Here is a 227892-nt window from a genome sequence, read left to right on the forward strand (position 1 = left end):
GGCAGGAACAGCAGCGGCAGCACCGCCACCAGATAGACGCTCTGCCAGCCGAAGGCCGGCAGCAGGATCATGGCCACGAAGGCGGCAAGGATGCCGCCGACCGAGAAGAAGCACATGACCACGGCCACCAGGGTGTTGGCCCGGTTCTTCGGCGCGTAGTCGGTCAGCATAGCGATGACGCTGGGCAGGATGCCACCGATTCCCAAGCCAGCCAGTCCGCGGAGAACCGAGAAGACCACCGGCCCGGGAGCGGCGGCGCAGAGGGCCGTGGCGGCGCTGAAGAGGACGATGCTGATGATGAGCATCCGCTTGCGGCCGAACCGATCGGCCAGGATGCCGAACAGGATGGCGCCCACCATCATGCCGACCAGCCCGTAGCTGCCGATGGCTCCCGCCTCGACCGGTCCCAGCGACCATTCCTGCATGAGGACCGGAAGGACGGAGCCGTAGACCACGAGGTCGTACATGTCGAAGGTGATGATGAAGCAAGCCCAGAACAACATGCCCGCGTGGAACCGGCTGAAGCCGGCCTCGCTGATGAAGTCCTTGATGTTGATTGTTGGCATAGCAATCGTTCCTGTGATGGCCCTTGGGCGGGCATGTGCAGATGGAGTGCCCGGGCACAAAGCGGCGGCACCGTCCGAAGACGCGTGCCGCCGCTTTGTGTGCCGGAGGAGTCCTGAGGAGGGGTCAGCCCTGGTTCAGGAACTCCGCTGTCTCCCGGAAGGCCCGGTAGAACTCCGGGATCCAGAAGAAGTTCTGGACGAAGCCGTGGTTGGCTCCGGCGTAGCGGCTCACCGTGGTGTCCACGCCGGCGTCCTTCAGGCGCTGGCCGTAGAGTTCGCCCTCGTCGCGCAGCGGGTCGTACTCGGCGGTGATGACCAGGGCCTTCGGCAAGCCGGAGAGGTCCTCGCGCTTGATCGGAGAGACCAGCGGATCGGCCGGATCCGCGCCGCTCTCGATATAGAAGGAGTTCCACGGTTTCAGGCCCGGAGTTTCCAGACCGTAGCCGGTGGCGTTCTCGCGCAGGGAGGCGTACCGGTCCTCGTCGAAGTCCAGGTCCACGGACGGGTAGTACAGCACCTGGTGCGTGATCCGGTCGAAGCCGTCGTCATGCGCCGCCGCCGTCACCGCAGCCACGAAGTTGGCCCCGGAGCTGTCGCCGGTCAGCGCCAGACGGTTGCCGTCCCAGGCCAGGCTTTCGCCCTGCTCGGCGGCCCAGCGGACCACGGCGTAGCACTCCTGCAGGCCGGTGGGGAAGGGTACCTCCGGCGCCAGCTGGAAGCCGACGGAGATGACCTTGTAACCGCTCTCCTTCGCCAGCGCGCGCGCCACGTGGTCGTGCGTCTCCAGGCTGCCGGAGAAGAACGCGCCGCCGTGGAAGTAGACCAGCAGGCCGTAGGAATCGGCTTCGGCCGGGGTGTAGATCCGCACCGGAACGTCGCCCGCCGCGGTGACCGCCACGGTGTCCTCGACCGCGTGGAGCGGCAGCCGGTCCTCCAGCGGGGCGACGAACTGCAGGTCGCCCGCGCGCTTGCCCGCGGGGTCCGGCCGCGTGCCGTGGTCGAACGGCGGCAGCGTGGCGAGGAGCTTGCCGATCTCGGGGTGGATGGTCACTCGACACCAGCTCCCTTCTCGAAGGACGTGGTCTCCGGGAAGGAATCACCAATGTCGAACGGCTTGCGGGAGATATCCTGCAGCACGTCGGTGATCGGCTTGCGCTTGGCCTGGTAGGTGCGCAGCGCGTCCTGCAGGTCGGCGCCGTCCTTGATGGCGTCGGCCAGCCAGGCGGCGTCCTGCATGGCGGAGTTGGCGCCCTGGCCCTGGTGGTGCAGCATGGCGTGCGCGGCGTCGCCCACCAACGCCACGCTGTTGGTGTGCCAGTTCGGCTGCTTCTCGATGTCGTAGACGCCACGGTTGGTCATCGCAGCGATGTCCAGTTCCTGGCCGATCTTCTGCAGTCGCTCGTCGAAGCCTTCCAGCAGCTGGCCGATGTACTCGTGCGTCACCTCCGGCGCCCAGGCGGTGTCGTCGCTCGGGGCGGTGATGTCGAAGGACACCTGGTTGCGGTGGCGCAGCGGCAGGAAGTACACGGTGGTGCCGTTCAGGCCCACGTAGACGCGGAAGTTGTCGTTCTCCACCAGGCCGTAGGCGTCGTCGGCGGAGATCACGGCGCGCATGGCGATGGTGTGGGAGAACACCGGCTGCACTCCGCCGAAGATCTGGTTGCGGACGCTGGAGCGGATGCCGTCGGCGCCCAGCACCAGGTCGGCGGTGACCTCCACGCCGTTCTCAAACTTCACGGTGGCGGAGTCGCCGTTGTCCGTGACGGTGATCATCTTGTGGCCGATGTGCACGCGCTCGGCGGGCAGCAGGCGCAGCAGGGTCTCGATGACGTCGCCGCGGTGGACCATCCGGCAGTGGTTGGTCTGGGCGTATTCGTTGATGCCCGGCCACGGGTCGCGGGCGATCAGCTCGCCGTTGGACTGGTAGACCTCGATGGCCTCGGACGGGGCGGAGACCTTGGCGAACTCCTCGAACACGCCCCACTTGCGCAGCACCTCGACTGTGGGCGGGCGCAGGCCGATGCCGGCACCTACCTCGCCCAGCTCGGGGGCCTGCTCGTAGACGTGGACGTCGGCGCCCAGCTGGAGCAGGGCCAGGGCGGCGGAAGCGCCGGCGTAGCCGCCACCGACGACGGCAACCTTCAGGTTCTGGATCTCGGAAGTCTTCATGGTTTTTGTGTTCCTTCACTGGACGCCGCGGGGGCGACCTCGGGGGATGGATGGTGAGCCCCGCAGTCGTCGTCTGTGGCGCGGCGGGGTGCGGATCAATGGTCGGTGCTTAGGCCTTGATGGACAGGAAGTCCGCCGGGTTGTCTTCCAGCAGGAGCTTGATGGTGGCGTCGTCGATGCCGGCGGCGCGCATGTCGGGCAGCATGTCCTCGAAGATGTAGTTGATGGTGTGGCCCTTCACGCCCGGCCAGCCCAGCGGGCTGCAGTTGGCGTCGGCCGAGACCAGCAGCTTGTCCGCGTAGCCCTTGTTCACCAGGTTGACGAAGTGCTCCATCCGCTCGGCGCGCTTGCGGCCCCAGAACGGCGGGTCGGGCAGCTCTAGGTCGTAGCCGAAGGTGTCGAAGCCGATGCGGCCGCCCTGCTCGTAGATCCAGTCGTGCGGGGTGATCGGCGCGTTCAGGCCGTCGTCGGCATGGCCGAAGAGCACCCGGTCCAGCGGCAGACCCTCCTCGTTGAAGATGTTCACGGCCGGCTCGGGGTCGATGGCCAGGTGGGTCAGGATCGGCACGCCGGTGATGACGGCGGCGCGGGCCGCTGCACGGTAGATGCGCTTGTCCAGTTCGGTCATCTTGCCGCCGCGGCTGACGCCGACCTTGATCACGCCGGCCTTGGCGCCGGTGTCGCCGATGCCCACGGTGATCTCGTGGATGAACACCTTCGCCAGGTAGTCAACCGAGGCCCGCGAGAAGTGCGGCAGGGCGGTGTCGCCGCCCACGAAGCCGGTGCAGGCCACAATGTGGACGCCGGTCTTGCGGGACAGGGACCGGTAGTAGTCGATGTCGCGGCCGTTGCAGATGCCGGTGGCGTCCACGAAGGTGCCGCCGCCGTACTCGCGGAACTTCCGCAGCTTCGGCACGGTTTCCTCGTAGGCCTGCTCCGGCGACTTCCACCACTTGGTGTCCAGTTCGGAGCCGGGCATGCCGTAGCCGATGTGTTCGTGGACCGCCACGATTTCCAGTTCTTCAGCCGGGATGGTTCCCAGCACGGTGTTTACTTTGGTCAAGACCCTCACCTCGTGATTAGAAAAGCTTTGTTGATGTACGACGGCGGTGCTCGCCCGGGGTGGTCAGCGCACCGTCAGCAGGCGGCGCGGGTTCTCCACCAGGATGCGCTGCGCGTCGTCGTCGCTCAGGCCTTGGTCCTTGAGGAAAGGCACGAAGGTGGCGAGCACGTGGCTGTACGGCAGGTTGTACTCCGGCAGCCCCTTAGCGACGCCGATGGAGTTGCCGGAGAGGATGATCTTGTCCGCGTGGCCGGCATTGACGAGTTCGAGCACCAGATCGGCGCGCTCGCGGTCGGTGAGGTAGTTCTCGTCGTCGTCCAGGCCTACGTGGTCGATGCCGACGAAGGCTCCGCGGCCGGCGACCTCCAGGGCGAACTTGGCGGCGTCCTTGCGGTCCACATCGCCCACGAGCACGCGGTCGGCGTCGATCTGTTCGTCGAGGACCACGTCCAGGTCGTGCAGGACGTCGGCGCCAAAGCGGATGGAGACCGGCACGCCGGTGTTCTTGGCGGCACGGGCGGAGCCGCGGAACAGGGACTCCTCGGTAGGAGTCATGCCGGAGCGGTCGGCCATGGTGGTGACGATGCCGGCGGCGGCGCGGCGTTCAACCCGGGGGACCACCATGCCTTCGATGACCTCCTTGCCGAAGAGGTCCTCGAACTTCTCGGCCGGCCACGGCGTGGGCGGGTTGGTCTGCGGCGTCAGGAAGTATCCGCCCAGTTCCTCCTCGGGGCCCAGGCCGGTGGAGGCGATGATGTGCACGCCGGTGGAGCGGGACAGCGCCTCGTAGAGCTTGAGGTCACGGCCGTGGAACATTCCCGTGCTGTCGACGATGGTCTTGCCGCCCTTGTCGCGGAAGTCGGTAAGTTTCGCGGCCAGGGCCTCGAAGATCTCGGCCCGGTCCATCGAGATGTCCGGGGCGTACTGCGCGCCCGGCAGGACGGAAAGCAGGGATTCGTGGACCGCGACTACGCCCAGCTCATGAGCAGGAACGGGTCCAAGGACCGAGTTTACGGTTGCGGTGGGGGAAGGCGTTGTATCCGTCATTGGCACAACCTTTCGTTGTACGCCACGCTCGGGGCGTGCCGCGCTGGGAAGGATCATGCACCGCGACCTCTGGATTGATTCCTCGCCGAACTCGGTGCAGGCGTCGGTAAACGAGGGAATCACCTGCCGAGCGGCTGGCTGCCGACTGCCTGTGATTGTGATCCCGATTACCTGTAAACTAGGTTTACACGATGTCGAGTGAAAGTCAATGCCATTACCGACCGGTTGTTCTGGGGCGCGTCGGTGATATTCGACGGCGGCGATCTACCAGTGCAACTGCCGTATGATCGGCCTGCACCATCGCTCAAGCTGCGAGCGTGGCCCACCTGACGTCGCGAAAAGGGAGACCACCATGACTGCGTGTTCGATCACCGAGTACATTGACGGGTACGACGGTGATGTGCGCGATCGGCTGCTGTCTGTGTATGGGCTGATCCGGTCAGCTGTGCCCGATGAAGCGGAAGAATCGATCAGTTGGCGGATGCCAGCCTTCAAGCTCGGCACCGAGCCGTTGTTCTTCTTCACCGGAACAAAGCGCCACATCGGGTTCTATCCCACTCCAGACGCGATCGCGCATTTCTCGACCGAGTTGGCCGCCTATGGAACCACCGAGCACCTTATCCAGCTCCGCCATGATGCCCCGCTCCCGACCGAGCTCATCCGCGAGATCATCGCGTGGCGGCTTCAGCAGTTGCCTTCAGACAAGGGTTGAGCCGGTCGCCTCGGCACTGTTCACCGGCTGGCTGATTGACGCGTCTGGATGAAGTTCCCGGCGGATGACTGCCGGAGTGCTACTGCGTGAACCGGTATTTGAAGCTTTCGGCGTGGTGCAGGGCAGAGCGCCAGCCGATGGGCCGGCCGCCGGCGGTGCGGAAGATGGTGTCGATGACCAGCAGCGGACTTCCCACGCTGACGCCCAACGTTGCGGCATGGTCCTCGGTGGCGGCGGTCGCCCAGGCTTCATGTTCCGATCGGCCTAGCGTGATGCCATAGCCCTGTTCTAGCAGTTCGAAGGCCGAGCCGCTCTCTTCCAGTTCCTGCACCGTGGGATTGAAGTCGCGCGGCGCGCGGATGTACACGTTCGCCTCGGCCAGCGGGGCGCCCTCGACCGAAATCAACCGGGTGAAGTGCAAGAGCCGCTCGTGCTCGTCCGTGCCCAGCAACTGGCCGACTTCGGCGGGAGGTTCCACCCACGCGGGGGCGGAGACTTTCGACGACGGGTGCATCCCGCTTTCAACCAGGAACTGATAAAAACGACCGGACTGGACATCGGCCGGCCGGTGTACCCGCAGTCCTCTGGCCGGGAAGGTGCCTTTGCCCTGCTTACGGTAGACGTACCCGTCGCTGGTCAGCTCCATCAGCGCCTGCCGGATGGGTGCGCGGCTGACCTCGAACCGGTCGAGCAGTTGCGCCTCCGTCATCGGCTTCTGCGGATCTGCCACTCCGTCTGCGATCTCCCGTCGCAGGATCTCCTTGATCTGCCGGTACAGCGGGACCCCGGACGAGTAGTCGAGTTCGCCAGAAGGCATCAGCGGTCGGTCCTCCAGATCGGGTGGGTAGCAAGCAACACAACCCTATGCGGTGGACCCGGTAAACGGCGCACTCTTGCCGGCGAAGGCTGGCGGGTGGAAGCCGACGGTGTCTATTTGGTCAGCGAGCGGTCGGCTTCGGGCAACTGGACCTTCTTCTCGCCCTTGAGCGCGCCGTCCATGGTTGCCTTCCAGACGGGTGCAGCCACTTCGGAGCCGGTCAGGTCTGTGTACGTGGTGCCGTAGGCCTTGAGCGTGGTCAGCGGGTACTGGGCCCCGCCGCGGGGGTCACCAAGCCAGACGGCGGTCATGAGCTGGGGCGTTCCGCCCACAATCCAGTTCGCCGCAAAGTCGTTGGTGGTTCCGGTCTTGGCTCCGGCCTCCCGGTTTCCCTTGAGCTCAATGCGCGGTCCCAAGGTTCCTCTGGGATTGAAGGGTTCCTTGAGCACAGACGCGACGGTGTCCGCGACTGCTGGTTTGATGGCGCGGTGGCAATCGGGGTCCGGAACGGGCAGCTTCTTTTTGGTGTCGGTAGTGACTGCCTTGATGACCATGACCGGTTTGCACACCGTGCCGTTGCTCATGAACGCGGCGTAGGCGCTGGCCATTTGCAGCGGCGTGACTTCGTACGCGCCGAGGGCGAGCGATCCTTCCCTGCCGCTCAGCTTGTCCGGGTCGATGGAGGTGATGCCCAGCTTGTTGGCCATTTTGGCCGCGTTGATGACACCGACCCGCTCGACCAGTTTGATGAAGTAGATGTTCACCGAGGCGCGGATGGCTTGCTTCGCGTTGATGACTCCGTAGTCGACGTTGTCGTAGTTGATGTAGCCGCCCTTCGGATTGTCCAGTTTTTTCGAGCGGTAGGGGCCGTCGGCGCGGAACTTGGTGGAGGTGTGAATGCCCTGTGTGAGCGCGGTGGCGAGCACAATCGGCTTCATGGCCGACCCGACCTGGAAGGCGTTGCGGACGTAGACAACCTGGGTCTTGCCGTTGCCCTTGCCCCAGTCGCGGTTCTCCGCGATGGCGGCCACGTGGCCGGTTCCCGGCTGGACGACGGCGATGCCCAGGGCGGCGCGGTTGCCGTTGCCCAGCGCCCTCTCCACTGCCTTTTGCGCCGCGTTCGCGGCCTTCCGATCCAAGGCGGTGGTCAAGGTCAGTCCGCCCAGATTGAAGCGCTGCTCCCGGATTTTCGCGGTCTTGCCGAAGGCCGGGTTGGAGAGTATCTCTTCCCGGACCGCTTCACAGTAGAACGGATATGTGGACCCGCCGCAGCCGGACGGCTCGTCGCCGCGCTTCACCCCCAGCGGGGCCTCGCGTGCCGCCTGCGCCTTGTCGGCCGGCAATACCCCCTGCCTCTCCAGCACATCCACGACGGTGTTGCGCCGCTCCGTGGCGGCGTCGGGGTGGGTGAACGGGTCGAAGGCCGTCGGCGCCTTGAGCAGGCCGACCAGCAGGGCGGACTGCGCATAGTCGAGCTTCGCGGCCGGCGTGTTGAAGTAGTAGCGGGCCGCTGCCTCCACCCCGTAGGCGCGGTTCCCGAAATAGACGGCGTTCATGTAGCGGAGCAGAATCTCGTCTTTGGGCAGCTGCTTCTCCAACGCGACGGCATATTTCATTTCCCGGATTTTGGCGTTGTAGGTGTCGCCGGCGGCGACATTGTCCTCCTCCTGGTTCCGTGCATGGTTGATCAGGATGTTCTGGACCAGTTGCTGGGTGAGGGTGGATGCGCCCTGGACGTCGCTGCTGGTGATGTTGTGGAACAGGGCCCGGGTGATGCCGAGGGGGTCCACCCCGCCGTGTTCGTAGAAGCGGGCGTCCTCGGTGCTGACCAGGGTCTTCTTGAAAGCCTCCGACACCTGGTCCAGCTCAACATCAACCCGGTTCTCGCTGTAGAACCGGGCAAACTCCTTGCCGTCCTTATCCAACAGGACCGTGCGCTGCGCCAGCGGGCGGTTCACCGGCAGGTCGGTGGGGAGGGTTTGCCACATGTCGAGGACGGAATTTCCGACGACGGAGACCCCTACCGCCGCCGGCGCGACGAGTGCGCCCGCGACGACGGCCGCCACCGCCACGCTCACCAGCCACAAGTCGAGGCGCCGGCGACGGCGCTTCTTCTTCGGGCGGCGGGCATTGTCCATCAGTTCATCGAACTCGACCTCTACAGGCCTGTTACGTCGAAAGGGCCACATGATCCGTTGTGCGGAATCCGGCGGACGGATCCGGGTGGAATCCCTCCGGCGGGGCGTCGGGCAGGCATGCCCCGACGCCGGCGGTTCCACACCCCTCCTTCCCAACAGACGGAGCAGTATAGAAAGCGTAGAAGCTCCAGCGGCCCCGCGGTAGAGGTTTCGGGCACGGATTTCCCGTGCGAACCCGACCCGCCGAAGGCCAGCCAATTGTCGACAAAAGCCGCTCGAAAAACGGGTCCCGGGCACCGCCGTCGTGCTGCCGCAGAAGGCACGGAAGGCGGGGAATCGTCATCCGACGACGCCCCGCCTTCCGGCCGACAATGGCTAGGCTCGGGCCGAGCCTGCCGCCGCCGCGATTGCTCCGGTGGCCTGCCCGCCGCGGATCAGGTCGGCGCAGCGCTCGCCGATCATCATCACGGTGAGGTTGGGGTTGACGGTCACATGCTCGGGCATGACCGAGGCGTCGGCAACGCGCAGTCCGGTGACGCCCTTGACCCGCAGCTCGGGGTCCAGCGGTGACATGGTGTCCTCCACCGGGCCCATCCGGACGGTGCCGACCGGGTGGTAGACGGTGTTGTGCGTCTTGCGGATGTAGTCCTGCAGTTCCTCGTCGGTCTGCGCCCCGATGCCCGGGGACAGCTCACGCCCGGCCCACTCGGCCATGGCCGGCTGGGCGGCGATTTCACGGGCCTTGCGGATGCCGGCCACCATGACGCGCATGTCGTGGCCCTCCGGGTCGGTAAAGTACCGCGGATCGACCATCGGCTTGTCGCGGAAGTCGCGGCTGCGCAGCCGGACGGTGCCGCGGGAGCGGGCGTGCGTGACGTTCGGCGTGAGGCTGAACCCGTTCTCGGTGGTGGGGTAGCCGTGCCGGAGCGTGTTCATGTCGAACGGCACGGAGCCGTAGTGCATCATCAGGTCCGGACGGTCCAGGCCCTCCTCGGTGGGCGTGAAGATGCCGATTTCCCACCACTGGGTGGATTCGGTGACCATCGGCTGCTTCGCCTCGAACTGGACCAGGCCCTCGGGATGGTCCTGCAGGTGTTCGCCGACCCCGGGGGAGTCCACCACTACGTCGATCCCGTGCTCGGCGAGGTGGGCGGCGGGGCCGATGCCGGAGAGCATCAGCAGCTTCGGCGAGTCGATGGCGCCGGTGGAGAGCACCACCTCCTGCCGGGCGGACAGCGAATGCGTACGGCCGAAGGCGTTGTCCACGATCTCGACGCCGGTGCAGCGCTTGTCCGCGTCGAACACCAGCCGGCGGGCGCGCAGGCCGGTCAGCAGGGTGAAGTTTTCCCGCTCGATGATCGGGTGGATGTAGGAGACGGAGCTGGAAGAACGCGTGCCGTCAGAGCGCCGGTTGATCTGGAAGAAGTTGGCGCCGTTGACTACGGTGCTGGCGTCGTTGAACCGAGCCCGCGGGATGCCCACCTGCTCGCAGGCGTCCAGCAGCGCGACGCCGGTGGGGTCCACCGGGGGCACGTTCATCACGTGCACGGGGCCGGCGTCGCCGTGGTGCGGGGCGTGGGGGCCGGCATCCTCGTTGGTCTCCAGCCGCTGGTACAGCGGGTACGCATTCTCCGCGTTCCAGCCGGTAGCGCCGTGCTTGGACTCCCACTCGTCCAGGTCCTCGCGCGGGGCCCAGAAGGCGATGCAGGAGTTGTGGCTGGAGCAGCCGCCCATCACCTTGGCGCGGGAGTGGCGCATGAACGAGTTGCCGTTCTCCTGCGGCTCAATCGGGTAGTCCCAGTCGTAGCCGGACTCCAGAAGTTCCATCCAACGGTCCAGCTGCAGCACCTCGGGCACGCCGCGGTCGTCCGGGCCGGCCTCCACCAGTGCCACGGACACGGCGGGGTCTTCGCTCAGCCGGGCGGCAACGGCCGCCCCGGCGGATCCGCCGCCCACCACGATGTAGTCAAACTCCCGGTCGGTCAGGTTCTCGATATTGTCGGTGTGCATTCAGTTCTCCTTGGCGCGGTCAGCGAACCAGCCGGTCACCTGGGGGCTGGTGTTCTGGTAGATGTGCTTGGCCTCCTGGTACTCGGCCAGACCCGTCGGGCCGAGCTCGCGGCCAACGCCGGACTGGCCGAAGCCGCCCCATTCGGCCTGCGGGAGGTAGGGATGGAAGTCGTTGATCCAGACGGTGCCGTGCCGCAGCCGGCCGGCCACCCGCTGCGCCTTGCCGGCGTCCTGCGTCCAGACCGCTCCGGCCAGGCCGTAGACCGTGTCGTTGGCGGTGGCCACGGCCTCGTCCTCGGTGCGGAAGGTTTCCACCGTCACCACCGGGCCGAAGGCTTCGTCCACGACCACCGACATGCCGCGTTCGACGCGGTCCAGCACGGTGGGCAGGTAGTAGAAACCGTCGTCGTAGCCGGGGCCCTCCGGGGCGGCGCCGCCGCAGCGCAGCCGCGCGCCCTCCTGCACGCCGCGCTGGACGTAGGCGTCCACCTTCTCCCGGTGTGCGGCCGAAATCAGCGGCCCGGTTTCGGCAGCCTCGTCAAAGGGTCCGCCCAGCCGGATGCCTTCGGCTCGGCGGACCAGCTCGTCCACGAAACGTTCGGCGATGGATTCCTCGACCACCAGCCGCGCGCCGGCGGAGCAGACCTGGCCCGAGTGCACAAAGGCACCGTTCAGCGCATTGTCGACGGCGGCGTCGAAGTCGGCGTCGGCGAACACCACGTTGGGGTTCTTGCCGCCGAGTTCCAGGGCCACTTTCTTCACGGTTCCGGCCGCGGCCGCCGCCACCACCCGGCCGGTCACCAAGCCGCCGGTGAAGGAGACCAGGTCCACGTCGGGGTGCTCGGAGAGCGGTGCGCCCGCCTCGGCGCCCGGACCGGTGACCAGGTTAGCGACGCCGTCCGGCAGGCCAAGGTCCTGGAGCAGCTTCATGGTCAGGATGGCCGTGGACGGGGTGAGCTCGGCAGGCTTGAGCACAAACGTGCAGCCGGCCGCCAGCGCGGGCGCAATCTTCCACGCGGCCTGCAGCAGCGGGTAGTTCCACGGCGTGATCATGCCGCAGACGCCCACCGGCTCGTGCACAATTCTGCTGACGACGGCGGGGTCGCCGGCGTCGACCATGCGGCCGGCCTGCTGCCCGGCGAGCTTGCCGAAGTAGTCGAAGCAGGCGGCGATGTCGTCCATGTCGAGGCGGCTTTCCAGCATCCGCTTGCCGGTGTCCAGCGACTCGGCGCGGGCGAACTCCTCGCGGCGCTCGCGCAGCCCGGCAGCCACCTTGAGCAGGAAGTCGCCGCGCTCGGGTGCCGGGACGGCGGCCCAGACACCGGAGTCGAACGCGGTACGGGCCGCGGCGATGGCGCGTTCGGTGTCGTCCCGGCCGGCCTCGGACACGGTGGCGACCAGCTCGCCGTCGGCAGGGTTGCGGATCTCGCGCACCGCGCCGGAGGCGGCCGGCTCCCACGAGCCGTTGATGAACAAAGTGGAGGCGGTGTTGGTCATGGTGTCTCCTTCGAAAGTGCGGCGACGGGTTCGTCGACGGTGTCGTAGTCGGTGTCCCAGTCCGCCTTGGGCGGGACGTTTTCCGCGGCGGTGCTGTACGGCAGGGTGGCGCGGTGCTGGTGCAGGAACTCCAAATGCACCTCGTAGTGGTCCAGCACGTCGGCGATGACTTCGTCCTTGCTGTACCCCATCAGGTCGTAGCCGTGGCTGCCCTCAAGCGAGAACACCTCGATCCGGTAGTACTTCCCGCCCGCTCCGGAGGAACGTGCATAGGACGGGACGTCATTCTGTACCGGGAAGACCTGGTACTTGAAGGTGCGTTCGCCGTCGAGCTCCACGCAGAAGTCCACGGAGTCGATGCCGAAGGCTTCGACCGTTCGGGTCTCGATGGTCGCCTCCATGCCGCGGCTGGCGAGGTCGCGGCGCACATCGGAGAGCGCGGGAACCGCCACCTCGGACACGAAGCGCTGGGCCTGGCGGCGGCCCGGATAGTTCATCGCCCGGGCCAGGCGCTGGCGCCAGCCGCGGCGGCCGTCCGCGCCGGCGGGCACGTTGGTGCGGGAATTGAGCACGGCGTGCAGGCCGGCCTGGTAGCTGTCCGCCAGCGCGGTCTCCAGCCGCAGGGCCTTATAGAGGCCCAGCATGATGAAGACCAGCACCACCGAGAACGGCAGGCCCATGATGACGGTGGCGCTCTGCAGCGTGGGCACCCCGCCCACCAGCAGCATGGCCAGGGTCAGCAGGCCGGTGGCGACCGACCAGAACACGCGCAGCCACTTGGGCCCGTCCGAGTCGGCGTCCTTGAGGTAGGAGGTGAAGTTGCTCATCACCAGGGCGCCCGAATCGGCGCTGGTGACGTAGAAGAGCAAACCGGTGAAGGTGGCGATGGCGGCGCTGAGCGGGGCCATCGGGTACTGCTCCAGCAAGCCGTAGAAGGCGCGTTCGGGCTGGCTCATGGCCACCTCGCCGAAGGCGGCGTTGCCGCCCATCACGATCTCGAGGGCGCTGTTGCCGAAGATCGAGATCCACAGCAGGATGAACGCAAACGGCACCACCAGCACGCCGACGACGAATTCGCGCAGCGTGCGTCCCCGCGAGATGCGCGCCAGGAACAGGCCCACGAAGGGCGCCCAGGCGATCCACCAAGCCCAGAAGAACAGCGTCCAGCCGTTGAGCCAGTCGTCGGGCCGGTCATAGGCGAAGGTGTCCAGCGCCATCGACGGGAAGCGGGAGAGCGTGTCGCCGATGTTGGTCACGATCCCGTCCAGCAGGAAACGGGTGGACCCGGTGATCAGGACGAAGATCATCAGGGAAATGGCCAGGATGACGTTGAGTTCGGACAGCCGGCGGATGCCCTTTTCAATTCCGGTGAGCACCGAGATGGTCGCCATCACCACCGCCACAGCGATGAGCGCGATCTGAACCACCGTGTTTTCCGGTATCCCGAACTGGAAGCTGAGGCCAAAGTTCAACTGCGCGACGCCGATGCCCAGGCTGGTGGCGATGCCGAAGATGGTGCCGAGCATGGCGGCGATATCGACGGCGTGCCCCACCGGCCCGTGGATCCGCTTGCCCAGGATCGGGTAGAGCGCCGAGCGAATGCTCAGCGGCAGGTTGTGACGGAAGGCGAAGTAGCCCAGCGCCATCCCCATCAGGGCGTAGAGGCCCCAGCCGAGAATGCCGTAGTGGAACAGTGTCCAGACCACGGCCTGCCGGGCGGACTCGACCGTGGAGCCGTCGCCCGTGGGCGGTGCCAGATACTGGGTCACCGGCTCCGCCACCGAGAAGAACATGAGGTCAATGCCGATGCCGGCGGCGAACAGCATTGCCGTCCAGGTAAAGAGGTTGAAGGTCGGGCGGGAGTGGTCAGGGCCCAGCCGGGTCTTGCCTACTCGGGAGACGGCCATGAAGAGGACGAAGACGAGGACCGAGACGACAATCAGCGAATACCACCAGCCGAAAGTGGAGCCCACCCAGGTCACGGCGGAACCGATGACGGCGTCCGCCGATTCGCGGTCGATGATGGCCCACAAGGCGATGCTCAGCACGCCGACGGCTGAGCCGATGAAGACGGTCTTGTTGACCCTGGTGCGCTGTTCGGGCTCGGGCGGAACGTCGCCGGCGGGCAGGGCCGGGCCCTGCGCTGGGGGCCGGGTGTCGGGCCGGATGTCCCGGGCGTCCTGCCCGGGCGCGACGGGGTTGGGCGGCGTGCTCATATCGGTCTCGTACCTCACATGGATGGTTGTGGTGGTCGCGGTCTCGCTGGGTGCAACGGCCTCTCGGGGCCAACCTTCGACGCTAGCAACGGCAGGAATTAGCCCAACGTCGCGCGAATAGCACACTTATAAAGTGGGCAACCTCATGTGCCTCATTGAGGTACGTCACCCGCAGAGGTCCTTGACGTGCGCCCCTGGGCGTGGTTTAGGCATCGGGCCTGAAATGAGAGAACTGGCGAAATTGCCGGGCTCTGCGGCCGCATTTTGCGCTACCGTGAGGGCATGCCGGAGATGCCTGAAGTGCAGGGACTGGTCGATTTCCTGCGGGCGAAGCTGCTGCCGCAGGAGGGGGCGCAGGCGAGAATCGCCGACGTTGAGGTGCTGTCGTTCTCGGTGCTGAAGACCGCAGACCTCCCGCTCGAGGTCTTGGGAGCCGAGCCCGTCTCCGGAGTGGCCCGGCACGGCAAGTTCATCGCCATCACCGCCGGCGACGCGCACCTGGTGATGCACCTGGCCAAGGCCGGCTGGCTCCGCTGGTCCGATGCGCTGAAGCCGGGACGCCTGCGGCCGGGCAAGGGAGCCATGGCGCTGCGGGTGCGGTTCGCGGCCGACGGCGAGGAAGCGCCCGGATTCGACCTGACCGAGGCCGGCACCAAGAAATCGCTGGCGGTCTACGTGGTCAAGGATCCGCTCGATGTGCCGGGCATTGCCCGGCTGGGTCCGGACGCGCTCGACGTCGATGCCCCGGCTTTCGCGCAGATGCTTGCCACGCACAGCGGGCAGATCAAGGGGCTGCTGCGCGACCAGTCGGCCATCGCCGGCATCGGCAACGCGTACAGCGACGAAATCCTGCACGCCGCCAAGCTTTCCCCGTTCGCCAACGCAGCGAAGCTCGATCCCGAGGACGTGGACCGGCTGTTCTGGGCGATGCACCAGGTGCTTGAGTCAGCCATCGAGCAAGCCTCCGGCCGCCCGGCGAAAGAGCTGAAGGACTCGAAGCGCAAAGCCATGCACGTGCACGGCCGGACCGGCGAGCCCTGCCCCGTCTGCGGCGACACCGTCCGCGAAGTCTCCTTCGCCGACTCATCGCTCCAGTACTGCCCCACTTGTCAGACCGGCGGCAAACTGCTGGCCGACCGCCGCATGTCCAAGTTCCTCAAGTAGGCGATTGCCCGGGCCGATAAGTCGGCGATGACGGCCGCGGATTGCGCTCCTGCGCATGGCTTGTGATCTGGCGCGCACTGTCTCCACTAACCCCTTCTCCGGTCAGTTTGTGCCGCCATATCGTTGCCGTGGTGGCGATCACAGCAGATCCGCCCGTCGATCCTCGGCTGCCTCAAACGAACAAGATGCGGCCGTAGGTGTCTCATTTCAAAGGCGATGGACACTTGAAGAACGGACAGTAAACATGATTAAGCTCTCTCCTACAGAATTGAAGCGCCGTGAGCGTGTCCGCGGCGGCATGCTGATGGCACTGGCTCTGCCGGCTGTCCTCGCTCTGGCGGCCTGCGGCGGCGGCGGATCTTCCAGCGCTGGTGGAAATGCAGGCGCGGCGGACGCGATCGCAGAAGCCAAGTGCGGCGACGTGCCCGTTGTTGAACCGAACGATCCAGAAGGACTGCTTAAGGACCTTCCAGAGGACGTGCGCGTCGCGTTCAATGGTTGGCCTGACAAGGTGGAGGCCAGTTCGTGGGCCGGACTTGAATCTAAGGTTGCGGATGGTCCCGTCACGGTTGGCTATCTGCAGCAGGATTCGGGGAGCCCTGTAGCGGCTGCGCTGAGCACTGAGATCAAGCGGCTGGCCAAAGACTCGAAGGCTGCCGGAGACATCGCTGACCTGCTGATCGAGACACCGGGAGGGGCCGGCGGCGAGGTGACGGCGGCTGACCAGGTGCGCGCGTTCGAGCAACTGGTCCGCAAGGGCGCAGACATCATCATCGCCCAACCGCTGTCGGGCGAAGCCCTCGTCGGAGCGGTGAATTCAGCCGGTGAAAAGGGTATCCCCACGGTGACATTCACCGGATATGTTGCTTCGCCCTACGCCCTCAACATCAGTCCGAACGGCTTCGACAGCGTTGCCCAGACTGTGGCGCGCGGCGTTGAAATGATCGGCGGCAAGGGCAACATGCTCATCGTCCAGGGCATTGAGGGAATGACGGTCAACACCACGTCCGTGGCCACCGCGCAACAGGTAGTGGAGTCCTGCGATGAGATCGAGGTTGTGGGCAGCCCCGCCGGGAACTTCAGCGACCCTGGCGCAAAATCGGGAGTGATGAGCTTCCTAGCGTCGCATCCGGAAGACATCGACTTGGTGTACCAGGTCGCGTCCATGGGCGCCGGCACTTTCGCCGGCTTCGACGATGCCGGCCGTGATTCGATGCCGGTGATCCTGGATAACCTGCCAACGGCCGCTTCGCTCGCTTGGTGGGAACAGCTGAGCCCCGACGGGTATGAAGGCCTGGCAGTTCCGGGCACCGGCACCCAGTTTGGTGAAGCCCTGTGGGAAGTGGCACTTCGCACGATGAAGGGGGAAGGCCCGAAGATCAACCAGGTCGCCCTCGAGACCCAGTTCATCACCGACGAAAACATCGACGAGTACGCGGTGCCCGGCGCGACGACCACCTCGGCGGAGGAAACGAAGACGGTCGGTTCGTTGCTTCCTTCCGAATACCTCGACGGCTACTTCAACAACCCCGGCAAGTAGTAGACCCAGGGTCGGTGCGGGTCTGGCTGCCGCCTCGGCGGCTGGCCCGCACCGGTCGTTGGGCACCCTTGTGCCCTACAAGAAGAAAGTGAGCGAAAATGGACGCGAACTCCGCGCTCCTGAAGCGAAGACATCTCGATCTGAGCCTGGTGGCGTGCTGCTGGACGTGCAGTCGCTCAGCAAGCGGTTCGGCCCTACCGTCGCCGTTCGGGACGCTTCGTTCAACATTCGCGCCGGTGAAGTTCACGCGCTGGTGGGCGAGAACGGTTCGGGTAAATCTACCCTCGTCAAAATTCTCAGTGGAATTCATGCCCCCAATAGCGGTGAAATTTCCGTCGATGGCACCCGCTTTCAAAGCTTCACCTCACCCCGGGCGTCGCAGGGCGCCGGCATTGTGACTGTGTTCCAAGAAGTACTCTCGGTGGGCAGCCGAACAGTATTGGACAACCTGTGGCTGGGTGTAGACGGGGCCTTCACCACGAAGGTGCGCAAATCGGACAAGGCTGAGCGTGCCCAGAAAATCCTCGCCGAACTTCTCGAGCACCCGCCGCGGCTTGATTCCCGTGTGGAGGACCTTTCGCTCAGCGACCGGCAGGTTTGCAGCATTGCCCGCGCCCTGCTGCGAAACCCACGCGTCCTGATACTGGATGAGGCGACATCGGCCCTGGACTATGACAGCCGCTCACGGCTGTTCCGCGTCGTCAAGCGGCTGTGCACAGAAGGCGTGGGCGTCATGCTCATCACCCATCGAATGGATGAGATCGAAGAGATAGGTGATCGCATCACCGTCCTTCGCTCCGGCATCACTGTGGGAACGGTCGACGACGAGAAGTGGACGACTGAGCAACTAGTGGTAATGATGACCGGAAGCGACCACTTGGCCCCGGCTGCCGCGCGGGTCGAGACGCGGGAGCACGTCACGGATGCACCGGTAGTTCTGGAAACACGGGGGCTCTCGCTGGCGCCGGGATGCGCCCCTATCGACGTCCAGATTCGTGCCGGCGAACTGGTCGGCTTGGCAGGACTTGAAGGGCAGGGGCAGGACGCATTTCTGAAGGCTCTCGCAGGAATGGGCAACATGTCCGGCGACGTGGTGCGGACAGAAGGCGACCGTGAAGCGGTCATCTCCAACCGGGAAGCTGCACACTCCAAGCGGATTGCATATGTGCCGCGAGAGCGGCGGGGCGAGTCTCTTTTTGAATGGATGTCCATACTCGACAATTTTTCCATCGCCACAGTAAACGAGGATGTCAGGGGAGGATTCCTTAGCCCCCGCGCTGCGGCGCGACGCTTCAGCGATTACGTCTCACGACTCAGCATCAAGACCGGGAACACCACCAACGCGATCACTACGCTTTCCGGCGGCAACCAGCAAAAGGTCATCATCGCCCGCTGGTTGGCAACGAAGCCCGAGATCTTATTGCTGAACGATCCCACGCGTGGCATCGATATCAACGCCAAGCGGGACCTCTACCGTCTCCTCGGCGAACTGACCGCCGAAGGCATGGCCGTTGTCATGCTCTCCACAGAGGTCGATGAACATGTGGAACTCATGGATCGGGTGCTCGTCTTCGATGACTTCGAGTGCACCCACGAGTTCCACCATATGGATCTGACCAGGCAGGGCCTGGTTGCAAGTTTCTTCGGGAAGGAAAGCCGCGATGAGCACGGTCTTGCACAGAACCAGTAGTAGCGTCGCCCCCAAGGTTTCGCTCGCGGAGGGCATGCGGCTCTTCTTCCGGCTGCGTCCCGCCGCTTTTGCCACGATTCTGACCGTCATCATGCTGGCGATCAACATCGCGGTGCAACCGCACTTCGGTCCGGTACAACAACTAGCGGCATTCGCCCCTATCGCGCTGGCCGCGATGGCGACCGCAGCGGCAGTTATCGGAGGCGGGATCGACCTTTCAATCAGTGCACAGATGACTTTCGCCTCTATTCTGTTGGTCGGCTACCTTACGCCCGCTGGCCTGGGCGGTTACATTGCGATTCCCATCCTGCTGGTAGTCGGGGCAATCCTCGGTACGCTGAACGGCCTTCTCGCCGTCGTCCTGCGCCTTCCCCCGATTGTGGCCTCGTTGGCTTCGATGTTCATCCTGACCGGGATCAACCTGCGGCTGGCTCCCACGCCCGTGATCCTGTTCGACGGGTGGGTGCTCAACTTGGCCAGCCAGGTGTGGTTCATCCCCGGTGCCCTGCTGACAATTGGAGTACCGCTCGCTCTGTGGTCGTTCTTCGTGCGGACAGCCTTCGGCCGGAACCTCTATGCAATCGGCGGCAATGACGCAACCGCTTTTTCTGCGGGGGTCAACGTGGGGCTCATCCGCGTCGCTTCCTACGCCATCGGCGGCGTGATAGCCGCGGTCGGCGGGATCGCCCTGACGGCGCTGGTGAGTTCCGCCGACGCATCGACAAGTTCTTCATACGTCATTGGTGCCATCACCGCTATCGCCCTCGGCGGCATTGTGATTACCGGCGGCCGAGGCGGCTTGCTGGGCGCTGTCGCCGGCGCCGCCGTCATCTTCCTGGTTCAGAACATGTTGACGTTGTTCAACGTTTCCCAGGTCTGGCTGAATCTCGTCTTTGGCGCCTTGCTCTTGTTCGCCGTCATCACCGGTTCGATCATTGCCGCGCCACGTAAGGAGAATAACTCATGACAACACTGTCGGCCGCGGCTGAGCCCACTATTGACGAGCGTCCCCGCGCGACTGAACTACTGGCCCGGGCGCAGAGCAAGTTTCCGCTCCTGCAGATTGCCATCACGGTTGTCGCGTTCCTCGTTGGTGCCTTCACCCTGGACGGTTTCGCGTCGGAGAATAGCGTGAAGTCGTTGCTGATTCTCGCGTCCCTCGTCGGGCTGGCGGGAATCGGTCAAACATTGGCGATCCTCATCGGCGGTGTGGACATGTCGGTGGCGAACTTCCTCGTCGTCGGTGCCGTATTCGTCACGCAGTTCACGCAACTCTATGGCATGAGCTTCACCACCGCATTGCTCTTGCTCGTCCCGTTCACTGCCATCCTGGGCGGCTTTGTGGGTTGGGTCTGCCACCGATTCAATGTGGAGCCACTGGTCGTCACGCTGGCAATGGGCACTTTTGCGCTGGGGCTCATGCAGATCCAGACAGAAGGCACGATCGCCGGCGGCGCGCCGGGATGGCTGATGGCGCTGACTTCACTTCGGTCAACAACATTCGGACTACCGTTCCCGCCTGTCATCGCGATTTGGGCCGTGGTCACAGTTGTCCTGGCCATCTTCATCCACCGCACTGCAGTGGGTCGGCGGATGTTAGCGGCAGGGGCCAACGGGCGCGCCGCAGGATTGTCACTCATCAAGGTACGGCGCATGTGGGTTGTTGTGTTTGCGCTGAGCGCGCTCTTTGCCGGACTGGCAGGGGTCGTGTTGGCGGCGTTCTCAGGAACGGTCAACACATCGATCGGCGGTCCGTACCTTTTCCAGAGTCTTGCGGCGGTCATTATTGGCGGCACCGTGTTCGGCGGGCCCGGCGACTACTCCCGGACCGTCATTGGCGCCTTGATGCTGACCGTTATCACGACGGTGCTTATCGGACATGGTCTCGCAACGAGTGACCAGCAGATACTGTACGGCGCCGTCATTCTGGTCGCCATGGCGCTCTATGGCCGGGGCCGCAAGATGAGCGACCGGGTATAACTTCCCACGCGAAATGCCTGGACGGTGGTCCACACCGCACCAGTGGAGATGAATCACGGAAAGAGGAGAAGAAAATGCTTCACGCAGATCCCATTGAGCACTGGCAAGTGTCCCATCTTGCAGCTCTGGATTACGACGCATTGATGAACCTGTTCAAGTCGTTGGAAGCGCCAGCACCGGGTGAGGTGGCGGGGGAGTACGCCGGGATCGACTACCTGGGCCAGAGCGAGGAGACGTTCGCGGCTGCCCTCGAACGCGTCAAAGCCGGCAACGGCACGTTCTGGCTAGGTAAGGGTATTCCGGGAGAAGAGGGCGACGGAGCCTCCGGATACAACCGCTTGCGCACGCCAGATGGAACAGTCCTGCGGCGGGACCGGTTCGGAGTGCATCGCGGGACTTCTCCGATCGACGGCAAGGAGACGCTGATGCTTAAGTACAGCGACTTCGACAATGCCGCGGGGAACATCGGCTTCCTCGATGAGGTCCGGAAGGTGAATGACAACCTGTACTTGTGCACTGGAACGCCGGAAGAAGGTAGCGGGACACCAGGCTTCTTCTTCCTGGCCGGACCGTCCGCACCGTTCCATGGCGTCGACGACCGGGAGAGCGAACTGCATGAGGGAGCTGTTGTCTGATGCGTGCAGCTGTTGTCAACGCACCCGGCTCGGGATTCAGTGTCGAAAACGTGGATCTGGCGGATCCTCTTCCGCACGAGATCGTCGTGCAGGTCCGAGCGAGCGGGTTGTGTCACAGCGACCTGTCCATCGCTGAACACGGACTCGGGTTCCGGATGCCCGCACTGCTCGGTCACGAAGTGGCGGGGGACATAGTCGAGATCGGAGCTGACGTCACCTCGGTAAAGGTCGGCGACCGGGTAGTGGTGTGCATGGTAGCTGGGTGCGGTATTTGCCGAGAATGCCGGGCCGCTCGTCCCTACCGCTGCCAGCGCACCACCAGCCTCGAACGGGAACCCTCGGACGCTCCTCGCATCTCGCGCGGCGGGGAAGCGCTGACTCAGTTCATGGGAGTGGGCGGATTCGCTCAGCATGTCCTGGTGCACGAAAACCTCGCTATTCCGTTGCCTGAGGAAGTCTCTTATGACGTCGCCTGCCTGCTCGGGTGTGGGGTCGTCACGGGAGCGGGGGCTGCCATCAACACCGCAGGCATCCGGCCCGGCGACACCGTTGCCGTTATCGGTTGCGGTGGCGTTGGCTTGAACACTATCCAGGGTGCTGTGCTTGCAGGTGCTTCGCGGGTTATTGCGGTGGATCTGCAGCCCGGAAAGCTGGAGCTCGCGAAGAAGTTTGGTGCCACTGACGTCGTCGACGCAGGTCAGTGCGACGCAGTCGGTGCGGTCAAAGAACTCACGGGCGGCGGCGTGGACTTCTCGTTTGAGGTGATCGGTCTGCAGCCTACGGCGGAGCAGGCCGTGCGCATGCTGAGCGTAGGCGGAACCGCGCTGCTGATTGGCGTGCAAAAGCCGGGAAGCCGTCTGGACCTGGAGCTGTTCGGCGAGATCATCCTGCCGCAGCGGCGGATCGTGGGCGTGGCCATGGGGTCAACAAATCCGCACCGCGATATCCCCATGTTCGCGGACTTGTATCTGCAGGGCCGCTTTAACCTGGCGGACCTTGTTTCTGAGCGGATCACGCTCGATGAGATTGACCGCGGTTATGAACTGCTCGCCGGCGGTGCCGTGGCGCGCGCTGTGGTCACCAATTTTTAGAACAAGCTAGCTGAAAGAAGCGAACTATCGTGAAAGCTCTCGTACTCGACGAGGTCGGATCATCATTCCGGCTCGCAGATGTTAATATCGCTGCCCCCATCGGTCGGGAGGTGCTGGTGCAAGTTAAGGCAAGTGGACTGTGCCACAGCGACCTGACCGCCAGTTCGTTGGGCGGATGGCCAGTCCCGGCCATACTTGGGCACGAGATCTCAGGCGTGGTGGCAGCAGCCGGGCCGGAAGCCACTCGTTTTTCGGTCGGCGACCATGTCGTTGCCTCGCTGCAGTCCCACTGTGAAAGCTGCGCGGCCTGTCTGCAAGGCGACATCAATATGTGCAGCAACCCCGGCTTTGTGGCGCGCACGGAGGAGCAGGAGCCGCGGTTGACGCTTGACGGCTTACCTGTCACGGCCGTCGCGAATCTGGGCGGTTTTGCGGAGCAAGTTTTGCTGCATGAAAACAATCTGGTCCGAATTGACCGGCCCATCGCCCACGAGATCGCCTGCATTCTTGGATGCGGGGTTCTGGCCGGCGCAGGAGCTGTGATTAACGCAGCGAACGTTCCGGAAGGTTCGACAGTCGCAGTATTCGGCTGCGGCGGCTTGGGCCTGACTGCTATCCAGGCGGCGCTGCTCGTTGGAGCCTCACGCATCATTGCTGTCGACGTTGCCGACGACAAACTCGAATATGCGACAAAGTTCGGCGCGACTGACGTGGTGAACTCTGCCAGCCAGGATCCGGTCGCGGCCATCAGGGAGCTCACAGAAGGCGGCGCGGACTACGTTTTCGACTTTGTCGGGCGGCCTGAGGTGACAAAGCAGGCTTACGAGTCAGTGGGCCGAGCGGGTGAACTGGGGGTGATCGGGATCAACAAGCCGGGGGCCACACTGGAGATCAGCATCGGACCGGACTTCATCTGGAATCAAGTGCGGATCCGTCCGATCTTCAACGGATCTACCAACTTTCTGCGAGACATTCCTCAGTTTGTCGCGCTCTACGACGAAGGACGCTTCAAGCTCGATGAACTCGTCTCTCGGACCATCTCGCTGGATGAGGTGAATGAGGCCTACGCGGAGATGACGAGTCACATCGGGCGCACGGTAGTGACCTTCCCCTGACGCGGAAACACCAAAGGAGATGGGTTGCGGCTTCAAGGCGCAGCCCATCTCCTTTGGTCCGAACGGCGTCATGAAACGTTCAATCTGCGGGATCGTCCCATGGCGTGGGATTGTTCCATCCGGCGAGAAAATCCCAGATGTAATCTAGCTCTCACTTCAATGGCAACAAGCACGAAGAGCGAGGTTTCTGTGAACGCTTCAAGGGTCGCAATGTTAGGGATCGGGCCGGGCGTGCAAACGACTGTCACGCGGACGATTGACGAGTTTGCCGACCTCGTGCGCACCTCGGTCATGCCGCTATCAGTGAAGAGCAGGCACGGCAATGCGTTCGTTGGACGTATGCGAACCGCCGGCCGGGACAGGGTGTTCTGCTTCGAAGTGACCGCCCCAGAGCACACGGTAGAACGTACGCCGGAGCTTATCCGCGAATGCGCCACCGGGGAGTTCTACAAGCTCAGTCTCATGCTGCAGGGTGAGGGCATGGTGATGCAAGACTCGCGCGAAGCGGTCTTGCGCCAGGGTGATCTGGCGATTTATGACACGACCCGCCCTTATTCCGTCATTTCAAGCGAGGGAGCGAGAACGGCGATAGTGATGTTCCCCAGGGACATGATCGCATTGCCGCCGGAGATGGTGGCACGGCTTACTGCGGTTCGCTTCGACCGGTCCCACGGACTCGCTGCGAGTGTTTCCCCTTTTATCTCCCAGCTGATGATGCAGCTCGATCACTTTGCCCGGCCGGGAGGCTCAAGACTTCCGCATAACATCGTTGACTTGTTGGGCACCATGCTTGTCTCGGAACTCGACCTCGCACCCGAGGAAGCTACGCACGCGAGTCGGATGCTCCGTCAGGTCATGGGATACATCGAAGACAACTTGGGCGATCCGGACCTGAAACTTGCTTCTATCGCCGCCGCGCACTTCATCTCCCCCAGGTACCTGCAGGCGCTTTTTCAACGTAACGGCCTGACCGTGAGCTCGTGGGTACGCGAGCGGCGTCTCGAACGATGCCACCGAGATCTTGTCGATCCGTCCCTGTCCAGCGAATCCGTCAGCGAACTCGCTGCGAGGTGGGGTTTCCTCGAACCGACACACTTTAGCCGGGCATATAAGAAGCACTTCGGGTTGAGCCCGCGGGAGGCGCGTGCCGGAGTCAACGGCAAAACACGTGGAGGCGTCGCAGGGAGTGCGCTCTTAGTCAATAAGGATGTGGCGTAACGCAAGGTAGTTCCCACCCCTTTCGATAGTGTGAAAGAGGTCACTGACCCGATGCTTAGAGGGCAGTCCGTTTGTCCTTCGGGAGAAGGCAGGCCGAGGTTGAGGACAGTGAGGAGCCAGCAGTGAGAGCAAATGGTCGTGAGCTTGATGAGTTTACGGAGGCTCCCGCCATTTTCCGCCCAACGATGATGCATGGGGCCGCGACTGAGGACGAGGTCGCCGTCGCGCCGCTGCTTGCGCGTGCCGTTGCCTTGCTGCGGTGCTTCACGCAGGCGGAGTACACGCTTTCGGCCAAGGACCTCGTTGAGCGATCGGGAATTCCTCGCTCCACTGTCCACCGCTTGATTGGCGACCTGGTCAGCCTTGGCCTCTTGACCCGCACCTCGGGTGGTAGGTACTGCGTTGGTTCACTCGTATGGGAATTAGCGCAACACTCCTCAATCCAACTGCACCTGCGCCATGCAGCCCAAGTGCATCTCACTCGGCTGTATGACGCCAGTGGCGAGAATATCTTCCTCGGAGTCATGACAACCGACGTTCCCGAAACAGCAGAGGTGATGTACGTCGGGCACGTCAAAGGCCCGCAGTCCGCACGGACAAACGCTCAAGAGGGGCGCGTTTTCCCTCTGCTGGCAACAGCTATGGGCGTTGCCCTCACTGCGGCGCGGCCAAAGGCATGGCGGGAGCAGATTCTGCGCCGGCTGCATCCGCGCGACATGCCTGCATTTGTGAATCAAAACGCGGGGGACGATGTCTTGGAGCAGTGGCATAGACGCGGGTACGCAGTGCAAATCGGCGAGGGGAGCGTAGCAATAGCCGCTCCAATTCTCGCCGACGAGGGGTATTCGAAGGCAGCAGTGGAAATGGTCGTTGCCCCAGAACGCTGGGATGAGCGTCGGCTTGCTCCCTTGATCCGGTCGGCTGTCGCGGCGATCGCACGTGATCTCCAAAAGGACGAATAACCAGCTTTAAGTCGGCTTCAATAACAAACAAACGAAGGAGGAAACATGGTTGCAGCAACTGAAGTGGCGTCATCGCTCATTGACGAGTCGGTGTTCACCGGAAAAATCTTCATGGACGGCGAGTGGGTGGAGGGCGCGGGCGGGACCATCGGATCGATTGCGCCGGCGACCGGGGAAACAATAGCAACTGTTGGGCTGGCCGGGCCGTCGGATGTTCGCCGTGCCGCCGACAGCGCCGCCCAGGCGCAGCGGGAATGGGCGGCCACCCCGCATCCCGAGCGAGCCGCAGTCATGCGCCGCGCCGGTCAACTGTGGGAGCAGCACGCCGAAGAAATCAGTGGTTGGAACATTCGCGAAGTAGGCGCGATCCCACCGCTCGCAGGGTTCGCGCTGCACGTTTCGGCGGCAGAATGCTACGAGGCGGCAACCTTGCCCTCCGCGCCGCTCGGATCCATCCTCTCCAGCGAAGAGCCGCGGCTCTCGCTGGCTGAGCAGGTACCCGTGGGAGTCGTTGGGGTGATTTCCCCCTTCAACGTGCCGCTGATCTTGGGGATTCGAGCTGTCGCCCCGGCGCTGGCCCTCGGTAATGCCGTCCTGCTGAAGCCGGACCCCAGAACGGTAATCACGGGTGGCATCTCAATGGTGCGGATCTTTGAAGAGGCAGGGCTGCCGAAGGGGTTGCTTCAACTCCTACCCGGAGGTGCCGACGTAGGCGAAGCGATGGTGGCTGATCCACAGGTCCGAGTCATAGCTTTTACTGGGTCCACGCGTGCAGGGCGAAGCGTTGGTGAGCTCGCCGGTAAGCATCTCAAGCGGGCGCACCTCGAACTGGGCGGCAACTCCGCCTTCATCGTGAGGGAGGACGCCGACGTCGAACAAGCAGTCAATCTGGCGACGTGGGGTTCCTTCTTGCACCAGGGCCAGATCTGCATGACGGTGGGCCGCCACATCGTGCATGAATCCCGGTTTGAGGAATACGTTTCAAAGCTGGCCGCAAAGGCCGACTCGATGGTGGTGGGCGATCCAGCAGCCGGACAAGTGCACCTCGGACCGCTCATTGACGAGGTGCAGCGTGACCGTGTGCACTCCCTGGTTCAGGATGCGGTAGCGCAAGGCGCCACACTTGCTGCCGGCGGTACCTATGATGGATTGTTCTATCGGCCCACTGTGTTGGCAAACCCGCCCAAGAACGCGGAAGCCTACTGTGAGGAAGTTTTCGGGCCGGTTGCTTCGGTAGTTTCATACGCTACCGACGAAGAGGCTGTTGAGCTTGCCTCGGCCACGGAGTACGGATTGTCGCTCGGCATCGTTAGCCGCGACGCACTCGGAGCATTGGAGCTAGCCCGACGCATCCCGACCGGCATCGTGCATATTAATGACCAGACCGTGAACGATGAAGCAACCGCCCCATTCGGTGGCTTGGGCTCATCGGGAACCGGGTCCCGCCACGGAGGTTCGCAGGCTAACATCGACGCGTTCACCGAAACCCGGTGGATTACCATGCGGCGTGAGCCGGGGCAATATCCGCTCTAGACCGTCCCAACTCAGACGGCGGTGTCCCTCCCCACGGACGGGGAGGGACGCCGTCGTTCTGTTTAGGTGGGTACCTGCTGCCTGCCGCGCGCCTCGAATTTGGCATGGGCCGCCTGGAGGCCGCAACAAGGCTCGGCCAGGCCTGCCTCAGGCGCCGTCCTCGTAGTACTGGCTGTTCTTGCCGTATTCCGGGTCCTGTTCGGAGCGGACCATGCGGTGGTCGTCGGGGTGGTCCAGGCACGGGCTGCTGAAGGAGAGGACCACGGTGCCGGTGCCGCCGAGGGTGTGGTGGGCGGCGGTGGCGCCGAGGTCGCCGTTGCGGAAGTAGAGTTTGCGCACGTCGCCGGTCTCGGCGGTAGTTTCGTTTTTCTGTTCCCAGCCCTGTGCGGACAGGTAGCCGGCGGCGGCGTCGAGGGCCGCGTTGGCCTGGTCGGTGTCCGCGACGTCGCCGGTGGCGCGGGCGACCCAGGCGGTCTGGGTCTGCGGCTGTTCGTTCTCGGGGCGCAGGCAGGTCTCTTCGCGGAGGACGTTCACCTTCAAGTCGACGGCGGAGGATGCCTCCGCCATGGCGTGGGTCAGCAGCTGCTCTAGCTGGCGGCCGTAGTCCTGCGAGGTTGCTCGGCTCTCCAGCGGTTGGTTCTCCTGCGGCATGGCGCAGCCTCCTAGGATGATGGCGGAAAGGGCGGCCGCGGTGGTGAGGCTGGCGGCGAAGCCGGGCGGCCGCCGTCGTGCTGTGCCGCGCAGACGTGACGGCCGGTGCGGTGGGAAGTATTCCCGCATGGTCATTTCTCCAGACTTTCAACCGTCACGGTCTCAAGATTGCCATAGGCATAGTCCTCGGGATTCTGCTCCAGCGGGCTGACGATGAGCGGGCCGTAGGCGGAGTAGGTCTGGTGGATCTGGTCCTCGACGTAGGGGCTGACCTCGGTGCCTTCGATGACGCCCTGGATATTGGTGGCGGAGGTGGAATCCTGCCGAAAGTAGTCGGTATGCCCGCCCATCAGGGAGTCGGGGTTATCGGGGGAGAGGAAGCCTGTCTCCAGCCGGACCGGGTCCATGGCGGTGGGGCTGCCGCCCCGCCAGAACGAGGGCCCGTGGTAACCGCCGCCCAGTAGCTGCGCGGCGGAGATCGGGTCGTCGCGGGTCTGCAGCCAGTAGCGGTGCGCGTCCGGGTTGGCCGTGTCAGCAGGACTGCCCACGTTGTGTCCGGTGCCGGCGGGCGCCACGTAGACAATGTTGGTGGAGTCGAGGCCTTCGCGCTCGCCGGTACCCAGCAGCGACCCGCCGGCGCTATAGCCGATGTACGTGGTGCGGGCATCCGGCCTGGTTTCCAGATCCAGGGCATGGTCGAAGGCCGCGAGCAGCGGACCGCCGTCCTCGTTGAACGAGGTGGTGATGTTGTCGGTGATCTCATTCGGCAGGTCGGTGCCTTGCCAGTAGAAAGAGACCGTGCCCGTTGAAGGCTCGCCGTTCACCGCATCCAAGCGGCGCGTGTAGGCTTCCAGCTGGCCCAGATCCGCGCCGGTGCCGGGAACCAAGGTTGCGATGGTCCGGGTGCCCGGGCCCAGTGCGCCGTCCATGGTGACAATGCGGCCGTCGCCTTCCAGACTGAGCGTCACCACCTGCAGTTGATGGTCGACGGCGAAGTCCAGTCCCGTGCGCAGCGTCGCCAGCCGGTTGTGCTCGGCCTCCCAATCCTCGAGATCAGCCATGTAGCGGTTGTAAGCCTGCTGGTACGCGGCACGCGGCTGCCCGTTCGTATTCCGTGCGTCAGCGAGGTAGTCGTTGAGATCCGGCTTGGTGCCGAGCTGCTCCTGCTGGGTGGCCACCGTTTCGCGGTAGCCCGCGGCGGTCAGGGTGTTGGCGCGGATCCGATTGGTGAACGGAACCCCGTTCAGCGCGCCGAACACCGCGGGGTAGAGCAGCAGCAGACGTTCCTGGTCATCCGGAGCCAGACCCTTCCAAGCGTCCCGGATGGTGCTGATCCCGGCTTCGGTCAGGCCGGCGTCGTTGGCCATGGCCCGGGCCATCACAGCCTCGGCCGAGCCCGGCAGCCGCCAGGCCGGCAGTGTGTTGGTGGCCAGCAGGGCGGCACCTTCGGGGTTGGCCGCCGCCCAGTCGCGCAGTTCCTGATCGGTGAGACCGGTCAGCGAGGCCAGGTACGACTCCGGGGTCAACGGACCGAAACGCTCATTCAGGCCGCTGGTGAAGCTGGCCCACGGCGGCGCGGCCGGGAGCGCGGCGGATGCAGCCAGCAGCGGGGTGGCCGGCAGCGAGTCCAGGGTGCCGCCGCTGATGGCCTTGAGCGCGGCGGCGGTCTCGGATCTCAGCGCCTGCCAGTCAGCCCGCAGCGAGGCTATCCGGCCGTTGAAGGCTTCCGCCCGGCGGAGGACACGCTCCGCTTGGTTGTCGTCCGGCGGTTCGTCGCCGTCCAACCCGGCCAGTTGAGCGGCGAGTGCGGGCCGCGCGGCGGCGAGTTCTTCTGCTTCAGCCTGGAGCGGCCGGCCCGCGGCGACGAAGGCGGCCACGGCATCCCGGGCCGCGCCCAGCGCCGCCGTCCATTCCTGCGTGGGGCCTTCGAGTTCGGCCAGCGCGGCGTGCACCTCCAGCTCCGTGTCCGGCTGCCGGTAGGCGTCCTTGAGCCCCGACCACGCGGCGCCGGCATCCATCAGGTAGCTGCCCGCGGAAGCGGCGCGCTGCGACATCTCCTGCACAGCGTCCGACAACTGGTCCCAGGGCACGTCGAACTCGGGGACACTGCCCAGCCTGATGGTCACGCCTGCGGCACCGGGCCGAAGCCGCGCGCCGCGAGCACCGGGGCGTCGCCGGCGTTCAGCGATTCGGCGAAGTCAGCGGCGGCAGCGGACATCTGTCCGTCGGCGTCGATGAACAGCTCGGCAGCCTCTGCCACCACCCGGGACTTGCCGTAGACCAGGCCGGCGATCCGCTCGCCCACTTCGCTCCGCGGGGTCCAGAACCCGGCGAACGCGTCCGCCACGTCCGCGGCACTGCCAAACAACGACGCCGCCTGCTCGCCGGCCGCTGCGGCGTCGCCTGCCGCCGTGTCCAGCGACTGGCCGTCGGCGGCCACATCCACCAGAACCATATGGAGCTGCCTGGGATTGATCCGCCAGCTGCCCATGCCCGTCCCGCCCTCCGTGGTTAACCGTTCCTCAGCCACTGTTCCACGGGACGGTGCGGAACTGAATGGGGAGCACTCCCCATCGCCGGGAAAATGCAGCTACTGGGCGGGCGTAGCCGTTGCAGCCACCTGGCAGCGCGGTTCACTGCAGCTAGCTGGCAGTGGGAGCCACCGCGGCCAGGACGCGGTGCAGCACCTCGCTGCGGGACCCGGCCGCGTCGACGACGCGCCAGCCCGAGGACCTGGCCATCCGCAGGTACGCCTCGCGTGCCGCCTGCAGATAGTCCGCCGACTCGGAATCCTCGCCCCGCGCGGTGATCCGGGCGTGCGCTGCCTCGGCGGGCAGATCCAGCAGCACCACGGCGTTCGCCCGGGGCAGCGCTCGGGCCAGCCAGGGCAGAACGCATCCTGGGGGCAGGCCGCGCACGTCGCGCAGCACCTGCTGGCATTGCAGGTGCCGGTCCATCACCGTGGTGCCAGGGAACACGGCCGCCCGCAGTTGGGCGGTCATCACGTTGATCAGTCGCACTACGGACTCGAACCGGTCCGCCCAGCGCGGCGCAACGCTTATGCCAAGGCGTGCAGCGGCCCGGGACAGCCACCGCCGGCCGGCCGGATTGCGCACCAACTGCGCAGCCCTGCCTGAGGTTCGCTCGGCTGCAACCAGTGCGGCCGCCGTCGTCGTCTTGCCGGCACCGTCTATGCCGAGGACGACGACGGTTCTGCGCGTGTGCCGACGTGCGTTGCGTCCGGTTTCGATTGGCAAAGGTCCCTGCTCTCGTCTGGTCTCCCCGTGACAACGAACGCCTGGCCGGGATCAATCCCCGAACGACTGTGACGTCGCTGAAACGAAACGCCGGGCGGCAGCAGATCCGCACGCATAATTGACTGGAATGCCAGCGCCCAGCCCACCAAAAGGACCAACTCCATGACCGATGCCGCCCCGCAGCCCTTCCGCTTGGGTTTCCTGGCCTTCGTTGAGCACTCCGGGATCGGCGGCGGCCGGTCCCGGGGCCTGGATGAAGGACTGGAGCTCTTCGAACTGGCGGAGGACCTTGGCTACGACGTCGGCTACGTCCGGCACCGCCATCTGGAGCACTACCTCTCGGCCCCGCTGCCGTTCCTGGCCGCGGCCGCGCAGCGAACCAGCAGCATCCGGGTGGGCACCTCGGTGACGCCGATCCGATTCGAGGACCCGGTCCGGCTGGCCGAGGAAGCCGGCACCGTGGATCTGCTGACCGGCGGCCGGCTGGAACTGGGGCTGAGCTCCGGGTACTCCAACAACGAGGGAACGTTTGCGCAGGCGTACGGCTCGATCGACGGAAGCCTGCGGGCCGTCGTGGACGAGCGCGTCCAGCGGTTCCTGCACGCGGTGGAAGGCCGGACCGTGGCAGTCGCCGACGAGCAGGTGCCGTTCGCCAAGGCCGGGGCAGCACTGCCGGTCCAGCCGGTCAGCCCGGGTTTGCGCGGCCGGATCGCCTACGGCGCCGGTTCGCTGGCCAGCGCGGAACGTACCGGACGGCAGGGGCTGGGCCTGCAGCTCTCCACCCTCAACACCGAAGTGACTGCGCTCAGCTTCGAGCAGGCACAGCTCGCTTGCATCGACGCCTACCGGGCGGAGCATGCCAAGGTGGTCGGCTGGCGCTCGCACGCGTCGGTGAGCCGGCAAATTGCGCCCTACACCAACGCGCAGGAACAGGCGGAACTGCAGTGGCTGTTGGACCGCGACGCGCAGCGCCAGGGCGGCAACCCGGACCTGCCGTTCCAGTTCGGCAGGGTGGCCGCCGGCTCCACCGAGCAGATCGCCGCGGCGCTCGCCGCCGACGTGGCGCTGGCGGCCGCCGATGAGCTGGTCATCGCGCTGCCTTTCGACTATCCGGCCAGCGTGGTGCGCCGCATCCTGACCGCCGCGGCCCGGGACATCGCGCCGGCGCTCGGCTGGCAACCCCCGGTCCCGGAAGTGCTCGGCCAGCGCTGAACCATAAAGCACAGGAGCACGACGACGGCGGGTGGGTGCCGCCGTCGTCCCCTGAAAGAGTCAGCGGGGACCCATATGCTGGATCCCAGACGTGAATGACCGGGAGGGTGAGATGTCAGAGGCGATGGTGGCCGAGGTGATGGCCGAATTGGCCACACTCGAGGATCCGAAGATGCGCGAGGCGAACGAGAAGCGCGGCGACGACCACGGCGTGAACCTTTCCAAGCTGCGCGCGGTCGCGAAGCGGCTGAAGACCCAGCAGGACCTGGCGCGCGAGCTGTGGGCGACGGGCGATACGGCGGCGCGGCTGGTGGCGCTGCTGATCTGCCGGCCGAAGGCCTTCGAGCGCGACGAACTGGACGCCATGCTGCGCGAGTCACGCGCTCCCAAGGTGCACGACTGGCTGGTGAACTATGTGGTCAAAAAGAGCCCGCACGCCGAAGAACTGCGCGTGGCCTGGTCCGCTGATCCGGACCCAGTGGTCGCCAGCGCCGGCTGGGCGCTGACCACCGAACGGGTGGCGAAGAAACCCGAGGGGCTGGACCTGCCCGGGCTGCTGGACACGGTCGAGGCGGAGATGAAGGACGCGCCGGACCGGCTGCAGTGGGCGATGAACCACACCCTGGCCCAGATCGGGATTGAGCACGCCGAGCACCGCGCCCGCGCGCTCGACATCGGCGAACGCCTCGAGGTGCTCAAGGATTACCCCACGCCGCCGAACTGCACCTCCCCGTTCGCGCCCATCTGGATCAACGAAATGGTGAGCCGGCAGGCCAAGGTCTAAACGGCCAACGGACGCCGCGCCCGGACCGGGGCTGGCCCAAAGCCCTGACAGTCCCATGGCTCCGTCCGTTGCGGGTGCAGGCCGACGGTGCCAGTGTGGTTGCATGGCCGTGGAAGTCAGGGCAGCTGAGGTCTTCGAGGACGTGAAGGCAGTCCTCGGTCCGAAGCGTGCCGACGCGAATGTCTGTTGGTGCCTCAGCTATCGCCTCCCGGCCAAAGACAACGTGGCCCTGCGCGGGACCGAGCGCGGGGACATGGTGCAGCGTTTGTGCCGGCAGGATCCGCCGCCGGGATTGCTCGCCTACGACGGCGACCAGGTGGTGGGCTGGGCGGCGGTGCACCCGCGGGCCGACACCAGCTTCGCGACCAGCCGGAAGATTCCGCAGCTGGACGACGCCGACGTGTGGTCGGTGTGGTGCATCCGGGTGCGGCCCGGACACCGCGGCCAGGGCATCTCGCACCAGTTGCTGGCAGGCGCCGTCGAGTTCGCGCGCGGGCACGGCGCGCCCGCGATCGAGGGCTACCCGGTAGACAACCGCGGCGAAAAGGTCGATCTGACCATGGCCTACGTGGGCACGCAGTCGCTCTTCGAGCGGGCCGGCTTCAGTAAAGCGGCGGACACCGGCTCGGTGCTGAACGGTTTTCCCCGCGTCCTCATGCGGCTCAACCTGCGCTGAGCTCCGGGCAGGTTTAAAAGAGGAGGACGACGACGGTGCGTGCGCACCGCCGTCGTCCTCCTGACGTGCTGCTTAGTGCTGCGGCTGGCGGGCCGGCAGCAGCGGGGCGAAGAACTGCGCCAGTTCGGCCGTGGCCGTCAGCGGCAGGACGTTCGCCACGTACTGGTCGGGGCGGACCACTACGATGGCGCCGTCGCGGGAGATGCCGCGGGCTTCGAAGATGTCCTGGTCCTTTGCGGTGCCGAAGACCTTCTCCAGGTTGGTCAGCTGGAACGGGCCAACCTGCGGCTTGAACACGGCGGGAACGGCGTTGATGTCGACGTCCTCGTGGTTCTGCTGGTAGATCACCTTCACATCAAACCAGGCGTCCAGATCGGCGCCCTCCGGCGTGGCCGCCAGCGGGGAATCCTGCGCGGTGGCCAGCCACTCGGCCAGGTTCGCAACAGCCGCGGACTCGCCGGCCTTGGCCTGGTCGGCGAAGACGTAGATCCGCCAACGGCCGTCGGCCTCGGCGAGATGGCCCAGGTGCAGCGGGTTGGTGTCGCAGACGCGGGAGACCTTAGCGGACTTGAAGCGCTTGCCCACGGTGAAACCGGTGGCCAGTTCCTGGTGGCTGCGTTCGCCGGTCAGCATGGACTGCGAGTACTCGGTCATGAAGCCGGCCGGGAACTCGGCGGTGCGCACGTAGAAGTCCTCCAGTTCCGACGGATCGGCGAACTCCTCGGGCTTCTTCGCCATCATCGTCGACCATTCCTTGTCGAAGTCGATGAGGTTCTTCGCCACCACCTGGCGCTCGGCGGAGTAGGTGGAGAGCAGGCTCTCGGGGCTGCGGCCCTCCAGCACGTGCCCCAGCTTCCAAGCGATGTTGAAACCGTCCTGCATGGAGACGTTCATGCCCTGGCCGGCCTTGGCGCTGTGCGTGTGGCAGGCGTCGCCGGTGATGAAGACGCGGGGGGTGCGGGTGCCCACGGCCTCGGGCAGCAGGTCGTCGAACCGGTCGGTGAGGCGGTGGCCCACCTCGTACACGCTGTGCCAGGCGACGCTGCGCACGTCCACGGTGTACGGCGTCATGATCTCGTTGGCCTTGGCGATGATCTGCTCGATGGTGGTTTGGCGGATCTTGCCGTTGTCGTCGTCGGGGACCACGCCGAGGTCCACGTACATGCGGAACAGGTAGCCGCCTTCGCGCGGGATCAGCAGGATGGAGCCGCCGTCGTGCGACTGGATGGCGCACTTGGTGCGGATGTCCGGGAAGTCGGTGTTGGCCAGCACGTCCATGACGCCCCAGGCGTGGTTGGCGCTGTCGCCGGCCAGAGTGCTGCCGATCGAGGCGCGGACCTTGCTGCGGGCGCCGTCGCAGCCCACCACGTACTTGGCGTGGACAACGCGTTCGGTGCCTTCATCCGAGCCGGCGCTGCGGATCAGCGTCACCTTCACCGGGTAGTCGCCCTCGTCGGCGACCTCGAGGGTCTTGAATTCCCAGCCGTAGTCAGGTGTCAGGCGGGTGGGGGAGTTGGCGGCGACCTCGGCGAAGTAGTCCAGCACGCGGGCCTGGTTGACGATCAGGTGCGGGAATTCGCTGATGCCCATCTCGTCGTCGACGGCGCGGCCGCCGCGGACGATGTTCCGGGGGTTCTCGGTATCCGGGCGCCAGAAGTTCATCTCGGTGAGCCAGAAGGCTTCGGCGGTGATCTGCTCGGCGAAGCCGAACGCCTGGAAGGTTTCCACGCTGCGGGCCTGGATGCCGTCGGCCTGGCCGAGCACCAGTCGGCCGTCGCGGCGCTCCACCAAACGGGTAGTGATGTTCGGGAACTGCGCGAGCTGGGCCGCTGCGAGCATGCCGGCAGGTCCGGAGCCGACGATGAGCACGTCAACCTCGTCGGGAAGCTCCTCGGGGCGGTCGATGCCGACGCCGGCGGCGGGCTTGACGCGCGGGTCGCCTGATACGTAACCGTGGTGGTGGAACTGCACGGGATGTCCTCACTTCGTTGTGCCGTTTGCGGCTGGCATGTGTTCTATATTTGAACACCGGGTTCGATAACTGAATAACCGGTCGGTTCAGTTACTCTACGACAAACATGACGCAGCTAACAAGTAATCCAAGTAACAGTGCGAGGTCCGGCGCAGCGACCAAAAGGACCCTGAGGTGGCTGGTCTGGGGCCGTGCGTGTGACGTGCTCCCGATCACGAAAGCTGAATCCGCGGGAGGTTAAACGTAGACTCCGGCCAACTGTGAACCCCGGCGATAGAACGCCGGTGCGGCTTCGGATTCCGCCGGCCGCCATTGAAAGGAACCGTTTCCGTGACCATTCCCTCTTTCGACGCCGCCGCCGTGCGTTCCGCCGTTCCCTTCAGTCGGGCGGTGCGCGCCATCGAGGAAGGGCTGCTGTCCGGCGTTGACCCAGAACTGGACAGCCAGCGGCTGTTCAGCCCCGCGCCGGACGGGGAGTTCCTGATCATGCCTACCGAGGGAGGCGGCCGCTACAGCGGGGTGAAGGTGGCGACCATCGCGCCGAAGAACCCGGCCCGCGGGCTGGAGAAGATCCAGGGCGTCTACATCTTGTTCGACGCCGAGACGCTGGCCCCGCTGGCCACCATGGACGGCGCTGAACTCACGGCCATCCGCACGCCGGCCACCACTCTGGCCGCGGTGAAGAACATGGCTGCGGCGGCGCCGGACGGCGAAGGTTTCGGGGACGCCCCGCAGGTGCTGGTCTTCGGTGCCGGCGTGCAGGCGTTGAACCACGTCCGTGCCGCCCGCGCCGTGTTCGCCAACGCCACGTTCGCCGTGGTCGGCCAGCGACCGCAGCGGGTGGCGGAACTGATGGCCACGCTGGCCGGAGAGGGGATCGAGGTGGCCGACGCAACCGGTGCGCCGGATGCCGCGGTGGCGGGCGCCGACGTCGTGCTCTGTGTGACGTCCTCGCCGGAGCCGCTGTTCGACGGGATGCTGCCCAAGGCCGGGGCGATCATCGCATCCGTGGGGCAGCACGGACTGGATGCCCGCGAGGTGGACGCGGCGCTGGTTCTGCGCAGCGACATTGTGGTGGAAGGCCGTGCGTCCTCGTGGCGGGAGAGCGGGGACCTGATTCCGGCCCGCAGCGCGGAGGAGTGGCGGCAGATCCAGCCGCCCAACCTGCGCGATCTGATGGAAGGCAAGCTGGTCCGGCGGCCGCGCACCTGCTGCCTCTACACCGGCGTGGGCATGGCCTGGGAAGACCTGGTCACGGCCGCCGTGGTGTTCGAGGAGGGCCGGCCGGGGCAGTAGCCGGTCCTGGGCTCGGTTTGGCGCCGGTGGATACCGCCAGCAAAGGAGGCCGACGGCGGTGCGTGCGCGCCGCCGTCGGCCTCCGGAAGATCGTTCCCCGAGTGGGGGCAGCGATCAGTACTTGTAGGACTGGCCGCCGTCGATCGGGATGACTGCGGCGTTGATGAAGCCAGCGTCGCCGGAGAGCAGGAAGGCGACCAGTTGGCCGACCTCTTCGGGCTTGCCAAAGCGCTTCATCGGGTTCGGCTCGACGAAGGCCTTGCCGACCTCTTCCCAGTTCTCCGGGTCCATCTGCTTGAGTGAGCCCTCGACCATCGGGGTCATGATGGCGCCCGGGGCGATGGCGTTGATCTGCACGCCGAACTGGCCGTACTCGATGGCGGAGTTGCGGGTCAGGCCGACGACGCCGTGCTTGGAGGCAGCGTAGCCGGACTGGTTGCCGACGCCGCGGATGCCGCCCACGGATGCGGTGTTCACGATGGCGCCGGAGCCCTGTTCCTTCATGACCTTCAGGACCTGCTTGAGGCCGAAGAAGACACCATTGAGGTTGATCGAAACCACCTTGGAGAACTCGTCGGAGCCGAAGTCCTCGGTCAGGTTCTGCTTGCCTTCGATGCCAGCGTTGTTGAAGAAGCCGTCGATCCGGCCGAAGCGCTTGACGGCCTCGGAGACGTAGTTCTCGACCGCGGTTTCGTCGGCGACGTTGGCAGTCACCAGCAGGACCTCGGCCTCCGGGGCGACCGCGCGGATTTCCTTTTCGGTTTCCTGCAGGCCGGCCTCATTGAGGTCAACCAGGGTCAGCTTGCCCTGCTCCTTCGCGATCTGGAGGGCGGCGGAGCGACCCAGGCCCGAACCCGCACCGGTGATGATGACTGACTTGCCAGAGAACCTCTGCATGGTGATACTTCCCTTCGTCTGACTGGAACGGATGCCCGGCTTTGGCGTCCATATCCATGCAAGCGCATGAATTGGTCCGAACATTCCGGGTACCGCTGTGATGTCCGGTACAGGGGGCCCAGTCTGTGTTGCTACACAGCCACTTTCTTGGCCGCCCGGCCATGCACCAGGTAGTACAGCGGGATGCAGGCGACCATCAGCCCGCCCAGCCAGGCGTACATGCCGTCGAAGCCGGTCAGCGGCACCAGCAGGCCCAGCAGCACCGGGCCCAGGCCGGTGCCGACGTCCAGCATCAGGTAATACGTGGCCAGCGCCGTGCCGAACCTGCGCTCCGGCACCAGCCCGACGGTGATGGCCTGCGTCCCGGGAAGCAGGGTGCCGAAGCCCAGCCCGCTCAGCACCGCAGAGGCAAGGACCACCCACACGTCCGGCCCGAGCGCCAGCAGAGCCAGTCCGGCGGCGAACAGCGCCATGGCCGGATAGATCACCACGTTGTCGCCCCGGCGGTCCTGGATTCTCCCGGCGGTCAGCCGCGACACCAGCACGGCGGCGGCAAACACGCCAAAGAACAGTGCGGCGGCGTTCGTGGCGCCGGCCGCATCCGCGTACGAGGCCAAAAAGGAGAGCACTCCGGAGTAGGTCAGTCCGGCCACCAGCAGCACCGTGGTAATCGGCAGGACCGTCGGCTCGAAGACCTTCGCCAGCAGGGCAGCGGGCCTCCGGCGCAGCTTCTCCGGCTCGCCGCCAAGGCCGGTTTGATTGGCGACGGCGGTGGGCGCCGGCGGTGCGTCGGGCAGCCGCAGGACGAGGGTCACCAGCATCGCGGCCACGGAACAGGCCGCACAGAAGAGGAAGACTCGGTCATAATTACCGCCGGTCACCAGCAGTACCGCCATCAGCGGCCCGATCGCAGTGGCCAGCGTGGTGGAGACCGCGAAATAGCCGGTGCCTTCGCTGCGCCGGCTCTGCGGGATCAGCGCCTGCGCCCCGGCCGTGACCGCCGTGTTGGCCAGACCGAACGCCACACCGTGGGCCAGTCGCAGCGCCAACAGCATCGTCAGCGAACCCGCTGGAATATACAACAGCGACACCGCCACGAAAGCGGCCAGGCTGATCAGCAGGACCCGCCGCCGGCCAGCATCGTCGATCAGCGGCCCGGCGAAGAAACGCGAGACCAGCGCTCCGACGATGAACGCACTGGACGCGAAGCCGGCCCCGGCGTCGGAGGCCAGAAACCGCTGCGCCGCATAGAGCGCCATGGACGTCATCAGCAGGTAGAACACGATGTAGATGAACAGGTTGGTGCCGATGGCCAGCACAAAGTTCCTGCTCCACAGCTTCTCCTGCACGCGCTCGGCCTCCATGCCTGCTCGGTCCCGGACATCGTTGCCATGGCCGGACGCCACGGATGAACCTAGCTTCCGATTATGCCGTTGCAGGGCAGCGACCGGTGGAGCATGACGCACAGGAGGGCAGCGCCGTCGTCCTCAGGGACGTGGATACCGCCGCTCGGAGGCCTGCACCGCGGACAGGCCGGCTACGGTAAACGCCACAGTCAGGGCAAGGACCAGGAGCAGGGGAGCGGTCCAGCCATCGGTCATGGTGTGCAGCCATCCGGCCACCGGCGGGGCGCAGGTCGCGGCCAGATATCCGCCGGTCTGGATGCGGGCGGAGGCGGTTGCCGCCTCATGGTCGGTGCGTGCCACGCGGGGTATGACGGAGAAGATCGCGGTAAATCCACCGCCTTGGGCGATTCCGCCCGTGATCGACCACAGGAGGTAGGCGTCGGGAGCAAGGAGGAGTCCGATGGGCAGCGAAATCCACAGCACGGCAACACCTGCCGTCGGTACCCAAAGCCGGGTGCGGGCCGCCAGGAGCGGCACTCCGAGTGCGCCAACAATGGCGGCGACCTGAAACAGGGATGCGCTTGCTCCGGAAGCCGTGGGGGACAGGCCTCGAACGTCGGACAGCAGCAGCGGCAGCCAGGTGGTGGTTGCGTAGTAGGCCGCCGACTGCCCGCAGAAGGCCACGGTCAGCACGGCGACGATCCACCGGTTGCTTCGTCCGGGGAGGGGCTTCGATGCCGGGGCACCAGGGGTGTCCGGGCCGCCGCCGCCCCGGCCGCCGACTGCCGCTGGGCGGGCGGTCGGCCCGCTGGATGCGGCCGTTCGGTCAGGCTGCAGTGTCTCACGGCGGCGACGCGCGGTCGGCAACCAGTAGCCCAAGCCGACGGCCACCACCACTGCCCAAGCCGCCAACGCCCACCGCCACCCCACCAGCGCAGCCAGCGGAGCGGTGGTTAGCACTGCTGCCATGGACCCGACGTTCATGATGGCCGAGTAGGCGCCGGTGACTGCCGATACCCGGTTCCACGGCACATCGCGGCGGATCAACACCGGTACCACAATGTTGCCCAGCGTGATGGCGACGGAGATGATCGCCGTGCCGGCAAACACCACCGAAGCCGGCCCGAGAGAACGGATCACCGTCCCGGCCAGGACACCGCCCAGACACAGCAGCACGGTGGCTTCGGGTCCCCACCGGCTGATGGTGCGAGTGGCCAGTGGGGTGGCCAGTGCGAAGATCAGCACCGGGAGTCCGGTCAGCAGGCCCGCTCCGGCAGCGGTCAAACCGATGTCCGCCTGGATCTCGCCAAGGACGGCCGTCGGCGCGATGATCGGGGCCCGCAGGCTGATGGCGAGCATGGCGATGCCCAGAACCACCCACGGCAACAACGGCCGGGAAGCAAACACGCGGTCCGTCGCTGGCTCCTTCACTTGGTCTCGCGGTGGGCCGGAGTCCGGCAGCCACCTCAGCCACCCTACCGAATCGGCCAGCGGCCGGGGTCCGGCAGGCGCTCGATGGACTGCAGGATGGCGCAGTCGCTAGCCCAGATAATTCTGCTTCAGGTCCGCACTCACCGCATGTGCCGCTGGCGCGAGGACCTCGAGGACCGGAGTTGCACGGAAACCGTCGCTCGGGACGACGACGGCGATGGATGCCACGGCATGTCCGTAGGGACCCTTGACCGGGACGGCCACGGCGGTGGCGTCCGGGTGAATGTAGCCGCGGGTCACGGCGTGGCCTTCGCGGCGGACCTTGGCCAGAACCGGCCGCAGATCGGCGCTACTTGGATGCGGCTCGACCGAGAACCGCGGGCGCGGCAGACCCAGGACCTCTTCCTGCCGTTCGGGCGGGGCGTCGGCAACCAGGACCAAGCCGCTGGACGTGGCGTACCACGGGATGCGGCCGCCGACCTTGGTGAAATTGACCACCGACTCGGGTGCGGACAGGCGCTCGAGGTACAGGATCTCGCCGCCTTGCAGGATGCCGAGCTGAGCGTGCTGCTTCAGCCGGTCGCGGACCTGCTCAAGGTGCGGCAGCGCGATTTCACGCAGGCCAACGACTCCCGGTGCGCGGACCGCCAGCTCCCATAGCCGGACACCGAGGATGACTTCCCGGCCGCGGCGCTCCAACAGCCCGAGGCCGATCAGTTCGGTGACGATGCCATGGGCGGTGGCCATCGGCAGTCCGGTGCGGGCGGCGACCTGGGTCAGCGTCAGCTCATTGCTGGAGGGGTCGAATGCCTCCAGAACCTCGACGGCACGCGAGATGGCGGACCTGCCGCCGGAAGACCTGGCCACGTCACCTACCACCACTTATTCGCATGATACGAATTCTACGCAAGTTCTTTTGTGATCCACACCATACTTTCGACATGACCCGGGCGATGGCCGGGCTGACTGACCGAAAGGCGGATCATGACGATCGCACCGACTGCCACCGCGCAGACCTTACCGGAGGCCCCTTGGCTGGAACCGGCCGAGCTGGCCCGCGACCCCTATCCGAGCTATGCCCGGCTGCGCGAGGAATCGCCGGTGACCTGGTCTCCCGCGGTGAAGAAGGTCCTCATTTCCAGCTACGAGGGCTGCAGCTTCGGTGAGCGGCATCCGGAGATCTTCTCCTCCAACGTGTTAGGCGGCACCATGGTCCGGGCGATGGGCGGACAGCCGATGATCCGCAAGGACGACCCGGAGCACGCAGCGGAGCGGGCACCGATGAACCGCACGCTGCGACCCAAGCAGATCATGGAGATCTGGGCCGGGAAGTTTGAGGCGAACGCCCGCCACTACCTGAACCGCATGCTGGACGCCGGCAACGGTAAAGCCGACCTGAATCTCGACTTTGCCAAGCCGCTGGCCGCCAAGAATCTGTGCGACATGCTGGGAATGACCAGCATTGAGCCGCTGGATCTGGCCCGCTGGTCCCGTGACTTCATTGCCGGCACCGGCAACGTGCTGGACAACCAAGAGATCTGGGACCGCTGCGAGGTCTCCCGGATGGAATGCGATGCCGCCCTGGACGAGACGATTGCCCGGCTGCGCCGCACCCCGGACGCGTCCATTACCTCCATGCTGCTGGAATCCGGCATGGACGAGGACAAGGTCCGCAACAACGTGAAGCTGGCTATCTCCGGCGGCGTGAACGAACCGCAGCACATGATCACCAACCTGGTCTGGCTACTGGACCGCGCACCTTTGCAGAAGGCCGAACTGCTGGCGGACCCGGGACTGTGGAAGCAAGCCTTCACCGAGGGAGCCCGATATTTCTCCCCGATCGGCATGATCACCCGGGAAACGGTGTCCGACGTCGTTGTTTCAGGAGTTGCCATCCCCGCCGGAACGCAGGTGGGGATGATCCTGGCCTCCGCGAACCGGGACCGGAAGCAATTCGCCGATCCGGATGCGTTTGATATCCACCGCAGTGGCGGGCCCAACCTGGCTTTCGGCAGCGGCGTGCACCAGTGCGCCGGCAAATGGGCCGCGCAGAAGGCGGTCGGCGAGATCGCCGTGCCGATGCTCTACCGGGAACTGCCGGAGCTGCGCCAGGACCCGGACCGGGGCGGGATCTGGGACGGCTGGGTCTTCCGCGGCATGACCAGCCTTCCCGTCGCCTGGTAATCCAGCGGCCCGCACCACCTCCACCCACCCATCAGAAGGACGATGATGTCTACTCATACACAATCAACCTCGGCCCCCGGCTCCGCCACCGTGCGTGAACGGCGGCGCGTCATTTTCTCCAGCTATCTGGGCACCACCATCGAGTTCTACGACTTCTTGCTCTACGCCACGGCTTCCGCCGTGGTCTTCGGGCCGGTGTTTTTCGCGGGGCTGGACCCCTGGGCCGGTGTGGTCGCGTCTTACGGAACCTTCGCCGCCGGTTACGTGGCGCGCCCGCTGGGCGGCATCATCTTCGGCCACTTCGGGGACCGGCTGGGCCGGAAAAAACTTCTGGTCATTTCGATGATGATGATGGGCCTGGCCTCCACGGCGATTGGCCTGGTCCCCACGCCGGAGCTGATCGGTCCGTGGGCCGCCGTGATGCTCGTGTTCCTGCGGGTGCTGCAGGGCATCGCCGTGGGCGGGGAGTGGGGCGGCGCAGCGCTGATGGCGCTCGAGCATGCGGACCCCAAGGCACGCGGTTTCGCGGCGTCGTTCACCAACGCCGGAGCGCCGACCGGTTCGGTGCTGGGATTGCTGATGATGAGCGCGTTCTCGGCGCTGCCGCAGGAGCAGTTCCTGAGCTGGGGCTGGCGTGTGCCGTTCCTGCTCTCCTTCGTCCTCTTGCTGCTCGGGCTGTATGTGCGCTCGCGGGTATCGGAGAGCCCGGTCTTCCAGCAGGCGCTGGAGCGTGAGGCTGCCGAACGTGCCGCGGCGCCCAAAGCCCGCCGGACCATTCCGCTGCTGCAGGTGCTGAGCCGGCCGGGCCTGCTGGTGACGGTGATCCTCGCGGCGACCTCCGCTTTTGCCCTGCAGACGCTGCTGTCCACGTTCTCCATCACTTACACGGTCTCGCTTGGCGTGCCGCGCGCCGACGTCATGCTCGCTTTCGCCGGCGCCGGAGTGATCAGCATCGGCACCACGCTGCTGATGGGCCGGATTTCGGACCGGGTGGGCCGCAAGGCGCTGATGATCGCCGGCAACATCCTGTTCATCGCGGTCACGCCTGCAGTCTTCGCATTGCTCTCCACTGGAACCATGGGCGCGATTTTCCTGGCGTTCACGCTCGGTATCGTGACGCAGACGGTGCTGTACGGGCCTATGGCGGCATTCATCGCCGAACGCTTCGGGACCTCCTCGCGCTATACCGGCGCATCAGTCGGCTACCAGGTAGCCACGCTACTTGGTGCCGGCTTCACCCCGCTGGTGCTGGCCAACCTCTACGGCGGCAGCGGCGCCTCACTGACCCCGGTGATCGTCTACCTGTCGGTCGTTGCCGCCGTCAGCCTGGTCACCGTGATCTTCATGCCCGAGTCCAAAGACCGCAGCCTGGGCGACGAACCGGGCCAGGAATCCGGGCAGGAAAGCACGGCGGCGGAGGCCGTGTCGGGCGCCGGCAGGTTAGGCGGAGACTCGGCCGGCAAGACCGGGACGGGAGTGCGCTGAGATGGCCAAAGTCAGCTTCCACCATAGCGACGGCGCCGTCGACGTCGTCGACGTGGAGCCCGGCACCTCGGTGATGCGTGCTGCGGTCACCAACGGGGTGGCCGGGATCGTCGGCGAATGCGGCGGCCAGGCCATGTGCGCCACCTGCCATGTCTACGTCCGCGAGGAGTATCTGGACGGCCTGCCGCAGATCGGCGAGGACGAGGAAGAGATGCTGGACTGCACGGCCTCCCCGCGGGACGACGCCCGCAGCCGGCTGGGCTGCCAGCTCACAGCCGGCAACGACTTCGCCGAAATCGAGGTGGACCTCCCGGCAGAGCAGAGCTGAGCCTTCACTAAGGTGCCTTGCGCCACTGACTGTCCGTGCCGAGGAATGATCGGCACGGACAGTTGGCGCTTCGGACGACGCGGCGGGCACCGCCGTCGTCTTCAGGGGTAAAAGCCTTGCGCCGCTGCGCCGAGCGGTGATCCGACCGCGCCCACGATGGTAAAGTCGGGGAAAGTATGCTTTCGCCCAGTGCTGCGCGGAACGCCGTCGAAGCGCCTTGGGCGTATCGGCCAACTAAGACTTCAGTGCCGGCAACTCCGGCGTAGGGCCTCGTAGCCCGCAAATAAATAGCACCACAGAGATCGGGATCCATGAACACTAAGCCGCTGCAAACTCCTCCGAAACTCGCCAAGGGCGCCATGCGCATTGTGCCGCTGGGCGGGCTGGGTGAGATCGGCCGGAACATGACCGTGTTCGAGTACGGCGGCAAGCTGCTGATCGTGGACTGCGGCGTGCTGTTCCCAGAGGAGCAGCACCCGGGCGTGGACCTGATCCTGCCGGACTTCTCCTACATCCGCGAGCGGCTGAACGACGTCGTCGGCATTGTCCTCACCCACGGACACGAGGACCACATTGGCGGCGTGCCCTACCTGCTGAAGGAACGCGCCGACATTCCGGTGATCTCCGCGAAGCTGACGCTGGCGTTCGTGAAGACCAAGCTGCAGGAACACCGCCTCAACGCCAAAATGGTGCAGGTCAAGGAGGGCGACCGGAAGAAGTTCGGCCCGTTCGACCTGGAGTTCCTGGCTGTCAACCACTCCATCCCGGACGGACTGGCCGTCGCCATCCGCACCGGGGCCGGCCTGGTACTGGCCACCGGCGACTTCAAGATGGACCAGTTCCCGCTGGACCGCCGGATCACCGACCTGGCCGGGTTCGCGCGGTTGGGCGACGAGGGCGTGGACCTGTTCCTGCCGGATTCCACCAACGCCGAAGTTCCCGGTTTCCTCGCTGCCGAGGCCGATCTGGTGCCGGCAATCGATACGGTCATGCGCACCGCCCCACGCCGCGTGATCGTCTCCAGTTTCGCCAGCCACGTGCACCGCATCCAGCAGGTCATCGACGTGGCTCACAAGTACGGTCGCAAGGTCGCTTTCGTGGGCCGGTCCATGGTGCGCAACATGACGACGGCGCGCGAGCTCGGCTACCTGAACATCCCGCGCAACGTGCTGGTGGACTTCAAGGAACTGGAGAAGCTACCGCCCACCAAGGCCGTGCTGATCTGCACCGGCTCCCAAGGCGAGCCGATGGCGGCGCTGGCCCGGATGGCTGGCGGCGACCACATGATCGACCTGACCGAGGGCGACACCGTGCTGCTCGCCTCGTCGCTGGTGCCCGGCAACGAATCGTCGATTTACCGGCTGATCAATGACCTGACCAAGCGCGGCGCCAACGTAGTCCACAAGGGCAACGCCAAGGTGCACGTCTCCGGCCACGCCTCGGCCGGCGAGCTGGTCTACTGCTACAACCTGGTCCGCCCGAAGAACGTGCTGCCCGTCCACGGCGAGCACCGGCACCTGAAGGCCAACGCCGAACTGGCCATCCGCACCGGCGTGGAACCGAAGCGCGCGCTGATCGTGGAAGACGGCACCACCATTGACCTGAAGGACGGCGTGGCCCGGGTTTCCGGCCAGATCGCCGCCGACTACGTCTACGTGGAGAACATGGTGGCCGGCGCGGCCACCGAAGCCTCCCTGCAGGACCGGCTGCGGCTGGCCGAAGACGGCGCGGTCACCGCCCTGCTGATCGTCAACCCGGACACCGGCCGGCTGGAAGAAGAGCCGGAGTTCTTCCCTGTCGGCTTCGCCCCGGCGGTTGAGCAGCTGGAGAAGGCCACCGGCATCGTGGAGAAGACGCTGATGCAGCTCCGCGGGGACAAGACCGGGCCGGACGCCGAAAAGGCGATCACCCAGGCCCTGGTCCGCTGGTCCGATCGGGCCCTCCGCCGCAAGCCGGTGGTCACGGTCATCATCGTCGAGGCGTAGCGGCCGAAGGCTAATACAACGAGAAGGGGTCGGGTCGGCGTTTGCCGGGCCGGCCCCTTCTGTCTCCGACCATTAGCCGGCCAGCATTCGGCTGCACCTCTTTCTAGGAAGCGGCGCGGCTGGCTTGCGGCTGGGGGCGGTGCAACAGGAGTTTTTTGAGCAGTTCGGTCAAGATGCTGGCCTCAGTCTCGGTTAGCCCTGCGACCCATTCCTGTTCGCGCTGATTGTTATTCATGCAGAGCTCGGCTACGACGGATTCGCCTTCGTCGGTGAGGCTCACGATGGCCTTCCGGCCGTCGGTTGGATCCGGCTCTCGGATGACGAGGCCGTACTTCTCCAAGGTATTGAGCAGGCTTGACATGGAGGCAGTTGACACGCCGGCCAGGCGTGCCAGGAGGTTGGGATGGACCTGTCCGACTGCCTTCAGGCTGAACAGCAGTTGATAACCCGCGAAGCTGATGCCTCCCGGGCGATGTACCGAAACCTCTAGGTCTTTGAGGATCCTGTTGGTGACGCGAATAAGGTTGAAGCACATCGACATCGCTGTAAAATCCACGTCGGGGTAGAGCTCCGTGGCGGCCTTATGCGCTAGTTCTTCATATTCGGCAGGCCCGACCCGCTGCGTTCGCTTCTGCATTCCTCTACTCTATTTCTGTTGTGTGACGACACCGAAGACCCGCATTTCGGCCAAGTGTGTTCCATCGTCATCGGTGATAGTGACGTCGACGATGTTGTTTCGTCCGAATCGTGTGCGTTCCACTCCGGTGGCCACCAATGTACTGCCTGCGGATCCGGGAGCTATGTAGGTAATTTCAGCCTGTCGGGAAACGGACGGGTGCCCGAAGGACTCGCACACAAACGCAAAGCACGTGTCGCCCAAGGTGAAGAGGTACCCACCGTGGAGGATGCCGTGGCCATTCAGCATGGTGTCTTGGACAGCCATGGACATAACGACCCGTCCCTCCGAGGCTTCCATGAATGCGATGCCCAGGTTCTTGGATGCTTCGTCGGTCTCGTAGCGCTGCCGCAGTCGCTCCTCCACCGTGTTTGCGTGCACCTCTGAAACTAGCGGTGGCATGGGAAGTCTCCTTAAATCCTTGCGGGGCTGCTGCTTGACTACTAGAAGTCTAGTTTCTTTTGGTGCGAAAGACATCATCTGGGAATCGATTTGTGGCCCCGGCTTGGTTTGGCTCGGGCGTCGGCCCCGGATATTGCCTGCAATAGGGCGGAGTATGGGTGCTTGTGGCGCCCATCACTAGGGTGTTATCGTGACTAGGGATCTAGCTAGATCTCTAGAGACTGCGATGTGCAGCGGACTTGCAACTCGAAAGGTGAGCGTCAATGCTCCAAATCTCAGATCTGTCGGTGACTTACGGAGGCACCCTCACAGCTCTGCGCAACGTGACCATGGAGGTGCCGCAGGGCGGTGTCGTCGCGTTGCTCGGGAGCAATGGCGCGGGGAAGACAACCTTGCTGCGCTCGGTCTCGAACAACATCAAGCGGCATAAGGGCAAGGTTGTTTCCGGGCGCGTTACTTTCGACGGCGCAGACCTGCAACGCCAAGATGCCGCAGGGATAGTTTCGAGCGGCGTGGTGCAGGTGCCCGAGGGGCGGCGGATCTTCGGCAGGCTCACGGTCGAGGAGAACCTGCGGGTCGGCGGACTGCGGCAGACCAAGGCAGGCGCAGCGGCAGCCCGTGACTACGTCTACGAACTTTTCCCCAGGCTCAGGGAGCGAAGCACTCAGCGTGGTCTTCTGTTGTCCGGTGGAGAGCAGCAGATGCTGGCCATCGGCCGTGCCCTGATGGCGTCGCCGAAGCTCCTGATGCTGGACGAGCCATCACTGGGCCTCGCCCCGCTCGTGGTGGCGCAGGTGGCAGACGTCATTCGCACCATCAACGAGCAGGGAACGTCAATCCTCATCATCGAACAGAACGCCAATATGGCTCTGTCCGTAGCGGACTACGCCTATGTGCTTGAAACAGGGCGGGTTTCGTTGCATGGCAAGGCCGAGGAACTTGCGGCAACCGACGAGATTAAACACCTCTACCTCGGCCATGGAGGCGGAGCGCAGGACGACGGCGGCGCCCCTGCCCTCAGCCTGGCTGGCAAGACCCTGCGACCCTGGAGCGAGAAGGCATGAAAGAGCACGTTTCCGCACTCGAAGTCGTGGACGTCATTGTCCGGTTCGGTGCAGTGACCGCACTCGACGGAGTGAGTTTTTCTGTCGAGCCAGGGACGATTCATTCCATCATCGGCCCCAACGGCGCAGGGAAATCAACTATGTTGAACGTCCTTTCAGGGGTCTACCGCCCGAAGTCTGGATCGGTACGGCTCGGAGATCAGGAGTTAGTCGGCCTGCGTGCGGACAAGATCACCAAGCTGGGCATGGCGCGCGCCTTCCAGAACCTCGCACTGAGTGGAAACCAATCGGTCGAAGAAAACATGCTGCTTGGCCGCCATGCCCTGACTCGCACGGGGTTCCTGGCCGCTGGCCTCGGCCTGCCCTCCGCTCGTACAGAGGAGCGCCGGCACCTGGACCGTGTTCGCGAGATCGCGGAATTCCTTGACCTGACAGACCAGCTTCATGGCCCGGTCGGCGAGCTTTCCTATGGAGGCCAGAAACGGGTTGAGATAGCGCGGGCGCTGGCAATGGAACCGAAAGTTCTCTTGCTCGATGAGCCGGTCGCCGGCATGAATGCGGGCGAAAAGCGCTATATCTCCGCGCTGATAGCGGAAATCGCCCGTTCCTTGGCGATCACTGTCATTCTCGTCGAGCACGACATGGAAATGGTCATGTCCATCTCGGACCGTGTGACGGTGCTCGATTTTGGCAGACGAATAGCTGATGGAACACCGTCCGAGGTACAAAACGACCCCGCCGTTATCGGCGCCTATCTTGGGACCCCTTCGGAGAAAGCATCATGAATCTCGAACTTCTCATCACCGGGCTTTCACTCGGCGCGGTATATGCGCTCGTGGCCCTCGGCTTCGTGATTGTCTTTAAGGCATCCGAGGTCCTGAACTTCGCGCACGGCTCGCTGGTCGTAGCAGGGGCGTATGTCACGGCCCGCACGCATGAAGTGCTCGGCTTCTTCGGGGCAGTCGTTGCCGGGATCATTGCAGCCGCCGCGGTCGCGTTGATCATTGAGCGCGTCTTAGTGCGGCCGATCCGCAATGCGCCTGTCATCTCGTTGGCTATCATGACCATCGGCGTTGAAGTCCTGATGAACACCGAGCTGGTTCGCCAGATGGGCGTGGACATCCTCCCTCTTGGGCATCCGTGGGGTGCCGCGACATGGGTTTTGGGCGACATGACCATCCCAGTCAACCGGCTGGTGGCCATCCTCACCGCTGTTATAGTGATCGGCCTTTTCCTTCTCGCCTTCAGGTTTTCTTCCTGGGGCGTGTCCATGCGGGCTGCCGCTGAGGACCGAGAGACAGCCGAGCTCGTCGGACTGAAACTCGGCCGAATCTCAATGGTTTCATGGGTTATTGCCGGCGCGCTTGCCGCCGTGGCTGGCATCTTCCTGACCGGGGCGCCGACGCCCGGGCTGGCGCCCAGCCTGGCTGTGATTGCCATGCGGGCGTTTCCAGCCGCCATCATCGGCGGTCTGGACTCCGTGGCCGGCGCGTTGGCCGGCGGCATGCTCATCGGACTGGTCGAAGCCTTCGCAGTCGGCTATCAGTCGGAATTGTCATTCCTCGGACGCGGGATTGGTGAAGTCATGCCCTTCATCGTCATGATCATCGTCCTGATCATCCGGCCGCAGGGCCTCTTCGGACGAAAGGAATTTGTCCGTGCCTAACACGACACTCAACCTCGAACCATCTTCTCAGGTCTCCCGGCCGGTCATGCCGAACAGACGTTCCAGCAAGGCCAAAAAGCCTCTTGTCTTGCTTGCCGTTGCCGTTGCCGTGGTCTTGATCGTGGCGCCTCTCTACGTCAGCGCCTTTTGGCTGCAGTTGGGCTTCACAGTGTGTGCACTGGCAGTGGGTGCCATCGGCTTGAACCTGCTGACCGGAACGACGGGACAATTGTCCTTGGCGCACCCGTTTTTCAGGGGTGTCGGAGCTTTGTCCTACGTTGTGCTCTCCGGTGAATCCCAGGAGACTAGCCTCGGCCCAATCATCGGGCTGGGACTCCCGCCGGTCCTTGGGCTGATCGGGGGAGTGCTGCTGGCGGGACTGGCAGGCCTGTTGTTCTCTCCGATGTCTGCACGACTTCGGGACATCTACCTAGGCGTCGCCAGCCTGGCGTTGGTGTTCATTGGCCTTCACGTGCTGAACACTGTCAGCGCCCTGTCGGGCGGCTTCAACGGACGCTCCACACCAGCCTTCGAATTGTTCGGCCTACGGTTCGACTACTTGGACAATCCCCCCGTGATTCTGGGCGTCCCCTTCGGTAGAGCTGAACTCCTGTGGTATTTCGGAATTATTCTCCTCATCGCCGCCGCCTGGTTCGCAAGGAACCTGCTGCGGTCACGCCCAGGGCGGGCAATGAAACTCGTTGCTGACAGCGAGCTGGCTGCCTCAGTCATGGGTGTTCCCGTCATGCAGTACAAGGGCAAGGTCTTCTTCCTCTCTTCCATTTATGCCGGTCTGGCAGGCGTCATGTACGCGCTGGCCATTGGAAGCATCGCACCACAATCGTTCGGCATGGACCTGTCACTTCAGTTCTTGGCCATGATTGTGATCGGTGGGCTCGGCTCAGTCGGAGGTGCCATTGCCGGGGCGGCATTCGTCACATCCTTGCCGCTGGTGATTCAGGACGTCTCCGAATACATCCCCTTCGTTTCAAACTCCCCTGGCGGAGTGTCAGCGTCCCATCTCGCGAGCTATATCTACGGGGCGGCCGTGATCCTGGTCCTCATCCTCAAACCGTCCGGCCTCGCCGGCATGTGGGACTCAGGCATCAAGGCTGTTCGGCGGTGGCGCACCGGCGGGAAGCGGTCGAAGATTTCCGGGGTACAAGCGGCACCAGCAGATCAAACCATCCAGTCCTAACTCAGCAACCAAACAACCAAGAATCCAATGGAGGATCAAACAATGAGCGCAGTCCGTTCCAAGCGCCTTCTGGCAGCCGCAGTCACAGCCTCGCTCGCCCTGACACTTGGGGCGTGCAGCACCAAGGCCAGCGGCGGCGAAAGCCCCAGCGATGCCGGAGGCGTCAAAACCGGTGCGGGTATTTCCGGTGACACCATCACGCTGGGTGTCCTGGGTGACCTGACGGGACCTTTCGCAGCACTCACGACCGACCACACACGGGGCGTTGAAACCTACTGGGATGAAGTTAACGCCGCCGGCGGTGTTTGTGACCAGTATCAGGTGGAGCTGGACGTAAAGGACCATGGCTACAACGTTCAGAACGCCGTATCCATGTACAGCCAGATGACGCCGAACATTCTGGCCTACCAGGACTTCGTCGGTGGGTCTCACACCTCCGCGATCCTCGAGCAGGCCGAACGCGACCACCGACTCATCGTCCCGAGTTCCTCGACGCAGCACTTGGCGGAGAGCGACGTAGTGATGGTCCCCGCACTGTTCTACAACCTGGACATGGAACTCGTGACCTCCTACCTCGTCGAAGAAGGCCTGATTAAGGATGGCGATACCGTCGGCGTCATCTACCTTGAGGGCGACTTTGGTGAGAGCGGACACAAGGGCGCGGTGGCCGCAGCTAAAACCCACAACCTGGACCTGAAGGAGTACATGGTCAAGGCATCGGACTCAGATATGACAGCTCCAGTCAACGACGCGGTACGCGCCGGGGCGTCTGCCATCCTGGTGGCTTCTATCCCAGCGCACACGAGCTCTGTTGCCGCGGTTCTGCAGTCGGGCGACCGCGATATCACAATGGGCGGCTCGTGGCCGTCGTATACGCCCTCGATGCTGGACAATACGGGCGGCGAATACCTCGAGAAGCACTTCTACGCCGGATCTCCTTCCACGACTTACGACACGAAGGAAGGCAAGGATCTGCTTGCCAAGCTGCAGGACAAGTTCCCCGGTGAAAATCTGACCAACCAGGCGTCAATGGGCTATGGCGCGGCCTGGATGGTCCATCAGGTCCTTGAGAAGGCGTGCGCTGCCGGAGACCTGACTCCCGAGGGCGTGATCGCCGCCAAGAAGTCCATGGAGCCGCTGACTTCCAACGGCATCATGCCGGACATGGACTTCAGCGTCCCCGGGCAGTCCCCGACAAAGTCCCTCTTCATGTTCCGCATGGACTCCGGGGTTGAAGGCGGGCTGCGCAACGTGACTGACGGCCTATACACCAGCGAAGAACTGACTGACTAGGGGCGATACTCGGTAACGTCCGCCAAAGGAGCCGGCCTGCGCCGGCTCCTTTGGCGTCTGCCGTGAACGGCCCCTGGGAGCCGCTCGGCATATTGCATCCGGAAGCCACGGGGACGGCGAAGGGGTGGCCGATGACGGCCACCCCTTCCAGAGTTTCTCTACCGGGCGCTTTAGGATCCGGTCCATTGGGGCGTCCACGCTCCGCTGGCCTCACTGACCTCCTTGGCCAAGCCCATATGGTCGGGATGGTGCGCCCTGTCCTTCCGCCGCTGAAGTTGGGAGGGAGTCTACGCCAACTGCGACGAACCACCGACTGCCGTCCCGGAAGCCTGAGGGAACGCACGAAGCCACCGCCTTCTTCCATTGCCGCCGCGACGAGACGCGGAATGGGCGCCGGCGGCGGCCAAGTCAGGTAGGGCCGCCGCCGCGGACGTCGAGGGATACGGGGCGGTCAGTCGTAGTCGTAGAAGCCTTTTCCGACGGCGCGGCCCATCCGTCCCTTGTCGATGTAGTCGCTCTTGCAGAGCTCGGCGAACTGCCTGACTTCCGGATCGTCGCTGCGGCTGTTGACGTTGTACATGGTTGCCATGCCGATGACGTCATACATCTCGAACGGGCCGACGGGGGCGCCGATTGCCTTGCGCCAGGTGAGGTCGATCGTCTCAATGTCTGCTACGCCGCGGACGTAAAGCTTGGCGGCTGCCTCGAGGAGCGGACCGGCCAGCGAGTTCAGGATGTAGCGGGGCTGTTCCTTCTTCAGGCGCAGCGGGATCAGGCCGATCTCCTCGGCGAACCCGGCGACAGCGTCTACATACTGCGGGTCGGTGCCGGCGTGGCCCATGATCTCCCCGGTGTTGCAGCGCCAGACCTCGTTGGCGAAGTGCAGGGCCAGGAACTTCTCCGGGCGTCCCGTGGCATCGGCGATGTCGCTGGGAAGCAGCGTCGAGGAGTTTGTTGCGAACACGGTTTTCTCCGGGGCCAGTGCGCCGGCCTCAGCCCAGATCTCACGCTTGATCTCCAGAACTTCCGGGACCGCTTCGATGACGATGTCGGCATCGCTGAGGGCGTCGGCGAGTTCAGGTGTTGTCCTGATGCGGCTGAGCGCGACGTCCAGTTTCTCGGGCGTGGCGTCGGGCAGGTCGCGCAGATAAAGGGGTCTGAGGTATTCCCAGCGGGCGGAAAGGCGCGCGAGGATGTCGGCGGTGAGGTCATAGGCCACAACATCTTTGCCGTGATAGGCGGCTTGGAGCGCGATCTGGGATCCCAGCACGCCGGTGCCGAGTACAGTGAGGTTCTGCATCTTGAGTCCTTAAGGATGGTCGGGATTTTGGTCGTCAGACGAGGGCGGCCGTGTGGACCACGTCGTAGGCTTCCGGGGTGAAGTGGCCGATCTCGTCCCGGAAGACGTAGGCGAAGTCCGGCCAGATCAGGGTGAGCTTGCCGTTGCGCTGGTCGATGTACCAGCTGTTGCAGCCGCCCTCGAGCCACACGGTGCCCTGGCCGCGGGCATGGACTTCTTCGACGAAGGCCTCCTCCTCCTCACGCCGGACCTCGATGGTCTCCACCTGGTGCTCCCGGGCCCACTGGAGGGCGTCCATCACGTGCTCCAGCTGCGCCTCGATCGTGTAGACGGCCGAGGTATGGCCGGTGGCCGCGCTGGGTGCGGAGATGATGAACAGGTTCGGGAACCGGGAGACGGTCAGCGTTTGGTAGGCCTCCATTCCGGTGCTCCAGTGGTCGGCGAGGAGCACGCCGTCGCGGCCGTGGATGAGTTTGGCGAACGGCGGTTCGGTCGCCTCGAAGCCCGTGGCCAGCACGATGACGTCGAGGTCGAATTCGTTCCCGGCCGCGCTGACGGCCCTCCGACCCTCTACCCGGGCCAAGGCGGATGTCTCCAGCGTGACGTTGTCGCGGGAGAAGGCGGGGTAGTAGTCGTCTGAGTACAGCACCCGCTTGCAGCCGAGCTCGTAGTCCGGAGTGAGCTTTGCGCGCAGCTGCGGATCCGGGACCTGGGCTTCCCGGAACCGGTCGACCATCGCGGTTACCTGGGCCAGCGCCTGGGGTACCCGGCGGCGTTCGGCGAAGGTGGACTCCGAGAACCAGAAGATGTCCGAGCGGTGCGCCTGCCGGGTCTGTGGGTCGCGGGCGAACATCCGCTGTTCGGCCTGCGTGTAATGGCGGTTCTGCCGGGGCAGGATGTAGGCCGGAGTGCGCTGGAAAACCACTAGTTCGGCGGCGTCCTGGGCCAGTTCGGGGATGATCTGGATGGCGGAGGCTCCGGTGCCCACCACGCCGATGCGCTTGCCCTTGAGCGGCACGTCGTGCCGCCAGCTGGAGGAATGGAATATCTCGCCCTCGAAGTCCTCGAGCCCGGGAATCGGCGGCACTTTGCCCTCCGCCAGCAGGCCCATCGCGGGGGCGAAGAAGCGGCTGCGGTAGGTGCCTTGGGTTGTTTCGACCACCCAGCGCGCGGTGGAGTCGTCCCATTTGGCGGAGCGGACCTCGGTGTTGAAGCGGCAGTGCGTTAGGATGCCTTCCTCGCGGGCGGCCTCCTGCAGGTATTCGTGGATCTCGTGGCCGGGGGAGCGGACCATGGACCAGTCCGGGTTGGGGCGGAAGGAGTAGGAGTACAGGTGGGAGGGCACGTCGCAGCAGACGCCGGGGTAGGTGTTGTCGCGCCAGGTGCCGCCGACGTCGCCGGCGCGCTCGAGCAGCAGGAAGGATCGGCCGCCTTCGCGGGCGAGCTTGATGCCCAGGCCGAGGCCGGAGAATCCGGTGCCGACGATGATCACGTCGACCTCGGGCAGGTTTTCGAATGCGGATTCGGTGTTCATGGTCGTTTTCTCCAGTGGTCTCAGGGCTGTGCGGCGGGGATGATCGTGCCCGCCGGATACCGGTCGGGGCTGGCGGTGAAGTGGTCGATGAGGCGCAGGAGCTCGGCCGGACGCTCGAAGATGACGGCGTGACCGCAGTCGATCTCGGTGTAGCGCGCATCCTCGATGGCCCCGAACAGCTGCTTGCCGTGCCGGATCGGAACCAGCTGGTCATGGGTGCACGCGATGATCAGGGTTCGGGCAGTGATCCGGTCGAGACGGTCGCTGATGTCGACGCGTTCGTTGAGGTCGAACTGCCGTTCCACCGCGGCGTCGAAGCGGCCCATGGCGATCATTGGCTCCAGCATCTCCAGCGGCAGGGCCGCTTGGAAGGGACCCCCGAAAAAATGGTTGAACATGTATGTCGCCAGTTCGGGGGAGCCGGAACGGTAGAGCTCCCGGAAAACCCGGGTGAAGAGCACATGCTGCGCATCGCTGCGCATCCAGCCCGCCACCAGTACCAGCTGGCGCACCGTTTCCGGCCTGGCTGCTGCCACGGAGGCGGCGATGACGGCACCCAGCGAGTACCCGACAAGCGCGACTTCCTGCCCGGGCAATACATGATCCAGCACCGCGCACACCTGGCGCTCCAGCAAATCCACTGTCAGTGATTCGCCCAAGGGGACCTGCAGGTCGAGGGAAACCACGCGCCGGCGGGCCCCGAGCATCGGATACAGAAACCCGAACTGCTCCTCCGTACTGCCGGCGGAGCCGTGCACCAGCACAACCGGTGGCGTTGAGGACGCCTCCTGTCCGGTGTCGTAATAGCGGACCTCCAGGCCGTTGACCTCGAGGAGCCCGGCGGCGGTGATCTGGGCTGTCTGCATGAGTTCTGTCCTTTGTGGATCGGGCACCGAATGCGCGGTGACGGCCGGGTGAATACATCGTGATGAATGAGATATTCATCACGATGTATGGGAGCTTAGGGTGGGTAATATAGCCCCGTCAAGAGGTAAGAGGAGAGTGAAGGTGGCAGGTCAGCAGCGACACAGCCGCGCCCACGAAATTGCCGAGGCCCTGTCGGCACTCTCTGAACAGAGTCGCCCGGGGGAGCGGTTGGGCCAGAAGGACGAGCTGCGCGCACGGTTCGGGGCGTCGATAGGGTCCTTCAACGAGGGCCTCAAGCTCGCTCAGGACCGCGGTGTCGTGGAAGCACGGCGCGGACCCGCCGGCGGCATCTTCGCGGTTGCCCGAACCGTACTGGGTCGACTGGGTGACGAGCTGATGACCCTGGATGCCACCGACCCCACCGTGGCCGACGCATGGCGTATGCGCAACGCCCTGGACCCGCTGCTCGTCTCGGATGCCCTGGACCACGCGACGATGGCCGATATCGACCGCCTCCGCCACTACGAACGCCTCATGACCAAAGCCATCAGCGCATGGAACCTGCCGGATTTCATCCGCGCGACCATGGACTACCAGCGGCACATGGTGTCCCTTTCGCCCAACGTCATGTTCCGCCCGGTCTTCGGAGCGCTGCTGGACGTCCTGGAGCGCGGGGCTGCACCCGTGTCGGCCTCGGGTGGCACGGTCACGGAGGAAGGGCTGCGCGCCCGGTTGGCCTTTTTCGAGCGGATGACCGGCGCACTGGAGTCCCGCGACCGGGCTGCGGCCTACGCGGTCATGGTTGAATCCGCGGTCGGCTGGGTTCCCTACCTGCCGTGGGACAGTCCGCGCCCCGCCTGAGTTCAATTGGCGTCCTGACATGGCGGCGATTTCATGGTTGGCAGCGATGTGGTCTGAGCGCCTCTGACGCCGCCCATGGTCTGTCCTGACCCGAGTATTCCGCTGAAACCCCATTGTTGCGTCTGACGGCGACGAAAGGTGGCGCATGTGCCGCATTAGGGAGCAGGGGCACTCGTGACTCGCCGTCCTGCCGGGAAGCGATTTACCCCTGGGGTCCGGCTCTCGGCCGGTTGCTCCAGCTCCGGCTCCTGCATGAGCGAGGAGGCACTCATGTCTTCGAGCACACCGCGTCCCGAGAGCTCATTAAGGTCGGTGAAGAGGACTTCATCACCGTCGACCAGGCTCGCGCCGCGTTGCTGCCCATCCTGAATGACGTCCCGCCCGCGCTCCCGACCATCAAGAGTCCCGTTTACGCGTGAGCCCAGACACACAACTCAGAAGGATGATATGAGCGAAGAGTTCGATGGAAAGGCCGGTCTGTTCACCGGCGCGGTCGGCGGTATCGGAAGGGCGTCAACGAACTGCCCTTAAATATGAACTGCTCCCCGTAAGTTAGAACGAATTTTCAGTCTAAATTTCGGGGAGCAGTTCAAAATCCAGCCCTCCTACTCGATCTGCCGTGAACGGCTTCCAGGAAAGATGCTCCGCATGCTTTTACGCGGAAGCTGCGGGCACAGCGAAGGGGTGGCCTATGACGGCCACCCCTTCCAGGGTTTCTCTACCGGGCGCTTTAGGTTCCGGTCCATTGGGGCGCCCGCTTCTCGGCAAATGCAGCCGCACCCTCTTTGGCGTCGTTGCTGGCCAAGATCCGGTGAAACTCAACAGAGTTCGTTTTCCAGCCAGCTTCTTCCGTTCCGGCTCGTCCCGCCTCCAACTGAACGGCCACCTTTTTGCTGGCCTGCAGCGACAGTGGGGCGTTCTTGCTGATCTGCGTGGCGAGGCGCAGAGCTTCGGCGTACGTTTCCCCGGGGGCAGTGAGCCTGCTTACTAGCCCGAAGGAATAAGCGCGCTCGGCTCCCAAAGGTTCTCCGGTCAGCAACAAGTCCATGGCCACTTTCAGGGGAAGCTGGCGCGGCAGCCGTACGGCCCCGCCCGCGCCGGCGACGAGGCCCACCTTGACTTCCGGGAGGGCGAATTTCGCGGCCGAGGAGGCAACGACGATGTCTGCTGCAAGCGCTACCTCGAATCCGCCACCATAGGCGATTCCCTCTACGGCCGCAATGACCGGCTTGGCGATGGTGCGCTCCGTGCAGCCAGCCAAACCCCAATCGCCGTATCGGCCCTCGGCATCGAACAGTTCCTCACCACGGGAGACGGCTTTCAGGTCAGCGCCCGAGCAGAATGCCTTGGTGCCGGCGCCGCGAATGATGACCACCCGGACATCGTCGTCGTGTTCAGCGCGCTCCAGGGCTTCTGCAACCAGGTTGGACATTTCCATATTGACGGCATTGAACGCCTCAGGGCGGTTCAATGTAATTGTCATGACCCGGTCCGAAGTCTCCACCAGCGCCGCGCTCATTCGGTACCTCCGTATTCGTAGAAGCCTTGGCCGGACTTGCGGCCCAAGTGCCCTGCGGCGACCATCCGCCGCAGCAGTTGGGGAGACCTGTACGCGGGATCACCGGTGCCCTCAAAGATCGCCCGTCCCGCGCGGTACGCCACATCTACTCCCGTGAGATCCGCCGTGGCCAACGGGCCCATCTTGTGGCCAAAGCCCAAGACGCAGGCCTTATCGATGTCTTCGGCGGAGGCGATGCCCTGCTCGACCAAGCGGACTGCTTCCTGCATGAGCACAGTCATCAGGCGAGACGTCACGAAGCCGGCATCGTCGCGATTCACCACGATGCTCTGCTTACCCAGATCGGTAGCGAGCGCGAGGGCGGCTTCCAAGGTTTTGTCGCTGGTCCGGTAGCCACGGATGATTTCACACAGCGGCATGGCAGGAACCGGCGAAAAGAAATGCATGCCGATGATCTGTTCGGGACGGCTGGCTGAACCGGCGATCTCAGAAATTGAGATGGCACTGGTGTTGCTGGCGAGGACAGCCGAATCATCGGCCTCGGCAGACAGAGCGGCAAAGACCTTCCGCTTGACGTCCAGGCTTTCGATGACTGCTTCGATGACGGCCCCGGTGCCGGCCACTTCCGACAAGTCCGCTGCCGCGACGATGCGCTCCATCGCAGATTCCAGTCCGGCCTGGTGCAGACGTCCTTTATCCACCAGCCGTTGGAGCCCTTGAGCAGCCTGATCTTTGCCTCGGCCAATGGCGACAGGGTCGGTGTCATATAGACGAACCTGCATGCCTGCTGTGGCTGCCACTTGGGCGATGCCGGCGCCCATGAGCCCGGCGCCGACAATGCCGACTTCGGGAAAGCGCGGCGGCGCCTTCGCTCCTCCGCCGGCGGGGGGCAGTGTTTCGGTTGACAAGGGGTACTCCTCAGTTTGGGCCCATGGACGAAGCAGGCCGGATTGACACCTTCAGGGATTGTCAATGTCTTGACCAATTTATAGTTGCTCAGTATTCTGCTAGAAGTCAAGCGATTTCTAGGGCGGTTGGCTTCGAACTTTGGAAAGGAACGTCATGGAACGCATGACCGACAACGATGCAGTCATCGTCGCAACCGCACGGACGCCCATTGGACGGGCACGCAAGGGATCCCTCAAGGACATGCGTCCCGACGATCTGGCCGCGCAGGCGTTTTCCGGAGCCCTGGACAAAGTGCCGGGTCTGGACATCGCCGATGTTGAGGATCTCTACCTTGGTTGTGCCGAGCCGCACGGTGAGCACGGTCAGAACATGGCTCGCCGCATTGCCGTGTTGCTCGGCCACGACGGGCTGCCCGGCTCAACGGTGAACCGGTTCTGTGCGTCGTCCGTTCAGTCAGCTCGGATGGCCTTCCACGCGATCAAAGCTGGCGAGGGCGACGCCTACCTGGTGGGCGGCGTGGAGTGCGTTTCGCGGTATGGCGACATCACAGGTGAGGAACACCCTGCCTTTGCCGACGCCTCCCGAAGGGTCCTAGAGACGGCCCAGACTGGCCGGCCGTGGCAGGACCCTCGCAGTCTCGGGGGCGTGCCCGACGTTTACGTCCAAATGGGCTACACCGCAGAATTTGTCGCGCGGCATACCGGCACAAGCCGACAGGACCAGGACGAATACGCAGCGCTGTCACAGAGGCGGACGCAGGACGCCATCGCTTCTGGCTTCTTCCGGCGGGAAATCGTGCCCGTTGTCTTGCCTGACGGCACCGTGGTCGAGAAAGACGACTCGCCTCGCGCGGGCACCACAGTTGAGGCCCTGTCTCAACTCAACCCGGCTTTCGTCCCAGACGGCAGCGTAACCGCCGGGAACGCCTGTCCCTTGAACGACGGCGCATCGGCGGCTGTGATGATGTCGGCGGCCAAGGCCAAGGAATTGGGACTGGCTCCGTTGGCGCGGATCATCTCCAGCGGCGTCACAGCACTTTCGCCCGAGATCATGGGCTTGGGGCCGGTGGCGGCGACTGAAATGGCACTGCACCGCGCGGGTCTGACGATCGGCGATATCGACATTGTGGAGCTGAACGAAGCGTTCGCCGCCCAGGTTGTACCATCCGCCCGGAAACTTGGCATCGACTTCGACAAACTCAACCCGCACGGCGGCGCCATCGCTCTCGGCCACCCCTTCGGGGCGACGGGCGTCCGTATGCTGACCACTCTGATTAATGGGCTTCAATCGACGGACCGTCAGTTCGGCTTGGCGACGCTCTGCGTTGGCGGAGGCCAGGGCATGGCCATGGTGATCGAACGTCTTTAGCAACCCGCATTCACGATTTCCAGAAAGGCGCATGATGACAAGCACCCCGATGATGACCCACGCATCCGACTTCACCGTCTTGGACGGCGACTTCTACGGCTACGAGCAGGACCTCGCAGCACAGGAACTCACCGCCCTGGCACGTATCCGCGACTACATGGACACCGTGGTCAGGCCCGAGATCAACGGCTACTGGGAGCGGACAGAGTTTCCCCACGAGATGGTCGGCGGGCTAGGCGAACTCGGTGTTCTGGCCTTCCCCTACGAAGAAACCGCACCATTCAAGAATTCGGCCGTATTCCGGGGTTTTGTCACCATGGAGCTGGCTAGGGTAGACGCCGGGTTCTCCACCTTGACGGGAGTGTCCAGCGGGCTGGTAATGGGTTCGATTGCGTTGCTCGGCTCCGAACAGCAGAAAGCCGAATGGCTGCCGCGGCTGGGCACGGGCGAAGCGGTCGGTTCCTTCGGCCTGACCGAGCCGCTCTCGGGCTCCGACGCAGCCAAGGGACTCCGCACGACTGCACGCCGGGAAGGCGACCAGTGGATCCTCAACGGACAGAAGCGCTGGATCGGGAATGCCACCTGGGCGGATGTCATCATCATCTGGGCCCGGGATGAAGCAGACGGGCAGATCAAAGGCTTTGTCGTCCCGACAAGCACACCGGGCTACCTGGCCACCAAGATCGAAGGTAAGTACAGCCAGCGCACTGTCCAGAACGCCGATATTGAGCTGAAGGACCTGGTCCTGCCTGCTAGCGCAAAGCTTCCCGGAGCCAATTCCTTCCGCGATACGGCGAGCATTCTGATGCGCACCCGTATTGACGTGGCGTGGGCCGCGGTGGGGACGGCTGTCGGCGCCTACGAGACCGCTTTGGCCTATGCCAAGCAACGCGAGCAGTTTGGCCGGCCGATTGCAAGTTACCAACTGGTGCAGGACCTGTTGGTGAAGTCGCTGAGCAATATCACCGCCTGCATCGGGATGTGCGTCCGCGCCTCCGAGATGCTGGACCGCGGCACGCAGCAAGATCACCACTCGGCAATGGCTAAGGCCTTCGTCACGACTAGAACCAGGGAAGTGGTGGCCTGGTGCCGCGAGCTTTTTGGCGGCAACGGCATTGATCTGGACTACGACATCATCCGGTATTTCAATGACGCCGAAGCGCTGTACTCCTTTGAAGGCACCCGGGAAATGAATACCTTGATCGTTGGTCGCCACATCACCGGGATCTCGGCATTCGTCTAGCGAGCAGGCCGGCCGCGGCTGACCCCGCGGCCGGCCTCACTGAAAGGGGGTCCCGTTGGGCCGCAGATTTGAAGGTAAAACAGCGCTTGTAACGGGCGCGAGCCGTGGGATAGGACTGGCAGTCGCCAGACAGCTTGTCGACGGCGGAGCAAAGGTGCTGATTACAGCGCGCGGGGAGGATAAGCTGCAAGACGCCGTGCGGGTCCTCGGCGGTGCGGCCCTGGGTGTCGCGGGCAAGGCCGATAATCCGGAACACCGCGCCAGGGTCTTTGAAGTCATTAACGCTGAATTCGGCGGCTTGGACTTCCTGGTCAACAATGTGGGCATCAATCCCGTGTATGGGCCGATGATGGACCTCGACGACGGCGCGGCACGGAAGATTCTTGACGTCAACGTTGTTGGCGCGCTGAAGATGGCTCAGGATGCAGTCTCGGCCGGGCTGCGCACGCGCGGCGGCGCGATCGTAAATATTGCCTCGATTGCTGGCGTCACCTCAAGCCCCGGAATCGGCATGTATGGGGTATCCAAGGCGGCCGTGCTCGGGCTGACACGACAGCTCGCGGCGGAGCTCGCGCCGGACGTGCGCGTCAATGCGGTGGCGCCCGCTGCCGTCAAGACCAATTTTGCACGGGCCCTCTATGAAGGCCGCGAAGCAGAGCTCGCGGCAAAATACCCGTTGAACCGGCTTGGCGAGCCGGAGGATATTGCAGGGCCGGTCACTTTCCTGCTTTCCGACGATGCAGCCTGGGTCACAGGCCAAACAATTGTCATCGACGGCGGAGCAACCTTGGTCACGGCGGAGTAGCACTGCCCTCACGGAAAAGTGCCCGGCACCCTTGGGGTGCCGGGCACTACCCATCCTTGGCTAGAATCCCGCTGGCCGGAGCTGTGCCCTGCCCAGCGAAGACAAGTGCACTTCGTCGGGGCCGTCTGCCAGGCGCAGGGCGCGAACCTGGGCGTAGAGTTCCGCTAGCGGAGTGTCCTGTGAAACGCCGGCGCCTCCGAACAACTGGATGCCGCGGTCCACGATCGTTTGGACCTCGCGTGGGACTGCGATCTTGATGGCCTGGATCTCTGTGTGCGCCCTTTTGTTTCCGTACCGGTCCATCAACCATGCCGTCTTCAGGACAAGCAGGCGCAGGCTCTCGATAGTGATCCGGGACTCGGCCACCCACTGGCGCACTACGCCCTGCTTCGCCAGAGGTTGGCCGAAGGCGACGCGCTCACGGGCACGTTCGCCCATTAGCTCCAGCGTTCGCTCCGCCATGCCGAGCACACGCATGCAGTGGTGGATCCGGCCGGGGCCCAACCGCGCCTGGGCAATGGCGAAGCCTTCGCCCTCGCCCTTGATGATGTTCGCCACGGGGACCCGTACATCCGTGAACGAAATCTCGGCGTGGCCTCCATGGTCCCGGTCATCGTAGCCAAAAACCGTCAGGGCGCGCTCGATTTTGACACCCGGCGTCTCCCTGGGCACCAGGATCATGCTCTGCTGGCGGTGGCGCTCAGCGGCGGCATCGGTCTTGCCCATCAGGATGAAAATTTTGGCTTCATCGCTCATCGCTCCGCTGCTCCACCATTTGCGGCCATTGATGACGTATTCGTCTCCTTGGCGCACGATCGAGGTAGTGATGTTGGTGGCGTCCGACGAGGCTGTTTCGGGTTCCGTCATGCAAAACGCGGAACGAATTTTTCCCTCCAGCAAGGGCTGCAGCCAGCGCTCCTTCTGGTCATCGGTGCCGAAATCACGGAGCAGTTCCATGTTTCCCGAATCCGGCGCGTTGCAGTTCATGGCTGCCGGGGCGAGTTTCGGACTGCGGCCGGACAGCTCGGCCAGTGGGGCGTATTGCAGGTTTGTCAGGCCTGCACCGCCGTCCCCGGACAGGAACAAATTCCAAAGTCCCCGCCGTCGGGCGGATTCCTGCAATTGCCGGAGAACAGGTTGCCGTTCCCAGCGGTGTGGATCCTCGGCCAGTTGGTGTTCCAGTATGGACTCCGCGGGATAGATCTCTGTCTTCAGGAAATCCTGCACACGTTCCATGTAGTCGCGTGTGATGTCGTCAAACTCAAAGTGCATTGTTAGGTCCTCACCCTAGATTTGCTGGCCACGCGTTCGCCGTCCAAGAACCTGTGCCCGGCTCGGGCGAGCGGTAAGCTCATCTCGCCAATCCTCTCGAAGCCTTCGCCGACAGTCCCGCCGCCCAGATGGCGGAAATGGATACTCTCGGTGATAACGCCGGTCTTGAACGCCGCGAACGCCAGGTGCCAAGTCAGGTCCGGAATCTCAATGCCGCGCGCAGCCGAGTACTCAGCCAAGAGTGCGTCAAAGTCCGGGTATCCGAGCCCATAATCCACCGGCGACTCAAAGACGGCAGCGGTTACTGGGTCCAGATACGGCATCTGCCAGTACAAACCGAAGAGCGCCAGATCGGCCAGCGGGTCTCCCAGCGTTGACATCTCCCAATCTAGAATCGCAGCCACCCGTAAATGCTTTCCCGAAACATCGACCAGAGCGTTATTAAGTTTGTAGTCGCCGTGGACGATGGCCACGCCGGAGGATTCGGGGGGTGAGGCAAGGCGCGTCGCCAGGTCTTCCAATTCCGGCAGCGCACGGCTGCTGGAAGCTGCAAGCTGTTTCGTCCACCGGCGCACCTGACGCTCGAGGTAGCCCTCCGGCCGGCCAAAGTCTTCCAGCCCGATTTCTCGAGGATTTGTCCCGTGCAAAGTTGCTAGAGTTCTCGCCATTTTACGGCTCAACTCATCCAGTTGCTGCGGCGAGAATCCGTTGTTGTCGGCTCTCCGCTCGAAAGGCAGGCCGGCGACTTGGTCCATGATGTAAAACCACGATCCGATCCCGGCTTCGCCATTGCGGTCATCGTGGATCAGATGCATCCGAGGAACGGGAAACTCCGTCACTTGGAGCGCCTGCTGGACGGTGTACTCCCGCGACATGTCATGCGCCGTCTCCATTACGTGACCCAAGGGTGGGCGCCTCAGTACAAGCTGAGCGGAGCCGCAGTCGATGCTGTAGGTGAGGTTGCTGCGGCCCCCGGTAAGGAGTCGGGCCGAGCGTGGAATTCCCAGTCCGGGGTGGTTCCTTTGCAGCCAGTTGGAGAAGCGGTCCATCTCCAGTCCGGGCAGCCCCCGGGGAGAACTCATTTCCATGTTTATTCGCCTCCATGCTGTTCGTGCATTGTTGCTGCGCGGCTTCCCGCGCTCGGATTACAGGATGAGAGCGGATCCACACCTAGCTTTTTTCGCTAAACGTCTAGTAATCTTATCTCGATGTTAGCGCAATCACACGACCTCCTGCTGGGGGTCGGGAAGGAAAGCCTGTGAACCCGATGTCCGCGGCCCCGGTGCTCGACGACGAGCGCCGGGCCATCCTCTTGGCCCCGAACAATCCGCTGTATTCCACCATGCCGGAAGCGTTGGACGGAGCGTCCGACGGGCACCCAGCCAAGACGGCGCTGCACTACTTCGGTCGCGACTTCACCTTCGGCGACGTGCGGAGGACTTCGGACGCCCTCGCCTCAGCCCTGTCCGGGCTTGGTGTGGGCAAGGGAGACAGGGTCATTGTCCAGCTGCAGAACATCCCGCAGTTCGTCTTCACCGCGTTCGCTGTGTGGCGACTAGGGGCGATCATCGTACCGATAAGCCCCATGTACCGTGCCCCCGAAGTCAATAAGATTGCCACAGACTCTGAGCCTGTGGTGCTGGTGACGGCAAATGAAACATGGGCGGCCCAAGGCAGTGAGAGCATTGCCGGGACGACGGTCAAGGTCGTCATTACGACAGGGATGGCGGACTACGCTACCGACGTTCCAGCTGCACTGGCACGTCCGGCAGACAGCGTCAGGGATACCGCGGTTCTGGATCTCATGGAACTGGTGGAGGCTCACGACGGCGCAGTGGCGCCGGCGGCGACGATTGACCCGGACGATACAGCGATCTTCACCTACACGTCCGGGACCACCGGCCCACCTAAAGGGGCACTGACCAGTCATGCGAATCTGGTCTGGGCCGGTGCCGCGTACCCGGCATTCAACGGCATTGCGGGCCCCGACCAGGTGCTCATCTGCACCGCACCGCTCGTTCATATTACGGGGCTTGCATTGCATCTGAGCGCGTGGGTGAACCACGGGTCAAAGTTTGTCCTGGCCTACCGCTTTGAACCGAATGTTTTCCTCGACCAGATCGAAGAGCACCAAGTTACCTGGACAACCGGTGCGGCCACCGCCTACATCGCACTATTGCAAGCTGCCAGGAAACAACCTCGGGACGTTAGCAGCCTCCTCGCCCTTGGCTCTGGCGGTGCCCCGATCCCGACGGAGATGGCCAACGCTGTTCAGGAAGTTTTCGGCGTGAAACTGCAGCCGGGTTACGGGCTCACGGAGTCGACCGCTGCAGTCTCCAGCACACCCGCTGGGGTCGACCCCGTGGTTGACCCCGAATCCGGCATCATTTCCGTAGGCCTGCCGATGTTCGATACCCAGTTGCGCATTGAGGGCCCGGACGGCAAAGAGGTTCCCGCCGGTGAGCGCGGCGAGGTCTGTCTTAAGGGCCACGGGATTATCAGCGGCTACTGGCGCAATGAGGAAGCCAGCCGGGAAACGTTTCGTGATGGATGGCTGCGTACAGGAGACATTGGCTTCGTCAACGAAGACGGTTGGCTGTTCATCGTGGACCGTACCAAGAACATGATCATCGCCTCCGGCTACAAGGTGTGGCCCCGCGAGGTGGAGGACGTCCTTTACCGGCATCCTGCCGTCAGCGAAGCGGCGGTAGTGGGCGTTCCTGACGACTACCGGGGCGAAACGGTTAGCGCCTTCGTCTCCCTAGCGGATGATGACGTACAACGTCCAACTGCGGAGGAACTTATTGCCTACTGCAAGGAGAGCCTGGCTGCCTACAAAGTTCCCCGTCAGGTCACCTTTATGGACGTACTGCCGAAGAACTTCAACGGCAAGATCCAGCACCGTGACTTAAAGCAAATGGCTACAGACAGGGAAGCATAATCATGCCGGTGAACCTGGAAATAGCCGACGGCGTCGCCGTGCTGACGTTAAATGACCCGGACAGTATGAACGTTTTGGACGACGAAATGACAGCCGGGGTGATCACTGCCCTTGAGCAGGTGGCAGCTGCCCCTGGGGTTGGCGCCATGGTCCTTACCGGTGCGGGCCGTGCCTTCAGCGTTGGCGGCAGACTGCAGATGCTGACAGGCCTAGCGGAGGAGGCGGGCAGGCCGGGCGGCGGGGTAGCCTTGACAACCCGTATGCGCGGCAATGCCCGGCTGGTTGAGCTGATTCGGGGTATGCCGCAACTCAGTATTGCTGCGGTCAACGGTGCTTGTGTGGGGGCGGCTCTCGGCTGGATCAGCGCGTGTGATTTGCGGGTGGCGGCGAGCAGCGCCAAATTCAACACGGCTTTTCTATCGCTCGGCCTGTCCTCGGACTTTGGCACCACCAGGATGTTGGCAGAGTGCGTGGGCCGTGCCAGAGCCGCCGACTGGCTTTTGCGGCCACGGGCGATCGGCGCGCAGGAGGCGTACGCCGCTGGCCTCGTGGGCGAAGTGGTGGAAGTGGGCATCTTGATCGAAACTGCCCTGGAGTGGGCGCGAGCGGCCGTTGCCTTTCCAGGCGGGGTCAAGGCGATGAAAGAGAACCTGCGCGACGGCCTGGACCTGCCGCTTTCTGATGCTTTGGACCGGGAAGCTGAGCGGTTCGTGCAGAGCCTGTCGTCCCCGGAAGCCGCGGCCCAGATCCACAAAGCAACCTCGAGGAGCTAATCCGAATGGACGTTACGCAAACCAACGTCGGTATGGCGGGATCCGAGCCCTTGCCAGCCTTGCTGCGCGAGCCCGTCAAGGGAGAGGGGCTGAAGAAGACTTTTTTGGGCGACTACCTGGACTGGCTGAACCAAAATCGTGGCGAGCAATTCGAAAGTTATGACGAACTGCACCGGTGGACAGTGCGTGACCTCAACGGCTTCTGGAGTTCGGTGTGGGACTACTTCGAGATCCGGGACCACGGCAGTTACGTCGAGGCTTTGGGCGAGCAGACGATGCCCGGCGCCCGATGGTTCGAGGGGTCGTTGATCAACTACGCAGAAAACGCACTGCTCGGAGTGGGCCGAACCGCACCGCGGGGCGCAGCCCAAGCCGAGGACCAGGACACCGCAATCATCGGCGTTTCCCAGACGCGCGGACGAGTGCAGCTCACCTTTGCCGAACTGCAGGAGGGCGTGGCCCGCGTTCGGAGCGCCTTGAAACAGCTTGGGGTGGGCAAGGGAGACCGGGTTGCCGGCTACTTGCCCAATATTCCGGAAGCCGCCGTGGCCTTTCTTGCCACCGCCAGCCTAGGAGCTGTCTGGGCTGCCTGCCCACCGGAATTCGGGGCCCAAGGAGTCATCGACAGGTTTGCGCAGATCCGACCGAAGGTACTCTTTGCCGTTACCGGTTACGTGCACGGCACAAAGCACATTGACCGGGCCGGGGAACTTGCACAGATTCGCTCGGCACTGCCAGACCTCCTGGCTACGGTCGCCGTCCCCTACGGCGACTTTGACATAGAAACAGCACCAGGGGCGGTTTCCTGGTCGGAGCTGCCCACTACTGCGGATGATGCGCCGCTACTGGAATTCGAGCACGTGGGATTCTCGCATCCGCTGTGCATCCTGTTTTCTTCGGGTACGTCGGGCAAACCGAAGGCCATTGTGCATAGCCATGGGGGGTTTCTAGCCGAACACGTCAAAAACAGTGCCCTGAGTTGGGATCTGCGTGCCGGCGACCGAATGATCTGGTCCACAACCACGGCGTGGATGGTGTGGAACTCCCTGGTGTCGGCCCTGCTGCTGCGGGCCACCATCATCATGGTCGACGGCGATCCAGGTTATCCGGACATGGAAAACCAATGGCGGCTAGCCGAGGAACTGCGACCTACGCTCATGGGAATCAGCCCCGGCTTCATCATGTCCTGCAAGGATGCCGGGTTGCAGCCCGGGAAGCGGTATCAACTGGATTCAATCCGGACCCTCGGCGCGTCAGGCAGCCCCCTGCCTGACGCGGGCTTCCATTGGGTGCGCGAAAACTTCGGACCGAACGTGATTTTCAACATCGGCAGCGGGGGTACGGATGTCTGTACTGCCTTCGTTCAAAGTGGTCCATGGCAACCTGATTGGGCCGGTGAACTGTCCGGAAAATGCCTCGGCGTCAACGTTGTTGCGATGGACGATGAGGGACACGAAGTGGTCGACGAGTTTGGCGAGCTCGTTGTGCTGTCTCCCATGCCCTCCATGCCAGTGGGTTTCTGGGGCGACAACGGCGATCAACGGTATCTGGAGAGCTACTTCATGAGGTACCCCGGGCTCTGGTGGCATGGCGACCGCATCCGTTTCCGCTCCGATTCCGGCAGTTGCCTCATTTCCGGGCGGTCAGACGCGACCCTCAACCGCGGAGGCATCCGCATGGGTACAGCCGAGTTCTACAACGTGCTGGAAAACCGTGATGACGTGGTCGACAGCCTTATAGTCCATGTGGAAGACCCGGCCGGCGGGAACGGGCAACTCGTGTTGTTCGTGGCCACGTCCGACGGCACGCTCGTATCCGAGCGGCGGAACCAGATTATTCAGGATCTCAGAACGAGGCTCTCGCCCAGGCATGTTCCTGATCACATCGTTCGGGTTGACGTCGTCCCGCGGAACAGGACAGGAAAGAAGCTGGAGATCCCGGTCAAGAAGATCCTGGCGGGAACCCCAGCTGAGGAAGCACTGAGCCTGGATTCACTTGCCGTCCCGAGCTCCTTGGCCGAAGTTGAGGAATTTTCAAGGCTGTTCCAGACCGAAGGGACCAGATAAGCGGGCCCACTATTCGTGACGCTGGGCCTGCTGGGGTCCTTTGTCCAAAAGCTTTTCCAAGAGGCGGTTCAACTCCGAGCGTTCATCGGCGTCCAAAACCGAGAACCATTTTTCCGAAAAGTGCAATTGTCCCTTGACCGCACTGTCGGCCGTTTTCTCGCCTGCAGGAGTGAATCGGACGTTGACCAGTCTGCCATCGTCCTGGTTCCCGGAAGACCGGCTAATGAGGCTGGCTTTCTCCAACCCGGTCAAGACCAGCGACACTCCTTGACGAGTCAATCCCGTAAAACGAGCGACGGTGCGTGCTTCCAACGATTTGAAAACGGAGATGACGTAGAGGGCGCTGAAACTGCTCCAGTTTAGTTTCAATGGTCGCTGCACCTCGCTTTCCGCCGCCTTGACGAAGGCTCCCGAAGTGCGCACCAGCCGGAGCCCTAGTCCAAGGGAGAGTTGGTCTGCATCAGGAGCCACGGAACGCGCATAAGCGTCGGCCATACGGCCATATTCAGCGGCCGTGAGTTTCGAAACGTCAATCTGCTGCGGCGCTTTATCTGCGGGGGCCATGCACGAATTATGCCACGTATTGTCAATGAATGGACAAACTGCCGATGATGCGGGGAACCGGCACGAATGGCAGTCTAATCCGCCGAACCGACGGGCCTGAGGGCGCAAACCAGGGGTCAGCTCTGACGGGCGGGAAAACGTCGAACGTCCGTCTCGCCGAGCGGGGCGGATGGGGCAGGTGCCCCATCCGCCCCACTTTAATCCGGGACAGGCGGATATGTTCAGACGCGCGGAATGGGAGCAACGTCCCGGACAACTATCCTCGCCCCTGAGCGAAGCAGGCTACGGAACCGGGATGGTTCCCGCGTAGTCGGTGTTGTAGCCCGTCACCGGCTGGTGCGGGATGTCTTCCCAGCGGTCGGCGTCCTCCTGCTGAACTTCGCCGGTGGCGAGGCCCAGCAGCAGTTCCTTCATGGCGAGCACGTTCTGCTTGATGCTCTTGCCGCGGGCCTTCTGGCCCAGGCTGCCGTCCGAGGTGTTGCCGGAGGTTTCGAAGAAGACCACCGGGTTCGAGTGCCCCTCCGGATTCATCCCCTGATAGTCCAGGCCCAGCATCATCGCCGACACCACGCCGCCCTTGATGTCGATCTCCTGGCCGTTGCCCACCTGGTAGCGGTCCATGTTGATGGAGCCGTACTTGGACAGCTCGTCGTATACGTATACGTGCATCTGGCGGGTCAGTTCGTCGTAGGCGCCGTCTTTGATCCCCGGCAGCGTAGGCCCGCCCGGAGCCAGCGAGATGCCCAGCGAGAGGGTGACGTCGTCACCGGTGCCCCACTCCTTCTTCAACCCCTGGTGGTGGATGTCGATGCCGTAGGCCGGCTTCACATCGGTCCAGTATTCGTAGAAGGCCAGCGATTCGTTCGCCACGAAGCCGCTGGGGGTCCAGTCCCGGTTCAGGTCGATCCGCTGCTCGCGCCCGTTGGCGCCGAACTCCGGCAGGCCGTTGGCCTGATCCCACAGGATGGTGTGGCGGATGTTTGCTTCCGAGCCGTCCGGGTTGTACATCGGGATGAAGTGGAAGGTGAACTTGTCGCGCAGTAGTTGGTAGTCCGACGAACCATTGGTCCCCAGATCCTTCAGCAGTGTCAGGATGGAGTCGGTGCCGTAGGGCTCGTTGCCGTGGATGCGGCCCTGGATCCACACGTCTTCGGCGCCGTTGCCGACCGTGGCCACCCAGAGATCGCGGCCCTGCTCCGACTTGTTGACCTGCGTGCCTGCTTCCTCGAGCGTGAAGGCGTCCACGCCAAAGCGGCTGGTCTTCTCCAGCTTCCGCAATTCCTTCACCACGTCGTCGTAGGTCAGGATGCTGGAGATATTGGTGTTGCCCTCGGTGGAGGGGAAGTTGGCATCGGCAAGCACCGGCGTCGCGGCGCTGAAGGGAATGACGACGGCGAGGGCCGCCGCCGCTGCCAAGCTGCGGTAGCGCTTGGGTTGGGCAGGTAGCTGGTTGGTGCTGCTCTTGGGCTGGTGCTTCACTGCATGTCCTCCAATGGTTGAGCGATTCATCCCCGAACGCGGCCGACTGGAACGGCGGCGGACAATGGGACCGGCAGCTCGCGGGAGCTGCCGGTATCGGAGAGGCTAGCTGTACATCTGGGATAAGCACAGGGTCCGAGGCCGAATCTGGACCACTGGCCCGGTAATTTCCCTCAGGAGCGCCGCATCAACGGCCTGTTCGCCGGGATCAAGGGCCTGTTGTTGATTGCTGGACCCGGGTGGCGAGGATGCCCGAGACCGGTCCCAGCACGATGAGCGCGGCCCAGGTGATCTTCCCCGCCGTGCCGCCGGCTGCCAAAGCGATGGGTATTGACACCGCGAAGACCAAGGGCGGAACGAGGAAATCGAGCACGAAGGCTGCGTGGTGCCGAGGCGTCATCGGGTCGATCTCGAGACCGTGCCGACGGGCAATCTCAAACATCAGCAGTTGGGCCAAGGACGCCAAAATGATGTTCGCGGCGTACAGCACGGTGGTCAGCTCAAGCAAAGATGTCTCCGGGTCGCTCACGCCCTGTGTGGTGAACGGAATCAGGATGACGAAAGCGGCAGCCAGGAGGTTAGCCGTCGTCGTCGCCGAATCGAGCGCGGAGAGCCGTTTAATCAATCGGAGGTTTATCCGCCAGAACACGGCGATCACGGCGAAGCTCAGGGCGAAGCCGGCGAGTTGGTGCACCACGCCTGATTCGAGCAGTGCCCGCGGGTCTTGCCAGGCTTCCGCGGAGGGAGCATCGATGTTGGTGACCAGCAGCGTGATGGCGAATCCGTAAATGACGTCGTAGAAGCTGAGCCCGCGGTCGAACTCGCTGGATTCACGTGCCAGCACTGCGGCGCCGCGTGCCGCATCCGCTGCCTTCGGACGGTGAGCTTCCGGGCCAGCCGCACGGGCAGCCTGCTGGCGATCAGGTCGCTGTTCCACGTGATTAGCGTGGCGCAACCGGGGTGGCAGTGCAATGGTTGCGGATCCCGGTGGAGCGGAGGCACTCCGCAGAACTTCCGGCAGGTTCCGTAGAGCGGTAACCTCAAGCTGTGAATCCTGAGGAGCTGGCCAACTTGGCCCATCTGCGGCGGGCGCGGGACCTGATCGACCGCGATTACGCCCAGCCGCTGGATGTGCCGACGATGGCGGCCAAGGCGCTGATGTCGCCGGCCCATTTCTCCCGCCGGTTCAAGGCAACCTATGGCGAAACTCCGTACAACTACCTGATGACCCGGCGGATCGAGCGGGCCATGGCGCTGCTGCGCGCCGGCTGGAGCGTGACGGACGCGTGCATGGAGGTGGGCAGCACCTCGCTGGGTTCCTTCAGCACGCGGTTCACACAACTCACCGGCGAGAGCCCCAGTTCCTACCGCAGCCGCAAGCATGAGGCGGCCGAGGCGATGCCGCCCTGTATCGCGAAGCTGCTGACACGTCCCATCGACCCGCGATCGAGCAGGATCCGAGAAGCGGCGGCGCCGGCCCCTGCGTAGGTTGGGCGCATGACTATTTCACTTCAGTACTGCAACATCACCGTCAACGACCCCGCCGAATCCATCCCGTTCTACCGGGACGGCCTCGGGCTGGAAGTCCGCAACGACGTCGCCAACGAGGGCTTCCACTGGATCACCATGGGCAGTCCGGACCAGCCGGAGCTGGAGCTGGTGCTGTCCGCTCCGCACGCCGGCCGCTCGCAGGCCGACGGCGACCAGCTCCAGGAGCTGCTGGTCAAGGGCGTGCTTCCCATGCTGGTCTTCCGCACCGATGACCTGGACGCCCTCTTCGAGCGGATGGTCTCCTTCGGGGCCGAAGTCCTGCAGGAACCGATGGACCAGCCGTGGGGTCCGCGCGACTGCGCCGTCCGGGACCCATCAGGCAACATGATCCGGATCAACCAGAACAAGTAACCCCACCAGAACGATGCCGGCCGCTCACCTCCCGAAGGCGAGCGGCCGAGGCCGTGCCTCACTAATGATCATGGCTGGGCTTCATCGGTCGCCGCCGGGAGCCTGCGCGTTCAACTCATCGATCATGCCCAGTATCTGCCACGCCACGGATTCCGCATCCGGCGTGTTGAGCAAGCCCGATGCGACGCCGACTGCAACCAGGTCCCGGATCACCGCCTGCCAGGCATCCATCTGCCGCCTTCGAAGCCACCGGGTCCCGCCGCACCGAGCCGCCGCGGACCCCGCGGCTCGGCTGAAGCGCGGAGTCAGCCCACTCGGCTGGGTATCGGAGCGGAGTCACGGAGCCTCCGGCCGGGCGGCTTCGGCCTGGCGCAACACCTCGACGGCGGCGGCGACCCGGCGCGGGGGAGCGTGGCCGGCCGGCAGCAGGGCAACGATGGCGTTGCGGGCATGCTTATCGGCGACCGGCCGGTGCACCACCTGGAGCCCGTCAAAGGTGGTGCCATCGACTGGCGGGCTGTTGGCGAAGGAGTAGCCGAGGCCGCGGGCCACCATGCAGCGGATGGTCTCCATGTTGGCGCTGGTCCAGCGCACATTGAGCTCCTGGCCGGCCTGTCGGGCCACGGTGGTCAACCGCTCAATGGTCGGCGGAACGTCCAGCAGGATCGCGGGTTCGGCGGCAATATCTTTCAACTGCACCGCGGATTGCTTGGCCAGGCGGTGGTCTTGCGGCAGCACCACCTGGAGTTGGATGTCCTTGACGACCTCTCGGTCCAGATCCTCGTCCGCTTGGAGCGCATAGACCAGCGCGACGTCCAGGCGGCCCTCCCGCAGGCCTTCCTGGACGGCTCCGGCCGAGCTTTCGGTGAAGCGCAGGTCCACCTCCGGGTGGTGCTTGGTGAAGTACTCGGCGAGCGGCGGCACCAGCCGCGGCGAGAGCGTCTGGCTGCAACCAACGCGTAGCGGACCGCGAATCTGCCCCAGATTGTCGGAGATGGAGGCGGCTGCTTCGGTCACCCGCTCGAGAACCGCCCGGGCGTGCGAGGCGAACTCGATTCCTGCTGGCGTCAAGGCAATCTGGCGTGACCGACTGCGCACTAGCAGGTCAGCCCCCAAGGACTTCTCGAGTTGCGCAATGGCCATGGACGCAGCAGCCTGCGAGGCGTGGCAGGCTGCGGCCGCGGCCGTGACCGACCCGTGGTCCACCACCGCCACAAAGTACTCCATCTGCCGCAGGGTGAGCTCTGTCATAAGTCCTCTTGATGGGTCGCATCGAAACAATTGATTTTCCATATTATGTGGCCTGCAGCACACTTGAAGCAATCAGTCCGCCCCCAACCTTCGAGGAGCTCCACGTGCAGAGAACCAGCAACACCGGCACGGCGGTAGAGACTCCGGCGACGCTGCCGGAAGCAAACGATTCGCTGAACACGCGGGAGATGCGCCGCATCCTTTCGTCAAGCTTCATCGGCAGCGCCATCGAGTACTACGACTTCATCCTGTATGCCACGGCCGCATCGCTGGTCTTCGGCCACGTGTTCTTCGCCAATCTGGGCGACGGTTTCGCACTCTTCGCTTCCTTTGCCACGCTGGCCGCCGGCTACGTGGCCCGGCCGCTCGGCGGCGTGGTCTTCGGCCACTTTGGCGACCGGATCGGACGCAAGAAGATGCTGGTGCTCTCCATGCTGATCATGGGCGTGGCCACCATGATCATCGGGATGCTGCCACCGACGGCACAGATCGGGATCGCGGCCCCGGTCGCCCTGGTGATCCTCCGCCTGGTCCAAGGTGTCGCCGTCGGCGGTGAATGGGGCGGCGCCGCACTGATGGCGCTCGAGCACGCGCCGAAGTCCAAGCGTGGCTTCGCCACCTCCTTCGCCAATGCCGGCGGACCAGCCGGCGCCATTCTGGCCACGCTGGTGGTCTCCGCCGTCTCGGCTGCCACCGGCGACCAGTTCCTTGAGTGGGGCTGGCGCATCCCGTTCCTGCTGAGTGCCGTCCTGATCGTGGTCGGCATGGTGATCCGGTTGAAGGTGACGGAGTCGCCGATGTTCGCCAAACTGGAGGACGCCAGCGAAAAGCGCAAGATGCCGCTCCTGGATGTGCTGCGGAACCACCCGAAGGCCGTGGTCTTGGCCCTCGTCGCCACCATGAGCTTCTACTGCTGCCAGGGCCTGCTCACCGTCTGGGGCGTCTCGGTGGCCGTGGAGAACGGCGTTGACCGCTCCGGGGTGCTGAACTGGAAGGCCGCCGGCGCGGTCATGACCCTGATCGTAACGTTCTGGGCCGCACGGATGAGCGACCGCGTGGGCCGGCGCAAGATGCTGGTGATCGGCGGCATCACCGGCATTGTCCTCGCCTACCCGCTGATCACGCTGCTGGACAACGGCACGATGTGGGGCTTCGCCGTCGCCATCGTTGTGGGCAACGGGTTGGTCCAGGGGCTGCTGTACGGGCCGATCGGCGCCTTCATCGCGGAGCAGTTCCCCACCCACGTCCGCTACACCGGCGCGTCGCTCGCCTACCAAGGAGCATCGGTGCTCGGGGCAGGCTTCACACCGATGATCGCCACCGGTCTGGTGATCGTCGCCGGCGGGGGAATCGCGCTGGTGGCAGGCTTCTGGGCCCTGGTCATCGCCGCGGGCACGGCTGCGGTCCTGATGACCCGCGAAAGCCACCGCGCCGAGATCGGCTGACACACTAACCGGCCAAGGCCGTTGCACTAACCCCAGCCGTCCACCCGTTGCCTTGGGGCGGGTGGACGGCGGCACCACCAAAGGAAAACCATGAACGATCAGCTCCACAACGGCCCGCACCCGGTGCGTGACTACACCGGATTCGAAGGAACCGTGGCCGAGAAAGCCAGTGAATCCGTCGCGGCCTGGAAGCCGGCCGCGCGCGCCCGGGAAGGTGCGCCGAACGTCGTCGTGATGTTGATGGATGACATGGGGTACAGCGACATCGCCCCGTTTGGCGGCGAGATCGACACCCCGGCGCTGGCCGACATCGCCTCGGACGGGTACCGGCTGGGCAATTACCAGACGCCGCCGATGTGCGCTCCGGCGCGGGCCGCGCTGCTGACCGGGATGAACCCGCACCGGGCCGGGTTTGCTTATGTGCCGCACATGGATCCGGGCTTCCCGAATTCGGCCATGGAACTGCCGGCGGACGCGCCGACGCTGGCCGAGAACTTCCGGGCGGCAGGGTACGCCACGTTCATGGTGGGCAAATGGCATCTGACGGTGGAGTCCAAGATGCACGATGCCGCCGAGAAGTCCTCGTGGCCGGTGCAGCGCGGCTTCGACCGCTACTACGGCTGCATGGACGGCTTCACCTCGCTGTTCCACCCGCACCGGCTGGTGCGGGACAACAGCCAGGTAGTGGTGGACGAATATCCGGAGGACTACTACCTCACCGATGACCTGACCGATCAGGCGCTGGGGATGATTTCCGAGTTGCGCAGCAGCGACGCGGGCAAGCCCTTCTTCCTCTACTTTGCCCACACCGCGGTGCATGGACCGGTCCAGGCCAAGGCGGCGGACATGGAGAAATACCGCGGCCGGTACGAGTCCGGCTGGGACCACATCCGGTCGGAGCGGTTCGCCCGGCAGGTCGAGCTGGGGCTGTTTCCGGAGGGCACGGCCTGCGCTCCGCGCAACAGTGAACCCGGTTCAGACGTAGTGCCGTGGGATTCGCTCAGTGCCGAACAACAGGCGCTGTTCGCCCGCTACATGGAGGCCTATGCCGCCGCGGTGGACAACGTGGACCAGAACCTGCGCCGGCTGACGGACCACCTGAAGGCGCTGGGTGAGTATGAGAACACCATCATCGTTTTCACCTCGGACAACGGCGGCACCTCGGAGGGCGGCGACACCGGAACGCGAAGCTACTTCAGCCGTTTCTCCGCACCGCGGTCCGGTCTGCCCAAGGACTGGCAGCCGGACGTGCCGCGGGACCCCGAGCTGATCGGCGGGCCGCGGACCTACGTGCACTACCCGCGCGGCTGGGCTTACGCGTCGAACACCCCGTTCCGGATGTACAAGACGTTCCCGCATGCCGGCGGCGTCCGGGTGCCGATGCTGCTGTCCTGGCCGGCCGGCCTGCCCCGGACCGCGAACGACGACGGCGTCCGCCACCAGTTCGCGCATGCCGTGGACATTGGCCCCACCTTGTTGCAACTTGCCGGCGTGCAGCCGCTGGCCGAACGCCACGGACTGCCGGCACGGGAAACCGACGGAGTGCCGTTCGGCAACTGGCTGCGGAACGCTGCGGCAACGTCGGAGCACACCAGCCAGTACACCGAGCTCAACGGCCGCCGCGGCTACATCGCCGGGACCTGGAAGGCGATTGCCCCGGAACCCAACGGTCCCGGCTGGAAACACGACGGCTGGGAACTGTACGACCTGGCAGCCGACCCCACCGAACTGGTCAATGTGGCCGCCGAACATCCGGAGAAGGTGCGCGAGCTCGCCGCGAAATGGCAGGCAGATGCCTGGTGGAACCAGGTCTACCCGCTCAACGACGACGGCTCGTTCAACCGCAACCGGCCGGCCAGCGAACTGCTTTTGGAACAGCCGGTGACGCTGCACCCCGGCGCGCCGACGCTGGAACGCTACCGCTCCGCCAAGCTGGTCCGGCTGCGCTCCTTCACCATCGACGCGCAGGTGGAGCTAGCAGCCGGCGACGGCGGCGTGCTGGTGGCGCACGGAGACCAGGGCGGCGGCTACGTGCTGTTCATCGAGCACGGCAAGCTGGTCCTGACCTACAACGAGTACGGCGAGGTCAAGCGCATCGGCGCCCCGATCGAACCCGGGCTCCGCGCTATCCGGGTGGAGTTTGCCGCGCTGCCGGACTTCAAGTGGGCCATCAGCCTGCATGTCGATGGGCGCCAGCTGGCCGTCCTGCCGGAAGTCTTCCAGCTGACCGGGATGGCACCGTTCGCCGGAATCAGCGTGGGGCTGGACCGCGGCGGCCCGGTGGACTGGGAGCTGTCCCGGCGCCACGGCTGCTATCGGTACACCGGACGGCTGCGCCACGTCCGCTACACCCCCGGCGACAAGGCGGACTACAACCCGGAACAGATCGTGGAACTGGACCGCGCCATGGCCGCTGCCTTCGAATAACGACGGCGATGCGCACCCTTCGGAGCGCGTCACCTGCCGGCCCGCTCAGGCTGCGACGGTGCGGAAGCCGATATTGCTCGCCGCCGAGTCCGGGGTGTTCTTGGAACGGGCCGCCACCCGGTAGCGGTTGCAGTACGAATCGTGGCAGAGGAACGAACCACCGCGCATGACCCGGCCCTGCCCGATGGTGGGGCCGGGCGGGTTGCCCGCGGGGGACTTGCGGTAGTACTTCGGCAGGAACCAGTCCGCGCACCATTCCCACACGTTGCCGCTGGTCTCGTAAAGCCCAAAGCCGTTCGGCGGGAAACTGCGCACCGGGGCCGGACCGAGGAAACCATCGTCCAGCGTGTTGTCCGTGGGGAAGATGCCCTGCCAGATGTTGCAGCGGTGCGTTCCGTCCGGTTCCACTAGCTCGTTGCCCCAGGGGTAGCGCGCCTGCGCCAGGCCCCCGCGGGCGGCGTACTCCCACTGCGCCTCGGTCGGCAGCGCCCGGCCGGCCCACCGGCAGTAGGCCACGGCGTCGTTCCACGAGACCTGGACCACGGGGTGGTCCGGAACGTCCTGCCACGAGGATTTGGGTCCATGGGGATGGGCCCAATCGGCACCCCGGACCGTGACCCACCACTGCAGGGACTCGGGCCGGCCCAAAATATCAGCGGCATCGGCGGCGATCAGCAGGTGGAACACCGCCGAGTAGCCGTAGACCTCGGACTCGGTTCGGTAGCCGGTGGCGGCGACGAAACGCTGGAACTCTGCGTTGGTCACTGTCGTGGCGTCCACCGTGAACGGAGACAGCGCCACCTCGTGGACCGGCCCTTCGCCGTCCTCCGGATAGCCCTCGTCGAAAGCGTCGCCCATCAGGAAGCTACCGCCCGGCAGGGAGACCTGCTCGATGTCACGCTCCTGGGCGGCAGGACTGACAGCCGGCGCGGCACCGTTAGCCGGGGCAGTTCCGGCAACAGTTGCAGGCGTGGTGGCAGAGGTGGCGGCGCCTTCACGCTCCGGCCCATGGCAGCAAGACATACGACTCCTTCGCGGGCACTGTCCTTTCAGGATAGTGCCGTGCCGGTCCGGGCAAGCACACGGCGGATACGATCACAGCATGAGTTTCAGGCCGACGACGAAGGGGCACCTGACGCCGGGCTTCGGGTCCGTGGTGACAAGGTTTCCGGCGCGGGCGGACGTGGCTGCGTTTGTCCGCCAGGTGTGGATCCCGGAGTGGGATCTGGCGGCGGGGGAGCGGGCTGAGCAGTTGGTGCTTGGCTATCCGGCGAGCAATGTGGTGGTGGAGTCCAACGGCGTCGCGATCTATGGGCCGACCAGCCGGGCGTCCGCCAGGGTGCTGTCCGGCAGCGGGTGGGCGGTTGGCGCACTGCTGAAGCCCGCCGGCGTGTGGTTGTTCACCGAACGGCCGGCGGAACTGTTGGACGCGGAAGCCCCGGTGGAGGCTACTGCCCTGCACGAGTCGATCTGCGAGGTGATGGGAAGGTCTGGCGTGACGGACCGCTCCGGGGCGGCAGATTCCGGGCCGGCGGATCCCGGGCCGGCCGATGCCGTTGCTGCGGATCGTGCCCGCGCCGCCGATCTGCTCCAAGATTACGTGCAGGCGCTAGCCGCTCAACGGTCCGACGGCGGAATGTCCAGTGACGCCGCCCTTGCCAATCAGATGGTGGACCTGATCGATGAGGGCGACATCCGGTCAGTGCCGCAGCTGGCCGGAGCGCTGCACTTGTCCGAGCGCGCCCTGCAGCGGTTGGCGGCCCGCTACGTGGGGATGTCGCCGGTGCTGATGTTGCGCCGCCGTCGGTTGCAGGACGCCGCCGAGCGCGTCCGGGCCGAGCCCGCAACGAACCTCGGCGAACTCGCTGCCGAGCTGGGTTTTTCCGATCAGGCACATCTGACCCGGGAGTTCCGCCAGGTGCTGGGCTTTACCCCGCGCCAGTACCCGGGCGCGCCCGGGGATAAGGCGATGCAGGGTTAGGCCTCTCCGGACGCCATCGAATCCGCCCACTCGGCCACGCGGCGGCTGCTCTCTTCCGGCGACAGGTCCTCCACACGGGTCATGATGGACCACCGGACGCCGAAGGGATCGCGGATGCTGCCGTACCGGTCGCCGGACACGAAGGTGTTCACGTCTTCGCGCATGCTGGCGCCCGCAGCCACGGCACGCTCCACGGTGGCATCTACATCCGGCACATAAAGGCCCAGCGAGTAGCAGTCGTCGTCGCCCTCGGGCGGGCTGACCAGGTGGTAGGCCGGGTTGACCTCACCCAACTGCAGGCAGCCGTCGCCGAAATCGAGCGTCGCATGGACGACGACGGGGCTGCCGTCCGGGCCAGGCATGTCGGTCCGGTCCAGCAGTTTGGCCCCGAGGACCCGGGTGTAGAAGTCGATGGCGCCCGCGGCGTCGGTGAGCGCAATGAACGGTGTCAAGGACGTCATGCCGTGCGGGACTCCGCGGTCGGTGTATTCGCCGTGGGCTGGCTGGGTGGTATTAGTCATCATGCCTCCAAGCTAGGTGCGCGGCCGGCGTCCGGTCTTGAAGATTTCCGCCAAGGCGCGCGGCAATCGGTAGCCGGGCACCGCCGTCGTTATTGAAAGCAGTGGCTGCAGGGGCAGCGGTGCCCGGCTGGTGGCTGGCCGGATTACTGCCGAGGCATGTCCTGGGCGACCAGGAAGGTGGCGCCGGTCGGGTCGGTCAGCGTGGCCATGCGGCCGAACGGTGTGTCTTCGGCGGGCTGGACTACGCTGCCGCCCAGGGCGGTGGCTTTCTCGACGGTGGCGTCGGTGTTCTCCACCGTGAAGTAGACGCGCCAGTGGGCGGGGACGCCCTCGGGCAGCCAAGCGGTGGCGTCCATGATGCCGGCCGTGGCGTTTTCGCCGGAGCCGAGCGTGGTGTAGCGGAAGTCGTCGGTGTCGCTCATGACCTCGGTGTCCCAGCCGAAGACCTCCTGGTAGAACTTCACGGTGGCGGGGTAGTCACGGGTGAAGAGCTCATGCCAAGCGGGGGAGCCGGGCTCGGCGGCCAGTTGGTAGCCGGTGTGCCCGGCGAACTCCCAGAGGCCCACGGCGGCACCGCCGGCATCGCCAATCATGGCCATCTTGCCCTGCTCCGGAACCTCCATCGGCGGCATATGGACCTGGCCGCCGTGGGCCTCGGCTGCCCGGGTAGCGGCGTCAATGTCCTCCACCCGCAGATAGGTGCTCCAGACGTCAGGGTAGCCGGAGTCCTGGCTCTGCATGATGCCGGCAACAGACTGGCCGTCCTTCAGCGCGGTGGTGTAGCCGCCGTACTTTTCCTGGTCCCCGACCTCATACGTCCAGCCGAAAAGTTCGGTGTAGAACTGCTTGGCCTTCTCCGGGTCGGAGGTCATTAAGTCGACCCAGCAGGGTGCGCCGGGGCTGAAGGTGGGCTTGGGCATGGCATGCTCCTATTCGGTGGGCGGGCGGTGGAGACATGCGCGAGCCTACTCGGGGCTGACGGCGGCGGCAATGGAAACCGGGTGACTCAGTCTTTTTGTTCCTGCCCGGCCAAGAAACGCTCCACCCTCCGGTCCGGAATCAACCACAGGGACGCCACCACCGTGTAGGCCGCGATGCTGATCAGGGGCTGCAGCAACGCCGCCGCGATTCCGAAAACGTAGATGGGAGGGGAGATCTTTGCTTTCCAGTCCCGGCCCAGCGCCTGCGCCAGCGCGCCGTCGGGGCCCTGCTGGCGGACGAGGCAGGTTTCCAGAATGAAATAGGCGACCGCGGCCAGGAGCAGATTCACGCCATAAACAAGGACCGGCACGGTAACGAAGCCCGTTTCATCCATCCACCGGGTGGAAAACGGGAACAGGGACAGCCAGAAGAGCAGGTGCAGATTGGCCCAGAGGATGGTGCCGTTGATTTTCCCGGCCAGGTGCAGCATGTGGTGATGGTTGTTCCAGTAGATGCCCACGTAGACAAAGCTCAGAAGATAGCTGAAGAATCCGGGAGCCTGGCTGAACAGGGCCTGCCAGGTTGGTTCTTCGGGGGCATGAAGTTCCAGCACCATGATGGTGATGATGATGGCCATCACGCCGTCACTGAAGGCTTCCAGCCGGCCCTTGTTCATGACGAAACTTCCATGCACTTCATGACCGAACATCCATGCACGAAATCATCGTCCTGCCGCCCGCCGATGGGAAGTGCCCGGCTTCGGCAGGTGCGCCGGGGTGACGAGTGGGCTGGGTCGGCGAGTTCGCCGGGGTTCTACCGTCACGGCAGCCTTGGGTTCGAGTGCCCGGGGCGGGGTTGCGGGGCGGGGCGGTGTCCAGACGGATGCCCGGCGGGCCACGTACGCTATACGCCACATGGCCGCGGAATGGTAAAGCATGCTGCTGCTTGATGAGCTGCAGTCCCTACCTTGGCGGTTGCTTTGCCCTCGACCATCAGCTCCCCTTATCCTCCGCGGTCCAATGTGGCGCATACTGTTCGCTTGCCCTCCCGCAGGTCGGTCTGGAGCGCTCCTAGCCCCGATGGGTGCCTCCGCAAGGCGCCTCCCGCAAACAGCCTCCCGCAATCCGCCTTCCCCGCTGTGCTCCCGAAGCCGACTCGCATTGCCACCGCGCAGCACCCTCCCCGCTGTGCTCCCGAAGCCGGCCCGGGTTGCCACCGCGCAGCACCCTCTCAGCTGGAGAAATCTGGAACCAGAATTGTTGACAATCTGAGCGCGCCAGTGATTGACTTCACACAGAACAGTCCGAGCCAAGGAGATTTCGTGAATAACACCGAACCGGCCCTGCTGGTGGTCAGCGCCCACGCCGGCGACTTCGTCTGGCGGGCGGGCGGAGCGATCGCCGCCGCGGCGCAGCGGGGCGAGCGCGCCGTCGTCGTCTGCCTGTCCTATGGGGAGCGCGGTGAATCCGCCAAGGCCTGGCGCGAAGGCAAGGGGCTGGAGGAAATCAAGGCGATCCGCCGCGAGGAGGCGGAGAATGCGGCCGCGGCGCTGGGTGCGGAGGTCCGGTTCCTGGATGCCGGCGACTACCCGCTGGTGCCCACCCGCGAACTGGTGGACCAGCTGGTGCAGATCTACCGCGAGGTCAAGCCCACGGTGGTGCTGACCCATCCGCTGGTGGACCCCTACAACGGGGACCATCCGGCCGCCGCCCGGATGGCGCTGGACGCGCGGGTGTTGGCGCAGGCCATCGGCTACGACGCGCCGGGCGATCCGCTGGGCGCCCCGCCGGTGTTCTTTTTCGAACCGCACCAGCCCGAACAATGCGACTTCAAGCCGAACGTGTTGCTGGACATCACCGAGGCCTTCGCCGCCAAACGCAAGGCGATGGAGTGCCTGGCGGCGCAGCAGCACATGTGGGACTACTACACGGACCTGGCCACCCGCCGCGGCGTACAGGTCAAGCGCAACGCCGGCCCCAACCTCGGCTTCACCACCGACACCAAGGGCGAGGCCTACATGCGCTACTACCCGCAAGTGACCACCTCGCTGGCATGAAAAACGTCATTGTCACCAACCCGCCCCGGGCCGAGCTGGCCCACGTCGACGCGCTCGCCGGCTTCGGGGTGGCCACGGTGCACGAGGCTATGGGCCGCACCGGCCTGGCCGGACCGCAGTTCCGGCCCATCCAGTCCGGCGCCCGCGTGGCCGGCACCGCCGTGACGGTGCTCTGCTGGCCCGGCGACAACCTGATGATCCACGCGGCCATCGAACAGTGCCGGCCCGGCGACATCCTGGTGGTCACCACCACCTCCGAGTGCACCGACGGGCTGTTCGGCGAGCTGTTCGCCACCGCCCTGCAGTACCGCGGCGTGCGCGGCGTGGTCACCAGCACCGGCATCCGGGATGTCGCCGAACTGCAGGCGATGGGCTTCCCGGCTTGGTCGGCGGCTGTGCACGCGCAGGGCACGGTGAAGGCCACCGCCGGCGCCGTCAACATTCCCATCACGCTGGGTCGGATTACGGTGCGGCCCGGCGACGTAGTGGTGGCCGACGACGACGGCGTGGTCTGCGTGCCGCGGCTGGAGGTCCCGGCCGCGCTCGAGGCATCGGAGGCGCGCGAGGCCAAGGAAGCGAAGACCCGCTCGCTGTTCCAGGAGGGCACGCTGGGCCTGGACTACTACGGCCTGCGCCCGCTGCTGGAAAAGCTCGGGGTGCAGTATGTGGCGGCCGAGGACTATGACGGCTGACGACGGCGGAGCCCGGCTTGGCGGCGCACGCTCGGCTTCCGGCTCCGCACCATACGACGACGGCGTGCGCTGCCTGCTGATGCGCGGCGGCACCTCCAAGGGCGCCTACTTCCTGGCCGAGGACCTGCCCGCCGACCCGGCCGAGCGCGACGACTTTCTGCTCCGCATCATGGGCAGCCCGGATGCCCGGCAGATCGACGGCATCGGCGGGGCGCACCCGCTGACCAGTAAGGTGGCGGTTGTCTCGCCCTCGGCCGGCGGCGCCACCGATGTGGACTACCTGTTCCTGCAGGTGGCCGTCGACGAGCCCGTGGTCTCGGACAGCCAGAACTGCGGCAATATCCTCGCCGGCATCGGCCCCTTCGCCGTCGAGCGCGGCCTGGTCCCGGCGCAGGAAAGCACGACGTCGGTGCGCATCCGGATGGTGAATTCGGACAGCATTGCCACGGCTACTTTCGCGACGCCCGGCGGCCGCGTGGACTACCGCGGCGACGCGGCGATCGACGGCGTGCCCGGCACGGCGGCGCCGATCACGCTGGACTTCGCCGACACCGCCGGCTCCTCGACCGGAGCCTTGCTGCCCACAGGCAACGCCAGCGATGTGGCGGACGGCATCGAGGTCACCTGCGTGGACAACGGCATGCCGTCGGTGCTGATGCGGGCGTCCGATCTGGGGGCCAGCGGCTATGAGGAGCCGGCCGACCTGGAAGCCAATACCGAGCTGGCCGCCCGGCTGGCCCGGATCCGGCTGGAAGCCGCGAAACTGATGGGCATGGGCGACGTCTCCGGCAAGACGGTGCCCAAGCTGGTGCTGCTCGCCCCGCCGCGCAACGGCGGGGCGGTGACCACCCGCAGCTTCCTGCCGGTGCGCTGCCACAGCTCCATCGGCGTGCTCGGCGGCACCACGGTGGCGGCCGGCATCCAACTGCCGGACGCCGTCGGGCATGAATTCGCGCAGTTGCCCGCGGACGGCGGACCGCTGCGGCTGGAACATCCCACCGGCTACCTGGACGTGGGCGCCGCCCTGAAACAGGGGCCAACCGGCATGACCACCACGTCCTCCACGGTGCTGCGGACAGCGCGGAAGCTGTTCGACGGCACCGTTTTTCCCCGCGAACAAACACACCAGCAACCACCTAAAGGATGAGCATGACACCCCACCACGGCGATATCGCCCATCTCGGCAACATCGAGCTGTTCACGGACAAATTCGACGAAAGCTACTGGTTCTTCAACGACCTGCTGGCCATGCGGGAAGTCGGCCGCGCCGGCGAATCGGTCTTCCTCCGCACCTGGGACGACTACGAGAACTGGAGCATCAAGCTCACCCCGCGGGCGGCCTCCGGCGTCGGACTCGTCGCGCACCGGGCCGCGTCACCCGAGGCACTGGAACGGCTTGTCGCCTCGATCCAGGCAGCCGGACTCGGCGGAGAGTGGCGGGACGGCGAATTCGGCGTCGGACCGTCGTTCCACTTCACCGACCCGGACGGGCACCCGATGTCCGTCTACTACGAGACCGAGTGGTACCAGGCCTCGGACGACAAGCCGGCGCTGAAGAACCAGGCCTCCCGCTTCCCCGGCCACGGCGTCAACGCCCGCCGGCTGGACCACATCAACTACCTGGCGGCCAACGTGGAGGAGAACGCCAAGTTCTCCGCCGAGGTGCTGGGGCTGAAGGACAGCGAACTGATCCGGCTGGACAACGGACGCACCGCGGCCCACTGGTTCCGGTTCGGCCAGAAGTCCTACGATCTGGTCTACTCCGCGGACAATCTGGGCGCCTCCGGGCGGCTGCACCACATCGCCTTCGCGCCGGACACCCGGGAAGACATCCTCAAGGCCGCGGACATCTTTTTGGAAAACGGCATCCACATCGAGTCCGGCCCGCACAAGCACGCCATCAACCAGACCTTCTTCCTCTACGTCTACGAGCCGGGCGGCAACCGCATCGAGTTCGCCAACGCCGGGGCGCGGCTGCTGCTGGCGCCGGACTGGGAGCCGGTGGTGTGGAGCGAGGCGGAACGCAAGAAGGGCCAGGCCTGGGGAATGCAGACCATCTCCACCTTCCATACCCATGGCACGCCGCCCATCGATGCACCCAACGAGCACTGAGCCCGGGTGGGCTAGGTTATTGGCAACAACTTTGTCAGCACACGATCCAGCATGGAGCAGCCTCCCGTGAGCACCACCCCAACCGCCGTCCCGAAGTCCACCGACTCAGCCGCCGTCGTCGCCGGGCTGAAGAAGGCGATTGACCGCGGCGAACTGGTCCCCAACCAGCGGTTGGTGGAGGCGGACATTAGCGCGGAGTTCAATGCCAGCCGCGCCACCGTCCGGGCCGCGCTGGCGGAACTGACGCTGGAGGGGCTGGTAGAGCGGATCCAAAACCGGGGCGCCCGGGTGCGGGCCGTTTCGGTGGAGGAAGCCGTGGAGATCACCGAAGTCCGCGCCGCGCTGGAGGCCATCTGCGCCGCGAAGGCAGCAGACCACGTCACCGACGAGGACGTGCAGGAACTGCAGGCTTTGGGCCGGACCATGAGCCAGGCGGTGGAGACCGGGGACCTGCTGAAGTACTCGGACTGCAACAAGATGCTGCACCGCCGGGTCATCGAACTGGGCGGGCACAATACGGCGGCAGCCCTGATCGCGCGGCTGCGCGGCCAGAGCGTCCGGTTCCAGTTCCGGCTGGCCATGCAGCCGGGGCGGCCCGCTGTCTCCCTGCCCGAACACTTGGAGATTGTGGACGCCGTCTGCGCCAAGGATTCGGAGCGGGCGGCAGCAGCCATGGAGAAGCACCTGAAGAGCGTTGCCACTGCCATCAGGCGGGCAGCCGAGGAGCCCGGCGGCTGACGTTCGCCGGTTCCCCTGCCACCCGCAATCGAACAGCATGCCTCCGCGACCCGGAGCATGGGACAAGATACGCCGGCTGCGGCCGGCGGGGATAGGGGAATCATGAGTGCACAAAACCTCCAGCAAGTCCTGGACCAGGCGGGCAATACCGTTGAGCTGCTGCGCAATTCGCAGATCGGCGCCTACATCTACCCGGTGGTGGCGCCCGAATTCACCAACTGGCGCAGCGAGGTCCGGGCATGGCGGGGCACTGCAGTGCTGTACGACCAGACGCACCACATGGACAACCTGTTCATGAAGGGCCCGGACGCGCTGAAACTGATCTCCGATACCGCGATCAACTCGGTGGCAAGCTTCCCGGTGAACAAAGCAAAACAATATGTGCCGACGACGCCGTCCGGGCACGTGGTCGGCGACGGCATCCTGTTCCACGAAGCCGAGGACCAGTTCGTCTACGTGGGGCGTTCACCGGCCGCCAACTGGCTGCTCTTCCACGGGCAGACCGGCGGGTACGACGTGGAGCTGGAGGTGGACCGCCGGTCCCCGTCACGGCCGATGGGCAAGCCGGTGCAGCGCAAGTACTGGCGCTTCCAGATCCAGGGCCCGAACGCCTGGCAGATCATCGAAAAGATCAATGGCGGGGCAGTGGAGCAGCTGAAATTCTTCAGCATGGACCACATGCAGGTGGCCGGGGCGCAGGTGCGCACGCTGCGGCACGGCATGGCGGGGGCACCGGGACTGGAACTGTGGGGGCCGTACGAATCGTACGACCGGGTCCGGGAGGCCATTTTGGAGGCGGGCGAGGAGTTCGGCATGCTGGCTGTCGGCGCCCGGGCGTATTCGTCCAACACGCTGGAATCCGGCTGGATCCCCTCGCCGCTGCCGGCCATCTACTCCGGCGAGGAGTTGCGGCCCTACCGGGAATGGCTCGGTGCGGACAGCTACGAGGCCGTCAACGCGGTGGCCGGGAGCTTCGTTTCCGACAAGATCGAGGACTACTACCTGAACCCGTGGGAGCTCGGCTACGGCTCCTTCGTCAAGTTCGACCATGACTTCATTGGCCGCGAGGCGCTGGAGAAGATCGATCCGGCAGCGCAGCGCAAGAAGGTCACGCTGGCCTGGAACGCGGAGGACATGACCAGGATTTTCGCCTCGCTGTTCGACACCGAAGGCACGCCGTACAAATACTTCGACCTGCCCAACGCCAACTACGGGTCCTCCAACTACGACGCGATCGTCGACGCCGGCGGCACGAACGTGGGCCTGTCCCTGTTCACCGGCTACAGCGCCAACGAGAAGCGGGCGCTGTCCCTGGCCACCGTCAACCCGGACGTGGAAATCGGCACCGAAGTGAAGGTGGTCTGGGGCGAGCCCGACGGCGGCACGCGCAAGACCACCGTGGAGCCGCACCAACAGCTTGAGGTCCGGGCGGTGGTCAGCCCGGCCCCGTATTCGGTCACCGCCCGCAACGAATACCGGGGCGGCTGGCGGACGGCCCAGGCGGTCTGACCCGGCCACGCCGAGAGAGCGGGCCGGTTCCCTGCTGAGGGGGCCGGCAGGCTTGGCTGAACGGGCTGCGGCTGGACGCGATAAGCCGGCTCCACATTCACCGGCGAGGACAAAGGACGTCTTGCGCTCAACCAGCCAAGCTCACCTTCCGCGGCGCATTCGAAACCGGAACCATACGCAGTTCTTATGCCGAAGGCTTCAATGTGGCGCCGGCTTCCCGGCCGTGGACCGACACACTGAAGTCGACCTGCCGGAAGATGCATGCGGCAGCAGGTGGCGCTGGTGCACCGGCGGCAACCGGACGGATCGCGGCCGGAGCGACCAAAGCGGCGCGTGGCCGGCCTCTGAGAAAAGGCCGGGCACGCGCCGTCGTCGTTGTATTAGTGGCCCGCTGCCGCCGCCGCTTCATCCAGGTGCGCGACGGAGCGGGTGTCCTGGAACGCACGGACGCCCTCGATGCCCTGCTCGCGGCCGAAGCCGGAATGCTTCATGCCGCCGAACGGCGCGCGCAGGTCCAGCCGGGTGGCGCCGTGATCGTTGACCCAGACGTAGCCGCAGACCAGCTGCGCTGCGAGAGCGTTGGCCTTGTCCTTGTCCGCGGTCCAGACCGAACCGCAGAGGCCCGCCCAAGTATCGTTCGCGGCCGCCACCGCTTCCTCTTCGGTATCAAAGGGGATGATCGGGATGACCGGGCCGAACTGTTCCTGCGTGACCACGCGAAGGTCGGGCGCCGGATCCACCACCAGCGCCGGCTTGAGGAAGTTGCCGCCCTGCAGCGCGGAGTCGGAGGGCAGCTCGCCGAACTCCCGGACATCCGCGCCGGCCGCCTTGGCTTCCGCGATGAGCTCCTCGACGAACTTCTTCTGGGCGGGCTGGTGCAACGGGCCCATGGTGGTGCCCTCGTCCAGGCCGTAACCGATCACGGCCTTCTCCAACCGGGAGGACAGCCCGGCCACCAGTTCGTCCATCCTCGACCGGTGCACGTAGACCCGCTTGGCGTTCATGCAGATCTGCCCGGTGGTATCGAAGATGGCCGCATACAGTCGGTCCAGATGCGTGTCGTCCAGAATGGCGTCGTCGAGGAAGACGGCAGGGTCGTTGCCGCCGAGTTCAAGCGTGACGCGGGTCAGGCTCTTGGACGCCATCTCCATCATCTTCTTGCCGCCGCCGACGCTGCCGGTGAAGCAGACCTTGGCCACGTCGTCGTTCTGGATCAGGCCGCCCATCTCGCTGTCGTGCCCGGTGACGATGTTCAGCACACCCGGCGGCAGCTTCTCCGCCACGCGCTGCACTACCCGGGTGATCGCCAGCGGCGTGGTGGGCGGCGGCTTCACGATCGCGGTGTTGCCTGCCAGCAGCGCATGCGGCAGCGAGGCGCCGAGGATGGCGATGGGCCAGTTGAAGGGGACGATGACGGTCACCACGCCCAGCGGCTGGTAGGCCACGGAGGTGGTCACCGGGATCCCCGGTGCGGGTTCGAGGACCTTGCCCTGGTCCACTTCGTCGGCTAGCGAAAGCGCCAACTGGAAGCGGATGTCGAAGACCAGGGCGTCGATCCAGGCCTCCATCCGGATCTTGCCGTTTTCCTGCGACAGGATGGCCGCGTCCTCGTCCCGCAGATCCGCGAGGCCTTCGATCGCTGCGGCAAGCTGAGCCGCCCGCTCTTTCGAGCCGAGGGCAGCCCAAGCCGGGAAGGCGGATTTCGCGGCAGCCACGGCGTCGGCCACATCCTGCTTGGACGCGGCAGCGGCATATCCGACCACGACGTCCGGCTTGCCCGGGTCCGCCACGGCGTACCTCTCGCCGCTGGCCCGGACTTCACCCCCAATGTAGAGCCCCGTAGTGATTTCGGTGGTTTGGCCTGTGCTTGCCAAATCAGTCATCTCACAACACCTCTCTGTGTTTGTCATCCGGTCCCATGCCGGAAGCAGGAGCGGATCAGGCCGTGGCCGTCCCGGGCGCCGCAGGAGAACAGTTTGGCAGCGGGTGGGCAAGGCCCTGACTCCCCTCCCATCAGCTTTACCTATATCCGGAGGGAGTGCTAGGGGTTGGAGCCGCTGAATCCACTGCCTTCGTGACGCCGACAGACCAATCCTGAGTGGATCACCCAGATTGGCTCGGTAGGATGGGCCGCAGGCAACAACTACCGCAGCCTTGGAAGGGTGATCCCTTGCTGAAAGCCATTAGCTACAACCTCCGGAAGCACAGTGCGAGCGAGGAACTCGAAGACCTGACCGACCGCTACGATGTCGACGTCATGTGCCTGCAGGAAGCGGACACCGAGAAGCTCCCGGACCAGGTTGGCCATCTGCAGTTGGCCGATTCGACCAAGGGGAACAGGCTCGGCCTGGCCGTCTATTACGACGCGAAAAGATTCTCCGCCGTCGATACCAACACCTTTGAACTGAAGAAATCGCTGCACGATTACGTGCTGGCGCCGGCCCATGAGCGGTTGCTCGGAGTCAAGATGGTGGACAACGAAACCAAGCACGAAGTTGTCATCGGCGACTTCCACGCCGCGCCCTTGACGGCGACCAACTCCTTACGTCGGCATCAGATCAAGGCCGGGCATGAGGCCTTACTGGAAATGGGCGGCGACGGCCTACAGATGACGTTGATGGTGGGAGATTTCAACTACCCGTTCTTCACCAAGAACCTGGTTGAGCACCTGAAAGAAACCGGCTACGCGCTGACCTTGAGCAACCGCAGGACCTACACCCGCTACAAGCTCTTCCGCGGCCACTTCGATTTCGCCACGTCGCTGGGGCTGGATATCCAGAGCGTGGAAACGCTGCCGCGGGGCCAGTCGGACCATCTGCCGATCCTGGTGACCGCGGAGTACGTCGACGAGAACTACCACGCCCGCGCCAGCTAGCAGGGCAGCCTGGACGGGAGCTTCACGGGACTGGTGATGACCGAGCCTTTATTGTCCTTGCCTCGATAGGCCCGGCACACCTTGAGGTCGCGTTCGGCCAGTCTGGATTTGATCTTGCTGATGGCATCCGGATTGAAGCCGTTCCACTGCATGTGCATCAGGATGGTGCCGCCCTTGGTGGCAACCTTCGCCACCGTCGAGACCACCTGCGCTTTGGATTTGCCGGTGGTGTCGTAGCTGCCTCTGGTCCACAGCCATGGCTTCATGCCGGCCTTTCGGTAGCCGCAGCGGACCGAGTCATCGATCCGGCCAAACGGCGGGCGGCCGTAATTGGTCACCACACCGGGGGCACGCAGTTCCCGGGCCACCGCAGCGCAGCTGAGCTTTTTCATATCTCCGCGGTGGTTAATGCTGTGGTTGATGACGTACTGGCCGTAGGAGCGGGCCAGCTTCGCCAGATCGACGTCGTATTTCTTCTTGTACTTCTGCAAGCATTTGCCGGTAGGGGCGATGACGAGTCCGATGTTTTTCTTTTTGGCGTATTTGACGACCTTCTTGAAGGAGGTCAATGTCTTGGGACAGTCGTCATAGCTCAGCACCACGCGGCTGGTGTGGTTGGGCCCCCGCGCCTCGCTTTGGGTCCAGTTGACGGCCGCCTGGGCGCTGGGCACGAATCCCGCGGTGAGGAGCCCTAAGGCGGTAGCCAAGATGATCAGAATTCGGCTGGTACGCATGGCGCACCGTCCTTCCCCCAAACACCGTGCCGCCGGAACTGAGGTATCCAGTTCGTGGGACGCGCGCGGCTACGCGCCATTTTGGGGCAAATGCGTGGGAAGGGGCAAGAGGGTAGACCTACCCTATTTTCCGGGCTGTTCCGGAGGGCTTCCCGCGTGACTGGTTGACGGCCCGGGAAGAGCCGGCTGGAGCCGTCCGCCGTGCCGCCGGGCAGGAAACTGCTGGCGCCGGCTCCGCCGTCGTCCTTCGGGGCAAGTTGGCGGCGACCAGCGTGCCCAAGATCAGCAGGGCGCCGACGGTCTGGCCGGGTGAGAGTTGTTGGTGCAGGATCAGCCAGCCCGTGGCGGTGGCGACTACTGGACTCAACAACCCCAGCAGCGATGCGCTGAACGCGGGCAACAGTTGCAGTCCGCGGAACCACAGGGCATAGGCCAAGGCCGTGCCCACCAGGGAAAGATACGCGTAGCCGGCCAGATTAAGCGCCGAAAGCTGTGTGGGCAGCGGGCCCTCCGCGAACAGGGCCAGCGGGACCAGCAGCAGCCCGCCGGCGGTCAGTTGCCAGGAGGTGACTGCCAGCGAGGTGGCCGGCTGGCCCCACTTCTTGGCCAGCACCACACCGGCCGCCATCGAGGCAGTCCCGCCCAAAGCAGCCGCCACGCCGACGGCATCCAGCCTGGCCTGGGACTGCAGCACCAGCAGGACCACTCCGGCCAGTCCCACGGCGGCGGCAACAATCTTGGCGGACGTCAGACGCTCGCCGATCCAGCGCGACGCCATGACCGCTACAAGCAAAGGTTGAACCGCGCCGATGGTCGCCGCCACACCACCGGGAAGCCTGTGGGCGGCAATGAAGAGTAGAGCGAAGAACATGCCGATATTCAGCGCCCCGAGGAGAGCTGCTTTCCACCACCAGGTGCCCTGCGGCAGTCGGCGGGTAGCCGCGAACAGCAGCAGCCCGGCCGGCAGCGCGCGGATGGCTGCGGCCAAGAACGGCTTGTCCAACGGCAGTAGCTCTGTGGTCACCGCGTAGGTGGTGCCCCAGATCAGCGGGGCGACGGCTGTCATTGTCAGAAGAAGCCATTTATTCCTAAGCACTTAGCCATGATAGCTAAGTGCTTAGGAATAGTCTATGCTGGCGGTATGGAAGATCAGGTCGCCCGGATTCTCAATCAGTGGGCTGTTGAGCGGCCCGACCTGGACGTTTCGCCGATGGCGGTGGTGGGCCGGATTTCCCGGGCGGCCCGGAAAATCGACGCGGTGCTTGCCGCCACTTTTGCCCGGCACGATTTGGATGCGGCAAGTTTCGATGTGCTGGCCACGCTGCGGCGGTCCGGGACGCCTTATGCGCTCAGCCCCCGTGAACTGACCGAGACCGCCATGGTGACCTCGGCAGCCATCGCCCAGCGCCTGAACCGACTGGAAGAGAAGCAACTGGTCACGCGCACCAAGGACGTGAAGGACGGCCGGGGCAAACAGGTCACGCTCACCCCGGCCGGCCTGGATCTGGTCAACAGGGCGTTGCCGGACCACGTGGAAACCGAGCACGCGCTGCTGGCCGGCCTGAGCCAGCAAGAGCGCGGCCAGCTCGCGGAACTGCTGGCCAAAGTGGAGCAAACCGCCACCGAAATCCGCGGGTAGTGCGAGGCGTTGCATCGTCGGCCGTCACTGTTGCCGTACCTAGTGGTTATCTGCTTCCTGCAGGATCTTCAGACCGCTCTGGCGGTCCTTGCCGTGGCGCAGGGGTAGTGATGGCACCGAGGGTCTGGCAGTGTTGGGAGTAAGCCGGTCTGGATAATTCCAGCAGTCCAGCACGAAGGAGATGACGCCGTGAACGATTCGGTTCCTGGTCCCGAGCCCGTCCTTAACAGCACCCACCATGACGACGGCGGGGTCCGCGCCGCTGCGCGCGGCGTCCTTGATGACGGCGGTGCTGCCGCCAGCGACGGCGGTGCTGCCGCCAGCGACGGCGGCAGCATCGCCGTCGAGCCCGAGGCCGAACCGCAGGTTCCGGAAATCACGTTCGACGAGCAGTTCTACCCGGCCCGCCCGCGCTCGCTGCGGCCGACCGCCCGGCGCCGGCACTTTATGCCCGGCCGCCCGCCGTTCGACCCGGACGCGCGCAACAGCGTCTACGTGGAGTGGCTGCGCAACCAGTCCATGTTGGGTGATGCGAAGGTGCTCGCGCGGCAGCTGTCAGGGCAGGCCAGCATGTGGCAAAACCCCTATGCCTACCCGGACCCGCGGGCCGCGGTGGAGAAGGCGTCGGTCTGGTTCACGGCCTACCCGCTGTCCCTGATCACCCGGCCGGGCCAGACGTTCCTGGCGGCGCTGGGGGACTCTGATCTGTGGGAGGCGTTCCAGCAGATCGGGATCAAGGCCATCCACATTGGCCCCGTGAAGCTGGCCGGCGGCGTGACCGGCTGGGACCACACGCCCAGCGTGGACGGGCATTTCGACCGGATCAGCATGGCGATCGACCCGCTGTTCGGCACCGAGGACGAGTTCCGGAGCATGTGCGAAGTCGCCACCGAGCACGGCGGCACCATCGTGGACGACATTGTGCCTGGCCACACCGGCAAGGGCGCCGACTTCCGCTTGGCGGAGATGAACTTCCGCGACTACCCGGGCATTTACCACATGATCGACATTCCCGAATCGGACTGGGACCTGCTGCCCGAGGTGCCGGAGGGTGAGGACTCGGTCAATATCGACGTCGCCACCGAGCGCGCCCTCCAGCGGGCCGGCTACATCATCGGCGAGCTGCAGCGGGTCATTTTCTACGAGCCCGGCGTGAAGGAAACCAACTGGAGCGCCACGCCGCCGGTCCTGGACACGCACGGCAAGCCCCACCGCTGGGTGTACCTGCACTATTTCAAGGCGGGCCAGCCGTCCATCAACTGGCTGGACCCCACCTTTTCCGGCATGCGGTTGGTGATGGGCGACGCGCTGCATTCGCTGGTGGATCTGGGCACCGGGGCGCTGCGGCTGGATGCCAACGGGTTCTTGGGCGTGGAGAAAAGCGCGGAGGAAACGCCGGGTTGGTCGGAAGGGCATCCGCTGTCCGCGGCAGCCAACCAGATCATCGGCAGCATGGTCCGCAAGGTCGGCGCCTTCACGTTCCAGGAACTGAACCTCAGCATCGATGACATCAAGGCCACCTCCGAAACCGGCCCGGACCTGTCCTACGACTTTGTCACCCGTCCGGCCTACCACCACGCACTGGTCACCGCGGATACCGAGTTCCTCCGACTGACGCTGCGGCTGGCCATGGAGATCGGCATCGACCAGGCGTCGCTGGTCCACGCGCTGCAGAATCACGACGAGCTGACCTACGAACTGGTGCACTTCACCACCAAGCACAAAGACGACCTCTACGAGCTCGACGGCGAGGAGCTCACCGGCGCGGAGCTCGCCTCCAAGGTCCAACAGACGCTGCGGGACGGGATCACCGGGGAGGCCGCGCCGTACAACCTGGTCTTCACCGCCAACGGCATCGCCTGCACCACCGCCAGCGTGATCACCGCGGTACTGGGCATCACCGAGCTGGACTCAATCACCGATGAACAGGCGGCGGAGGTCCGGCGGGTGCACCTGCTGCTGGCCATGTACAACGCCCTGCAGCCCGGCGTTTTCGCGCTCTCCGGCTGGGACCTGTGCGGAATCCTTCCGCTGGATCGCAGCAAGGTGGCCCGACTGATGTCGCGCGGGGACACTCGCTGGATCAACCGAGGCGCGCACGATCTGATGGGCTTCGATCAGTCGGCGCAGACCTCAACGGCGGGGATGCCGATGGCGCGGGCACTGTACGGCACGCTGCCCGAGCAGCTCGACGACGAGTCTTCCTTCGCGCGGCAGCTGACGCGGATCTTGGAGGTCCGCGATCGGTACGGCATTGCCAAGAGCGCACTCATCGATGTCCCCGACGTCTCCCAGCGCGGCATGCTCGTGATGGTGCACCAGCTGGTCGACGGCGGACAGGAAGTCACGGTGCTGAACTTCTCCGGCCAGGAGATGGCCGGCACGGTCCGCTCCGAAGCGCTGCAGCTGGGCTCGGAAGTGACCGACGCGTTCAGCAGCGAGGCCATCGGCACGGTGGACGACCTGCACAGTTTCTACCTGCAGCTGGGGCCCTACGAAGGGACGGCGCTGCTCGTCACCCCGCCGCCGGCTGTGGAGGAGAACGACGACGGCGGCGCCGCCGAGGCGATCGACGCCTCCGACCAGCAGGGGCCGGAGACATATGACTGAGCTATCGGACTGAGCGGCCCGAAACAATTGATGCCCCTGAACCGGGAAGGTCCAAGGGCATCAATCGATCCAAGCGGGATTGGCGGGCTATTTTTCGCTGTCGGGGTCGCCGATGTGGCCCGGGGCGTTGACGTCCAGCACCCGTTCCACGAAGGCGCCGTACTCCTCCATGTAGTGGCTCAGGAAGCCCTTGGTCGATTCGTCCTTGACCTCGCCGTCCTCCCCATAGGCCTCCGGTTTGAACGCGATATAGACCTCCGGGGCGTTCAGCTGCGGGGCATCGAGGAAGCTCAGGACACCGCGCATCGAGGACTGCATCACGGCGGTGCCGATGCCGCCGGGGGAGGCGCCGACGATGCCGGTGGGTTTCCGGGCGAAGGAGTTGGTGCCCCAGGGCCGGGACCCCCAGTCGATGGCGTTCTTCAGTGCGCCCGGAATAGAGCGATTGTACTCGGGGCTGACGAACAAGATGCCGTCGGAGGCCTCGATGGCTTCCTTCAGCGCCCGGCCCTCGGGCGGAAAGTTATTGTCAAAGTCCTGGCTGTACAGGGGCAGGTCCTTGATGGGGATTTCGTTGAACTCCAGGTTGTCCGGGGCGAGTTTGATCAGCGCTTTCGCGAGCGTTCGGTTGATGGATGTGCTGGACAAGCTGCCGACGAAATAGCCGATCTTGTACGTGGGCATGGGATGCTTCCTTCCCGGCGGCCGACGCGCGGGCCGGCCCGTTGCGGTTGATCCATTGGGCGCGGGCGCCGGCGGAGGCAACCCGACACCCGCAAGGCTACTGCGAAGCGAAACGCGTGGTAACCCTGCCCGCCCTCAGCGGCCGGTCGACGGCGTAGTTAGACTTCCCAGTCGCCAAGGCCCCCGCCGTCGCCAAAGAAGCCACCGGCGCCATCACCGAAGAGGCCGCCGAGGCCTGCGTTGTCTGCGAAGCCTTCCCCGGCGGACGCAACGCTGTCGCCGATCCCTTCCGCCGCGCCGGTAATCCCGTCGCCGATTCCGGAGAACCCGTCCAACAGGGGGCCCGCGATGGCCGAACCGACGAAGCCGGCGGCCACTCCGGCCAGCAGACCGGCGCCCAACCCGCCGGCGGCACCGGCCGCTCCTGCTGCCAGCCGGCCGCCGCCGCGACCCGATCCGCTCCGGCCGAGGATCTTTTCCATGAAGCCGGGGCGGGCCACCTCGGCGCGGGTGGCGGTCCGGGCCAGGGATTCCGGCTGATCGGAGGCGGCGTGCTCCGAGGCCGGGAGTTGGCTGTTGAGGTCGTCCCGGAGCATGGCACGCTGCTGCGGGGTCAGCCGGGCGAAGGCCTCGGCATGGGCGCGTTCCATGTCCTGCGGCGGCGCCGTGTGCAGCATGTATTTGTACTTGGCGATGGCCGCCTGGTCGGCGTCACGTCCGGCAGCGTCGCCGGGCCTGCCGCCATGGGGCTGCGGCGCGGACTGGTACCCTTGCCCGTCGTAACCGCCGCGGTTGTAGCCACCGTCGCCGTATCCGCGGTCCTGTCCTCCGCGCTCCTGTCCGTATCCGTATCCGGGCTGCTGGCCGTAGCCGGGCCCGGAGTCCTGCGGCCGGTTCTGGCGCTGTTGCCCGGTGCGCTGGGCCAGCTGCTCTTTGGCATACTGGACCGCCATGGTTTTGCCCTTCTTGACCAGCTTGTCGAACATTCCCACGTCGTGCTCCTTGCCTGCCCGGGTTCAAAGCCGGGACACGGTGACCATCTCTCGCCTTAACAACTGGCGGGCACCGGAGGGAGTTCCGTCGGGTCCGCATGCTGGAACGAACGGTACGGGTTGAAGGGTGGACATAGGGCCCGCACGGCCCGAAGCTGGATTGATGGAAAAATCTGCCCCGGACCAGATGCAGCCTGATCCGGGGACAGGCAACCTGGCGGGCGAGCGGAACAGCAAGCTGCTGCGGCTGGCGAGGTCGGCCCTGGCGTTCGCCGCCGCCGTCGTTGTTCCGCTGGCGGTGTACTACCTGCTGCGCGGAATTGGCGTGGATGTGTACGCGGCGCTGCTGGTGATTGCCGCGGTGGGCGCGGTGCCGCCGATCGTGGCCCTGGTCCGACGGCGCAGCATGGGCCGGATCACGATGTACTTTTCGCTGATGTCCATCGGCGCGCTGCTGCTCTCGTTGCTGCCGGGCAGCGAGGAGTTCCTCTTAGCCAAGGGGGCGGTGCTGACGGCGGCCACCGCGACCTGGTTTTTGGTCAGCCTGCGGGCCACGCGTCCGCTGGTCTACGTGCTGACCAAGCCGCTGCTGGAAGGCCGCTGGACCTGGCCCTCCGGCTGGGACCGGCACTGGGAGCGGTCCGGCCGGTTCCGCCGGATGTGGCGAGTGGCCACCCTGATGTGGGCCGCAGGCCTGTATTTCGACGCCGTGGCGCGCGTGGTCATGGCTTTCACGCTGCCGGCGGACGTGGTGCCCGGGCTGGCAACACTGCTCTACGTGCTGACCGTCGTGGCGTTGAACCTCGTCACCACCCTCTACTACATCGCCTCCGGTATTTTCCGGCCGGGCTCACGGCTGTACGCCGGGTGACCCTCCGGCTAGCTGGTGAGCTCGGCGACCGCCTGGAGATGCTGCGGGCGGATGGGAACGGTGTTCGGCTGGTATTCCGGGTGCTTTTCCACGTAGGACTTGAAATAGGGGCACACGGTGATCACCGCCAGGCCGGCGGCAATGGTGTCGTCGAGCGAGTACCGGGCCAAGCGTCCGGCGAGCCCCTGGCCGGAGTATTCCTGCTTGACGGTGGTGTGGAAGAAGATCCGTTCCGGACCGGTGCTGCCCTCAAAAGGCAGCCAGTGGGCCTTGCCGATGACCTTGTCGCCATCAACCAGTTCGTAGCGGTGGCGTTCGGCATTGAGTCGGACGGTAATGGTCGATTCGGATTCCATGCTGGCTCCTGCAGGTTTCGGCCGGGGTCTGGTGATTGTCAGCTGGCGGTGGCTTGCGGGGTCAGCCGCGGGGGCGGAGTTGGACGGTCGGCAGCGTTGGCGCCGGGAGCGGGGCCGGCATCCCGTCTGGGTACGGTCCGAACCGGGGATAAGGGGCGCCGTCCGGGTACGTTCCTCCGTCTGGATCCGGGGCGGGTTCGACGTCGATCTCGGCTTGCCAGGCGGCACGGTAGGCGACAATCTCGTCGTGGCTGCGCCCCACGAAGTTCCACCACATGATGATCTGCTCACCCAGCGGCTCGCCGCCGATCAGGAGCACCCGGGCCGGGACGTCGCCCGCCTCCAGCACCACGCGGCCGCGGCCGGGGGAGAGGTAGACGAGGTGGTCTACGGGTACCTCATCCCCGTCCAGCCGAAGGTCGCCGGTATCCAGCAGGATGCCGTGCTCAAAACCACGGTCCAGTTCGAGTTCCAGCCGCGATCCGGCCCGAAGCAGCGCTTCGGCGCCAAGCAACGGCGGGGTGCGCGTATTGATCGGCGAGGTGGAAGCGGCCAGGGACCCGATGAATACCCGCAGTTCGGTTCCGTCGCCGACGACGGGTTCCGGCATATAGTGCTCGAACGTCGGCGGCATGTGCCGGGTGGAGTCCGGAAGGGCGAACCACAGCTGCGCGCCGTGCAGGAAGGTGGTGTCCGGCGTCGAGTATTCCTGATGGGAGATGCCGCGGCCGGCAATCATCAGGTTCACCTCCCCCGGACGCACGATCGCCTCAAAGCCGGCGGAGTCACGGTGCGCGATCTTTCCGGAGAAGAGCCAGCTGACCGTGGCCAGGCCGGTGTGCGGGTGGCGGGGGACCTGCATGCCGCCGCTCTGTGAGACAAGATCCGGTCCGTAGTGATCGAGGAAGCACCACGCGCCGATCAGGCTGCGCCGTTTCTGCGGCAGGGTCCGGCGAACGTTCATGGCGCGAATCCCGCCGAGCGGCACATCCCGTGGAGCCAGGACTTCCACGTTGGCAGTGTCGGCTTCCAACGTGCAGACGACTTCCTCCGGCGCGGTCTCCATGTTGCTCATGGGCTAAGTCTAGGCACGAGGGGCGCGGAATCACCGTGCAGAATGCGTCCGAACGTGCACTTCGTGTACTTCGGGCAGGATGGAGGGATGGATGAACTCGGCGAACTGTTGCGCAGCCTGGATTACTGGTGGATCTACTTCGTTGGCACGTTATTCGTGACCGTCTCAGCCATGGTTCCTCCGGTGCCCAGCACCACGCTGTTTGTGGCGCTGGGATCGCTATCGGTGCATACAGACCAGCTCAACCCCTACCTGCTGGCGGCAGCGATGCTGGCCGGGGCGGTGGCAGGTGACACTGCCACCTTCGTGTTGGTGCGCCACTTCAAGCTCGCGGAGCGCATGATCTTCGCCGGGGAACACCGGCAGGCCGCCTTCCGCGCGGCCCGGACCAGGCTCGGGCGCAAGGGCCTGCCGCTGGTGATGACCTCCCGGTTCGTTCCCTTGGGGCGGCTGACGCTCAATGTGGCTGCCGGGATGATTCCCCAGCCCGGCCGACGGTTCCTGGCACATTCCGTCATTGCCGGTGTGCTGTGGTCCGCCTACTGCGTGGGCGTCGGCGCGCTCTCCGGTGCCTGGCCACAGCTGTCCACAGAGTTCGCCGTACTGCTGGCCATCGCCATTTCACTGGTGCTGGGGTGGCTGATCAATCAAGCGATCAGCTGGTGGGAAGGCCGGCAGCTGCCGGAGTTTGTCCGGAAACGGGCCAGCTAGCCGGCCGTCGACGCCCGCCGCCCACGCCGGCCGCCCAGGCCGACGCCGGCCGGAACCGCGGTCCTATCCCCGCTCTTGCACCCCGCACCAGTTGGCGATGAACAGCGCGATGCTTTGGGTGATCCGGCGGACCGACTCAACCGACACTCGCTCGTCGAAGCCATGGATCGCTTCGGAGACCGGCCCGTAGACCAGCGTGGGAGTATCCGCGTAGAGCGTGAAGACGCGTCCGTCCAGGTAGCCGGGGGTGGTGAAGCTGCCCAGCCCGGTGCCGAAGGCCCGCAGGTGCGTGCTCTCCAGCAGGTCTTCGGCTTCGCTTCCGGGTTCCAGGACGTATCCCTCGGAAAAGAATCCGGTCCGGGTGGCGACGGCGTGGATGGCAGCCGGCCCGGTGCCGAGCCGGGCGAGGCATTCCTGCAGTTCGGTCCAGGCTTGTTCGGCCGAAATGCCGGGGTAAATGGCCGCCCGGACATCGAATTCGCACCACGCGGGAACGCTGGACGGCCAGTCTCCGCCGGCAATCTGCCCGAAATTGAAGTTGATCGGGTGCTCCAGGTCCTCGAAAAAGCGGTGCTGGCCGCGGTCGGCGTTCCACTTTTCCTCGACCTCGCGCAGCGCGGTCATGGCGGTATAGGCGGCATCAATGGCGTTGAACCCGGTGCCCATCTCGCGCGGATGGGTGGGGCTGCCGGTGACGCGCACTTTGAACCAGATCACCCCGACGTTGGCCCGGACCAGCATGTCCTCTTCGGGCTCCGGAATGATCACTGCGTCCGCCCGGTAGCCGCGCATGAGAGCGGAGAGGGAACCATTGCCGGTGCATTCTTCCTCGACGACGGACTGGAAGTGGATGCGGCCGGCCGGTTCAAGACCGGCGGCCCGGACGGCGTCGAACGCGAAGAGGTTGGCGGCCAGTCCGGCCTTCATGTCGCCGGCACCGCGGCCGTACATCCAGCCGTCGATGATGGGGGCGTCCCAGGGGGAGCGGGACCAGGCCTCTTCCGGCCCCTCCGGAACCACATCGACGTGTCCGTTCAGGATGAGCGAACGGCCGGCCTCGGCGGCGGGGAGGTAGGTGCCGACGACGTTCGTCACGTCTTCGTAGGAGACGGTGACCGGGCCGAAGCCTTCATGCGTGGCGAGCTCCTCGGGATCGAGCTGCCAGCGGTCCATCTCCAGTCCGCGTGCGGCCATCGCCGAGTGCAGCAAGTCCTGGGCACTGCCTTCCTGGGTGCGCAGCGACGGATGTTTCACCAGCTCTTGGGTAAAAGCGAGCTGTGCGTCGAAAGCGGCGTCGACTGCCTCGAGGATGCGCCGGGACTGTTCTTCGGTGATCATGCAAAGCTCCTTGGATATGGCGTGGGGGAGCCGCCGGGTTGGGCGGCTCCCCCACGGGTTGTTGGAGAGTGCTGCGTTCGACGGCGGCGCTCGCCGGCCGTCGGGCTCCGCCCCAGTGGGGGCGGAGCATCGGTTCTAGACGTCCGCCACGATCCGCTTGTCCTGGACGCGCATCCGCTCGCCGAGGAATCCGCCGAGGGCGGTCAGCAGCGCGATGATGGCCAGGATCGTCGCTGCGCCCCAGGACGCGTTGCCGGAGACGCCGAGCATGGCGGTGGCGATCATCGGCATGAAGCCGCTGGTGGCACCGGCGATGTTGTAGCCCAGTGCCACACCGGAGTAGCGCAGCTTCGGGGGGAACAGTTCGGTCAGCAGGGCGCCGTTGACAGCGTAGGCCACGGCAATGAGCATGATGCCCAAGGTGATGGCCAGGGTGATCAGCAGCGGCGATTTGGTGTCGATCATCGCGAAGATCGGGAAGGCCAGCACGGCAGTGAGGAGCCCGCCCCAGACGGTGACCTTGCCCGGGCCGACCTTCTCGGCCAGCCGGCCCATCAGGATGGTGACGATGATCTGCGCGACGGCAGCGACCAGGGTGGCGTTGACCATCACGTTGCGGTCCACGCCCAAGGTGTTGGCTCCGTAGCTGACAGCAAAGGTGGTGATCATGTAGAACCCGCCCACGCCCAGCAGCGCGGCGAGTACGGCAACCACCAGTCGCCCGCCGGCACTGCGGAAGACCTCGAACGCCGGCACCTTGACGGTGTCTTCCTGGGCAAGCAGGTCCTTGAAGATCGGGGATTCCTCAACCTTGAGCCGGATCCAGAGCGCGACGAGAAGCATCGGAATGGCCAGCAGGAACGGAATGCGCCAGCCCCAGGCATCGAAGCTCTCGGACGGGAGCAGCAGCACCAGGGTGAATGCGGCGGAGGCCAGCAGGGTAGCGACCGGGGAACCAATCTGGACCAAGGCGGCGTAGCGGCCGCGCTTTTCGGCCGGGGCGTGTTCGACGGCCATGGTCACGGCGCCGCCCCATTCGCCGCCGACGGCCAGACCCTGGACCAAGCGCAGGACGGCGAGCAGGATCGGTGCGGCCAAGCCAATGGTGGAGAAGTCCGGCAGCAGGCCGATCAGGGCGGTGGCGACGCCAATCAGGACGATCGTCGTCAGCAGCGCCGGACGGCGCCCGTAACGGTCGCCGATGTAGCCGAAAATGATCGCGCCAATCGGGCGGGCAGCGAAGCCGACGCCGAAGGTGGCGAAGGAGGCCAGCAGGGCCGCGGTGGGGTCCAGATCCGTAAAGAAGAGGCGGTTGAACACCAGGGCCGCGGCAGTGCCGAAGAGGTAGTAGTCGTACCACTCCAGGGCAGTCCCGACGAAGGCAGCGCGGGCAATTTTGCCCGCGTCCTTGCCGGAAACTGTCGGCGGGGCGCCGGGAGTATTGAGCGATTGCGGCGTCGTCACGTGGTTGCCTTTCAAGCTGTTCGGGGCCCGCGGCGTTGATGGAGCGGCGGCAGCCCGATAATTCCTACGGCCCTGAACGGAGGACATCCCGCGGTAGAGCTGTGAAGTACCTCTCGACTGTAGAGGAGTGCCAATACCCTAAACAATGACATTACACACCGACTTGACAGTCCATTCTTGTGCATTTTCACAAGACAGTATCGCTTTTGTAGTCGGCCAGCGCCACCAGCGCCAGGGCAGCCTGTGCCGGAACCGTCATATCGAGCCCGATGACCTCTTCCAAGGAATGCAGCCGGTTGACCACCGTGTTCCGGTGGCAGTAGAGTTCCTCCGCCGTTTCCTTGATGGACCCGGTGCGGCCGTAGCTGCGTGCCACTTGCAGCAGCCGTTGGCGTTCGTGCGGCGTGCAGTGATCCAGGGCGGTGGTTACCGGACGGGAGAACCCGGGGAGAGTGTTTTCCAGAAGGTCCCGGGCAATCGTCATCCAGGTGCCCGGGATGGTGGCCAGTCCCGTGTCCTCCCCGTGCTTAGCGGCCAGCACCAGGGCAGACGCCGCAGCTTGGGGAATCGCCGCTAGGCCTTCAACGCCGGGGACGTAGCCTGCCGGAAATTCGGGCAGCTCATCCTGCCACGTCCGTCCGGCGCGCACTACGCGGAAAAGATACAGTGCCCCTGCGCGTTCATAACTGAAGGTCTGGCGGTCCGCCGCAGGCTGGCGCTGAAGCTTGGCCATGGTCTCCCGGGTGAGCGCCATCAGCTCGAACACGTCCGAGCTCTGAACTTCCAGCCCGGCGGCGATGTCGGAGATCTCGCCAGTGTTTCTTGTGTCGGTATTAAAGAGCCGCGAAAGCAGCCGTTGCCGGTGCAACTGTTTGTCGCGGGCGAGCAGGGCTTCTTCTTCGGAGAAGGCCTGCTGGATGCTGCTGACATAGCTCTCCACCGTGTCCAGGACACGGTCCATGTTGGCAACGAGGATCTCGGTACCGTGCCCGCGCGCCACCCGCTCAAGCCCTTTCCACAAGACCCGGAAGTCATTGCGGACAGCGCTGAGGAAGGCCTCCATCGGAACCCCCTGACGCGCCCGGCGCGCGGCGACGTCACGGGGCAGGGACTGAAGATCAGCGGGTAGTTCCAGTCCGGCCAACAGGTAGAGGAACATCTCCATGGTGTCTGCGGCTGTCCGGCGGACATCCTCGTCCGGGACCAACGCTCCCTCGTAGGAGATGGTGGCGAAGCGCTCCAGGAAGTCGTTGACCAGGGAATCACGTTCCTGCCACAGGCGCTCGATCAGTTCCATCCAGTGCGGCTCCCCGGACGGGTCGGGTTTGAAGTCCCGGGGCAGGCCCGCGTCGGGCGGAAGGACGTCTACTCGCGACTCGCTCATGAATCCATCTTAGGCAATCGCCCAATTTTCTCAGAGCTTATGGCGTCATTTAGCCATTGAGTGCGGCAATACTCCAGTGTTGAATGGGGGGATGGCCGCGGGGTCCCTCCCGGTTCGCCATGATCGCTCCGGGCTCGCCGCAGCGAAAGCACGAAGAGGACTCATGCTCGTCGATCTCTTGATCCGCAATGCCCGCATCCTGACCCAAGATCCCGGACAGCCGGTGGCCGAAAGCCTGCTGATCCACGACGGCAAGGTGCTGGGGCTCGACGTCGATCAGCAAAGCGTTCCCCATGCGCGAAGGGTTGTCGATGCCGAAGGCGCCGTGATCGTCCCCGGTTTCAATGACGTGCACGCCCATAGCGTTTGGTTCGGCCTGGGCCTGATGGAAGCAAACCTTGGAACCGTTGCGAGCCTCGAAGAGGCCTATGCGGTGATAGCCGAAGCCGCCGCCCCGCTGGCGGAGGACGAGTGGGTGGTGGCCTCCGGCTACAGCCCGCTGCTGCACGACGGTGCCCAGCCTGACCGCGACCGGCTCGATGCGGCCTCCGGCGGCCGGCCGGTCTGGATCAAGCACTCGTCCGGCCACGCCTGCAACGTCAACGGCATTGCACTCGACCTGATCGTTGAACGCGGGGCAGACCTCGCAGCACCGATCGACGGCGGCCTCGTGGCCAGAGATGCCGAGGGCCTACCCACCGGACTGCTGGAAGAGAATGCCATGCGGCTGGTGCAGGACATCATGCTGCCCTACCCGCTGGCCACCATCGAGCGCGCGCTGGATTTGGCCACTTCCCACTACCTGAGCGAGGGCATCACCAGTGTCACCGATGCCGGCATCGCGGGCGGGTGGATCGGTTACTCACCGCGCGAGTTCGGTGCCTACCAGGCGGCGCGCGACAAGGGGCTGTTGAGCGTGCGCATGCAGCCGATGATGGTCTTGGATGCTCTGCATCGGGTTCCCGGGCACGAAGCAGACCCTGACTCCCGCGGTCTCGACGCCGGCATCCGCACCGGTTTGGGTGACGATTGGCTCCGGCTGGGCCCGGTGAAGATTTTCAGCGACGGCTCGCTGCTGGGCAGCACCGCGTATGTCACCGAGGAATACGTCGGCTGCCCGCATAATCATGGCTACCTGCAGATGGACGCCCAGGAGCTGCGCTCCTCCGCGCTGGAGGCGTACCGGGCCGGCTGGACCATCGCGATGCACGCGATCGGCGACCATGCCGTGGACCACGCGATCGACATCATCACGGAAGCCCAGGAAACCTACGGCCGCAGGCCGCTGCCCAACCGGATCGAGCACGGTGGCGTCATCCGGCCCGAGCAGCTGGACCGGATTGCTGAGGCCGGGATCGTCCTGGTCCCGCAGCCGCATTTCATCACCGAGTTCGGCGACGGCATGGCCAAGCTGCTTGGCCCGGAACGCACGGCGACGTCCTACCCGGCCAACAGCCTGTTGAAGCGCGGCGCCACGCTGCCGGGAAGCTCGGACCGCCCGGTCTCCAACGGCCGGCCGCTTGACGTGATGCAGTCGTTCGTCCAGCGGCTGACCCCGTCCGGCGAGGTCTATGGTCCCGACGAGAGAATCACCGGGGCCGAGGCGCTGTACGCCTACACCGCCGGTTCCGCGGCCGCCACCGGAACCGAAGGGACCAGGGGTCGGCTGATGCCGGGAATGCTGGCCGATCTGGTCTTCCTGGACCAGGACCCCACCGCCGTCGAGCCATCCCAGATCGGCGCCACCCAGGTGCTGGCCACTATGGTGGGCGGCGAGATCCGCTTCGGCGCAGATAACTTCCCGGCCCAGGAAGGCCGGGATCCGGCAATGGCATCGACCGGGGAGGAAACCCGATGAGCACCAGCAACCAGGAATTTCTTTCCGACTTCGCCACCATGTCCGGCTTCGGCGCTACCGCCGGTGGCGGCGTGGACCGCCAGGCGGGCACGACGGCGGACCACGCCACCCGCGGCTGGTTCGGCGAGTGGCTGGCCCAGCATGGCTTCACCGAAAAAGTGGATGCGGCGGGAAACCAGTTCGGCACCCTCGACGTTGTTCCCGGCGCCCCGTATGTCCTGCTCGGATCGCACTTGGACTCCCAGCCGCTGGCCGGCCGATACGACGGCGCCTACGGCGTGCTGGCGGGGGCCCATGCGGCGGCCCGTGTAGCTGCCGAGGTTGCTGCCGGCGAACTCGACCCGGTGTACAACCTGGCCGTGGTCAACTGGTTCAACGAGGAAGGCAGTCGCTTCACCCCCAGCATGATGGGCAGCTCGGTGTTCACCGGGAAGCTCTCTTTGGAGCAGGCGCTGGCCACCGCTGACCCGGCAGGGATAACGGTTGCCGAGGCCCTGGCTGCGGGCGACCGCGGCGCCGGAGCCGATGCTCCGGTGCTGGCGGATGTGGCACGGTACGCCGAAATCCACATCGAACAGGGCAAAAACCTTGAGGAAACCGGCACTCAGGTCGGAATCGTGGACCGCACCTGGGCGGCCAGCAAGTACCGCGTCACGGTCGACGGAGCGCAGTCGCATACCGGTTCCACCCGGATGGAGGACCGCCGCGACGCCCTCTACGGAGCTGCGCTGGTGATTGCCGCCGCCCGCGACCTCGCCGCGGAGTTTGCACCCGGCCAGCTGCACACGTCGGTGTCCGAAATGTACGTGCTCCCCAACTCGCCGGTGACCATCGCGCGGCAGGCAATGATGAACCTGGACCTGCGTTCGCCGGACGAGGAGGTCCTCGCCCGGGCCATGGATCTGCTGGACAAGCGCATCGCCGACGCCGAAGCCCTCTCCCGGACGGACATCTCGCTGCTGCAGACGCACCGCTGGGGCTTGGTGTCCTACCAGCCCGCGGGAGTCGCATTGGGTGCCGCCAGTGCGGAACAGCTCGGCTTCAGCCACACCGAGATCATGACGGTGGCGGGGCACGACTCCACCAACATGAAGGACGTGGTCCCCACGGTGATGCTCTTTGTGCCCAGCGTCGACGGCGTTTCCCACAACGAAGCGGAATTCACCCGCGATGAGGACGCCGTACGAGGCGTGGATCTGCTAACCGAGGTCACCCGGCGGCTGGTCCGCGGCGAGCTCGCCGCGGATTAGCTTCCAGCGATCGGCGGCGGGGCGCACCACTGAGGGTGTGTCCCGCCGTTTTCGTTTAATTACCGATGTGACGGCCGGCACTTGCAGTTTGATCACTGAGAGGCAACACTTGTTGCGTCTTGGAAACTTTTTGTCGCGGCCGCCGTTCGGCTGCAGCTAGGAGACTGCACATGGGAACCGAGAACGCGCATGCTCCGTCGATCGAGCAGGTCAAGGATGCGGCGGCAAAGATCGTCAGCGCTTTCGCCGCCACGGACACTGATCGCTACTTCGCAGGTTTCGCCCCCGACGCCAGTTTTGTGTTCCACACCGAGCAGGAACGGCTGGACAGCCGGGCCGCCTACGAGTCGCTCTGGACCGAGTGGCTCAACGACGGGTGGCGGGTAGTTGCGTGCCAATCCAGCAACCAGCATGTGACGGTCTTCCCCGGCGGCGCCGTCTTCGTGCATGATGTGGCAACCACCGTAGCCTTGCCCGACGGTGAGGATTCGTACCGGGAACGGGAAACCATCGTTTTTCGCAACGACGAACGCGGCAGCCTGGTGGCCGTGCATGAACACCTCTCCCCGGTGTCCCCGGCTGGGGCCAGTTGAGCCTCTTCCTCTAGATCCTTCTCGCACCTAGGACCCTCATGAATCTCTACCAGCGTCTCGACAACCATCTCCAGCGAAACGCGGACGGCTTCGGACCCATCCGCGGCACGTTATCCATGCCCCGCATCGGAATGATTTGGCTGGCGGCCAACTTCGTGGTCACCACGTTGCTGACCGGCACCCTCTTCATCCCCGGCATTAGCTTCGGCTCCGCCATCTGGCTAATTGTCATTGGCACGCTAGTGGGCGCGGTCGTGCTGACTCTGATCGGCAACATTGGTACCCGCACCGGGCTGCCCACCATGGCCATCACCCGGGGCGCCTTCGGAACCCGCGGCAGCCTGTTGCCGGTGGCCGCCAATGTGATCATCCTGATGGGTTGGAGTTGGGTGCAGGCAATGCTGGCCGGCGTCACCGTCAACTACGTGGTGGCTCAGCTGACCGGATTTTCCAACCCCATCCTGTTCGCCGTCCTGTGCCAGGCGCTGGTGGTTTGTCTTGCCATCCTCGGCCACGAAGGCATTGCGAGGGTCGAGCCGTGGCTCGCCGTCGTCATCCTGGCCATCATGGTCTACGTTTTCATCACCGCGTTCACCACCTTCAGCCCTGCGGAGTTCGGCGCCATTGGCGTCGACGAGTCACTCGGATACACCAGTTTCGTGGTGCTGGACATCGTGATAGCCACTGCGATCTCCTGGACGGTGCTGTCTGCCGACTTCAACCGCCTGGCCAAGTCCAGCCGCGCCGGCATCCTCGGATCCGGAATCGGCTACACCATCTCCACGGTGCTGGCCATGGCACTGGGCGCCACCGCTATCGGCTACGTAATCCTCTCCGGAGAGCCGGCAGCCGAATTCGATCCCACCGTCATTGTGGCTGCTTTCGGTACTCCGCTGGCCATTGTGATTTTTATGTCCGTCATGGCAACCAACACCATGGTGGTCTACGGCATGGTCACTTCGATCGTGAATGCACAGGCCCGCTGGAAGCTCCGGTTCCTTCCGACGGCGCTGGTGGTCGGCGTCGTTTCGATTGCCGGTTCAACCTGGATGGCGCTGCTGAACCAGTTCACAGACTTCCTCGTCATGATCGGCGCCTTCTTCGTGCCCGTGTTCGCCATCATGATCGTGGACTACTACATCATCAAACGGCGCAGCTACAGCCGGGACATCCTGCGGGAAGGCGGTGGAAAGTACTGGTATACCAGCGGGGTAAATTGGGCTGCCATCACGGTCTGGGTGGTGGGAGCCGCGGCGTCCTACGTGCTGACGTACGTGTGGCCCAGCCCGGTGGGGGCCACCATTCCAGCGTTCGTGCTCAGTTTCCTGCTGTATCTAGGCCTCTCCATCAAGAGCCGTCCCCGCTTCGCCGGCGATCAGGCCGGGCACCTCGCTGTGCAGCCCGGCGCAGAGGAAAGCTCCTCGTCCTCTATTGCGGGCTCCGCAGATTGATGACGCCGTGAAAATAGTGGACCTGACGCATCCGGTGTCGTCGGGGATGCAGGTTTTCCCCGGGGATCCGGACGTGGCGATCCATCCTGCACTGACTATTGCGCAGCACGGAGTGGAAGTTTCCGATCTGCACTTTGGCAGCCACACGGGCACCCATTTCGATGCGCCCTGCCACAGCATCGAGGGCGGCCGCACCACCTCGGAGGTGCAGCTGGACGAACTGATGGGCGAAGCCTTGGTGCTGCAGGTTCCGGGCCTTGAAGCCGGCGACGAGGTCCGCTGGCACCAGCTGGCCAGCCAAGTGCAGGGACACGTGCCCCGGATCGTGCTGCTGGCTACAGGATGGGACCGTCACTTCGGCACCGAAACGTACCTGAACCATCCGGTTCTCTCCCGCGCCGCGGCCGATGAACTCTGGTCCAGGGGCATGCGGGTGCTGGCGACCGACACGCTGAATCCCGATCGGACCCTTCAGCCTGAGGAGGCCTTCAGCCTTCCTGTGCACGAGTTGGTGCTGGGACCCGACGGCCTGATTGTGGAGAACGTCCGCCACGCGGTCAAGTTGCCAGCTCGTTGCACGGTCGGGTTCTTCCCGCTCAAGCTGACGGCGACGGACGGAGCCCCGGTCCGCGCCGTCGCCTGGCTATAGCGGGAGCCATACCTGGACGGCGAGCCGCCGCGCAGGGGGCGGAGGAAGGCTAGTCATCCGACGAGTCGCGGCAGAGGACCCAGACGTTGTCCTCGCCGTGACGCTCGAAGGTGACGGTGCTGACCAGGGCGTGGATCAGGTTCATCCCCCGGCCGGACTCGGATTCGTCATCGATGTCTGACGGATTCGACATCTCGGGGTCGGAGGGGGCCGCGCCGATTTCGGAAATGCGTGCCTCCAGCCGGCGGGACCAGATGGTGATGTCGACGCCGAGCTGGAGCGGCGCCTCGGAAGCCGGGACGGCGTGCTGGACCACGTTGCTGGCGGCCTCGATGACCGCCGTGGAGAAGGCCATGCGGTCCATCTCCGGAACGAAGCCGGCCTCCAGCCACAGAGTCTCGAAATCGTCGTGCAGGGCATCCACAGTGGCCGCCGTCGCCAGGCCCTGGCGCGAGCTCCGGGCCAGGACCTCAGTCATTAGAGAAGGCCGCATCGACGCTCTCATACGGGGTCAACACGCGGTGCATGCTGGTCAGCTCCAGCACCATCTTGACCTGAGGCTGCACGTTCGCAATGCGGAGATCACCGCCGGCCTGGCGGGCTATCTTCAGGCACCCGATCAAGGCCCCGAGGCCGGAGGAGTCCATGAACTCCGTGCCCTCCATGTTCACCACCACATGATGGCTTCCTTCGGCCACGACTGCTGCCACCACCTCGCGGAGCAGGGGAGCCGCGACCATGTTCAGCCTGCCGCTGCCGTTGACTTCGGCATAGGCGGGCGTGGTCTCAACGGTGAACTGCATCAACGTTCCTTTCATCGGGCGTGAACCCTTTGTACCTGACGGCTTTGACCAGCACGCTCAGGATCAACAAATCGAAAATAACCCAAGCCACGTTCACCAGCGTGCCAACCGGTTCGTTCAGGCCTGCGGCGAGTCGCACCGCTCCGGCAATCAGCGCGGCAACCAACAGCGCGATGGCGACCAGTTGGGGCACGATCAGGTTCCAGCTGCTCCCTTCGGACTGGCGGGCCTTGGGGGTGACGGCAAAGCCGAGGGGGCGTCCGAGCCAGACGTTGCGCGCCGCCGTCGTGCACGCCTTGATCCAGGTGGGGAAGAGCGCGAGGCTGTACTGCTGTCCCCGCCAGGTGCTCACCCCCTTGCCCACCAAAGCGAACAGCAGTTGGTTGACCACCATGAACGGGATGAACCGGATGAAGAAGTCGGTGCTCAGGCTGCTGACCGGCAGGATGCCCAGGGTGAGGTAGATGACCGGCGCGGCGAAGTAGACCACGGCGGCGAAACCGCTGAGGTAGCTCCACATGGTGGAGAAGTACATCAGCCGCTGGCCGAGTTTCAGCCCGCGCTGCACCAGCGGGTTCTCCCGCAGCATGACCTGGATAGTGCCTTGGGCCCAGCGCAAGCGCTGGGTGAGCATGGTTTTGAGGTCCTCCGGAGCCAAACCGTAGGCGAGGACCTCGTGGTGGTAGACGCTTTCCCAGCCCATTGAATGCAGCCGCATCGAGGTGGCCATGTCCTCGGTCACCGAGATGGTGGCCAGCGGCATGACCGGCTGGGCCTCGTCCGGCCGTTCCACGGAGACCGCGTCCAGCACCGCCTGCACCGAACCCAGCGCCCCCAGCGGAGACCAGTCCCGCTGCGCCATCCGTTCCACCGCGCCGTCCAGTTGGTCGGGGTCGGGCGCGCCGGAGGTGCCGCCCAGATCCATGGCGGCGATCTCGGCCAGGTCGGCTTCCAGCGCGGCGAAGTTCTCGGCCACCAGGGACCGCACGGCGCCCTCGACCTTGGTCCGCAGGTCGTAGGTGATCTCGCTCAGCGAACCGCCGCTCCGGAGCTTCTCGCGGGCCGTGTCCGTGGCCGCTTCCACGTCGTCGAGCAGGGCCGCAACCTGCGGATCGGCTGCTTCCGGGGACCGGCGGGCCTTGCGGATGGCGCTGCGCGCGCCGGCCAGCGCGCGGTGGACGCTACTCTCCACCTCGGTCACATAGCCGGCCAGGCCCAGCTGCATCAGGGCCTCGCGCCTGAGCAGCGCGTTGGAGCCGCAGAAGAAGGCGGCATTCCACCCGTCCTTGCCCTGCTGGATGGGCCCGTAGAAGAGCGGCGCCTGGCTGCCCAGCGGATCGTCGGCCGGGACGTTGCTGAAGTACTGCGGCGTTTGGACCAGGGCCACCCGGCGCTGGTTGAAGTACCCCAGCGTGTTGTCGAGGATGTCCGGCTGGGGGATCTGGTCGGCGTCGAGGATCAGGAGGAATTCGCCCTGCGTCATCATCAGCGCGTTGTTCAGGTTGCCGGCCTTGGCATGCCGCGGCTTGTCCGCCCAATCGCCGCTGCGGGTCAGGTAGCCCAACCCGTGGCGGGCGGCCAGTTCACTTAGTTCCGGCCTGGCGCCGTCGTCCAGGATCCAGGTGCTGTGGGGAAAACGGATGTCCCTCGCGGCCAGCGCCGTGGCCATGACCAGGTCCAGCGGCTCGTCGTAGGTGGTGATGAAGACATCTACCGTGGCGTCCGGCGGCGGTGGCGGCGGCGCCTTGCGTTCGCGGATCCGCCACACCGCCAGGCCGAAGAGGCCGACGTCGATCAGGCTGTAGGTCTCGGCCAGCACCAGGGGGACGGCGATCCACCAGGCGGACCAGTTGAGCGAATCCAGCCACCGCCAGGCCAGGTAGTTGGTCCCCAGGATGACGGTCAGGACGACGAGCAGGCGGATGGCGAAAGGTTTCACTGCGCGCCGTCCTCGGTGATGTCCAGCGGGCAGCGGCGCAACATCACCGCGGTGACATCGTCCGCCACAGCGCTGCCGGCCAGATCCAATACGGCCTCGCACACGTCCTGCGCCGAGTCACGCCCGGCCGCGACAGCGGCCACCGCGTCCATGGCGGCATCCACTGAATCGAAGGCATCGAGGAGTCCGTCGCTGAGAACCAGGAGCGAGTCCCCGGGAGCCAGCGACAGGCTGCCAGCCGTCCAACTGCTGCCCGGCACGGCCCCGACGGGCGGACCGCCCGACGGCAGGCGGCGCAGGCCGCCGTCATAGAGGTGCAGCCCCAGCCCGTGCCCGGCATCCACATAGTCAACAGATCCGCTGTCGGCGTCCAGCCGGGCATGGAAGATGGTCACGAAGGAGGACGACTGTGCCAAGTCCCACTCCAGTGCCTGGCTGGCCGCTTCGAAGGCCAGGGTGAGGTCGGTGTGCCGGTTGGAGGATCGCAGCACCGCGCGCACCGTGGCGGCGATGAGCGCGGCGCCCATGCCCTTGCCCATCGCGTCCGCGACGGTGATTTGCACGCCGTCTTCGGTGGCGGACCAGTCGAAGAAGTCGCCGCCCACGCTCCGGGTGGGACGGCAGCGGCCGCCGATCTCATAGTCCTGAAGCCTCAGCGGTTCGGCGGGCAGCAGGCTGCGCTGAACCTCGGCCGCGCGTTCCTGGTCGGCGCTGGGAACCGGATCAACCGGCTGGGAGCGCGGACGGCGGAATAGCGCCCCGATTCGTGACTGGAGCTCCCGCGGGCTGAATGGCTTGCTGATGTAGTCATCGGCGCCGGTGTCCAACCCGCTAAGCCGGTCTACCTCGTCGGCGCGCGCGGTAATCATCAGGATGTAGGCGTCCGAAAACGTCCTGACCTGCCGGCAGACTTCGATGCCGTCCAGGTCAGGCAGATTGAGGTCCAAGGTGATCAGGTCGGCGCCGCCGGCCCGGATCAACTCAAGACCTTCCTGCCCGGTTTCCGCCTCCGCCACCATGAAGCCTTGATCCGTGACAATTTGCGCCAGCAGCCTGCGAATGTCGGCGTTGTCCTCGACTATGACGGCACGGCGGTTGATGGGGACTGCAGGCATGCTTTCATTAAGGCGGCAAACCTCCCATTTGTCACATCTGTCACTGCAGAAACCCGTCCGCGACCACCACATTGGAGTTCCGTCGCCGTGGATAAAGTCCTCGACCTGTTCACCTTGAACCGGGTGAAGTTCCACGCCCTTTCACTGCGCGGGCGCGTTGTGATGAGCCAACTGCCGCTGTCGATCACGATGTTGTTCCTGTGCGCGGGAACGTGGATCCTTTATCCACCGCTCCTCTCGGACCCGCAGTTCGGCCTCAGCATGGTGCTCAACGCCGTGCTGCTGGCGGCCTGTTTCCTGGTGCCCTGGGACAAGCTGCCCTACCCGTCCTTCCTGCTCATCCCCCTGTTGGACTTTGTTCCGATCGCCCTGCTGCGCGAAGGTACCGGATCAGTCCTGACCGGGGTGGGGCTGCTGGCTGCCTTCCCGGTGATCTGGCTGGCTGCCTCGGGCCAGTTTCCCCGGCTCTCGGTGATTGCCGGCGCACTAGCCTCGCTGGCGATGGTCTGGATCCCGGTGTTCCTCGAGGATTCCGCCGTCACGCTCAAAGCGTTGACGCACCCGCTGCTCGTCCCGTTCATGATGCTGGCCATCGGAATCACGGTCCGGGTGATGACGGCGAGCATGATGGAACAGCAGCGGGTGGTCGAGGACAAGGATGCGGAGCTCCGCACGCTGCTGGAGGCCAGCGGCAGGCGCGAACGGCTGCTGTCCGCGGTGATGAGCGCAGTGGACGTGGGGGTCCTGGCCGTGGACGAAGAGGGCAACCCGATTCTGCGAAACCGCCGGCAGGAAGAGCTCCGCCGGTTGGCGCTCCCGCCGGGCGACGAGGACGCACCGGAGTCCCGGCTGGAGCTCTATGCCGACGGCGGCAGTACCGTCATGCCGGTCCAAGACCGGCCGATCCGCCGGGCGGTGCGGGGCGAGTCGTTTTCCGAGTACCTCATGTGGATGGGCCGGAAACCCGGGCAACGGGTCCTCTCCACGTCCGCCCAGGCGATGGCTGACGACAGCGGCCGGCGGGAAGGCACGGTGCTGGCCTTTAGCGACGTCACCGAACTGGTCGCCGCGGTGGAGGCCAAGAATGATTTTCTCTCCAGCGTGTCCCACGAACTGCGGACTCCGCTGACTTCCATCCAGGGGTACGCCGAGCTGCTGGCGATGTCGCCGGACCTGTCGCCGAACATGGCCTCGGGCCTGGACACCATCCTCAGGAACTCGGACCAACTGCTCACCTTGGTCAAGGACCTGCTGGGCACGGCCGCCGGCTTCTCGGAGTTGCAGCCGGTCCAAGCGGATCTGGCGGAAATTGCCGCCCAGGCCGTGGCTGCGGCCGAGCCGAGGGCTGCCGCCGGGGGAGTCGCGCTCACCGCGCAGTCTCAGGGGGACCTGGGGGTGGTCTGCGACCCGGCGCGTGTCCGGCAGGTGCTGGACAACCTGGTCTCCAACGCCATCAAGTACTCCCCGCAGGGCGGGGACGTCATGGTCAGCTGCACCGGAGGCGGCGGAGTCGTGGAATGCCGGGTAGCGGATCAGGGAATGGGGATGGGTCCCGATGAGATCAGGAACGTGTTCACGCGGTTTTTCCGTAGTCCCGCGGCCCGCCGTAGTTCCATCCCGGGGCTGGGCCTGGGACTTGCCCTGTCCAAGGACATTGTGGAGCGGCACGGCGGCAGCATGAGCTGCGAGAGCGAGCCCGGCGCCGGCAGCGTCTTCACCTTCAGCCTGCCGATAGCGGGGCCGCCCCGGGAAAATGGGGCTGACGGCGCCAGCAACCGGGTCGTCCCTGTCGGCGCACAGCCGAAGCCGTGAAAGCGCGGGACTAACAGCCGCGCTGTTTCCCTCGGCGGGCTCGTTCAGACTTCCCGCACTACCCGGGCCGGGCTGCCCACGGCGACCACATTGGCCGGAATGTTGTTGGTGACCACCGAACCGGCGCCGATCACGCTGTTGTCGCCGATGGTCACGCCGGGGCAGACAATCACGCCGCCGCCCAGCCACACGTTGTCGCCGAGGATGATCGGCTGGGCCGCCTCCAACTTGTCCCTGCGCGGCTGGGATTCGATCGGGTGCGTGGGGGTCAGAAGTTGGACGCCGGGTCCGATCTGGCAGTCGGCGCCGATGGTGATGGTCGCGACGTCCAGGGCGGTGAGGTTGTAGTTGATGAAAGTGCGGGGACCAATAAAGATGTGTTCTCCGTAGTCGACGAATAAAGGCGGCTTTACGTAGGCATCGTCGCCGAGTCCGCCCAACAGCTCGGCCAGGATCGACCGCGCATCGTCCGCGTCGGCCACCACCGCGCGGTGGTAAGCGTCGGCCAGCCGGAGGGCACGTTTCGCCCGGCGCTCGCTCTCCGGGTCATCGGCAATGTACAGGTCGCCGGCCAGCATCCGTTCGCGGTTGGTGCGGGCGTCCCCGGCGAAGTAGTCAGTTTCCATAGCTTTGACCGTATCGCCGCAGACGCGGCTCGAAAAGGCGGGAACCACGACGGCGGAGCCCACCTGCGCAGGTGCGCTCCGCCGTCGTACGGGGTTGGCCGGGCAAAGCTCCGGTTCAGTCCTTGGGTGTCTCCTTGCCGGGATCGAAGAAGGGCTTCTGCACCACCGTGCCGTTGCGGATTCCCTCCGGCGTGTGGATGGACAGCGAGGTGCCCTCCTCGCTGAGGTCGAACGGCACCATGGCCAGGCCGATGTTGCGTTCCAGCCGAGGGGAGTTGCAGGCGCTGGTGACTTCGCCGATGCGTCCGCCGCCGCCGACCGAGACCGGGAAGGGTTCGATCATGGAGCCGTCGTTGTAGCTGCCCAGCGGTTCGCCGTCGATGTCCACGCCCACCAGCAGCCGGTCGATGCCCTTCTCACGGATGCGGCCCAGGGCTTCCTTGCCGACGAAGTCCGCCTCCTGGTCCAGATCCACCATCCAGTTGTAGTCGTAGCCGACCTCCAGCGGGTTGGTTTTCAGCGTGATGTCGCAGCCGTAGGCGAGCATGCCGGCCTCGATCCGGCGGATGTGGCAGGGGCCGATGACGCGCAGGTCGTGCGGCTGGCCTGCCTCCCAGACGGTGTCCCAGAGGCGGCCGGCGTTCTGGGTGGCGTTGTAGAGGTAGATCTCGTAGCCGATTTCGCCGGTGTAGCCGGTCCGGCTGACCACCACGTCCACGCCGTTCAGCTTGTGGTGCTGCATGTAGTAGTACGGCATGTCCAGGATCTGCGGGCCGAACAGGTCGGACATCAGCCCCTTGGCCTTGGGGCCCTGGACCTGGACCGGGGCCACGTCCACTTCTTCCACCGTGACGTCCCAGCCGCCGGCGTGCGCCAGGCCCATGGCCCACAGGTGGACGTCGCTGTCCGCCAGCGACAGCCAGAACTTGTTCTCCTCCACGCGCAGGATAATCGGGTCATTGATGATCCCGCCGTCGGCCGCGGTGATGAAGGCGTATTTGCACTGGCCCACCGCGCACTTGGTCAGGTCGCGAGGGGTCAGCATGTTGGTGAAATCGAAGGCCTGCGGACCGCTGATCTGCAGTTGCCGCTCCACGCCCACGTCCCAAAGGGTGACGTCGTTCAGCAACGACCAGTACTCGCTGACCGGATCGCCGTAATGGCGCGGATGGTAGGTGTGGTTGTAGACGCTGTAGGCCGCGACGCCATGCTCCCGCGACTTCCAGAAGTACGGGGACTTGCGCAGCCGGGTATAGAGCGTGACCGCCGGGTGGGGATTGACGCGTGAATCTGTGCCGTTGAACGGGGCGGAGCCCGAATCGAGAATCTCCGACATGGATGCTTCCTCCTTCGAGGTTTTGGCGCCAGCCGGACCTGAAGTAGTTGCGCATGATGCGCAGCTCTGCGCCATGTGAGACATCGTGACAGTTGGGTCACGGACCAGTCAAGGGTTCCGGGCGGGCGCTTGGTGCAGCTGGTTAGCGCCCGGAAAAAGTACGACGGCGGGCCCGCGCCCTGCCCTTTCCCTCACCTCGGGTGCGCCCCCGTCAGGACGTTGCCGGCCGGGAAGTTTCACTCTTCTCTTCCCGGGCCGGCAACGTGCGGTCCTAATCAGGCTCAGGCAGGAGTCAGCTGGGACGCCGGGGCAAGATCGCGGCTGTTGTGGTCGTACGCGATGGTGACCGCTCCGCCGTCGTGCTGGAACTCGTGGTTGGCTCCATCGAGGAGACCATAGGCCCCGTAGTTTTCCTCCCACGAACCGTTGAGCGCGAACTTGAAGGCGTAGCGTCCGGCCGGCAGTTCGCCGTCCAGCCGCCACAATTCGTCGGCTGGGTCGAAGCGCATCTGCACCGCGTCGGCGGCGGGATCCCAGTCCCGGTCGGCGCCGAGCAGGACGCCGAAGTCGCCTACCACCGCCACGGAGGCTGGCTGGTCGGTGGGCCGACCCGACTCCGCTGCCTGGTTCGGCGCTTCCGGCGGGGCGGCACGCTTTGCGTCCACCGCCGGAGCCGGCGCGTCCTCCACCCGTGCCGGCGCGTCGGGCAGCGGGGTTCCCGCATCGAGCGCTTCTGCCAGCTCGGACGGGCTGGCGAAAGCAGCGATGGCCCGCAGCCCGTCTTCGGTGACGGCCCATCCGCCGCGGCCCTTGGACATCCAGCCCGCCTTGACCAGGCGGGCGGTCGCCGTCGTCAGGTTCTTGAAGCCGCGCGGCACTCCGCCGCTGAGCAGTTCCTGTTCGTGCGCGGTCGGCGGTACGCGTCGCAACGCTTCGCTGATCACCTCGCGGGCATCGGGGCGGGTGCCGTTGGCGGCCGCATCGGCCAGGATCTCGAGGACGGGTCTGAGTCGCAGATGGGCATTGTTGGGCATAGCCGTGGCTCCTTCGCGGTGCAGCCTAAACGGGTGACGCTCCCAGTCTGGGACCCCAGCCGTGGTGTGCGCCACTGTTTGGCGTTGTGTGTCGGAGCACATCGATGCCATTTCGCAGATCCGTCCGGCGAGGGAAGCCTGGCATTGGCTAAATGATGATGACGGCCTTGCCTCGAATTTCTCCGGCGTCCAAGCGGGTGATCGCTTCCGGCATCTGCTCCAGCGGGTAGGTCTGGTCGATGCTCGGCATCACTTCGCCGGAGGCGATCATTTCAGCCAGCCGCTCGAATTCCGTGGCGTTCTCGCGTGCCATGAACATGACAAAGCGCTGCCGACTGAAGAGGGACAGGAGCATGCCGCCGATCGGTCTGAACAAGCCACCTGTCCAGCGGTCGCCATCTTCGCCGCCGACAATGACTGCCGTACCGCCAGGGGCCAGTGCCCGGCGCAGGCGCTTCAATGACGGGTTGCCGGCCACGTCGACGATCAAGTCGTAGCGGCGGCCCCCGGCGGCGAAGTCCTCGCGGGTGTAGTCGATGACGGTTTCGGCACCGAGTTCTCGCACCAGATCCGCCTTGGCGGCACTGCACACGCCGGTGACGGTCGCGCCCATGGCGGTGGCGATCTGCACGGCGTAGGTCCCCACACCTCCGGAGGCGCCGGTGATCAGCACCTGCTGTCCTGCTTGAAGTTTGCCTGCGTCGCGCAGGGCCTGCAGGGCGGTCGTCCCGGACACCGGCACCGCGGCCGCCTGCTCGAAGGTCAGAGCGGCCGGCTTCAGTGCCAGCATTTTCTCCGCGGCCACCGCGTATTCCGCGAAGGAGCCCTTGCCGTAGCCGAAGACCTCGTCTCCGACCGCAAACCGCGTGACGGCAGCGCCCACCGCGGCCACCGTTCCCGCAACATCGAGCCCCAGAATCGGATTCTTCGGAGTGCGCAAGCCCGACACGACGCGGACCGGGTAGGGCAGGCCGGTGGCCATGTGCCACGTTCCGCGATCCAGCCCGGCCGCGCGGACTCGGATGAGCACCTGGTTGTCGGCGATGTCCGGCACTGCGACGGTGTCCAGCTGCAGCGCTTCGGCCAATCCGTACTTGAGCTGGACCATGGCGCGCATGGTTCGGTCCGGTGCGGGGGCCTTGCTCTTCGACTGGGGTGTCTGGGCTGCCGGCGCGGAGGACTTTTGCGGTTCCATGGAGGTTTCCTTCCCGAGGATTTGACGGTGGAGCTGCTGATGTGTCGTACTTTGTACGAAGTTATCGTACAAAGTACGAGAATGCTATAGTCACGGGAACAATGACTGAAAAATCTGCTGCTCCAGAACGTCTTCCGCTCAGCCGCGAACGCGTAGTGCAGGCCGCTATGGCTATCGCCGATGACGGCGGGCTTGCCGGGCTGACCATCCGCTCGCTGGCCAAGTCCCTGGAAACCAAGCCGATGTCCCTGTACCACTACGTCCGCAACAAGGACGAGATCCTGGATGGCATTGTGGATGCCATTTTCAACGAGATCGAGATGCCGGCCCCGGGCGGCGAGTGGAAGGCCGAGCTGAAACGGCGGGCAACCTCCGCCCGCAACGTGCTGCGCCGCCATCCTTGGGCGATTGCCCTGATGGAATCCCGGACGACGCCAGGGGCGGCGAACCTCCGCCACCATGACGCGGTCCTCGGCACCCTCCGCGCGGCCGGCTTTTCCCTGTCCCTGGCGGCGCACACCTACGCTCTGCTGGATGCGTACGTTTATGGCTCAGCCCTGCAGGAGGCATCGCTGCCGTTCGACGGGTCGGAAAGCCTGGCGGAAGTGGCCCGGCCAATGGTGGAAATGTTCAGTACGGGGGACTACCCGCATCTCCAGGAGTTCGCGATGCAGCACGTGCTGCAGCCGGGCTACGATTTCGGCGAAGAGTTCGACTTCGGCCTGGACCTGATCCTCGATGGCCTCGCCGCCCATCTGCCGCATCCCGTCGGTGGCGTCGAGGCCAGGGAGGCCTAGCGCGCTCGCCCCGGACGCGTCGTCCAGGGATGTTGCAGGAGACCTCGAAGATTGCACGCAACGGCGAGGGCGGGACACCACATCGACGAACTGGTCGAATCATGTGCCCCGCCCTCTGCCTAGGCGGAACGGGTACCGGGTCGGCTAAGCGGCCGCGGCCAGGCCGTCGGCCGCGACCCGGAGGCCATCCTCCCCTGCAGTCACGCGGATCCGGCCGCCGTCGGCCACCGACTCGGCCACCAGCAGGTCCGCAATCCGGTCGTCCAGTTCGCGCTGGATCACGCGGCGCAGCGGACGGGCGCCATATTCCGGTTCGTAGCCGGCCTCGGCGATCCACTCCACCGCGTCCTCGTCCACGGCCAGCGAGATGCCCTGGGCGGCTAGCCGGGCCTCGGACCGATGCAATTGCAGTCGCACGATGGAGCGTAACTGCTCCTTCTCCAGCTTGCGGAACAGCACAATCTCGTCGATCCGGTTCAAGAACTCCGGCCGCATGGCCTCGCGCAGCCGGCCCATCACTCGGGCACGCAGGTCCTGCTCGGACGCGAAGCCGTCCACGCCGTTATTGGAAGTGAAGCCCAACGCTCCGCCCTTGCTGGCCAGGAATTCCGACCCGAGGTTGGACGTCATGATCACCACGGTGTTCCGGAAATCCACGGTGCGGCCCTGACCATCGGTGAGGCGTCCGTCGTCGAGCACCTGCAGCAGCAGGTTGAAAACGTCCGGGTGCGCCTTTTCCACCTCATCCAGCAGCACCACCGAGTACGGGTGCCGGCGGACCCGCTCGGTCAGCTGGCCGGCCTCGCCGTAACCGACGTAGCCCGGAGGTGCGCCGACCAGCCGCGAGACGGTGTGGCGCTCGCCGTATTCGCTCATGTCGAAGCGCACCATAGCGTTCTCGTCACCGAACAGCGACTCCGCTAGCGCCTTGGCCAGCTCGGTTTTTCCCACCCCGGTGGGGCCAAGGAAGAGGAAGCTGCCGACGGGCCGGCCCTCGTCGCCCATGCCGGTGCGGTTGCGCCGCACGGACTTGGCGATCGCGGTCACCGCATCGTCCTGCCCGATCACCCGGGCATGCAGGTCCTCCTCCAGACGGGCCAGCCGCTGCCGGTCGCCCTGGGTCAGGCGGGCGGCCGGAATGCCGGTGGCACGGGCAATGATTTCGGCAATCTCCGCCTCGCCCACCACGTCGGAGGGCACGACGCCGGGGCGCGCCCCGCCGTCGTTGTCTTCCGTCGCGTCGGTGGCTGGCTCGGCAGCGGAATCGATCGTGGCCTTCAGCTGCTCGATGTCATCGCGCAGCGTGGACGCATCCTCGTAGCGTTCCTCGGCGACGGCGGCGTTCTTGGCCGACTCCAGCTCCGCAAGCTGTCCGCGCAGCGCCGCCACATCCACGCGGGGGCCGCGGCGCAGGCTCAGCCGGGCGCCGGCCTGGTCGATCAGGTCGATCGCCTTGTCCGGCAGGAAACGGTCGGTGATGTACCGCGAGGACATCTCGACGGCGGCCCGGATGGCTCCGTCGGTGTAGATCACCTGGTGGTGCTCCTCGTAGCGGTCCTTCAGCCCGGCCAGGATCTTCACGGCATCCTCGATCGAGGGTTCGCCCACCGTCACCGGCTGGAACCGGCGCTCCAAGGCCGGATCCTTTTCCACCGTGCGGTATTCGCCCAGTGTGGTGGCGCCGACCAGGTGCAGCTCGCCGCGGGCCAGCCGGGGCTTGAGGATGTTGCCGGCATCCATTCCGCCCTCGCCGCCACCGCCGGCGCCGACCACGGTGTGCAGTTCGTCGATGAAGACGATCAGCTCGCCGCTGGCTGCGCTGATCTCGTCCATGGTCTTGGTCAGGCGTTCCTCGAAGTCGCCGCGGTATTTGGTGCCGGCCAGCATGCCGGGCAGGTCCAGCGACACCACGCGCTTGCCGCGCAGTTGCTCCGGGACGTCGCCGTCCACGATCGCCTGGGCCAGTCCTTCCACGATGGCGGTCTTGCCGACCCCGGCCTCGCCGATCAGCACCGGGTTGTTCTTGGTGCGGCGGGCCAGGATCTCGATGGTCTGCGCGATCTCGTCGGCGCGGCCGATCACCGGGTCCAGGTGGTTCTCGCGGGCCCGGGCGGTCAGGTCAAGGCCGAACTGGTCCAGCATGGGCGTGGCGGAGTTGGGGCTTGGCGCCTGCCCGGTGGCGGCGCCGCCCGGGTGGCTTTGGGCCGCCTGGGTCTGCGCCTGGGCCGCTTCCGCGGCATTGGCCTGCTGCAGCGCCTGCGGGGTGACCCCGGCGTCGGCCAAGATCTGGCCGGCAGCGGTTTCCTGGTTGAGGACGAACGCGGCGAAGAGGTGCTCCGGGTCAATGTAGGTGGAGCCAAAGGCGCGGGCCACCTGGTGCGCATCCAGCAGGGCGCGCTGGGCCGAGGGCGTCAGGGACGCCGCCTCGCTGATGGGATCGGCCTTTTCCGGCAGGCGCTGCTCGGCGGCGCTGACAATGTCCTGCGGACCGGTGCCGGTGAGCTTGATCTGGCCGGCAGCCGGTTCCTGTTCGGCCATGACGCGCAGAATATGCAGCGCATCCACTTCCGTGTGGCCGAGTCCAGCGGCAAATGCGGCCGCCTGCGCCAGCACCTCGTGAGTACGGCGGCTGAGCAGCCGGGTGAGATCGACCGTGCGGCGGGACTGCGCCGCGCGCTGGCCCTGCAGGTAGCGGACCAGGAAATCGTCGAATGATCCGTTGCCGGATGCGGGTCCGAAGAACAGTGGCATTGATGATCCTCCTGTGGAGTTGAGTGCCTTCGACTCATGTTAACGCTTCGTACTCAAGAATATTCCAAACGATTCGTAAACTTGAGTCAAGGTGACTCACTCTCGACGATCATCGAAACGGCAGCCTGACCACGTTGCCCGGTGCTAACCTTGTCTTCGAAGGTTTGTTCGAAGATGGGGGCTTGTCATGTTCGGTCTGGAGCGGCCCTCCGGCGCGTCGGCCGGCCCTGAGCTGGGGGACGGGACACCCGAGGACGCGCGTGGTTTTCCCTCCCCGGCACGGGATTATTTCCACGGCGGCATCGACCTGAACCGGCATCTGATCCGGGACCGGACTAGTACCTTCGTGATGCGGGTGGCCGGTAACTCGATGGCAGCGGCCGGGATCTGTGACGGCGATGAGCTGATCGTGGACCGATCGCTGGAGCCACGCGACGGATCGGTGGTCATCGCGGTGCTGGACGGGGAGCTGGTGGTGCGGCGCCTGCACTTGGGCGCCGACGGTGTGCGCCTTCAGACCGACGACGGCGGTGTCCCCACCGAGGTGGGCGAACTTGGCGACTTGAGCATTTGGGGCGTGGCCACGCGCTGCCTGCACCATGTCTAGCCACGGACCCGCCGAATCACAGCAGCTCCGTGAACGGATCGCGCTGGTGGACGTCAACAACTTCTACGTCTCCTGCGAGCGGGTGTTCGACCCGTCGCTCGAGGGACGCCCCGTCGTCGTGCTGTCCAACAACGACGGCTGCGTGGTGGCGCGCTCCGAGGAAGCCAAACAGCTGGGGCTGAAGACCGGCACTCCGTGGTTCCAGGTGGCGCCCCGCGCCAAGGCCTGGGGGTTGGTGGCGAAATCCAGCAATTACGAGCTCTACGGAGACCTCAGCGCCCGGGTGATGGAAGTGCTGGGCCGGTTCGGGGCTTGGCAGGAGGTCTACTCGATCGATGAGTCGTTCCTGGGCTTGCCCGGGGATGAGGCGCAGTTGCGGGAGACAGCGGCCCGGATCCGTGCCGCCGTGGTCAGGCAGGTGGGGGTTCCGGTCTCCGTCGGCGTGGCCGGGACCAAGACGCTGGCCAAGTTCGCCAACCACATTGCCAAACGGAATCCACAGATGGCGGGTGTCTGCTCGCTCGGGTCGATGCCGGGACCGGACATCGAATGGATCCAGTCGCGCGTTCCCGTGACCGGGCTCTGGGGTGTGGGCGGGCGGACCGGGAAACGGCTGAATGCCATCGGGATCGAGTCGATCGCCGATTTGAAGGCCGCGGATCCACAACTGATCCGCAAGAAGTTCTCCGTGGTGCTGCAGCGGACGGTGCTGGAACTGAATGGCACGGCCTGCATTCCGCATACCGAGGAACGGGCCGACAAGCAGCAGATCATGTTCTCGCGCAGCTTCTCCACGCCGGTGACCACGCTGGAGGAGATGGACCAGGTGATGGCTGTCTACGCCCAGCGCGGTGCGGCCCGGATGGCTGCCGAGGGGCTGCGCGCCTCGGTGCTGACGGTGACGGCCGGTACCAGCAGGTTCGCCGGGGGAGAGGCATCGTTTCCCGCAGCCAGCGTCCACCTCCCGGCACCCACGCAGGATCCGATTCAGCTGACCAAGGCCGCGGTGGCCGCGATGCGCGGCTGCCTCATTCCCGGCGCGCACTATGTCCGGGCAGGCGTACTGCTGTCCGGGCTGGAACCGGCGGCCGGACAGGATGCCTTCGACCCGTTCGTCAGCGACCTGGACCAGCGGAACATCGGCGACTTGCTCGGTGCCGTCCGGTCCAAGTTCGGCGAAGCCGCCATCGGGCTTGGCCAAGGCGGGCTGGCGGCGCCGGCGGCGTGGTCCATGAAACGCGAATTCTCCTCGCCGCGCTACACCACCGAGTGGTCAGAGCTTCCGGTGGTTAAGGCCTAGGCATCAGCTGCCGGAGGCGGAGTCTAGCCGCAGCGGCGGTACTCGGGTGTGGCAGATGCTTTCGAACGCGGTGGAGTCGGTTAGTTGGACGGGCAAGACCACCGCGGCGGCATGCCGGGGGCGCTCTGGCCGAGCCAACAGCGTCAAAGAAGCGCAGGACGGCGCCCCGGCAAAGGCGGCCTCGCGGGCCAGCGCCCACCAGCCGTCGGCGGGATGGGCAATGCCCAGCAACTGCCGCATCTCCGGCACCCGCAGCCACGCCAAGGGTGTTGTCCCTTCGGCGGGTCCGCCGCCAATGGCGTCCAGGCGTTGCCCGTCGGCTCCGGTGGCCAGCATCCCCACGAGTAGGGGTTCGCTGGCGGCGACCCGGGTCAGCAAGCCGATCCAGATGGCTTCTCCGTCCGGGGAAGGCACCGTCAGGCCCTCGGAACCGGCGCAGAACGGCAAGGCCCCCAGGCTGGTGGGGGCGGCGTAAACCACACCGTGGTCGGGATAACGGTAGCGCTGAAACGAGACCGACAAGTGCGGTGTCAGCTTGTACTCAAACACTGCGCTTGATCCACATCGCTGCCGCCCGCTGCGCCGATCTGGCCACGGACGCCGTCATGAAGGATGGGAAGGTTCTTGGCCACGGCTCACGCTTCTATCCGCAGTTCCGAGCACCTCGTGACACGAGGGGCGCCTCCGCAAACGGGGCGTGGCATCGGTTTAGTCCCGCCGGCGTTACTGGGGCGTTACGGCCGTCCAGCAAAAAGGTCAGGAGGGCAGTGCATGCCTGCCGCAGGGAATCTCCTTCAGGGCGGGGCATAGAGTGAGGGCAGGGCTTGTGGTCCCTGCCCTCACTCTATGCTGCTCTCACCGGCGCGATTTTAGTCGCTGGGGCTGGTGTCCGTGGTCAGGCCGCGGTCGTCCGGCGTTTTCCGGTCTTTCTCTTCAGCCGGCCCGGGCGGTGCGCTCATGTCCTTTTTGTTCCCAGCCTTCGCCGCGGAGTCGGTTTGCGTCTCGTCTTCGGGGATGCCTACATCCTCCGAAGGGTCCTCTTGGCCGCGTGGCTTTTCGTCCTGGTTGCTTTCGGTCATGCCCGTCCTTCCGTCAGTTGCTCGTTGGATCCGGTTCGTGCCCGCTAGCTGCGTTCCGAGGAGTCAGGCTCCGGGTCCCGGGGGCCGAAGGTCGTCGCTGCCGCCGGTGGCAGGCCGGCCCGGCATGGCGCCGCCCTCGTCCGTCCAGTCTTGTCCCGTCTGGTCGTTGAGGGCAGGGTCCGAGACGGTGTCGGTGGTCGTGGTCCCGGTATAGGCCCCGCCGCCGTCCTTCCCATGCTTGCCGGGCAACTTGGCGGCCGCGGCTGACCCGGCCTTCTTGGCAGCCTCGGTGAGTTGCTCTGCGACTTCCGGGGCCTTGTCCTTGACCACGTCCGTTGCTTCGTGGACCTTGTCCTGCACCGTTGGGTTGTGCCATAGCTCTTGGCTCTTGGTTTTCAGCGAATCATAAGCCGACCGTCCCGACTTCGAGCCCAGGACGAATCCTAGGGCCAGACCGGCGCCGAACATGAGTTTCCCTTTCACAGGGTGCTCCTTTCATACGGTGGGTGATGGAAGTGTTGCCCGAGGTCTAGGGGAACGGCGCGTTGGGAGTATCGCCTTCGCCGTCGTGGTCCTTGTCGCCGTAGGCTTTCTTGGCCAGATCCTCGGCCAACTTCTCGTCGCCGTGGACCGGGATGTGCGCTTCATGGACGTCGTCGTGGTCGGCCGCGCCGGCGGGCCGGGCTTCGCCTTCCAGATCGTCCGGCTGATCCTGGCGGGGAGTCTCGCTGTGGTCCATCAGGTCCTCCTTCTCGAGTGTTTCGTTCTGGGGAGCGGACCGGACACCGTGTTGCCGCGCGGCGCCCTGTGGCTCAGACTACGCGCCGGTCCGCTGTTCCGCACGGGTCCAACGGCTCCGCGGGCGCATGGCCGGTGATTCCTGAACGCCTCCCGCGGCGGCCATACCGTCGAGCACCTCCCGGATCGCCGAGACCGAATCAACCCGCGGTTTCCATCCGAGTTCCGTCCGCGCGCGGTTGGTGTCCATCACCGGTGCGGCGCGGGCCATGTCCACCCATCCCGGGTCACTGGCCAGCAGCCGGACCGACCATGCAGCCCCCACCAGCAACCGGACGAGCGGCACGGGGACGGGGAGCCAGCGGCGGGCACCGAACAGGCCCGCGACCAGCCCTGGCGTGATGACCGGCTCGGCGGCCACGTTGAAGGCGCCCCGGGCACCTTGATCCAGCACGCGCCAATAAGCGTCCGCCACGTCGTCCGCGTGCAGCGCCTGGAAGACAAATTCCTCCGGGAACGGGAACAACGGCACCCGCAGCCGGTTAACAAAGAACTTGGGAATCCACGGCCCCACAAAGTAGCGGCCAATCTGGCTGCCGGCCTGGCTCTGGAAGATCAGGCCCGGCCGCAACCGTGCCACCTTGATCTCAGGATGGTCGTCGGCAAACTGGTCCAACAGGTCTTCTTGCTGCCCCTTGAACCGGCTGTAGTGCGAGGTCTCGATGCCGCGGGCCGGCCAGTCTTCGTTAATGCGGGACTCTTTCGGCCCCGGGCTGTACGCGCCCACCGACGAAGCGCACACAACATGCCCCACACCGGCGTTGACGGCCGCGGCGAGCACGTTCGCGGTGCCGTCCACGTTCACCCGGCGCATCTGCTCTTCGTCGTGGTTCGGCTGAAGCACCCAAGCGAGATGGACGACGGCGTCGCACCCCTTGAAAGCCTCGGCGAGCCTTTGCCGCGCATCGGCTGCGCCCACGTCCAGCGCAACCCAGGTGACGCCGTCGTACGGTGCTTGAGTGGACTCCGGCACGCGCCGGGCGATGCCGACAATCTCCAGATCATCCGCACGTTCGCTCTGTGCGGCATGCAGGCGCCGCAAAAGCGCTGTTCCCACGTTTCCGCTGGCTCCGACCACCGCAATTCGCATGCTCCCGACGCTACCGCCGATGCCGGGGCTTGGCGAGGGCCGGAAGCGGGCAGGGGCAGGGTGAGCAGGTGCCGGTGTCAGTCGGTCCCAAGGCGTAACCGCAGGTCAGCGCGTTGTTTATCTGGAACGTTGAACGTGTTCCCTAGAAGTTTCAGGTCTTTGTTTACCGGCAAGGGGCGGCCCACGGGGCAGCCGCTAAAGGAACCTGTGCGCTCAGCGTCAAGTCCTCGGCACGCAAAGTCTAAGTAGCCCCGCCGGGTCTGCGGCAAGCTGGAGGCAGTTGTCGTCAGAGACGGGGAGGAAAAAACCATGACCACCGAAACCACTGTCGAGGGTACGTTCGCTACCGCTGCGGATTTGCTCGCAGCAATCCAGCCGGCCGAGGGCGGGCGGGAGATCAAGGATCCGGCCACCGGTGAGCTCGTCGGCCGCGTGGCCGAGCCCGGCGTCGCCGAACTGGACGCCGCGGTCGAGGCCGCCCGCCGCGTGCAGCCGAATTGGGCCGGCCGCGGCCACACCGAGCGGAGCGAGTACCTGAACCGGGCCGCCGATGCGGTGGAGGCGAATGCCGAGGCGCTGGCCGAGCTGCTCTCGCGCGAGCAGGGTAAGCCGCTGAACGGGCCGAACGCCCGGTTTGAGGTCGGTGCGTGCGCGGGCTGGCTGCGAGCCACCGCCGCCTTCGAACTGGAACCGGAAACGCTGGTGGAGGAAGACGGCAACCGCGCCGAGCTGCACTACCGGCCGCTGGGCGTGGTGGGCGCCATCGGGCCGTGGAACTGGCCGATGATGATCAGCATCTGGCAGCTGGCTCCGGCGCTGCGGATGGGCAACACCGTGGTGATGAAGCCCTCCGAATACACACCGCTCTCTGTGCTGGCGCTGGCCGAGGTGCTCAACACCGTGCTGCCGGCGGACGTGCTGCATGTGGTTCCGGGCGGCCGCGACGTGGGCGAGGCGCTCTCCGCGCATACGGGCATCGACAAGGTCATGTTCACCGGTTCCACCGCCACCGGTAAGGCGATCATCCGTTCCTCCGCGGACACGGTAAAGCGCCTGACCCTGGAACTGGGTGGCAACGACGCCGGCATCGTGCTGCCGGACGCCGATCCGAAGGCCGCCGCGCAGGACCTGTTCTGGGGTGCGTTCATCAACACCGGGCAGACCTGTGCAGCGCTGAAGCGGCTGTATGTGCACGAGGATATTTACGACGACGTGTGCGCCGCGCTCACCGAGGTCGCCGAGCAAATGCCGATGGGCGTCGGGCTCGACGAGAACAACGTGTTGGGCCCGCTGCAGAACAAGGCCCAGTACGACATCGTGGCGAAGCTGGTGCAGGCGGCGAAGGATTCAGGCGCCCGCGTGCTCACCGGAGGCAACCCGGACGAGGGCCAGGCCGGCTACTTCTACCCGGCGACGCTGGTGGCGGATATCGACAACGACAACCCGCTGGTGGCCGAGGAACAGTTCGGCCCGGCGCTGCCGATCATCAAGTACTCCACGGTGGACGAGGCGGTGGCCATGGCCAACGGCCTGAAGGTCGGCCTGGGCGCCTCGGTCTGGTCCTCCGACCCGGCCAAGGCCCGCGAGGTGGCGGCCCGGATCGAGGCTGGAACGGTCTGGATCAACAAGCACGGCGCCATCGATCCGCGGGTGCCGTTCGGCGGGGCCAAGCAGTCCGGCTACGGACTGGAGTTCGGCGTCGAGGGCCTGAAGCAGCTCGGCTCCCCGCAGGTCATCGCCGGCTAGCCACAGCGGCTGTCAACGAAGCAGGTCCGGCCGGAAACAATCCGTCCGGGCCTGCCGCGCCAGACGACGGCGGGGGAGCCCCGCCGTCGTTATTCTGCATTCTGAACCGAGGTCAGCGGTCCACCTTCAGGCGTTCGTTGGGCACACAGTGCGTCATGGTCAGCCCGGAGACGTCTCGCGGTCCGTTCTTGCCCAGGTTCGCCATCCACGCATGCTCCGCTTGGGAGAGGTTTTGACTGGCCAGCGGACCGAGGTCCTTCACCTCGTCCAGCGTGATGCCGATGCCGTTGCCCACGCTTTCGCCGAGTTCATCCGCGACCATGAAGAGGTGCCAGAGCATGCGCTCCTGGATCTGGCGGTCACATTGGGACAGCGCGTCCGTCAGGTTGGTGATCAGGTCCTCGCGCTCCCAGTCCTGCTGCAGGTAGAACCGCTGGCCGGCCTGCAGGTAGTCGTTGGTCCGGGGTATCCGCTCGCGGGTCAGCCGCCCACTGATCTCCGGACCATAGGCATGGTGGTAGCCCTCGTCCTTGGCCGCCTCCTGCACGCCGCCGGTAATGGAGGGCTCATAGTTGACGTGCGGGTTCTGGCCCGGGGCGGCGTCCACCATGTAGGCCATCTGCCCGTCCCGTTGGTTGGTGGCCACCGGCGCCTTCGGGCTGTTGACCGGTAGCTGCAGGTAGTTGGGGCCCACCCGGTGCCGCTGGGTGTCGCTGTAGGAGAACGTGCGGCCCACCAGCATCTTGTCGTCGGAGAAGTCCAGGCCGTCCACCAGCACGCCCGTGCCGAACGCGATCTGCTCGTTCTCGGCGAAGAAGTTTTCGGCATTGCGGTCCAGCACCATCCGGCCGACGGCCTTGGGCGGGAACTGCTCCTCCGGCCACACCTTGGTATCGTCCAGCGGGTCGAAGTCGAGTTCGGGGTGATCGTCGTCGGACATCATCTGCACTTGCAGTTCCCACTCGGGGAAGTTTCCGGCTGCGATGGCATCGTAGAGGTCCTTGGTGTGCGAGCCGAGGGTGTGTGCCTGAACGTTCGCGGCGTCCTCGGCGGTCAGCGACTTCACGCCCTGCTTGGGCAACCAGTGGTACTTGACCAGCATCGACTCCCCGGCAGCGTTGACCCACTTGTAGGTGTTCACGCCGAAGCCCTGCATGTGCCGGTAGTCGGCCGGCACGCCGCGCGGACTGAAGACCAGCATCACCATGTGCATGGACTCGGGCGACTGGCTGAAGAAGTCCATCGCCCGGTTCGCCACCGACGCCTGGAAGTGCACCGGGTCCGGTTTCTGCGAGTGGATGAAGTCGGGGAACTTGATCGCGTCGCGGATGAAGAAGACGCCCAAGTTGTTGCCCACCAGGTCCCAGTTGCCGTCCTCGGTGTAGATCTTGACCGCGAAACCGCGTGGGTCGCGGGCCACCTCGGAGGAATCGCGGCCGCCGGCCACGGTGGAGAAGCGGATGGCGAGGTCGGAGCGCTTGCCCGCTTCCTGGAACAGCTTGGCGCGGGTGAAGTTGGCGATCGGCTCATCGCCCCACTTGCCGTAGGCCTCGAAGTAGCCGAAGGCCGTGGTGCCGCGGGCGTGCACCACCCGCTCCGGGATGCGCTCGCGGTCGAAGTGGCTCATCTTCTCCAGGAACTGGTAATTCTCCAGAGTGGCCGGGCCGCGGGCGCCGATGGTTCGGGTGTTCTGGTTGTCGTAGACCTTGTGGCCCTGCCGATTGGTCAGGGGCTGGTCCGGGGAATTGGCCGCATCGGTCATCGCTGATCACTCCTAGGAAAAGGTGTGTGCCGGTTGCCGTGACTCCCACGTTCCTCCTCGGCTGGAGCTAGGGCAAGAGTCCGACGGCGGCGCACCACTGGGGTGTTCATCTCGGCTCGGGTGCGCAAGGGCTTCGCGGGATTGGCCGGGAGCCGAGCGGCGGCGGCTGGGAAGCAGACGGGAAGCTGCCGCTTCCGCATGCGGGGACGGTCGTTTAGCGAGGCGGTGCCGGTCGTTTAGCGACGCGGGAGCTGGACCCGCGCGCCTTTGGCCCAGGTGGAGGCTCACCTCGTCACACCCGCGGCTGCCGTACGCTATACGCCACATTGCTCCCCGGCCAGACAGAAGGCATCCCATTTGCGGAGCTTTCGCCTTGGTCTTCCCGTGCATGCGGCCCTCAGCCGGCGCTTCCCGGCTCCTCCCGGCGCAATGTGGCGTATAGCGTACAGGCCTGAGGGCGCATCGCGTCCGGGGGCGGAGCGAACCGCCTCCGTGCGCCGAAGCAGCCTGCTTCCGGGGAAACGCTCCTTACCGGTGCGCGAAGTTGAGGCCCAGCCGCTTCTCGCTGAGGTACAGGCTCAGGCCGATCCCGAGCAGGGCGAACGTGCAGGTCATCCACCAAGTGGACTGCCAGCCGCCGGTGGCGGTAGCCAGCCAGGCCACGATGGCCGGGCCGGTGAAGTTGCCGACGTTGAAGATCTGCTGCATCAGGCCCATCGCGGCCGGGGTGGAACCGTCCGGCGGGGCGAGATCCACGGCCATCCGCGTCAGCGTGGATGGGATCACCGCGCCCACCATGGAGAACACGGCCACGCAGGCGAATTGGATGGCCATGCCGCCGGGCACCGTGGCCCAGTCGACAGCGAAAGTGAGCACCGTCGTCGTGCCCATCAGGATGAAGGTGGGGATGAGCAGCATCCGGGGTGGCACGCCGCGCTGCAGCAGGGGCGCGGTGCCGATGGCGCCCACGGCGTTGAGGCCGCCGACCACCGCCGAGAGGATGCCCGCCCAGATGCCGGTGACGCCGTTCTGGTGGTAAATGGTGGGCAGGAAGCCGACCACGGCCATCCACTGGACGGTATAGCAGCCGAACACCACGCCGGCGATCCAGGGTTTGGGAGACCGGACGGTGCGGCCGATCCTGCGGGTGGCTGCGGACAGGCCGGAGCCGTCGCGCGGAGGGTCCTGCGGCACGAACTTCAGCACCAGCGGGATCGGCACCAGGGTCAAGGCGGCCATCAGCCACCACCACACATGCCAATTCGTGGCCTGCAGAATCAGCGCGCTCGCCACCAGCCCGGTGAACGTGGCAAAGCCCTGGTAAGCGCTCCAGAAGCCGACGGCCATGTTCACGCGCGCGAGCGGGGTGTTGGTGCGGATCAGGCCGGGCGCAACCACGGTGGTCAGCAGGAATCCGGCGCCCTCCAACGCGCGGCAGGCCATCAGCACGACGGCGGAGTCGGCGAAGCCGCCGATGACCGAGCCGGCAATGAGCAGCCAGAGGCCGATCAGCAGGCAGCGCCGCGCGCCAATCATTTCCGCCAGCAGCGAGACGGCCAGACCGCCGGCCATGCCGGCCACCTGCACCACCCCCAGCAGGACGCCCGCCTGCACCAAGGACATGCTGAGCTCGTGCTGGATGACGGGAATGGCGGTAGGCAGCTTCCAGATGTGCATGGCGGCGGTAACGCCCGCAAGGACGACGACGATCCACGCCGCATCTGCCCGCTGCCGGGTGACGCTGGGTGCGGCCATGTTGCTCCTTCGGCCCCGGTCAATTAGTTGCCTGTACAGACTAGCTGCGGCGGGAAAAAGGTGACGCGTGGCACGTAAGACAGGCTCCGGCGTCGTAATAGTTGACTCGGATCCGGGACCGGAGGCTTCCATCGGGGTGGGAAGTTGAGGCCGTTAGCGGCGAGGCGGCTGTGGATAGACTGGCTGGGGCGGCAAACCCGCCGGGAACCACGAGAGGGCAACATGTTTGAACCTGGGGCGCCGATCGACGAGGTCGAGCGCGATGTCGAATCCATCATCATGGCGTTGGTGCACGAACTGGGCGAGCGGGCCGACGCCGATCCGGAGCCGCTGGGCGCAGAGGAGCGGGCCTACATCGCCGCGTTCTCCGACGCACGGGCCAACACCGACCGCAACCAGGCCGGCCTGCTGTCCACGGCGATCGGGCAGCCGAACCTCGCCGAATCGCTGATCTACCTCAACCAGCGGCTGGACCGCCAGGACCTGGATCCGCGCGAGCCGGTGGGCATCATAGGGATCATCGTCCGGCTGGCGATGGACGGGCTGTGGGTCTCCGACATCCTGGACAGCACGCGGTTCAAGCCTGCGGACCGGCGTCGCATCACGGACGTCCTCACCGGCATGACCTACCTGACCGACGCGCGGCTCCAGGAACTGCTGGCCGAGCTGCAGCCGAAGCCCTCGGGGGACAAGAAGGACTAGGTGCCCGCGCGGTGAGGCGCCGGTGACGTCAGGCTCCTGCGCGGTCAGGTACCGGTGAGGTCAGGCTCCTGCGAGGTCAGGTACCGGTGAGGTCGTGGCCTCGCTGGCGGGCCAAAGCCCTGACCACCCGCGTGATCAGGTCATACGGAATCGGTTTTCCCAGCGGAAACTTTAGAGTGCCTTTGGCGGCGACGTAGGGTTCCAGATCGTGCTTCAGCGCCGCATCGGCTTCCGGCAGCGGGTAGAGCGAGACATGGTGCTTCCAGCCGGCGAAGTAGACGAGGTAGTGCCCCTCGAACATGATTGCGGGGATGGCGTAGCTGATCTGTTCGCCGGCTCCAGGGACGGCATTGTGGATGGTCCGGCGCACCTCTTGGAGAATGGTCCGCACGTCTTCCGGGAACGACGCGATGTAATCGTCGACGTTCGAGAACTGCTCCGCCATCGCTGATCCCGCCTTCTGGTCCGGCCTTCTGCTTCCTGGCTGCTTCCGACTATGCTGCCGCTTATCCGGCCTGCTCCGCGAACGGCGTCAGCACAATCTTCCCGGAGACTTGGCCCTGCTGACTGTGCCGGATGGCGTCCGCGGCCTGGTCCATCGAAAAGGTGCGGTCGATATCCACCGTGAGCTTGCCGGCGTCGGCCAGTTCGCTCAGCCGGGCAAGCTCGGAACCGTCCGGACGCACCCAGATGAAGCGGCCGCCGTGTTCTGTCACCGCAGCGTCCGCGATGGACGCGTGCCGTCCGCCGTTGCGCAGCACGGCCTGGGTATCCTGCAAGACGCCGCCCACGAAGTCCGCCACCACGTCCACGCCCTGCGGCGCCAGCTCGCGCACACGGTGCACCAGACCGGCGCCGTATTCCAGCGGCTCCGCGCCGAGTTCCCGCAGCCGCTGGTGGTGCTTCTCCGAGGCCGTGGCAATGATCCGGAGGCCCCGCTCGACGGCGAGTTGGATGCCGATGCGTCCCACCCCGCCGGATCCGTTGTGGATCAGCAGGGTTTCGCCCGTGGACGGCGCCAAGGCGTCCAAGGTCCGCTGCGCCACCATGCCCGTAAGTGGCAGGCCGGCGGCTTGTTCCCAGCTCAACGATTCCGGTTTCCGCGTCACCATGGAGACCGGCAGGGCCACGAACTCCGCATAGGTGCCGCCGGCCACCGTGTCCCGGCGGCCGTACGCGTACACCTCATCGCCGGTCGAGAATTCAGGGGTGTCCGGCCCCACGTGCTCCACCACGCCGGCAACGTCCCAACCGGGGATCACCGGGAAGTGGACGTCCAGCATCCTGTCCAGCCCGCCGGACATCACCTTCCAGTCCACCGGGTTCACGCTTGAGGCCTTTACGCGGATCAGCACCGTTCCCGGGGCTACCTTAGGCCAGGGAACTTCTGACTGCTCCAATACCTCCGGGCCGCCGTAACGGGAGTACGTCATCGCCTGCATGCTCTTGCCCAAATGGGTACTACCTTCCTGCTACTTCCTGTTTCGGTCCACCCTAGTGGCGGGCGGCCATGCTTTCCATGGGCCCGCAGCCCGCCGTCGTCATGGTCAGAACGCCCCGATCGCCGCGCCGTAGGCCAGCGGGACCAGGATCAGCGCCAGCAGGCAGACCGTCGCGATCCACCAGGCCCGGCTGCGCCGAACCAGCGCGATGCCGGCCAGGACCGGGGCTGCGATCATGATGATCAGGGCGGTCAGGCCGAAGAACCCGGTGGCAGGGTCCGGAGCCGCGCACTCCAGCAGGCAGCCGGTGAATCCGATGTACATCACCAGCAGCGCCCAGAACATCGGCAGGCCCAGTGCGGCCCAGCCGCCAATCACCAGCAGAAGGCCCCACCACACGGGACGCCGGGACGGCGCAGCAGTTTCGGTCACCGTGTTTGTCTACCAGCGCTGGCGGCCGGGGGCAACGTTTGGCCCGTCCGGGCTGTCCATGTCTTGAGCGGCCGGGAAAGTTTCCGCAGGTCAGGGCGGTGTGCGGCCGCAAAACATGGACAGATCCTGCTGAACCTGGACAGCAGCCACGGGTCCGTCCGCCGTCGGGTTGAATCTGGCCAGGAACCGAGAACCCAGCCGCCCGCACCCCGCGGCCGTGTAGCGAATGTCACCCCAAGGGGAGAAATTTCGGCTCGAGGCCACGGCGTTACACCCTCCAGACAACACACCCCCAACCTGAGGAGTCCCATGAGCGTCGAAACCGCTGACGTCAACCTGCAGAACCTGCTGTCCGTGGACCGCGAGGCCGCAGACAGCCTGTTCCTGGAGGCCCGCACCGCGAACACCTTCTCCACCGAGCCGGTCTCGGACGAGCAGCTCGCCGCCATCTATGAGCTGGCCAAGATGGGCCCGACCATGATGAACAACCAGCCGCTGCGCATCACCTGGGTCCGCTCCGCCGAAGCGCGCGAGAAGCTCGCCGCCCGGATGGCCGAGGGCAACCGCGCCAAGACGCAGTCCGCTCCGATGGTCGCCGTGCTCAGCTACGACACCGACTGGCACGAGCACTTCGGGACGTTCTTCCCGCACGCGCCGGAGCGCAAGGAGATGTTCGACGGCAACGCCGAAATGCGTGCCGAGGTGGCCAAGAACAACGCGTGGCTGCAGGCCGGTTTCTTCATCATGGCCGTCCGCGCCGTGGGCCTGCACGCCGGCCCGATGGGCGCTTTCGACGCCGCCGGCATCGACGAGGACTTCAACGCCGGCACCTCCAACCGCACCTTCATGGTGGTCAACGTCGGCACGCCGGGCGAGAACCCCTGGTTCCCGCGGCTGCCGCGCCTGGACGCCGAGATCGCAGTCCAGACGGTCTGATTCTTAGCTGAACCGCTGACGACGGCGGTGCCCACCCCAACGGGGCTTGCGAGCCTCCCGTGGTGGGCACCGCCGTCGGGCTTTAAGCGAGAACGGGCGCGCAAACAGGGCCGGGGCGGACTACGAACGGACGCCGTCGGCGGCGGCCAGAGGCCCGCTGTTGCCGTCGCGGTCTTCCGCCAGCACCGCGCGGTCTTCCGCCAGCACCGCGCGGTCTCGGCCCTGGGACTTCGCCTCATAGAGTGCAGCATCGGCCGCCTCGATCGCCGCATCCAACGTGTGGGCATCCGGTGTGTCCGGTCCCTCGCCGATGGCTGCGATGCCGAAGCTTACGGTGGGCAGCGTGAAGTCCGGAAAGTCTGCCGTGCGCAGGTTCTGGCTGATGTGCTGGGCTACCTGCTTGGCTTGTTCAGGGGCAGCGCCGGAGAGCAGCAGGATGAACTCCTCGCCGCCATAGCGTCCCACCAGATCGGTGGACCGGACGGTGTTGGTACAGACCTGGGCGAAGGCGCGCAGCGCTTTGTCGCCGGCGGGGTGGCCTTTCGTGTCGTTCACGGTCTTGAAGTGGTCCAGGTCCGCCAGCATCAGGCTGCCGGACCTGCCGCCGCGGCGCAGGCTGTCGATCCGGTCCGCGGCCAGATCAAGGAAGGCGTTTCGGTTGAGCAGCCCGGTGAGCCCGTCGTGCAGCGCGCGCTTGCGGAGGTCCCGGGAGGCCTGCTCTTCGCTGAACGTGGCCATGCTGAAGGAGACCACCACCATCAGCGCCATGGTGAACAGCGTGGTGGCAGCGCCCCCGAAGACAGTCTGGAAGATGCGGCCGTCCGGCCCGTCCGCCAGGAAGGCGGCCAACCGGCCAAAGTAGAAGGCTGCCAGGAGCCCGGCAACGAACGCCAAGGGGCCGCGCAAACGCGTGAAACCGCGGCGCAGCCGGAAAAGTTCGGAAGCTGCCAAGCCGAAAAAACAGGGTCAAGAAGGCGAGGAACGCGGTTCCGCCGGCCCAGATATTCGTGCCGGGATTATCGACGGCGGCGGTCACACCGGTAAGAGCCATGCTGGCCGCAATCAGCCACGGCACCGGTTTGCGGGCCTGCAGGGACCGGGTTCCCGTCCAAACACCCGCGGCGCCGAAGACCACCAGGACGTTCGCCAAAGGAGTGGCCCACCACTGGTGTCCCGTGCCGTTCAGCAAATACCCGGCGGCACCGGTGAGGAACATGGCAATCGCGGCACACCACCAGGCGCTGTAAGGGGCACGCGTCCGCCGGTAGGTCACCGCATAGAACAGGACCAGCAGAACGATGCCCACCACGGCGAAGGCAACCCTGAGGGTCGCTGTGTCCAGCACCATGGTCCGCCCCGCTGTTTGGTCCGACTATTGTGTCAACGTCAGTATTGCAGCGGGACTGCAGTCACGGTGACTCCAGCATCGTTTGTGTCTTGAGTCTATGCAGCGGCGTGGCAGGCGGGGATCCGTGGGGCGCCCCGGACCAGCGACGGCGGCACCCGGGCGCGGGCACCGCCGTCGTCATCAAAGGCAAGCGTCAGGACAGCTTGGCGCCGCCCTGCCACAGGGCGTCGAAGGGGGCGTTGGAGGAGACCCGGGCCTTGATGCCCTCGGTCACGAAGGCCTTGGCGGTCCGGGCGGCCTCCAACGGGGTGGCGCCCTTGGCCAGTTCGGCAGTCACCGCGGCGGCCAGCGAGCAGCCGGCGCCGGAGACAGCCACTTCGCCGACCTTCGGTGCGGACAGAACCTCCAGGGTGTCGCCGTCGTAGAACACGTCCACCGCGTCCGCGCCCGCCAACCGCACGCCGCCCTTGGCCAGCACTGCCGCGCCGGAGGCTTCATGAATGATCTTGGCGGCCGCCTTCAGGTCCTCTACGTCGTTGATGGTGATCCCGGCAAGGGACTCGGCTTCGAAATGGTTCGGGGTCACGAAGGTGGCCAGCGGCAGCATCTGGGCCTTGAGCGCCTGGTCGGTGTCCAATGCGTGGCCGGGCTCCTGCCCCTTGCAGATCAGCACCGGGTCCAGCACCACGTTGTCCCACTGCTGGGTCTGCAGCGCCGCGGCGACCGTGTCGATCGTCAGCGGCGAGCCGAGCATGCCCAGCTTCACCGTCTTCAGCGAGCCTTCATAGCAGGTCTGGATGGCTTCCAATTGGTCGGCGATGACGCCGGCGTCCACCGGGACAAAGCGGTGGTTCCAGTTGTCCTTCGGATCGAAGGAGACGATGCAGGTCAAGGCGGTGATGCCGTAGGTGCCCAGTGCCTGGAAGGTCTTCAGATCGGCCTGCGCGCCTGCGCCGCCGGTGGCTTCGGAGCCGGCGATGGTCAGCGTAATGGCGGGCGCGGTGGTTACGGTGGTGGAAACAGGCATGCGCCCATTTTCCACCCGTCCACCCACGGTTCCTAATAACGACGGCGGTGCTCGCCTCAGGGCGAACGCGCGCCGGCCTGCATGGCCGGGTCCGGTCAGTGGATATCCATCATCTTCCACACACTGAAGCGGCCGATCGCGGCGGCCAGCCCGATCAGCGCCGCCAGTTCCAGCGTGCCGAGCGGATCGCCGCTGGAGAGCGAGACCAGGATCAGGAAGGAAGCGGTGGTCATCACCAGGAAGAAGGCCAGTACGTGCAGCCACTGGTTGGCCACCGGCCGGAGCAAGAGGCCCAGCACAAACGCGATCGGCGCCCCGACTACCAGCCCAACGCCGCCGGCATACAGCCCGACGACCAGCGCCAGGAGCGCTGCCGACGCCAGCTGGTGGCCGTTGACCGGGCCGCCGACCAGGGTGAGCAGCAAAGCACCCAGCGCGAAAACAGAAACTGCAACCAGGAAACCCACCACGAAGGCGCCGAACCCGAACGTCACCCGGTGGCGCGGGTTGCTGCGCTCGAACGCGTCGAGCTCCGGTTCCTGGCTCATACAGCAAGAATAGGTCGGCCACCAAGGAACTGCCGGGTCGTGGGAGAATGGATGGCGGTCCGGGTGGCAGACGGACCCATTAGTGCTAATACAGCGGACGTTTCATCAGGCACCAGCGGGTGCGAAGCGTTGCGCGAACCACTTCTATAAGGGTGAACCACCACAATGACTGAACTGCAATCCCGCACGCCTGCCCGCTTTGCCTCGATCGGCAGCCCCTATTTCGGCATCATGCTGGCCGTTATGGCCGTAGTCCTGATTCTGTCCAACATCGGCGCCGCCAAAGGCGTGGTCATCGGGCCGATTATTACCGACGGCGGTTTCTTCCTCTTCCCGCTGGCCTACATCCTGGGCGACGTGATCAGCGAGGTGTACGGCTTCAAGGTGGCACGCAAGGCCATCGTCACGACCTTCGCCCTGTCGATCTTCGCCTCGCTTTGCTACTGGGTCATCATTGGACTTCCGGGCTTCGACGACGACTTCGGCCGGATGAAGCAGCAGGCCCTTGAGGGCGCGCTCGGCCCCGTGCCGTTGATCGTGCTCGCCAGCCTGCTGGGCTTCCTAGTGGGCCAGACGCTTAATTCCTGGGTGCTGGTGCGGATGAAGGAACGCTGGGGCGAGCGCCGCTTGTGGGCGCGGCTGATGGGCTCCACCGGGGTCGGGGAATTCGCCGACACGCTGATCTTCTGCTCCATTGCGGCCTCCATTATCGGCATCAACGACGCCCCCACGTTCGTCAATTACGTATTGGTCGGCTTCGTCTACAAGACCTTGGTGGAGTTCCTCTTCGTCCCCGTCACCACAGCGGTGATCGGCTGGGTGAAGAGGCGTGAACCGTCCTACAATGCGCTGGCTTCGGATTCCTCTGCAGCCTGATCGTCGATGACCAGGGTCGGGACGCGCTCGCTGAGTTCTGACGGCGACAGGTTCGCTGACACGAGGATCTCCTCGGGAGCAACCCCGGCCTTCAGGGCTACATCAATGGCAACGTCCAGATTCGATTCAGCCTGGTCCATCTCCACCTGCAACCCCTCCACTGCTGCCGAAGCGGTCCAAACGTCCTTCAGGTGTTCTTCCATGGTGCTAACTTCCTATCTGGCCAGAACGAAGGTCCCTCTGCCCTAGCCGGAGACCTCTTCCCCTTCGGGTGAAGGAACGAGTCCCGGATTCGTCAGCTTACAGTGTAAGGTCCGCACTTGGCACCCCGGATCGGGCACTTTGCCGGGAATTTTCCAAACCTTCTCCGGCGGCGCAAAAACCGCTGCCCGCAGCGGAAATCCCGCACTGCCGGTGCGGGATTCAAAAGGTGGAATGGCCTCCAGCCAGCGGCCGGTGTGAGGACAGGGGGGTGTTCGGGCGCGTAGGCTGGTGCGCAATCGCAGGAGGGGAGCGTCCAATGGCCGAGTCCGGAATGTCCGTATCGCCAGACGGGGACCACTCCGGTGGCGACAGGCCGAGGCTGGACCGGCAGCGAATTCTCGAGGCGGGTGCGGTGTTCATCGAGGAACACGGGGTCCGCCAGCTGAGCATGCGGCGCTTGGGCGCAGAGCTGGATGTCGAAGCCATGTCGCTGTACCGCTACGTGCCGTCGCGGGAGGACCTGCTGGACGGCATCGTGGAGTCGGTGGTCGACGAGCTGTATAGCGATCCAGAGGTGTATGTGGAGCCGCGCCATGGCTGGCAGGACTACCTCCTCCGGCTGGCCCATGGCCTGCGCCGGCTGGCCATGAAGCATCCGCAAGTATTCCCGCTGATCGCCACGCGGCCCGCCGAAGCTCCGTGGGTACGGCCACCGCTGCGAAGCCTGCGCTGGGTGGAGTCGTTCCTCAGGGCGATGACCAATGCGGGGTTCAGCAACGAGCAGGCCGTCGAGGCCTACCGGGCCTTCAGCAGTTTCCTGATCGGCAACCTGCTGTTGGAGGTGGCCGCGCTCGGCGCCGACATCGGGCCGGTGGAGGACCCCGAACCATCGCCCTCCCGTCGGGCGGACCTGACCAACTACCCGCTCCTGCAGGAACTGCAAGGCCTGTTGTCGGAAGACCGATCCAAACAGGAGTTCGACGCGGCACTTGATGCCCTGCTGGACAGGCTGGATAGCCAGCTCGCCTGATGGCAGCCATGCCCGTGCCGCCAATGTTTTTTCCCCCCGCCACCTGGAATTCACCCGGAAACTTTGCAGAACGATACTAAGCATGCTTTGCTTACATCGTAAGCACGGTTACTGTTGTGGCTCCGGCCCGCTGGAGCCATGGTTTCGCAGCAGGTGGCATCGCCCAGGAAGGCGCCGCCGGGCTGCGCATGGATGAGGAGAAGGCATGCAGGTTATACGCGACAATTACGGCGCATCACGCTTCGATGCCTACGTTGATGGTGAAGTGGCCGCGTCGCTGAAGTACAAGATCCAAGACGGCGAAATGTGGCTCCTCGACATCGAAGAAGACCGCTGGCACCGCGGACTGGGACTTGGTGAGCCCCTGGTGCGCCGGGCGCTGGCGGAGGCGCACCGCCGTCGGCTGCGGGTGCTGCCGTTCTGCTCGGAGGCCAGGCAGCAGGTCTTCAACCATCCGGTCTTCCTGCAGTTGGTTCCCCAGGAGCAGCGCAACCGATTCCACAAGTCCTGGGCATTGGAAGGCAAATCGCGTGCCGCGCGCCGCAGGCGCCGGGTTCCGGCGGGCGCTGTCCGCGCCTCCGCCGACTCGAAGGCGGGAGCTCGATGAGCGGGAAACTGGGAGTGACGGTGCGTGTTGACCTGGAATGCTCATCGGCGCATATTGACGTGCGCGGGCGGGTCGATGAGCGCAACGTCCTGGCGGTGTATTCACTCGCGAAGCGGGCAAATTCTTTGGCTGCAGGTCTGGAAGTGACCATAGACCTGCAGCATGCCTCGGTGGACGGAGCAGTCCTGTGGCATCTGCAGGCGTGCGCGGTTTCCGGGTTCCTGCCCGAGCATACCGATCCTGAACAGGCCGAATGCCGGCTGGTCATCCTGGCGCCCCTGGCGCAGGATGAGCAGGCCGACGTCGTGCTTGCCGCCTAAGCGGCAGACCCACCCAGCGCGGAAGGCCGCCGTCGATCTTCGAGATACGACGGCGGCCTTCCGCTTGTGGAGATGTAGCCGCGAAGCTCAGGCGTAATAGCGGCCCAGCACCTCGGCCTTGAAGTCGAAGAAGGAGCCGTCGTCGATGGACAGCCGGGCATCGTCGACCAGCTTCACGGTGAAGCGTTCGTTGTGGATGGAGATCAGCGTGTGGCTGACCATCTCGTTCGCCTTGAACAGGTGGTGGATGTAGGCCCGGGTGTAGTTGGCGCAGGTGTAGCAGTCGCAGCCGTCCACCAGCGGCGTGAAGTCCAGTTTGAACCGGCGGTTAGAGAGGTTCTTGCGGCCGTCCGGGGTGTAGAACGCCGAGTTGCGGGCCACGCGGGTGGGGGAGACGCAGTCGAAGGTGTCCGCGCCGTTCTCGATTGCGGTGAAGATGTCGTCCGGCTCGGAGATGCCGAGCAAATGCCGCGGCTTGTCCTCGGGCAGTTCCTCGGTGCACCAGCGCACGATGGTGCCCAGGTTTTCCTTCTCCAGTGCGCCGCCGATGCCGAAGCCGTCAAAGTTCATCGCACCAAGGTCCCGGCAGGCCTTGCGCCGCAGGTCTTCGTACTGGGCGCCCTGGATCACGCCGAAGAGTGCCTGATACGGCCGGTGCGAGCGCTCGTCGGTGAGCCGCTCGTGCTCCGTGACGCAGCGTTCGGCCCACAGCCGGGTGCGCTCCAGCGACTCCTCCTGGTAGCCGCGCGAGTTCATCAGTGTGGTCAGCTCGTCGAAGGCGAACATGATGTCCGCGCCCAGCTGGTGCTGCACCTGCATGGAGATCTCCGGCGTGAAGCGGTGCTTGTCGCCGTTGAGGTGCGACTTGAACCAGACGCCGTCGTCGTCAACGTGCGCCAGCCGCTCCTTGCCGGGTGCCACCTGGTCATCCGCGCCGGTGCTGGCCGCGGCGGCGTCCATGTTGATGACCTTCTTGAATCCGGAGCCGAGGCTCATCACCTGGAAGCCGCCGGAGTCGGTGAAGGTGGGCCCGTCCCAGTTCATGAACTTGCCCAGGCCGCCGGCCGCATCGAGCACCGCTGCGCCGGGCTGCAGGTACAGGTGGTAGGCGTTGGCCAGCAGTGCCTGTGCGCCGAGTTCCTTCATGGATTCGGGCAGCACCGCCTTGACCGTGGCCTTGGTGCCGACGGCGATGAAGGCCGGGGTCTGGATCTCGCCGTGCGGCGTGGCGATGGTGCCGGTGCGGCCCTGGAACCCGCCGCCGTTCTCCTCGATCCGGGCAGGGGAGGGGCTGGCGGTGTTGGCGAGGCGGTTGCCGACGCGGAAGGAAAAATCAGACTGGGGCACCCCACTATTTTGCCTTACCCGACGCACCGCAGGGCGCGTGGACGCAGGTGGGCGACGAATGGCTATCCGGCGAGTGGCTAGACGAACGACTGCATGTCGGCCCGCTCACAGAATGATGGTTGCCTGAGGCAAGCGGATGAGGATGGAGTAAAGGCTTCTGGCGCGATGCGCGCGCCGCTCTGACGTTCGCCTGCTCGGCCGTCCGCCCCGCCGGGCCCGTCCGGCCACAGCGCCCCTTGCTTTTCCCGCATCCGAAGCCGGCGCGGCGGGCCAAGGTCTTTTGCCGCTCCGTATCGATCAACCTCGCGGGAGCCGCGGTGCCGGCGGTCCAGTTGGCCGGCGGGATCTTGAGGCTCGCGGCAATAAGGTCTCTCCGGTGGGTGATGGAGGCGAAGCATCGTGGATAGTGTGGCAAACGAAAGGTGGGCGCATGGCGACGCAGTACGTACGCGAATTCTTCCGGGTAGGTCCGGCGCGCCAAGACCATATTGTGGCCACCCGCTGCGGCATCAGCGTCGGCCTGCCGCTGCTCGCCCTGCTGGCCATGGGTCGGTTCGATCTAATGATTTTCGCCGCCTTCGGCGCCTTCACCGGCATCTACGGCCGGGGAGAGGCCCACGGAGCCAGGCTGCGGCATCAGGGCGAGTTTGGCGTATTGATCATGCTGGTCATGTTCCTCGGTGCCCTCACCGCCATGGCCGACGCCGGACCCTGGGGGATTGTTTTCGGCACCACCGTGGTGGCTGGTCTGTGGTCTCTGGCGGTCAACTATTTCCAGCTGCGCCCGGCGGGCGTCATCTTCTTTACCTTCGGCTATGCGGCCATTGGTTCCATCTCGCTGACCGCGCCACTGTGGCAGGCCCTGTTAACCGGCCTGGCAAGCGTGGTGCTGGCCATGCTGATCGGTATCAGCAGCCGGCTGGTGCTGGCCTGGCGCACGTCCATGGCGCCGCCGCCCCGGCCGCAGTTCACCCGCGAGCACTGGAGGGAATTCCGCGTTGAGGCCGGCGCCAATGCGCTGGCGGCATTGACCGCCGGAACCCTCGCCACGGTGGTGGGACTGGGCCACAACTACTGGGCGATGGTAGCTGCCGTGGCACCGATCGCCGGACCCAGCCTGGCCCAACGGGTGAAGAAGGGCGTGCACCGCATACTGGGGACCTTCGCGGGCGTGGCGGTAGCCGGGCTGTTGCTGGCCCCGCGACCGGAGCCCTGGGTCCTGGTCCTGATGGCGATCGTGCTGCAGTTCAGCGCGGAAATGTTCGTGCTGCGCCATTACGCGCTGGCGCTGATCTTCATCACGCCGCTGGCCCTGATCATGACCGAGCTTGCGGCCCCCACCGATCCGCGGGAACTGATGGTGGACAGGGCGCTGCAGACCGCCATCGGCGCGCTGGTGGGCATCAGCCTGGTGTATCTCATGCACCAGCGGTCAATCCGCGAGACGAACCGGCGCCGTTTCCAGCGCCGGCAGCACGGCGGAGCCTAAGCGCGGGGCGGTTCACGCCTAACGGAGGAAGCTCCGCCGGGCGAGGGCAGGCTTGCCTAGTCGGAGCCGGGTCCCGCGGTGCTGCCGAGCACCAGCGGGTCGGCGCCGGGCAGCGCGTTGTTGCGCCAGGCCTCCCAGCCGTCCCGGATTTCGGCCAACCGCCTGGCACCGAGCCCATAGCAGCTGATCAGTACCTGGCTGCCGCCCTCCGGCCTGCCGTCGGGGTGCGATGGGGTTTCAGCGACGATCAGCAGGCCGCCTCCACGATCGGCATACTCATCAACGGTCAACCCCAGCTGGCGGTCGGAGCGGAACCACACCTTTCCGGAAATCTCTTCCCCGGCGGCCAGTGATGCGCTGTACGTTTCGCCCGCCGTCGGCAGGTTTTGCAGGCCAAGGCTGGAGAGCAGCCCGCCCGACGGGATGGAGTCTGCGCCGAGGTAGGTGGTCTGGCGGGGGTCGTTGGGGTGCCGTTCCAAGGCGAACCTCAGCTGCTGGAGGAAAGTCAGCCAGCCTTCGGTGATGTCCTCCCACCATTCGTCGGACTGTTCGCCGGACTCCGCGCCCCGCTGGAGGGTGAGCCGGACGCCGTCGCCTACTGGCTCCAGGATGAAGGCGTCGCTGTCGCCCATGGTGAGCTTTTTGTGGTCTTCAGCCTCGGTGGCGTCGCTGAAGTAGATCTCGCGGATCTCCTCGTCCAGTCCGGCCATGTCCCAGCCGTGCCATTGCGCGATGCGTCTGGGTTCGCGCAGCATGGTCCACACCTGGCGGGCATCCGCGTTGATGTGGACGCTGAGTGAACCGGGCTCCGTTGCAACTCCGCTCTCCGTCATGCGGCCGACTCTACTCCCGGGCCGCCGGGAGTGGCCAGAGTCCGTATGCGGGGCGTTAGGAGTTTCGGTGCTGGACGTCTAGGGCGCGGATGGCCACCAATTCGTTGCTGATCCGGCGGTCCAATTCGACCGGTTCCAAAGTTTCCGACCCGCCGTGCGTGCGCAGGTACAACAGCGCGGTCAGCCGCAGTTCGCGCCACTCGCGCTCCGCCGTGCGGTCGGCGGCAGCCATCGCCCGGTGGATTTCCTTGTCATAGAGGTTCGGTTCGTTCAGCTGGCGCTGGCGGACCTCGGCGTTGATCTTCGCGCGGAAGGGATCGTCATCGGCGTCGTCCGGAGCGCGCAACGCTTCGGCCAACTCCACCGCCTCCGCACGGTCCTCTTCGCTGCCCGATTCGCGCAGGATGTAGGCGGCCATGGCGAGTGCCGACTCGATCCATTTCCACCGGCCGAAGTTCCCGTCGAAGGGCTGGTCAATGATCAGCCGGCACACCGTGAGCGCGCGCTCGCGGTCGTCCAGTTCGACGAACAGCGTGTGCGCGAGGTCCCGCACGTCCTGCAAATGGCTGCCGGCTTTGGTGTTGAGCCCGCGGCTCAAGCGGGCGGCCAGCCGCTGCACCCCGGCGTTGCGGGCATGCGCGCGGGCCACCGCCACCACCACGGCTTCGGGCGTGCCCTCCTCGGCCGGAATCAGCTCCAGGTCATCCTGCGCCAGCGCGCCGGGCAATTGGGCGGGCCGGCGGGAGGAAGCAATGCGGATGCGCGACCCGTGGGCAATCCGCACCCGGCTGCCGTCTTCCAAGGTAGCCACCACCACCGCCGGAGTGCCGAAATCATCAGGAACGACGGCGGTGTCCGCCACCGGTGCGGAATGCTCACCGGAGCGTGTCAGGAACCGGGCTCCGGTGCCTACGCTTTCGGCCTTGACATGGTGGATGAATGTCTCGGCCTGTTGTTCCGTCATGGGTCATTCCTTAGTCACGCTCGCGATCGTCAGAACAGTATATGAAATCGTTACCTTTCGGTTGGGAGGCCCGCCAAGGTGTGCCGCGAGACGCGATGATGAAACGATGGATCGTGACCGTCATCTCACCGGGCAGCCTTGGCTCGGGCGCAGGACTGTCCGTCACGGTTGGTTTCGGCACTGGCCGCCGAGTGCCCAAAAAAGTCGGTATTCGAAGCGGCATCGAGGACCAAAGGTGACCGCTATCGCCGATAGCGTCGAAGACATCGAAAAGCTTCCGGAACCGCATCTTCGTCAAGCCTCCGGGAAGCGCACCCAACGCACAGCAGCCCTACGTTCTGTGGAAGTTGAAGCCTGCCATGAGTATCATCTTTGCCCCCGAGGCCCGTAGCGGCCTGGTTCCGACGCACGCCCCAGATCAGCCCGAACAGTTCCGCAACCGGAGCCACCTCACCATGCTGCTGCGCGCCGCCGGCCTGATCCTGATGGATCTTGCCAACCGGCGCAGCCAACGGCCGGTCACGCTGAAGCGGCTGCGCTGTCAGGACCAGCACCAGGAGCAGGCCAGGGACTTGGCCGCCCAGATGTACACCTGGACGCTGCCCAGATAGGAGCGCCGATTTCGGCGGAGGAGCGACTCCGGGCCGGGCGGGTTAGTGCCGACGGGCGGCGCGCGTCCTGATCATCAAGTATTCACTAGGCGCCCTTTTCGCGGCTGAAAAGGGCGCCTAGTGAATATTCGTCCGGGTTGGCGGGGTTGGCCGGGTTGGCGGGGTCGGCCGGGTTCGCCAAGCGGGGGCAGAGAGTCCTGCCGGATCCTTGGTCAGCGGCACCAGCCTGCGTGCGCCAGCGCCTGGCGCAGCAGATTGCCGCGGCCGCCGATGAACTCGGACTGGACCGCCTGGCTGAGGGCATCTTCCGGCGTCATCCAGCTGAGCTCCAGCGCGTCCTGGCGGGGGTTGCATTCCCCGGTGACCGGGATAACGTAGGCCAGCGCCACGGCGTGTTGCCGGTCATCGGTCAGGCCGGTCTCGGACGGCGACGGGAAATACTCCGCCACGGTAAACGGCACCGGGCTGGCCGGCAGCTGCGGAAAAGCCAGCGGCCCCAGGTCCTTTTCCAAATGCCGGAGCAGGGCAGCGCGGACCGTCTCGCGGTACATCACCCGTCCCGATACGAAGGTGCGGACCATCTCGCCTTCGGCGGATGCCTGCAGCAGCAAACCGATTTCCGTCACGTAGCCCAGCGAGTCCAGCCGCACCGGCACAGCCTCCACGTAAAGCATGGGCAGGCGTTGCCGTGCCTCGTGCAGATCCTCGTTGGAGAGCCAGCCGGGATAGGGGTCGGGGGTGCGAACGCTCATGTACTTGTTCTACAGCACCGCTGCGATGCCAGTCACGCCGGCGGCCCAGACGGCGCGTCCGGAGGCGTTACTTCGGCGCCCCCCGGGTGGACCCGGCACCGCCGCTGGCCCGCGGTACATTGCGTGATGTATTCGGACCATCGGCCCGGCGAATCAGTCGACGTCGGCCGGTCTGGAGGAGGCATCCGGCCGGACAGTGAACCGCAGCCGCCTAGGGGCGGCCGGGCCCGCGCCGTCCGGGTGATCCACCAGCAGGGTCTGCCCGGCGGCTCCGGCGGCCCCGTCCGCCAGGGACCCGGTGACCCCCGCCTCGGCGAGGCGGTCGCGCAGGGCGGTGAGGTCGTCGTCGTACTCAAAGGAAAGTTCCAGCTGCTCGGCGGTGCCGTGCCGCACCGCGACCAGCCCGCCGTTCTTGGCCGCGAAGTCCGCCCATTCACCGGCGGCGCCGAACCGGGGGTGCGCACCTATTCCGCGCAGCGTGGCAACCGCGCCCTGGACGTCCGGCGTCCCCCAGACCGGCATCACGGCCAGCGCCGGGTCCGGCTGTTCGGGCCCGGGGTGGGCGCCGAAGGACGGTGAGGCCGGCTCGGCCAGAAAGCTGAAGCCGGACGGCGCCGTGATCCTGGCGGTGCGGCCACGGTCGGCGTCCTCGATCGCCGCCTGGGTGCCGTCGGCTGCGGTGCGGCGGACGAACTCGTCCAGGTCGCGGACTTCGAAGCCCAGCTGCACGCTCCCGTCCGCGGGGTCGCCAGGCTCGACCCGGCGCAGCCCCAACCGGCCGGAGGCGGCGTCAAACTCCAGCCAAGCCCCGCCGTCGTCGGCCGCACACACCAGCCCGGCGGCGGCCAGCAGCTCCCGCCACGGGTCAATCCGGGACGTGAACACAACGGGGCGCACGCGCAGCACAGCAATCTCCTTCAGGGTCAGCAACGAAGTTACTTCGAAACTACTAGACGGAGCGGCCCCGCCGTGCTGCCATAAGGGCATGCCTGCAGAACTTCCTGAATTGCTGTTGCCCGACGCCGCCGCCTGGCGGACCTGGCTGGAGGAACACCACGCCGCTTCGGCTGGTGTCTGGCTGATCCTTCACAAGAAGGGCGGCACGGTGACGGAACTGGACTACGCCGGGGCCCTGGAAGAGGCCCTATGCTTCGGCTGGATCGATGGGCAGGCGCGCCGCCGCGATGCCGAAAGCGTCTTCCAGCGGTTCACCCCGCGCGGCAAGCGCAGCATCTGGTCACAGCGCAACGTCGGGTTCATCGACAAGTTGGAGCAGGAGGGCAAGATGCACGACGCCGGCCGGGCGGCGGTGGCCGCCGCGCAGGCCGACGGCCGCTGGGAGAAGGCCTACGCCGGTCCGGCCACGGCTCAGGTGCCGGCGGACCTGGCCTCGGCGATCGCGGCCGTTCCGGAGGCGCAGGCGATGTTTGACGTGCTCACCTCGCAGAACCGGTTTGCCCTGATCCACCGGCTGGGCCAGCTGAAAACCGACGCCGGGCGGCAGCGCAAGATCGCCGGCTTCGTGGAGATGCTGGCCCGGCACGAAACGCCGTACCCGCAGCAAAAAATGCCGTCCTGACCTCGCCGGCGGCGGGCCTCGCGGACTGCCGGGGCCAACCGGGTCGCTGCGGGGGTCATCCGGCCTGCGAGGCCGCGGCCTCCAACGTCATCCACGCCTGCAATTGGGTGGAAAGTTCGACGCCGGTGCCCGGCTCCGGCTTCCCCGCTGCAGGTACCGCGGGGTCGGCGGAGAAGACCAAGACCTCCCAGCTGCGGTGGTTCTCGATGGCCCGCCCGGCCCAAAAGCCTTCCGCGGTGTCCGCGACCATCCGCGCGGCCAGCTCGCGGACCTCGCCGGGCAGCTTGTCGGACCGCGCCGCCACGGCCAGGTAGCGGGCCAGGATCCCGGTGAACAGTCCGCCGTCGCCGGCGCCATGGGTGCGCAGGATCAGTTTCCGGCCCTCTTCCTCGGTGACCTCGGGCTGCTGCACCAGCCCGGCCGCTATGCCGTGCACCAGCTCGGCCGCACGCTGCAGATCGGCGTCCCGGCCCACTTCCAGCAGCGCCGCCAGTACCGGACCCTGGTTGTAGGTATAAATGTCCGGCACCAGGACGGGCTTCCCGCCGGCAACGCGCACGCCGTCCAGATACAGGCGCCGCTCCGGGTCGTAGAGTTCGGCGTCCAGCCAGTCCAGCAGCCGCGCGGCCTGGCCGGCGTCGCCGGCGCGGGCCAGATACAGTGCGGCCGGCGCCGTGGCCGGCGTGTTCTTGAAGTCCCGGGCGGTACTCCAGAACAGCCCGCCGCCCAGATCCGGGGTGTGCGCCGATTCCAGCTGGGGCAGCAGCCGGCGCGCCGCGGACCTGGGCCGAAAGCGCGGCTTGTTCGCGTCGGCGGCGAGCGTGTCCAGCCGCTGCGTGGCCAGGGCCAGCCAGGCCATGTCGTCGTAGTAGGCGTTGGGGAAGCGGAACCCATTGCGCCAGCGGACGGTACGCAGCAGCCGGGCAGCCAGGCGGCCCGCGCTCGGGCCGTTGCCGCCGTCGTAATGCTGTTCCCTGCGCAGCTCCCGCCGGCCGGCATCCACCAGGCAGTCCAGGAAATGCGCCTGCCACCAATAGTGCCACGGTCCGGTCCAGCCGGGCGAGGGCCGGCGGACGGCGCCCAGCAGCGTGAAGGGCAGCCCCAGCAAACGGTGGCCGAAATGGCGGACGACGGCGATCGCCGCCTCGTCCGCGCGGCCCGCCGCCAGCGTGGGGTTGGGCGGGCGGAAGGCTCCGCCGCCGCCGGGCAGGGTGGGCATGGGCACTAGCCTAACGGCGGACAGGTGCGCGGACAGGCAGGGCATTCTGCTCGCGGGGCACACCGGTGAACACGGTGTGCTCCGGGCCACACTAGGCTGAGGCGCAGCGCCGCCGGTGGACCGGCGGCGGCGAAAGCACGTTAAGAGGATGAGGAGGACTCAGTGGAGGTTAACGGAGCCGTAGCTCTGATTACCGGCGGAGCATCAGGACTGGGGGCGGCGACGGCCCGCCGCCTGCATGCTGCCGGAGCATCGGTGGTACTGATGGATCTGCCCGGTTCGAAGGGGGAGGAATTCGCCTCCGAACTGGGGGACCGGGCCGTGTTTGCGCCCGCCGACGTGACCGATGAGAACCAGGTGCAGGCGGCGGTGGACCGGGCGGCGGCGTTGGGGCCGCTGCGCATCCTGGTGAATTGCGCCGGCGTCGGCACCCCGGGCAAGGTGCTGGGGCGCGAGGGCGTGCTGCCGCTGGAAGCGTTCAGCAAGGTGGTGCAGATTAACCTGATCGGCACGTTCAACGTGATCCGGCTTGCCGCCGCCGCGATGGCCGAGACCGAACCGGCAGAAACCGAACTGGGCGGACCGGAACGGGGAGTCATCATCAACACGGCCTCCGTGGCGGCCTTCGACGGCCAGATTGGCCAGCCCGCCTACGCTGCATCCAAGGGCGGGGTGGCGGCGATGACGCTGCCGCTGGCCCGGGAACTGGCGCGCTCGCTGATCCGCGTGGTCACCATTGCGCCCGGCATCTTCGAGACCCCCATGATGGCCGGACTGCCGCAGCAGGCGCAGGAATCGCTGGGCCATCAGGTGCCGCATCCGTCCCGGCTGGGCCGGCCCGCGGAGTACGCGGAACTGGCCGCGCACATCGTGGCCAACAGCATGCTCAACGGCGAGACCATCCGGCTGGACGGTGCCATCCGGATGGCGCCGAAGTAGGCCGGTTAGGTTCCCGACACGTCCCGGGCGCGGGCTTCTGGGGCGGCTACTCGCACCGCTAAGGATGACCTGAGGCGGCGGGCGCCCACGACGGCGGCCCACCTCAGTCGGAGGGCAGCCACGTGGCACCCCGCCCCGGGCAGTGCCGGCAGGCGACGGGCCCGGAGGGCGACGGGCCCGCGGTCGGAGGGCCGCCGCCGTCGTACGCTTGAGGGGATGCCGCGCCCACGCAGCGGAATCAGCCGTGCCGGGACAAACCGGCAAGCCTGTTGGACGCGAAAGGACTTGGCCCATGCCCCACGCCGCCCGCGATCGGGACCTCGATGCGAGCCTTCGCGCCGATGTGCGCCGGGTGAGCACGCTGCTGGGCGAATCGCTGGTGCGCCAGCACGGGCCGGATCTGTTGGAGCTGGTGGAACAGGTGCGGCTGCTGACCAAGGAGTCCAAGGAAGCGGCCCGCGGCGAGGGCGAAGCGACCGGGCCGTGGACCGCCCGCGACGTGATCGACCAGGTCCGCGAACTGCTCGCCGGGCTGGACGTAGACGAAGCCACCGATCTGGTGCGCGCGTTCGCCTTCTATTTCCATCTGGCCAACGCTGCCGAGCAGGTGCACCGCGTGCGCCAATTGCGCGTCCGGCCGGAGGAGGACGGACAACTGCTGCGCACCGTCGCGCAGATCGCCGATGAAGCCGGACCGGAAGCGCTGCAGCGCGCGGTCAACCAGCTGGACGTTCGGCCGGTCTTTACGGCCCATCCCACCGAGGCATCGCGCCGGACCGTGCTGGACAAGCTGCGGGCCATCTCCGACCTCCTCTCCACGACGACGGCGGAAGGCAGTACGGCGCGGCGGCGGCAGGACCGGCGGCTGGCCGAAATCATCGACCAGATGTGGCAGACGGACGAACTGCGGCAGGTGCGGCCCAGCCCGGTGGACGAGGCGCGCAACGCCGCCTACTACCTGGGCAATATCCTCACCAACACCATGCCGGAGCTGATGGGGGACCTGTCCGAGCTGCTCGCCGAACACGGTGTGTCACTCCCCCACGACGGTGCCCCGTTGCGTTTCGGCTCGTGGATCGGCGGCGACCGGGACGGCAATCCGCATGTGACCGTTGACGTGACGCATGAGGTCTTCCAGCTGCAGAACCAGCATGCCGTGCGGATCAACATCGGCTTCGTGGACACCCTGACTGCGGTGCTCTCCAACTCGACGACGATCGTGGCGGCCACCGGCGAGCTGCTGGATTCCGTGGCCGCGGACCTGGAGAACCTGCCGGGCCTGGACCCCCGGGTGCGCGAACTGAACGCCAACGAACCGTATCGGCTGAAGCTGACCTGCATCAAAGCGAAGCTGCTGAACACCAGTGCGCGGATCCAGCGCCGGCTGCCGCACGAACCGGGGCGCGACTTCAGCTCGACGGCGGAGGTGTTGGCCGATCTGGGGTTGATCGAGCAATCGCTGCGTGCGCATACCGCCTCGCTGGTGGCCGATGGTTCGCTGGCCGCGGTGCGCCGGGCGGTATCCACCATCGGACTGCATCTGGCCACCTTGGACTTCCGGGACAACGCCGGCAAGCACCACAAGGCCGTCGCGGCGCTGCTGGCCGCCCGCGACGCGGAACGCGTACCGGCCGGGGTGCCTGCGGGCGGGCCGGCGGGCGGGCCGGCAACGGCGGCCGGAGCGTCGGGGTCTCCGGCACCGGCGAGTGCGTCGACTACTACGGCACCGGCAAGTGCGTCGGCTACTACGGCGGTTGCACCTGAAGCCGCTTCGGTGGACACTGCCGCGCCGGGAAGTTACCTGGAGCTGGGGCCAGGCCCGCGGCAGCAGCTGCTCTCCTCGCTGCTGCTCACGCCCGGGCCGCTGGCACCGCCGTCGTCGTTGAAAAAGAAGCGCGCGCGCACGCTGGAGGTGTTCCAGGCGATTGCCGACGCACTGCGCCAGTACGGCCCGGACGCGGTGGAGACGTACATCGTGTCCCGGGTGCGCGGCGCCGACGATGTGCTGGCGGCGGTGGTGCTGGCGCGCGAGGCAGGCCTGTTGGAGCTGAGCGGGGCCGAGCCGGAGGCGATGATCGGGTTCGCGCCGCTGCTGGAAAGCGTGGAGGCGCTCCGCAGCGGCGGGCAGATCCTGGACGATCTGCTCTCGGATCCGCAGTACCGCCGGATCGTGCAGCTGCGCGGGGACCTGCAGGAAGTCATGTTCGGTTACTCCGACTCCAATATGGAGGCCGGCGTGGCCACCAGCCAGTGGGAGATCCACAAGGCCCAGTTGGTGCTGCGCGATGTGGCGGCGCGGCACGGCGTGCGGCTGCGCTTCTTCCACGGCCGCGGCGGATCGGTGGGCCGTGGCGGCGGACCGACCTACGACGCGATCCTCGCCCAGCCCCACGGCGCGCTGGCCGGCGAGATCAAGTTCACCGAGCAGGGCGAAGTCATCTCGGATAAATACACGCTGCCGGAGCTGGCCCGGGAAAACCTGGAGCTGGCGCTCGCGGCGGTGCTGCAGGCGTCCGCCCTGCACCAGGAACCGAGGACGTCGGAGGACGAACGCGGGCGCTATCACGCGGCCATGGAGGAGATCTCCGGCGCAGCCTATGGGCGGTACCGCTCGCTGGTGGAGCATCCGGACCTGCCGGAGTACTTCCGGGCGGCGACGCCGGTGGAGCAGCTGAGCGCGGTGAAATTCGGTTCGCGTCCGGCGGACCGCCCGGAAGCCGGCCCTGCTGCCGGTCCGGGGTTCGGCAAGCTGCGGGCGATCACCTGGGTGTTCGGCTGGACCCAGTCGCGGCAGATTGTTCCCGGTTGGTACGGCGTGGGCGCCGGTTTGCGAGCCGCCCGGGCCGCCGGGCTCCAGCCGCTGCTGCGCGAGATGATCAGCAACTGGCACTACTTCCAGTCCTTCATCTCGAACGTGGAAATGACGCTGGCCAAGACCGATCTGGAGATTGCGGCGCACTACGTCGCCACGCTGGTTCCCGCCGAGCTGCGGCACCTGTTCGACGACATCCGCGCCGAGTACGAACTCACCGTGGCGGAAATCAGGATGCTCACGGGCGAAAACCAGCTGCTGGACAACCAGCCGGTGCTGCAGCGCTCGCTGGACGTCCGCGACCAGTACCTGGACCCGATCTCCTACATGCAGGTGGAGCTGCTGCGGCGCATCCGGGCCTCGGAACCGGACGAGGCGCTCCAGCGGGCCATGCTGATCACCGTCAACGGGATCGCCGCCGGCCTGCGGAATACCGGGTAACGCGGGGCGGGCGACCGCCGGGTCGGGATGGCGGTGGCGCGGGGCGGGTGCGTCCGCCGGAGGGGTGGGGGCAGCGCAGGACGGGCGCGTCTGACATCGGGTGCTTAAATCCGGGGCCCTTCGCTCCCAAGTATCGGCCTAACGTCCCACGTATCGGCCGACCCATATCGCGCTGACTTGGGACGATGCTCGATGGCCCGGGCAAGACGTGGGAGCGAAAGTGAACTGGAGCCTGGCTTCGGGCCGGGCAGCCACTCGGGTGCTGCCAGCGGGGACGGCTGCGGCGCTGAGCAAACCGGGCCTGCTGTGAACCTGGCTGTCCTAGCTGGCATCCCCTCAGCGACGAAATGTCCATGTTCAGCCATATCTGTCCAGGTTCTGGGTCGCGTACCCTTCTCTGACTAGGCAAAATGCTTAAGCATCCGCTAAAACGTGGACGGCGCCTTCGTTGGGGTGCCATCGGCGTCCGGTCACCCTGAGCGGTGCCACCTGCCGCCGGTGCAGGCGTGCCCGGACGACGCCGCTTCCACCGCCGGAGTGCATTCGTTTCTTCCGCGGCCATCCGCTGCGGGGGTGCGCACGTTTCTTCCATCGCGTCCCGTCCCCGGCCCCCCCCGCCCATCGCGTCCCGTCCCCGGCCCCCCGCCCATCGCGTCCCGTCCCCGGCCCCCCGCCCATCGCGTCCCGTCCCCGGCCCGGCCCGGCGCCTCCCGCCCCGGCCCGGCCCCCGTCCGCTTCCGCCCAGCGGGAACCTCGGGTTGCTCGGGGCTGCCCGGACCGGCATGCTGTGGAGCATGACCAAGCTGCAGCCTTCCGGAAACTTGTTCGGCCACGACGTCAGTGCCGCCATCGACGCTGAGCCGGACGGAGTGCTGCAGCTGGATGAGCATCTGGCGCGGATCTGGGAGCAGGCCGCGCCGCTCCTGGCCGTCCGGGACAATGACGCCCACACGCTGTACGCGTTCGGCCTGGCCCAAGCCATGTTGGCCGCACATCCGGAGGCCGACGCCGGCGTCGTGCTGCCGGCGATCATGCTGCACGACATCGGCTGGTCCCAGGTGCCGCCGGACGAGGTGCTCTCCGCCATTGCCCCCGGCGGCGGCCGGTCCGACCTGGTGCTGCTGCATGAGAAGGAAGGCGCCCGGCTGGCGGCGGGAATCCTGGCGCAAACCGGCCACCAGGCGGAGCTCATTCCGCGCATCCTGGAGATCATCGACGGGCACGATTCGCGCAAGGAGGCGCTCTCCATCGAGGACGCGATCGTCAAGGACGCGGACAAGACCTGGCGGCTCAGCCCGCACGGCCTCGACACGGTGATGGAATGGTTCGGGCTGGACCGCGGCCAGGCCCTGCGGCTCTGTAGCCAGCGCGTGCTCGGCCACCTGTTCACCGCGGACGCGGAGGCGATGGCCCGGGCTTTGTCCGCGCTGGAATCGGCCACCCTGTGGCCGCAGCGTCAGGCGCTGCTGGCGCGTTAGGCGCGGTGCCGGCCGGTTGCTGCTAGGGCGCTAGACTCGTTGTCGGCCGGCCGCCACCAGGGCGCCGGCGGTGGAGCGCGGATGGAATGACGACGGCGGTGCCCGGCTCCGCGGGTCCGCCTGCGGAACGTGGGAGGCAGCTATGGCCGGCGGAAGTCGCGAAGCGGGGCGTTCGGTCACCTCCCGGGTGCTGGCCATCCTGGAAGCCTTTGAGCAGTCCCGGGCCGCGCTGAGCCTGACCCAGATCGCCGAGGGCTCGGGCCTGCCGCTGAGCACCACGCACCGGCTGGTCGCCGAACTGACGGACTGGGGCTTCCTCTCCCGCGGCGCCAACGGCCGGTATCAGTTGGGCATTCGGCTGTGGGAGTTGGCGCAGAACGCAGGCCGCCAATTGCGCGATGCCGCGCGGCCGTTCGTGCAGGACCTGTTCTCGCTCACCGGAGAAACGTCGCAGTTGGCCGTCCGGGAAGGCCACGAGGTGCTCTACATCGAGCGCATCTACGGCACCAAGCGCGTCCCGCGTGCCTCCAGGGTGGGCGGACGGCTGCCGATGCATGCCACCGCCGTCGGCAAGGTCATCCTGGCGTATGAGGAGGAATGGGTCCGCACCGCCTATCTGAACCGGCAACTGGAGCGATCCACGGCCCACACCCACATTGTTCCCGGGCTGCTGGCCGAGGAACTGGACCAGATCCGCGAGCAGGGTTATGCCACCACGCTGGAGGAAGTCCGGCTGGGGTCCTGCTCCATCGCCGTGCCGGTCTTCCACACCGGCAGGATTGGCGCCGGACTGGGGCTGGTGCTGCTGACCTCCCAGGCCGGGACGATGACGCGGCACCTGCCTGCCTTGCGCGGGGTTTCGGCGCAGATTGAGCGGGCCACCGCGCATATCCCGCTGGAGTCGCTGCTGGGCAGCCATGCCGCGCGGAAAACCTAAACGGCCCGCGTCGACGACGGCGCAACACCTGGGCGCGCCCGGCCCAACAAGCAAGAGGCAGTAAGCACTATTGGTTTCCACTCAGTGGAAGCAGTAGATGTGCGTCACAGGTGATGTAGGCAACACTGGAGTCAGATCAACCCGCTGAAGTCGGAAACGGCTGCCGCGGGAGCCGACCCCAAGGAGTTCCAGATGTCATCCTCAACCGAAACGGCAGCTTGTCCGTTTGGCCACGGTGCCCAGGCCCCTGCCGGACACCACGGCTACGAGCCGTTCCAGATGAAGGACCCGTTCCCGGCCTACGCCGAGCTGCGGAACGAACAGCCCATCATGTTCGACGAGCGGGTCGGCTACTACGTTGTCTCCCGCTACGACGACATCAAGGCCGTTTTCGACGACTGGGAAACCTTCTCCAGTGAGAACGCCCAGGCCCCCGTGCGCAAGCGTGGCCCGCAGGCCACCAAGATCATGGAAGAGGGAGGCTTCACCGCCTACTCGGGCCTTTCCGCCCGTCGGCCGCCGGAGCACACCCGGATCCGCGCGGTGGCCCAGAAGGCTTTCACCCCGCGCCGCTACAAGGCGCTGGAACCGTTCATCCGACAGAACGTGGTGGACCAACTGGAGACGATGCTGGCCCGCCCGGAGCACCGCGGTGAACTGGTCAAGGACTTGGCCTACACCGTTCCGACGGTCACCATCCTGACCCTGATCGGCGCCGACGTCTCCCAGGTGGACACGTTCAAGCGCTGGTCCGACTCCCGCGCGGCCATGACCTGGGGCGACCTGAGCGACGAGGAGCAGATCCCGCACGCCCACAACCTGGTGGAGTACTGGCAGGAGTGCCTGCGCCTGGTCCGCGTGGCCCATGAGGAAGGCGGCGACAATCTGACCGCCGACCTGGTCAAGGCGCAGCAGGACGGCGCGGAGATCAGCGACCACGAGATCGCCTCGATCCTGTACTCGCTGCTGTTCGCCGGGCACGAGACCACCACCACGCTGATCGCCAACTCGCTGCGCGTGCTGCTGGCCCGTCCGGAGCAGTGGCAGCAGCTGGTGGAGGAGCCGAAGAAGATCCCGGCCGCCATCGACGAGGTGCTGCGTTTCGCCGGTTCGATCGTCGGCTGGCGCCGGAAGGCGCTCAAGGACACAGAAGTGGGCGGAGTCAAGATCCCGGAGGGCGGCGAACTGCTGCTGCTGATGGGCTCCGCCAACCGCGACGCCGCCCGCTTCGAGGACGGCGAGGAGTTCGACATCTCCCGCGGCAACGCCCGGGAGCACCTGTCCTTCGGCTTCGGCATCCACTACTGCCTGGGCAACATGCTGGCCAAACTGCAGGCCAAGATCGCGCTCGAAGAAGTGGCGCGGCTGGCACCCAACCTGAAGCTGGAGAGCCCGGAGGGCATCGAGTTCCGCGAGAACATCTCCTTCCGCGTCCCCGAAACCGTTCCCGTTAGCTGGGAGGCCTGAACACCATGCACAGCAATGAATTCATCCAATTTTTCGACGGCGGCGTCGAGCCCAAGCTCGAGAACCTCGGCGGTAAGGGCGCATCCCTGGTCACCATGACCTCTGCCGGCATGCCGGTGCCCCCGGGCTTTGTGGTCACCACCGCCCAGTTCGACCGCTTCATGCAGGAAGCCGGCATCACCGGGCACATCCACCAACTGCTGGCCGGCCTCGACCCCGAAGACGTTGCCCAGGTGGACACGGTGTCCGCCGCCATCCGCGAAGACATTTGCTCCCGGCCGGTTCCGGCCGACATGCGCGCCCAGACCATTGAGGCCTACGAGGACCTGATGTCCCGCTTCGACGAGCCGGTGCCGGTGGCAGTCCGCTCCTCAGCCACCGCCGAGGACCTGCCGGATGCATCCTTCGCCGGCCAGCAGGACACCTACCTGTGGCTGGAGGGATTCGCCGCCGTGGGTGAGCACATCCGCAGCTGCTGGGCGTCGCTGTACACCTCGCGCGCCATCATCTACCGACTGAAGAACAACATCCCGAACGAGGGCCTGTCCATGGCCGTGGTGGTGCAGAAGATGGTCAACGCCAAGGTCTCGGGGGTCGCCATGACGCTGGATCCGGCCAACGGGGACCGCTCCAAGATCACCATCGACGCGTCCTACGGCGTGGGCGAGATGGTGGTCTCCGGGCAGGTCACGCCGGACAATATCGTGCTGGACAAGGTCACGCTGGTCTCCGTCTCGGAACACGTGGGCGATAAGCACGCCGAACTGGTTCCGGATGCCTCAGCCCGCAGCCTGGTGGAGCGGGAAGTGGACGTCGAACGGCGCTCCCGCCGCTGCCTGACCGACGACGAGCTGAAAGCCGTCGCCCAGATGGCCAAGCGGGCGGAGAAGCACTACAAGTGCCCGCAGGACATCGAGTGGGCGCTGGACCACGACCTGCCCGACGGCGAGAACCTGCTGCTGCTGCAGTCCCGCCCGGAAACCGTGCACTCCGCCAAAAAGTCCGCTGCCCCCGCGGCAACACCGGGCGCCGGCGGCTACGCCTCGGTGCTCGGCGCCGGCTTCGCTTCACCGAAGGCCCCGGACACCGCCGGCAACCCAGCCTCCGGCACGCCCAACGCCGGCAACACCGCCTCCGGCGCGTCAGGCTTCAGCCTGGGCAGCATCACCGCCTCGCTGACGAAAGCCTCCCTCTGATCGTTCCACTGCACCACCGTTCCACCGTTTCCACTGCGTCACCAGCAAGGTTCCACCGTTCCACCGAACCGCCCACTGAAGGCTCAATGCAGAGCCCTCCACCGAAAGGACCGCAATGTCCATGAAGTCCTTCCCGAAGCCGTCCGAACTGCCGGTGCCCGCCGGCGCCGAGGGCTGGGAGAAGATCTACCCCTACTATCTGGTGTTCCAGGACAAGCTCAAGGAGCAGGAAGACGCCAAGTTCTGGTTCTGCGACAGCCAGCACTGGCCCACCGTCTTCAAGCCGTTCGAGACCATCGGCGGTGAGTTCGCGGTCAAGTGCCTGGGCCAGTACAACGCCCGGCACCTGATGATTCCCAATGCCAACGGCATCGAGTTCCGCGTGCACCTGGGCTACCTGTACATGTCCCCGATCCCGGTTCCCGAGGACCAAATCGGCGCGCGCGTGCCGCATTTCGAACAGCGGGTGGGCCACTACTTCCAGAACTGGGAGGAACTGCTCAAGCAGTGGCACGTCAAGGTCCGCGGCACCATCGACGAGATGGAGACCCTCTCCTTCAAGAAGCTGCCGGACATGGTCCCGATGGACGATATCACCACGGGCAAGGCGATGGACGGCTCCGAGGTGCTGCTGGAGAACTACGACCGGCTGATCCAGCTGGCCTACCAGAACTGGCAGTACCACTTCGAGTTCCTGAACCTGGGCTACATCGCGTACCTGGACTTCTTCAACTTCTGCAAGGAAGTGTTCCCGAACATCCCGGACCAGTCGATCGCCACCATGGTCCAGGGCGTGGACATGGAGCTGTTCCGCCCGGACGACGAGCTCAAGCACCTGGCCAAGTTGGCGGTGGAGCTGGGCATCCAGTCCGCCTTCGCCAACACCGACGACGTCGATGCCACCTTGGCCACGGTCCGCGCCTCCGCGGGCGGCGAGCGCTGGATCGCCCGCTACGAGGAAGCCAAGGACCCCTGGTTCAACTTCACCGTGGGCAACGGCTTCTACGGGCATGACAAGTACTGGAACGAGCACCAGGAAATCCCGCTGGGCTACATCGCCGACTACATCCGCCGACTGGACGAAGGCCAGAACATCATGCGCCCGGTCGCGGAGCTGGTGGCGGAGAAGGAACGGATCGTGGAGGAATACCGCGACCTGCTTGAGGGCGAGGCCCAGACGGTGTTCGACGCGAAGCGCCAGCTGGCAGCCACCGCGTACCCGTACGTGGAGAACCACAACTTCTACATTGAGCACTGGACCATGGGTGTCTTCTGGCGCAAGATCCGCGAGCTCTCCCGGATGATGCACGCCGAGGGCTTCTGGACCGAGCCGGAGGACCTGCTCTACCTGAACCGCAACGAAGTCCGCGACGCGCTCTTCGATCTGGTCACCGGCTGGGGCGTCGGCGCCGAGCCGATCGGACCCACCTACTGGCCGGAGGAAATCGAACGCCGCCGCGGCATTGTGAACGCGCTCAAGACCGCGCGTCCGGCTCCGGCGCTGAACACTCCGCCGGAAATCATCACCGAACCGTTCACCCGGATGCTCTGGGGCATCACCACCGAGCAGGTCCAGCAGTGGCTGGGCGAAGGCGAGGAAGTCGAAGGCGGCGGACTGCGCGGCATGGCCGCGTCCCCGGGTGTGGTGGAAGGCTACGCGCGGGTGGTCCACGATTCCGACCAGCTTGCTGAGGTGCAGCAGGGCGAGATCCTGGTGGCCACCGTGACCGCGCCGAGCTGGGGGCCGATCTTCGGCAAGATCAAGGCCACCGTGACGGACATCGGCGGCATGATGAGCCACGCCGCGATTGTCTGCCGCGAGTACGGGCTGCCGGCGGTGACCGGCACCGGCTCCGGGTCCACCACCATCAAGACCGGCCAGCGGTTGCGGGTGGACGGTACCAAGGGAACCGTGCAGATCCTGGACGACGACGCCGCACCGGCCGTCGCCGGTCCCGGGGCGCACAGCGACAGCCACGTCTGAGCACCCGCGCCCCTGACGGGCGCTCCCAGTGCCGGGTCGGGCGAGCCCCGTCTCGGGGCCCCGGCCCGGCACATCCCAACAGGAAAGTTAGACCAATGACACAGCCTCCACTGGACGCCGCTGCCACCCCCGGCGGCGGAAACCGCACCGCGGGGTCCGGCATACGGACCGTGCTGATCACCGGCGCCGCCGGCGGACTCGGCCGGGCCTTCGCCCTGGGCTTCGCGTCCCGCGGCTACCGGGTGGCGGCGGCCGACACCAACCTGGCCGGCGCCGAGAAGACCGCCGCGCTGGTTCGTGAAGCCGGTGCGGAGGCGGAGGCCTTCGAAGCCGACGTCACCGACGTCGCTTCCACCGAGGCCCTCGCCCAACGGTGCGCCGACTTCGGGCAGGGGAGCATCGACGTCGTGCTCAACAACGCCGCCATTTACGCCACGGTGACCCGGACTCCGTTCGAGGAGATCGACCCGGCCGAATGGGACCTGGTGATGAATGTGAACCTCAAGGGCCCGTGGCTGGTGACCCGCGCCGCGAGCCCGTACCTGCCCGACGGCGGCCGCGTGATCAACTTGTCCTCCGCCACCATCTACTCCGGCTCGGAGCAGTGGCTGCACTACGTGGCGTCGAAGGGCGGCGTGGTGGCGATGACCCGGGTGCTGGCCAAGGAACTGGGCCGGCGGAACATCACCGTCAACGCGATCGCGCCCGGCTTCACCCTCACCGAGGCCAGCTACGGGCTGATGGAGAACGCCGAGAACTACGGCGTGGACCGAGGCGCGCTCAAACGCGCCAGCCAGCCCGAGGACATTGTGGGCGCGGCGCTGTTCCTGGCCGGGCCGGACAGCTCCTACATCTCCGGACAAACCATGGTGGTCGACGGCGGCCGCCAGTTCATCTAGGTACTGCAAGTAAGAAGGAGAACCCATGCCTACGGTTCATTTCACCGACGCTGAAGGCGCCGTCCGCGACGTCGAAGGCAACCCCGGCGACTCGGTCATGGAGACCGCGGTGCGCAATGGCGTGCCCGGGATCGTCGCCGAATGCGGCGGCTCGCTGTCCTGCGCCACCTGCCACGTTTTTGTCCGCGAGGACACCCTCGACCAGCTTCCGGAAATGGAAGAAATGGAAGACGAGATGCTCTACGGCACGGCCGTGGACCGCGAGGACAATTCGCGGCTGTCCTGCCAGCTCAAGCTTTGCGAGGGCCAGGACATGTACGTCACCACCCCGGAAACCCAGGTGTAGAACCATGGATACCACCACCACAACGACGGCGGTGCCCGCCGAGGCGGCGGACGGCGCCGTGCGCACGGGGCTGCTGATCATTGGCGCCAGTGATACCACCACCACAACGACGGCGGTGCCCGCCGAGGCGGCGGACGGCGCCGTGCGCACGGGGCTGCTGATCATTGGCGCCAGCCAGTCCGGCGTCCAGCTGGCCGTATCACTGCGGGCGCTGGGCTTCGACGAGCACATCACGCTGCTGGGCGAGGAAGACCACCGGCCCTACCAGCGACCGGCTCTGTCCAAGGAGTTCCTGCAGGGCACGGTGGAGAGCGAATCGCTGATCTTCCGCTCCAACCAGTACTGGGACGACCACAACGTGGCCCTGGTCAAGGGCGAGCGGATCGAGCGGATCGAGAAGGAAGCCGACGGCTCGGGCGTGGCCCACGCGGCCTCCGGCGCTGAGTTCCGGTTCCGCCGGCTGGCCCTGACCGTGGGCGCCCGGGCCCGCAAGCTGCAGGTGCCCGGAGCGGAGTTGGACGGCGTGGTGTACCTGCGCAACGCCGACGACGCGCTGGCGTTGAAGGCCCAGCTGGATGGCGTGCAGGACGCCGTGGTGATCGGCGGCGGGTTCATCGGGCTGGAGGCCGCCTCCAGTCTGCACAAGATGGGCAAGAACGTCACCGTGCTGGAGTACGGGCCGCGGCTGATCGGCCGGGCCGTGGGGGAAGAAACCAGCGAGTACTTCCTCACCGCGCACCGCGGACGCGGCCTGGACATCCAGCTGAACTCCCGGATCCAGGAACTCGCCGCCGCAGACGGCGGCGGCCGGGTGTCCGGCGTCGTGCTGGAGGACGGCACCGTGGTGCCCGCCCAGCTGGTGCTGGTGGGCATCGGCGTGGTGCCGAACACCGAGCTGGCCGAACAGCTGGGCCTGAACGTGGACAACGGCATAGTGGTGGACCGGCACGCGCTGGCCTCGGACGGCACCACGGTGGCGGTGGGCGACGTGGCGAACATGCCGAACCCGCTGCCGGGCTCGCCGGAGGGCGAACGGATCCGGCTGGAGAGTGTGAACAACGCGATCGAACACGCCAAGGTTGCCGCATACTCGCTGATGGGCCGGCGCGAGGACTACGCGGGCATCCCGTGGTTCTGGTCCAACCAAGCTGACCTGAAACTGCAGATCGCCGGGCTCACGCTCGGCTACGACCAGACCGTGGTCCGGCGCGACGATGAGCGCGGCAAGTTCTCCGTGCTGTACTACCGCGGCGGCCAGATTATCGCCGCCGACTGTGTCAACGCGCCGCTGGACTTCATGGCGGTCAAGAACGCCCTGGCCAAGGGCCAGAACATCCCCGCGGACGCCGCAGCGGATCCCGCCGTCGTCCTCAAGACCCTTGCGACGGACGGCTGAGAAGACCAACCGGACCGGCCGCACCCTAGGAGACCTACCCATGAGCACCCCCGAGACGCAGACCCCGGACACCGACACCAACGCCCCCGCCACGCCCCTCGCCGAACCGGCCGCCCACGCGGATGACCCGCGGGCCGCAGCTTTCGCGGCCGACCATCCGGTCCGGCCGCTGCCGGCCACCGGGACCGTGGACACCACGCCGATCTCGACCACCCCCGCTGCGGTTGGCGATTTGGATGCGATCTGGCAGGCGGTGGTGCAGGAGACCCGCAGCCGCGGCAACGACATCCACCTGCCCATCTCGCTGGCCTTCGCGGAGCGGCTCTGCCGAGCCTACCCGGAGGCCGATGCGCAACTGGTCCGGGTGGCCATTCTGCTGCACGACACCGGCTGGGCGCACGTGGACGAGGAACGGATCCTCTCCGAAGGATTCACCGGCGACTGGCGCAAGGCGGCCATCCGGTTCGAACACGAGGCCGAGGGCTGCAAGGTGGCCCGCCGTGTGCTGCCCGGCCTGGGCTACGCGACGGAATTTGTTGACCGGGTCTGCGAGATTATCGACGGGCATGACACCCGACACGTGGCGTATTCGCTGGAGGACGCCCTGGTCCGCGACGCCGACCGGCTGTGGCGGTTCGACCATGCCGGCATCGCGCTGGCATCGACCTGGTTCGGCATGACCCCGGACGTGTACACCGACCGGCTGGGTGTGGAAATCATTCCGGAACTGATCACCGAGGCCGCATTGGCGATGGGAACCGCGGACCTGGAGCGTTCCAGGGCACTGCTGAAGACAGGAGTCATCCGATGACCACCACGCCGCACAGCACCGCCGCGGCACCCGGGGGAGCCCCGGCGTCGTCCGCCGCGGCCGCCTTCGCCGCCCGCGAGGCTCTGGACCTGCCCTATACCCATGTGGACGACGTGTTTGTTGACGGCGCGTGGGTCCCGGCGCGGGGGACCGGCCGCAATCCCGTGACGGACCCGGCCACCGGACAGGTGTGGGGATCGGTGCCGGACGGGACTGTTGAGGACGTCGACGCCGCGGTGGCCGCGGCCCGGCGGGCCTTCGACGCCGGCCCGTGGCCCAAGCTGGCGCCCTCCGAGCGTGCGGCCTATCTGCTGCGGATCGCGGACGAGGTGGAAAAGCGGGCCGGGGCGTTGTCCCTGACCAATACAAGGGAGAACGGCTCGCCGGTCTCCGAATCCTCCGGTGCCGCGGCCAATGCGGCCGGAATCTTCCGCTACTTCGCCACGCTCGCGGAGTACCTGGAACGCGAGGACGTGCGCCCGTTCCCGCGCGGCGGCGGCGAGTCAGTGGTGCGCCGCGACCCGGTAGGGGTGTGCGGGCTGATTGCGCCGTGGAACTTCCCGATCAACCTGATGGTGATCAAGCTGGCGCCCGCGCTGCTGGCCGGCTGCACGGTGGTGATGAAGCCTGCATCGCCCACGCCGCTGTCCTTCCGGCTGATCGTGGATGCCGTGGCCGCCGCGGGCGTGCCGGCCGGGGTGGTCAACCTGGTCACCGGGTCCGGCCGGCTGGGCGACACCTTGGTGAAGCATCCCGGCGTGGACAAGGTGGCGTTCACCGGTTCCACCCCGGTGGGCCGCAAGATCGCGGCGGCGTGCGGGGAACTGCTGCGGCCGGTCACGCTGGAACTGGGCGGCAAGTCCAGTGCCGTGGTGCTCGAGGACGCCGACCTGGACGAAATGTCCAAGGTGCTGGTGCGCTCCTGTATGCGGAACACCGGACAGACCTGCTACATCTCCACTCGCATCCTGGCCCCGGCCTCGCGTTACGACCAGGTAGTAGACATGGTGACCGCGACCATCGCCGCCGGCGTGCAGGGCGACCCGCTGGATCCGGCCACCGTGTTCGGGCCCGCGGCCACCGAGTCGCAGTACCGCACCGTGCTGGACTACCTGGCTTCCGCCCGGTCGGAAGGCGCGCGCGCCACTACCGGCGGACAGGCGGCACGGCTCGGCGGCGGGCTGGAAGGCGGCTACTTCGTGCAGCCCACGGTCTTCGCCGACGTCACGCCTGAGATGCGGATTTCCCGGGAAGAGGTCTTCGGGCCGGTCATCTCCGTGTTGAAGTATGCGGACGTGGACGATGCCGTGACACTGGCGAACAACACCGAGTTCGGCCTGGGCGGCATCGTCTTCGGCCGGGATCAGGATGCCGCGCTCGCGGTTGCCGACCGGATGGATACCGGCTCGGTGGGCATCAACTTCTTCGCCTCCAACCACTCCGCCCCGTTCGGCGGCCGGCACGACTCCGGTCTGGGCACCGAGTACGGGATCGAGGGGCTCAACGCCTATCTGAGTTACAAGTCCATCCACCGCCGCTAGGCCGCGCGCTCCGACGGGTGCCGCGTGGCGTGGAATCGGGCGCGGCACCGTCGTTGCGGGCTGGAAGAGGACTTCTGCAGCCTTGCGGTCAGCCCAGTCTCCCGCGCGCCCTGATTGTGCACTGGGCAACGAAACCTGCTCTGCTGGTGGGGGAGGTTGATAAGTGAAGAACTGGCTGCTGCTTGCGGGCGCGATCGTGTGTGAGGTGGCGGCGTCGTTGTCGCTGAAGGCAGCATTGGGCGCCCCGGCCCTGTATGTTGTGGTCGTCGTCGGCTACGTGGCGTCGTTTGCCTTTATCGCCGCCGTCCTGCGGGCGGGGGTGCCGGTGGGCGTGGCCTACGGGATCTGGGGTGCGCTGGGCGTTGCCCTGACGGCGGTCCTGGCCGCTGTCCTCTTCCACGAACCGCTCACTACCCTGATGCTGGCCGGCATGGCGCTGGCCGTCGCCGGAGTAGTGCTGGTGCAATGGGGGGCAAGCCGGGCCGCGGCGCGTACCTCCGAGCAGGCCGCATCCTGATGGGGTGGGTCTTCTTAGCCGTCGCGATCGTGGTGGAGGTGGCCGCGACGCTCTCGCTGCGGGCCAGCATCGACGGACACAAGGCATGGCTCGCGGCCGTGGTCGCCGGATACCTGATTGCCTTTAGCTGCCTGTCGCTCGCGCTGCGTGAAGGACTGGGGCTAGGGATGGCCTACGGCATCTGGACCGCCTGCGGGGTGGCACTGACCGCACTGATCGGCAAGTTCCTCTTCGACGAGCCCCTGACCAAGCTGATGGCTGCCGGGATCGTGCTCATCGGCGTCGGCGTGCTTCTGATCCAACTCGGATCGCACTGACCCCCTCCGATCCGCGGCCCTGACGGCGCCGACGTCCGCTGAACCCTCCGGCGCGACGCGGCTAGAGTTGAGGGATGCCGTCCTTCCGCGCCCAGTTGAACATCACCGGCCTGAAGCCCGGGAACAAGCCGGAGGCAGTCATGGAAGCTGCGGTGGCGGCCGTTGGATCGGCGCACATCGTGGAGGCCAACCAGCTGGACGTAGTCGCCGGCGTCCCGCGGATCACCGTCCGGTTCACCGTGGACGCCAACGCCTACGCCGCCGAAAACCGGCAGGCGCTGCAAGCCGGCGCGAACATGCGCCACGTCGTCGAAGAAGTCGCCACCACGGCCAGGCTCGCGGTGCTGCGGCGCTCGCGCGGTAAATGGGCGCCCGTCGGCTGAGACCGTTCTGGAGACGTCCAGCGCCAAACCCGGACGCCGCCGGTGAAACCCGGCCAGCCGCCCGCGGAATCCGGGCGGCCTCCCGCGGAACTGGACTCTCCCACAGAACCCGGCCGTCCGCCGTCGTTGTTGCCCTGCCTGCTCAGTCCAGCGGTTCACCGCGGCGCAGCGCACGGCGTTCCGCGTGGCCCACCTGGAAATGGCGGGAGATGCCGCAGACCAGCACAAAGAACAGCCCGAAGCCGGCGGCCATCGCCACCGGCGCGGACTCCGGCTCGCCCAAGAAACGGTCGTAGGTCAACCAGCCCAGCCCCCACGCAAGGGCCAGCACGGCAGAGATCCGGCCGCGGCCGGTCATCGCCATCACCGCTCCGGCCAGCGACACAAAGGCCACCGCGATAACAGCCCAGACCTCGCCTTCCCAACCCAAAAAGTCGATCTCGCGGACGGTCAGCCAACTGCCGGCATTCAGGGCAGCAGCCAGCAGGACCCAGCCGGCGTAGAGGCCCAACGGCCCGTCCACCAGCAGCGCGTCCACCCGGTAGGGCGAGGGATAGCGGGACAAACCGTCGATGACCCAAGCCAGCGCGGCCACCAGCATCAGAATCAGGACCAGGGCCAAGCCGACGTTCCCCGCTTGGGCGGCCAAAATCCAGGCCGCGTTGAGCAGCATCGAGGCCGCCACCGCCCAGCCGATGGTGCGCTGGCGCTGTGACGCGCGGTCTGCAGGCCACCACTGGAAGATGGTGTAGCCGAGCAGGCCCAGATAGATCACGCCCCAGATGCCGAACGCCCGCGATTCCAACGCCAGCAGGGTGAAGTCCGGGGCAAAGGCGCCGGAAGCGGCGTCTATGATCGCGGTCCCGCCCAGCAAACCGGCGCCATGCAGACCGGCCAGCAGGCAGAGCAGCAGCGAAGCGGTCACCGCGCATTGTCTGGCCAGGTCCGTCGCCAGTGCGGCACGGATGCGGAGAGCCAAGGGCTTCGCTGACTTGATGACGGGCTGGACCAGGTCAGTTTCCGGTTTCACTCGGCTCCTAGATCGGGAACGGGGTTGGCGGCGGGCTCACGGACCGGGATCGCGCTGCGGCTGCTGTTGCGTCGCCGGAAGCCGATCACCATGGCGATCACCGAGCCCACCACAATGCCCACCCCGGTGCCGATCAGGACGTTGACCCAAAACGGGAACACGGACACGCGCCCGGCGGCGAAGCCCAATCCGATCATCCACGTGGCCCACAATGCTGAGCCGGCGGCCGAGGCGAGCAGGAACGGCTTGAACGGCACATCAGCCAAACCGGAGGCCGCAACCGCCGCCGTCCGGCCGCCCGGGATGAAGCGGGCCGCCACAACCGCAGCATAGGTGGAGGATTCGCCGGCCTTGCTCAGCGCCAGCGTGACTCCCCGGTCAATCCTCCGGCCCCAGCTATAGCGATTAAGCCAGGTGTTGATGCCGCGCTGGAAGAGCAGGAACAGCAGCAGGTCGCCAAGCCAGCTGCCCAGCATCACGGCCAGGAACACCAGCGGCAGGATCAGTTCGCCGTTGGCCAACAGCGTGCCGCCGCCGATCACCATGAATTCGGACGGAGCAGCCGGCACCGCGGCGTCGAGGATGACCAGCAGCACAGTCATGGGATAGTACACCCACTGCAGCGGCCCCTCGGGAATCTCCATCAGCCCAATCTATCGGGAATTGCCACCCGGTGGCAGACTGGCAAACGTGGAGATCCGCATCCTCGAAGGCGACATCACCCAGCGTCAGGTGGACGCCATCGTAAACGCCGCCAACTCCAGCCTGCTAGGCGGTGGCGGCGTGGACGGAGCCATCCACGCGGCAGCCGGCCCGCAATTGCTTCAAGCATGCCGCCGACTGCGCGCCACCGATCTGCCGGACGGACTGCCGCCCGGCCAAGCGGCTGCCACCGAGGGGTACTTCCTGCCGGCCAAATGGGTGATCCACACGGTGGGGCCCAACCGACGCGCCGGCCAGACCGACCCGGAACTGCTGGCCGGATGTTTCCGCGAATCGCTGCGGGTCGCCGATGAATTGCGAGCCGAGACGCTGGCCTTCCCGGCGATCGGCGCGGGCGTGTACGGCTGGGATGCGGAGACTGTCGCGCGCCGGGGGATCGGCCAGGTCTTGGAGTACGACGGCGGTCTGCAGGTGGTCGAATTCGTGCTGTTCTCTGCCGGGCTCGCAGAGACCTTCCGCCGGGTGCACTTGGAATTGTTGGGTTAGCACTGCGCCGCCCGCCGACGTCACGGCACCAGAATCCATTTCCCTCCCGCTGAACAGTCTGCTTAGTATTGACGCAAGCGGTCGAGGACCGTCCTGATGTTCGTTTCTGGGGGAGCTGTATTCGCATGGGGAACGAGTCCTACGGTTTGTCCGGCGCCGTGACCATTCTCTGTAACGTGCCGTGCCGCTGGGATGCCGAACGGACCCTGACGCTGACGATTGTTGAGTTGCTGCCCAACCGGATCATCGCGCGCTTCCGCGGTGAGGATCCATTGGTTTCCTGGCTGTTGGCCCGCGCGCAGATGACCGCAGTGGATGACACCGGGCGCTGTTTCACGCAACTCTACGAGGTCAGCGGGGATCGGGACCTTGAGGACATCGTCAGCGTGGTGTTCGAAGGCGTGCCGTCGCCGGATGCCCGGACGCTGGCATTCCATGTTGACGGCAGGTGGGAGCCGCTGGCTGTCATGGCGTTGGATCCGCTCGCCGAAGCCGGCGCTTACAGCGAGACGTTGGGCGCGGGCTGATTCCGGGTCGGGCGGGCCCCTCTTAACTCCTAAGCAGCCTTATTGTATCGTTGTGTCTGTCAAGAGCCACATCTACCGGCGCCGCAAGGCCCAGGCTGGCTGACGGCGCCAGACGGGAAGATTGCCATGACCGCTGAGCGCAACGTCCAGACCCGCCGTGCGGGCAGGACTCCTGTCCAGTTGGCGGCGATGATCTTTGGCGCCGTCTTTTTGCTGGTGGGCATCCTGGGCTTCATCCCCGGGATCACCTCAAACTACGACCAGATGATGGCCGCAGGGCACCATTCCGAGGCGATGCTGCTGGGTGTTTTCCAAGTTTCCATCCTGCACAACATCGTCCATCTCTTGTTCGGTATCGCGGGACTGGTTCTGGCCCGAACCATCCCAGGTGCGCGCAACTACCTGGTGTGGGGCGGTGTGATCTACTTGGTCCTCTGGCTGTACGGACTGTTCATTGACCAGCAGAGCACCGCAAACTTCGTGCCCCTGAACTCAGCCGACAACTGGCTGCACCTCATCCTGGGCGTGGTCATGCTTGCCCTGGGACTGCTGCTGACCCGTAGGCGGGAGACGCACGTGCAAGGTACCGCTTCAGGCCGCGCCTAATGATCCAAACAATCCATGCTTCGAGGCGTCGCCAGCGTCCCCCGCGTGGGCGGGGCCTCGGACCGGCCACTCGGATAACTCCAGCCGGCTCCGGTATTCCACCGGTTCGCCGCTGATCGGGTCGGTAAACGAGATCCCACGGGCCAACAGTTGCAGCGGCCGCTCAAAGTCGTCGGGGGCCTGGTCCAGCAACACTGGGTAGAAGGGGTCGTGCAGGATGCCGATGCCCAGCGAAGCCAGGTGTACGCGCAGCTGGTGGGTCTTTCCGGTATGCGGTTCGAGTTTGTAGCGGCCCATCCTTCCGCGCTGTTCCAGCAGCTCGATCCGGGTTTCGGTGTTGGGTTCGCCGTCGACCACTTGGGCCAGCAGGTAGGTGCGGGACTTGGTCATCCGGTTCCGCACCGTCTGCGGAAACTGCAGCTGCGGATCCACCGGCGCGATGGCCTCGTATTCCTTCTGCACCAGGCGCTTTTCGAACAGCACCTGGTATTTGCCGCGGGTGGCGGGGTTGGTGGAAAAGAGCAGCACCCCGGCGGTGAGGCGGTCCAGCCGGTGCATGGGAATCAGGTCCGGGATATCCAGTTGGCGGCGCAGCCGGACCAGCGCAGACTCCTGGATGTACGTGCCGCCGGGGGTGGTGGGCAGGAAGTGGGGCTTGTCCACCACCAGGATGTTCTCGTCCTGGTGCAGGATGTTGATCTCCACCGGCAGCCGCTTTTCCCGGGGCAAGGTGCGGTAGTACCAAATGAAGGTGTGGGCATCCAGCGGAGTGGTCCGGCTGAGCACGGTGCCGCCCTCGCCCACGATCTCGCCCCGGTCGAACCGGTCCATGATGCCGTCCGGATCCACGTGGCCCCAGCGGTGCAGCATGTAGTCCATCGCCGTTTCCCACGGGCCCTCGCCGGGCAGGCGCAAGCGGGTGGCGTTGACGCCGTCGCGCACCGGGAGCGGGGATTCCATCACCCATCAAGGGTACCGGCTGACCGACGCCCGAGAACCGGCACCGGTGCACGCCCCACCCCGGCCCTGCGGCGGAACCGGCCCTGGCGGCGGAACCGGGACGCGGACGGACCCCGACGCCCGAGAACCGGCACCGGTATGGAACGGGCTCCGGATTGGAACCGGAACGGTTCAGGGACAACCGGTGATCTGATAGAGCTTCGCATCGCCTTCGGAGTCCACCAGTTTGAAGCCGTTGGCCTCGGTCAGCTCCTGCAGGCCCGGCACCGAGGATTTCTCGCCGGGGTGGACGGAACGGTTGCCGAAGTCCAGCACGAACTGGACGTTTTGTGACTCCACGGCAGGGCAGACCGCAGGATCGGTCCGCATCTCGTCCAGCTTGTCCATGATCAGCTTGCCCTCCACGCTGGGGGACGTGGTTCCCGAAGGGACCAGCGCGCGGCGGCCGGTATAGGCGTAGGACAGCGAGGCCCCGGTCAGCGGGTCACCGGCGATCACAGCATCTTCGGGGACCCGGTCGGGAATCCGCTTGATCAGCGCGAGCTCGTCGAGGGTGAGCAACTGCGAACGGTCCGAAAACCGGTACTTGGCGGCGGCTTCCGAGATGCCTCGCTGCACCGCGAACATAGGCACTACCGCGAGACTGATGACCACCAGCACGCCGGTGGCGGCGGGGCGGATCCACGCCGGCGCCTTCTTCTCGCGGCGGGCCAGCGAGGCCCGGAAGAAGGAGCGCGCCGTTCCTGCCAGCGCCACACCGCCGATGGATGCTATCAGCAGGCCGGCCACCGGGAGCATGGCGCTGATGCGGAAGAAATCGTTGTACCAAATGCCGGCCACCCACCAGCGCAGGGCGGGCACCGCCTGCAGGTTGCCGATCACGTACAGGGCAGCGCCCACCGCATACATCCCCAGCGCAAAGCGGTTTTTACGCAGGTTGAACACGACGGCGGCGCCCACGATGGTCAAGATGGTCGCCAGAATGGAAATGGGTCGGCTAAGCGGCGAATTCAGCAGCACCTCGCCCAGCGCCGCCGCGGCATTGCCCATGTTGTCCCAGTTGGCGCTGCTGCTGCGGGCCGGGCGCAGGGTGATCCACAGCGCCACCAGCACCACCAGAAAGGCGCCGGTGCCCAGCCAGGCGCGCAGCCGCCGTCGTTGTTCTGTGGCGCGCAGTGCCGGGTAGGCGGCCGCGACGACCGGCGGCACGGAGAGCGCCAGCAGCCCCATGATCGTGGCCGGATGGGACAGCGCCATGCCCGGCAGCAGCCCGATTAGCAGCAGCACGTTGCCTTCGGTGGACACGCGGGTGTGCACGCCCAGGCGGAGCAGCTGGAACACCACGCCCAAGGCGGCCGGCAGCATGGCGATGGAGAGCATGAACGGATAGACGACGCCGAATTCCAGCAGCAGGTAGGGGAAGCTGCTGTAGGAGAGCGAAACCACGGCAGCGACCAGCAGCGGCATGGTGCGCTCGCCGGTGATCCGGCTGACCATGAACAGGCAGCCGGTGCTCCAGATACCGGTGATCAGCACCAGGTTGGTGATGTTGATGGCGGACGCCGGCTGCAGCCCGGCAGTGATCATCACTAGCGAGACCACGTCGTGCCAGCCCGCCGGGTAGAACACGCCCCGGTCGGTGGTGCCCAGATAGCCCAGTGTCAGCGAGGAAGCGTTACCCGAGTCGGAAATGTAGCGCAGCGCGTTGAGATGGAAGATGTTGTCGTGCGACTGCGCGATGTTGTCCGGGGCACCGAAGATAAAGATCATCGCTGCGGCCAGCGGCACCGCGGAGACCGCCCAAGCCAGCGCCACCGAGCGCCAGGGAGCCGGGACGTTCGGCCTCTCGGGATCCCGGTGCAACCGGTGGCCCAGGCTGCGGCGGAGCAGCCAGAGCATGGCGGCGACAATGACGGTGACGGCCAGCAGTTGGGGCCAGGCCCAGCGCAGGCCGACCAGACGCCCGAGTTCGGCGGCGAGCACGATGGCGGTGACGCCGAACGGGCCGGCCAATGCCACCAGGGACAACCGGCGCAAGCCGAGCACGGCGCCCCACAGCAGGCCGGGTCCGAAGACGAGGACGATGGCCACCAGCACCGCCGGAATCGTCTGCAGCCAGCTCATGGGCCCCCTTCGTCTGTTGTCGTCACCATATTACGGTTCGTACCGCGCGGCCGACGCCGCGACGGCGGGCAAAGGGTTGCGCGGGCTTAGCGGCCGCGGCAGATCTGAGCGGCCGGGGGAGATCCGCCGCCGCCGGGGTGGATCCTCGGACGGACGGCTCCACGAGGTCGGGGGAACGCGCCGAGATCTCCCCGCATAATCCCCGATCTGGACGCCAGGTGGTGATCTCGACACGACGTCGGGGGTTGCGGAGGGTGATCTCGACGGCAGCCACTGACCTGGGGCGCCGAGGGCCGGCGCTGGGGCTGCCGAGGGCCGGCACCGGGGCGCCGGGTTCCGGCATAGGCCTGCCAAGCGGCGGCCAAGAGGCCTCCGCGAGCGCGTGATCCAGCCCCTTCAGGAAGCAAGCGGCTGGCAGTGCGGGCAGAAGTAGACGTCGCGCTGGTCGGCCTCGGTATTGCCCTGGAGGTCGTGGGCGATCGGGGTGCCGCAGCGTCCGCAGGGACGGCGGGCCCGGCCATAGACCCAGAACGATTCGCCGCGGGCAGGTGACCCGATGGTGCTGCGCCTGCTGCGCTCCTTATTGACCTCCAGCAGCTGCTTGGACTTCAACACCATGGCCGGGAGATCCGGCACCTGGCCCACCGGCGTGGACGGGTGCACCCGGGCAATGAAACAGAGCTCGCAGCGGTAGACGTTGCCGATCCCGGCGAGATTGCGCTGATCGAGCAGGGCCAGCCCGATCGGCCGGTCGGGCTCCTGGCGCAGCCGCCGCAGGGCTTCGTCTGCGTCCCAGTCCGGCCCCAGCAGGTCCGGCCCCAGGTGCCCCACCAGTTGGTCCTCGTCGGCCCGCGGCACCACGTCGAGCGCGGCCAGCGCGAAGCCCACCGCCGTCGTCGTGCTGGTAGAGAGGATGAGGCGGGCCTGGAAGGCGGGTTTCCGCCAGCGCTCGCCGGGCTGGTAGACCTGCCAGCTGCCATCCATGCCCAGATGCGAGTGCACGGTCAGCGCGCCGACCCGCATCAGCAGGTGCTTGCCGCGGGAGCGGACCTCGTCCACGGTCTGCCCGGACAAGTCCAGCGTGGCATAGCGCGGCACCCGGAAGTCGCTGCCGGTCAGCGCCTGCCCGGCCAGCGCCGCGTGAAGTCGCCGGGCGGCTCGCCAGACGGTGTCGCCCTCAGGCACGGAACCTCAATCCCCGCGGAGTGGAATAGAAGCCGGCGTCCATCAGCGCGCGGGCCAGCGGCGTGTCCAGGATGGGGCCGCCATTGACCTTCTCCACCGCCATCTTGTCCGCGGCGCCGCGCCGGATCACCTGCACCAGGGCCCGGCCGCACATCGCCAGCAACTCCTCGTCCTCGGTGAAGGCCAGCAGCGTCTTGCCGCCGCGTTCGGAATACAGTGCCAGCTCGCCGTCCACCAGCACCACTAGGGCGCCCGCCTTGCGCCCCGGCCGGTGGCCGGATTCCTGCGCGGGCCAGGCCAGCGCCGCGCCGTAGGGATTGGCGGGGTCGGTCGCAGCCAATGCCACGGCCGACGGCGCCTGCTCACCCAGTTGCGCATCGCGGCTGAAGGAACGCAGCCGGTCCACCGTAGGGGAGACAGCGAACTGGGCCGCCCCCAGATGCTCGATGAAGTAGCCGCGGCGGCAGCGGCCGGTCTCCTCCAGCTTGCCCAGCACCTTGTACATCAGGCCGAAGCCGCCAGGCACCGATTCGGCGGCGACCGAGCCGCGGGTGACCACGCCGTAGCGGTCCAACAGCAGTTCGGCGGTGGCGTGTGCCCGCACGGTGGCATCGGCCTCCGGCGCCGGCAGCAGGGACCAGCGGCCGGCGGCGATCGGCGGTGCGGTCCGCGGTCGGCCCGCGGCGGCGTCCGCGGCGGCCCCGATGCCCGGACGCAGGCCGGCCCCGCTCAGTCCGTGCATGCGTCCGATCCGTCCCAGCCGGGCCGACCGGGACCGCGGCGGCGCGTTGCGCTGCCGGTGGGCCGTGGTGCCGCCGGCCAGCAGCGTCCGCACCGGGGCGAACGTGTCGTTGGTGATCCGGCCGGCCCAGAGCAAGTCCCACAGCGCGCTGACGACGGCGTCGTCCCCCGGCTGGGTGCCGTTGGCCGCCAGCACATCGGAGAGCTGCCGGAAGAAGTAGGCGCCGCCGTAGCCTCCGGCGCCGGAGAGTGCGCTCAGCAGTTCGTACTGCAGCACACTGGGCTCGAAATCGGATTGCGGATTCAGCGTCAGCGGCGCGGTGTCCGCCAGGTGCAGGCTGATCCAGCCGTCGTTGCCGGGCATCGAGCCCGCACCGGCGATCAGGATTTCGCCGGTGGCGGTCAGCTCGTCCAGCATGGCTGGCGTGTAGTCGGACACGCGCGACGCAAGGATGAGCGGTTCCCACGCCGACGCCGGGATGGGAACCCCGGAGAGTTGGTCCACCACCGTGACCACGCCGTCCAGCCCGCGCAGCTTGGCTCCGACGTTCTGCCAGGCCGGGAGGAATCGGCCGTAGGTGGCCGGGTCAACCGGTTCGACTTCCCGGCGCAGCGCCGCCAGAGATCGGCGGCGGATCTTGCGCAGCACCTCGACATCGCACCACTCGGTCTGGCGCTGGTCCGGCGCACCGATCGGAGCCCGTTCCCCGCCGGTCGCGGTGCCGCCGTCGTCAGCGTCCGGCGCGCCGCCGGGGCGGAATTCGCCTTCCACCACCCGGCCGTCCTTGAGCAGGCGCTGCAACGCCGTAAGCACGACGGCGGCGCCCAGCCCCAGCCGGCGGGCGCACTCTGCGGCGGTGAACGGCCCGTGGGTGCGGGCGTAGCGGCTGACCAGGTCGCCGAGCGGGTCGGCCACCGGCTCGATGAAAGCCAGCGGCACGCCCACCGGCAGCGGGACGCCGAGGGCATCCCGCAGCCGGGCGGCGTCTTCCACCGCGGCCCAGCGCTCGACGCCGGCCACGCCCACCTTCAGGGCGCGGTTGGCCTTGGCCAGTTCGGCCAGCAGGGGTTCGACCTCGGTGGTTGAAGGAGGCGGGGCGGTGCCGGTGGTCGATGGAGGCACGCCGGAGCCGAGTAGAGACCCGGTCTCCACGCGCTCGCTGGCGCTCACTTGGTCGACCACCGGGGTGCTGGCGCTCGCTTGGTCGACCACCGGGTGGTCGTTTTCGGTGGTCGATGGAGGCGCGCCGGCGCCGAGTAGAGACCCGGTCTCCGCGCGCTCGCTGGCGCTCGCTTGGTCGACCACCGGGGCGGCAGGCTGGAGGCGGGCGGCGATCTCCGCCGTCGTGAGTGGCCCCAGCAGGCGCAGCAGGTCCGCGATGCCTTCCGCGCCCTTGACCTTGCGGTCCTCGGTGAGCCGCTGCAGTTCCTGTTCCGTCTGGGCGATGATGCCCTCGTCCAGCAGTTCGCGCAGTTCGGCGCGGCCCAGCAGGTCGTTGAGCAGGCCCGGATCCAGGGAGAGCGCCGCCGCCCGGCGTTCGGCCAGCGGGGAGTCGCCCTCGTAGAGGAAGCTGGCCACGTAACCGAAGAGCAGCGAACGCGCGAACGGCGAGGGCTGCTGCGTGGTGGTCTCCACGAGACGCAGCTCGCGGCGTTCGATGCCAGCGGCAATGTCCTTGAGCGCGGGCAGGTCGTAGACATCCTGCAGGCACTCGCGCACCGTCTCCAGGATGATCGGGAACGTCGGATACTTGCGCGCCACATCCAGCAGTTGGGCCGAGCGCTGGCGCTGCTGCCAGAGCGGGCTGCGCTTGCCCGGGTTCTGCCGCGGCAGCAGCAGCGCACGTGCGGCGCATTCGCGAAAGCGCGAGGCGAAGAGCGCCGAACCGCCCACCTCCGCGGTGACAATCTGGTCCAGTTCCTCGGGGTCGAAGAGGAACAGCTCGGCACCAGGCGGCTCGTCCTCCATCATCGGCACGCGCAGCACAATGCCGTCGTCGGCGGCCATCGCGGAGCCGTCCAGCCCGTAGCGTTGATGCAGCCGTGCGCCGACGGCCAGCGCCCACGGAGCGTGGACCGGCATGCCGAACGGGCTGTGCAGCACCACCCGCCAGTCGCCGAGCTCGTCGTGGAACCGCTCCACCACTAGCGTGCGGTCGTTGGGAACGTCGTTGGTGGCCTGCTGCTGTTCGGTGAGATAGGCCAGCAGATTCCCCGCGGCCCAATCGTCCAGCCCTGCCCCGGCCAGCCGCTCGCGCGCCGGTTCCTCAGCGGTACCGGACAGTTCCCGGACAAAACGGCCCAGCGCGCGCCCGAGTTCCACCGGCCGCCCCAACGAATCGCCCTTCCAGAACGGCAGCTTGCCCGGCTGCCCGAAGGCCGGCGAGACCAGCACCCGGTCATAGGTGATGTCCTCAATCCGCCAGCTGGTGGCGCCCAGCGCGAAAACGTCGCCCACGCGGGACTCGTAGACCATCTCCTCGTCCAGTTCGCCGACCCGGCGGCCGCCTCGGTTCTTCTCGTCCTCGGACCCCACCAGGTAGACGCCGAACAGCCCGCGGTCCGGAATGGTTCCGCCGGAGGTCACCGCCAGCCGCTGTGCGCCCGGGCGGCCGGTGATGGTGCCGGCAAGCCGGTCCCAGACGATGCGCGGCCGCAGTTCCGCGAATTCGTCGCTGGGGTAGCGCCCGGCCAGCAGGTCCAGCGTGGCCTCGTAGGCGGAGCGCGGCAGCGTGGCGAAGGGCGCGGATTTGCGCACGACGTCGAACCATTCCTCCACATCGACGGCACCGAGCGCCGTGGCCGCCACGGTCTGCTGGGCGAGGATGTCCAGTGGGTTCGCCGGGATGAACAGCGGCTCGATCCGGCCGGCGAGCATCCGCTCCACCGTGACCGTGGTGTTGACCAGGTCCTGCCGGTGTTTGGGGAACAGCACGCCCTGCGAGGTTTCGCCGACCTGGTGCCCGGCACGGCCCACCCGCTGCAGGCCGCTCGCGACCGACTGCGGTGATTCCACCTGCACCACCAGGTCCACGGCACCCATGTCGATGCCGAGTTCCAGGCTGGAGGTGGCCACCACGCAGCGCAGCCGGCCGGACTTGAGGTCGTCTTCGATCTCGGCGCGGGCTTCCTTGCTGACCGAGCCGTGATGGGCGCGGGCCAGCACCATGTCCGCCCCGGACATCGATCCGGCCTGCGCCATGATCTGGGCCGGCGGCTTGGTCTCGTTAGCGGTGACGGTACCGGACCCGGAGTCGGTGCCCTGGCCGGGTGCAGTGTCCCAGACGTCGTCGCCGGCCAGGGACAGGGCCTGGCGTTCGCTCCAGATTTCGTTGAACCGGGCAGTGAGCCGTTCGGCCAGTCGGCGGGAATTGGCGAAGACGATGGTGGATTGGTTCTCGGCGATCAGGTCGACGATCTTCTCTTCGACATGCGGCCAGATGGACGCTGGCTGCGCGCCCGGGCCCAGTTCTTCCTGGCTGGGCGAGGCCAGCGCCGTCATGTCCTCCACCGGGACGGTGACCGTCAGGTCCCACGACTTCTTGGCGGGCGGGGCGACAATCTCCACCGGTGCGTTGCCGCCCAAGAAGCGGGCAACGGTATCCAACGGCTCCACCGTGGCGGAGAGACCGATCCGCTGGGCCGGCCGCGTCAGCACCGCGTCCAGCCGTTCCAGCGTGACCGCCAGGTGCGCGCCGCGTTTGGTCCCGGCCACGGCGTGCACTTCATCGATGATCACGGTGTCCACCGAGGCAAGGGTCTCCCGTGCCTTGGACGTCAGCATCAGGAACAGCGATTCCGGGGTGGTGATCAGGATGTCCGGCGGATGCGTGAGCAGCCGGCGGCGCTCGTTGGCCGGAGTGTCGCCGGAACGGACGCCCACCGTGATGGACGGGGCGGGCAGTCCCAGCCGTTTGGCGGTTTGGGTGATGCCGATCAGCGGCGCGCGCAGGTTCCGCTCCACGTCCACGCCCAGCGCCTTCAGCGGCGAAATGTAGAGCACGCGGGTGCCGCGGGATTCCCGCTGGCCGCCCCGTCCGCGCTTGCGCGCCGGCTGCGGGACCTCGAGCGGGAGCTCCGGTTCTGCCTCCGCGGTGGAGATGAAGGTGTCCAGCGCCCAGAGGAAGGCCGCCAACGTCTTGCCGGAACCGGTCGGCGCCACCACCAGGGCGTGGGAACCGGCGGAGATGGCGTTCCAGGCGCCGGTCTGCGCGTCGGTGGGCGCGCTGAACGCACCGGCGAACCACTCGCGGGTCGCCGGACTGAAGCGTTCGAGCACAGACGTCGTCATACCGATGGTTTGAGCCTAACGCCCGGCGCCCACAGCGTGCAGTTCCGCGGCGGCAGAACCGGCTACGGACCCGGTTAGGGGGCCTGGACCGTTCCCACCGTCATCAGCACCACCGAGTCGTCCGAGCAGCCGACGGTATCCTGCTCAGCAATCAGCGAATCCTTGCGGTTTGGCGGGTAAACCTTGACCCCCGCCACGTCCGTGAGCCCACATTCTTCGCCGTAGTTCTGTGCGTTGGTCTGCCGCAACTGCGCCGCGGCGGTGCCGCCCGGCGCCAATGTGACGGTGACCTTCTTGGCGTCCGGGTCCCGGTCAGCCGGGGCGCCGACCTGCTTGCCCTTGGCATCGATGTAGGAGACACCGGGGTAGCCGGCCAGCGTGCAGGACTTGTCGCCGGTGTTGGTGAGCACCAGTGTGCGGTAAACGCTGCCCGCGGCGCCGCCGCCGGGTTCGGTTTCAATGGCAGCGGCCAGTTGGCCGGCGCTGCAGGACCCGTCACCGGTGCCGGCATCGGCGCTGCTGCTGGCCTCCGGCGACGCGGCGGGGCTTTCGGTTTCCGCGGCGCTTTCGGTCTCCGGCGCCGGTGCAGAGGACGACGGCGATGCGCTGCCCGCCGGCCCGGCGGATGCCGGTGCGGTGCCGGCTCCCGGTCCCGCTTGGCCGCAGCCGGCCAGCAGCATTGCGGAGCCAATGAAGAGGGCCGCGGCGGCCGGCCTCAACCGGAAACGATTCATCATGCTCACATTAAACACCTCCGGCCGGTGGTTGTCCGCAACGAACATCCCACCGGCCGGAGGCGGCACTACATCTCTACGGATCAGCCCTTCTTGCGCGTCCTGGCCAGGGCGGTGACGCCGGCCGCCAGGCCCAGTACGCCGGCGCCGAGTCCGGCCCAGCCGGCCACCGTCGCCGCGTCGGTGCCCGATGCTCCGCTGCCCGACGCTTCGGCGGCCTGCGCATCGTCGGAGGCACCGCCGTCGTGCCCTCCGTGGCTCTCGGCGGAAGCTGCGCCAATCACGAACGAGGGGGCCGGGGACTCCAGTTCATGCGGGTCCTGGCCCTCCGCCGGGAGTTCGGCCCAGTTGGTCTCGCCCTTCTCGCAGGTCTGCAGGACGGGGAAGGCCAGGGTCTCGCCGGCGGATTCGGGCAGCAGCACCTGCAGCTGCAGCGTGTCGCGCAGCTCGTCGGCCACCGGTTCCTTGGCGGTGTAGACAATCTGGCTGACCCGCTCGGTCACGGTGGCTCCGCTGTCCAGCGTCTTTGGCGTATCGAGGGTTTCGCTGACCTTCTCCACGTCCCAGCCGGGGTGCACGGTGGGCGTGGCGTCGTCCAGTTGGTCGGGCAGCGAGATGGCGATCTTGCTGGTCGGCGAGCCCTCGCAGCCGTGGGCGAAGGCGAAGGTCAGCACCGAGCTGCCGCCGGCGGCGTTGTCCTCCGGGGTGACACCGACATGCGCGGAGGCTGCGCCGGCGCCGGCGGCCAGCAGGCCGGCAGTGGCTCCGGCGGCGAGGACGGAACGGAGGGAAGTGCGATGGATGGTTTTCACTAGGGTGCCTTTCAAGAGGCGCTGGGCAGGATGGGCCACAGCACCGGAAGAAGTGGGAATTAACAGCGGGCGTCAGCCCGGAAGCGGAACACTCACCGGCACCGGCGGTCCGCGCAGCGGCACCACCGTGACCAGATACGCGGTGTGCAGGGGCACCGGACCCTGCTCCGAAAGCGGCAATGACGCACGGACGGGCGCCACGGGGACGGCGGGCAGCTGGACCAGGGGACGGAGCCAGGCGGCCAGTGCCCAGAGCGCGGCCTCGCCGCGGGCCAGCATCAGAGCGGTCAGCGCGGTGGCCAGCAAGTGAGCGGCGAGCATGCCCGGCGAATTGCCGGCGTGCGATGCGGCCACACAGTCCAGCGCCACGGCCGCATGGCCGGCATGGCCCGCGTGGCCGGCGTGGCCGGCGTGTTCGGCCACTTCGGACGGCGCGCACTGGACCGTGCCGAACAGTTCAAAGGCTTGGTGCAGGGCCAGCTGCCCACCGGCGAGGACCGCCAGGATGGTTCCCGGTTCCAGCCTGCGCCCGGCCAGCATCATCACCGGAAGCCAGGTCAGCGCGCCCAGTGCCAGTACGACGGCGGGGGGCGGCAAGGTGCCGCCGGCGGCAGTATGTGCCGCGGCGGCGAGGCAGAGCACCGCGGCAGCAACGACTGCCGACCGGCCGAAGCGCAGGGCGTTACCCATGGTCATTCATGGTGGTAGGGGCGTCCGCCGGCAATCTCTTGGGCGCGGTAGAGCTGCTCCATGACGATCAGCCGGACCAGTTGGTGCGGAAAGACCAGTTTGGACAGGGACCAGACAAAGTCTGCGCGGCGGTGGATCGAGTCGTCCACGCCGTAGGCGCCGCCGATGATCAGCGTGACGTTGCGGGAGCTGTCCAGCGGCTGCTGAAGGGTGCGCGCCAGCGTGGGCGAGTCAATGTTCTTGCCGCGCTCGTCCAGCAGGATCACGAAGTCGTTCGCGTGCTTGCCGGCGAGCTTGGCCAGCAGGGTTTCGGACTCTTCCCGTCGGGCGGCATCATGCTCCCGGGAAGAATGCGGAATGGGTTGCCAGGTGACGTCGAAGGGCTTCTTCATCCGCTTTTCGTAGCGGTCGATTCCCTCCGCCACCCACGCCTCGTGCTTGCGTCCGATGGTGAGGATGCGCAGGCTCATCCGCCGGCTGCCGGGAACTTGCGGACGGTCAGGATCTGCGCGGCCCGGCCCACCGGACCCTGTTCATCGAACAGCTCTGTGTCGGTCATGCCCACACCACCGGCGCCGAAGGTGACCCGGGTATCGAGGCCGGTCCACTCGCCGTGCGGTTGGCGGAACAAATGGATGGACAGGTCCAGGTTGGGGAACATGTACTCGCGCGGGTCCTGCCGCACGGCCACGCCGTTCGCGGTGTCCACTATGCTGACGAAACGGGCCAGCGGGTGGACGTCCTCGCCCAGCACCAACGGATGCAGCGGACGCGCCCACACCGTGCGGTTGCCGGGCCCGCGGTCGGCGATGGTACGGAACTCGGTGGCGCGGATGAAGCCGCCGTCCCAGACGCTTTGCATCGGCGCCGGAGGGCAGCCGTCCGGGCGCGGCAGGCCCGGATGCTCGGGCCCCGCGACATCGGCAGTGTCGCCGGACAGCAGCCGCCAGGCCTGGGCGCGGATAGCGGTGCGGCCCTGGGCAGTGAAAGTGGCCTCCAGCAGTTCGATGGTCCGGCCCGGACGAAGCACCCGGGTCTGGATCTCGAACTCGCCGCCGTGGATGATGCCCAGGATCTCGAAGTTGATCCGGCTCATCACCATCTCCGCGCGGGGATGGTTGCGCAGCAGTTCGTGCACCATCAGCCCCGACGCCGGGGCCATGTGCTGTTCGTGGTCGTTCCACGCGCCCTGGGAATGCAGCGTGGAATGGAAGCGGCCGCCGTCCAGGCGGACGTAGTACGCGTCCGGGACCGCACCTCCGTCGGCGCCCAGGTGCTCAACGGCGGCTGTGGCAGTGGAATCGACCATGCCACCACTCTAACTAAATCCGAACGGGCCCATGGGCGTGCGGACTCGGCGGGCGTAACGCTGGTCCTTAGCGCTGTTCTTTAGCGCTGTTCTTTCGGGCGGGGATCGGCCGGGGTGGCCGGTGCGGTAGGTTCGGCCGGGGCCGCCCAGTTCAGGATGTTCGGCGGCTGGATCGCCGCGTCACAGTCCACCTGCGCAGGCTTCGCGGGCGGCTCCGGCGGGTCCTCGTCCTCGTCTTCCGCTTCGTCCACGGCGTCCTGATAGTCCCGCTCCGCTTGGCGGTAGTCCTGCTCTGCTTCACGGTTGTCCGCTTGGCACTGGGCTAGGGCGTCGCGGTAATTGGCCTGGGCGTTGTCCCGGCGGGCGAAGAAGGTCGAGCGTTCTGCCAGTGCCTGCTGGTAGACGGCATATTCCCTCCAGTAGTCGTCCCACTGTGCCGCGATCTTGTCCCAGGCCTTGTTCACCTTGGCCACGGCGGCGGCGTAGTCCTTGTACTCCTTCACCTCCGTTCGGTACTGGTCGTAGGCGGCCCAGTAGTCCAGCACGCTCTGCTGCCATTTTTCGACGCCGCCGGCCAGCTTCTCCTCCGCGGCACTGGTGCGTTCCCGGTTGGCTAGCGCAGCGTCTTCGGCGTCGAACGGCACCGGCGCCATCCCGGTGAAACTCCAACCGCAACCCGGGCCGGCGGGGTCATCGGCCAGCACCCTGACCTTGGCCGAGGTAGCGGGTTCGTCCGCCGGACTCTTGGGCGGCTTGGGCACCTTCCGGGCCTCCGGCATCAGCGGCCAGACGGGATAGCTCGGCTCAGCCGCCGGCTTGGCGGCCTTGACCTTCAGCGTGGGAGCCGGCATCGGCACCGAGCGCTCGCCGTCGCCGGCCGGTGCCTGCGGGGGTGAAACAGTGCGGATGGCCACCGTGCTGGTGCGGGTGAACGGCTTGTAGTCGTCCGTCGACCAGGGGGAGCGGGCGGCGTCGCCGGCGTCGGACTGCTGGTCGGCGCAAACGCCGTCCAGCGTGCCGGCCAGGTTCTTGTCGAGCTGCTTGGCCAACTTCCGCAGCTTAACGTCCGCCTTGCCCACCACGAATGTCAGCACGTCCCCGCGCCGGAAGGTCACCACCTGCATGCTGCGGCCGCTCTTATTGGTGTAGTCCCGGTGTGCCTGGACACCGGGTGTGTCCAGATCCTCGCCGTCGACGTCGACCGAACTCCCGGCACAGTCGGACGCGTTATCCAGCAGGTCATCCATTGCCTCGGCGCCAAGGCCGGCGGTGTAGGCAGCGCTGACCACCTGCACGCGCACCTTGCCCACCTTGAACGAACGCGCCAGCGCCACGGACGGGGCCGCCCCGACATCGCACGAGTACGGCACCGGCAGCGCCACTCCTTGCTGGATCGGTCCGTCCGGCTTCCACTTGGCGGGCGGTTCATCCAGCAGCGCGGTCAGCGACGTGGACGCCGGGCTGTCCGCGAGCACGGCGCTGATCGCCACCGGGGACGCGGCCTCGGCCACCGCCTGCGCCGGTTCGCGGGGGAGGACCATGGGCATGCCGGATAGTTGCAGCGCCGCCAGTCCGGAGGCGGTGATGGAAGCCAGACAGAGCGCGCCGACGGCCAGTGCAACAGTCGGATGCTTCTCGAAGATGGACATCGGGACTCCTACGGCTGTCCGGGGACCGTGATGGCGGTGTTGCTGCCAGCACTGAGCGTGATTTTCACTTCCTGCCGGAAGGCCAGGCTGCTGCCCGGCGGGGCCGACTGTTTGGTCACCACGTTCTTGCCGATTCGCGGATCGGGCTTGGTGGTCTTCTGCGCGATCACCGGCACCAGGTTGTTGCGCAGCAGCACCGTAATGGCCTCGTTGACACCCAGCCCGCGGAGATCGGGCATCGACCGCGACGCGGCCACGCTGCTGGTCAACGGATCCGCCTCCGGCATCGGCTCGGCCGGCAGCCCCTTGTGCAGGCCCTCCATGGTGTCCTTCCACACCGGGCCGGCCAATTCCGAGCCGGTGAGGTCGCGGAAGGTCTTCCCGTAGGCCTTCACCGTGGTCAACGGGTGCTGCGCGCCGCCGCGCGGATCACCCAGCCACACCGCCGTCGCATACTGCGGCGTGACGCCCACAATCCAGTTGGCGGCGAAGTCGTTGGTGGTACCGGTCTTGGCGCCGGCCTTGCGGCCCTTCGGCATGCCGAGCACGCCCAGGGTGCCGGCGGGGTTGAACGGTTCCTTGAGGGCGTCGGCTACCGTGGCCGCCACCGAGGGGTTGATGGCCTGGTGGCAGCCGGCCTCGGGAACCGGGATTTTCTCCCCGGTGTCGCTGCGGATGCCTTCGGTGATGGTGACCGGCCGGCAGAGCACCCCGCCGCTGACGAACGTGGAGTAGGCGTTGGCCATTTGCAGCGGCGAAATCTCGTACGCGCCCAGAGCCAGCGAGGCCTCCTTGCCGTGCAGTTTCTTGGTGGGGATGGTGGTGATTCCCAGCTTCTCGGCGAGCTCGGCCACTTCCTTCACGCCGGTCCGCTCGATCAGCCGAATAAAGTAGACATTCACCGACGCGCGGACGGCCTGGTAGGCATCGATATTGCCGTAGTTCTTGTTGCCGTAGTTGTGGAAGCCGCCCGGCGGGTTGTCCAGGCGGGAGTAGTAGGGGCCGTTGGCCAGCAGCTTCGTCCGTGGCGAGATTCCCTGCGATAGCGCCGTGGCCAGCACGATCGGCTTCATTGCCGAACCCACTTGGAAGGGGCTGTCCGCGAAGACCACTTCGGTCTTGCCTTTGCCCTCGCCCCACGCACGGTTCTGCACCACTGCGGCAATATGCCCGGTGCCGGGTTCCACGACGGCGGTGCCCAGCGCCACGCGGTTCTTGTTGCCCATCGCTTTGCTCACCGCTTTTTGCGCCGCGGCCATCGCCTTGCGGTCCATCGCCGTGGTCAGGGTCATCCCGCCGCGGGAGAGCCGGTCGGCGCGTTCTTCCTGGGTCTTGCCGAAGGCCGGATCGGAGAGGATTTCGTCCCGGACCAGGTCGCAGTAGAACGGGTAGTCGGAGTCGGCGCAGCCGGACGGCATGGAGCCCGGGTCAAGGCCCAGCCCGCTCTGGCGTGCTGCTGCGGCTTCGTCTGGGGTGATTGACCCGCGGCCCTCCATCACGTTCAGTACGGTGTTGCGGCGGGCAAGCGCCCGGTCCGGGTATGTCATCGGATCGTAGTAGACCGGCCCCTTGAGCAGGCCCACCAGCAGGGCCGACTGCGGCAGGTTGAGTTTGTCCGCCGTCGTGTTGAAGTAGATCCGGGCCGCGGCCTGGACTCCGTACGCGCGGTGGCCGAAGTAGACGGCGTTGACGTACATGTTCAGGATCTGGTCCTTGTCCAGCCTGTTTTCCAGCTGGACGGCGTACTTGGCCTCGCGGATCTTGGCGTTGTAGGTCTCGCCCACCGCCACCGACTGCTCGGTTTCGTCCCGCGCGTTGTTGACCAGGATGTTCTGCACCAGTTGCTGGGTGATGGTGGAGCCGCCCTGGCGCTCGCCGCCCACGGAGTTGGTGACCATGGCCCGGGTGACCCCCATCGGGTCCACGCCGTGGTGTTCGTAGAACCGTGAATCCTCGGTGGACAGCAGGGTGTCCCGGAACGTCTCCGAGACGTGGTCCAGGGCCACATCAATGCGGTTCTCGCTGTAGAAGCGGGCGAACTCCTTGCCGTCCCTGTCCAGCAGGACCGTGTGCTGCGGCAAGGCGGTGTCCAGCGGCAACTCGCCCGGCAGTTCCTCCCATAGATCCAGCACGGAGTCGGTGGCTGCCGAGAAGGCGATCGCCCCCGGCGCAACCAGGGAGCCGGCGCTGAGTGCCACCACGGCGACTGCCCCGGCCCAGGCGGCGAAACGCAGCGCGGGGCCGTGTCGGCGGGCCGGTGGAACAGGCGCAAGCATCTCGTCCAGGCACACCGTGTCTTTCCGGCGGCGCCACCACGGTTTACGAGTACTGCGCAACGGTGCGGGTTCCCGGTCAGGCGGCGCCGGTGCTTGCCCGGCAGCAGCCGTCCGTTCCTCCTGGTTGGCGTCGTCGTCCTCCGAAGCGGCAACTGTTTCGTCCACCTGCGGTCCTCCGTCCCCCTGAGCAGGCCCGGACGTCCCCCAACGTCACTTCCCAACCTGCCGACGAATTACCTCCAGAAAGCCGCTTGGTTCACGCCGCCGCAACCAGAGGTGGTCTTAGCGTACGGCTTATCCGCCGCGCCGCAACCCCTTTTCCGGGCGGTTTACGATCGCTGCCGAAATGTGACGCAAGCCGGTTTTTGTGACTGATGTGAGAGCGTCAAAATCCCCGAAAAGCATTGACAGGGCCGCTGCCCTCTACTAGACGCAGCGGCCCTGTCGGCGGGAGAAGCGGGTGCTAGCGGGGCTCCGCCGGGCGAAGCGACCTGGCCACGCGGTAGGCCTTGACCGTGGCCAGCTGGTCCCACACGGTCACCGCCCAGATGAGTACGACGGCGATGCCTTGGTACCAGCCCGGCCCACCTCCGGAGCCGGTGAAGAGGGCGGGGTCGAGCACCTCCTGGCTGAGGAAAGCAACGGTCAAGAAAACCGCGAAGGCAACGTCGGCCGCCATCATCGTGGCGAGCAGCGCCGTCGACCATCTGCCGGAGGTAAGCCGCCAGATTTCGATCAGCGCCAGCACCAGCAGGAAACCGAGGTAGGCGGGAATCCAGCCGTCCCACAGGGCCGGGTTCAGGAATCCGCCGCCGTTGTTGAGGTGGCCTACGTAGAAGAAGGAGGTCGGCAGGAAGGGGAGCACCGCCATGACGGCAAGGATCACCAGCGAGGCGAGCGGCTCCGGCCGGGCGATCTCCCGCACAGGCCGTTCCCGGACCAGATCGTCAACGGTCCACTCGGACCGGGCCGCCGGTGCCGCCAGCTGGGCCTTGTCCTTCTCCGGCAGAATGCGTTCGGCCAGCGCCAGCAGCACGGTGACCACCGCAACGCCAATCAGGACCGCCAGGATGCCGTTGCCGACCATCGCGCCGATCATGCCACCGATCGCCGGCTCGGGAGTGGCCAGAAGGTAGACCAGGGCGTTCACGGCCAGGGCCGAGACCGCCACGATCGGCAGCAGCCACGCCATCAGCCGGGTGAAGACAGGGAAAAGCTCGGGCCCGATCACATAGCGCGGCGACTCGCTGTAGCGCAGGGCCAGACGCGAGGGATCGCCGAGTTCTTCAAGGGCCGCCCGCTCGGCCGCTTCGGCGGAGGCCGGCGACGCGTAGCCATCCGCGGAAAGCCGGGCGTCGGCCATGTCGGACAGGGTGGCGGTGATCTCGCGGGCAATGTCCGCCCGGTTGCTTTCGGGCAGGCGGCGCACCACCTGGGCGACGTATTTTTCGGTCAGGGAGCTCATTCGGAATCGTCCTTCCACAGTGTGGTCAGGCTTCTGGTGAGGGCGGCCCATTCGTCGCGCAGTGAATCGGCCATCTGGCTGCCGAGGCCGGTCAGCGTGTAGTACTTGCGCGGCCGGGCCTCGTCGGTGTTCCACTCGGCCTTGAGCAGTCCTTGTTTCTCCAGGCGCCGCAGCAGCGGGTAGAGGGTGTTTGCCTCGATCTGGAAACCGGCGTCGGCGAGGGTGCTGAGCAGTGCGTAGCCGTACCGCGGCGTCCGGCAGGCCGCCAGACTCGCCAGGACGATGGTGCCGCGCCGCAGTTCCTGCTCATGCGTGGCCAGGGTGGCGGCATCGTCGGTATCCATGTGTCACACCATAGTGTGTGACACACACTAATGCAATCGGTCTGCCCTGAGAGTCGTTCCCGATGGACAGAGCAGGTGCCGCCCGGATCTGGGCAGCAGAAACCCCGCGGGCCGTGAGGGCTGGCGGGGCCTCTTGTTTGCTGCTGGTCTTGTTCGCTGCTGGTCGCTAGACCGCCCGCTGGTGAACGGATACGGACCCATCGGCCGGCACGTCGACGGGTTGGCTCACTCCCTGCAGGTAAACCAGGAACCCCTTGCCGTCCTCGGTCCGGCGGAAAGCCGCGAGGGCACCAACGTACTCGTCCCCGTTGGCTTTAGTGACCGAAACGACGCGGCCGATAGTGGTCGGCTTCAAGGTCTTGCCTGGGTCGCCCACGTTCTTACCTCCTGTACCGCACGGACTTTGATGAACCAAGGCTACGCCCGCTGCGTGCGGTCTCCACCGATCATTCGTCGCGGAGTCACCCGATGCCTGGACAGGACGGGGCGTAGGGTGGAAGTCGGACGAAAGGAGCACTTCATGAAGAAAATCCTCATGGTTCTGACCAGCGTTTCCGAGATCGGCGATACCGGAGAGAAAACCGGGTACAACGTGGCCGAGGCGGCACGTCCCTGGAAAGTCTTCAAGGATTCCGGGCATTTCGTCGACTTCGCGTCCATCCAGGGAGGCCAGCCCCCGCAGGACGAGGTGGACCCGGATGATCCCGTCCAGGTTGCCTTCACGAAGGACGAGGCCACGAGAGCCGGCCTCTACAACACAGCCCGCGTCGACGTCGTCAATCCCGACCAGTACGACGCCGTCTTCCTCGTCGGAGGCCACGGCACCATGTGGGACTTCCCGGACAGCCAGGGTCTGCAGAACCTGGTGGCCAGCGTCTATGACGCCGGCGGCTTGGTGGGCGCGGTCTGCCACGGACCGGCCGGGCTTGTGAACGTAGAACTGGCCAACGGGCTCCGCCTCGTCGAGGGCCGGAAAGTGGCCGCCTTCACCAACGACGAGGAAGTCGCCGCAGGCAAGGACAAGGTCATCCCGTTCTTTTTGGCAGACCGGCTAGAGGAACAGGGCGCTACCCACGTCTCTGCCGATGTCTTTGAGGAAAAGGTCGTGGTTGACGACCGCCTGGTGACCGGCCAGAACCCCGCCTCAGCTGCCGGCGTGGCCAAGGAGATGGAGAAGCTCTTCGCAAAGGTCATCCATCAGGAAAAGACCGAGGAACAACACGAGACGGAGGCCCTGCGGGCCGAGAAAAACGCCAAGAAGGCTGCTGCGGAAGGCGCCGAGCACTAACACCCACCGCGCGCCAACTCGTTGAAGGGTGTTTCTATGCGTAGAACTCGAAGCGCGGTTCGCCTTGGACGCCGGCTCGCTGGATAGCCTCCTTCAGTTCCGGGAGGGTCGTGAAGGCGCGAGCCTGGTCGACCGAATCGAAGTAGTGGAGCACGAGTACGTTATTCGGGTCATCCACCATGCGGTGCACGGACTCCCTGGTTACTCCGGCGGATTTCTGCAGGTCTGCCACTGAATCGTAGACCTCTCGCCACGCGTCGTAGTCGGCAACGCGGTGCAGTATGAGTAAGAGTGCCATTGCGAACTCCAAAGACCAGATTGGGCTTGTGCATGTGGTCCACGAGAGTGGACGGTGCTGGACAAGATTCAAGCTACGCGCGTGCGGCCATTCCCGGAAGATGACTTCAGCTGCCTTCGGCAGAGACCGCGGTTTGGCCGTTGACAGCTGAACCACAGGTTGGACACAGCCTCTCGCAACGGAGCGACCCAATGATGGGTGCAGGCGCGCCGAGGGCCCTCGGCGGGTGACTTCGAGCCCATCGCAAAGGAATAAACCATGACTACAGACAAGCAGCCGGCGCCGGCCGCGTTCCGGCAACCCGAGCAGCGTCCGTGGTTCGTCCTGGCCACGGCCGTGGTAACCGTGGTGTAGGCCTCGCTGGTACTCCCGTGGGTGACGCGGATAGCACCAAACGTCTTCCAGCGGCGGGGGCCGCTGTAACCATTCCGGCGCGGCTGCCGCGCAGGTACTATTCGAGACAGGCCGCAGGAGAACGACTGATTGTTTCGCAGCCGGGCCACGTCCTAGCAGTTCACGACGACCTGTGAGAGAAACAGCCGATGCGGAATGTCAAGGTACCGCCCTTCCCGTCGACGGCTCCGCAGCTGCCCCCGACCGGGTCAGCCAAGATGGACTGGTCCTGGGCGGGAGCCAACACCGGCGGGTCTGTGGCTGGATCCGGTGCAGCGCAGCGTAAGGGACGCGGCCCATATCGGGGCAGCCCGCTTAAGTCCTGGCCGCTGCGCGCCAAACTTCTGCTGGCCACGCTGACGCTGCTGGCCATCATGTCCGCGACGGTGGGTGTTGTCGGGTACGGGGTCATGAGCGTTTATCTGACGGGTCAGTTAAACCAGCAGCTCGAGGAAGCCTCGAACCGCGCCATCCGCTTCGGGATGCTATTTCGCGGAGCGCCCGAGGCGGACTCCCCAGACCTGCTGAACACTCCCGCACAGGGAGCCGGCACCCTTAACGCCCGTATCCGGGATGGTGAGGTCAGGCGCGCCGCGCTGCTCACGGCAGACGGCCGCAGGCAGAATCTGCCTGCGGCGGACGTTGCAATCCTCACCACCTTGGCGATAAATGCGCCGCCGACTGACCACCTGCTCTCCGTGGGCGAATACCGTCTGGTTGCCGACAGAGACCCGGAAGACGGCAGCACCATCGTTACCGGACTGCCGCTGGCGGGCAAGGAGAACATCCTGGCTTCCCTGACGGCCACCACCATGATCGTGTCCGGCGCCGGGCTGATCGCCACGGGGCTGCTGGGCATGGTCATCATCCGGCGGACGCTGCGCCCCTTGGAGGACTTGTCCGCCGTCGCCACCCAAGTATCGGAGCTTCCTCTGGACAAGGGCGAAGTCGCCCTGGCCGTTCGTATTCCCCCGGACGCGGCCGTTCCGGAGACGGAGGTGGGCCGGGTGGGCAAGGCCTTCAACCTCATGCTTGACAATGTGGCCAGCGCCCTTGCGGCGCGTCAGCAGAGCGAAACCAATGTCCGGCAGTTTGTGGCCGACGCCAGCCACGAGCTGAGGACGCCGCTGGCCTCGATCCGGGGGTATGCCGAGCTGCTCCGGCTCACGGAGACGCTCAGCCCGGACGGCCGGCTGTCCTTGGAGAGAGTCGAGTCCGAGTCCAGGCGGATGACGTCCCTGGTCGAGGACCTGCTGCTGCTGGCGCGACTGGATGAGGGCCATCGGCCGCAGGAAACCGAGGTCGATCTGACCCAGGTCGTGATCGAATCCGTCAGTGACGCCCAAGTCACCGCTCCCGCCCATTCCTGGCGGCTGGAACTGCCCGAAATGCCGGTGACGGTGCGCGGTGACGAGGGCCAGCTCCGGCAGGCGCTCATCAACCTGCTGACCAACGCGCACCGGCACACCGATCCGGGAACGTCAGTGGTCACCTCACTGTCCCAGGATCCGGGCGGCGGCGCCGTCGTCACCGTCGCCGACAATGGGCGCGGCATCGAGCCCGATTTCATCGACAGGATCTTTTCACGCTTTACCAGGCCGGATACCGCCCGCTCGGGCGGAACGCACGGACTGGGTCTGTCGATCGCGGCGGCCATTGTCGCTGCGCACGGTGGTCGCCTTGGCGTGCGCAGCAGGCCGGGTGAAACCGAATTCACCATCCGCCTTCCCGGTCCCGAGCCGGGCCCCCTGCCCACAACCCTGGCGGATACCACCTGATCAGGCCGGCGCTCTTGGCTGGCATCCGGAACCACGACGGTGAAAGGCATGCACATGAACGAGAACCCCACACACTCCTTTGTGGACAGCCTCCCCCGGTTGCGGCACCCGGATGGAATGCCGATACGCGCACTCGTAGTGGATGATGAGGCTAGTCTCGCCGAGTTGGTCAGCTTGGGCCTGCGGATGATCGGCTGGGACGTGTCCGTGGCCGCCGACGGCGACGCGGCGATCCGCCTCGCCCGCGAACGCCGCCCCGATGTCCTGGTGCTCGACGTCATGATGCCCGGTATCGATGGAGTCGAGGCGCTCGGCCGGATCCGTGCCTTCGCGCCGGACGTGCCCGCGCTGTTCCTCACCGCAAGGGATGCAGTCCCTGACCGGATCGCAGGTCTGGCCGCCGGAGCTGACGACTACGTCACCAAGCCCTTCAGCCTGGAAGAAGTGATGCTCCGGCTCCACCGGCTCGTCCAGCGATCCGGCGCAGCCGCGGCGAACAGCTCGACGCTGGTGGTCGGAGATCTGACCCTGAATCTGGATACCCGGGAAGTCATCCGCGCCGGGGAAGATCTCCAGCTCACCGCCACCCAGTTCGAACTGCTCCGGTTCCTGATGGAGAATCCCCGCCGAGTGGTGAGCAAGGCGCAGATTCTGAACCGGGTCTGGGATTACGACTTCGGCGGCCAGGCCAACGTTGTGGAACTGTACATTTCCTACCTTCGCAAGAAGATCGACGTCGACCGTGAGCCGATGATTCACACCGTCCGCGGTGCCGGCTACGTCATCAAACCGGCAAACTGACTCCGGCATCGGCCCGGACAAAGCAAGCCACAGACCTTTCACAGCGGGCTCATAGTCAGCCTGCTTAAGGTCGGAATCAGCAGGTCGGAAACACTCAGTGACCGACGTCGACTGATGGGGAGGGGGTGTCAAACCGTGGCTGATGACGATCTTTTCGCGACAGCTACCGTCACCACATTGGTGATCCGTGTCTGGCATGAAGCGAACAACGACGGCTTTCGTGCCCGAATGATCACCACTTCACGTCGGGGCAAGAACTCGGTGATTGTAGCGACGTCAGAGCCCGGACGTGTATTGAGCGTGGCCGCTGAATGGCTCTCCGGCCTTCAACCACAGGTAACTGCAGTTGCCCTTCCTGAACACAGCTTCTCCTCGGACTCAGTTTCGAAAAGGGCAACCCCTGAGGCAGCGAACGCCTTCGATCCGCAATCCGCGTTTTCTAGTAGTGGATGAGGGCAGGCAAGTCATTTAGCCCGACTGCTTACCCAACGCTGCCCAAGCTTGGAAGCCGCCGATCAGATCGGTCGCCCGGGTCAGCCCCAGCCGTTGCAGGGTGTGGGCAGCGAGACTGGAACTGTAGCCCTCATTGCAGACGACCACGATCCGCCGAGCGGGGCCGTCAGCGATCGGGAGCCGGTGGGGGCTGGAAGGATCGAGCCGCCACTCGAGAACGTTTCGGTCAATGACGACCGCTCCCGGAAGGTCACCGTCGCGGTCTCGCTGATCGACCGGCCGTGTGTCAACAACGAGGGCGCCCGCTGCCATCTCCTGCTCAAGATCCGCAGCGTGAACACGCTCAAGCCCGCTGCGGCTCTCAAGTAGCAATTGGTTGATCGTCAGAGTCCTGGGGGAGTCGCTGGGACCTGAACTGCGGGGGCAGGTCGCGGCGCCGTCGTCGGAGATATGACACTGCTCCACCGTTATCCTCGCTTTGCCTGCTGAGCGGTCGGTCGATCCACTATGAAGCGAAATGATGGGCTACTTTGGGCGTCAATTTCAAGGGCATGGCGGGAGCCAGTCAAAGTGAGACGCGATTGAGATTCCAGCAGGGAGACCCTTAGCTATGAGCCTTCCCGCCGTCGTTGCCGACCTGTTCCATAGCTTTTTCACAGTTTGGCCACAGTAGGGTCTTATGGCCCGGCCCGACAGTGGAGGTATTGCAAGCAACTTGTTAGGTCCCATCGTCCGCACCAAGGTGTGACAACGGCTCCGCCCGCCGGTTCCGCTGCGGAGTCGACGGGGGCCTAGTCTGCCGGACAAGCGACCTGCGTCCAGGACGCAGGATTGGGGGAGTCGACATGCGACGTGCAGAATCCGTTCCGCGGCGTTTCCAGCATCATCCTGATCCACGCACCCGCCTATGGGCCGCTGCGCTGTGCGCGGCATTGGTCGGCGGCGTTGCCGCCTGTGCGGACGAGCCGCGGCCGCCGGTGCAGGTGGAGGCCCCACCGGACCCTGCAGTCGTGCGCGAGGTGGTGGAGCCCAGCGGGCTGGCGCGGCATCTGGAGGCGTTGCAGGCGGCGGCGGATGCGAACGGCGGGAACCGGGCCGACGGCACCGGGGGTTATGAGGCATCAGCGGCCTACGTCGAGGAGCAGTTGCGCGCGGCGGGGTACGAACCGCGGCGGCAGGAGTTCAGCTATGGCCGGCGCAACCCCGTGGACGCCTTCAACATCCTGGCCGATACAGGCAGCGGCTCGGGAGGCGTGCTGGTGCTCGGGGCACATCTGGACTCGGTCGAGGAGGGTCCCGGGCTCAACGACAACGGCAGCGGGGTCGCCGCTGTGCTCGAGGTCGCGCTGCGGCTCGCGGAGCAGGGCGCCTTGTCGCGGGATCGGATCCGGTTCGCGTTCTGGGGCGGCGAAGAGGACGGAATGCACGGCTCGGAGCACTACGTCGAGGAGCTCTCCCGCGCGGAGTCCGCTGCGCACGTCGCGTACCTGAACGTGGACGTGGTCGGTTCACCGAACGCGGTGGCGTTCGTCTATGACGGCGACGGCTCGGACAGCGAGGAGGCCGGGCCCGAGGGGTCGGGCGCCGTTGAACAAGTCCTAGTGGATATCCTGCGTGCCGATGGGGTCGAGGCGCTGCCGTTCGGGTTCATCGAGGACTCGGACTACGACGCTTTCGTGCAGGGCGGCATCCCGGCCGGGGGCCTGTTCACCGGCGACGCGGGGACCAAGAGCGAGGCAGAGGCGCTCACGTTCGGCGGGCAGGCCGGGGACCAGTACGACGAGTGCTACCACCAGGACTGCGACACCATCGACAATGTGGACATGACCGTGCTGGAACAGATGACCGAAACGCTCATGAGCGCGACGGTCTCGCTCGGAGGCATCGAGGACGGCCTCGCCCTGGGCACGGCGACCGAGGGCGCCGGCTGAGCCGCTTGCATGTGCGGCTCCTCGGCGGATGAGGATGAACAGGTCGGCGTGGGGAAGGATCCGTGAAACCTTCGCCCAAGAAACCAGCTGGACGGATCTCCGTTACAACTGTGCAGCTGCCATGCAGTTTGGAAGGCAAAGCAAAGGCCCCGGTTCCCTCTGTTACAAGGGAACCGGGGCCTTCTCAGTTGGCGGTGACGGTGGGATTTGAACCCATTGCTCTGGTCAATCGGGTCCAAGGTGATGTGTCAAATATCCCGGAAACTCAACGGACGTGACCCGCTTGCTCACAGGTGCTCACGGCTTCTAACAGGTGCTCCTGCACCAAAATGCACCACAGGTGCCGTTTATGGGCGGGCGGGAGTTACGGGCCTTTGCGCCGGCTCAGTAAAGGAGCTGCCTGTCGAAGCACACCGTGGAGCCCTCAGTAAGCGAAAATCAGATTGCCCGCTCTAGACCTTAGCGGCGCAACCGCAGCGTAGAGAAAGGAATTGCCTCTTGGATACCAGCAGGCCCCCACACGGTGAACGCCAGCGTAAGGCTCTATTGGCGGCGATCGTGGCGGGAGGCGACACTGCCGAGAAGCATTACCTAGAAATCAAAAGCCAGCTGGATTTCTCATCGAAGGAAGAAACCACAAAGATAGCCAAGTTCATACTGGGCGCTGCCAACCGTCTTCCGGCCACTGCGGAGCGGCACTTTGGCGGCCATGCAGTCATGGTTATTGGGGCAGAGCAGGGTGGCTTGCCAGGGGTTCCCGCAGGGACGGAAGTTCTGGACATTGAGCAGAAGATCAACAAATTTCTGCTTCCGGGCGGTCCACAATGGGAGCTGGAACGCGCTCCAGCGGACACCCCGGGCCAGGAGGTCCTTTTCATTCTGGTAGACCCTCCCCGAGACGGCGACCCGATCTATCTTTGTCGTGCCAACTTCCAGGGAAACAAGGTCAATCTCAGCAACGGAGACATTTACGTCAGGGCGCAGGGGCAAACGAGGAAAGCCACGGCTCCTGAAATTGACGACCTGATGGCCCGCGCCGGAAAAAAATCCCTGCCCGTACCGGAACTCACGGTGACCTTGGAGGGAGATGCCCACCATCTCGACCTGACGCCGGAACGGCTGAATCAATTTATCGTTAGCAGGGTTGAGGAAGCGAGAACCGAGCATCTGTCACCTACCACGGCTCAGGGGGGCCCGCTTCTCGCGGGGTTGAACACACAGATCCTGCGGGGGCTGGACCCATCTTCGCTGTCGCCGGAGGCTTTCGAGCGGCAAGCCCTCGAATGGGAAAATCAGGTCCGCGCCGAATGGCAGGAAAACCTCGGAAGAATCGCCGGGGCGGCACTACCGGGGCTGGTTATCGAGCTGGGAAACCGCCAGTCCACCTTCTTGGAAGCGGTCCGCTTCGACCTGACGCTCAAAGAGGCGTACGGGGTGGATACGGAGGATCCCGACGATGTCACCCCTACGAAACTCTTCCCTCCGGTCATAGTGAAACACAGTCCGTTTGATCAGGGCCTAGGATTCTCGCCGTCTTATCTCAACAACATCAGACCCACTTTGTCGCGGTACCCGCTGAAGTGGAAGAACATCGACGAAAATCTGCACATCACCATCGAGTTGGATCAACTTCGACCCGGAACGCCTTGGGTCAGTGACGGCGACGATTTCGTCGTAATCTCCCGGCATAATGGCACCACGCTGTCGGGTAGTTGGCGAGCCACTATCCGCGGCCACCATCAAGCTTTTGATGGTGCTGTTTCTTTGCCAGTGCGTGCGGACCATAATATCCAGACCCTCTACCGGCAGTTGGACGATAAAGCGCAATGATCATTGCCGCCCTCGAACCTGAGCTCGCGGTCGTAGACTCAGTTCGCTCCTAAGTAAGCCGCCATGGGAGCAGCAGCCAGCTCGTCGGCGGCGCCTTCGGCTTTGAGGATGTCGGCAACTGTAGCCGTTAGCACTATCGCGGCGAGTTTATGCGCCTCCAAATTGAGGTCGACGTGTGGAGGCTGGCCCGAACCCATCGTGTCGTCACCATTAGTAGGTGCGTAGCTACCCGCCAAGAAGCCCGTGGCGTGAGACCACTTCGAGTCTTCCCTCCACAGGCGGTAAACCATCCAGAGGTTCCTGCCGGTGTTCTTGACAGCTTTGGTAAGGATTATCGCTCCCTCTTTGATCAGTTTGTCTTCGGCGACATCTAGGAAGAAGGCCTCCATTTCGGCGACATCAATGTTCGATGGCAGGTCGTTTTTCCGCATATATTCGTCGGTTTTGGCTTCATTCCTGCGATCGTGGTGAAGCATCGTGTCTGCCGCCTTTGCGCGATCATCCTGTGGCATGTCTCCGAGCCAGAGCATCCGGATGGTCAGTTCCCAGAACGCGCGCCGGTTTGGAGCAGCCGCGTGCCCCATTTGCGAGGCTGTGAGTGTTGCGATGACCCGGCTCTGTTCGAAGGCTGCACGCAACCAGCCGACAGTGAACTGACTCACTCGGGTCACAGGCACCATATCGAGGTCAACCGCGAGGACAGCGTTCGCCGCACGCAGGGTGTCACTGGCGCTCTTCAGGTATTCAGGATGCTCGCACTCCGATTGACGCTGTTTTCTCGCCCTACTGCCGCTCATGGCATCACTATATCCATGGCGTATTCGATAGCTAATTGGCGGTGCATCCAGCATTTCTGCCTCTTAGACGGTCCTTTTGCGTGAGGGTCCCGCCGGGGGTATTGGGTGCCAGATATGATCCGGGAATGACTGAATTAGATCTCCTGGTGAAGGCCGTCGCTGAGGATCTCGGCGATCCTTCGGGCTGGAGTGCGCCGGTGGAATTTCACGACTCACTCGCACTTTGCGCCTTGAACTCCGCCTACTCTCTGCGCGCGACCTCGGCCGCAGCGACGAAGGTCCTTGCCCGCTACCGTGCGGTTCGTTCAACAGCGGACACCGACAGCGGCACAGACCTAATGAAGGCCATGGACAACGCAGGTGGCCCGGCAGGCTTTGCCCGCGATATCCTGCGCAACGTTAGCAAGCTCCCTGGCACAAACCGCTTGCGACCCGAGGGAATTTACGAGGGACTCGCCCGGCTCGCAGCCCTAAACCCCGCAGTAACCAGCACAGACCACCTCCGAGCCGCCGCGACCAACAGAAGTACCTCCGCAAGGGCAGCATGGCTCTCAGTCAAAGGCTTTGGCCCGCTTGCCTGGTCATACCTGATCATGAACGCAGGTGTTAGCACTGAAACAAAACCAGATGTGATGGTGCAGCGTTACCTCGCACGCGCCCTGGGTGATGGCAAAAGACGTACTCCCGCAGAAACACGACAGCTCCTACAGTTGGCGGCGACAGAGCTCACTGTTGAGCCCCGGGACTTGGACCGAGCCATATGGCGATACGAAAGTCCGGCGAAGTAGCCTCCCAGTCAGGGATCTTCTTCGGGGGCCGTACCTAACGCCAGATAACGCCGCAAGACTGCGATTTGCCGCCGAAAGGCACGGCTCTAGTGGCCGCATAAAACTCGATAAAGACAGCACGTCCACTGATGTTCAGTGCCGCGTCGCCATTTGTCGCTGCCCGTCGTCTTCAGCTACGTCAAAAATCTGCTTTGGCTGTAATTGCTCAAGCCGTTGTCGGTCTAGGGCGTCCACTACGTTGTCCAGGTCGTCAGGGAACAGTGCGGCGTAGGTGTCCAGAGTGACCTTGGCCGACTTGTGGCCGAGCATCCTCTGGATGACTTTCACGTTGGCCCCAGCGCTGATCGCGAGCGACGCAGCCGTATGCCGCAGATCGTGGGGCGTGATTCGCCGGAAGGTCTTGTCGGCGGCCTGGGCGCGCTTCACCGCCCCCGCGAACCAACCGGAAACGGCATTGCCGGGCCGGAGGTAGCCGCCCTCCTCACTTTGCCACAGCCGGCTTTCCTGGTCCTTACCGTCGCAAGCTGACTTGATTTCGGCAGCGAGGAAGTCAGGATAGGCGACGGTGCGCTTCTCGTGGCTCTTCACTCCGCCAAGTACCGCCTTGCCGTTGACCTCGGCGACAGCCTCGCGGATGTTCACACGACGCCGTGTGGTATCGATGTTCCGCACCCGCAGCGCTGTCGCCTCCCCCCACCGCAGGCCTGTGTAGGCAAGGAAACGAACAAGGTCGGGGTGCCGCGATGTAAGGGCCAGCGCCTCGACCTGGGTATGCGACAGAAACACTTCATCGGGGATTGGCTTCTTTTTGATCGTGAGGTCTCGCGCCGGGTTCTTCGTGATTCTGTTGTCTTCGACGGCGTGGTCGAGGATGCCGGCTAGGAGGTCACGAACGCGGGCAACAGTCGTGTGAGAGCGCTTCTCGCCCAACTCGTTCAGCCATGCCTGCACTTCGCGCTTGGTGATTGCCCCGACCGCGTAGCTGCCCCACTTTGGCTTGACGTGAATACGCCAAGCGCTTTCGACCGAGTGGTAGCTCGATGCCGTGATCTTGGGCTTGTGCTGTTCGAGCCACTGGACGCCCAGCTCCGAGATGGTGGCTTTCGCGTCGGTGCGATTGATGTAGGCACCTTTGAGTTTCGACACTTCAACAGTCGCTAGGTGGGCCTCGGCATCGCGCTTTAGCTTAAATCCTCGCTCGTGCCCGCGCGTACCGTCCGGTTTCGTGTACCAGACCTCGTACAGCCTGCCCTTTGTCTTGGTGCTGTATGCCTTGACCGTGCCCAAATCGCCCCCGTGGGTCTGGATTACGTGAATAATTGTGAGCTTACCGGTCGCGATGTGCTATAACAGAACCTCAACTAAACACATGAGTGTTGTCGCAAATGACGGCTAGCTTGGCTCAGAGATACTCCTGAGCCACAACCAATGGGTTGTAACGGGCGCAACGGTGGGCACTGATCCTCCGGAAGCACTCCTCTTCAAGAGGAGTACTTGCATGACCGTAACCCCTCCCGTCAGCACCGAGATGCTTGACAAGCTCATGGCCCCCGTTAGCTCGGCGGCGCCCGTCATCAAGAGGTGTACTTGCGCGCCCGGTACGACCGCCAGCACCGAGCTGCTTGACAGTCTCATCTCTCCCGCCACCTTGTCCGAGCGCCTCGGGACGACCGAACGCAACTTGAGCGAGTGGCGCATCAAGGGCCGCGGCCCAAAGTACATTCGAGTGGGTCGCAGCGTTCGCTACATCCCAGAACATGTGGATTCTTGGCTTCTAGCGCATGAGCACCTGAGCACCTCTGAGGAGGTGCGCTAATGGGCACTGTCGAGATCAACGAGTCGAGCGCTTCCGAGCATCCCGCCGGAGAAACTCCTGATTTTCCCCTTGCGGCTTCTCAGACCTCGGGAGAGCAGAGTCCGCGTGGGAGAGGAGGCATCCAGAGGAGCGAAAACGAAAACTGTCCCAGCGAGAATGGCGCCGGGACAGAGAAGACGTTTGATGGCGTCGAAAGCAACCTTGCAGCAATTGAGCTCGAATGGCAGGCCGAGTGGCTACGCCTGCAAGCGAAACAGCACCGCCTCCAAATGCGCATTGCATACGAGCTGGCCGCCGATACCCAGTTAAAGCTGATGCATGTCACCGGACTTGGCTGGTTCGAATATGACGGCGCCCGCTGGATTGTGGACACCGGCGACAAAGCGGCAAGAAACGCTGTCATGGCGACGATCCGTCGTCTTGCGGCGGACGCCATTAGTGACAAGGACCTACTCGGCGATCTGGTGAAGTCGCAGACCGCAAGCGGCGCGAGAGGGGTGCTGGAGCTTACCGCAAGCATGCCTGGCATCGCTGTAAAAGCATCCGAGCTGGACGCGGACCCGTACGTGCTGAACACCCCTACCGGCTCGCTCGACCTCAAAACGTTCCAGTTGCGGCCGCACGATCCCGCGGACCGCCTCACCAAAATCACCCGCGGTGCATATGACACGTCCGCGGGTTGCCGGAGATGGGAAACCTTCCTGGAACGGGTCCTGCCGGACGACGCAGTGCGTGCATATGTTCAGAGGTTCTCCGGGCTGTCCCTCGTGGGCAAGCAACTTGAGCACATTCTGCTGATCCTGACCGGCACCGGCAGGAACGGCAAGGGTGTGACGTACGGTTCCTTAGGATATGCGTTCGGCGATTACACGCATTTCGCGCCGTCGACCCTATTCGAGCAGACCAAAGCCAACGCGAACGGGGCAAGTCCGGCGCTGTTCGACCTGCGCGGCGCACGGTTCGTAGCGCTGTCGGAGACGGAGAAGACCGCGCGGATTGCCTCGGCCCTCCTGAAGAGCCTGACCGGCGGCGACCCGGTGACTGCGCGGAAGCTCTATGGGGATCCGATCACTTTCCTCGCATCGTGGCTCATCCTTCTTGTGACGAATCACCTCCCCACACTCCCGGCGAACGATCCGGCCGTGATGGAGCGCGTCCGCGTGGTCCCTTTTGATGTCTACATCCCGGACCACGAGCGCGACAGGCATCTCACGGGCAAGCTGGAGGAGGAAGCCGACGGCATCCTGACGTGGGCCGTGCAAGGCCTGGCCGACTACTGGAAGCACGGTCTCAACGAGCCTGATGCGGTGAAGGTAGCCACGAACGACTACGCCGCCGCGCAGGACAACGTCTCGCGCTTCATTGAGGCGGTATGCACGGAGACACCGGCCAACGGCGGCTCTACCACCAAGGAATTGCACGACGCATACACCGAGTGGGCGATTGCCGACGGGATTTTCCGTGAACACCGACTGGGACGTACCGACTTCGGCCGTGCACTCGACAAACTCGGATTCAATGCTGTGAAGAAGAGCCGCGGAATGGTGCGCGAGGGCATCGAAGTTGAAGCCACCGGTGGCGTTGTGGTGATTACTTCGCCGCCTGCTCTCGACTCGTCCTCCTCCGGGTCAACCCCGGCTGCTGGTACGACTGGCCTCCCAACCGTGGACGCGTCCACGCAGGACACCAAAATGTGGGACGGATGGGAAGCGGAGCCGGCGGACCAAACGTGGGCCGGCTGACCAACCTGGACAGGCGGAATGCAGGCCGCCTGCTCCGCCCATCCGCACTCAGGCGGACGTGCTACTTGACCACAGCCCCATCTACAAAAACAGGAAAGTGAGGATCACATGATGAATGAACACTACGACGTCCAGGGGATGCTGCCGGAGCGTTCAGAGACAGCCCACATAGCGACTTTGAACCCACCCTCGAGCGTTTCGCCCGTCTCGGCAAAACGACGTCGGCCCAAGACCGAGAAGGAGCTTTACGCGGAGGCCACGGAGCGTGCCAAGTCGCTGAAGGAAAAGCTTCTGGCACGGCGCTCGAAGAACCGCGATCAGTTCATCGAAGACTTGTATCGCAAGTTCAGGGTCGAGGCCATCGACGGTGACCTTGACGATGCCGATCGATTGAGTGAGCTGCGCTCACTGCTAGGCCGGCAGCTGAGTTCTGGTTCGCAGGAGCTGCGCTGATGCGGCGGTTCGTCCCACTGCGAAGCTTGCGCCCGCTACCCGGCGGGGCAGGGCGCCGGCGTTGTTGGGGGTGGATCGAAGGAGGGGGCGCAGCACCCTCCTCGCAAGCAAAGGACAGGATGAGAAGCGCCAGCGACGAGTCCTGCCCGGCCCGACTGTGCGTTCGAGCGAAGCGAGGAACGTATACGGTCGGGTTGCTTGCCAGTCGGTTGTCACCTGAGGGTATCAGCCTTGAGTCAACGACACAGATCCTCAGACAACAGCCGACTTGGAGGGCCCAGTGAGCGAGGAACGAGCGAACAGCAGGCGCCCGACCAGCGAGGCGTCTGTAGCGCCAGCGGAGGACGCCTCGCTTCCGCCGGTGAGCAGTCGCGCACGCGACTGTGAGAGGGCCGAGGTGCGCAGCACATCGGGCCCGGGCGCGAGCGAGGTCGTCACGGTGCGGATGCACCGCGACGGGATCGCCGCGCTCACCGAGGTTCAGAGGCACCTCGGTGGCAGCAGATCAGACGGCGTGCGCCAGGCCGTGCACATCGTCGCGGAAGCGCTATCGGATGCGGCGTCGATCGATGCTGCTGAGAAGTCGTTGGCGAAGCGGCTCGCGGCCCGCAGACCGATCGTGGTCGAAGCCGACGAGAGCGTACTCGCCGATGTCCGGAAAGCGTTGCAGGAGGTCGCTGACCGATACTCGCGGCAGGCGTTTCTCTTCCAGAAGCTCGGAAACAACTGGAACCAGATCGCTAAGGTCGCAAACTCCGGAGGCCGCGTCGATCCGGACGCGCTTCGTGGAGTCGAGCGCGCCCTCGACCGACTCGCCTCGGTGATGGAACGTGACGCAAAGCGGGATGCGACGGTAACGGTAAAGCTGCGGGAGGTCCTCTGATGCCGGTCGAGTACGCAGGAAGTACACCTGTCGCGTCGCGCCTGCTCCGCTACACGGTGAAACCCAAGCCCGGCCAGACGGCGGGGGATCGGGTGCTGCACATCGCCGGGCAAAACTGCCGCCCCGAGACAGCGGAGCGCGAGTTCGCGGCCACGCGACGCAGACACGGCACGCAAGGGGCGAAGCGCAAGTCGCCTGCCACATACGCATTGCCGGAACCGGGCGATGTCGCCACGTATGTGCGCCGTACGCGGCCGAACGGACGCAGGTACTGGGCCGTGGCGAAGACCGGCGAAGAGGCGACGCACGTTCGTCACGAAGGTGAACTCGTCCGGCAGGCAGAGGCGCGTCATCTGATCACCTCGTTCGGCCTCGAGGACGTGAACCCCGAGGATCCGGAGCAGGTCGCTCGGGCGTTTGAGTACGTCGTCGCGAGGCACGCAGCCCTGTACCCGGGGGAACAGGCCACGTTCGTCGGGCAGGCCGAAGGCAAGGGGGGTAATTTCCATGTGCATGTCACTCGCAATGCCACGCTGTACGAGGACATGGAGGTCGACGGGAAGCTCTACCGCGCCGGCCGAAAACTCGCCGGTGACCTCACCGACATCGATCGGATGCGGGAGCGCGCCGACCGGTTCCTCGCCGAGCACGGCCACGAGTACGGCCTTTCGCCGCAGCGCCTGCCGTCTGTGTCCGAGCGGAAGAGGGAGAGGCGCAGCCAGCGGGATCGCCGGATGGCCGCGGAGGGCGCGCTCTCCAACCACGACCGTATCAGGCAGGCCTTCGAAGCCGCGATGGACGACCCGCAGTCGGTGGATCTCGACACCTGGAAGGCCGTCATGGCCGGGCACGGTGTCACCGTCACCGAGCCCGGCTGGAGGCGCGGCAGGTCCCCGGAGGTGCCACGGCTGAGCTATCAGCTGGCCGGCATGGCGACACCGGTGCGCGCGGAGACCTTGGGCGAACACTACGACCACGGCAGCGCGCTCGAGCAGCTCGATGCGAAGGCGCACGGCCGACCTCGGGCCCGGCGTCCCGAGCTGGTTAAGTCCGGGATCCCTCGGCCGGCCGCCCGGCCAACGGCGGAGGAGCTGGCTGCCGCGCAGGAGGCCGTGGCACGCTTGGCTGGCGAAGAGTATGGGCTGCGTGCCGCCGAGGATGAGCTGTACCGCTGGGTCGCAGCGCGGGCCCAAGACCAGGGGATCGCGTTCGGCGACGTCCTGAACCGGCTCCCGGAGTCCCATGAGGCCCAGATGCGGGTGATGCGACGGTGGAACCGGCTCGCCGAAGCAAACGGAGCCCAAGCGGAAAATCCGGCAGGCAACCAGGAAGAGCAAGTGCCGGGTTCGTTTGGCGGGGCCACGACAGCGGGCTCGTCACGGTCGCATCAGCCCGAATCCGTGGCTGCCGAACAAGCGACGAAGGCTCTGGATCCCGAGCTCTTTGACCTGGTGATCGTCGACGAAGGCCTAGTGCAGCACGGCATTTACAGGGCTGATAGCGCCGCAATGTACAAGGCCGGTATCGAACCACGAAAAATCAGCGAGGCGAGAGAGTTCTGGGAGTCCCTCTCCGACGATGAGCAGCGGAAACGGTACCAAGAGCGGAAGAAGGCCCTTCAAGCCTCCCAGGAGGCCGGGGAAGGCGCCGCGGTGGACGAGGGCCAGGGCGAGATGCAATCACCTCAGGGATGCACACCCGGTTTGCTGGACGATAGGCCAGTCGAAGATGAATCTTTACTGCACGCCGGGATGCCCGGGCAACCCGGCGGCGCTCGGCGGTCGGCCGCGGCCCGCATGGAGCGCAAGCGTCGCGATTCCTTGCTCTGGGTGTTGGACGGTGATGACGAGCGTGCGCACAACGAGGATGACCGTGAGTTCGGTGCGTAGGTTTCGCTTCCGTAGGAAGGCTCTCCTTCCCTGCTCAAGAGGCACGCGACCGGCTATGGAACGCGACCGGCTAAGGACCGCGACGGACCGCCATCACGAGCTCAGGGCAGACGACTTGACGCCTTTCTGGTGGCTCGGTTGCTGTGGGTTCCACGACGTCTATGCAGTTGTGCAGTTCAGGAACCAAAGTCCCCATACGCACGCGTGCATGGAGAGTTCTAGTTCAGAACTGCATAACTGCATTGTGCGTGCCGTCGAACGCAGCCCTTCGGTCGCTTCGTGTCTTCGGCACCCTCATCAAGCTCGCCTTAGATGGCCATTAGGTGGGCAAATGGTGGGAACTCATTGCCCCCGTTCTGGGCATGGTTGGGCCAGTAGGTGGTCGCCCTTTTTTCGCGAGGTCAGTTTCGCTGCGGTGGGCATGGACTGTCCGGCGCGTGGCCCAGTCATGGTCAGTAAACGTCCACGATATTCATGACAGTCATTCCACAGCGCACTCTACGCTTCGGTGTGGGCAAGAATTGTCCATTCCCTGGCCGAGTTCCGGTCAGCAATTACTCCGCGATCGTCGCAGAGGGTGTACCTGAAGCCCCAGCCCAAGGTGAAGGGGGCCAGGAACGACAGTCTCTCGAACTCCGCCCAGAGATGACTCGCCATGGGCTTCTCAACAAGGCGTGCCGCGTCTGCGTGGGGCGGGACACGACTACGGCCGGCGTTCCGATGATCTCGTTGAGCCGTTCCGCGCGTGCGTGGCGAGACCGGAACTTGCTTTGTGTGCTGATAGTGCTTGTAGAGCCGTTCCGTGTGTGCGCGGGCGAGACCCTAACTGGCCTGCCCGGACGCTGTGCGGAACGTCCGCTCATTACTGAGCGAAGATGACCCTTGCGGGCCTGTCAACGTTTCTCCGTCGCCCGTTGCCTGACCGTAAGGGGTACGGGGTTTGCGCGGGGCGGCTCGACGGGCGTTTTGTGTCTCCTCCGTGCTGGAGGCGACGGCCGCTAGGGCGGCGATGTTGATTGCTGCGTTGACATCCCGGTCGAGTGTCAGGCCGCAGACTTCACAATGGTATATCCGTACCTTGAGGGGCAGTTTGTCTTTCACTGCAGGACAGGTCGGGTTTGAACAGGCTTTGCTGGTGGCTTCCCACCGGCCGATGACCACCAGACGGGTTCCGGACCAGGCTGCCTTGTACTCGACGATGCGCCGTATCTGGGCGGGCGCGATATCGAGGATGGACCGGTTGAGCCCGGCCTTGGCGCGAACGTTCTTGCCGGGCTTATCGATGGTCCCGCGGGCTGAGCGGGTCATGCCCGCGACGTTGAGGTCCTCAACGCCGATGACTGCCCAGGTCCTGACGAGCTGGTTGGCCAAGTCGTGGGCGTAACCCTCGCGCTGGCGTGCTTCGAGGTGGGCGAGCCGGCCGATCTTGTGGACGAGCTTTTTCCAAGTGCGGGATCCTTTCTGTGATCTGGCAAGTTTCCTTTGGAGGCGTGCAAGTTCCTTGGCGTGGGAGGCCTTGATTCTCGGGTTCTCTATCAGCTCACCGTTGGAGAGGGCTGCGCGGGTCTTCACGCCTAGATCAACGCCGATAATCCCCGCGGCGCGCTTGCGTTTGGACAGGCACGGCGTCGGGATGGATTCCTCGACTGTGAGGCTTGCGTACCAGCGGTGGCCCTGATGGCTGACCGTCACGGAGCTGATCTCAACGATGCCTTGGCGGATCTTCCTCTGCAGGTGCTGGGCATGGTCGTGGAACCGGACTTCGCCGAACGTGGGGATTCTCAGACGACGGGTCGTGGCGAGCCTGATGCCTGGCGACTTCCGGTCGTGCGTGATCGTGAACGAGTCCCGAGCAACACCGCGTTTCTTGAAACGTGGGTACCCGACTCTCCGGCCGGCACGAATTCCCTTAAACGAGGCAATCCAGTTGTTCCACGCCCTGTCGGCGTTTCTCAGCCCGCCCACCAGCGCACTGCGGTTCACCGCATGAAGCCACGGCTCCCGTTCCCGTCCGTCATCGCGAAGACCAGGCACCAGCAGCCCCTTCCCGGAGGCATCCCGATGGGAGTTCCGCGTTTCCGTGAGCCAGGAGTTGAAGTCAGGCGCCGAGGGGATCGGGACCTTGATGGCCTTACGGGCCTGCTCCTCTGTGACTGCGTCTGGCCCATACGTGGTGAAGGCGACTTCCTGCAGCCAGCGCTTGTGGCTTTCCTGTTTCGCCGCGATTGCGTGGTTGTACATATACCGTGCCGCGCCAGCCCATTGCGAAAGCGTCTGAGCCTGCCGCGGTGTCGGATTAAGTGTGAGGCGATAGGCGCGCCGAATGACAGTGGTTGCCGGTACGGCCTGAATGGTCATGGCAGGAACCTAGACCTGAGAGACTGTATTTGACCAGCCCTGCTGATAACGGGTCTGGGCCGTCTCAGATGGCCCGTTTGCGGGAGAAATTCCGTTTATTGCTCGTAAACCAGTGACTATTAGCCTGACTCCCGTGCGCCCATGAGCAGGGCATCCAAATGCAAGAGGGCGAATCGAGGCCCTATCTAAGGTGATTTACGAGCGGATATGCATGTAGAGGAGCCTCCGCAGCTGCACTTGGGAATCTTGAGGAAACATTAAGCAGCCCACGCTGAATATGAAACTACGAAGCGAGGAGTGCGCTGAGAACCAGGTCATCAAGCCAGCGCGCAGAGCCGCGTGAGCACGGGGGACCACGAAAAGAAGCGAACGGAGCACTGCGCTTTTCAGGTATCGGCCCAGACATGTTCCGTGACGTCGACTAGTCGTGCGCGTGCTCTTCGACGAGAACTTCAAGCGGGTCGCTTATGGTGACACATACAACGACGAGCGAGATCACAGAGTGCTGGTTGCTCCAGCAAACTCGTCGTTGAGCGCGACATCGATCGCCGGCAACACTGTGTTGCCGGCTGCAGTAAGGCGAACCTGTACGCTGCGGCGATCCGTCTCACTGTCGGACTTCGACCGGCCGATCTCCGCGAGGGTCACCTGCCTGGCGCTGAAGGTGATGCTCTCCACCTCCGAACTGGAGGCGGCCTCACTGCTCAGAAGGATCGACGCCAACGCGGCAGCGATCGTTCCGGCCTCGGCGTCGAACCGTGCCAGCTTCTGGCTCGCATCATCAGCTAGGGCGATCGTCTCGGCGGGCAGTACAACCTGCGCGTCGGCGATGAGCCGCGGGACGGCGGCCTGATAGTAGCCACGGGTTTGGGGCATATGCCGGCGGGAGGTTACCTCGTCACCGGAGCGCCCGTAGGGGCGTCTGCCGGAGGGTCGGTGGAGCGTCGGGGGAGGGGGCTCATTTGCTTCAACTTGGCAGACGCAGCAGCGTCTGTGAGCGTCCAAATGTCGATCTGATCTACTACACGAGCGAGCGCGTACTGGGCGTCCAGGCGAGTATTAGCGGGTCGCGCAGAGCATAAAAAGTGTTGAAGTATGGGCGTGACGCGCATGCTGGGCGAGTAAAGCAGGGGCATCCAGGCTTACTTTGACGGATACTTCCAAACCCAGCCGCCGTTATTTGCTGGATCAAACGCGACCTCGCCCTTTTTCGTTGAGACGTCGAGAATCACCATGCCGTTGAGTTTTTCGCCCGGACCGACCCAGTTGGGCAGTACCTTCGTTTCGTCAGCAAGGCAATTGTGTTGGATGCCGTCGATCTTGTTCATCCGAGTACCGTTGCTGGCATATCCGGTCCAGTAGTACGGGCCGAAGTCGATGCCGGATTCAGTGCCGTTGAGGACGAGGGGACCTTCGAAGTCTGCCGTTGTCTCGATTTCCAGATTGATGCCGAGAGCGTATCCATTGGGCTGGGTGGCGTAAGGTGCATCACATTTGACCAGCTTCATTGACGTGACCTTGAAGTTCAATGTGCGTGGTCCCTCAGGGGTGTCAGACATTCCAGCGGTTTCGCCAATGTCCTTGATCAGTTCACCGCGCTCATTTTCCTTGCGGGTGGGAATGGGGCTCGGCGTAGGTTTCGGCGTGGCGGCCGGAGCAACGGAGACGGTGGGCGCAGCCTCAGTTTCTGGTGCACTGCAAGCGGAGAGCAGCAGGGTGGTGCTGGCGACGAGGGCAGGAAGGGCCCAGTGGCTTTTCAATTTTTCCCCCAACATGGATTCGGAAAAACGAGATGGATCATATGCGGTAGGTCTGACAGTGACCGAATCGTTGCAGCTACCACTAACCCTCGGTCAGAGCCGGGGGTGTAGATGGTGCAGGGGCACCGAAGGTCGTGGTCAGACGGGTGACCTCGGGGACGCTGGGAGTGAAAGGCGAAGAAGGCTTCGCTGGCATTTCGTCGCCGATCGTTAAGTAGCCCGAACCATCGTTCTCACGTCTCCCGCCGGGAAGTCCCGTATCGCGTGTGGTCGACCCAGCATGGACCATCACCCCTAAACCGGCAACAATGGGGCCAACGAGGAGGCAGCGATGACCAAGTCCACGAAGTACCGGCGCATGGGCAAGGGCACTGTGTCCAACGTGCTGCGCCGCGAAATTCGAGCCGCACGTTTGAAAGTCATCCTCGACCAAGAGTTGGGCCGCCCAACCTCCGACGAGGTGAAGCTTCTGGCGGCGATGGACCTGCCGCGGATCGTGAGACGGAATTACCAGGGCGATGATTCGGCCGATCGCAGAACCTGCGACCCTACGAACGAGGGCGCTGCCGCCGGCACATCGCGCCGCGAGATCCTTGTTGCACGACTGAAAGTGTCTATGAACGAACTGCTGGGTCGTGACACCCCTTCGAAGGCGATGCGCCAGTCCAGGATGAAGCTGGCACCCATCTTCAGACGGCATTCACAAGGCGATCAAGTGGCTCATAGCAGAACAGGCGGCCCGACGAACAAGGAGCGGGTCTTCGAGACGCTGCGCCGCGAGATCCTGGCAGCACGTCTCAAGGTCACCTTGGACGAAGAGCTGGACCGTCAAACGTCTCCGACGGTGAAGCGTCTGGCCCGGATGAAGCTGCCGCCGATCGTCAGGTCGAACGGGAAGGCATGATGTGACCTATCGCAGGAATTACGACCCTACTAACCGGGAAGAGGTCGCCTCCACACTACGCAAGGAAATTCGCGCTGCACGGCTCAAGGTCACGTTGGACAAGAAGTTAGGGCGGGAGACTTCGCCGCAGGTGAAGCTTCTGGCCGGGATGACCCTGCCGCCGCTTGTCAGGGGCAATCGTCGTTCTGATGAACGTTTCGGAATCACCATGATGGAGCTCCGCACGGCCGCAGCCGTGTCGCCCGGCGAGGCCGAACCCTTTGTCCTGCCCGAAAGGGCCAACCGCTTGACCCAGCTGCAGCGCGAAGCTGTGCTGCATATGATCCGCGTCCTCCTCGACAGCAGCGACACAGACTAGCCGAGCAGGGAAGTGCTGGCCGTCCATTCGCCCGTACCGGCTTGTATCGGGGCCACATGAATTCCAGGCTCCCGCCCGGCCTGCACTCACCGGTAAAAGTAGCTTTGGCCCGTGCGGTGGATAAGATACCGCGGCCGGACGCCTTGCAGGGAGGTGCCTGGTACGAACCCAAATAGGACGGCTATCTTCACTGAACGGCGGGATTGCTCTGCGGGAGGCTGTCAGGCAGGCCTTTCTTGCCACGGAGCCGACCGGTATGGGCGCCGGCGGCACTTGGTAGCCGGAATCGGAGTACGACACCGAGGTCGACAGGGCTGCCGGCTGGCTGGCCAAGGGCCTTCCACCCGAGGAAACTGCGGCGAGGACCATGCGCTGGCTTGCTCGCGATTGGGGAATCGAGGTGCAACCCGGCAAGCAGGGACAGCTCTCACGCGCGTTGGAGCTCATCAACTCCCGGCCTTGACCGGCCGACGGACAGACCCGGCTCTCCACAACGATGATGTCCCAGATTCACGCCGACGCCCCGGAGGCAGCGAAGTCGATCCTTCGCGAGGTTGTCCGCACCTACCCGGAAGGCTCGGCCACCGTCCGGGCCTGGGTGTCCCTGACCTTCACCGCCGCGCTGCGCACCGGGTCACGGAAGCGTGAACCCGAAGACGTCGCCCGGGACATGGCCTCCCGGATCGCCAGGCTCGGCGCCCGGCTGCAGGCCAACGGCGCCGGCATCGCCCGGCGGTGGATAACCCACGAGGATTGTCCCCGGCTGCGGGCAGCGGGCACTGTCTTCACCCCAACCCGCAATCGTTCAACAGGTCGGTGCGCAATTGCCGAACCCTCCGGCGTAGCTCCACCGCCGTCCCGGCTGCACGCACCTCACCAGGGGGCAATGTGTTGAACCTTAGGTGCAGGAGAATACTGGCATTATTGATCGAGTGACAACTGAACATGAATCAAAACTCCAAGAGGTCGCTGCCGCTGCCGAGTGTCTTGAGGTCGCAAAATCAATCGGTAAGAAGGCAGATAAGAATAAAGGCAAAGCTCGCGCGTTAACTCTTGCCTTGACTCTAAGCACCGCCCTCGTTCCCGTGCTCATCGTCGCCTCCGGAGATAACTTCTGGCTGGGAAAGGTGGCTCCGAGCGTCCTTGCGGCAGGTTCCGCGGTCCTTGCTGCACTAAACCAGTTCGAGCGTCCGCACCAACGCTGGGTCCTGTATCGAAGGTATGAACGTCTCGTACAGGCGGAAGGCAAGCGATATCGCTTCAGAGTCGCCCCATACGACGGCGACGACCGAGACACCCAACTAGGGAAAGCCATCGCGCAACTCGAGATCGATCTCCAGTCGGAATGGGAAGGCCTTATCCCGACGCGAAATGAAATTGCCTCAACCGCTACGTCGATTGAACGCAAGTGATGGCGCAACAGTTTGAAAGTGCGTCATGTTCGTTCAAGAGTCACTACGGTCTTGCGACGCTCCACGTGTATGCATTCGGCCCACATGAAGAGGACAACATCCTCTGCATTGAAGTTCCCAAGTCCTCCGGCCGCGCGGTGGGCGATGGGTCAACCATCGTTCGCGTTCAAAGCGCCTGCTACACCGCCGAAATCTTCCGGAGCACAGATTGCGACTGTCATGAACAACTTCACGCCAGTTTGGAAAAAGTCTTCCGCGATGGCGGGTTGTTTGTCTACATGATTTGTGATGGTCGAGGAGCAGGACTACTCACGAAGATCCGCGGGCTCGCACTCGGAGACAGGCTAGGACTGGATACGCATGACGCCTATGTGCGACTCGGAGTCCCGGTCGACCCGCGGGACTATCATCGCGTGGCTCAAGTGCTCAAGGATCTCGGAGTCCAACATATTCGGCTCCTGACCAACAATCCGCGGAAGGTAGATGGGCTCGTCGCCGAGGGGTTAGCGGTCGCTCGTGTTCCATTGGAGATTCCTCCTACTGACGACTCGAGGCCGTATTTGCATACTAAGCAGCAGAAGATGGGGCACCTGTTCCAATTCAGTGGCACGGGCGACGCTGACGCTGTGCCATAAAGTATCTCGGCTGGTCTAGCAAAATGGTACAGCTCCATGTAGGGACCGGCTCTTCGAAGGTGGAGGTGGGTGTGGTCCACCCTGAAAACGCGGCCCCATATCTGCGCACCTATGCCGATCGCGAGTGGAACAACAACCTGCTGGCCCTGCCCAGGTTCTAGGTACACGCCGCAAGCCAGACTCGTGAAGTTGCTGCGTCAATGACGCAGCAACTTCACCTTCTTGCGCCATGCACCTGAGGGCGTGCAGCTTTTGCGCCACTCCGGTTGCCCGTTCGAACGGATGACCCGGGGCAACTTCCGGCTCCTTGAACGACTCTTCCCCTAGATCACCCGTGTACTGAAGATCAACCAACTCGAAACCATCACTGACGACGTCATCGAAGCAGCCGCCAGCACCCTCGTTATAGGCAACTGACGACAAAGAGCACCACCAGAACACCGCCAAAGAGCTCGGAAGTCCACACCCCTCAAACCGAAAAACACCCCTGCGCGCAGATAGTCGGGATAACTGGGATTATCGGGGGTAAAAAACCTACCCCTTGAAGTGAGACGGGGCTGAGCAGAAAAAGGGGTGCCGGGCGCGCAGAGCCCCGAAATCGCGCGGGAGTCGGGCTGTCCCGCCGCCGGGCGACATGATGCCGGGCCAGCGCTGGCCAACAAGAGAACATTCGTAATACGATTGTCCGTATGGGACGACAAGTGCATGGCCGTGAGGTCTCGGAGACCGAGGACGATCAGTGGGTTGAGGAAGCCGAGGCCGGCTACGATGTTGAGGCTTTCAAGGCACGTATGGGTCGTCCTGCACGCGGTGCGCAAGCGTCGCAGGTCGTGCCGGTGCGGCTGACCGCGACCGAGCTTGAGGCGCTCATGGCGCGGGCCGAGCGCGAGCATCTGAACCGCTCGGAGGCGATCCGCGCCGCCCTGAGCGCGTGGGCCCACGTCGCGTGATCGGACCTCCGCACTGAAGTACCGCTACTCATTGCCGTCGTACCGGTGAAAGAGTTTTGGCGATTTCGGCGCTACGGCGCTACGTGCGGGCGGAAGCCCTGGTAAACCGGCGATATGAGCGTAGCAAAGCGGCGCTACGTTCAGTGCTGTTGCGCTACAGGTAGTCTGGCCGGTGCCTGCCGCCATGCTCTGTGCTGGCCGCCCGTGCCGGGTCCGGGATGTGGCGGCCTGAGAACCTTGCGGATCTCAGCTGCGGCGGCGTTTGGCTCGTACACCGAATGCATTGAGTGCGGCGAGTATCTCCGCTGCCTGCCAGATACGGTTCCGGCGGCCGGTGGTGCTCTGGGTGAGCACGCCGGCGTCGACCAGCCGGTCGACTGCGTTCTGTGCGGCGACCTCGCTGATGCTCAGCTCTGCCGCGATGGTCCTGGTGTTCACGACCGGTTGGCGGAGCAGGTATGTCTTTACCCGGTGCACGGAGGAGTCGCTTCTGGCCACGACCCGGTGGTCCCAGCGTTTCGCGACAGCCTGGATGTCGTCGACCAGCCGGCGGCCGTTCCGGATCGCAGCGAACGACGCCTCGGCCACGGCGGTCACGATGGCGTCCGCGTGCCCTGCCCGGTACTCCGCCAGTGCGCGGAAGTAAGCGTTGCGGTCCTGTAGGAACCCTGCAGACAAGGGCACAGTGATTGTGCGGGTCAAGCCGCCGTGGCGGAGCATGCCCTGGAGGAGTGCCCGTCCGGTCCGCCCGTTGCCGTCAGGGAAGGGGTGGATGGTCTCAAACTGCGCGTGTGCGATTGCTGCCTGGATGAGCACTGGTACGTCGGTGCGTCCGGCGAATGCGATCAGGTCAGCCATGAGGCTGGGGACACGGGTGTGGTGGGGCGGCACGAACGTTGCGGCGTGCGGCGAGGCGCTGCTGCCGCCGATCCATACCTGCTCGCTGCGCCAATGGCCGGTGTATTCCGGCGCAGTGTCCCGCAGCAGCGCATCGTGCATCGCGATGATCGAGTTCTCGTCCAGCCGTTCGGACATGTCGAGAGCAGCAGCCGTGGCGCGAACGTTAGCGACGATCAGGCGGGCGTTGTCCGACTTCGACTGGCCGATCTCTGCAAGGGCCACGTGCTTGGCGCTGGAGATGATGTTCTCCACCTCCGAGCTGGAGGCGGACTCGCTGTGAAGCAGGATGGACGCGAGCGGGGCAGCGATCGTTCCGGCCTCGGCATCGAACCGGGTCAGCTCGTGGCTCGCATCATCAGCTAGGGCGATCGTCTCGGCGGGCAGTACAACTTGCGCGTCGGCGATGATCGGCGGGACGGCGGCCTGATAGTCGCCGGGGGCCTGGAGTATATCTCGACGGGAGGCTGCCTCGTCCCCCGAGCACACCCACGGGAGGACTTCGTACCCGGTCGCCGGCCAAGCGCCGGACTGCCCGCTATCCGTGATCATTACTCCAACATACCTAAGGCTATACGGTTAGCCTTAGGTATGAACGGTGTTTGATAACTTTATCAGCGAGGGCGAGCCCGGTCTTTAAGCCCTGGACGGGGGGATCCCAGATGTCCGCCCCCTGCCGACGTGCCGGCCGCTACGGGCTCCGAGCAGCAGGGTGTGTTCGGTGCCCTATGGGCGAGGCACTCTATGGTTGTTGTCGGCTCGCTGCCGATGTGTAGCGCTTCGTAGCGCTGCCTCGGCCCCTGCGCTACGTCTGCGCTACGCAGTTTCGGGCTAGTTCTCGGGGATTTTAGGCAAGATGTAGCGCTGTAGCGCTGTCTTGAAGAAAAAGATGTAAGGGAGCAGAATTGCGTTACCCACTGCTGCGCACTGCCGTCGGGCTGACAAAAGAGGTTTGACGATTTCAGCGCTACAGCGCTACAGCGCTACAGCGCTACAGCGCTACAGCGCTACATGCGGGCGGAGGCCCGAAAAACTGGCCAACAGCGCGTAGCGATGCAGCGCTACGCATCGACAATGCAGCGCTACAGGTCGTCGTACCGTGCCTGGGCCGGCCCGCAGATGGCTAGCTTTCTCACGACACTTGTGCCCGGGGTGAGCAACTTCCAGAGCAACTCGTTGATAAAAGTTATCAAGCCCTCGGTCCGGTGCTCAGTTGCCTGCCCGTCGAGCGACTCGGCACCACCCGCCGGCAATCAGAGCGTCTTCGACTTCTCGATGAATTCGTGAAGCGTCATGCGACCATCGACGTATGAGTTGATGTCCTCGACGGTCTCGCGGTCAGGTTCCATGCCTTCCAGAGCCCAGCTGGCCATGGTGTCGATAGCCAACTCGCGTTTTTGCCGGCGACTGAGCGTTTCGGCCTCCTCATTCCTACTATTAATGATCGCTTCGGAGTTTTCTATCCGAGTCAGGCCGCGTCACCCGCTGTACGCGAACTCCTTTGCCACGGCGGTCACGCCTCGCGCGTCTTTCAGCGGGTCGGCGTCGCGCAGAACGTGCGCCGGGGCGTCGCCATTCAGCGCGGGGTTCATGCCCTTGAACCAGGATTGCACCGTCGCCGCGTCGTAGCGTTCTCTCAGCAGGGCCGCGGCGTGGAACGCATGGCGCAACCGCTCACGCTCGATCTCGCCGGGAGTCTCCTTGCCCTCGGCCCAGGCTGACACCGGTCGCGCGGACTTCGCGCCGCCGATGTAGGCGACAAGGCGCATCTCGCGGAGTCCCGAGACCACCTCATGGAAGGGGAGCCGGATGGAGTCCTCGTGCGCGCGCGGACTCGCCCGCTGATCGGGGTTCATCACGCTTTTCTGCTTCCCCGCAGGACGACAGAGCCTTGCTCGTCCGTCTCTGACCAGGGGCGCACCTCCTTCGTGAATTCAGCAGCAAAATCCAGACTCGCCCGGCGTTCGGCCATCTGCTCATTCCAGTCCGCCCATACCATCGCCTGACCGCGCTCATCGAGGTCATCGTATGGAGCCTCACCTGTGAGCACGTCCCGGATGTCGCGCTGACTGTAACTGCTCATGGCTACAGAGTAGCGGCTTGCTTCCGCCGCAGACGGGTCTGAACGTGCCGGGGAAGAACCTGCGAACTGGGTTTTGCGGCACCGACAAGTGCCTACGCCAAGGCGGGGACAACCTGGGGGATCTTCCCGGGAGGGCTGCCTGTAACAGCTGAGGGCCTCCCAGATTCTGGGAGGCCCTCAGTGGCGTCCGCTCCGGTGAATCATATGATCCATATGAAACAGGCTGCTGCGCAGAACGTTGGAAAGCATCATGCCTATCCTCCGTGCCACGCGCGACGTATGCGCTGTTATCGGCGGAGCTGTATTCAGGTTCCCGGTGAGCAGTGTCGTTTCCGTGAATCCACTTTCGCTACGGGAGTTCGACCGCGACCCAGCAGCACGACGCCCTAGACCCCCGAGTACCTTTGGCCGCGCCGAGCAGTCGACTGCGGCCTCGAATTCGGCGTCGAAGGCCTCAAGCACCTCGGCCAGCACCACGTCATCCGCTATTACAACGAGCGCTTTCAATCTGACGACACAAGGGAAGGGGCGTGATGATCGTTTATCCCGAAAGGGGGATCCTGCACGTTCAACGCGCTGTGCTCGACCGAGGCCATGGGATCGACGTTGCCGGAACCGTGCATCCCGTCTCCGACTAGAATGATCTGATCGATACGGGCTTGAACTTCGGGTGGGAACACGTGTTCCGGTGACTAGCCGAGTAAGTCCGCCTTCAGCGAGTCGCAGAGGCCTGCAAGCGGATCCTTAGCCTGGTGAGTGCTATCCGGGTGCAGTGGTAGGTCGATCGGAAGAATGCCGTAGGTAAGCCTATAGGCAGCATAGGCGGAGGGCGCCTGCTGTTCGAAGACGTTAGGCGTCTTCATGACATCTGGAGACTTCCTTACGGTGAAACCCGTAAGCGCATTTCGTGGGAATACCTCGAAGGCTGGCTCAGATTTCTGCGGATTGTCCAGGTAGTGCACCACCAACTTGTCCGTGAACAGGACTATTTCAAGCTGCTGGTCGCTTATTGGTTTATAGGTGCCGTGTACGGTTCCAGCAGCGTATTCGATGGGATCACCGTCAACGATAAAAGCAAGTGAGTTGACGATTCTCCAGCTCAGTGTCGCGTCTGGGCATTCCTCGAAGTAATCTATCCACTTGTGCGATGAACGTTCGAGGCGAGCCTTAATATCTTGACCAACAGTGCTCGCTTGAGTAACTGTCAATGTTCCCCCTTTTGGAGACGTAGCAGGTTGACCTAATGACCATATCCCGCACCCGTGACGGTCCTAGAACTGTTCGATGAAGCCATGCGGAGACAACCAAGAAGTCAATCGTTGAGTGTCTTCTCGACGCTGCCGCCACTGCCGCTCTGCCCACGCCGCCGCGAACGCGATGATGAATCCCTAAACAGGTGACACTGCAAGGCTGCGCCGGCGCACACGGCCTCTTCTTGAGGGGCTTGCTGATTACTCTTCGTCCGAGACGTGCACCAGGTGCCAGCCATCCCAGCCAGGATGTTTGCGGACTTCCAAGGTGCACAGCGGCGAGGTTGAGGTGGCCCGCACCTGCAGGCGCCAGAATTCGACGTCGACAATGTTGCCCTGCCCCTTCCCAGCCCGCAGGTTGGATTCCCACCAGTTCCACCGGCTGAACCAGTGCAGCGGTTCGGCTGCTACCGGCCATAGCCGGCCCCGCCAGCGCACTGCCAGCGGCACGCCTTGGCGCGTGAAGCGAATGTCGACCTGCTCATTGAGCTTTCGCTGGCCTATTTTTTCCTGTACCGCCGTCATTGGCCTGTGCCGTCCTGTCTCCCATAGCCGTCTTCTGTACCTGATCGTTCCGCCGCCGCACCGCGGACGCCCACACCCAGGTCACTCGCCTGACCCCGCAGTCCGTCCACGTGACCTGTACCGCCCTCGACGTCCACCCGAATGCCTCGCCGGCGACCAGCTCGGCCGAACCCGGGAACCGGATCCACGCCTACACCGGCACGCGGGGAACCACACGGGCACCTTGCAGTGCTCGAGGTCCAGTTCTTCCGGGGTCAACGCCACCGGCTCGGCCCGCCTGGTGTAACGGGCCGCCAGCTTCGCCAGCGCGTCCCGATCCATGGGTTAAAAATAGAACACATATTCGAATTAAGCGAAGGGGGGAGTCAACCCGGGGATCAGGCAGAATGTGGACTACGTGGGGTTCGGTTAGGAGGGGTGGTCTGAAATGACGACTGACGTTTTGGAATACACGTCGGTTTCGGGCGGGGGCCAGCGAACTCTGGCCGCTTTGCTGCAGGACGCCAATACCGAATGCTGGTCCTCCCGCCGTATTGCGTTGGAAGCAGAAAAGCGAGGTATCACCGTCTCTTACACCGCGGTCGACAAGTACCTGCGCACCCCGCCGGTGACCCCTTCGGAGACTGTCCTGAAGGCTTTCTCTGCCGTTTTTGAAGTCCCCATGACTGCCCTCCGGAAGGCCGCAGCCGTGTCCCCGGGGGAGACCGAACCATTCATCCTGCCCGAACGGGCCAACCGCCACACCCAGCCCCAGCGCGAGGCCGTCCTGCACATGATCCGCGTCCTGCTCGCCATCAGCGACCTAGACTGAGCCTGGCAGGAAACACTGACCCCGTCCGTTCACCTGCGGATGCTCAGAGGCCTGACTGCTATCGAACGCCTCGACTTTTCGTTTCAATGTGAAACTGAGTGCTGTACCTACGGCGTCCAGAATGTCGGCCCGCCAAGTATGGCCTTGGGTCCATCCCTTCTGGATACACTGGTTCACACTCCTGCGCCGCGCTGATCGTGCCTCTAGATCTACTCATCTAGAAAGGCGGTTCCTGTACGATGTGATCATTTCTGCCCGGCGCACCTGCTGGAAGCCGGCGGATTCAGACCCCGACTGCACCCTCGTCTGTGAAGAGCCACTTCACCACCAGTGACGCGCGCACCAACCTCCGCCACCTATACCCCGAGCATTAGCAGCGACGATCTACTAGTCTCGGTCGTTCTCCAGGACGTTTGAGATGTAGGTGTCCGCGTCCATCCCGTACTCATTCATCGTCGACCGGTCGGATGACGAGAACATGCCGGCATGCCTCGAGTGGTCGTACCCACGGACGTGCCAGTGCGGGCTGTAGGAACCATCACTGTCGTCGACCGTACGTTTCGGCTCCGGAAGAGTGCGTCGGCCGTAGTCGATGCTGCGCAGGTACTCCTCGGCGTTTGCACGATTCGTTCGCTCCCTTCGGATGTCGGCGATGCGGTTGAGCAGCAGACCATACGGGATCGCACCAAGGAACAAGGTCATGCCGATGGCCCCGAAAGTGTTTGAGCCGGCTTCGTCTCCGCTTTTGAAAGCTTGGCTGCTCAGCCACCCGAGAAACAAGCCGAAGGCACAGGCAGCAGAGATGAGCCCCCATTTCGCACCGCCTCGGTAAGTTTCCCAGGAACTCTTGATCCGCCGGTACTCGGCGAGCTCCTCACTGCTCAAGAGGCGCTCGTCAGGGATCTGCTCCTTTTTCGCCAATCCAGGCCTGCCTTTTCGAATCGTCGGGCCGTGCACCACGGTGCTGTAACGGTGTAATCTACCGCACCAGACACGGCTGTCAAAGGCCATGAAAAGGTGCCCACGTGCGGCCTCGGAAATATCCCGTTGGTGGCCAGTCAGTTGCCCGCGGGGACGGTTGGTGTCGGCACCACCTGACACATGTTCAAACGAACAAATGCGCTTTGCTGAAGGCCAGGTTGCTGGTGAGGACCAGGGAGGCGTGTTCGTAGCGGGACGAGACGAGTTGGAAGAACAGGTTGGCCGATCCGGTTCAAGCCGCTGCCCAACGGCCTCCAATCCCAGTTCATCGAGGCGGGCGAACGTGGTCAGGTCAGGGGATACGAAGGTAGCGTTGGACACGTCGAGGTCTTCCGGATGGGCGGTGTGAGAACTTCCATCATCGGAAGGCCTCGACCCCTATCCGGCCACCAACGCGCCCACCGCGCTCACACATCGACTACACCCCGGATTGTGAAGAGCCAGCAAAGCCACCAGCATCAAGGCTGTGTCCCCTCGACTGCAGGACGGTGTGGGCGGGCTAGCGGCCGCCTTATACTGGTCGCGAAACGCCGTCATCAAGCAGCGGAAATCACTGCCCGGTGGTTAATTTAGATACGCTCCAGTCATGTCAATTTCACAAGTCAACACTTCGTCAAAATCGATAAAGCCTTGGATATATGGCCTTTTCGCCTGCATTGCCCTCGGGGTAGTAGTTGGATTCGAGATGCGCGAATGGACCCCCGGGTGGCTGCCACTAATAGTGGGGGTTCTGGGTTATATCGCCGCAATCGTAAGCATCGGAACAAGCAATGTCTTTCAGCCAGACCGCAAAAAGCACTATTCTCCCAACGTTCAGCGCGCTTGTACGTGCTTCGCCGCGTTCGCTATGGGCTCGGCGATTGTCACCCTCGTGCCTCAGCTTTAGCGAGCCTCTGCAGTCTGAGGATCTGCATTCAATCAGGAGTACGCAGTCGAGCAGGTTGCTGCACGGCCAAGTGGCGCTTACCAGGGTCGGCATCAGAGAGGAATGGACACGACCGAGCAGGGCTCAAAGATGACCCTGCCCACGACTTTGCACACCATTGCTGAGATCCGGAACGATATGGGAACCGGTCACGGGCAGACCCTTTGTCACGGACGAGCGGTTCGACGCAGCGCAGGTTGGCCGTAACTCAGCTTGTTCAAGGCGCCTTCTGCCCCATTCCACCACCGGATCTCCTCACCTGACCGGTTCGCATCAATAAGGCAGGTGGGGGCTCTGATAGGACTGTGGGGAAGGACCGCATGGTAATTTTTCTATTCGGTCGCGTGCCTGCCTTAGTAGGGGTCGCTAGTCCTCGTCGGCGTCAATGATGTAGAAGCTCCCCGTGTGAGGATCTTCCGTATCGCTGATCTGGCAAGCCTGCCCGCCTAGGCCTGCCAGGGCGGATAAGCTTTCACAGGCGCACAAGCGCTCTGCGCACGGACAGCCAGCCGCCGCCCGCATCGACCACTCCGAGGGACCACCCATGTCTATGACCGAACAATTCGTCGTGCCTGCAAAGCAGGACGATCTTCCGAGGATGAACGGGTTCGGCCTCGCTTCGCTCATTCTAGGCGCCTTCGCCGTCGCCGTTGCCTTTATTCCGGTCCTGGGGTTGCCGGCCCTCGTGCTCGGACCATTGGCCATGATCTTCGGAGGCATCGGCCGCGCGCGGGTTCCAAGGGATACGGTTGCGGGGACTGCCGGGCTGATTCTCGGAACGATCGGGACCGTGATCGCCCTCATCATCACTTTCCTGCTGGCCGTCAACCTGGTCCAGCTCCGAGAAACCTTCCCCACCCTTCCGCTCAATTCCGCGCAGGCCCCCTCCGTATCACCGAACGCCGCTAGGAGTCCGGCACCTGCCTCTGCGCCGTCTCCGGAAACCACCGGCCAGATGCCGGGCAAAAACTGCCAGGGACCCGGTGAAGCGGGGCTCGAAGGAGTAGCCGGCGGCACCCCGGTGACGTACGTCGTGGATGGTGAACCCGGGAAAACCTTCAACGTCGATTATGGGCACCCCATGGAATACGGCTGTGTCGAAGGGGTCTCCGGCCACTGG

Annotated in this window: 209 protein-coding genes and 3 pseudogenes (2 of these 212 only partly in view); 106 read left to right on the top strand and 106 right to left on the bottom strand. The window is 65.5% G+C overall.

Features of this window, described 5'->3' with window-relative positions:
* From ACWF5H_RS11705 to ACWF5H_RS11725, 5 genes are all read right to left on the bottom strand, one after another.
* Positions 1-566, bottom strand: the 5' portion of a protein-coding gene (locus tag ACWF5H_RS11705; protein ID WP_452037003.1) for an MFS transporter. 796 nt of this gene lie to the left of the window's left edge; the window shows 566 of its 1362 coding nt (coding positions 1-566); its start codon is at positions 564-566; its stop codon lies off the left edge, out of view.
* Positions 567-690: 124 nt separating this feature from the next.
* Positions 691-1617: an alpha/beta hydrolase gene (locus ACWF5H_RS11710; protein ID WP_452037005.1), complete on the bottom strand. Its 927-nt coding sequence runs from the start codon at positions 1615-1617 to the stop codon at positions 691-693.
* A complete protein-coding gene (locus tag ACWF5H_RS11715; RefSeq protein WP_452037006.1) occupies positions 1614-2735 on the bottom strand; it encodes an FAD-dependent oxidoreductase in 1122 nt (373 codons plus the stop codon). Before ACWF5H_RS11715 ends, ACWF5H_RS11710 begins: the two co-directional genes overlap by 4 nt.
* A 109-nt stretch (positions 2736-2844) precedes the next feature.
* The gene (locus ACWF5H_RS11720) at positions 2845-3807 is read right to left on the bottom strand and encodes a phosphotriesterase family protein (protein WP_452037008.1); all 963 of its coding nucleotides are present in this window, start codon (positions 3805-3807) and stop codon (positions 2845-2847) included.
* A gap of 54 nt (positions 3808-3861) precedes the next feature.
* A complete protein-coding gene (locus ACWF5H_RS11725) occupies positions 3862-4845 on the bottom strand; it encodes a phosphotriesterase family protein (protein WP_452037009.1) in 984 nt (327 codons plus the stop codon).
* A gap of 352 nt (positions 4846-5197) precedes the next feature.
* Here ACWF5H_RS11725 and ACWF5H_RS11730 point away from each other — a divergent pair, with 352 nt between their 5' ends.
* Complete coding sequence (locus ACWF5H_RS11730; RefSeq protein ID WP_452037010.1) at positions 5198-5557, top strand: iron chaperone; 360 nt, start codon at positions 5198-5200, stop codon at positions 5555-5557.
* A 79-nt stretch (positions 5558-5636) separates the two neighbouring features.
* Here ACWF5H_RS11730 and ACWF5H_RS11735 read toward each other — a convergent pair whose 3' ends face one another.
* The 5 genes from ACWF5H_RS11735 to betT form a co-directional block, all read right to left on the bottom strand.
* Positions 5637-6374 carry a GntR family transcriptional regulator gene (locus ACWF5H_RS11735; protein WP_452037012.1) on the bottom strand — a complete coding sequence of 246 codons (738 nt, stop codon included), beginning with the start codon at positions 6372-6374 and terminating at the stop codon, positions 5637-5639.
* A gap of 113 nt (positions 6375-6487) precedes the next feature.
* The gene (locus ACWF5H_RS11740; protein ID WP_452037013.1) at positions 6488-8512 is read right to left on the bottom strand and encodes a transglycosylase domain-containing protein; all 2025 of its coding nucleotides are present in this window, start codon (positions 8510-8512) and stop codon (positions 6488-6490) included.
* A gap of 375 nt (positions 8513-8887) precedes the next feature.
* A complete protein-coding gene (locus tag ACWF5H_RS11745) occupies positions 8888-10522 on the bottom strand; it encodes a GMC family oxidoreductase (protein ID WP_452037014.1) in 1635 nt (544 codons plus the stop codon).
* On the bottom strand, positions 10523-12019 hold the full coding sequence (locus tag ACWF5H_RS11750; protein ID WP_452037015.1) for an aldehyde dehydrogenase family protein: 1497 nt from the start codon (positions 12017-12019) through the stop codon (positions 10523-10525).
* Positions 12016-14235: a choline BCCT transporter BetT gene (gene betT / locus ACWF5H_RS11755; protein WP_452037017.1), complete on the bottom strand. Its 2220-nt coding sequence runs from the start codon at positions 14233-14235 to the stop codon at positions 12016-12018. The genes ACWF5H_RS11750 and betT overlap by 4 nt, the downstream gene beginning before the upstream one ends.
* A gap of 282 nt (positions 14236-14517) precedes the next feature.
* Between betT and ACWF5H_RS11760 the strand changes: the two genes are divergently transcribed.
* The 11 genes from ACWF5H_RS11760 to ACWF5H_RS11810 all read left to right on the top strand — a co-directional run bounded on the left by ACWF5H_RS11760 (position 14518) and on the right by ACWF5H_RS11810 (position 27163).
* A complete protein-coding gene (locus ACWF5H_RS11760; RefSeq protein ID WP_452037019.1) occupies positions 14518-15399 on the top strand; it encodes a DNA-formamidopyrimidine glycosylase family protein in 882 nt (293 codons plus the stop codon).
* A 55-nt stretch (positions 15400-15454) separates the two neighbouring features.
* Positions 15455-16939: a substrate-binding domain-containing protein gene (locus tag ACWF5H_RS11765; RefSeq protein WP_452037020.1), complete on the top strand. Its 1485-nt coding sequence runs from the start codon at positions 15455-15457 to the stop codon at positions 16937-16939.
* Between the two features lie 88 nt (positions 16940-17027).
* Entirely contained in the window at positions 17028-18629 is a 1602-nt protein-coding gene (locus tag ACWF5H_RS11770) for a sugar ABC transporter ATP-binding protein (protein ID WP_452037021.1), read from the top strand.
* A complete protein-coding gene (locus ACWF5H_RS11775; RefSeq protein WP_452037022.1) occupies positions 18601-19596 on the top strand; it encodes an ABC transporter permease in 996 nt (331 codons plus the stop codon). The genes ACWF5H_RS11770 and ACWF5H_RS11775 overlap by 29 nt, the downstream gene beginning before the upstream one ends.
* Positions 19593-20609, top strand: coding sequence for an ABC transporter permease (locus tag ACWF5H_RS11780; RefSeq protein WP_452037024.1), 1017 nt, complete (start codon positions 19593-19595; stop codon positions 20607-20609). Before ACWF5H_RS11775 ends, ACWF5H_RS11780 begins: the two co-directional genes overlap by 4 nt.
* Positions 20610-20683: 74 nt before the next feature.
* Positions 20684-21244 (top strand): hypothetical protein, encoded by a 561-nt coding sequence (locus ACWF5H_RS11785; RefSeq protein ID WP_452037025.1) that lies wholly within the window; start codon positions 20684-20686, stop codon positions 21242-21244.
* Positions 21244-22335 (top strand): Zn-dependent alcohol dehydrogenase, encoded by a 1092-nt coding sequence (locus ACWF5H_RS11790; RefSeq protein ID WP_452037027.1) that lies wholly within the window; start codon positions 21244-21246, stop codon positions 22333-22335. Before ACWF5H_RS11785 ends, ACWF5H_RS11790 begins: the two co-directional genes overlap by 1 nt.
* 29 nt (positions 22336-22364) lie before the next feature.
* Positions 22365-23450 (top strand): zinc-binding dehydrogenase, encoded by a 1086-nt coding sequence (locus ACWF5H_RS11795; RefSeq protein ID WP_452037029.1) that lies wholly within the window; start codon positions 22365-22367, stop codon positions 23448-23450.
* Between the two features lie 210 nt (positions 23451-23660).
* Positions 23661-24668, top strand: coding sequence for an AraC-like ligand-binding domain-containing protein (locus tag ACWF5H_RS11800; RefSeq protein ID WP_452037031.1), 1008 nt, complete (start codon positions 23661-23663; stop codon positions 24666-24668).
* A 122-nt stretch (positions 24669-24790) separates the two neighbouring features.
* Positions 24791-25630, top strand: coding sequence for an IclR family transcriptional regulator (locus ACWF5H_RS11805; RefSeq protein WP_452037032.1), 840 nt, complete (start codon positions 24791-24793; stop codon positions 25628-25630).
* 90 nt (positions 25631-25720) lie between these two features.
* Positions 25721-27163, top strand: a complete 1443-nt coding sequence (locus ACWF5H_RS11810; RefSeq protein WP_452037034.1) for a benzaldehyde dehydrogenase — start codon at positions 25721-25723, stop codon at positions 27161-27163.
* A 147-nt stretch (positions 27164-27310) separates the two neighbouring features.
* Here ACWF5H_RS11810 and ACWF5H_RS11815 read toward each other — a convergent pair whose 3' ends face one another.
* The 4 genes from ACWF5H_RS11815 to ACWF5H_RS11830 all read right to left on the bottom strand — a co-directional run bounded on the left by ACWF5H_RS11815 (position 27311) and on the right by ACWF5H_RS11830 (position 31071).
* Complete coding sequence (locus ACWF5H_RS11815; protein ID WP_452037036.1) at positions 27311-27949, bottom strand: hypothetical protein; 639 nt, start codon at positions 27947-27949, stop codon at positions 27311-27313.
* Positions 27946-29940: an alpha/beta hydrolase gene (locus ACWF5H_RS11820; protein ID WP_452037038.1), complete on the bottom strand. Its 1995-nt coding sequence runs from the start codon at positions 29938-29940 to the stop codon at positions 27946-27948. The genes ACWF5H_RS11815 and ACWF5H_RS11820 overlap by 4 nt, the downstream gene beginning before the upstream one ends.
* Positions 29937-30269 carry a hypothetical protein gene (locus ACWF5H_RS11825; RefSeq protein WP_452037040.1) on the bottom strand — a complete coding sequence of 111 codons (333 nt, stop codon included), beginning with the start codon at positions 30267-30269 and terminating at the stop codon, positions 29937-29939. The genes ACWF5H_RS11820 and ACWF5H_RS11825 overlap by 4 nt, the downstream gene beginning before the upstream one ends.
* Positions 30270-30456: 187 nt before the next feature.
* Complete coding sequence (locus ACWF5H_RS11830) at positions 30457-31071, bottom strand: thymidylate kinase (protein WP_452037041.1); 615 nt, start codon at positions 31069-31071, stop codon at positions 30457-30459.
* Positions 31072-31233: 162 nt separating this feature from the next.
* On the opposite strand from ACWF5H_RS11830, the gene ACWF5H_RS11835 reads away from it, so the two are divergent.
* The 3 genes from ACWF5H_RS11835 (at position 31234) to ACWF5H_RS11845 (ending at position 33743) form a co-directional block, all read left to right on the top strand.
* Positions 31234-32283: an LLM class flavin-dependent oxidoreductase gene (locus ACWF5H_RS11835; RefSeq protein WP_452037042.1), complete on the top strand. Its 1050-nt coding sequence runs from the start codon at positions 31234-31236 to the stop codon at positions 32281-32283.
* Positions 32284-32395: 112 nt separating this feature from the next.
* Positions 32396-33067 (top strand): DNA alkylation repair protein, encoded by a 672-nt coding sequence (locus ACWF5H_RS11840; RefSeq protein WP_452037043.1) that lies wholly within the window; start codon positions 32396-32398, stop codon positions 33065-33067.
* Between the two features lie 103 nt (positions 33068-33170).
* Positions 33171-33743, top strand: a complete 573-nt coding sequence (locus tag ACWF5H_RS11845; protein ID WP_452037044.1) for a GNAT family N-acetyltransferase — start codon at positions 33171-33173, stop codon at positions 33741-33743.
* 72 nt (positions 33744-33815) lie between these two features.
* On the opposite strand, the gene ACWF5H_RS11850 is transcribed toward ACWF5H_RS11845, so the two are convergent.
* Positions 33816-35714 carry an FAD-binding monooxygenase gene (locus tag ACWF5H_RS11850; protein ID WP_452037045.1) on the bottom strand — a complete coding sequence of 633 codons (1899 nt, stop codon included), beginning with the start codon at positions 35712-35714 and terminating at the stop codon, positions 33816-33818.
* 331 nt (positions 35715-36045) lie between these two features.
* Between ACWF5H_RS11850 and ACWF5H_RS11855 the strand changes: the two genes are divergently transcribed.
* Entirely contained in the window at positions 36046-37011 is a 966-nt protein-coding gene (locus ACWF5H_RS11855) for an ornithine cyclodeaminase family protein (protein ID WP_452037046.1), read from the top strand.
* A gap of 114 nt (positions 37012-37125) precedes the next feature.
* Here ACWF5H_RS11855 and ACWF5H_RS11860 read toward each other — a convergent pair whose 3' ends face one another.
* From ACWF5H_RS11860 to ACWF5H_RS11875, 4 genes are all read right to left on the bottom strand, one after another.
* Positions 37126-37908, bottom strand: a complete 783-nt coding sequence (locus ACWF5H_RS11860) for an SDR family oxidoreductase (protein WP_452037048.1) — start codon at positions 37906-37908, stop codon at positions 37126-37128.
* A gap of 131 nt (positions 37909-38039) precedes the next feature.
* Entirely contained in the window at positions 38040-39314 is a 1275-nt protein-coding gene (locus ACWF5H_RS11865) for an MFS transporter (RefSeq protein WP_452037049.1), read from the bottom strand.
* 81 nt (positions 39315-39395) lie between these two features.
* A complete protein-coding gene (locus tag ACWF5H_RS11870) occupies positions 39396-40661 on the bottom strand; it encodes an MFS transporter (RefSeq protein ID WP_452037051.1) in 1266 nt (421 codons plus the stop codon).
* A 132-nt stretch (positions 40662-40793) separates the two neighbouring features.
* Complete coding sequence (locus ACWF5H_RS11875; protein WP_452037053.1) at positions 40794-41567, bottom strand: IclR family transcriptional regulator; 774 nt, start codon at positions 41565-41567, stop codon at positions 40794-40796.
* Between the two features lie 102 nt (positions 41568-41669).
* On the opposite strand from ACWF5H_RS11875, the gene ACWF5H_RS11880 reads away from it, so the two are divergent.
* The 4 genes from ACWF5H_RS11880 (at position 41670) to ACWF5H_RS11895 (ending at position 46667) form a co-directional block, all read left to right on the top strand.
* Positions 41670-42869, top strand: a complete 1200-nt coding sequence (locus tag ACWF5H_RS11880) for a cytochrome P450 (protein WP_452037055.1) — start codon at positions 41670-41672, stop codon at positions 42867-42869.
* Positions 42870-42914: 45 nt separating this feature from the next.
* Positions 42915-44354 (top strand): MFS transporter, encoded by a 1440-nt coding sequence (locus ACWF5H_RS11885; RefSeq protein WP_452037056.1) that lies wholly within the window; start codon positions 42915-42917, stop codon positions 44352-44354.
* A 1-nt stretch (position 44355) separates the two neighbouring features.
* Positions 44356-44682, top strand: coding sequence for a 2Fe-2S iron-sulfur cluster-binding protein (locus ACWF5H_RS11890; protein WP_452037057.1), 327 nt, complete (start codon positions 44356-44358; stop codon positions 44680-44682).
* Positions 44683-44993: 311 nt separating this feature from the next.
* Positions 44994-46667, top strand: coding sequence for a ribonuclease J (locus tag ACWF5H_RS11895; RefSeq protein WP_452037058.1), 1674 nt, complete (start codon positions 44994-44996; stop codon positions 46665-46667).
* 103 nt (positions 46668-46770) lie between these two features.
* Here ACWF5H_RS11895 and ACWF5H_RS11900 read toward each other — a convergent pair whose 3' ends face one another.
* Both ACWF5H_RS11900 and ACWF5H_RS11905 read right to left on the bottom strand, forming a co-directional pair.
* The gene (locus ACWF5H_RS11900) at positions 46771-47304 is read right to left on the bottom strand and encodes a MarR family winged helix-turn-helix transcriptional regulator (protein WP_452037059.1); all 534 of its coding nucleotides are present in this window, start codon (positions 47302-47304) and stop codon (positions 46771-46773) included.
* Positions 47305-47313: 9 nt separating this feature from the next.
* Entirely contained in the window at positions 47314-47745 is a 432-nt protein-coding gene (locus ACWF5H_RS11905) for a hotdog fold thioesterase (RefSeq protein ID WP_452037060.1), read from the bottom strand.
* Between the two features lie 263 nt (positions 47746-48008).
* Here ACWF5H_RS11905 and ACWF5H_RS11910 point away from each other — a divergent pair, with 263 nt between their 5' ends.
* From ACWF5H_RS11910 to ACWF5H_RS11930, 5 genes are read left to right on the top strand one after another with little or no spacing between them, the layout of a single operon-like run.
* Positions 48009-48809, top strand: a complete 801-nt coding sequence (locus ACWF5H_RS11910; RefSeq protein WP_452037061.1) for an ABC transporter ATP-binding protein — start codon at positions 48009-48011, stop codon at positions 48807-48809.
* The gene (locus ACWF5H_RS11915; RefSeq protein ID WP_452037063.1) at positions 48806-49594 is read left to right on the top strand and encodes an ABC transporter ATP-binding protein; all 789 of its coding nucleotides are present in this window, start codon (positions 48806-48808) and stop codon (positions 49592-49594) included. Before ACWF5H_RS11910 ends, ACWF5H_RS11915 begins: the two co-directional genes overlap by 4 nt.
* Positions 49591-50475 (top strand): branched-chain amino acid ABC transporter permease, encoded by an 885-nt coding sequence (locus ACWF5H_RS11920; protein ID WP_452037064.1) that lies wholly within the window; start codon positions 49591-49593, stop codon positions 50473-50475. Before ACWF5H_RS11915 ends, ACWF5H_RS11920 begins: the two co-directional genes overlap by 4 nt.
* The gene (locus ACWF5H_RS11925; RefSeq protein ID WP_452037065.1) at positions 50468-51673 is read left to right on the top strand and encodes a branched-chain amino acid ABC transporter permease; all 1206 of its coding nucleotides are present in this window, start codon (positions 50468-50470) and stop codon (positions 51671-51673) included. The genes ACWF5H_RS11920 and ACWF5H_RS11925 overlap by 8 nt, the downstream gene beginning before the upstream one ends.
* Before the next feature lie 42 nt (positions 51674-51715).
* Positions 51716-52966 carry an ABC transporter substrate-binding protein gene (locus tag ACWF5H_RS11930; RefSeq protein ID WP_452037067.1) on the top strand — a complete coding sequence of 417 codons (1251 nt, stop codon included), beginning with the start codon at positions 51716-51718 and terminating at the stop codon, positions 52964-52966.
* Positions 52967-53417: 451 nt separating this feature from the next.
* Here ACWF5H_RS11930 and ACWF5H_RS11935 read toward each other — a convergent pair whose 3' ends face one another.
* The 3 genes from ACWF5H_RS11935 to ACWF5H_RS11945 are packed head-to-tail and all read right to left on the bottom strand — an operon-like array spanning position 53418 to position 56666.
* Positions 53418-54266: a 3-hydroxyacyl-CoA dehydrogenase gene (locus tag ACWF5H_RS11935; RefSeq protein ID WP_452037069.1), complete on the bottom strand. Its 849-nt coding sequence runs from the start codon at positions 54264-54266 to the stop codon at positions 53418-53420.
* Positions 54267-54300: 34 nt separating this feature from the next.
* Positions 54301-55800 (bottom strand): flavin-containing monooxygenase, encoded by a 1500-nt coding sequence (locus ACWF5H_RS11940; protein ID WP_452037071.1) that lies wholly within the window; start codon positions 55798-55800, stop codon positions 54301-54303.
* Between the two features lie 20 nt (positions 55801-55820).
* Positions 55821-56666, bottom strand: a complete 846-nt coding sequence (locus tag ACWF5H_RS11945; protein ID WP_452037073.1) for an alpha/beta fold hydrolase — start codon at positions 56664-56666, stop codon at positions 55821-55823.
* A 142-nt stretch (positions 56667-56808) separates the two neighbouring features.
* Between ACWF5H_RS11945 and ACWF5H_RS11950 the strand changes: the two genes are divergently transcribed.
* Positions 56809-57528 (top strand): FadR/GntR family transcriptional regulator, encoded by a 720-nt coding sequence (locus ACWF5H_RS11950; protein WP_452037075.1) that lies wholly within the window; start codon positions 56809-56811, stop codon positions 57526-57528.
* Between the two features lie 730 nt (positions 57529-58258).
* Here ACWF5H_RS11950 and ACWF5H_RS11955 read toward each other — a convergent pair.
* Together ACWF5H_RS11955 and ACWF5H_RS11960 are read right to left on the bottom strand one after the other, a co-directional pair.
* Positions 58259-59047 (bottom strand): crotonase/enoyl-CoA hydratase family protein, encoded by a 789-nt coding sequence (locus ACWF5H_RS11955; protein WP_452037077.1) that lies wholly within the window; start codon positions 59045-59047, stop codon positions 58259-58261.
* The gene (locus ACWF5H_RS11960) at positions 59044-59955 is read right to left on the bottom strand and encodes a 3-hydroxyacyl-CoA dehydrogenase family protein (RefSeq protein ID WP_452037079.1); all 912 of its coding nucleotides are present in this window, start codon (positions 59953-59955) and stop codon (positions 59044-59046) included. The genes ACWF5H_RS11955 and ACWF5H_RS11960 overlap by 4 nt, the downstream gene beginning before the upstream one ends.
* A 154-nt stretch (positions 59956-60109) precedes the next feature.
* Between ACWF5H_RS11960 and ACWF5H_RS11965 the strand changes: the two genes are divergently transcribed.
* From ACWF5H_RS11965 to ACWF5H_RS11975, 3 genes are read left to right on the top strand one after another with little or no spacing between them, the layout of a single operon-like run.
* On the top strand, positions 60110-61324 hold the full coding sequence (locus ACWF5H_RS11965; protein WP_452037081.1) for an acetyl-CoA C-acetyltransferase: 1215 nt from the start codon (positions 60110-60112) through the stop codon (positions 61322-61324).
* A 34-nt stretch (positions 61325-61358) separates the two neighbouring features.
* Entirely contained in the window at positions 61359-62567 is a 1209-nt protein-coding gene (locus ACWF5H_RS11970; RefSeq protein ID WP_452037359.1) for an acyl-CoA dehydrogenase family protein, read from the top strand.
* Between the two features lie 55 nt (positions 62568-62622).
* Entirely contained in the window at positions 62623-63372 is a 750-nt protein-coding gene (locus tag ACWF5H_RS11975) for an SDR family oxidoreductase (protein ID WP_452037083.1), read from the top strand.
* Positions 63373-63432: 60 nt separating this feature from the next.
* On the opposite strand, the gene ACWF5H_RS11980 is transcribed toward ACWF5H_RS11975, so the two are convergent.
* Together ACWF5H_RS11980 and ACWF5H_RS11985 are read right to left on the bottom strand one after the other, a co-directional pair.
* Complete coding sequence (locus ACWF5H_RS11980; protein ID WP_452037085.1) at positions 63433-64644, bottom strand: acyl-CoA dehydrogenase family protein; 1212 nt, start codon at positions 64642-64644, stop codon at positions 63433-63435.
* Between the two features lie 2 nt (positions 64645-64646).
* Positions 64647-65732 (bottom strand): phosphotransferase family protein, encoded by a 1086-nt coding sequence (locus tag ACWF5H_RS11985; RefSeq protein WP_452037087.1) that lies wholly within the window; start codon positions 65730-65732, stop codon positions 64647-64649.
* A gap of 179 nt (positions 65733-65911) precedes the next feature.
* Between ACWF5H_RS11985 and ACWF5H_RS11990 the strand changes: the two genes are divergently transcribed.
* The 3 genes from ACWF5H_RS11990 to ACWF5H_RS12000 are packed head-to-tail and all read left to right on the top strand — an operon-like array spanning position 65912 to position 70424.
* On the top strand, positions 65912-67585 hold the full coding sequence (locus ACWF5H_RS11990; RefSeq protein ID WP_452037360.1) for a class I adenylate-forming enzyme family protein: 1674 nt from the start codon (positions 65912-65914) through the stop codon (positions 67583-67585).
* Positions 67586-67587: 2 nt separating this feature from the next.
* The gene (locus ACWF5H_RS11995; RefSeq protein WP_452037088.1) at positions 67588-68358 is read left to right on the top strand and encodes an enoyl-CoA hydratase/isomerase family protein; all 771 of its coding nucleotides are present in this window, start codon (positions 67588-67590) and stop codon (positions 68356-68358) included.
* A gap of 5 nt (positions 68359-68363) precedes the next feature.
* On the top strand, positions 68364-70424 hold the full coding sequence (locus ACWF5H_RS12000; protein WP_452037089.1) for an acetoacetate--CoA ligase: 2061 nt from the start codon (positions 68364-68366) through the stop codon (positions 70422-70424).
* A 9-nt stretch (positions 70425-70433) separates the two neighbouring features.
* Here the strand turns inward: ACWF5H_RS12000 and ACWF5H_RS12005 are convergent, their stop codons facing one another.
* From ACWF5H_RS12005 to ACWF5H_RS12015, 3 genes are all read right to left on the bottom strand, one after another.
* Positions 70434-70988, bottom strand: coding sequence for a MarR family winged helix-turn-helix transcriptional regulator (locus ACWF5H_RS12005; RefSeq protein WP_452037090.1), 555 nt, complete (start codon positions 70986-70988; stop codon positions 70434-70436).
* A gap of 282 nt (positions 70989-71270) precedes the next feature.
* Positions 71271-72467 (bottom strand): M14 family zinc carboxypeptidase, encoded by a 1197-nt coding sequence (locus ACWF5H_RS12010; protein ID WP_452037092.1) that lies wholly within the window; start codon positions 72465-72467, stop codon positions 71271-71273.
* A 208-nt stretch (positions 72468-72675) separates the two neighbouring features.
* Positions 72676-73404: a TMEM175 family protein gene (locus ACWF5H_RS12015; protein ID WP_452037094.1), complete on the bottom strand. Its 729-nt coding sequence runs from the start codon at positions 73402-73404 to the stop codon at positions 72676-72678.
* A 110-nt stretch (positions 73405-73514) separates the two neighbouring features.
* Here ACWF5H_RS12015 and ACWF5H_RS12020 point away from each other — a divergent pair, with 110 nt between their 5' ends.
* Both ACWF5H_RS12020 and ACWF5H_RS12025 read left to right on the top strand, forming a co-directional pair.
* Positions 73515-73955, top strand: a complete 441-nt coding sequence (locus ACWF5H_RS12020; protein WP_127515003.1) for a helix-turn-helix domain-containing protein — start codon at positions 73515-73517, stop codon at positions 73953-73955.
* A 9-nt stretch (positions 73956-73964) separates the two neighbouring features.
* Positions 73965-74369, top strand: coding sequence for a VOC family protein (locus ACWF5H_RS12025; RefSeq protein ID WP_452037095.1), 405 nt, complete (start codon positions 73965-73967; stop codon positions 74367-74369).
* A gap of 81 nt (positions 74370-74450) precedes the next feature.
* On the opposite strand, the gene ACWF5H_RS12030 is transcribed toward ACWF5H_RS12025, so the two are convergent.
* Entirely contained in the window at positions 74451-74600 is a 150-nt protein-coding gene (locus ACWF5H_RS12030) for a hypothetical protein (protein ID WP_452037096.1), read from the bottom strand.
* A 105-nt stretch (positions 74601-74705) separates the two neighbouring features.
* Positions 74706-75620, bottom strand: a complete 915-nt coding sequence (locus ACWF5H_RS12035) for a LysR substrate-binding domain-containing protein (RefSeq protein WP_452037098.1) — start codon at positions 75618-75620, stop codon at positions 74706-74708.
* A 104-nt stretch (positions 75621-75724) separates the two neighbouring features.
* On the opposite strand from ACWF5H_RS12035, the gene ACWF5H_RS12040 reads away from it, so the two are divergent.
* A complete protein-coding gene (locus ACWF5H_RS12040) occupies positions 75725-77065 on the top strand; it encodes an MFS transporter (protein WP_452037100.1) in 1341 nt (446 codons plus the stop codon).
* A gap of 90 nt (positions 77066-77155) precedes the next feature.
* Positions 77156-79492 (top strand): arylsulfatase, encoded by a 2337-nt coding sequence (locus ACWF5H_RS12045; RefSeq protein WP_452037102.1) that lies wholly within the window; start codon positions 77156-77158, stop codon positions 79490-79492.
* A 45-nt stretch (positions 79493-79537) separates the two neighbouring features.
* Here ACWF5H_RS12045 and ACWF5H_RS12050 read toward each other — a convergent pair whose 3' ends face one another.
* On the bottom strand, positions 79538-80515 hold the full coding sequence (locus ACWF5H_RS12050; protein WP_452037104.1) for a formylglycine-generating enzyme family protein: 978 nt from the start codon (positions 80513-80515) through the stop codon (positions 79538-79540).
* Positions 80516-80594: 79 nt separating this feature from the next.
* Between ACWF5H_RS12050 and ACWF5H_RS12055 the strand changes: the two genes are divergently transcribed.
* The gene (locus ACWF5H_RS12055; RefSeq protein ID WP_452037105.1) at positions 80595-81473 is read left to right on the top strand and encodes a helix-turn-helix domain-containing protein; all 879 of its coding nucleotides are present in this window, start codon (positions 80595-80597) and stop codon (positions 81471-81473) included.
* Here the strand turns inward: ACWF5H_RS12055 and ACWF5H_RS12060 are convergent.
* The 3 genes from ACWF5H_RS12060 to ACWF5H_RS12070 all read right to left on the bottom strand — a co-directional run bounded on the left by ACWF5H_RS12060 (position 81470) and on the right by ACWF5H_RS12070 (position 83591).
* Positions 81470-81997, bottom strand: a complete 528-nt coding sequence (locus ACWF5H_RS12060) for a VOC family protein (RefSeq protein WP_452037107.1) — start codon at positions 81995-81997, stop codon at positions 81470-81472. The two genes, ACWF5H_RS12055 and ACWF5H_RS12060, sit on opposite strands and share 4 nt — an antisense overlap.
* Before the next feature lie 140 nt (positions 81998-82137).
* Positions 82138-82914 carry a VOC family protein gene (locus ACWF5H_RS12065; protein ID WP_452037109.1) on the bottom strand — a complete coding sequence of 259 codons (777 nt, stop codon included), beginning with the start codon at positions 82912-82914 and terminating at the stop codon, positions 82138-82140.
* A gap of 86 nt (positions 82915-83000) precedes the next feature.
* Entirely contained in the window at positions 83001-83591 is a 591-nt protein-coding gene (locus ACWF5H_RS12070; RefSeq protein WP_452037110.1) for a TMEM175 family protein, read from the bottom strand.
* A 645-nt stretch (positions 83592-84236) separates the two neighbouring features.
* On the opposite strand from ACWF5H_RS12070, the gene ACWF5H_RS12075 reads away from it, so the two are divergent.
* From ACWF5H_RS12075 to ligM, 6 genes are all read left to right on the top strand, one after another.
* Positions 84237-84971, top strand: a complete 735-nt coding sequence (locus tag ACWF5H_RS12075; protein WP_452037112.1) for a PIG-L deacetylase family protein — start codon at positions 84237-84239, stop codon at positions 84969-84971.
* The gene (locus ACWF5H_RS12080) at positions 84968-85663 is read left to right on the top strand and encodes a 4-carboxy-4-hydroxy-2-oxoadipate aldolase/oxaloacetate decarboxylase (RefSeq protein WP_452037114.1); all 696 of its coding nucleotides are present in this window, start codon (positions 84968-84970) and stop codon (positions 85661-85663) included. Before ACWF5H_RS12075 ends, ACWF5H_RS12080 begins: the two co-directional genes overlap by 4 nt.
* On the top strand, positions 85653-86810 hold the full coding sequence (locus tag ACWF5H_RS12085; RefSeq protein ID WP_452037116.1) for a 4-oxalomesaconate tautomerase: 1158 nt from the start codon (positions 85653-85655) through the stop codon (positions 86808-86810). The genes ACWF5H_RS12080 and ACWF5H_RS12085 overlap by 11 nt, the downstream gene beginning before the upstream one ends.
* Before the next feature lie 2 nt (positions 86811-86812).
* Positions 86813-87775 (top strand): VOC family protein, encoded by a 963-nt coding sequence (locus ACWF5H_RS12090; protein ID WP_452037118.1) that lies wholly within the window; start codon positions 86813-86815, stop codon positions 87773-87775.
* 66 nt (positions 87776-87841) lie between these two features.
* The gene (locus ACWF5H_RS12095) at positions 87842-88513 is read left to right on the top strand and encodes a GntR family transcriptional regulator (RefSeq protein ID WP_452037120.1); all 672 of its coding nucleotides are present in this window, start codon (positions 87842-87844) and stop codon (positions 88511-88513) included.
* Positions 88514-88615: 102 nt separating this feature from the next.
* Positions 88616-90022 carry a vanillate/3-O-methylgallate O-demethylase gene (gene ligM, locus ACWF5H_RS12100; RefSeq protein ID WP_452037122.1) on the top strand — a complete coding sequence of 469 codons (1407 nt, stop codon included), beginning with the start codon at positions 88616-88618 and terminating at the stop codon, positions 90020-90022.
* 380 nt (positions 90023-90402) lie between these two features.
* Here ligM and ACWF5H_RS12105 read toward each other — a convergent pair whose 3' ends face one another.
* Positions 90403-91905 carry an aldehyde dehydrogenase family protein gene (locus ACWF5H_RS12105; protein WP_452037124.1) on the bottom strand — a complete coding sequence of 501 codons (1503 nt, stop codon included), beginning with the start codon at positions 91903-91905 and terminating at the stop codon, positions 90403-90405.
* Between the two features lie 290 nt (positions 91906-92195).
* Between ACWF5H_RS12105 and ACWF5H_RS12110 the strand changes: the two genes are divergently transcribed.
* Positions 92196-92897, top strand: coding sequence for an endonuclease/exonuclease/phosphatase family protein (locus tag ACWF5H_RS12110; protein WP_452037361.1), 702 nt, complete (start codon positions 92196-92198; stop codon positions 92895-92897).
* Here ACWF5H_RS12110 and ACWF5H_RS12115 read toward each other — a convergent pair.
* Complete coding sequence (locus ACWF5H_RS12115) at positions 92894-93631, bottom strand: polysaccharide deacetylase family protein (protein ID WP_452037126.1); 738 nt, start codon at positions 93629-93631, stop codon at positions 92894-92896. The two genes, ACWF5H_RS12110 and ACWF5H_RS12115, sit on opposite strands and share 4 nt — an antisense overlap.
* Positions 93632-93749: 118 nt before the next feature.
* Positions 93750-94697, bottom strand: a complete 948-nt coding sequence (locus ACWF5H_RS12120; RefSeq protein ID WP_452037128.1) for an EamA family transporter — start codon at positions 94695-94697, stop codon at positions 93750-93752.
* A gap of 75 nt (positions 94698-94772) precedes the next feature.
* Here ACWF5H_RS12120 and ACWF5H_RS12125 point away from each other — a divergent pair, with 75 nt between their 5' ends.
* Together ACWF5H_RS12125 and treS are read left to right on the top strand one after the other, a co-directional pair.
* The gene (locus ACWF5H_RS12125) at positions 94773-95270 is read left to right on the top strand and encodes a MarR family winged helix-turn-helix transcriptional regulator (RefSeq protein WP_452037130.1); all 498 of its coding nucleotides are present in this window, start codon (positions 94773-94775) and stop codon (positions 95268-95270) included.
* A gap of 336 nt (positions 95271-95606) precedes the next feature.
* Positions 95607-97880 carry a maltose alpha-D-glucosyltransferase gene (gene treS / locus ACWF5H_RS12130; RefSeq protein ID WP_452037362.1) on the top strand — a complete coding sequence of 758 codons (2274 nt, stop codon included), beginning with the start codon at positions 95607-95609 and terminating at the stop codon, positions 97878-97880.
* A gap of 87 nt (positions 97881-97967) precedes the next feature.
* Here the strand turns inward: treS and ACWF5H_RS12135 are convergent, their stop codons facing one another.
* Positions 97968-98564 (bottom strand): NADPH-dependent FMN reductase, encoded by a 597-nt coding sequence (locus ACWF5H_RS12135; RefSeq protein WP_452037131.1) that lies wholly within the window; start codon positions 98562-98564, stop codon positions 97968-97970.
* A 158-nt stretch (positions 98565-98722) separates the two neighbouring features.
* Positions 98723-99550 carry a hypothetical protein gene (locus tag ACWF5H_RS12140; protein WP_452037364.1) on the bottom strand — a complete coding sequence of 276 codons (828 nt, stop codon included), beginning with the start codon at positions 99548-99550 and terminating at the stop codon, positions 98723-98725.
* Between the two features lie 169 nt (positions 99551-99719).
* On the opposite strand from ACWF5H_RS12140, the gene ACWF5H_RS12145 reads away from it, so the two are divergent.
* Entirely contained in the window at positions 99720-100427 is a 708-nt protein-coding gene (locus ACWF5H_RS12145; protein WP_452037132.1) for a VC0807 family protein, read from the top strand.
* 8 nt (positions 100428-100435) lie between these two features.
* Here ACWF5H_RS12145 and ACWF5H_RS12150 read toward each other — a convergent pair whose 3' ends face one another.
* The gene (locus ACWF5H_RS12150) at positions 100436-100783 is read right to left on the bottom strand and encodes a GNAT family N-acetyltransferase (protein ID WP_452037134.1); all 348 of its coding nucleotides are present in this window, start codon (positions 100781-100783) and stop codon (positions 100436-100438) included.
* A gap of 61 nt (positions 100784-100844) precedes the next feature.
* The gene (locus tag ACWF5H_RS12155; RefSeq protein WP_452037136.1) at positions 100845-101858 is read right to left on the bottom strand and encodes a pirin family protein; all 1014 of its coding nucleotides are present in this window, start codon (positions 101856-101858) and stop codon (positions 100845-100847) included.
* Positions 101859-101945: 87 nt separating this feature from the next.
* Here ACWF5H_RS12155 and ACWF5H_RS12160 point away from each other — a divergent pair, with 87 nt between their 5' ends.
* On the top strand, positions 101946-102569 hold the full coding sequence (locus tag ACWF5H_RS12160) for a DedA family protein (protein WP_452037137.1): 624 nt from the start codon (positions 101946-101948) through the stop codon (positions 102567-102569).
* Positions 102570-102632: 63 nt separating this feature from the next.
* Here ACWF5H_RS12160 and ACWF5H_RS12165 read toward each other — a convergent pair whose 3' ends face one another.
* The 3 genes from ACWF5H_RS12165 to ACWF5H_RS12175 all read right to left on the bottom strand — a co-directional run bounded on the left by ACWF5H_RS12165 (position 102633) and on the right by ACWF5H_RS12175 (position 106755).
* Positions 102633-103907 (bottom strand): ArgE/DapE family deacylase, encoded by a 1275-nt coding sequence (locus ACWF5H_RS12165; protein ID WP_452037139.1) that lies wholly within the window; start codon positions 103905-103907, stop codon positions 102633-102635.
* A gap of 135 nt (positions 103908-104042) precedes the next feature.
* Complete coding sequence (locus ACWF5H_RS12170; RefSeq protein WP_364645572.1) at positions 104043-105371, bottom strand: MFS transporter; 1329 nt, start codon at positions 105369-105371, stop codon at positions 104043-104045.
* Positions 105372-105558: 187 nt separating this feature from the next.
* The gene (locus ACWF5H_RS12175; RefSeq protein WP_452037141.1) at positions 105559-106755 is read right to left on the bottom strand and encodes a helix-turn-helix domain-containing protein; all 1197 of its coding nucleotides are present in this window, start codon (positions 106753-106755) and stop codon (positions 105559-105561) included.
* A gap of 163 nt (positions 106756-106918) precedes the next feature.
* Between ACWF5H_RS12175 and ACWF5H_RS12180 the strand changes: the two genes are divergently transcribed.
* From ACWF5H_RS12180 to ACWF5H_RS12200, 5 genes are all read left to right on the top strand, one after another.
* Positions 106919-108613, top strand: a complete 1695-nt coding sequence (locus tag ACWF5H_RS12180) for an amidohydrolase (RefSeq protein ID WP_452037143.1) — start codon at positions 106919-106921, stop codon at positions 108611-108613.
* Complete coding sequence (locus tag ACWF5H_RS12185; protein ID WP_452037144.1) at positions 108610-109863, top strand: M20 family metallo-hydrolase; 1254 nt, start codon at positions 108610-108612, stop codon at positions 109861-109863. The genes ACWF5H_RS12180 and ACWF5H_RS12185 overlap by 4 nt, the downstream gene beginning before the upstream one ends.
* Before the next feature lie 170 nt (positions 109864-110033).
* The gene (locus tag ACWF5H_RS12190; RefSeq protein ID WP_452037145.1) at positions 110034-110456 is read left to right on the top strand and encodes a YybH family protein; all 423 of its coding nucleotides are present in this window, start codon (positions 110034-110036) and stop codon (positions 110454-110456) included.
* 38 nt (positions 110457-110494) lie between these two features.
* The gene (locus ACWF5H_RS12195) at positions 110495-111907 is read left to right on the top strand and encodes a purine-cytosine permease family protein (protein ID WP_452037147.1); all 1413 of its coding nucleotides are present in this window, start codon (positions 110495-110497) and stop codon (positions 111905-111907) included.
* A 7-nt stretch (positions 111908-111914) separates the two neighbouring features.
* Positions 111915-112556, top strand: a complete 642-nt coding sequence (locus tag ACWF5H_RS12200; RefSeq protein WP_452037149.1) for a cyclase family protein — start codon at positions 111915-111917, stop codon at positions 112554-112556.
* Positions 112557-112605: 49 nt separating this feature from the next.
* Here the strand turns inward: ACWF5H_RS12200 and ACWF5H_RS12205 are convergent, their stop codons facing one another.
* The 4 genes from ACWF5H_RS12205 to ACWF5H_RS12220 are packed head-to-tail and all read right to left on the bottom strand — an operon-like array spanning position 112606 to position 116413.
* Positions 112606-113034: an ATP-binding protein gene (locus tag ACWF5H_RS12205; protein WP_452037150.1), complete on the bottom strand. Its 429-nt coding sequence runs from the start codon at positions 113032-113034 to the stop codon at positions 112606-112608.
* On the bottom strand, positions 113027-113359 hold the full coding sequence (locus ACWF5H_RS12210; RefSeq protein ID WP_364645585.1) for an STAS domain-containing protein: 333 nt from the start codon (positions 113357-113359) through the stop codon (positions 113027-113029). The genes ACWF5H_RS12205 and ACWF5H_RS12210 overlap by 8 nt, the downstream gene beginning before the upstream one ends.
* Complete coding sequence (locus ACWF5H_RS12215; RefSeq protein ID WP_452037152.1) at positions 113343-115298, bottom strand: glycosyltransferase family 2 protein; 1956 nt, start codon at positions 115296-115298, stop codon at positions 113343-113345. The genes ACWF5H_RS12210 and ACWF5H_RS12215 overlap by 17 nt, the downstream gene beginning before the upstream one ends.
* A complete protein-coding gene (locus ACWF5H_RS12220) occupies positions 115295-116413 on the bottom strand; it encodes a PP2C family protein-serine/threonine phosphatase (RefSeq protein ID WP_452037154.1) in 1119 nt (372 codons plus the stop codon). The genes ACWF5H_RS12215 and ACWF5H_RS12220 overlap by 4 nt, the downstream gene beginning before the upstream one ends.
* Before the next feature lie 87 nt (positions 116414-116500).
* Here ACWF5H_RS12220 and ACWF5H_RS12225 point away from each other — a divergent pair, with 87 nt between their 5' ends.
* The gene (locus ACWF5H_RS12225; protein ID WP_452037156.1) at positions 116501-118225 is read left to right on the top strand and encodes a sensor histidine kinase; all 1725 of its coding nucleotides are present in this window, start codon (positions 116501-116503) and stop codon (positions 118223-118225) included.
* Between the two features lie 44 nt (positions 118226-118269).
* On the opposite strand, the gene ACWF5H_RS12230 is transcribed toward ACWF5H_RS12225, so the two are convergent.
* From ACWF5H_RS12230 to ACWF5H_RS12245, 4 genes are all read right to left on the bottom strand, one after another.
* A complete protein-coding gene (locus ACWF5H_RS12230) occupies positions 118270-118851 on the bottom strand; it encodes a sugar O-acetyltransferase (RefSeq protein ID WP_452037157.1) in 582 nt (193 codons plus the stop codon).
* A gap of 115 nt (positions 118852-118966) precedes the next feature.
* Complete coding sequence (locus ACWF5H_RS12235) at positions 118967-120187, bottom strand: glycine cleavage T C-terminal barrel domain-containing protein (protein WP_452037158.1); 1221 nt, start codon at positions 120185-120187, stop codon at positions 118967-118969.
* 281 nt (positions 120188-120468) lie between these two features.
* Positions 120469-121221: a pullulanase X25 domain-containing protein gene (locus ACWF5H_RS12240; protein ID WP_452037159.1), complete on the bottom strand. Its 753-nt coding sequence runs from the start codon at positions 121219-121221 to the stop codon at positions 120469-120471.
* Positions 121222-121369: 148 nt separating this feature from the next.
* Positions 121370-122416: an NAD(P)-dependent alcohol dehydrogenase gene (locus tag ACWF5H_RS12245; protein ID WP_452037161.1), complete on the bottom strand. Its 1047-nt coding sequence runs from the start codon at positions 122414-122416 to the stop codon at positions 121370-121372.
* 101 nt (positions 122417-122517) lie between these two features.
* Between ACWF5H_RS12245 and ACWF5H_RS12250 the strand changes: the two genes are divergently transcribed.
* Complete coding sequence (locus tag ACWF5H_RS12250; protein ID WP_452037163.1) at positions 122518-123213, top strand: TetR/AcrR family transcriptional regulator; 696 nt, start codon at positions 122518-122520, stop codon at positions 123211-123213.
* A gap of 144 nt (positions 123214-123357) precedes the next feature.
* Here the strand turns inward: ACWF5H_RS12250 and ACWF5H_RS12255 are convergent, their stop codons facing one another.
* The gene (locus tag ACWF5H_RS12255; protein ID WP_452037165.1) at positions 123358-125964 is read right to left on the bottom strand and encodes an ATP-dependent Clp protease ATP-binding subunit; all 2607 of its coding nucleotides are present in this window, start codon (positions 125962-125964) and stop codon (positions 123358-123360) included.
* A gap of 196 nt (positions 125965-126160) precedes the next feature.
* On the opposite strand from ACWF5H_RS12255, the gene ACWF5H_RS12260 reads away from it, so the two are divergent.
* Together ACWF5H_RS12260 and ACWF5H_RS12265 are read left to right on the top strand one after the other, a co-directional pair.
* Positions 126161-126571, top strand: coding sequence for a LexA family protein (locus ACWF5H_RS12260; RefSeq protein ID WP_452037366.1), 411 nt, complete (start codon positions 126161-126163; stop codon positions 126569-126571).
* Positions 126564-127871, top strand: coding sequence for a Y-family DNA polymerase (locus tag ACWF5H_RS12265; protein WP_452037166.1), 1308 nt, complete (start codon positions 126564-126566; stop codon positions 127869-127871). The genes ACWF5H_RS12260 and ACWF5H_RS12265 overlap by 8 nt, the downstream gene beginning before the upstream one ends.
* Positions 127872-127874: 3 nt before the next feature.
* Here ACWF5H_RS12265 and ACWF5H_RS12270 read toward each other — a convergent pair whose 3' ends face one another.
* The 5 genes from ACWF5H_RS12270 to ACWF5H_RS12290 all read right to left on the bottom strand — a co-directional run bounded on the left by ACWF5H_RS12270 (position 127875) and on the right by ACWF5H_RS12290 (position 130838).
* The gene (locus ACWF5H_RS12270) at positions 127875-128420 is read right to left on the bottom strand and encodes a hypothetical protein (protein WP_452037167.1); all 546 of its coding nucleotides are present in this window, start codon (positions 128418-128420) and stop codon (positions 127875-127877) included.
* Positions 128421-128740: 320 nt separating this feature from the next.
* Complete coding sequence (locus ACWF5H_RS12275; RefSeq protein WP_452037168.1) at positions 128741-128950, bottom strand: hypothetical protein; 210 nt, start codon at positions 128948-128950, stop codon at positions 128741-128743.
* Positions 128951-129013: 63 nt separating this feature from the next.
* Positions 129014-129433, bottom strand: coding sequence for a hypothetical protein (locus tag ACWF5H_RS12280; RefSeq protein ID WP_452037169.1), 420 nt, complete (start codon positions 129431-129433; stop codon positions 129014-129016).
* 46 nt (positions 129434-129479) lie between these two features.
* Positions 129480-129689: a hypothetical protein gene (locus tag ACWF5H_RS12285; RefSeq protein WP_364645638.1), complete on the bottom strand. Its 210-nt coding sequence runs from the start codon at positions 129687-129689 to the stop codon at positions 129480-129482.
* A gap of 78 nt (positions 129690-129767) precedes the next feature.
* Positions 129768-130838 (bottom strand): NAD-dependent epimerase/dehydratase family protein, encoded by a 1071-nt coding sequence (locus ACWF5H_RS12290; RefSeq protein ID WP_452037170.1) that lies wholly within the window; start codon positions 130836-130838, stop codon positions 129768-129770.
* 309 nt (positions 130839-131147) lie between these two features.
* On the opposite strand from ACWF5H_RS12290, the gene ACWF5H_RS12295 reads away from it, so the two are divergent.
* Complete coding sequence (locus tag ACWF5H_RS12295) at positions 131148-132584, top strand: aldehyde dehydrogenase family protein (protein WP_452037172.1); 1437 nt, start codon at positions 131148-131150, stop codon at positions 132582-132584.
* A gap of 112 nt (positions 132585-132696) precedes the next feature.
* On the opposite strand, the gene ACWF5H_RS12300 is transcribed toward ACWF5H_RS12295, so the two are convergent.
* Complete coding sequence (locus tag ACWF5H_RS12300) at positions 132697-134346, bottom strand: catalase (RefSeq protein ID WP_452037173.1); 1650 nt, start codon at positions 134344-134346, stop codon at positions 132697-132699.
* 528 nt (positions 134347-134874) lie between these two features.
* Positions 134875-136101, bottom strand: coding sequence for an MFS transporter (locus ACWF5H_RS12305; protein WP_452037175.1), 1227 nt, complete (start codon positions 136099-136101; stop codon positions 134875-134877).
* A 222-nt stretch (positions 136102-136323) separates the two neighbouring features.
* Between ACWF5H_RS12305 and ACWF5H_RS12310 the strand changes: the two genes are divergently transcribed.
* On the top strand, positions 136324-136803 hold the full coding sequence (locus tag ACWF5H_RS12310; protein WP_452037176.1) for a TetR family transcriptional regulator: 480 nt from the start codon (positions 136324-136326) through the stop codon (positions 136801-136803).
* 76 nt (positions 136804-136879) lie between these two features.
* Here the strand turns inward: ACWF5H_RS12310 and ACWF5H_RS12315 are convergent, their stop codons facing one another.
* The 3 genes from ACWF5H_RS12315 to ACWF5H_RS12325 form a co-directional block, all read right to left on the bottom strand.
* Positions 136880-137248: an iron chaperone gene (locus tag ACWF5H_RS12315; protein WP_364645662.1), complete on the bottom strand. Its 369-nt coding sequence runs from the start codon at positions 137246-137248 to the stop codon at positions 136880-136882.
* 61 nt (positions 137249-137309) lie between these two features.
* Positions 137310-138245, bottom strand: coding sequence for an NADP-dependent oxidoreductase (locus ACWF5H_RS12320; protein WP_452037368.1), 936 nt, complete (start codon positions 138243-138245; stop codon positions 137310-137312).
* Positions 138246-138350: 105 nt separating this feature from the next.
* Positions 138351-138677 carry a hypothetical protein gene (locus tag ACWF5H_RS12325; RefSeq protein ID WP_452037178.1) on the bottom strand — a complete coding sequence of 109 codons (327 nt, stop codon included), beginning with the start codon at positions 138675-138677 and terminating at the stop codon, positions 138351-138353.
* A 309-nt stretch (positions 138678-138986) separates the two neighbouring features.
* Here ACWF5H_RS12325 and ACWF5H_RS12330 point away from each other — a divergent pair, with 309 nt between their 5' ends.
* Complete coding sequence (locus tag ACWF5H_RS12330; RefSeq protein WP_452037180.1) at positions 138987-139613, top strand: malonic semialdehyde reductase; 627 nt, start codon at positions 138987-138989, stop codon at positions 139611-139613.
* A 120-nt stretch (positions 139614-139733) separates the two neighbouring features.
* On the opposite strand, the gene ACWF5H_RS12335 is transcribed toward ACWF5H_RS12330, so the two are convergent.
* From ACWF5H_RS12335 to ACWF5H_RS12345, 3 genes are all read right to left on the bottom strand, one after another.
* Complete coding sequence (locus ACWF5H_RS12335) at positions 139734-140564, bottom strand: GGDEF domain-containing protein (protein WP_452037181.1); 831 nt, start codon at positions 140562-140564, stop codon at positions 139734-139736.
* A gap of 590 nt (positions 140565-141154) precedes the next feature.
* Positions 141155-141988, bottom strand: a complete 834-nt coding sequence (locus ACWF5H_RS12340; RefSeq protein ID WP_452037182.1) for a hydroxymethylpyrimidine/phosphomethylpyrimidine kinase — start codon at positions 141986-141988, stop codon at positions 141155-141157.
* Between the two features lie 95 nt (positions 141989-142083).
* The gene (locus tag ACWF5H_RS12345; RefSeq protein ID WP_452037183.1) at positions 142084-142536 is read right to left on the bottom strand and encodes a hypothetical protein; all 453 of its coding nucleotides are present in this window, start codon (positions 142534-142536) and stop codon (positions 142084-142086) included.
* 165 nt (positions 142537-142701) lie between these two features.
* On the opposite strand from ACWF5H_RS12345, the gene ACWF5H_RS12350 reads away from it, so the two are divergent.
* On the top strand, positions 142702-143412 hold the full coding sequence (locus tag ACWF5H_RS12350; protein ID WP_452037184.1) for a queuosine precursor transporter: 711 nt from the start codon (positions 142702-142704) through the stop codon (positions 143410-143412).
* On the opposite strand, the gene ACWF5H_RS12355 is transcribed toward ACWF5H_RS12350, so the two are convergent.
* Positions 143376-143615 (bottom strand): hypothetical protein, encoded by a 240-nt coding sequence (locus ACWF5H_RS12355; RefSeq protein WP_452037186.1) that lies wholly within the window; start codon positions 143613-143615, stop codon positions 143376-143378. The two genes, ACWF5H_RS12350 and ACWF5H_RS12355, sit on opposite strands and share 37 nt — an antisense overlap.
* Positions 143616-143947: 332 nt before the next feature.
* On the opposite strand from ACWF5H_RS12355, the gene ACWF5H_RS12360 reads away from it, so the two are divergent.
* The 3 genes from ACWF5H_RS12360 to ACWF5H_RS12370 all read left to right on the top strand — a co-directional run bounded on the left by ACWF5H_RS12360 (position 143948) and on the right by ACWF5H_RS12370 (position 145573).
* Positions 143948-144646, top strand: a complete 699-nt coding sequence (locus ACWF5H_RS12360) for a TetR/AcrR family transcriptional regulator C-terminal domain-containing protein (protein WP_452037188.1) — start codon at positions 143948-143950, stop codon at positions 144644-144646.
* Positions 144647-144851: 205 nt separating this feature from the next.
* The gene (locus tag ACWF5H_RS12365) at positions 144852-145253 is read left to right on the top strand and encodes a GNAT family N-acetyltransferase (protein ID WP_452037189.1); all 402 of its coding nucleotides are present in this window, start codon (positions 144852-144854) and stop codon (positions 145251-145253) included.
* Complete coding sequence (locus tag ACWF5H_RS12370) at positions 145250-145573, top strand: hypothetical protein (protein WP_364645688.1); 324 nt, start codon at positions 145250-145252, stop codon at positions 145571-145573. Before ACWF5H_RS12365 ends, ACWF5H_RS12370 begins: the two co-directional genes overlap by 4 nt.
* 87 nt (positions 145574-145660) lie before the next feature.
* On the opposite strand, the gene tgt is transcribed toward ACWF5H_RS12370, so the two are convergent.
* Positions 145661-146920, bottom strand: coding sequence for a tRNA guanosine(34) transglycosylase Tgt (gene tgt, locus ACWF5H_RS12375; RefSeq protein ID WP_452037191.1), 1260 nt, complete (start codon positions 146918-146920; stop codon positions 145661-145663).
* A 430-nt stretch (positions 146921-147350) separates the two neighbouring features.
* On the opposite strand from tgt, the gene ACWF5H_RS12380 reads away from it, so the two are divergent.
* Complete coding sequence (locus tag ACWF5H_RS12380; protein ID WP_452037193.1) at positions 147351-148409, top strand: FUSC family protein; 1059 nt, start codon at positions 147351-147353, stop codon at positions 148407-148409.
* A gap of 56 nt (positions 148410-148465) precedes the next feature.
* Here the strand turns inward: ACWF5H_RS12380 and ACWF5H_RS12385 are convergent, their stop codons facing one another.
* Positions 148466-149242 (bottom strand): SRPBCC family protein, encoded by a 777-nt coding sequence (locus ACWF5H_RS12385; RefSeq protein ID WP_452037195.1) that lies wholly within the window; start codon positions 149240-149242, stop codon positions 148466-148468.
* Between the two features lie 55 nt (positions 149243-149297).
* Positions 149298-150206 (bottom strand): DUF6707 family protein, encoded by a 909-nt coding sequence (locus ACWF5H_RS12390; protein ID WP_452037196.1) that lies wholly within the window; start codon positions 150204-150206, stop codon positions 149298-149300.
* Positions 150207-150565: 359 nt separating this feature from the next.
* Between ACWF5H_RS12390 and ACWF5H_RS12395 the strand changes: the two genes are divergently transcribed.
* Entirely contained in the window at positions 150566-150817 is a 252-nt protein-coding gene (locus tag ACWF5H_RS12395; RefSeq protein ID WP_452037197.1) for a hypothetical protein, read from the top strand.
* A 212-nt stretch (positions 150818-151029) separates the two neighbouring features.
* Here the strand turns inward: ACWF5H_RS12395 and ACWF5H_RS12400 are convergent, their stop codons facing one another.
* Positions 151030-151569 (bottom strand): NUDIX hydrolase family protein, encoded by a 540-nt coding sequence (locus ACWF5H_RS12400; RefSeq protein WP_364645705.1) that lies wholly within the window; start codon positions 151567-151569, stop codon positions 151030-151032.
* 153 nt (positions 151570-151722) lie between these two features.
* Positions 151723-152556: a VOC family protein gene (locus ACWF5H_RS12405; RefSeq protein WP_452037198.1), complete on the bottom strand. Its 834-nt coding sequence runs from the start codon at positions 152554-152556 to the stop codon at positions 151723-151725.
* Between ACWF5H_RS12405 and ACWF5H_RS12410 the strand changes: the two genes are divergently transcribed.
* A complete protein-coding gene (locus tag ACWF5H_RS12410; protein ID WP_452037199.1) occupies positions 152555-153148 on the top strand; it encodes a YdeI/OmpD-associated family protein in 594 nt (197 codons plus the stop codon). The genes ACWF5H_RS12405 and ACWF5H_RS12410 overlap by 2 nt on opposite strands.
* 55 nt (positions 153149-153203) lie before the next feature.
* Here ACWF5H_RS12410 and ACWF5H_RS12415 read toward each other — a convergent pair whose 3' ends face one another.
* Positions 153204-154367 carry a glycoside hydrolase family 76 protein gene (locus ACWF5H_RS12415; protein ID WP_452037201.1) on the bottom strand — a complete coding sequence of 388 codons (1164 nt, stop codon included), beginning with the start codon at positions 154365-154367 and terminating at the stop codon, positions 153204-153206.
* Positions 154368-154529: 162 nt separating this feature from the next.
* Here ACWF5H_RS12415 and ACWF5H_RS12420 point away from each other — a divergent pair, with 162 nt between their 5' ends.
* The 15 genes from ACWF5H_RS12420 (at position 154530) to ACWF5H_RS12490 (ending at position 171831) form a co-directional block, all read left to right on the top strand.
* On the top strand, positions 154530-155306 hold the full coding sequence (locus ACWF5H_RS12420; RefSeq protein ID WP_452037203.1) for a 3-hydroxyacyl-CoA dehydrogenase: 777 nt from the start codon (positions 154530-154532) through the stop codon (positions 155304-155306).
* A gap of 292 nt (positions 155307-155598) precedes the next feature.
* Positions 155599-158559 (top strand): phosphoenolpyruvate carboxylase, encoded by a 2961-nt coding sequence (locus ACWF5H_RS12425; protein WP_452037205.1) that lies wholly within the window; start codon positions 155599-155601, stop codon positions 158557-158559.
* 794 nt (positions 158560-159353) lie between these two features.
* On the top strand, positions 159354-160037 hold the full coding sequence (locus ACWF5H_RS12430) for an HD domain-containing protein (RefSeq protein WP_452037207.1): 684 nt from the start codon (positions 159354-159356) through the stop codon (positions 160035-160037).
* A 142-nt stretch (positions 160038-160179) separates the two neighbouring features.
* The gene (locus ACWF5H_RS12435; RefSeq protein WP_452037208.1) at positions 160180-160974 is read left to right on the top strand and encodes an IclR family transcriptional regulator; all 795 of its coding nucleotides are present in this window, start codon (positions 160180-160182) and stop codon (positions 160972-160974) included.
* A gap of 192 nt (positions 160975-161166) precedes the next feature.
* Entirely contained in the window at positions 161167-162441 is a 1275-nt protein-coding gene (locus ACWF5H_RS12440; protein WP_452037209.1) for a cytochrome P450, read from the top strand.
* Positions 162442-162446: 5 nt separating this feature from the next.
* Complete coding sequence (locus ACWF5H_RS12445; RefSeq protein ID WP_452037211.1) at positions 162447-163637, top strand: PEP/pyruvate-binding domain-containing protein; 1191 nt, start codon at positions 162447-162449, stop codon at positions 163635-163637.
* 115 nt (positions 163638-163752) lie between these two features.
* Complete coding sequence (locus ACWF5H_RS12450; RefSeq protein WP_452037213.1) at positions 163753-165621, top strand: PEP-utilizing enzyme; 1869 nt, start codon at positions 163753-163755, stop codon at positions 165619-165621.
* A gap of 95 nt (positions 165622-165716) precedes the next feature.
* Positions 165717-166520 (top strand): SDR family NAD(P)-dependent oxidoreductase, encoded by an 804-nt coding sequence (locus tag ACWF5H_RS12455; RefSeq protein ID WP_452037215.1) that lies wholly within the window; start codon positions 165717-165719, stop codon positions 166518-166520.
* Between the two features lie 25 nt (positions 166521-166545).
* Positions 166546-166866, top strand: coding sequence for a 2Fe-2S iron-sulfur cluster-binding protein (locus tag ACWF5H_RS12460; protein WP_136787059.1), 321 nt, complete (start codon positions 166546-166548; stop codon positions 166864-166866).
* 79 nt (positions 166867-166945) lie between these two features.
* Positions 166946-168262 (top strand): NAD(P)/FAD-dependent oxidoreductase, encoded by a 1317-nt coding sequence (locus ACWF5H_RS12465; RefSeq protein WP_452037369.1) that lies wholly within the window; start codon positions 166946-166948, stop codon positions 168260-168262.
* 40 nt (positions 168263-168302) lie between these two features.
* Complete coding sequence (locus ACWF5H_RS12470; protein ID WP_452037216.1) at positions 168303-169073, top strand: HD domain-containing protein; 771 nt, start codon at positions 168303-168305, stop codon at positions 169071-169073.
* A complete protein-coding gene (locus ACWF5H_RS12475) occupies positions 169070-170614 on the top strand; it encodes an aldehyde dehydrogenase family protein (RefSeq protein WP_452037218.1) in 1545 nt (514 codons plus the stop codon). Before ACWF5H_RS12470 ends, ACWF5H_RS12475 begins: the two co-directional genes overlap by 4 nt.
* A gap of 163 nt (positions 170615-170777) precedes the next feature.
* Positions 170778-171131 carry a DMT family transporter gene (locus tag ACWF5H_RS12480; RefSeq protein ID WP_452037220.1) on the top strand — a complete coding sequence of 118 codons (354 nt, stop codon included), beginning with the start codon at positions 170778-170780 and terminating at the stop codon, positions 171129-171131.
* Positions 171131-171448, top strand: coding sequence for a DMT family transporter (locus ACWF5H_RS12485; protein ID WP_452037222.1), 318 nt, complete (start codon positions 171131-171133; stop codon positions 171446-171448). The genes ACWF5H_RS12480 and ACWF5H_RS12485 overlap by 1 nt, the downstream gene beginning before the upstream one ends.
* Before the next feature lie 74 nt (positions 171449-171522).
* A complete protein-coding gene (locus ACWF5H_RS12490) occupies positions 171523-171831 on the top strand; it encodes a hypothetical protein (RefSeq protein WP_452037223.1) in 309 nt (102 codons plus the stop codon).
* Positions 171832-171973: 142 nt separating this feature from the next.
* Here ACWF5H_RS12490 and ACWF5H_RS12495 read toward each other — a convergent pair whose 3' ends face one another.
* Together ACWF5H_RS12495 and ACWF5H_RS12500 are read right to left on the bottom strand one after the other, a co-directional pair.
* On the bottom strand, positions 171974-172861 hold the full coding sequence (locus ACWF5H_RS12495; protein ID WP_452037224.1) for a TspO/MBR family protein: 888 nt from the start codon (positions 172859-172861) through the stop codon (positions 171974-171976).
* Positions 172858-173505 (bottom strand): DedA family protein, encoded by a 648-nt coding sequence (locus tag ACWF5H_RS12500; RefSeq protein ID WP_452037225.1) that lies wholly within the window; start codon positions 173503-173505, stop codon positions 172858-172860. Before ACWF5H_RS12500 ends, ACWF5H_RS12495 begins: the two co-directional genes overlap by 4 nt.
* 46 nt (positions 173506-173551) lie before the next feature.
* Between ACWF5H_RS12500 and ACWF5H_RS12505 the strand changes: the two genes are divergently transcribed.
* From ACWF5H_RS12505 to ACWF5H_RS12515, 3 genes are all read left to right on the top strand, one after another.
* Positions 173552-174070 (top strand): O-acetyl-ADP-ribose deacetylase, encoded by a 519-nt coding sequence (locus ACWF5H_RS12505; RefSeq protein ID WP_452037226.1) that lies wholly within the window; start codon positions 173552-173554, stop codon positions 174068-174070.
* A gap of 125 nt (positions 174071-174195) precedes the next feature.
* On the top strand, positions 174196-174597 hold the full coding sequence (locus ACWF5H_RS12510) for a hypothetical protein (protein WP_452037227.1): 402 nt from the start codon (positions 174196-174198) through the stop codon (positions 174595-174597).
* A 126-nt stretch (positions 174598-174723) separates the two neighbouring features.
* Positions 174724-175203, top strand: a complete 480-nt coding sequence (locus ACWF5H_RS12515) for a DUF4383 domain-containing protein (protein ID WP_452037228.1) — start codon at positions 174724-174726, stop codon at positions 175201-175203.
* Here ACWF5H_RS12515 and ACWF5H_RS12520 read toward each other — a convergent pair.
* The 14 genes from ACWF5H_RS12520 to ACWF5H_RS12585 all read right to left on the bottom strand — a co-directional run bounded on the left by ACWF5H_RS12520 (position 175189) and on the right by ACWF5H_RS12585 (position 194159).
* A complete protein-coding gene (locus tag ACWF5H_RS12520; protein ID WP_452037230.1) occupies positions 175189-176163 on the bottom strand; it encodes an RluA family pseudouridine synthase in 975 nt (324 codons plus the stop codon). The two genes, ACWF5H_RS12515 and ACWF5H_RS12520, sit on opposite strands and share 15 nt — an antisense overlap.
* 171 nt (positions 176164-176334) lie before the next feature.
* Positions 176335-178287, bottom strand: a complete 1953-nt coding sequence (locus ACWF5H_RS12525; RefSeq protein WP_452037231.1) for a DUF6541 family protein — start codon at positions 178285-178287, stop codon at positions 176335-176337.
* A gap of 396 nt (positions 178288-178683) precedes the next feature.
* Complete coding sequence (locus ACWF5H_RS12530; protein ID WP_452037232.1) at positions 178684-179472, bottom strand: Fpg/Nei family DNA glycosylase; 789 nt, start codon at positions 179470-179472, stop codon at positions 178684-178686.
* Positions 179465-184504 carry an Lhr family ATP-dependent helicase gene (locus tag ACWF5H_RS12535; protein ID WP_452037233.1) on the bottom strand — a complete coding sequence of 1680 codons (5040 nt, stop codon included), beginning with the start codon at positions 184502-184504 and terminating at the stop codon, positions 179465-179467. The genes ACWF5H_RS12530 and ACWF5H_RS12535 overlap by 8 nt, the downstream gene beginning before the upstream one ends.
* A gap of 74 nt (positions 184505-184578) precedes the next feature.
* Positions 184579-185241: a DUF4232 domain-containing protein gene (locus ACWF5H_RS12540; protein ID WP_452037370.1), complete on the bottom strand. Its 663-nt coding sequence runs from the start codon at positions 185239-185241 to the stop codon at positions 184579-184581.
* A gap of 80 nt (positions 185242-185321) precedes the next feature.
* Positions 185322-186050 (bottom strand): YcnI family protein, encoded by a 729-nt coding sequence (locus ACWF5H_RS12545; RefSeq protein ID WP_452037234.1) that lies wholly within the window; start codon positions 186048-186050, stop codon positions 185322-185324.
* 72 nt (positions 186051-186122) lie between these two features.
* Positions 186123-186740 (bottom strand): hypothetical protein, encoded by a 618-nt coding sequence (locus ACWF5H_RS12550; RefSeq protein ID WP_452037235.1) that lies wholly within the window; start codon positions 186738-186740, stop codon positions 186123-186125.
* A 2-nt stretch (positions 186741-186742) separates the two neighbouring features.
* Complete coding sequence (locus tag ACWF5H_RS12555) at positions 186743-187210, bottom strand: 23S rRNA (pseudouridine(1915)-N(3))-methyltransferase RlmH (RefSeq protein ID WP_452037236.1); 468 nt, start codon at positions 187208-187210, stop codon at positions 186743-186745.
* Complete coding sequence (locus tag ACWF5H_RS12560) at positions 187207-188049, bottom strand: thioesterase family protein (RefSeq protein WP_452037238.1); 843 nt, start codon at positions 188047-188049, stop codon at positions 187207-187209. The genes ACWF5H_RS12555 and ACWF5H_RS12560 overlap by 4 nt, the downstream gene beginning before the upstream one ends.
* Before the next feature lie 80 nt (positions 188050-188129).
* A complete protein-coding gene (locus tag ACWF5H_RS12565) occupies positions 188130-189698 on the bottom strand; it encodes a hypothetical protein (protein WP_452037239.1) in 1569 nt (522 codons plus the stop codon).
* Positions 189699-189706: 8 nt separating this feature from the next.
* Positions 189707-192139 carry a transglycosylase domain-containing protein gene (locus ACWF5H_RS12570; RefSeq protein ID WP_452037240.1) on the bottom strand — a complete coding sequence of 811 codons (2433 nt, stop codon included), beginning with the start codon at positions 192137-192139 and terminating at the stop codon, positions 189707-189709.
* A gap of 298 nt (positions 192140-192437) precedes the next feature.
* Positions 192438-193439, bottom strand: coding sequence for an HAAS signaling domain-containing protein (locus tag ACWF5H_RS12575; protein WP_452037242.1), 1002 nt, complete (start codon positions 193437-193439; stop codon positions 192438-192440).
* Positions 193436-193783 carry a PadR family transcriptional regulator gene (locus ACWF5H_RS12580; protein ID WP_364645799.1) on the bottom strand — a complete coding sequence of 116 codons (348 nt, stop codon included), beginning with the start codon at positions 193781-193783 and terminating at the stop codon, positions 193436-193438. Before ACWF5H_RS12580 ends, ACWF5H_RS12575 begins: the two co-directional genes overlap by 4 nt.
* Positions 193784-193949: 166 nt before the next feature.
* Positions 193950-194159: a hypothetical protein gene (locus ACWF5H_RS12585; RefSeq protein WP_452037244.1), complete on the bottom strand. Its 210-nt coding sequence runs from the start codon at positions 194157-194159 to the stop codon at positions 193950-193952.
* Positions 194160-194303: 144 nt separating this feature from the next.
* Here ACWF5H_RS12585 and ACWF5H_RS12590 point away from each other — a divergent pair, with 144 nt between their 5' ends.
* Positions 194304-195071 carry a type 1 glutamine amidotransferase domain-containing protein gene (locus ACWF5H_RS12590; protein ID WP_452037245.1) on the top strand — a complete coding sequence of 256 codons (768 nt, stop codon included), beginning with the start codon at positions 194304-194306 and terminating at the stop codon, positions 195069-195071.
* Between the two features lie 34 nt (positions 195072-195105).
* Here ACWF5H_RS12590 and ACWF5H_RS12595 read toward each other — a convergent pair whose 3' ends face one another.
* Positions 195106-195369, bottom strand: coding sequence for a hypothetical protein (locus tag ACWF5H_RS12595; protein ID WP_452037247.1), 264 nt, complete (start codon positions 195367-195369; stop codon positions 195106-195108).
* A gap of 542 nt (positions 195370-195911) precedes the next feature.
* On the opposite strand from ACWF5H_RS12595, the gene ACWF5H_RS12600 reads away from it, so the two are divergent.
* From ACWF5H_RS12600 to ACWF5H_RS12610, 3 genes are all read left to right on the top strand, one after another.
* On the top strand, positions 195912-197540 hold the full coding sequence (locus tag ACWF5H_RS12600) for a sensor histidine kinase (protein ID WP_452037249.1): 1629 nt from the start codon (positions 195912-195914) through the stop codon (positions 197538-197540).
* Between the two features lie 54 nt (positions 197541-197594).
* Positions 197595-198341, top strand: a complete 747-nt coding sequence (locus ACWF5H_RS12605) for a response regulator transcription factor (RefSeq protein WP_452037251.1) — start codon at positions 197595-197597, stop codon at positions 198339-198341.
* Between the two features lie 135 nt (positions 198342-198476).
* On the top strand, positions 198477-198794 hold the full coding sequence (locus tag ACWF5H_RS12610) for a hypothetical protein (protein ID WP_452037253.1): 318 nt from the start codon (positions 198477-198479) through the stop codon (positions 198792-198794).
* Between the two features lie 15 nt (positions 198795-198809).
* On the opposite strand, the gene ACWF5H_RS12615 is transcribed toward ACWF5H_RS12610, so the two are convergent.
* Positions 198810-199106 carry a rhodanese-like domain-containing protein gene (locus ACWF5H_RS12615; RefSeq protein ID WP_452037372.1) on the bottom strand — a complete coding sequence of 99 codons (297 nt, stop codon included), beginning with the start codon at positions 199104-199106 and terminating at the stop codon, positions 198810-198812.
* A 533-nt stretch (positions 199107-199639) separates the two neighbouring features.
* Between ACWF5H_RS12615 and ACWF5H_RS12620 the strand changes: the two genes are divergently transcribed.
* Entirely contained in the window at positions 199640-200725 is a 1086-nt protein-coding gene (locus ACWF5H_RS12620) for a M20/M25/M40 family metallo-hydrolase (protein WP_452037255.1), read from the top strand.
* Between the two features lie 498 nt (positions 200726-201223).
* On the top strand, positions 201224-202555 hold the full coding sequence (locus ACWF5H_RS12625; RefSeq protein ID WP_452037256.1) for a hypothetical protein: 1332 nt from the start codon (positions 201224-201226) through the stop codon (positions 202553-202555).
* A 38-nt stretch (positions 202556-202593) separates the two neighbouring features.
* Here ACWF5H_RS12625 and ACWF5H_RS12630 read toward each other — a convergent pair whose 3' ends face one another.
* The gene (locus ACWF5H_RS12630) at positions 202594-203406 is read right to left on the bottom strand and encodes a hypothetical protein (RefSeq protein ID WP_452037257.1); all 813 of its coding nucleotides are present in this window, start codon (positions 203404-203406) and stop codon (positions 202594-202596) included.
* 71 nt (positions 203407-203477) lie between these two features.
* On the opposite strand from ACWF5H_RS12630, the gene ACWF5H_RS12635 reads away from it, so the two are divergent.
* Positions 203478-204140 carry a hypothetical protein gene (locus ACWF5H_RS12635; RefSeq protein WP_452037259.1) on the top strand — a complete coding sequence of 221 codons (663 nt, stop codon included), beginning with the start codon at positions 203478-203480 and terminating at the stop codon, positions 204138-204140.
* A 132-nt stretch (positions 204141-204272) separates the two neighbouring features.
* On the opposite strand, the gene ACWF5H_RS12640 is transcribed toward ACWF5H_RS12635, so the two are convergent.
* Positions 204273-205427, bottom strand: a complete 1155-nt coding sequence (locus ACWF5H_RS12640; RefSeq protein ID WP_452037261.1) for a tyrosine-type recombinase/integrase — start codon at positions 205425-205427, stop codon at positions 204273-204275.
* 528 nt (positions 205428-205955) lie between these two features.
* Here ACWF5H_RS12640 and ACWF5H_RS12645 point away from each other — a divergent pair.
* The 4 genes from ACWF5H_RS12645 to ACWF5H_RS12660 all read left to right on the top strand — a co-directional run bounded on the left by ACWF5H_RS12645 (position 205956) and on the right by ACWF5H_RS12660 (position 210923).
* Positions 205956-207698, top strand: coding sequence for a DNA primase family protein (locus ACWF5H_RS12645; protein WP_452037263.1), 1743 nt, complete (start codon positions 205956-205958; stop codon positions 207696-207698).
* 111 nt (positions 207699-207809) lie between these two features.
* On the top strand, positions 207810-208151 hold the full coding sequence (locus ACWF5H_RS12650) for a hypothetical protein (protein ID WP_452037265.1): 342 nt from the start codon (positions 207810-207812) through the stop codon (positions 208149-208151).
* A 280-nt stretch (positions 208152-208431) separates the two neighbouring features.
* Positions 208432-209034 carry a plasmid mobilization relaxosome protein MobC gene (mobC, locus tag ACWF5H_RS12655; protein ID WP_452037266.1) on the top strand — a complete coding sequence of 201 codons (603 nt, stop codon included), beginning with the start codon at positions 208432-208434 and terminating at the stop codon, positions 209032-209034.
* Positions 209034-210923, top strand: a complete 1890-nt coding sequence (locus ACWF5H_RS12660; RefSeq protein WP_452037267.1) for a hypothetical protein — start codon at positions 209034-209036, stop codon at positions 210921-210923. Before mobC ends, ACWF5H_RS12660 begins: the two co-directional genes overlap by 1 nt.
* Before the next feature lie 822 nt (positions 210924-211745).
* Here the strand turns inward: ACWF5H_RS12660 and ACWF5H_RS12665 are convergent.
* From ACWF5H_RS12665 to ACWF5H_RS12675, 3 genes are all read right to left on the bottom strand, one after another.
* Entirely contained in the window at positions 211746-213281 is a 1536-nt protein-coding gene (locus ACWF5H_RS12665; RefSeq protein ID WP_452037269.1) for an RNA-guided endonuclease InsQ/TnpB family protein, read from the bottom strand.
* A 495-nt stretch (positions 213282-213776) separates the two neighbouring features.
* Positions 213777-214157 carry a Fic/DOC family N-terminal domain-containing protein gene (locus ACWF5H_RS12670; RefSeq protein WP_452037270.1) on the bottom strand — a complete coding sequence of 127 codons (381 nt, stop codon included), beginning with the start codon at positions 214155-214157 and terminating at the stop codon, positions 213777-213779.
* A 266-nt stretch (positions 214158-214423) separates the two neighbouring features.
* The gene (locus ACWF5H_RS12675) at positions 214424-215056 is read right to left on the bottom strand and encodes a hypothetical protein (protein ID WP_452037271.1); all 633 of its coding nucleotides are present in this window, start codon (positions 215054-215056) and stop codon (positions 214424-214426) included.
* 316 nt (positions 215057-215372) lie between these two features.
* On the opposite strand from ACWF5H_RS12675, the gene ACWF5H_RS12680 reads away from it, so the two are divergent.
* The 8 genes and pseudogenes from ACWF5H_RS12680 (at position 215373) to ACWF5H_RS12715 (ending at position 219300) form a co-directional block, all read left to right on the top strand.
* Entirely contained in the window at positions 215373-215945 is a 573-nt protein-coding gene (locus ACWF5H_RS12680) for a hypothetical protein (protein ID WP_452037272.1), read from the top strand.
* A 1-nt stretch (position 215946) separates the two neighbouring features.
* A complete protein-coding gene (locus tag ACWF5H_RS12685) occupies positions 215947-216303 on the top strand; it encodes a hypothetical protein (RefSeq protein WP_452037273.1) in 357 nt (118 codons plus the stop codon).
* Between the two features lie 490 nt (positions 216304-216793).
* A pseudogene (locus ACWF5H_RS12690) lies at positions 216794-217198 on the top strand (hypothetical protein); the annotation flags it as partial.
* Between the two features lie 7 nt (positions 217199-217205).
* Positions 217206-217715 carry a DUF4231 domain-containing protein gene (locus ACWF5H_RS12695; protein WP_452037274.1) on the top strand — a complete coding sequence of 170 codons (510 nt, stop codon included), beginning with the start codon at positions 217206-217208 and terminating at the stop codon, positions 217713-217715.
* Positions 217715-218350: a GTP cyclohydrolase II RibA gene (ribA, locus tag ACWF5H_RS12700; protein ID WP_452037275.1), complete on the top strand. Its 636-nt coding sequence runs from the start codon at positions 217715-217717 to the stop codon at positions 218348-218350. Before ACWF5H_RS12695 ends, ribA begins: the two co-directional genes overlap by 1 nt.
* A 23-nt stretch (positions 218351-218373) precedes the next feature.
* The gene (locus ACWF5H_RS12705; protein ID WP_452037277.1) at positions 218374-218511 is read left to right on the top strand and encodes a DUF3892 domain-containing protein; all 138 of its coding nucleotides are present in this window, start codon (positions 218374-218376) and stop codon (positions 218509-218511) included.
* Between the two features lie 115 nt (positions 218512-218626).
* Positions 218627-218767, top strand: a pseudogene (locus tag ACWF5H_RS12710) (AAA family ATPase); the annotation flags it as partial.
* Between the two features lie 272 nt (positions 218768-219039).
* Positions 219040-219300: a ribbon-helix-helix protein, CopG family gene (locus ACWF5H_RS12715; RefSeq protein WP_452037278.1), complete on the top strand. Its 261-nt coding sequence runs from the start codon at positions 219040-219042 to the stop codon at positions 219298-219300.
* A 246-nt stretch (positions 219301-219546) separates the two neighbouring features.
* On the opposite strand, the gene ACWF5H_RS12720 is transcribed toward ACWF5H_RS12715, so the two are convergent.
* The 6 genes from ACWF5H_RS12720 to ACWF5H_RS12745 all read right to left on the bottom strand — a co-directional run bounded on the left by ACWF5H_RS12720 (position 219547) and on the right by ACWF5H_RS12745 (position 224055).
* Positions 219547-220749 (bottom strand): Fic family protein, encoded by a 1203-nt coding sequence (locus ACWF5H_RS12720; protein WP_452037279.1) that lies wholly within the window; start codon positions 220747-220749, stop codon positions 219547-219549.
* Between the two features lie 701 nt (positions 220750-221450).
* Positions 221451-221570, bottom strand: a complete 120-nt coding sequence (locus tag ACWF5H_RS12725; RefSeq protein WP_452037280.1) for an antitoxin VbhA family protein — start codon at positions 221568-221570, stop codon at positions 221451-221453.
* Between the two features lie 105 nt (positions 221571-221675).
* Complete coding sequence (locus ACWF5H_RS12730; RefSeq protein WP_452037281.1) at positions 221676-222056, bottom strand: hypothetical protein; 381 nt, start codon at positions 222054-222056, stop codon at positions 221676-221678.
* Positions 222053-222280 (bottom strand): hypothetical protein, encoded by a 228-nt coding sequence (locus tag ACWF5H_RS12735; protein WP_452037282.1) that lies wholly within the window; start codon positions 222278-222280, stop codon positions 222053-222055. Before ACWF5H_RS12735 ends, ACWF5H_RS12730 begins: the two co-directional genes overlap by 4 nt.
* Before the next feature lie 692 nt (positions 222281-222972).
* Positions 222973-223488 carry a hypothetical protein gene (locus ACWF5H_RS12740; RefSeq protein ID WP_452037283.1) on the bottom strand — a complete coding sequence of 172 codons (516 nt, stop codon included), beginning with the start codon at positions 223486-223488 and terminating at the stop codon, positions 222973-222975.
* Positions 223489-223731: 243 nt separating this feature from the next.
* Positions 223732-224055, bottom strand: a complete 324-nt coding sequence (locus tag ACWF5H_RS12745) for a hypothetical protein (RefSeq protein WP_452037285.1) — start codon at positions 224053-224055, stop codon at positions 223732-223734.
* Between the two features lie 427 nt (positions 224056-224482).
* Between ACWF5H_RS12745 and ACWF5H_RS12750 the strand changes: the two genes are divergently transcribed.
* Positions 224483-224866: a hypothetical protein gene (locus tag ACWF5H_RS12750; RefSeq protein WP_452037286.1), complete on the top strand. Its 384-nt coding sequence runs from the start codon at positions 224483-224485 to the stop codon at positions 224864-224866.
* A gap of 1123 nt (positions 224867-225989) precedes the next feature.
* Here ACWF5H_RS12750 and ACWF5H_RS12755 read toward each other — a convergent pair.
* A pseudogene (locus ACWF5H_RS12755) lies at positions 225990-226073 on the bottom strand (ATP-binding protein); the annotation flags it as partial.
* Between the two features lie 1243 nt (positions 226074-227316).
* Here ACWF5H_RS12755 and ACWF5H_RS12760 point away from each other — a divergent pair.
* Positions 227317-227892: the 5' portion of a hypothetical protein gene (locus ACWF5H_RS12760; protein ID WP_452037287.1), read on the top strand. The gene runs 147 nt beyond the window's last position; the window shows 576 of its 723 coding nt (coding positions 1-576); its start codon is at positions 227317-227319; the stop codon falls past the right edge of the window.

Source organism: Arthrobacter sp. NPDC055138 (assembly GCF_053607305.1).

Coding starts and splice junctions, on each gene's coding strand:
- ACWF5H_RS11880 (WP_452037055.1), top strand. CDS start 41,670: ATGACGATCGCACCGACTGCCACCGCGCAGACCTTACCGGAGGCCCCT.
- ACWF5H_RS12410 (WP_452037199.1), top strand. CDS start 152,555: ATGCCTGCAGAACTTCCTGAATTGCTGTTGCCCGACGCCGCCGCCTGG.
- ACWF5H_RS11715 (WP_452037006.1), bottom strand. CDS start 2,735: ATGAAGACTTCCGAGATCCAGAACCTGAAGGTTGCCGTCGTCGGTGGC.
- ACWF5H_RS12650 (WP_452037265.1), top strand. CDS start 207,810: ATGAATGAACACTACGACGTCCAGGGGATGCTGCCGGAGCGTTCAGAG.
- ACWF5H_RS12595 (WP_452037247.1), bottom strand. CDS start 195,369: ATGGCACTCTTACTCATACTGCACCGCGTTGCCGACTACGACGCGTGG.
- ACWF5H_RS11735 (WP_452037012.1), bottom strand. CDS start 6,374: ATGCCTTCTGGCGAACTCGACTACTCGTCCGGGGTCCCGCTGTACCGG.
- ACWF5H_RS11955 (WP_452037077.1), bottom strand. CDS start 59,047: ATGAGCGCGGCGCTGGTGGAGACTTCGGACCGGGTCATGACAATTACA.
- ACWF5H_RS12235 (WP_452037158.1), bottom strand. CDS start 120,187: ATGTCGGAGATTCTCGATTCGGGCTCCGCCCCGTTCAACGGCACAGAT.
- ribA (WP_452037275.1), top strand. CDS start 217,715: ATGGCGCAACAGTTTGAAAGTGCGTCATGTTCGTTCAAGAGTCACTAC.
- ACWF5H_RS12005 (WP_452037090.1), bottom strand. CDS start 70,988: ATGGCCCCCGCAGATAAAGCGCCGCAGCAGATTGACGTTTCGAAACTC.
- ACWF5H_RS12340 (WP_452037182.1), bottom strand. CDS start 141,988: ATGCCTGTTTCCACCACCGTAACCACCGCGCCCGCCATTACGCTGACC.
- ACWF5H_RS12240 (WP_452037159.1), bottom strand. CDS start 121,221: ATGCCCAACAATGCCCATCTGCGACTCAGACCCGTCCTCGAGATCCTG.
- ACWF5H_RS12720 (WP_452037279.1), bottom strand. CDS start 220,749: ATGATCACGGATAGCGGGCAGTCCGGCGCTTGGCCGGCGACCGGGTAC.
- ACWF5H_RS12345 (WP_452037183.1), bottom strand. CDS start 142,536: ATGAGCCAGGAACCGGAGCTCGACGCGTTCGAGCGCAGCAACCCGCGC.
- ACWF5H_RS12360 (WP_452037188.1), top strand. CDS start 143,948: ATGTCCGTATCGCCAGACGGGGACCACTCCGGTGGCGACAGGCCGAGG.
- ACWF5H_RS12750 (WP_452037286.1), top strand. CDS start 224,483: ATGACGACTGACGTTTTGGAATACACGTCGGTTTCGGGCGGGGGCCAG.
- ACWF5H_RS12300 (WP_452037173.1), bottom strand. CDS start 134,346: ATGACCGATGCGGCCAATTCCCCGGACCAGCCCCTGACCAATCGGCAG.
- ACWF5H_RS12445 (WP_452037211.1), top strand. CDS start 162,447: ATGCACAGCAATGAATTCATCCAATTTTTCGACGGCGGCGTCGAGCCC.
- ACWF5H_RS12635 (WP_452037259.1), top strand. CDS start 203,478: ATGACTGAATTAGATCTCCTGGTGAAGGCCGTCGCTGAGGATCTCGGC.
- ACWF5H_RS12210 (WP_364645585.1), bottom strand. CDS start 113,359: ATGCAGTTCACCGTTGAGACCACGCCCGCCTATGCCGAAGTCAACGGC.
- ACWF5H_RS12055 (WP_452037105.1), top strand. CDS start 80,595: ATGAGTTTCAGGCCGACGACGAAGGGGCACCTGACGCCGGGCTTCGGG.
- ACWF5H_RS12370 (WP_364645688.1), top strand. CDS start 145,250: ATGAGCGGGAAACTGGGAGTGACGGTGCGTGTTGACCTGGAATGCTCA.
- ACWF5H_RS12455 (WP_452037215.1), top strand. CDS start 165,717: ATGACACAGCCTCCACTGGACGCCGCTGCCACCCCCGGCGGCGGAAAC.
- ACWF5H_RS12515 (WP_452037228.1), top strand. CDS start 174,724: ATGACCGCTGAGCGCAACGTCCAGACCCGCCGTGCGGGCAGGACTCCT.
- ACWF5H_RS11790 (WP_452037027.1), top strand. CDS start 21,244: ATGCGTGCAGCTGTTGTCAACGCACCCGGCTCGGGATTCAGTGTCGAA.
- ACWF5H_RS11965 (WP_452037081.1), top strand. CDS start 60,110: ATGGAACGCATGACCGACAACGATGCAGTCATCGTCGCAACCGCACGG.
- ACWF5H_RS12115 (WP_452037126.1), bottom strand. CDS start 93,631: ATGCGTACCAGCCGAATTCTGATCATCTTGGCTACCGCCTTAGGGCTC.
- ACWF5H_RS12390 (WP_452037196.1), bottom strand. CDS start 150,206: ATGACGGAACAACAGGCCGAGACATTCATCCACCATGTCAAGGCCGAA.
- ACWF5H_RS12380 (WP_452037193.1), top strand. CDS start 147,351: ATGGCGACGCAGTACGTACGCGAATTCTTCCGGGTAGGTCCGGCGCGC.
- ACWF5H_RS12250 (WP_452037163.1), top strand. CDS start 122,518: ATGACTGAAAAATCTGCTGCTCCAGAACGTCTTCCGCTCAGCCGCGAA.
- ACWF5H_RS12525 (WP_452037231.1), bottom strand. CDS start 178,287: ATGAGCTGGCTGCAGACGATTCCGGCGGTGCTGGTGGCCATCGTCCTC.
- ACWF5H_RS12460 (WP_136787059.1), top strand. CDS start 166,546: ATGCCTACGGTTCATTTCACCGACGCTGAAGGCGCCGTCCGCGACGTC.
- ACWF5H_RS11885 (WP_452037056.1), top strand. CDS start 42,915: ATGTCTACTCATACACAATCAACCTCGGCCCCCGGCTCCGCCACCGTG.
- ACWF5H_RS11780 (WP_452037024.1), top strand. CDS start 19,593: ATGACAACACTGTCGGCCGCGGCTGAGCCCACTATTGACGAGCGTCCC.
- ACWF5H_RS12315 (WP_364645662.1), bottom strand. CDS start 137,248: ATGGCGGAGCAGTTCTCGAACGTCGACGATTACATCGCGTCGTTCCCG.
- ACWF5H_RS11945 (WP_452037073.1), bottom strand. CDS start 56,666: ATGCAGACAGCCCAGATCACCGCCGCCGGGCTCCTCGAGGTCAACGGC.
- ACWF5H_RS12350 (WP_452037184.1), top strand. CDS start 142,702: ATGACTGAACTGCAATCCCGCACGCCTGCCCGCTTTGCCTCGATCGGC.
- ACWF5H_RS12090 (WP_452037118.1), top strand. CDS start 86,813: ATGACACCCCACCACGGCGATATCGCCCATCTCGGCAACATCGAGCTG.
- ACWF5H_RS12185 (WP_452037144.1), top strand. CDS start 108,610: ATGAGCACCAGCAACCAGGAATTTCTTTCCGACTTCGCCACCATGTCC.
- ACWF5H_RS12145 (WP_452037132.1), top strand. CDS start 99,720: ATGGAAAAATCTGCCCCGGACCAGATGCAGCCTGATCCGGGGACAGGC.
- ACWF5H_RS11860 (WP_452037048.1), bottom strand. CDS start 37,908: ATGCAGAGGTTCTCTGGCAAGTCAGTCATCATCACCGGTGCGGGTTCG.
- ACWF5H_RS12735 (WP_452037282.1), bottom strand. CDS start 222,280: ATGAGCAGTTACAGTCAGCGCGACATCCGGGACGTGCTCACAGGTGAG.
- ACWF5H_RS12395 (WP_452037197.1), top strand. CDS start 150,566: ATGAGTATCATCTTTGCCCCCGAGGCCCGTAGCGGCCTGGTTCCGACG.
- ACWF5H_RS12600 (WP_452037249.1), top strand. CDS start 195,912: ATGCGGAATGTCAAGGTACCGCCCTTCCCGTCGACGGCTCCGCAGCTG.
- ACWF5H_RS12285 (WP_364645638.1), bottom strand. CDS start 129,689: ATGGACCACAGCGAGACTCCCCGCCAGGATCAGCCGGACGATCTGGAA.
- ACWF5H_RS12605 (WP_452037251.1), top strand. CDS start 197,595: ATGAACGAGAACCCCACACACTCCTTTGTGGACAGCCTCCCCCGGTTG.
- ACWF5H_RS12520 (WP_452037230.1), bottom strand. CDS start 176,163: ATGGAATCCCCGCTCCCGGTGCGCGACGGCGTCAACGCCACCCGCTTG.
- ACWF5H_RS11745 (WP_452037014.1), bottom strand. CDS start 10,522: ATGCACACCGACAATATCGAGAACCTGACCGACCGGGAGTTTGACTAC.
- ACWF5H_RS12435 (WP_452037208.1), top strand. CDS start 160,180: ATGGCCGGCGGAAGTCGCGAAGCGGGGCGTTCGGTCACCTCCCGGGTG.
- ACWF5H_RS12320 (WP_452037368.1), bottom strand. CDS start 138,245: ATGCAGGCGATGACGTACTCCCGTTACGGCGGCCCGGAGGTATTGGAG.
- ACWF5H_RS12415 (WP_452037201.1), bottom strand. CDS start 154,367: ATGCCCACCCTGCCCGGCGGCGGCGGAGCCTTCCGCCCGCCCAACCCC.
- ACWF5H_RS12230 (WP_452037157.1), bottom strand. CDS start 118,851: ATGGAAACTGACTACTTCGCCGGGGACGCCCGCACCAACCGCGAACGG.
- ACWF5H_RS12295 (WP_452037172.1), top strand. CDS start 131,148: ATGACCACCGAAACCACTGTCGAGGGTACGTTCGCTACCGCTGCGGAT.
- ACWF5H_RS11740 (WP_452037013.1), bottom strand. CDS start 8,512: ATGGACAATGCCCGCCGCCCGAAGAAGAAGCGCCGTCGCCGGCGCCTC.
- ACWF5H_RS12500 (WP_452037225.1), bottom strand. CDS start 173,505: ATGGAGATTCCCGAGGGGCCGCTGCAGTGGGTGTACTATCCCATGACT.
- ACWF5H_RS11920 (WP_452037064.1), top strand. CDS start 49,591: ATGAATCTCGAACTTCTCATCACCGGGCTTTCACTCGGCGCGGTATAT.
- ACWF5H_RS12660 (WP_452037267.1), top strand. CDS start 209,034: ATGCCGGTCGAGTACGCAGGAAGTACACCTGTCGCGTCGCGCCTGCTC.
- ligM (WP_452037122.1), top strand. CDS start 88,616: ATGAGTGCACAAAACCTCCAGCAAGTCCTGGACCAGGCGGGCAATACC.
- ACWF5H_RS11760 (WP_452037019.1), top strand. CDS start 14,518: ATGCCGGAGATGCCTGAAGTGCAGGGACTGGTCGATTTCCTGCGGGCG.
- ACWF5H_RS12365 (WP_452037189.1), top strand. CDS start 144,852: ATGCAGGTTATACGCGACAATTACGGCGCATCACGCTTCGATGCCTAC.
- ACWF5H_RS12630 (WP_452037257.1), bottom strand. CDS start 203,406: ATGCTGGATGCACCGCCAATTAGCTATCGAATACGCCATGGATATAGT.
- ACWF5H_RS11840 (WP_452037043.1), top strand. CDS start 32,396: ATGTCAGAGGCGATGGTGGCCGAGGTGATGGCCGAATTGGCCACACTC.
- ACWF5H_RS12085 (WP_452037116.1), top strand. CDS start 85,653: ATGACGGCTGACGACGGCGGAGCCCGGCTTGGCGGCGCACGCTCGGCT.
- ACWF5H_RS11730 (WP_452037010.1), top strand. CDS start 5,198: ATGACTGCGTGTTCGATCACCGAGTACATTGACGGGTACGACGGTGAT.
- ACWF5H_RS11765 (WP_452037020.1), top strand. CDS start 15,455: ATGGCTTGTGATCTGGCGCGCACTGTCTCCACTAACCCCTTCTCCGGT.
- ACWF5H_RS11990 (WP_452037360.1), top strand. CDS start 65,912: ATGTCCGCGGCCCCGGTGCTCGACGACGAGCGCCGGGCCATCCTCTTG.
- ACWF5H_RS11935 (WP_452037069.1), bottom strand. CDS start 54,266: ATGCAGAACCTCACTGTACTCGGCACCGGCGTGCTGGGATCCCAGATC.
- ACWF5H_RS12030 (WP_452037096.1), bottom strand. CDS start 74,600: ATGGATGCCTGGCAGGCGGTGATCCGGGACCTGGTTGCAGTCGGCGTC.
- ACWF5H_RS12560 (WP_452037238.1), bottom strand. CDS start 188,049: ATGGTCGATTCCACTGCCACAGCCGCCGTTGAGCACCTGGGCGCCGAC.
- ACWF5H_RS11895 (WP_452037058.1), top strand. CDS start 44,994: ATGAACACTAAGCCGCTGCAAACTCCTCCGAAACTCGCCAAGGGCGCC.
- ACWF5H_RS12490 (WP_452037223.1), top strand. CDS start 171,523: ATGCCGTCCTTCCGCGCCCAGTTGAACATCACCGGCCTGAAGCCCGGG.
- ACWF5H_RS12680 (WP_452037272.1), top strand. CDS start 215,373: ATGACCAAGTCCACGAAGTACCGGCGCATGGGCAAGGGCACTGTGTCC.
- ACWF5H_RS12160 (WP_452037137.1), top strand. CDS start 101,946: ATGGATGAACTCGGCGAACTGTTGCGCAGCCTGGATTACTGGTGGATC.
- ACWF5H_RS12575 (WP_452037242.1), bottom strand. CDS start 193,439: ATGAGCTCCCTGACCGAAAAATACGTCGCCCAGGTGGTGCGCCGCCTG.
- ACWF5H_RS12590 (WP_452037245.1), top strand. CDS start 194,304: ATGAAGAAAATCCTCATGGTTCTGACCAGCGTTTCCGAGATCGGCGAT.
- ACWF5H_RS12065 (WP_452037109.1), bottom strand. CDS start 82,914: ATGCCCAAGCCCACCTTCAGCCCCGGCGCACCCTGCTGGGTCGACTTA.
- ACWF5H_RS11845 (WP_452037044.1), top strand. CDS start 33,171: ATGGCCGTGGAAGTCAGGGCAGCTGAGGTCTTCGAGGACGTGAAGGCA.
- ACWF5H_RS12725 (WP_452037280.1), bottom strand. CDS start 221,570: ATGGCCAGCTGGGCTCTGGAAGGCATGGAACCTGACCGCGAGACCGTC.
- ACWF5H_RS11815 (WP_452037036.1), bottom strand. CDS start 27,949: ATGACCATGCGGGAATACTTCCCACCGCACCGGCCGTCACGTCTGCGC.
- ACWF5H_RS12000 (WP_452037089.1), top strand. CDS start 68,364: ATGGACGTTACGCAAACCAACGTCGGTATGGCGGGATCCGAGCCCTTG.
- ACWF5H_RS11800 (WP_452037031.1), top strand. CDS start 23,661: ATGTTAGGGATCGGGCCGGGCGTGCAAACGACTGTCACGCGGACGATT.
- ACWF5H_RS12060 (WP_452037107.1), bottom strand. CDS start 81,997: ATGATGACTAATACCACCCAGCCAGCCCACGGCGAATACACCGACCGC.
- ACWF5H_RS12510 (WP_452037227.1), top strand. CDS start 174,196: ATGGGGAACGAGTCCTACGGTTTGTCCGGCGCCGTGACCATTCTCTGT.
- ACWF5H_RS12135 (WP_452037131.1), bottom strand. CDS start 98,564: ATGCCCACGTACAAGATCGGCTATTTCGTCGGCAGCTTGTCCAGCACA.
- ACWF5H_RS12430 (WP_452037207.1), top strand. CDS start 159,354: ATGACCAAGCTGCAGCCTTCCGGAAACTTGTTCGGCCACGACGTCAGT.
- ACWF5H_RS12705 (WP_452037277.1), top strand. CDS start 218,374: ATGGTACAGCTCCATGTAGGGACCGGCTCTTCGAAGGTGGAGGTGGGT.
- ACWF5H_RS12665 (WP_452037269.1), bottom strand. CDS start 213,281: ATGACCATTCAGGCCGTACCGGCAACCACTGTCATTCGGCGCGCCTAT.
- ACWF5H_RS12470 (WP_452037216.1), top strand. CDS start 168,303: ATGAGCACCCCCGAGACGCAGACCCCGGACACCGACACCAACGCCCCC.
- ACWF5H_RS11910 (WP_452037061.1), top strand. CDS start 48,009: ATGCTCCAAATCTCAGATCTGTCGGTGACTTACGGAGGCACCCTCACA.
- ACWF5H_RS11905 (WP_452037060.1), bottom strand. CDS start 47,745: ATGCCACCGCTAGTTTCAGAGGTGCACGCAAACACGGTGGAGGAGCGA.
- ACWF5H_RS12485 (WP_452037222.1), top strand. CDS start 171,131: ATGGGGTGGGTCTTCTTAGCCGTCGCGATCGTGGTGGAGGTGGCCGCG.
- ACWF5H_RS11940 (WP_452037071.1), bottom strand. CDS start 55,800: ATGAACACCGAATCCGCATTCGAAAACCTGCCCGAGGTCGACGTGATC.
- ACWF5H_RS12165 (WP_452037139.1), bottom strand. CDS start 103,907: ATGATCACCGAAGAACAGTCCCGGCGCATCCTCGAGGCAGTCGACGCC.
- ACWF5H_RS12310 (WP_452037176.1), top strand. CDS start 136,324: ATGTTTGAACCTGGGGCGCCGATCGACGAGGTCGAGCGCGATGTCGAA.
- ACWF5H_RS11725 (WP_452037009.1), bottom strand. CDS start 4,845: ATGACGGATACAACGCCTTCCCCCACCGCAACCGTAAACTCGGTCCTT.
- ACWF5H_RS11930 (WP_452037067.1), top strand. CDS start 51,716: ATGAGCGCAGTCCGTTCCAAGCGCCTTCTGGCAGCCGCAGTCACAGCC.
- ACWF5H_RS12245 (WP_452037161.1), bottom strand. CDS start 122,416: ATGGAACCGCAAAAGTCCTCCGCGCCGGCAGCCCAGACACCCCAGTCG.
- ACWF5H_RS12355 (WP_452037186.1), bottom strand. CDS start 143,615: ATGGAAGAACACCTGAAGGACGTTTGGACCGCTTCGGCAGCAGTGGAG.
- ACWF5H_RS12205 (WP_452037150.1), bottom strand. CDS start 113,034: ATGACTGAGGTCCTGGCCCGGAGCTCGCGCCAGGGCCTGGCGACGGCG.
- ACWF5H_RS12050 (WP_452037104.1), bottom strand. CDS start 80,515: ATGTCTTGCTGCCATGGGCCGGAGCGTGAAGGCGCCGCCACCTCTGCC.
- ACWF5H_RS12615 (WP_452037372.1), bottom strand. CDS start 199,106: ATGGCAGCGGGCGCCCTCGTTGTTGACACACGGCCGGTCGATCAGCGA.
- ACWF5H_RS12580 (WP_364645799.1), bottom strand. CDS start 193,783: ATGGATACCGACGATGCCGCCACCCTGGCCACGCATGAGCAGGAACTG.
- ACWF5H_RS12540 (WP_452037370.1), bottom strand. CDS start 185,241: ATGATGAATCGTTTCCGGTTGAGGCCGGCCGCCGCGGCCCTCTTCATT.
- ACWF5H_RS12290 (WP_452037170.1), bottom strand. CDS start 130,838: ATGCGAATTGCGGTGGTCGGAGCCAGCGGAAACGTGGGAACAGCGCTT.
- ACWF5H_RS11825 (WP_452037040.1), bottom strand. CDS start 30,269: ATGGTTCTGGTGGATGTGGCCGCCGACGGCCAGTCGCTGGACACGGCG.
- ACWF5H_RS12070 (WP_452037110.1), bottom strand. CDS start 83,591: ATGAACAAGGGCCGGCTGGAAGCCTTCAGTGACGGCGTGATGGCCATC.
- ACWF5H_RS12440 (WP_452037209.1), top strand. CDS start 161,167: ATGTCATCCTCAACCGAAACGGCAGCTTGTCCGTTTGGCCACGGTGCC.
- ACWF5H_RS12385 (WP_452037195.1), bottom strand. CDS start 149,242: ATGACGGAGAGCGGAGTTGCAACGGAGCCCGGTTCACTCAGCGTCCAC.
- ACWF5H_RS12715 (WP_452037278.1), top strand. CDS start 219,040: ATGGGACGACAAGTGCATGGCCGTGAGGTCTCGGAGACCGAGGACGAT.
- ACWF5H_RS12565 (WP_452037239.1), bottom strand. CDS start 189,698: ATGTCCATCTTCGAGAAGCATCCGACTGTTGCACTGGCCGTCGGCGCG.
- ACWF5H_RS12550 (WP_452037235.1), bottom strand. CDS start 186,740: ATGGGTAACGCCCTGCGCTTCGGCCGGTCGGCAGTCGTTGCTGCCGCG.
- ACWF5H_RS11970 (WP_452037359.1), top strand. CDS start 61,359: ATGACAAGCACCCCGATGATGACCCACGCATCCGACTTCACCGTCTTG.
- ACWF5H_RS11750 (WP_452037015.1), bottom strand. CDS start 12,019: ATGACCAACACCGCCTCCACTTTGTTCATCAACGGCTCGTGGGAGCCG.
- ACWF5H_RS12120 (WP_452037128.1), bottom strand. CDS start 94,697: ATGACAGCCGTCGCCCCGCTGATCTGGGGCACCACCTACGCGGTGACC.
- ACWF5H_RS11775 (WP_452037022.1), top strand. CDS start 18,601: ATGAGCACGGTCTTGCACAGAACCAGTAGTAGCGTCGCCCCCAAGGTT.
- ACWF5H_RS12125 (WP_452037130.1), top strand. CDS start 94,773: ATGGAAGATCAGGTCGCCCGGATTCTCAATCAGTGGGCTGTTGAGCGG.
- ACWF5H_RS12535 (WP_452037233.1), bottom strand. CDS start 184,504: ATGACGACGTCTGTGCTCGAACGCTTCAGTCCGGCGACCCGCGAGTGG.
- ACWF5H_RS12405 (WP_452037198.1), bottom strand. CDS start 152,556: ATGCCCTTATGGCAGCACGGCGGGGCCGCTCCGTCTAGTAGTTTCGAA.
- ACWF5H_RS12255 (WP_452037165.1), bottom strand. CDS start 125,964: ATGCCACTGTTCTTCGGACCCGCATCCGGCAACGGATCATTCGACGAT.
- ACWF5H_RS11835 (WP_452037042.1), top strand. CDS start 31,234: ATGACCGATGCCGCCCCGCAGCCCTTCCGCTTGGGTTTCCTGGCCTTC.
- ACWF5H_RS12180 (WP_452037143.1), top strand. CDS start 106,919: ATGCTCGTCGATCTCTTGATCCGCAATGCCCGCATCCTGACCCAAGAT.
- ACWF5H_RS11785 (WP_452037025.1), top strand. CDS start 20,684: ATGCTTCACGCAGATCCCATTGAGCACTGGCAAGTGTCCCATCTTGCA.
- ACWF5H_RS12080 (WP_452037114.1), top strand. CDS start 84,968: ATGAAAAACGTCATTGTCACCAACCCGCCCCGGGCCGAGCTGGCCCAC.
- ACWF5H_RS12195 (WP_452037147.1), top strand. CDS start 110,495: ATGAATCTCTACCAGCGTCTCGACAACCATCTCCAGCGAAACGCGGAC.
- ACWF5H_RS11995 (WP_452037088.1), top strand. CDS start 67,588: ATGCCGGTGAACCTGGAAATAGCCGACGGCGTCGCCGTGCTGACGTTA.
- ACWF5H_RS12150 (WP_452037134.1), bottom strand. CDS start 100,783: ATGGAATCCGAATCGACCATTACCGTCCGACTCAATGCCGAACGCCAC.
- ACWF5H_RS12190 (WP_452037145.1), top strand. CDS start 110,034: ATGGGAACCGAGAACGCGCATGCTCCGTCGATCGAGCAGGTCAAGGAT.
- ACWF5H_RS11890 (WP_452037057.1), top strand. CDS start 44,356: ATGGCCAAAGTCAGCTTCCACCATAGCGACGGCGCCGTCGACGTCGTC.
- ACWF5H_RS12450 (WP_452037213.1), top strand. CDS start 163,753: ATGTCCATGAAGTCCTTCCCGAAGCCGTCCGAACTGCCGGTGCCCGCC.
- ACWF5H_RS12555 (WP_452037236.1), bottom strand. CDS start 187,210: ATGAGCCTGCGCATCCTCACCATCGGACGCAAGCACGAGGCGTGGGTG.
- ACWF5H_RS11900 (WP_452037059.1), bottom strand. CDS start 47,304: ATGCAGAAGCGAACGCAGCGGGTCGGGCCTGCCGAATATGAAGAACTA.
- ACWF5H_RS11980 (WP_452037085.1), bottom strand. CDS start 64,644: ATGCACTTTGAGTTTGACGACATCACACGCGACTACATGGAACGTGTG.
- ACWF5H_RS12220 (WP_452037154.1), bottom strand. CDS start 116,413: ATGCCTGCAGTCCCCATCAACCGCCGTGCCGTCATAGTCGAGGACAAC.
- ACWF5H_RS12275 (WP_452037168.1), bottom strand. CDS start 128,950: ATGACCGAAAGCAACCAGGACGAAAAGCCACGCGGCCAAGAGGACCCT.
- ACWF5H_RS11985 (WP_452037087.1), bottom strand. CDS start 65,732: ATGGAAATGAGTTCTCCCCGGGGGCTGCCCGGACTGGAGATGGACCGC.
- ACWF5H_RS12400 (WP_364645705.1), bottom strand. CDS start 151,569: ATGAGCGTTCGCACCCCCGACCCCTATCCCGGCTGGCTCTCCAACGAG.
- ACWF5H_RS12425 (WP_452037205.1), top strand. CDS start 155,599: ATGCCCCACGCCGCCCGCGATCGGGACCTCGATGCGAGCCTTCGCGCC.
- betT (WP_452037017.1), bottom strand. CDS start 14,235: ATGAGCACGCCGCCCAACCCCGTCGCGCCCGGGCAGGACGCCCGGGAC.
- ACWF5H_RS12305 (WP_452037175.1), bottom strand. CDS start 136,101: ATGGCCGCACCCAGCGTCACCCGGCAGCGGGCAGATGCGGCGTGGATC.
- ACWF5H_RS12105 (WP_452037124.1), bottom strand. CDS start 91,905: ATGACTGATTTGGCAAGCACAGGCCAAACCACCGAAATCACTACGGGG.
- ACWF5H_RS12670 (WP_452037270.1), bottom strand. CDS start 214,157: ATGCCCCAAACCCGTGGCTACTATCAGGCCGCCGTCCCGCGGCTCATC.
- ACWF5H_RS12475 (WP_452037218.1), top strand. CDS start 169,070: ATGACCACCACGCCGCACAGCACCGCCGCGGCACCCGGGGGAGCCCCG.
- ACWF5H_RS11915 (WP_452037063.1), top strand. CDS start 48,806: ATGAAAGAGCACGTTTCCGCACTCGAAGTCGTGGACGTCATTGTCCGG.
- ACWF5H_RS12330 (WP_452037180.1), top strand. CDS start 138,987: ATGAGCGTCGAAACCGCTGACGTCAACCTGCAGAACCTGCTGTCCGTG.
- ACWF5H_RS12675 (WP_452037271.1), bottom strand. CDS start 215,056: ATGTTGGGGGAAAAATTGAAAAGCCACTGGGCCCTTCCTGCCCTCGTC.
- ACWF5H_RS12155 (WP_452037136.1), bottom strand. CDS start 101,858: ATGAGCAACATGGAGACCGCGCCGGAGGAAGTCGTCTGCACGTTGGAA.
- ACWF5H_RS12140 (WP_452037364.1), bottom strand. CDS start 99,550: ATGTTCGACAAGCTGGTCAAGAAGGGCAAAACCATGGCGGTCCAGTAT.
- ACWF5H_RS12175 (WP_452037141.1), bottom strand. CDS start 106,755: ATGAGCGAGTCGCGAGTAGACGTCCTTCCGCCCGACGCGGGCCTGCCC.
- ACWF5H_RS12265 (WP_452037166.1), top strand. CDS start 126,564: ATGTCTAGCCACGGACCCGCCGAATCACAGCAGCTCCGTGAACGGATC.
- ACWF5H_RS12620 (WP_452037255.1), top strand. CDS start 199,640: ATGCGACGTGCAGAATCCGTTCCGCGGCGTTTCCAGCATCATCCTGAT.
- ACWF5H_RS12035 (WP_452037098.1), bottom strand. CDS start 75,620: ATGACAGAGCTCACCCTGCGGCAGATGGAGTACTTTGTGGCGGTGGTG.
- ACWF5H_RS12025 (WP_452037095.1), top strand. CDS start 73,965: ATGACTATTTCACTTCAGTACTGCAACATCACCGTCAACGACCCCGCC.
- ACWF5H_RS12645 (WP_452037263.1), top strand. CDS start 205,956: ATGGGCACTGTCGAGATCAACGAGTCGAGCGCTTCCGAGCATCCCGCC.
- ACWF5H_RS12745 (WP_452037285.1), bottom strand. CDS start 224,055: ATGACGGCGGTACAGGAAAAAATAGGCCAGCGAAAGCTCAATGAGCAG.
- ACWF5H_RS12045 (WP_452037102.1), top strand. CDS start 77,156: ATGAACGATCAGCTCCACAACGGCCCGCACCCGGTGCGTGACTACACC.